Annotated in this window: 214 protein-coding genes, 1 tRNA gene and 1 pseudogene (2 of these 216 running past the window's edge); 93 read left to right on the top strand and 123 right to left on the bottom strand. The window is 63.4% G+C overall.

Annotated elements, in window-relative coordinates:
* The 10 genes from BRA471DRAFT_RS27625 to BRA471DRAFT_RS27580 all read left to right on the top strand — a co-directional run.
* A protein-coding gene (locus tag BRA471DRAFT_RS27625; protein ID WP_007613345.1) for an acetolactate synthase 3 large subunit crosses the window boundary here: on the top strand, window positions 1–743 show its final stretch. The gene continues 1033 nt to the left of window position 1, outside the view; only the last 743 of its 1776 coding nucleotides appear in the window; its start codon lies off the left edge, out of view; it ends in the stop codon at window positions 741–743.
* A gap of 154 nt (window positions 744–897) precedes the next feature.
* Window positions 898–1881, top strand: a complete 984-nt coding sequence (locus BRA471DRAFT_RS27620) for a threonine dehydratase (protein WP_007613343.1) — start codon at window positions 898–900, stop codon at window positions 1879–1881.
* A gap of 23 nt (window positions 1882–1904) precedes the next feature.
* Window positions 1905–2447, top strand: a complete 543-nt coding sequence (gene ilvN, locus BRA471DRAFT_RS27615; RefSeq protein WP_007613340.1) for an acetolactate synthase small subunit — start codon at window positions 1905–1907, stop codon at window positions 2445–2447.
* 3 nt (window positions 2448–2450) lie between these two features.
* Window positions 2451–3140: a class I SAM-dependent methyltransferase gene (locus tag BRA471DRAFT_RS27610; RefSeq protein ID WP_007613338.1), complete on the top strand. Its 690-nt coding sequence runs from the start codon at window positions 2451–2453 to the stop codon at window positions 3138–3140.
* A 189-nt stretch (window positions 3141–3329) separates the two neighbouring features.
* Window positions 3330–4226, top strand: a complete 897-nt coding sequence (locus BRA471DRAFT_RS27605; RefSeq protein WP_007613333.1) for an EamA family transporter — start codon at window positions 3330–3332, stop codon at window positions 4224–4226.
* Between the two features lie 2 nt (window positions 4227–4228).
* Window positions 4229–4831 carry a LysE family translocator gene (locus BRA471DRAFT_RS27600; RefSeq protein WP_007613326.1) on the top strand — a complete coding sequence of 201 codons (603 nt, stop codon included), beginning with the start codon at window positions 4229–4231 and terminating at the stop codon, window positions 4829–4831.
* Window positions 4832–4979: 148 nt separating this feature from the next.
* The gene (gene ilvC / locus BRA471DRAFT_RS27595) at window positions 4980–5999 is read left to right on the top strand and encodes a ketol-acid reductoisomerase (protein ID WP_007600992.1); all 1020 of its coding nucleotides are present in this window, start codon (window positions 4980–4982) and stop codon (window positions 5997–5999) included.
* 475 nt (window positions 6000–6474) lie between these two features.
* The gene (locus BRA471DRAFT_RS27590; protein ID WP_007613323.1) at window positions 6475–7326 is read left to right on the top strand and encodes an SDR family oxidoreductase; all 852 of its coding nucleotides are present in this window, start codon (window positions 6475–6477) and stop codon (window positions 7324–7326) included.
* Between the two features lie 62 nt (window positions 7327–7388).
* Window positions 7389–7679 (top strand): DUF1330 domain-containing protein, encoded by a 291-nt coding sequence (locus BRA471DRAFT_RS27585; RefSeq protein WP_007613322.1) that lies wholly within the window; start codon window positions 7389–7391, stop codon window positions 7677–7679.
* A gap of 233 nt (window positions 7680–7912) precedes the next feature.
* A complete protein-coding gene (locus tag BRA471DRAFT_RS27580) occupies window positions 7913–9625 on the top strand; it encodes a sulfatase-like hydrolase/transferase (RefSeq protein ID WP_007613321.1) in 1713 nt (570 codons plus the stop codon).
* Window positions 9626–9659: 34 nt separating this feature from the next.
* Here BRA471DRAFT_RS27580 and BRA471DRAFT_RS27575 read toward each other — a convergent pair whose 3' ends face one another.
* Window positions 9660–11219: a glycine betaine ABC transporter substrate-binding protein gene (locus tag BRA471DRAFT_RS27575; RefSeq protein ID WP_007613320.1), complete on the bottom strand. Its 1560-nt coding sequence runs from the start codon at window positions 11217–11219 to the stop codon at window positions 9660–9662.
* Window positions 11216–11998: an ABC transporter ATP-binding protein gene (locus BRA471DRAFT_RS27570; RefSeq protein ID WP_007613319.1), complete on the bottom strand. Its 783-nt coding sequence runs from the start codon at window positions 11996–11998 to the stop codon at window positions 11216–11218. The genes BRA471DRAFT_RS27575 and BRA471DRAFT_RS27570 overlap by 4 nt, the downstream gene beginning before the upstream one ends.
* A 145-nt stretch (window positions 11999–12143) precedes the next feature.
* Between BRA471DRAFT_RS27570 and BRA471DRAFT_RS27565 the strand changes: the two genes are divergently transcribed.
* Both BRA471DRAFT_RS27565 and BRA471DRAFT_RS27560 read left to right on the top strand, forming a co-directional pair.
* Window positions 12144–12962 (top strand): ABC transporter ATP-binding protein, encoded by an 819-nt coding sequence (locus BRA471DRAFT_RS27565; RefSeq protein ID WP_007613309.1) that lies wholly within the window; start codon window positions 12144–12146, stop codon window positions 12960–12962.
* The gene (locus tag BRA471DRAFT_RS27560; RefSeq protein WP_007613304.1) at window positions 12962–13747 is read left to right on the top strand and encodes an ABC transporter permease; all 786 of its coding nucleotides are present in this window, start codon (window positions 12962–12964) and stop codon (window positions 13745–13747) included. The genes BRA471DRAFT_RS27565 and BRA471DRAFT_RS27560 overlap by 1 nt, the downstream gene beginning before the upstream one ends.
* Before the next feature lie 45 nt (window positions 13748–13792).
* On the opposite strand, the gene BRA471DRAFT_RS27555 is transcribed toward BRA471DRAFT_RS27560, so the two are convergent.
* Window positions 13793–14242 carry a cupin domain-containing protein gene (locus BRA471DRAFT_RS27555; protein ID WP_007613302.1) on the bottom strand — a complete coding sequence of 150 codons (450 nt, stop codon included), beginning with the start codon at window positions 14240–14242 and terminating at the stop codon, window positions 13793–13795.
* 137 nt (window positions 14243–14379) lie between these two features.
* Between BRA471DRAFT_RS27555 and BRA471DRAFT_RS27550 the strand changes: the two genes are divergently transcribed.
* From BRA471DRAFT_RS27550 to BRA471DRAFT_RS39140, 12 genes are all read left to right on the top strand, one after another.
* Window positions 14380–15405 carry an ABC transporter substrate-binding protein gene (locus BRA471DRAFT_RS27550; RefSeq protein WP_007613301.1) on the top strand — a complete coding sequence of 342 codons (1026 nt, stop codon included), beginning with the start codon at window positions 14380–14382 and terminating at the stop codon, window positions 15403–15405.
* Between the two features lie 29 nt (window positions 15406–15434).
* Window positions 15435–16139 carry an NUDIX hydrolase gene (locus BRA471DRAFT_RS27545; RefSeq protein ID WP_007613300.1) on the top strand — a complete coding sequence of 235 codons (705 nt, stop codon included), beginning with the start codon at window positions 15435–15437 and terminating at the stop codon, window positions 16137–16139.
* A gap of 95 nt (window positions 16140–16234) precedes the next feature.
* Window positions 16235–17557, top strand: a complete 1323-nt coding sequence (locus tag BRA471DRAFT_RS27540) for an ABC transporter substrate-binding protein (RefSeq protein WP_007613299.1) — start codon at window positions 16235–16237, stop codon at window positions 17555–17557.
* Between the two features lie 31 nt (window positions 17558–17588).
* Complete coding sequence (locus BRA471DRAFT_RS27535; protein ID WP_007613298.1) at window positions 17589–18356, top strand: ABC transporter ATP-binding protein; 768 nt, start codon at window positions 17589–17591, stop codon at window positions 18354–18356.
* A gap of 3 nt (window positions 18357–18359) precedes the next feature.
* Window positions 18360–19064 carry an ABC transporter ATP-binding protein gene (locus BRA471DRAFT_RS27530; protein ID WP_007613296.1) on the top strand — a complete coding sequence of 235 codons (705 nt, stop codon included), beginning with the start codon at window positions 18360–18362 and terminating at the stop codon, window positions 19062–19064.
* Between the two features lie 13 nt (window positions 19065–19077).
* Window positions 19078–19959, top strand: a complete 882-nt coding sequence (locus BRA471DRAFT_RS27525) for a branched-chain amino acid ABC transporter permease (RefSeq protein WP_007613294.1) — start codon at window positions 19078–19080, stop codon at window positions 19957–19959.
* On the top strand, window positions 19956–20975 hold the full coding sequence (locus tag BRA471DRAFT_RS27520; RefSeq protein WP_007613293.1) for a branched-chain amino acid ABC transporter permease: 1020 nt from the start codon (window positions 19956–19958) through the stop codon (window positions 20973–20975). The genes BRA471DRAFT_RS27525 and BRA471DRAFT_RS27520 overlap by 4 nt, the downstream gene beginning before the upstream one ends.
* Window positions 20935–21885, top strand: coding sequence for a polyphosphate kinase 2 family protein (locus BRA471DRAFT_RS27515; protein WP_007613291.1), 951 nt, complete (start codon window positions 20935–20937; stop codon window positions 21883–21885). Before BRA471DRAFT_RS27520 ends, BRA471DRAFT_RS27515 begins: the two co-directional genes overlap by 41 nt.
* Window positions 21886–22932: 1047 nt before the next feature.
* Window positions 22933–25263 carry a mechanosensitive ion channel domain-containing protein gene (locus tag BRA471DRAFT_RS27510; RefSeq protein WP_035975177.1) on the top strand — a complete coding sequence of 777 codons (2331 nt, stop codon included), beginning with the start codon at window positions 22933–22935 and terminating at the stop codon, window positions 25261–25263.
* A gap of 1452 nt (window positions 25264–26715) precedes the next feature.
* On the top strand, window positions 26716–28368 hold the full coding sequence (locus BRA471DRAFT_RS27505; RefSeq protein ID WP_083843274.1) for an NAD-dependent malic enzyme: 1653 nt from the start codon (window positions 26716–26718) through the stop codon (window positions 28366–28368).
* Window positions 28369–28607: 239 nt separating this feature from the next.
* A complete protein-coding gene (locus BRA471DRAFT_RS27500) occupies window positions 28608–29123 on the top strand; it encodes a septal ring lytic transglycosylase RlpA family protein (protein WP_007613286.1) in 516 nt (171 codons plus the stop codon).
* Window positions 29124–29236: 113 nt separating this feature from the next.
* A complete protein-coding gene (locus BRA471DRAFT_RS39140) occupies window positions 29237–29392 on the top strand; it encodes a hypothetical protein (RefSeq protein ID WP_198287841.1) in 156 nt (51 codons plus the stop codon).
* 15 nt (window positions 29393–29407) lie between these two features.
* On the opposite strand, the gene BRA471DRAFT_RS39135 is transcribed toward BRA471DRAFT_RS39140, so the two are convergent.
* From BRA471DRAFT_RS39135 to BRA471DRAFT_RS27485, 3 genes are all read right to left on the bottom strand, one after another.
* On the bottom strand, window positions 29408–29713 hold the full coding sequence (locus BRA471DRAFT_RS39135) for a hypothetical protein (RefSeq protein ID WP_007601056.1): 306 nt from the start codon (window positions 29711–29713) through the stop codon (window positions 29408–29410).
* An 88-nt stretch (window positions 29714–29801) separates the two neighbouring features.
* A complete protein-coding gene (locus BRA471DRAFT_RS27490; protein WP_007613284.1) occupies window positions 29802–30074 on the bottom strand; it encodes a hypothetical protein in 273 nt (90 codons plus the stop codon).
* Window positions 30075–30202: 128 nt separating this feature from the next.
* The gene (locus tag BRA471DRAFT_RS27485) at window positions 30203–32893 is read right to left on the bottom strand and encodes an alpha/beta hydrolase fold domain-containing protein (RefSeq protein ID WP_007613282.1); all 2691 of its coding nucleotides are present in this window, start codon (window positions 32891–32893) and stop codon (window positions 30203–30205) included.
* 229 nt (window positions 32894–33122) lie between these two features.
* Here BRA471DRAFT_RS27485 and BRA471DRAFT_RS27480 point away from each other — a divergent pair, with 229 nt between their 5' ends.
* Together BRA471DRAFT_RS27480 and BRA471DRAFT_RS27475 are read left to right on the top strand one after the other, a co-directional pair.
* On the top strand, window positions 33123–33332 hold the full coding sequence (locus BRA471DRAFT_RS27480) for a hypothetical protein (protein WP_050992716.1): 210 nt from the start codon (window positions 33123–33125) through the stop codon (window positions 33330–33332).
* An 80-nt stretch (window positions 33333–33412) separates the two neighbouring features.
* Window positions 33413–34873, top strand: a complete 1461-nt coding sequence (locus BRA471DRAFT_RS27475; protein WP_007613280.1) for a carboxylesterase/lipase family protein — start codon at window positions 33413–33415, stop codon at window positions 34871–34873.
* Between the two features lie 17 nt (window positions 34874–34890).
* Here the strand turns inward: BRA471DRAFT_RS27475 and BRA471DRAFT_RS27470 are convergent, their stop codons facing one another.
* Window positions 34891–35070: a hypothetical protein gene (locus tag BRA471DRAFT_RS27470; RefSeq protein WP_007601069.1), complete on the bottom strand. Its 180-nt coding sequence runs from the start codon at window positions 35068–35070 to the stop codon at window positions 34891–34893.
* Window positions 35071–35224: 154 nt separating this feature from the next.
* Between BRA471DRAFT_RS27470 and BRA471DRAFT_RS27465 the strand changes: the two genes are divergently transcribed.
* Window positions 35225–36022 carry a class III extradiol ring-cleavage dioxygenase gene (locus tag BRA471DRAFT_RS27465; protein ID WP_007613279.1) on the top strand — a complete coding sequence of 266 codons (798 nt, stop codon included), beginning with the start codon at window positions 35225–35227 and terminating at the stop codon, window positions 36020–36022.
* Window positions 36023–36068: 46 nt separating this feature from the next.
* Here the strand turns inward: BRA471DRAFT_RS27465 and BRA471DRAFT_RS27460 are convergent, their stop codons facing one another.
* From BRA471DRAFT_RS27460 to glgC, 3 genes are all read right to left on the bottom strand, one after another.
* Window positions 36069–36329, bottom strand: a complete 261-nt coding sequence (locus tag BRA471DRAFT_RS27460) for a SemiSWEET transporter (RefSeq protein WP_007613278.1) — start codon at window positions 36327–36329, stop codon at window positions 36069–36071.
* 239 nt (window positions 36330–36568) lie between these two features.
* Entirely contained in the window at window positions 36569–38023 is a 1455-nt protein-coding gene (gene glgA, locus BRA471DRAFT_RS27455) for a glycogen synthase GlgA (RefSeq protein WP_007613275.1), read from the bottom strand.
* Window positions 38020–39282 (bottom strand): glucose-1-phosphate adenylyltransferase, encoded by a 1263-nt coding sequence (glgC, locus tag BRA471DRAFT_RS27450; protein ID WP_007613273.1) that lies wholly within the window; start codon window positions 39280–39282, stop codon window positions 38020–38022. The genes glgA and glgC overlap by 4 nt, the downstream gene beginning before the upstream one ends.
* Window positions 39283–39627: 345 nt before the next feature.
* On the opposite strand from glgC, the gene BRA471DRAFT_RS27445 reads away from it, so the two are divergent.
* Window positions 39628–40098, top strand: coding sequence for a hypothetical protein (locus BRA471DRAFT_RS27445; RefSeq protein WP_007613270.1), 471 nt, complete (start codon window positions 39628–39630; stop codon window positions 40096–40098).
* A 204-nt stretch (window positions 40099–40302) separates the two neighbouring features.
* On the opposite strand, the gene BRA471DRAFT_RS27435 is transcribed toward BRA471DRAFT_RS27445, so the two are convergent.
* Entirely contained in the window at window positions 40303–40482 is a 180-nt protein-coding gene (locus tag BRA471DRAFT_RS27435; RefSeq protein WP_007613268.1) for a hypothetical protein, read from the bottom strand.
* A 201-nt stretch (window positions 40483–40683) separates the two neighbouring features.
* On the opposite strand from BRA471DRAFT_RS27435, the gene BRA471DRAFT_RS27430 reads away from it, so the two are divergent.
* Window positions 40684–43755, top strand: a complete 3072-nt coding sequence (locus BRA471DRAFT_RS27430) for an AAA family ATPase (RefSeq protein WP_035975175.1) — start codon at window positions 40684–40686, stop codon at window positions 43753–43755.
* 5 nt (window positions 43756–43760) lie between these two features.
* Here the strand turns inward: BRA471DRAFT_RS27430 and BRA471DRAFT_RS27425 are convergent, their stop codons facing one another.
* The gene (locus tag BRA471DRAFT_RS27425; protein ID WP_007613266.1) at window positions 43761–44855 is read right to left on the bottom strand and encodes a catalase family protein; all 1095 of its coding nucleotides are present in this window, start codon (window positions 44853–44855) and stop codon (window positions 43761–43763) included.
* A 439-nt stretch (window positions 44856–45294) separates the two neighbouring features.
* Between BRA471DRAFT_RS27425 and BRA471DRAFT_RS27420 the strand changes: the two genes are divergently transcribed.
* The 3 genes from BRA471DRAFT_RS27420 to BRA471DRAFT_RS27410 all read left to right on the top strand — a co-directional run bounded on the left by BRA471DRAFT_RS27420 (window position 45295) and on the right by BRA471DRAFT_RS27410 (window position 47786).
* Window positions 45295–46140, top strand: coding sequence for a CmcJ/NvfI family oxidoreductase (locus tag BRA471DRAFT_RS27420; RefSeq protein ID WP_007613265.1), 846 nt, complete (start codon window positions 45295–45297; stop codon window positions 46138–46140).
* 103 nt (window positions 46141–46243) lie between these two features.
* On the top strand, window positions 46244–46567 hold the full coding sequence (locus BRA471DRAFT_RS27415) for a septal ring lytic transglycosylase RlpA family protein (protein WP_007613264.1): 324 nt from the start codon (window positions 46244–46246) through the stop codon (window positions 46565–46567).
* Between the two features lie 49 nt (window positions 46568–46616).
* Entirely contained in the window at window positions 46617–47786 is a 1170-nt protein-coding gene (locus BRA471DRAFT_RS27410) for a Gfo/Idh/MocA family protein (protein ID WP_007613263.1), read from the top strand.
* Between the two features lie 235 nt (window positions 47787–48021).
* Here the strand turns inward: BRA471DRAFT_RS27410 and BRA471DRAFT_RS27405 are convergent, their stop codons facing one another.
* The 10 genes from BRA471DRAFT_RS27405 to BRA471DRAFT_RS27360 form a co-directional block, all read right to left on the bottom strand.
* A complete protein-coding gene (locus tag BRA471DRAFT_RS27405) occupies window positions 48022–49332 on the bottom strand; it encodes an ABC transporter substrate-binding protein (RefSeq protein ID WP_007613262.1) in 1311 nt (436 codons plus the stop codon).
* Between the two features lie 154 nt (window positions 49333–49486).
* The gene (gene uvrA / locus BRA471DRAFT_RS27400; RefSeq protein ID WP_007613261.1) at window positions 49487–52000 is read right to left on the bottom strand and encodes an excinuclease ABC subunit UvrA; all 2514 of its coding nucleotides are present in this window, start codon (window positions 51998–52000) and stop codon (window positions 49487–49489) included.
* 172 nt (window positions 52001–52172) lie between these two features.
* Window positions 52173–53414, bottom strand: coding sequence for an ABC transporter substrate-binding protein (locus tag BRA471DRAFT_RS27395; RefSeq protein ID WP_007613260.1), 1242 nt, complete (start codon window positions 53412–53414; stop codon window positions 52173–52175).
* Window positions 53415–53455: 41 nt separating this feature from the next.
* Window positions 53456–54937, bottom strand: a complete 1482-nt coding sequence (locus tag BRA471DRAFT_RS27390; protein ID WP_007613259.1) for an ATP-binding cassette domain-containing protein — start codon at window positions 54935–54937, stop codon at window positions 53456–53458.
* A complete protein-coding gene (locus tag BRA471DRAFT_RS27385; protein ID WP_007613257.1) occupies window positions 54937–55863 on the bottom strand; it encodes a branched-chain amino acid ABC transporter permease in 927 nt (308 codons plus the stop codon). The genes BRA471DRAFT_RS27390 and BRA471DRAFT_RS27385 overlap by 1 nt, the downstream gene beginning before the upstream one ends.
* 1 nt (window position 55864) lies before the next feature.
* On the bottom strand, window positions 55865–56740 hold the full coding sequence (locus BRA471DRAFT_RS27380) for a branched-chain amino acid ABC transporter permease (protein WP_007601104.1): 876 nt from the start codon (window positions 56738–56740) through the stop codon (window positions 55865–55867).
* 104 nt (window positions 56741–56844) lie between these two features.
* Window positions 56845–58086 carry an ABC transporter substrate-binding protein gene (locus BRA471DRAFT_RS27375; protein ID WP_007613255.1) on the bottom strand — a complete coding sequence of 414 codons (1242 nt, stop codon included), beginning with the start codon at window positions 58084–58086 and terminating at the stop codon, window positions 56845–56847.
* 241 nt (window positions 58087–58327) lie between these two features.
* Window positions 58328–59431, bottom strand: a complete 1104-nt coding sequence (locus tag BRA471DRAFT_RS27370; RefSeq protein ID WP_007613253.1) for an FAD-binding oxidoreductase — start codon at window positions 59429–59431, stop codon at window positions 58328–58330.
* A gap of 10 nt (window positions 59432–59441) precedes the next feature.
* Window positions 59442–60626 (bottom strand): calcium-binding protein, encoded by a 1185-nt coding sequence (locus BRA471DRAFT_RS27365; RefSeq protein WP_007613251.1) that lies wholly within the window; start codon window positions 60624–60626, stop codon window positions 59442–59444.
* A gap of 205 nt (window positions 60627–60831) precedes the next feature.
* Window positions 60832–62052, bottom strand: coding sequence for an SMP-30/gluconolactonase/LRE family protein (locus BRA471DRAFT_RS27360; protein ID WP_007613249.1), 1221 nt, complete (start codon window positions 62050–62052; stop codon window positions 60832–60834).
* A gap of 282 nt (window positions 62053–62334) precedes the next feature.
* On the opposite strand from BRA471DRAFT_RS27360, the gene BRA471DRAFT_RS27355 reads away from it, so the two are divergent.
* From BRA471DRAFT_RS27355 to BRA471DRAFT_RS27335, 5 genes are all read left to right on the top strand, one after another.
* Entirely contained in the window at window positions 62335–62598 is a 264-nt protein-coding gene (locus BRA471DRAFT_RS27355; RefSeq protein WP_007613247.1) for a hypothetical protein, read from the top strand.
* Window positions 62599–63034: 436 nt separating this feature from the next.
* Window positions 63035–64597 carry a 2-isopropylmalate synthase gene (locus tag BRA471DRAFT_RS27350; protein WP_007613245.1) on the top strand — a complete coding sequence of 521 codons (1563 nt, stop codon included), beginning with the start codon at window positions 63035–63037 and terminating at the stop codon, window positions 64595–64597.
* Window positions 64598–64819: 222 nt separating this feature from the next.
* Complete coding sequence (locus BRA471DRAFT_RS27345; protein ID WP_007613244.1) at window positions 64820–65824, top strand: TRAP transporter substrate-binding protein; 1005 nt, start codon at window positions 64820–64822, stop codon at window positions 65822–65824.
* A 196-nt stretch (window positions 65825–66020) separates the two neighbouring features.
* Complete coding sequence (locus BRA471DRAFT_RS27340) at window positions 66021–66635, top strand: Spy/CpxP family protein refolding chaperone (RefSeq protein WP_007613243.1); 615 nt, start codon at window positions 66021–66023, stop codon at window positions 66633–66635.
* Between the two features lie 167 nt (window positions 66636–66802).
* A tRNA-Lys gene (locus tag BRA471DRAFT_RS27335) sits at window positions 66803–66878 on the top strand.
* A gap of 154 nt (window positions 66879–67032) precedes the next feature.
* Here BRA471DRAFT_RS27335 and BRA471DRAFT_RS27330 read toward each other — a convergent pair.
* The 9 genes from BRA471DRAFT_RS27330 to BRA471DRAFT_RS27300 all read right to left on the bottom strand — a co-directional run bounded on the left by BRA471DRAFT_RS27330 (window position 67033) and on the right by BRA471DRAFT_RS27300 (window position 75740).
* Window positions 67033–67272, bottom strand: a complete 240-nt coding sequence (locus BRA471DRAFT_RS27330) for a hypothetical protein (protein WP_035974327.1) — start codon at window positions 67270–67272, stop codon at window positions 67033–67035.
* Between the two features lie 163 nt (window positions 67273–67435).
* Window positions 67436–67600, bottom strand: a complete 165-nt coding sequence (locus BRA471DRAFT_RS38505; protein WP_157234101.1) for a hypothetical protein — start codon at window positions 67598–67600, stop codon at window positions 67436–67438.
* 260 nt (window positions 67601–67860) lie between these two features.
* Entirely contained in the window at window positions 67861–69264 is a 1404-nt protein-coding gene (locus BRA471DRAFT_RS40445; RefSeq protein ID WP_007613241.1) for an invasion associated locus B family protein, read from the bottom strand.
* 343 nt (window positions 69265–69607) lie between these two features.
* Window positions 69608–70660, bottom strand: a complete 1053-nt coding sequence (locus BRA471DRAFT_RS27320; RefSeq protein WP_007613238.1) for a transporter — start codon at window positions 70658–70660, stop codon at window positions 69608–69610.
* Window positions 70661–70945: 285 nt separating this feature from the next.
* The gene (locus BRA471DRAFT_RS27315) at window positions 70946–71710 is read right to left on the bottom strand and encodes an outer membrane protein (protein WP_007613237.1); all 765 of its coding nucleotides are present in this window, start codon (window positions 71708–71710) and stop codon (window positions 70946–70948) included.
* 247 nt (window positions 71711–71957) lie between these two features.
* On the bottom strand, window positions 71958–72152 hold the full coding sequence (locus BRA471DRAFT_RS38500) for a hypothetical protein (RefSeq protein WP_156527041.1): 195 nt from the start codon (window positions 72150–72152) through the stop codon (window positions 71958–71960).
* Between the two features lie 1298 nt (window positions 72153–73450).
* Window positions 73451–74071, bottom strand: coding sequence for a glycosyltransferase family 2 protein (locus BRA471DRAFT_RS27305; RefSeq protein WP_231170977.1), 621 nt, complete (start codon window positions 74069–74071; stop codon window positions 73451–73453).
* An 802-nt stretch (window positions 74072–74873) separates the two neighbouring features.
* Entirely contained in the window at window positions 74874–75332 is a 459-nt protein-coding gene (locus tag BRA471DRAFT_RS39850; protein WP_007613231.1) for a hypothetical protein, read from the bottom strand.
* 24 nt (window positions 75333–75356) lie between these two features.
* Window positions 75357–75740: a hypothetical protein gene (locus BRA471DRAFT_RS27300; RefSeq protein WP_007613223.1), complete on the bottom strand. Its 384-nt coding sequence runs from the start codon at window positions 75738–75740 to the stop codon at window positions 75357–75359.
* 256 nt (window positions 75741–75996) lie between these two features.
* Between BRA471DRAFT_RS27300 and BRA471DRAFT_RS27295 the strand changes: the two genes are divergently transcribed.
* A complete protein-coding gene (locus tag BRA471DRAFT_RS27295; RefSeq protein ID WP_007613222.1) occupies window positions 75997–77097 on the top strand; it encodes an AraC family transcriptional regulator in 1101 nt (366 codons plus the stop codon).
* A 627-nt stretch (window positions 77098–77724) separates the two neighbouring features.
* Window positions 77725–78246, top strand: coding sequence for an HdeA/HdeB family chaperone (locus tag BRA471DRAFT_RS27290; protein ID WP_231170975.1), 522 nt, complete (start codon window positions 77725–77727; stop codon window positions 78244–78246).
* 750 nt (window positions 78247–78996) lie between these two features.
* Here BRA471DRAFT_RS27290 and BRA471DRAFT_RS38495 read toward each other — a convergent pair.
* The 5 genes from BRA471DRAFT_RS38495 to BRA471DRAFT_RS27270 form a co-directional block, all read right to left on the bottom strand.
* Window positions 78997–79239 carry a hypothetical protein gene (locus tag BRA471DRAFT_RS38495; protein ID WP_157234100.1) on the bottom strand — a complete coding sequence of 81 codons (243 nt, stop codon included), beginning with the start codon at window positions 79237–79239 and terminating at the stop codon, window positions 78997–78999.
* A gap of 220 nt (window positions 79240–79459) precedes the next feature.
* The gene (locus BRA471DRAFT_RS27285) at window positions 79460–79921 is read right to left on the bottom strand and encodes a hypothetical protein (protein WP_231170974.1); all 462 of its coding nucleotides are present in this window, start codon (window positions 79919–79921) and stop codon (window positions 79460–79462) included.
* A gap of 236 nt (window positions 79922–80157) precedes the next feature.
* A complete protein-coding gene (locus tag BRA471DRAFT_RS27280; RefSeq protein WP_035974319.1) occupies window positions 80158–80382 on the bottom strand; it encodes a hypothetical protein in 225 nt (74 codons plus the stop codon).
* The gene (locus tag BRA471DRAFT_RS27275) at window positions 80379–80771 is read right to left on the bottom strand and encodes a hypothetical protein (RefSeq protein WP_035974317.1); all 393 of its coding nucleotides are present in this window, start codon (window positions 80769–80771) and stop codon (window positions 80379–80381) included. The genes BRA471DRAFT_RS27280 and BRA471DRAFT_RS27275 overlap by 4 nt, the downstream gene beginning before the upstream one ends.
* 465 nt (window positions 80772–81236) lie before the next feature.
* Window positions 81237–81770, bottom strand: coding sequence for a GNAT family N-acetyltransferase (locus tag BRA471DRAFT_RS27270; protein WP_007613215.1), 534 nt, complete (start codon window positions 81768–81770; stop codon window positions 81237–81239).
* 261 nt (window positions 81771–82031) lie between these two features.
* On the opposite strand from BRA471DRAFT_RS27270, the gene BRA471DRAFT_RS27265 reads away from it, so the two are divergent.
* From BRA471DRAFT_RS27265 to fabI, 4 genes and pseudogenes are all read left to right on the top strand, one after another.
* Window positions 82032–84257, top strand: a complete 2226-nt coding sequence (locus tag BRA471DRAFT_RS27265; protein ID WP_007613213.1) for a DUF3141 domain-containing protein — start codon at window positions 82032–82034, stop codon at window positions 84255–84257.
* Between the two features lie 23 nt (window positions 84258–84280).
* Window positions 84281–85242: pseudogene (locus tag BRA471DRAFT_RS27260) on the top strand (phosphate acetyltransferase).
* A gap of 5 nt (window positions 85243–85247) precedes the next feature.
* Window positions 85248–86462, top strand: a complete 1215-nt coding sequence (locus BRA471DRAFT_RS27255) for an acetate/propionate family kinase (protein ID WP_007613211.1) — start codon at window positions 85248–85250, stop codon at window positions 86460–86462.
* Window positions 86459–87247: an enoyl-ACP reductase FabI gene (gene fabI / locus BRA471DRAFT_RS27250; RefSeq protein WP_007613209.1), complete on the top strand. Its 789-nt coding sequence runs from the start codon at window positions 86459–86461 to the stop codon at window positions 87245–87247. The genes BRA471DRAFT_RS27255 and fabI overlap by 4 nt, the downstream gene beginning before the upstream one ends.
* A 17-nt stretch (window positions 87248–87264) precedes the next feature.
* Here the strand turns inward: fabI and BRA471DRAFT_RS27245 are convergent, their stop codons facing one another.
* The 5 genes from BRA471DRAFT_RS27245 to BRA471DRAFT_RS27225 all read right to left on the bottom strand — a co-directional run bounded on the left by BRA471DRAFT_RS27245 (window position 87265) and on the right by BRA471DRAFT_RS27225 (window position 90644).
* Window positions 87265–87723, bottom strand: a complete 459-nt coding sequence (locus BRA471DRAFT_RS27245; protein WP_007613199.1) for a MaoC family dehydratase — start codon at window positions 87721–87723, stop codon at window positions 87265–87267.
* Window positions 87724–87734: 11 nt separating this feature from the next.
* Window positions 87735–88385, bottom strand: coding sequence for a 3-oxoacid CoA-transferase subunit B (locus BRA471DRAFT_RS27240; protein WP_007613198.1), 651 nt, complete (start codon window positions 88383–88385; stop codon window positions 87735–87737).
* 4 nt (window positions 88386–88389) lie between these two features.
* A complete protein-coding gene (locus tag BRA471DRAFT_RS27235) occupies window positions 88390–89037 on the bottom strand; it encodes a CoA transferase subunit A (protein WP_007613196.1) in 648 nt (215 codons plus the stop codon).
* Window positions 89038–89127: 90 nt separating this feature from the next.
* A complete protein-coding gene (locus tag BRA471DRAFT_RS27230; protein WP_007613194.1) occupies window positions 89128–89721 on the bottom strand; it encodes a hypothetical protein in 594 nt (197 codons plus the stop codon).
* A complete protein-coding gene (locus BRA471DRAFT_RS27225; RefSeq protein ID WP_007613189.1) occupies window positions 89718–90644 on the bottom strand; it encodes an alpha/beta fold hydrolase in 927 nt (308 codons plus the stop codon). Before BRA471DRAFT_RS27225 ends, BRA471DRAFT_RS27230 begins: the two co-directional genes overlap by 4 nt.
* 134 nt (window positions 90645–90778) lie before the next feature.
* On the opposite strand from BRA471DRAFT_RS27225, the gene BRA471DRAFT_RS27220 reads away from it, so the two are divergent.
* From BRA471DRAFT_RS27220 to BRA471DRAFT_RS27210, 3 genes are read left to right on the top strand one after another with little or no spacing between them, the layout of a single operon-like run.
* The gene (locus tag BRA471DRAFT_RS27220; protein ID WP_007613188.1) at window positions 90779–93286 is read left to right on the top strand and encodes an alpha/beta hydrolase; all 2508 of its coding nucleotides are present in this window, start codon (window positions 90779–90781) and stop codon (window positions 93284–93286) included.
* Window positions 93287–93295: 9 nt separating this feature from the next.
* Window positions 93296–94159 carry an alpha/beta fold hydrolase gene (locus BRA471DRAFT_RS27215; RefSeq protein WP_007613187.1) on the top strand — a complete coding sequence of 288 codons (864 nt, stop codon included), beginning with the start codon at window positions 93296–93298 and terminating at the stop codon, window positions 94157–94159.
* 56 nt (window positions 94160–94215) lie between these two features.
* Window positions 94216–94527, top strand: a complete 312-nt coding sequence (locus BRA471DRAFT_RS27210; protein WP_231170973.1) for a phasin family protein — start codon at window positions 94216–94218, stop codon at window positions 94525–94527.
* Here the strand turns inward: BRA471DRAFT_RS27210 and BRA471DRAFT_RS39845 are convergent.
* The 3 genes from BRA471DRAFT_RS39845 to BRA471DRAFT_RS27200 all read right to left on the bottom strand — a co-directional run bounded on the left by BRA471DRAFT_RS39845 (window position 94524) and on the right by BRA471DRAFT_RS27200 (window position 98628).
* Entirely contained in the window at window positions 94524–94751 is a 228-nt protein-coding gene (locus BRA471DRAFT_RS39845) for a hypothetical protein (protein WP_231170972.1), read from the bottom strand. The two genes, BRA471DRAFT_RS27210 and BRA471DRAFT_RS39845, sit on opposite strands and share 4 nt — an antisense overlap.
* Before the next feature lie 283 nt (window positions 94752–95034).
* Window positions 95035–95532, bottom strand: coding sequence for a hypothetical protein (locus BRA471DRAFT_RS39840; RefSeq protein ID WP_007613183.1), 498 nt, complete (start codon window positions 95530–95532; stop codon window positions 95035–95037).
* A 669-nt stretch (window positions 95533–96201) separates the two neighbouring features.
* Window positions 96202–98628: an autotransporter outer membrane beta-barrel domain-containing protein gene (locus tag BRA471DRAFT_RS27200; RefSeq protein WP_007613181.1), complete on the bottom strand. Its 2427-nt coding sequence runs from the start codon at window positions 98626–98628 to the stop codon at window positions 96202–96204.
* A gap of 766 nt (window positions 98629–99394) precedes the next feature.
* On the opposite strand from BRA471DRAFT_RS27200, the gene BRA471DRAFT_RS27195 reads away from it, so the two are divergent.
* Genes BRA471DRAFT_RS27195 through BRA471DRAFT_RS27185 form a run of 3 tightly spaced genes read left to right on the top strand, consistent with a single transcriptional unit; the run spans window position 99395 to window position 101897 of the window.
* The gene (locus BRA471DRAFT_RS27195; protein WP_007613179.1) at window positions 99395–99589 is read left to right on the top strand and encodes a hypothetical protein; all 195 of its coding nucleotides are present in this window, start codon (window positions 99395–99397) and stop codon (window positions 99587–99589) included.
* A 22-nt stretch (window positions 99590–99611) separates the two neighbouring features.
* A complete protein-coding gene (locus tag BRA471DRAFT_RS27190) occupies window positions 99612–100013 on the top strand; it encodes a hypothetical protein (protein WP_035975170.1) in 402 nt (133 codons plus the stop codon).
* A 57-nt stretch (window positions 100014–100070) separates the two neighbouring features.
* The gene (locus tag BRA471DRAFT_RS27185) at window positions 100071–101897 is read left to right on the top strand and encodes an SDR family oxidoreductase (protein WP_007613170.1); all 1827 of its coding nucleotides are present in this window, start codon (window positions 100071–100073) and stop codon (window positions 101895–101897) included.
* Here the strand turns inward: BRA471DRAFT_RS27185 and BRA471DRAFT_RS27180 are convergent.
* The 12 genes from BRA471DRAFT_RS27180 to BRA471DRAFT_RS40055 all read right to left on the bottom strand — a co-directional run bounded on the left by BRA471DRAFT_RS27180 (window position 101857) and on the right by BRA471DRAFT_RS40055 (window position 113930).
* Window positions 101857–104256 carry a glucose/quinate/shikimate family membrane-bound PQQ-dependent dehydrogenase gene (locus BRA471DRAFT_RS27180; RefSeq protein ID WP_007613169.1) on the bottom strand — a complete coding sequence of 800 codons (2400 nt, stop codon included), beginning with the start codon at window positions 104254–104256 and terminating at the stop codon, window positions 101857–101859. The two genes, BRA471DRAFT_RS27185 and BRA471DRAFT_RS27180, sit on opposite strands and share 41 nt — an antisense overlap.
* Window positions 104257–104261: 5 nt before the next feature.
* Complete coding sequence (locus BRA471DRAFT_RS27175) at window positions 104262–104630, bottom strand: cytochrome c family protein (protein WP_007613168.1); 369 nt, start codon at window positions 104628–104630, stop codon at window positions 104262–104264.
* A gap of 19 nt (window positions 104631–104649) precedes the next feature.
* Window positions 104650–105285, bottom strand: a complete 636-nt coding sequence (locus BRA471DRAFT_RS27170; protein ID WP_007613167.1) for a cytochrome c — start codon at window positions 105283–105285, stop codon at window positions 104650–104652.
* Complete coding sequence (locus BRA471DRAFT_RS27165; RefSeq protein WP_007613165.1) at window positions 105285–106124, bottom strand: substrate-binding domain-containing protein; 840 nt, start codon at window positions 106122–106124, stop codon at window positions 105285–105287. The genes BRA471DRAFT_RS27170 and BRA471DRAFT_RS27165 overlap by 1 nt, the downstream gene beginning before the upstream one ends.
* Complete coding sequence (locus BRA471DRAFT_RS27160; protein ID WP_007613164.1) at window positions 106108–107943, bottom strand: methanol/ethanol family PQQ-dependent dehydrogenase; 1836 nt, start codon at window positions 107941–107943, stop codon at window positions 106108–106110. The genes BRA471DRAFT_RS27165 and BRA471DRAFT_RS27160 overlap by 17 nt, the downstream gene beginning before the upstream one ends.
* A 108-nt stretch (window positions 107944–108051) precedes the next feature.
* Window positions 108052–108843, bottom strand: coding sequence for a heme-binding protein (locus BRA471DRAFT_RS27155; protein WP_007613163.1), 792 nt, complete (start codon window positions 108841–108843; stop codon window positions 108052–108054).
* A gap of 72 nt (window positions 108844–108915) precedes the next feature.
* Entirely contained in the window at window positions 108916–109839 is a 924-nt protein-coding gene (locus tag BRA471DRAFT_RS27150; RefSeq protein ID WP_007613162.1) for a cytochrome c oxidase assembly protein, read from the bottom strand.
* Window positions 109827–110180: a hypothetical protein gene (locus BRA471DRAFT_RS27145; protein ID WP_007613156.1), complete on the bottom strand. Its 354-nt coding sequence runs from the start codon at window positions 110178–110180 to the stop codon at window positions 109827–109829. The genes BRA471DRAFT_RS27150 and BRA471DRAFT_RS27145 overlap by 13 nt, the downstream gene beginning before the upstream one ends.
* On the bottom strand, window positions 110177–110776 hold the full coding sequence (locus BRA471DRAFT_RS27140) for a cytochrome c oxidase subunit 3 (protein WP_007613152.1): 600 nt from the start codon (window positions 110774–110776) through the stop codon (window positions 110177–110179). Before BRA471DRAFT_RS27140 ends, BRA471DRAFT_RS27145 begins: the two co-directional genes overlap by 4 nt.
* Window positions 110773–112680, bottom strand: coding sequence for a cytochrome c oxidase subunit I (gene ctaD, locus BRA471DRAFT_RS27135; RefSeq protein ID WP_035974314.1), 1908 nt, complete (start codon window positions 112678–112680; stop codon window positions 110773–110775). The genes BRA471DRAFT_RS27140 and ctaD overlap by 4 nt, the downstream gene beginning before the upstream one ends.
* Before the next feature lie 2 nt (window positions 112681–112682).
* Complete coding sequence (gene coxB, locus BRA471DRAFT_RS27130) at window positions 112683–113657, bottom strand: cytochrome c oxidase subunit II (protein WP_231170970.1); 975 nt, start codon at window positions 113655–113657, stop codon at window positions 112683–112685.
* Window positions 113658–113807: 150 nt separating this feature from the next.
* Window positions 113808–113930: a hypothetical protein gene (locus BRA471DRAFT_RS40055; RefSeq protein WP_007613138.1), complete on the bottom strand. Its 123-nt coding sequence runs from the start codon at window positions 113928–113930 to the stop codon at window positions 113808–113810.
* A 131-nt stretch (window positions 113931–114061) separates the two neighbouring features.
* Here BRA471DRAFT_RS40055 and BRA471DRAFT_RS27125 point away from each other — a divergent pair, with 131 nt between their 5' ends.
* Both BRA471DRAFT_RS27125 and BRA471DRAFT_RS27120 read left to right on the top strand, forming a co-directional pair.
* Window positions 114062–114280, top strand: coding sequence for a hypothetical protein (locus tag BRA471DRAFT_RS27125; RefSeq protein ID WP_007613137.1), 219 nt, complete (start codon window positions 114062–114064; stop codon window positions 114278–114280).
* 14 nt (window positions 114281–114294) lie between these two features.
* The gene (locus BRA471DRAFT_RS27120) at window positions 114295–114777 is read left to right on the top strand and encodes a metallophosphoesterase family protein (RefSeq protein WP_035974312.1); all 483 of its coding nucleotides are present in this window, start codon (window positions 114295–114297) and stop codon (window positions 114775–114777) included.
* Window positions 114778–114797: 20 nt separating this feature from the next.
* Here BRA471DRAFT_RS27120 and BRA471DRAFT_RS39835 read toward each other — a convergent pair whose 3' ends face one another.
* Window positions 114798–114986 carry a hypothetical protein gene (locus tag BRA471DRAFT_RS39835; RefSeq protein WP_007613135.1) on the bottom strand — a complete coding sequence of 63 codons (189 nt, stop codon included), beginning with the start codon at window positions 114984–114986 and terminating at the stop codon, window positions 114798–114800.
* Between the two features lie 41 nt (window positions 114987–115027).
* Entirely contained in the window at window positions 115028–115597 is a 570-nt protein-coding gene (locus BRA471DRAFT_RS27115) for a DUF1236 domain-containing protein (RefSeq protein WP_007613132.1), read from the bottom strand.
* Window positions 115598–115746: 149 nt separating this feature from the next.
* Between BRA471DRAFT_RS27115 and BRA471DRAFT_RS39130 the strand changes: the two genes are divergently transcribed.
* A complete protein-coding gene (locus tag BRA471DRAFT_RS39130; RefSeq protein WP_007613123.1) occupies window positions 115747–115920 on the top strand; it encodes a hypothetical protein in 174 nt (57 codons plus the stop codon).
* 774 nt (window positions 115921–116694) lie between these two features.
* Here BRA471DRAFT_RS39130 and BRA471DRAFT_RS27105 read toward each other — a convergent pair.
* Complete coding sequence (locus BRA471DRAFT_RS27105; protein ID WP_007613119.1) at window positions 116695–116910, bottom strand: hypothetical protein; 216 nt, start codon at window positions 116908–116910, stop codon at window positions 116695–116697.
* 309 nt (window positions 116911–117219) lie between these two features.
* Between BRA471DRAFT_RS27105 and BRA471DRAFT_RS27100 the strand changes: the two genes are divergently transcribed.
* The 5 genes from BRA471DRAFT_RS27100 (at window position 117220) to BRA471DRAFT_RS27085 (ending at window position 120105) form a co-directional block, all read left to right on the top strand.
* Entirely contained in the window at window positions 117220–117729 is a 510-nt protein-coding gene (locus BRA471DRAFT_RS27100) for a DUF2243 domain-containing protein (protein ID WP_007613117.1), read from the top strand.
* Window positions 117701–117865, top strand: a complete 165-nt coding sequence (locus tag BRA471DRAFT_RS38490; RefSeq protein WP_007613115.1) for a hypothetical protein — start codon at window positions 117701–117703, stop codon at window positions 117863–117865. Before BRA471DRAFT_RS27100 ends, BRA471DRAFT_RS38490 begins: the two co-directional genes overlap by 29 nt.
* 39 nt (window positions 117866–117904) lie before the next feature.
* On the top strand, window positions 117905–118690 hold the full coding sequence (locus BRA471DRAFT_RS27095; protein WP_007613113.1) for a succinate dehydrogenase iron-sulfur subunit: 786 nt from the start codon (window positions 117905–117907) through the stop codon (window positions 118688–118690).
* Between the two features lie 74 nt (window positions 118691–118764).
* Window positions 118765–119244, top strand: coding sequence for an NUDIX hydrolase (locus BRA471DRAFT_RS27090; RefSeq protein ID WP_007613112.1), 480 nt, complete (start codon window positions 118765–118767; stop codon window positions 119242–119244).
* Window positions 119245–120105: an SIR2 family protein gene (locus BRA471DRAFT_RS27085; protein WP_007613111.1), complete on the top strand. Its 861-nt coding sequence runs from the start codon at window positions 119245–119247 to the stop codon at window positions 120103–120105. It abuts the gene before it with no gap.
* 58 nt (window positions 120106–120163) lie between these two features.
* On the opposite strand, the gene BRA471DRAFT_RS27080 is transcribed toward BRA471DRAFT_RS27085, so the two are convergent.
* The gene (locus BRA471DRAFT_RS27080; RefSeq protein WP_007613110.1) at window positions 120164–120766 is read right to left on the bottom strand and encodes an NADH-quinone oxidoreductase subunit B family protein; all 603 of its coding nucleotides are present in this window, start codon (window positions 120764–120766) and stop codon (window positions 120164–120166) included.
* 226 nt (window positions 120767–120992) lie between these two features.
* Here BRA471DRAFT_RS27080 and BRA471DRAFT_RS27075 point away from each other — a divergent pair, with 226 nt between their 5' ends.
* Together BRA471DRAFT_RS27075 and BRA471DRAFT_RS27070 are read left to right on the top strand one after the other, a co-directional pair.
* Window positions 120993–121490 carry a ferritin-like domain-containing protein gene (locus tag BRA471DRAFT_RS27075; RefSeq protein ID WP_007613109.1) on the top strand — a complete coding sequence of 166 codons (498 nt, stop codon included), beginning with the start codon at window positions 120993–120995 and terminating at the stop codon, window positions 121488–121490.
* A 133-nt stretch (window positions 121491–121623) separates the two neighbouring features.
* Complete coding sequence (locus BRA471DRAFT_RS27070; protein ID WP_007613108.1) at window positions 121624–121884, top strand: hypothetical protein; 261 nt, start codon at window positions 121624–121626, stop codon at window positions 121882–121884.
* Window positions 121885–121918: 34 nt separating this feature from the next.
* On the opposite strand, the gene BRA471DRAFT_RS27065 is transcribed toward BRA471DRAFT_RS27070, so the two are convergent.
* The 15 genes from BRA471DRAFT_RS27065 to BRA471DRAFT_RS26995 form a co-directional block, all read right to left on the bottom strand.
* Window positions 121919–122986 (bottom strand): UDP-glucuronic acid decarboxylase family protein, encoded by a 1068-nt coding sequence (locus tag BRA471DRAFT_RS27065; protein WP_007613101.1) that lies wholly within the window; start codon window positions 122984–122986, stop codon window positions 121919–121921.
* 11 nt (window positions 122987–122997) lie between these two features.
* The gene (locus BRA471DRAFT_RS27060) at window positions 122998–124122 is read right to left on the bottom strand and encodes a glycosyltransferase (protein ID WP_007613099.1); all 1125 of its coding nucleotides are present in this window, start codon (window positions 124120–124122) and stop codon (window positions 122998–123000) included.
* Window positions 124119–125207, bottom strand: coding sequence for a glycosyltransferase (locus BRA471DRAFT_RS27055; protein WP_007613098.1), 1089 nt, complete (start codon window positions 125205–125207; stop codon window positions 124119–124121). The genes BRA471DRAFT_RS27060 and BRA471DRAFT_RS27055 overlap by 4 nt, the downstream gene beginning before the upstream one ends.
* Window positions 125204–126334 carry a glycosyltransferase gene (locus BRA471DRAFT_RS27050; RefSeq protein WP_007613096.1) on the bottom strand — a complete coding sequence of 377 codons (1131 nt, stop codon included), beginning with the start codon at window positions 126332–126334 and terminating at the stop codon, window positions 125204–125206. The genes BRA471DRAFT_RS27055 and BRA471DRAFT_RS27050 overlap by 4 nt, the downstream gene beginning before the upstream one ends.
* Window positions 126331–127434, bottom strand: a complete 1104-nt coding sequence (locus tag BRA471DRAFT_RS27045) for a glycosyltransferase family 4 protein (protein ID WP_007613094.1) — start codon at window positions 127432–127434, stop codon at window positions 126331–126333. Before BRA471DRAFT_RS27045 ends, BRA471DRAFT_RS27050 begins: the two co-directional genes overlap by 4 nt.
* A complete protein-coding gene (locus tag BRA471DRAFT_RS27040) occupies window positions 127431–128717 on the bottom strand; it encodes a TIGR04295 family B12-binding domain-containing radical SAM protein (RefSeq protein WP_007613092.1) in 1287 nt (428 codons plus the stop codon). The genes BRA471DRAFT_RS27045 and BRA471DRAFT_RS27040 overlap by 4 nt, the downstream gene beginning before the upstream one ends.
* Window positions 128714–129778 (bottom strand): GDP-mannose 4,6-dehydratase, encoded by a 1065-nt coding sequence (locus BRA471DRAFT_RS27035; RefSeq protein WP_035974308.1) that lies wholly within the window; start codon window positions 129776–129778, stop codon window positions 128714–128716. The genes BRA471DRAFT_RS27040 and BRA471DRAFT_RS27035 overlap by 4 nt, the downstream gene beginning before the upstream one ends.
* Window positions 129778–130890, bottom strand: coding sequence for an NAD-dependent epimerase/dehydratase family protein (locus BRA471DRAFT_RS27030; protein WP_007613087.1), 1113 nt, complete (start codon window positions 130888–130890; stop codon window positions 129778–129780). Before BRA471DRAFT_RS27030 ends, BRA471DRAFT_RS27035 begins: the two co-directional genes overlap by 1 nt.
* Before the next feature lie 209 nt (window positions 130891–131099).
* Window positions 131100–132305, bottom strand: a complete 1206-nt coding sequence (locus BRA471DRAFT_RS27025) for a phosphopentomutase (protein WP_007613072.1) — start codon at window positions 132303–132305, stop codon at window positions 131100–131102.
* Window positions 132293–133246 carry a hypothetical protein gene (locus tag BRA471DRAFT_RS27020; protein WP_007613071.1) on the bottom strand — a complete coding sequence of 318 codons (954 nt, stop codon included), beginning with the start codon at window positions 133244–133246 and terminating at the stop codon, window positions 132293–132295. Before BRA471DRAFT_RS27020 ends, BRA471DRAFT_RS27025 begins: the two co-directional genes overlap by 13 nt.
* The gene (locus tag BRA471DRAFT_RS27015) at window positions 133243–134010 is read right to left on the bottom strand and encodes a TIGR04290 family methyltransferase (protein WP_007613070.1); all 768 of its coding nucleotides are present in this window, start codon (window positions 134008–134010) and stop codon (window positions 133243–133245) included. The genes BRA471DRAFT_RS27020 and BRA471DRAFT_RS27015 overlap by 4 nt, the downstream gene beginning before the upstream one ends.
* Window positions 134007–134816 (bottom strand): nucleotidyltransferase family protein, encoded by an 810-nt coding sequence (locus BRA471DRAFT_RS27010; protein ID WP_007613069.1) that lies wholly within the window; start codon window positions 134814–134816, stop codon window positions 134007–134009. Before BRA471DRAFT_RS27010 ends, BRA471DRAFT_RS27015 begins: the two co-directional genes overlap by 4 nt.
* A 2-nt stretch (window positions 134817–134818) precedes the next feature.
* Window positions 134819–135922 carry a glycosyltransferase gene (locus BRA471DRAFT_RS27005; RefSeq protein ID WP_007613067.1) on the bottom strand — a complete coding sequence of 368 codons (1104 nt, stop codon included), beginning with the start codon at window positions 135920–135922 and terminating at the stop codon, window positions 134819–134821.
* Window positions 135919–136518 carry a histidine phosphatase family protein gene (locus BRA471DRAFT_RS27000; protein ID WP_007613065.1) on the bottom strand — a complete coding sequence of 200 codons (600 nt, stop codon included), beginning with the start codon at window positions 136516–136518 and terminating at the stop codon, window positions 135919–135921. Before BRA471DRAFT_RS27000 ends, BRA471DRAFT_RS27005 begins: the two co-directional genes overlap by 4 nt.
* On the bottom strand, window positions 136518–137618 hold the full coding sequence (locus tag BRA471DRAFT_RS26995) for an inositol-3-phosphate synthase (protein WP_007613064.1): 1101 nt from the start codon (window positions 137616–137618) through the stop codon (window positions 136518–136520). The genes BRA471DRAFT_RS27000 and BRA471DRAFT_RS26995 overlap by 1 nt, the downstream gene beginning before the upstream one ends.
* A 354-nt stretch (window positions 137619–137972) precedes the next feature.
* Between BRA471DRAFT_RS26995 and BRA471DRAFT_RS26990 the strand changes: the two genes are divergently transcribed.
* Together BRA471DRAFT_RS26990 and BRA471DRAFT_RS26985 are read left to right on the top strand one after the other, a co-directional pair.
* Window positions 137973–138257 (top strand): hypothetical protein, encoded by a 285-nt coding sequence (locus BRA471DRAFT_RS26990; RefSeq protein ID WP_007613063.1) that lies wholly within the window; start codon window positions 137973–137975, stop codon window positions 138255–138257.
* Window positions 138258–138295: 38 nt separating this feature from the next.
* A complete protein-coding gene (locus BRA471DRAFT_RS26985; protein ID WP_007613062.1) occupies window positions 138296–139213 on the top strand; it encodes a hypothetical protein in 918 nt (305 codons plus the stop codon).
* Here the strand turns inward: BRA471DRAFT_RS26985 and BRA471DRAFT_RS26980 are convergent.
* The 3 genes from BRA471DRAFT_RS26980 to BRA471DRAFT_RS26970 all read right to left on the bottom strand — a co-directional run bounded on the left by BRA471DRAFT_RS26980 (window position 139188) and on the right by BRA471DRAFT_RS26970 (window position 142154).
* Window positions 139188–139970: a Crp/Fnr family transcriptional regulator gene (locus tag BRA471DRAFT_RS26980; RefSeq protein WP_007613061.1), complete on the bottom strand. Its 783-nt coding sequence runs from the start codon at window positions 139968–139970 to the stop codon at window positions 139188–139190. The two genes, BRA471DRAFT_RS26985 and BRA471DRAFT_RS26980, sit on opposite strands and share 26 nt — an antisense overlap.
* Before the next feature lie 231 nt (window positions 139971–140201).
* Complete coding sequence (locus BRA471DRAFT_RS26975; protein ID WP_007613060.1) at window positions 140202–141203, bottom strand: alpha/beta hydrolase; 1002 nt, start codon at window positions 141201–141203, stop codon at window positions 140202–140204.
* 15 nt (window positions 141204–141218) lie between these two features.
* Entirely contained in the window at window positions 141219–142154 is a 936-nt protein-coding gene (locus tag BRA471DRAFT_RS26970) for an MBL fold metallo-hydrolase (RefSeq protein ID WP_007613058.1), read from the bottom strand.
* Between the two features lie 232 nt (window positions 142155–142386).
* On the opposite strand from BRA471DRAFT_RS26970, the gene BRA471DRAFT_RS26965 reads away from it, so the two are divergent.
* Window positions 142387–143331 (top strand): LysR family transcriptional regulator, encoded by a 945-nt coding sequence (locus BRA471DRAFT_RS26965; RefSeq protein ID WP_007613056.1) that lies wholly within the window; start codon window positions 142387–142389, stop codon window positions 143329–143331.
* 25 nt (window positions 143332–143356) lie between these two features.
* On the opposite strand, the gene BRA471DRAFT_RS26960 is transcribed toward BRA471DRAFT_RS26965, so the two are convergent.
* Entirely contained in the window at window positions 143357–143725 is a 369-nt protein-coding gene (locus BRA471DRAFT_RS26960; protein ID WP_007613054.1) for a RidA family protein, read from the bottom strand.
* Window positions 143726–144068: 343 nt separating this feature from the next.
* On the opposite strand from BRA471DRAFT_RS26960, the gene BRA471DRAFT_RS26955 reads away from it, so the two are divergent.
* On the top strand, window positions 144069–146390 hold the full coding sequence (locus BRA471DRAFT_RS26955; RefSeq protein WP_007613052.1) for a molybdopterin guanine dinucleotide-containing S/N-oxide reductase: 2322 nt from the start codon (window positions 144069–144071) through the stop codon (window positions 146388–146390).
* Window positions 146391–146474: 84 nt separating this feature from the next.
* On the opposite strand, the gene BRA471DRAFT_RS26950 is transcribed toward BRA471DRAFT_RS26955, so the two are convergent.
* Window positions 146475–147458 carry a helix-turn-helix domain-containing protein gene (locus BRA471DRAFT_RS26950; protein WP_007613050.1) on the bottom strand — a complete coding sequence of 328 codons (984 nt, stop codon included), beginning with the start codon at window positions 147456–147458 and terminating at the stop codon, window positions 146475–146477.
* Between the two features lie 355 nt (window positions 147459–147813).
* Between BRA471DRAFT_RS26950 and BRA471DRAFT_RS26945 the strand changes: the two genes are divergently transcribed.
* On the top strand, window positions 147814–150696 hold the full coding sequence (locus BRA471DRAFT_RS26945; protein WP_007613048.1) for a winged helix-turn-helix domain-containing protein: 2883 nt from the start codon (window positions 147814–147816) through the stop codon (window positions 150694–150696).
* Window positions 150697–150722: 26 nt separating this feature from the next.
* Here the strand turns inward: BRA471DRAFT_RS26945 and BRA471DRAFT_RS26940 are convergent, their stop codons facing one another.
* Both BRA471DRAFT_RS26940 and BRA471DRAFT_RS26935 read right to left on the bottom strand, forming a co-directional pair.
* Window positions 150723–151430, bottom strand: a complete 708-nt coding sequence (locus BRA471DRAFT_RS26940; RefSeq protein WP_007613047.1) for a hypothetical protein — start codon at window positions 151428–151430, stop codon at window positions 150723–150725.
* Between the two features lie 118 nt (window positions 151431–151548).
* Window positions 151549–154392 carry a winged helix-turn-helix domain-containing protein gene (locus tag BRA471DRAFT_RS26935; RefSeq protein WP_007613046.1) on the bottom strand — a complete coding sequence of 948 codons (2844 nt, stop codon included), beginning with the start codon at window positions 154390–154392 and terminating at the stop codon, window positions 151549–151551.
* Between the two features lie 330 nt (window positions 154393–154722).
* On the opposite strand from BRA471DRAFT_RS26935, the gene BRA471DRAFT_RS26930 reads away from it, so the two are divergent.
* The 6 genes from BRA471DRAFT_RS26930 (at window position 154723) to msrA (ending at window position 159852) form a co-directional block, all read left to right on the top strand.
* Window positions 154723–155394, top strand: coding sequence for a sensor histidine kinase (locus BRA471DRAFT_RS26930; RefSeq protein ID WP_007613045.1), 672 nt, complete (start codon window positions 154723–154725; stop codon window positions 155392–155394).
* Between the two features lie 33 nt (window positions 155395–155427).
* Window positions 155428–156141, top strand: coding sequence for a VOC family protein (locus BRA471DRAFT_RS26925; RefSeq protein WP_007613037.1), 714 nt, complete (start codon window positions 155428–155430; stop codon window positions 156139–156141).
* A gap of 264 nt (window positions 156142–156405) precedes the next feature.
* The gene (locus BRA471DRAFT_RS26920) at window positions 156406–157719 is read left to right on the top strand and encodes an epoxide hydrolase family protein (RefSeq protein ID WP_007613036.1); all 1314 of its coding nucleotides are present in this window, start codon (window positions 156406–156408) and stop codon (window positions 157717–157719) included.
* A gap of 62 nt (window positions 157720–157781) precedes the next feature.
* Window positions 157782–158630, top strand: a complete 849-nt coding sequence (locus BRA471DRAFT_RS26915; RefSeq protein ID WP_007613033.1) for an enoyl-CoA hydratase/isomerase family protein — start codon at window positions 157782–157784, stop codon at window positions 158628–158630.
* A 111-nt stretch (window positions 158631–158741) separates the two neighbouring features.
* Window positions 158742–159164: an OsmC family protein gene (locus BRA471DRAFT_RS26910; RefSeq protein ID WP_007613030.1), complete on the top strand. Its 423-nt coding sequence runs from the start codon at window positions 158742–158744 to the stop codon at window positions 159162–159164.
* Window positions 159165–159336: 172 nt separating this feature from the next.
* The gene (msrA, locus tag BRA471DRAFT_RS26905; RefSeq protein ID WP_007613028.1) at window positions 159337–159852 is read left to right on the top strand and encodes a peptide-methionine (S)-S-oxide reductase MsrA; all 516 of its coding nucleotides are present in this window, start codon (window positions 159337–159339) and stop codon (window positions 159850–159852) included.
* Between the two features lie 16 nt (window positions 159853–159868).
* Here the strand turns inward: msrA and BRA471DRAFT_RS26900 are convergent, their stop codons facing one another.
* The gene (locus tag BRA471DRAFT_RS26900) at window positions 159869–162709 is read right to left on the bottom strand and encodes a winged helix-turn-helix domain-containing protein (RefSeq protein WP_007613026.1); all 2841 of its coding nucleotides are present in this window, start codon (window positions 162707–162709) and stop codon (window positions 159869–159871) included.
* A gap of 296 nt (window positions 162710–163005) precedes the next feature.
* On the opposite strand from BRA471DRAFT_RS26900, the gene BRA471DRAFT_RS26895 reads away from it, so the two are divergent.
* Window positions 163006–163995 carry a tripartite tricarboxylate transporter substrate binding protein gene (locus tag BRA471DRAFT_RS26895; protein ID WP_007613025.1) on the top strand — a complete coding sequence of 330 codons (990 nt, stop codon included), beginning with the start codon at window positions 163006–163008 and terminating at the stop codon, window positions 163993–163995.
* Between the two features lie 6 nt (window positions 163996–164001).
* Here the strand turns inward: BRA471DRAFT_RS26895 and BRA471DRAFT_RS26890 are convergent, their stop codons facing one another.
* The 7 genes from BRA471DRAFT_RS26890 to BRA471DRAFT_RS26860 all read right to left on the bottom strand — a co-directional run bounded on the left by BRA471DRAFT_RS26890 (window position 164002) and on the right by BRA471DRAFT_RS26860 (window position 172234).
* Window positions 164002–165141, bottom strand: coding sequence for an MFS transporter (locus tag BRA471DRAFT_RS26890; protein WP_007613023.1), 1140 nt, complete (start codon window positions 165139–165141; stop codon window positions 164002–164004).
* 1104 nt (window positions 165142–166245) lie between these two features.
* Window positions 166246–167478 carry a Zn-dependent hydrolase gene (locus BRA471DRAFT_RS26885; protein WP_007613021.1) on the bottom strand — a complete coding sequence of 411 codons (1233 nt, stop codon included), beginning with the start codon at window positions 167476–167478 and terminating at the stop codon, window positions 166246–166248.
* On the bottom strand, window positions 167471–168256 hold the full coding sequence (locus BRA471DRAFT_RS26880; RefSeq protein ID WP_007613016.1) for an ABC transporter ATP-binding protein: 786 nt from the start codon (window positions 168254–168256) through the stop codon (window positions 167471–167473). Before BRA471DRAFT_RS26880 ends, BRA471DRAFT_RS26885 begins: the two co-directional genes overlap by 8 nt.
* Window positions 168253–169026: an ABC transporter permease gene (locus BRA471DRAFT_RS26875; RefSeq protein ID WP_007613015.1), complete on the bottom strand. Its 774-nt coding sequence runs from the start codon at window positions 169024–169026 to the stop codon at window positions 168253–168255. The genes BRA471DRAFT_RS26880 and BRA471DRAFT_RS26875 overlap by 4 nt, the downstream gene beginning before the upstream one ends.
* 73 nt (window positions 169027–169099) lie before the next feature.
* Window positions 169100–170044 (bottom strand): ABC transporter substrate-binding protein, encoded by a 945-nt coding sequence (locus tag BRA471DRAFT_RS26870; RefSeq protein WP_007613014.1) that lies wholly within the window; start codon window positions 170042–170044, stop codon window positions 169100–169102.
* Between the two features lie 106 nt (window positions 170045–170150).
* A complete protein-coding gene (hutC, locus tag BRA471DRAFT_RS26865; protein WP_007613013.1) occupies window positions 170151–170879 on the bottom strand; it encodes a histidine utilization repressor in 729 nt (242 codons plus the stop codon).
* Window positions 170876–172234, bottom strand: coding sequence for a formimidoylglutamate deiminase (locus tag BRA471DRAFT_RS26860; protein ID WP_007613011.1), 1359 nt, complete (start codon window positions 172232–172234; stop codon window positions 170876–170878). The genes hutC and BRA471DRAFT_RS26860 overlap by 4 nt, the downstream gene beginning before the upstream one ends.
* Before the next feature lie 99 nt (window positions 172235–172333).
* Between BRA471DRAFT_RS26860 and hutI the strand changes: the two genes are divergently transcribed.
* The 3 genes from hutI to hutU are packed head-to-tail and all read left to right on the top strand — an operon-like array spanning window position 172334 to window position 176785.
* Window positions 172334–173548 carry an imidazolonepropionase gene (hutI, locus tag BRA471DRAFT_RS26855; protein WP_007613008.1) on the top strand — a complete coding sequence of 405 codons (1215 nt, stop codon included), beginning with the start codon at window positions 172334–172336 and terminating at the stop codon, window positions 173546–173548.
* A complete protein-coding gene (gene hutH / locus BRA471DRAFT_RS26850; protein ID WP_007613006.1) occupies window positions 173545–175104 on the top strand; it encodes a histidine ammonia-lyase in 1560 nt (519 codons plus the stop codon). Before hutI ends, hutH begins: the two co-directional genes overlap by 4 nt.
* A gap of 13 nt (window positions 175105–175117) precedes the next feature.
* Complete coding sequence (hutU, locus tag BRA471DRAFT_RS26845) at window positions 175118–176785, top strand: urocanate hydratase (protein WP_007613005.1); 1668 nt, start codon at window positions 175118–175120, stop codon at window positions 176783–176785.
* A 7-nt stretch (window positions 176786–176792) separates the two neighbouring features.
* Here the strand turns inward: hutU and BRA471DRAFT_RS26840 are convergent, their stop codons facing one another.
* Complete coding sequence (locus BRA471DRAFT_RS26840) at window positions 176793–178802, bottom strand: bifunctional diguanylate cyclase/phosphodiesterase (RefSeq protein ID WP_007613003.1); 2010 nt, start codon at window positions 178800–178802, stop codon at window positions 176793–176795.
* 625 nt (window positions 178803–179427) lie between these two features.
* Here BRA471DRAFT_RS26840 and BRA471DRAFT_RS26835 point away from each other — a divergent pair.
* A complete protein-coding gene (locus BRA471DRAFT_RS26835; RefSeq protein WP_007613002.1) occupies window positions 179428–180744 on the top strand; it encodes an esterase family protein in 1317 nt (438 codons plus the stop codon).
* Window positions 180745–180761: 17 nt separating this feature from the next.
* Here the strand turns inward: BRA471DRAFT_RS26835 and BRA471DRAFT_RS26830 are convergent, their stop codons facing one another.
* Complete coding sequence (locus BRA471DRAFT_RS26830; protein ID WP_035974299.1) at window positions 180762–181811, bottom strand: hypothetical protein; 1050 nt, start codon at window positions 181809–181811, stop codon at window positions 180762–180764.
* Window positions 181812–182143: 332 nt separating this feature from the next.
* A complete protein-coding gene (locus BRA471DRAFT_RS26825) occupies window positions 182144–182416 on the bottom strand; it encodes a hypothetical protein (RefSeq protein ID WP_007613000.1) in 273 nt (90 codons plus the stop codon).
* Between the two features lie 173 nt (window positions 182417–182589).
* On the opposite strand from BRA471DRAFT_RS26825, the gene BRA471DRAFT_RS26820 reads away from it, so the two are divergent.
* Window positions 182590–183399: a substrate-binding domain-containing protein gene (locus tag BRA471DRAFT_RS26820; RefSeq protein ID WP_007612997.1), complete on the top strand. Its 810-nt coding sequence runs from the start codon at window positions 182590–182592 to the stop codon at window positions 183397–183399.
* Here BRA471DRAFT_RS26820 and BRA471DRAFT_RS26815 read toward each other — a convergent pair.
* Together BRA471DRAFT_RS26815 and hisC are read right to left on the bottom strand one after the other, a co-directional pair.
* Window positions 183373–184071, bottom strand: coding sequence for an ABC transporter permease (locus BRA471DRAFT_RS26815; RefSeq protein WP_007612996.1), 699 nt, complete (start codon window positions 184069–184071; stop codon window positions 183373–183375). The two genes, BRA471DRAFT_RS26820 and BRA471DRAFT_RS26815, sit on opposite strands and share 27 nt — an antisense overlap.
* A gap of 223 nt (window positions 184072–184294) precedes the next feature.
* Entirely contained in the window at window positions 184295–185347 is a 1053-nt protein-coding gene (hisC, locus tag BRA471DRAFT_RS26810; RefSeq protein ID WP_007612995.1) for a histidinol-phosphate transaminase, read from the bottom strand.
* A gap of 223 nt (window positions 185348–185570) precedes the next feature.
* Here hisC and BRA471DRAFT_RS26805 point away from each other — a divergent pair, with 223 nt between their 5' ends.
* The 3 genes from BRA471DRAFT_RS26805 (at window position 185571) to BRA471DRAFT_RS26795 (ending at window position 188865) form a co-directional block, all read left to right on the top strand.
* Window positions 185571–187049 carry an FAD-binding oxidoreductase gene (locus BRA471DRAFT_RS26805; RefSeq protein WP_007612993.1) on the top strand — a complete coding sequence of 493 codons (1479 nt, stop codon included), beginning with the start codon at window positions 185571–185573 and terminating at the stop codon, window positions 187047–187049.
* A 259-nt stretch (window positions 187050–187308) separates the two neighbouring features.
* A complete protein-coding gene (locus BRA471DRAFT_RS26800) occupies window positions 187309–188160 on the top strand; it encodes a 3-hydroxybutyryl-CoA dehydrogenase (protein ID WP_007612992.1) in 852 nt (283 codons plus the stop codon).
* Window positions 188161–188400: 240 nt separating this feature from the next.
* Entirely contained in the window at window positions 188401–188865 is a 465-nt protein-coding gene (locus BRA471DRAFT_RS26795; protein WP_007612990.1) for a group III truncated hemoglobin, read from the top strand.
* 177 nt (window positions 188866–189042) lie between these two features.
* On the opposite strand, the gene BRA471DRAFT_RS39830 is transcribed toward BRA471DRAFT_RS26795, so the two are convergent.
* A complete protein-coding gene (locus BRA471DRAFT_RS39830; RefSeq protein WP_231170969.1) occupies window positions 189043–189246 on the bottom strand; it encodes a hypothetical protein in 204 nt (67 codons plus the stop codon).
* Between BRA471DRAFT_RS39830 and BRA471DRAFT_RS26790 the strand changes: the two genes are divergently transcribed.
* Together BRA471DRAFT_RS26790 and BRA471DRAFT_RS26785 are read left to right on the top strand one after the other, a co-directional pair.
* Complete coding sequence (locus BRA471DRAFT_RS26790; RefSeq protein WP_371258332.1) at window positions 189239–189784, top strand: ubiquinol-cytochrome c reductase iron-sulfur subunit; 546 nt, start codon at window positions 189239–189241, stop codon at window positions 189782–189784. The two genes, BRA471DRAFT_RS39830 and BRA471DRAFT_RS26790, sit on opposite strands and share 8 nt — an antisense overlap.
* 125 nt (window positions 189785–189909) lie before the next feature.
* On the top strand, window positions 189910–191637 hold the full coding sequence (locus BRA471DRAFT_RS26785) for a methanol/ethanol family PQQ-dependent dehydrogenase (protein WP_088931176.1): 1728 nt from the start codon (window positions 189910–189912) through the stop codon (window positions 191635–191637).
* Between the two features lie 308 nt (window positions 191638–191945).
* On the opposite strand, the gene BRA471DRAFT_RS26780 is transcribed toward BRA471DRAFT_RS26785, so the two are convergent.
* The 8 genes from BRA471DRAFT_RS26780 to xoxF5 all read right to left on the bottom strand — a co-directional run bounded on the left by BRA471DRAFT_RS26780 (window position 191946) and on the right by xoxF5 (window position 199862).
* Window positions 191946–192206 (bottom strand): hypothetical protein, encoded by a 261-nt coding sequence (locus BRA471DRAFT_RS26780; protein ID WP_007612986.1) that lies wholly within the window; start codon window positions 192204–192206, stop codon window positions 191946–191948.
* A 57-nt stretch (window positions 192207–192263) separates the two neighbouring features.
* Window positions 192264–194576: a molybdopterin cofactor-binding domain-containing protein gene (locus tag BRA471DRAFT_RS26775; RefSeq protein ID WP_007612985.1), complete on the bottom strand. Its 2313-nt coding sequence runs from the start codon at window positions 194574–194576 to the stop codon at window positions 192264–192266.
* 1 nt (window position 194577) lies between these two features.
* Entirely contained in the window at window positions 194578–195030 is a 453-nt protein-coding gene (locus BRA471DRAFT_RS26770) for a (2Fe-2S)-binding protein (protein ID WP_007612984.1), read from the bottom strand.
* 16 nt (window positions 195031–195046) lie between these two features.
* On the bottom strand, window positions 195047–195235 hold the full coding sequence (locus BRA471DRAFT_RS38485; protein WP_157234099.1) for a hypothetical protein: 189 nt from the start codon (window positions 195233–195235) through the stop codon (window positions 195047–195049).
* Between the two features lie 455 nt (window positions 195236–195690).
* Window positions 195691–196254 (bottom strand): S-(hydroxymethyl)glutathione synthase, encoded by a 564-nt coding sequence (gene gfa / locus BRA471DRAFT_RS26765; RefSeq protein ID WP_007612983.1) that lies wholly within the window; start codon window positions 196252–196254, stop codon window positions 195691–195693.
* Between the two features lie 33 nt (window positions 196255–196287).
* Entirely contained in the window at window positions 196288–197397 is a 1110-nt protein-coding gene (locus BRA471DRAFT_RS26760) for an S-(hydroxymethyl)glutathione dehydrogenase/class III alcohol dehydrogenase (RefSeq protein ID WP_007612981.1), read from the bottom strand.
* 61 nt (window positions 197398–197458) lie between these two features.
* A complete protein-coding gene (locus BRA471DRAFT_RS26755) occupies window positions 197459–197947 on the bottom strand; it encodes a c-type cytochrome, methanol metabolism-related (RefSeq protein WP_007612980.1) in 489 nt (162 codons plus the stop codon).
* A gap of 109 nt (window positions 197948–198056) precedes the next feature.
* The gene (xoxF5, locus tag BRA471DRAFT_RS26750) at window positions 198057–199862 is read right to left on the bottom strand and encodes a lanthanide-dependent methanol dehydrogenase XoxF5 (RefSeq protein ID WP_007612979.1); all 1806 of its coding nucleotides are present in this window, start codon (window positions 199860–199862) and stop codon (window positions 198057–198059) included.
* A gap of 513 nt (window positions 199863–200375) precedes the next feature.
* Between xoxF5 and BRA471DRAFT_RS26745 the strand changes: the two genes are divergently transcribed.
* A complete protein-coding gene (locus BRA471DRAFT_RS26745; RefSeq protein ID WP_007601369.1) occupies window positions 200376–201344 on the top strand; it encodes a helix-turn-helix domain-containing protein in 969 nt (322 codons plus the stop codon).
* 59 nt (window positions 201345–201403) lie between these two features.
* Here BRA471DRAFT_RS26745 and BRA471DRAFT_RS26740 read toward each other — a convergent pair whose 3' ends face one another.
* The 5 genes from BRA471DRAFT_RS26740 to BRA471DRAFT_RS26720 all read right to left on the bottom strand — a co-directional run bounded on the left by BRA471DRAFT_RS26740 (window position 201404) and on the right by BRA471DRAFT_RS26720 (window position 206023).
* Complete coding sequence (locus tag BRA471DRAFT_RS26740) at window positions 201404–201829, bottom strand: hypothetical protein (RefSeq protein ID WP_007612978.1); 426 nt, start codon at window positions 201827–201829, stop codon at window positions 201404–201406.
* A gap of 129 nt (window positions 201830–201958) precedes the next feature.
* Window positions 201959–202948, bottom strand: coding sequence for a tripartite tricarboxylate transporter substrate binding protein (locus BRA471DRAFT_RS26735; RefSeq protein WP_007612977.1), 990 nt, complete (start codon window positions 202946–202948; stop codon window positions 201959–201961).
* 117 nt (window positions 202949–203065) lie between these two features.
* Window positions 203066–203995 (bottom strand): ABC transporter substrate-binding protein, encoded by a 930-nt coding sequence (locus tag BRA471DRAFT_RS26730; RefSeq protein WP_007612976.1) that lies wholly within the window; start codon window positions 203993–203995, stop codon window positions 203066–203068.
* A complete protein-coding gene (locus BRA471DRAFT_RS26725; RefSeq protein ID WP_007612975.1) occupies window positions 203992–204348 on the bottom strand; it encodes a cytochrome c in 357 nt (118 codons plus the stop codon). Before BRA471DRAFT_RS26725 ends, BRA471DRAFT_RS26730 begins: the two co-directional genes overlap by 4 nt.
* 10 nt (window positions 204349–204358) lie before the next feature.
* Window positions 204359–206023, bottom strand: coding sequence for a methanol/ethanol family PQQ-dependent dehydrogenase (locus tag BRA471DRAFT_RS26720; protein WP_007612973.1), 1665 nt, complete (start codon window positions 206021–206023; stop codon window positions 204359–204361).
* Between the two features lie 340 nt (window positions 206024–206363).
* Here BRA471DRAFT_RS26720 and BRA471DRAFT_RS26715 point away from each other — a divergent pair, with 340 nt between their 5' ends.
* The 4 genes from BRA471DRAFT_RS26715 (at window position 206364) to BRA471DRAFT_RS26700 (ending at window position 208291) form a co-directional block, all read left to right on the top strand.
* Window positions 206364–206756 (top strand): EF-hand domain-containing protein, encoded by a 393-nt coding sequence (locus tag BRA471DRAFT_RS26715; RefSeq protein WP_007612972.1) that lies wholly within the window; start codon window positions 206364–206366, stop codon window positions 206754–206756.
* A gap of 171 nt (window positions 206757–206927) precedes the next feature.
* Window positions 206928–207008: a pyrroloquinoline quinone precursor peptide PqqA gene (pqqA, locus tag BRA471DRAFT_RS26710; RefSeq protein WP_018460299.1), complete on the top strand. Its 81-nt coding sequence runs from the start codon at window positions 206928–206930 to the stop codon at window positions 207006–207008.
* A gap of 36 nt (window positions 207009–207044) precedes the next feature.
* Complete coding sequence (locus tag BRA471DRAFT_RS26705) at window positions 207045–207950, top strand: hypothetical protein (protein ID WP_007612971.1); 906 nt, start codon at window positions 207045–207047, stop codon at window positions 207948–207950.
* 131 nt (window positions 207951–208081) lie between these two features.
* Window positions 208082–208291 (top strand): hypothetical protein, encoded by a 210-nt coding sequence (locus BRA471DRAFT_RS26700; RefSeq protein ID WP_007612970.1) that lies wholly within the window; start codon window positions 208082–208084, stop codon window positions 208289–208291.
* A 177-nt stretch (window positions 208292–208468) separates the two neighbouring features.
* Here BRA471DRAFT_RS26700 and BRA471DRAFT_RS26695 read toward each other — a convergent pair whose 3' ends face one another.
* Genes BRA471DRAFT_RS26695 through BRA471DRAFT_RS26680 form a run of 4 tightly spaced genes read right to left on the bottom strand, consistent with a single transcriptional unit; the run spans window position 208469 to window position 211289 of the window.
* Complete coding sequence (locus BRA471DRAFT_RS26695) at window positions 208469–208822, bottom strand: hypothetical protein (RefSeq protein ID WP_007612969.1); 354 nt, start codon at window positions 208820–208822, stop codon at window positions 208469–208471.
* Between the two features lie 47 nt (window positions 208823–208869).
* The gene (locus BRA471DRAFT_RS26690) at window positions 208870–209580 is read right to left on the bottom strand and encodes an ABC transporter ATP-binding protein (RefSeq protein ID WP_007612968.1); all 711 of its coding nucleotides are present in this window, start codon (window positions 209578–209580) and stop codon (window positions 208870–208872) included.
* Window positions 209570–210307, bottom strand: a complete 738-nt coding sequence (locus BRA471DRAFT_RS26685) for an ABC transporter permease (protein WP_007612967.1) — start codon at window positions 210305–210307, stop codon at window positions 209570–209572. Before BRA471DRAFT_RS26685 ends, BRA471DRAFT_RS26690 begins: the two co-directional genes overlap by 11 nt.
* 1 nt (window position 210308) lies before the next feature.
* Window positions 210309–211289, bottom strand: a complete 981-nt coding sequence (locus BRA471DRAFT_RS26680) for an ABC transporter substrate-binding protein (RefSeq protein ID WP_035974296.1) — start codon at window positions 211287–211289, stop codon at window positions 210309–210311.
* A gap of 87 nt (window positions 211290–211376) precedes the next feature.
* On the opposite strand from BRA471DRAFT_RS26680, the gene BRA471DRAFT_RS26675 reads away from it, so the two are divergent.
* Window positions 211377–211736, top strand: a complete 360-nt coding sequence (locus BRA471DRAFT_RS26675) for a hypothetical protein (RefSeq protein ID WP_007612964.1) — start codon at window positions 211377–211379, stop codon at window positions 211734–211736.
* 89 nt (window positions 211737–211825) lie between these two features.
* Complete coding sequence (locus tag BRA471DRAFT_RS26670) at window positions 211826–212833, top strand: transporter (RefSeq protein WP_007612953.1); 1008 nt, start codon at window positions 211826–211828, stop codon at window positions 212831–212833.
* A gap of 19 nt (window positions 212834–212852) precedes the next feature.
* Here BRA471DRAFT_RS26670 and BRA471DRAFT_RS26665 read toward each other — a convergent pair whose 3' ends face one another.
* Window positions 212853–213671: a quinoprotein dehydrogenase-associated SoxYZ-like carrier gene (locus BRA471DRAFT_RS26665; protein WP_007612951.1), complete on the bottom strand. Its 819-nt coding sequence runs from the start codon at window positions 213669–213671 to the stop codon at window positions 212853–212855.
* Between the two features lie 50 nt (window positions 213672–213721).
* Window positions 213722–214648, bottom strand: coding sequence for a quinoprotein relay system zinc metallohydrolase 2 (locus BRA471DRAFT_RS26660; protein ID WP_007612943.1), 927 nt, complete (start codon window positions 214646–214648; stop codon window positions 213722–213724).
* Window positions 214649–214778: 130 nt separating this feature from the next.
* On the opposite strand from BRA471DRAFT_RS26660, the gene BRA471DRAFT_RS26655 reads away from it, so the two are divergent.
* The gene (locus tag BRA471DRAFT_RS26655; RefSeq protein ID WP_007612942.1) at window positions 214779–215660 is read left to right on the top strand and encodes a substrate-binding domain-containing protein; all 882 of its coding nucleotides are present in this window, start codon (window positions 214779–214781) and stop codon (window positions 215658–215660) included.
* 10 nt (window positions 215661–215670) lie between these two features.
* The gene (locus tag BRA471DRAFT_RS26650; protein ID WP_007612941.1) at window positions 215671–216225 is read left to right on the top strand and encodes a PQQ-dependent catabolism-associated CXXCW motif protein; all 555 of its coding nucleotides are present in this window, start codon (window positions 215671–215673) and stop codon (window positions 216223–216225) included.
* A gap of 179 nt (window positions 216226–216404) precedes the next feature.
* Here BRA471DRAFT_RS26650 and BRA471DRAFT_RS26645 read toward each other — a convergent pair whose 3' ends face one another.
* The 6 genes from BRA471DRAFT_RS26645 to BRA471DRAFT_RS26620 form a co-directional block, all read right to left on the bottom strand.
* Window positions 216405–216704, bottom strand: a complete 300-nt coding sequence (locus BRA471DRAFT_RS26645) for a copper-binding protein (protein ID WP_007612939.1) — start codon at window positions 216702–216704, stop codon at window positions 216405–216407.
* A 137-nt stretch (window positions 216705–216841) separates the two neighbouring features.
* Window positions 216842–217456 carry a hypothetical protein gene (locus tag BRA471DRAFT_RS26640; protein WP_007612937.1) on the bottom strand — a complete coding sequence of 205 codons (615 nt, stop codon included), beginning with the start codon at window positions 217454–217456 and terminating at the stop codon, window positions 216842–216844.
* Window positions 217453–218301, bottom strand: coding sequence for an ABC transporter permease (locus BRA471DRAFT_RS26635; RefSeq protein ID WP_007612935.1), 849 nt, complete (start codon window positions 218299–218301; stop codon window positions 217453–217455). The genes BRA471DRAFT_RS26640 and BRA471DRAFT_RS26635 overlap by 4 nt, the downstream gene beginning before the upstream one ends.
* On the bottom strand, window positions 218298–219104 hold the full coding sequence (locus BRA471DRAFT_RS26630) for an ABC transporter ATP-binding protein (RefSeq protein WP_007612933.1): 807 nt from the start codon (window positions 219102–219104) through the stop codon (window positions 218298–218300). The genes BRA471DRAFT_RS26635 and BRA471DRAFT_RS26630 overlap by 4 nt, the downstream gene beginning before the upstream one ends.
* On the bottom strand, window positions 219101–220081 hold the full coding sequence (locus BRA471DRAFT_RS26625; RefSeq protein ID WP_007612932.1) for a YVTN family beta-propeller repeat protein: 981 nt from the start codon (window positions 220079–220081) through the stop codon (window positions 219101–219103). Before BRA471DRAFT_RS26625 ends, BRA471DRAFT_RS26630 begins: the two co-directional genes overlap by 4 nt.
* 10 nt (window positions 220082–220091) lie before the next feature.
* Window positions 220092–221273 carry an ABC transporter substrate-binding protein gene (locus tag BRA471DRAFT_RS26620; RefSeq protein ID WP_007612930.1) on the bottom strand — a complete coding sequence of 394 codons (1182 nt, stop codon included), beginning with the start codon at window positions 221271–221273 and terminating at the stop codon, window positions 220092–220094.
* 127 nt (window positions 221274–221400) lie between these two features.
* On the opposite strand from BRA471DRAFT_RS26620, the gene BRA471DRAFT_RS26615 reads away from it, so the two are divergent.
* Window positions 221401–221901 carry a DUF3280 domain-containing protein gene (locus BRA471DRAFT_RS26615; protein WP_007612923.1) on the top strand — a complete coding sequence of 167 codons (501 nt, stop codon included), beginning with the start codon at window positions 221401–221403 and terminating at the stop codon, window positions 221899–221901.
* Between the two features lie 7 nt (window positions 221902–221908).
* On the opposite strand, the gene fghA is transcribed toward BRA471DRAFT_RS26615, so the two are convergent.
* Together fghA and BRA471DRAFT_RS26605 are read right to left on the bottom strand one after the other, a co-directional pair.
* Window positions 221909–222754, bottom strand: coding sequence for an S-formylglutathione hydrolase (gene fghA, locus BRA471DRAFT_RS26610; RefSeq protein WP_007612922.1), 846 nt, complete (start codon window positions 222752–222754; stop codon window positions 221909–221911).
* A 69-nt stretch (window positions 222755–222823) separates the two neighbouring features.
* The gene (locus BRA471DRAFT_RS26605) at window positions 222824–223444 is read right to left on the bottom strand and encodes a response regulator transcription factor (RefSeq protein WP_007612921.1); all 621 of its coding nucleotides are present in this window, start codon (window positions 223442–223444) and stop codon (window positions 222824–222826) included.
* 144 nt (window positions 223445–223588) lie between these two features.
* Between BRA471DRAFT_RS26605 and BRA471DRAFT_RS26600 the strand changes: the two genes are divergently transcribed.
* Entirely contained in the window at window positions 223589–224947 is a 1359-nt protein-coding gene (locus BRA471DRAFT_RS26600) for a histidine kinase (RefSeq protein ID WP_007612920.1), read from the top strand.
* A 153-nt stretch (window positions 224948–225100) separates the two neighbouring features.
* Window positions 225101–225545, top strand: the start of a protein-coding gene (locus BRA471DRAFT_RS26595; RefSeq protein WP_007612919.1) for a TonB-dependent receptor. Its footprint extends 2045 nt past the window's final position; only the first 445 of its 2490 coding nucleotides appear in the window; the start codon lies at window positions 225101–225103; its stop codon lies off the right edge, out of view.

Genomic DNA, 225545 nt, shown 5'->3' with positions numbered 1-225545 from the left:
CGGAGGCGAAGAAGCCCGACATCAAGGCCTGGTGGCAGCAGATCGCGCAGTGGCGCGCCCGCAACTCGCTCTATTACAGGAAGAGCAATGACGTCATCCTGCCGCAGCACGCGATCCAGAGCCTGTTCGAGGCGACGCGCGGCAAGGACACCTACATCACCACCGAGGTCGGCCAGCATCAGATGTGGGCCGCGCAGTTCTACGGCTTCGAGGAGCCGCATCGCTGGATGACCTCGGGCGGTCTCGGCACCATGGGCTACGGCCTGCCGGCCGCGGTCGGCGTGCAGGTGGCCCATCCCGACAGCCTCGTCATCGACATCGCGGGCGATGCCTCGGTGCAGATGACGATGCAGGAGATGTCGACGGCGGTGCAGTACGAGCTGCCGATCAAGATCTTCATCCTGAACAACCAGTACATGGGCATGGTGCGGCAGTGGCAGCAGTTGCTCCATGGCAACCGCCTGTCGCATTCCTACTCGGAGGCGATGCCGGACTTTGTCAAGCTTGCGGAAGCCTACGGCGGCGTCGGCTTCCAGGTGCACAAGCCCGGCGATCTCGACGGTGCCATCCAGGAGATGATCTCGGTCAAGCGCCCGGTGCTGTTCGACTGCCGTGTCGCGTCGCTGGAAAATTGTTTCCCGATGATCCCCTCCGGCAAGGCGCACAACGAGATGCTGTTGCCGGAGCAGGCGAACGACGAAGCCACCGCAAAGGCGTTCGCCGGCGGCAAGGCGCTGGTGTGAGCGTGATGGTCACAAACGCCGCTGTCGTCGCCCGGCTTGACCGGGCGATCCAGTACGCCGCGGCCTGTCGATCGCTCTCAGGGGCCTCTGGAATACTGGATCCCCGCCTTCGCGGGGATGACAGTCGCGAGAGATGGATTGATGAGAAGGTGACATGTTCGACCTGAAGGAGCTCGAACGCGCACATGCGATCGTGCGGCAGGCGGTGCCGGCAACGCCGGCGCACGCCTGGCCGCTGCTCTGCCTGCGGCTCGGCGCGCAGGTCGTGGTCAAGCACGAGAACCACACGCCGACGGGCGCCTTCAAGGTGCGCGGCGGGCTGGTCTACCTCGAACGGCTGAAGCGCGAGCGGCCGAACATTCCGGGCATCATCTCGGCGACGCGCGGCAATCACGGTCAGAGCCTTGCCTTTGCGGCGAGTCGCCACGGCGTGCCTGCCGTGATCTATGTGCCGCGCGGCAATTCGGTCGAGAAGAACCGCGCGATGAAGGCGTTCGGCGCCGAGCTCGTTGAGCATGGCGAGGACTTTCAGGCCGCACGCGAGGAAGCCGGCCGCCACGCACAGTTCGCCGGGCTGCACATGGTGCCGTCGTTCCATACGGACCTGGTGCTGGGCGTGGCGTCCTATGCGCTCGAATTGTTCCGGGCCGCGCCCGATCTCGACATCCTCTATGTGCCGATCGGGCAGGGCTCGGGCATCTGCGGCTGCATCATGGCACGCGATCTTCTCGGCCTGAAGACCGAGATCGTCGGCGTGCAATCGACCGAGGCGCCGTCCTACGCGCTGTCTTTCGCCGCGGGTCACGTCGTGACCACCGAGACCAGCAACACGCTCGCGGACGGCATGGCGACGCGGATTCCCGATCCGGAAGCGCTCGCCATCATCCGTAAAGGCGCCTCGCGTATCGTCCAGGTGACGGACGATGAGATCGCGCTCGCGATCCGTGCGCTCTGGACCGACACGCACAATCTCGCCGAAGGCGCCGGCGCCGCCGCGCTCGCTGCGGCGATTCAGGAAAAGAAAAGATTGTCGGGCAAGCGCGTCGGTCTCGTGCTGTCCGGCGGCAATATCGATTTCGATCTGTTCCGCGGTTGGGTCGGAACGGAGGCGCCGGTCGCTCATCGGGCGACGGCGTAACGACGAGAATGAAGGGGACGACAATGAACCAGCCCGCATCCGCCTATTTCATCGAGGAGCGCCACGACCCGAACGAGACGCACACGCTTTCGGTGCTCGTGCAGAACGAGCCCGGCGTGCTTGCGCGCGTCATCGGCCTGTTCTCCGGGCGCGGCTACAACATCGAGAGCCTCACGGTCTCGGAGACCGAGAGCCAGAAGCATCTCTCGCGCATCACCATCGTCACCACGGGTACGCCGATGGTGATCGAGCAGATCAAGCATCAGCTCGACCGCATGATCCCGGTCTATCGCGTCGTCGACATGACGCTGACCAAGCGCTCGATCGAGCGCGAGCTGGCGATGGTCAAGGTACGCGGGCAGGGCGAGCATCGCGTCGAGGCGCTGCGGCTGGCGGACGCGTTCCGCGCCCGCGTGATCGACGCCACCACCGAGAGCTTTGTGTTCGAGATCACAGGCAATACCGACAAGATCAATCAGTTTATCGACCTGATGCGTCCGCTTGGCCTCGTCGAAGTGTCGCGCACCGGTGTTGCCGCGATTGGCCGCGGGCCTGAAGGAATGTGAGCCATGCTGGCGCGCGACTGGTATTACAACGAGCGGAACCGGATGGGGATCGGGCCTGCAGTGGCCTCGATCTACGACAGTCATGACGATGCCGATCTAAGGGCGCGCGCCGCCCTGAAGATGCTCGGCGTCCAGCGCGGCTGGCGCATCGCCGACATCGGTTGCGGCAACGGCGTGCTCGCGACCGAGGCCGCGCTGATGGGCGCCGAGGTCGACGCTATCGACATCTCGCCCGCGATGCTGGCGCTCGCCGAGATCTACGCGCGCGACCGCAAGGCGCCCGTACGCACGCAGTCCGCCGGCCTGCTCAGCTTCGCCTACCGCCCGGAGTCCTATGACCTGATCGTCAGCGAGTTCACGCTGCACCATCTGCCGGATTTCTGGAAGGCGGTGGCGATGTCGCGGATCTATCGCGCGCTCAAGCCTGGTGCCACCTTCTATTTGCGCGACATCGTCTACGCCTCGATGCCCGATGCCGTCGAGCGCGACGTCGATCAATGGGCCGACTTTGAGATCAAGAACCACGATGTCCCGCGTGAAAGCGTCGTCACCCACATGCGCGACGAGTATTCCACTTTTGGCTGGGTCATGGAGCGGATGTTGACCGACGTCGGCTTCACGCTGGTCTCGGCCGATTACCACGCCCCGATGCACGGCACTTATCTGCTGCGGAAACCCAATTCTTCCACGTAACGGCCGGCGAGCAAGGCTAAAGCCGTGAGAGCAAACTGCAACTACGATGTAGCTGCGCTCCCTCCCCCGCTTGCGGGGGAGGGCTGGGGAGAGGGTGTCTCCGCAAGCGCGAAGCCCCAAGAGGGGAGAACCCTCACCCGCGCCTTCGGCGCGACCTCTCCCGCAAGCGGGAGAGGTTAGGAGTTTGGGATGAAGCCGGCCGACATCCTCATCGCCATCCTGGTGGCGATCATCTGGGGGCTTGCCTTCGTGGCGAGCCGGATCGCGCTCGACGAATTTTCGCCGGAGCTGATGACGGCGATGCGCTTCATCATTGCCTCGGTCCCGTGCCTGTTCATTCGCAAGCCGAAAGTTGCATGGTCGCTCCTGATCGCGATCAGCTTCACGCTCTTTCTCGGCCAGTTTCTGAGCCAAGCCTATGGCATCGCCCATGGCGTGCCGGTGGGGTTGACCAGCGTCGTCGTGCAGAGCCAGGCGCTGTTCACGATCGGCTTTGCCGCGATCGCATTCGGCGAGCGGCCGACGCCGGTGCAGACGCTGGGCATCGTCATCGCAGCCGTTGGCCTTTTGATGATCTGCGGCACGGTGGGCTATGATTTCAGCGTCGGTGCCTTCGCCGTGCTGATGATCGCGCCGGTCAGCTTTGCGGCTGGCAATATCTTGCTGCGGGGCGCCCGCGGCGTGCCGATGTTCGATCTGTTCGCCTGGTTGTGCCTCGCCACCGCGGTGCCGCTGTTCGCGCTCACGCTGGTCGTCAACGGACCAACGCCGACCTGGCAGTCGCTGATTCACATGTCGCTCACTGGCCTCATTTGCCTGCTGGTGATCGGCGGCATCTCCACCAGTATCGCCTATTGGCTGTGGGGCCGGCTGCTGCGTGACTATCCCACCGCGCAAGTGGTGCCGTTCGCGCTGCTGGTGCCGTTCGTCGGCTCGGCCGCGTCCAGCATCGTGTTCGGCGAGCAGTTCGGTCCGCTGCGCCTCGCCGGCATGCTGACCGTGATCGGCGGTATCGCGGTGATGGTGCTGGCGAAGCGCCCCGAGGCGGTATCCCAGAGAACCATAGCCGAAGGCCGCGTGAGGTGAGCATGTCCCAGTCGCTGCTGTATGCCTTCCTCGCCTTCATGGCCGTGATGTATTTCACGCCTGGGCCGAACAACATCATGTTGCTGTCCTCCGGGCTGACTTATGGCTTCCGTCGCACGATTCCCCACATCGTCGGCGTCGTCATCGGCTTCGCCTTCATGATTGCAGCGGTCGGCCTCGGGCTCGGCACAGTGTTTCTGGCCTATCCGATCCTGCAGACCATTCTGAAATATGCCGGCGCGGCCTATCTGATTTATCTTGCCGCCGTGATTGCTTTGTCCGGCCCGACCACGCCTGATGGTGAGACCGGCCGCGGCCCGATGACCTTCTGGGGCGCGGCGATGTTCCAGTGGATCAACGCCAAGGGCTGGGTGATCGTGATCGGCACAATCACCGCCTACGCGGCGATTGCCCAATTCCCCATCAATATCGCGATCCAGACCCTGGTCAGCCTACTCGTCGGCGCGGTCTCGACCGTGGTCTGGGTCCTGTTCGGCACTGCACTACGGCCGGTGCTGACCTCCGAGCGGCTGGTCCGCGCCTTCAACATCCTGATGGCCATCCTGCTGCTGGCGTCCCTCTATCCCGTGGTCATGGATGCATGATGCCCCGGCTTTCCATGCAGAAACGGGTTTCCCAGGGGACCGAAAATGCTCTAGACAGCCCCCGAAATCCGCAAATTTCACCGTCCGAGACCTGACTGACAAGACCTGACCAACGGCCGATTCCGGCCCCCTGAACGAGGAAACGACCATGCGTGTTTATTACGATCGCGACGCCGACCTGAACCTGATCAAGGGCAAGAAGGTCGTCATCGTCGGCTATGGCAGCCAGGGCCACGCCCATGCGCTGAACCTGAAGGATTCCGGCGTCAAGGACGTGGCGATTGCGCTCCGCAAGGGTTCGGCCTCGGCCAAGAAGGCGGAAGCTGCCGGCTTCAAGGTGATGGAAGTGGCCGAGGCCGCCAAATGGGCCGACCTCGTCATGATGCTGACCCCGGACGAGCTCCAGGGCGACATCTACCGCGAGCACCTGCACGACAACATGAAGAAGGGCGCCGCCCTCGTCTTCGCGCACGGTCTCAACGTCCACTTCAACCTGCTCGACCCGCGCGCCGATCTCGACGTTCTCATGATCGCGCCGAAGGGCCCCGGCCACACTGTTCGTTCCGAATACCAGCGCGGCGGCGGCGTGCCCTGCCTGATCGCGATCGCAAAGGACGTCTCGGGCAACGCCCACGACCTCGGCCTGTCCTACGCCTCCGCGGTCGGCGGCGGCCGTGCCGGCATCATCGAGACCACCTTCAAGGAAGAATGCGAGACCGACCTGTTCGGTGAGCAGGTCGTGCTCTGCGGCGGCCTGGTCGAACTGATCAAGGGCGGCTACGAGACCCTGGTCGAAGCCGGCTACGCCCCGGAGATGGCCTATTTCGAGTGCCTGCACGAGGTGAAGCTGATCGTCGACCTGATCTATGAAGGCGGCATCGCCAACATGAACTACTCGATCTCCAACACCGCGGAATATGGCGAGTACGTCACTGGTCCGCGCATCGTCACCGACGAGACCAAGAAGGAGATGAAGCGGGTTCTGAACGACATCCAGTCCGGCAAGTTCGCCCGCGACTGGATGCTCGAGAACAAGGTCAACCAGACCTCGTTCAAGGCGACCCGCGCCAAGCTCGCCGAGCACCCGATCGAGGAAGTCGGCGCCAAGCTGCGCGACATGATGCCCTGGATCAAGAAGGGCGCGCTGGTCGACAAGTCGAAGAACTAAGTCGCGGTCGTTCGGATGCGGCATCTCGGTTACGCCGCATCCGGACACGCCAGCTAAAAACACAAGCTTCGCCCGCCAAACCAATTCTTAAATCTTCGCGACTATATTCGGGCGAGATCGCAGCCAGCGGTCTCGCTCTTTTCGTTTCGCGCGAAGCTTTGCTGCTTCATTCAAATTCTTCGCGAGCTGAAGTGCTCCCTGAGCACGAAGAACTGACGCTTAAACCACATTCTTGGTCTTGCGTTGTTTTTCGGAATTTTTCAGAAGCTCCTGACCCTCAAAAGCTGAGCGTCTTCAGGGTCAAGGATTCGGCTCTTCATCCACATCTTCATGATGCAACCGATCTCACGTCGCGACGTTCGCGGCTCGCTTCACCTTAAGAACTGACATCGGCGGCGTCTCCTTGAGCGGTGGACGGCATTGCGCCCCGGCACCTTTCCCCTGCATGATCGCGGGAGCTCTTGGGGGGAAGACCATGCGATCCGTCGTCGTCACCGGCGCGTCCACCGGCATCGGCTGGGCCATTGCGAAATTTCTGGTCGGGCGCGGCTACCGTGTTTTCGGCAGCGTCCGCAAGCAGGCCGATGCGGATCGGCTCATGGGTGAGTTCGGTGCGAACTTCACGCCGCTGCTGTTCGACGTCACCGACGAGGCGGCGGTGCTCGCTGCTGCGCGAAAAGTCCGCGAGGCGCTTGGCGGCGAGACGCTGGCCGGTCTCGTCAACAACGCCGGTGTCGCGGTCGCCGGTCCCGTGCTCGAGCTGTCGGCCGATGATTTTCGGCGCCAGATGGACATCAACGTCATCGGCCCCGTCATCGCGACGCAGGCGTTCGGGCCTCTGCTCGGCGCCGATCCGTCGCTGAAGGGGCCCAAGGGACGGATCGTGATGATCAGCTCGGTCGCGGGCAAGAACGGTAATCCGTTGTTGGCGCCATACTGCTCCTCCAAGCATGCCATCGAAGGCCTGTCGGAGAGCTTGCGCCGCGAATTGATGCTGTTTGGCATCGACGTCATCATCGTCGCCCCCGGCGCTGTCAAGACGCCGATCTGGGGCAAGGCCGAGCAGATCGATCTGTCAGTTTACCAGAACTCGCCTTATCTGCCGGCGCTGAACAAGGTCCTGGCGTTCATGATGAAGCTCGGCGAGACCGGGCTGCCGGCCGAGCGGATCGCCGAGGTCGTTTTCGAGGCGCTCACCGCCGAGAGGCCCAAGGTTCGCTACCAGATCACGCCGGACCGGATGCGGCATTTGATGACGGCCACGCTGCCCAAGCGTGTGGTCGACCGCATCATCGCCAAGCGGCTCGGGCTGCTGCCGCAGGGCTGAGCCTCTGAGGTGAGACCATTGCCAGACAGGTGATCGATTTCCGATCGTGGGAGCGTCTTGAGATGCCGGCTTATGTGATTTTCGACGTCGAGATCAGGGACTTGCAGCAGTACCAAAGCTTTATGTTGGGCGTGAAGCCCGCCCTGGAGGCCGCTGGAGCCAGATATCTGGCGCGAGGGGGCGCCCACAAGGTCTACGAGGGAGACTGGCAGCCCCGCAGGATCGTTCTGCTGGAATTCCCATCCGTCGCAGCCTGGGAGGCGTTCTACACAGGCGCGACCTACCAGGGACTCAAAGCGGTCCGGGATGCTTGCAGTTCTGCCCGCCTGGTCAGCGTCGAGGGCCTCGAGTAGACGGCAAGTCGGTTCTGCACTGCGGGATTGCTCTGGCGGGACGAATTGGGCACGGAGACCGATGGGCTTCCGCTAACATTAAGCGAAGGTCGGATCGCGACACGCGTTGCTTGTCCGTGACCGTTCAATTACAGTTTTATGACACGGTGCAGGCCTTCCGGCTGCGCCGAACGCCGCAGGCCCGGTCAGCCGGCTCGGCATCGCCTTGCCGGACCAGCAGTTGCGTGTCGTCGATGGCGTCCGCGCCCAATCCAGGTCCTTCTGCCACGACCGCCGTGCTGGCGAGCGTCGCCGCACTCGGTATCTGGCGGCTGCTCGCGGTTGCAGCGCCACATCTCGCAGCGCTCGTCCTGATGTACGAGACCGAGACGGATTTCGGCGCACGCCTCTCCTTCGTGCTGGCCTGGGGCATCCTCAACTTCTTCTGGATCGCGCTGCTGCGGCGGCCGGCGCTCTCGAGTGCGCTGTCGCTGACCATGGTCGTGGTGCTGGTGCTGCTGTCGCGGCTGAAGCACGACGTCGTGCAGATGACGGTCAACTTCATCGACCTGATGATGATCGACCGCGACACGGTCGCGTTCCTGTTCACGATCTTTCCGAATTTGCGCTGGTCGGTGATCGGGGCCGGGCTCATCACGCTACCGCTGATGTATGCGCTGTGGTGGCTCGACCCATTCCGCATCCGTAGGCTGCCGGCGCTTGCCTGCAAGCTCGCCTGCCTTGCCGCGCTGGTCGGCTATTCGCTCTATCATCCGGACGAGGCCTGGCGCGGCTATTACGACGACGGCTACCTCTCGAAGTTCTTCCGCTCCGGCGTCAGCGCGGTCTCCGACTTCGCGCAATACGGCTTCATGGAGTCGGCTGCTTCGACCAACGAACGGCTCAACATGCCGCTGGTCGATGCCTGCCATCCCGCCGGCCGGCGGCCGAACATCATCATGGTCCATGATGAATCGAGCTTCGACATCCGCGCCGCGCAGGGCATCAAGGTGCCGGCCGGCTACGGCAGCCATTTCAAATCCTGGGACGGCAGGGAGCGCGCGTTCCTGGCCGAGAGCAATGGCGGACCGAGCTGGTTCACCGAATACAATGTGCTCGCGGGGTTGTCGTCGCGCTCATTCGGCCGCTTCGCCTATTTCGTGACGCGCATCGCAACAGGCCGTGTCGAGCGCGGCCTGCCGCTGGCGCTGCGCCGCTGCGGCTACGACACGATGTCGCTCTACCCCGCCAATGGCGGCTTCATGGCCGCGCGCAGCTTTCAGATGACGACCGGCATCGAACGCTTCCTCGACTCCAAGGATCTCGGCGCCAAGGATGTCGAGCCGGATAGCTTCTTCTACGACAAGGCGCTCCGGCTGATGGGCGAGCGAACGCCGAACAAGCCGCTGTTCACCTTCATCTATCTCGGCGCCAATCATTTCCCCTGGGAAACGCGCTTCCGCCCGGACCTGCTGCCGAACTGGCGCGCACCGGGCAATGTGCCGTCCATCGACGAATATCTGCGCCGGCAGGCGATGAGCGCCGAGCAATACAAGGCTTTCCTCGCGAGCTTGAAGAAGAAATTTCCGGGCGAACCCTTCCTGATCGTGCGCTATGGCGATCATCAGCCCGAGTTTGCGCCTGCTATCCTCGAGCCCGGGCTCGACGAGGGTGCAATCGGCAAAAAACTCGACGCCTACGACCCACGTCTCTACGCGACCTACTACGCGATCGACGCCGTCAATTTCGAGCCGGTGAAGAGCGAGGCCGTGATGGACACGGTCGATGGCCCATATCTGCCGCTGGTCATCCAGGAAGCCGCCGGTATTCCGCTCGATCCGTCCTTCGCCGAGCAGAAGGAAATCATGCTCCGCTGCAAGGGCATATTCTACGGTTGCAAGGACGGGGCCGAGGCGCGCCGGTTGAATCGGCTGCTGATCGATGCGGGGACGATCCGCGGGTTGTAGCGTCCCTCCAACGTCGTCGAATGAATGGCACGGCCTACCGCCCACCCACCTTCTCCCACAACCACCTCGCCACCGCATCCGGCGACGAATTCGCATCATTGCCGGCGGCGCGTAAATTGGCTTCGCGCATGGTCGCGATGTCGATCTTGCCGAGCAGGGGTTTCAGCGCGGCCCGCAGCCGCTCGTCACCGGCGCGTTTCGGAGCCAGCAGCAGGATGGCATCGTAGGGCGGGATCGCATGCCTGGGATCGTCGAGCGCAACCAGATCGTATTTTGCGATCAGCCCGTCGCTGGTGTAGCCCGCGATGACATCGACCTCACCGCTGGCGACCGCCGCATACATGAAGTCCGGCTGCATCTGGCGCTGGGCGCGGAACGAGAGGCCATAGGCCTTTTGCAGCGCCGCCCATTCGGGTCGCGAGAAGAACTCATAGTCGCCGGCGATCGACAGGGTCGAAGCATGCGCGGCGAGATCGGCGATGGTGCGGATGCCAAGCGCCTCCGCCCGCTTCTTCGGGATCACCAGCGCATAGGCGTTCTCGAAGCCGAGCTCGCCGAGCAGGGTGATGTTCTCCTTCGCAAGCGTTGTTTTCAGTTCCGCCAACAGCTCGGCGCGCGGCTTGATGTCGGTGCGGTGGAGCTGATTGGCCCAGAGCGTGCCGGAATAATCGACATAGAGATCGATATCGCCGGCCTTCAACGCCTCGAAGATCACGCTCGAGCCGAGACCGGATCGTGCGACGGCGGAAAGACCGGCCGCCTGCAGCCGATCCCGCATCAGCGCCGACAGCACATACTGCTCGGCAAACGTCTTGGCGCCCACGACATAGCTTTGTGACGAGCGCCCCATCGTCGGCACCAATGTTGCGGCGACTAGTGCCGCGATCCCGGCAGCGCCAAGCGCCGCACGCCCGCGGCTGCGCCAGCGCAGGCCGCTCTCGATCAGGCCGAGCAGTTGATCCACGGCGAGCGCCAGCAGGGCAGAGGCAAAGCAGCCGAACAGCACGAACACCCAATTCTGGGTCTGGAGCCCGGCAAAGATGTAATTGCCGAGGCTGGTCTGCCCGATCGGGGTCGATAGCGTCGCAGTGCCGATCACCCACACTGCGGCGGTACGGATTCCCGCCATCATCACCGGAAGGGCGAGCGGCAGTTCGACCATCACCAGCGACTGCCGTGCGGTCATTCCGACGCCCTTGGCAGCCTCGATCAGCGCGGGATCGATGCCGTTGAGGCCGGTGATGCCGTTGCGCAGCACCGGCAGCATCGAATAGAGCGCCAGTGCCAGCATCGCCGGCAGGAAGCCGAAGGCGGAGAACGAGACGCCGAACCAGGCCAGCGTCACGGAGGCCGCAAGCAGCAGGAGGGGATAGAACAGCGCGAGCAGCGCCAGCCCGGGCACCGTCTGTACGATGCTGGCGAGCGCGAGCAGCACAGCGCGCGGCGTGGGACGGTTGCGCGTCAGGATCGCCAGCGGCAGGCTGACGATCAGGCCGAGCGCAAGTGCGGCGAGACTTACCCGCACGTGGTTGCCGAGATAGTCGGGCAAATGCCCCAGCGCCTCGCCCCAGCGCGGATCGGTGAAAAGGCTCATGCCGCACCGCCCTGTGGCAGCAACGCGTTCAATCGTTCGACCTGGCGTCGCGGCGTCCGCAGCAGCTCCAGCACGTAGGCGTCGCTGCTTTTCGAGAGCTCCACTGGCGTGCCCTGCGCCAGCAGCTTCCCGCTGCCCATCACCGCGATGCGGTCGGCGAGCAGCATCGCTTCCGTCATATCGTGGGTGATCATCACGGTGGTCAGGCCGAGCTTGCGGTGCAGCTCGCGAAAATCCTCGCCGAGTGCATCGCGGGTGAGCGGATCGAGCGCGCCGAAGGGCTCGTCCATCAGCACGATCCGGGGCCTTGCCGCAAGCGCCCGCGCCACGCCGACACGCTGGCGCTGGCCGCCCGAGAGCGCGTCCGGCAACCGCCCGCGATGCGCGGCCCGGTCGAGCTGCACGAGCTCGAGCAACTCATCGACCCGCGTTGCAATATCCGCCGCCGGGATGCCGAGCAGCTTCGGCGTGATCCCGATATTGTCGGCGACGCTCAGATGCGGGAACAGCCCGCCGCTCTGGAAGACGTAGCCGATGCGGCGCCGCAGCGCGACCGGATCGACGGACTGCACGTCGTCACCCTCGACCGTGATCGTGCCCCCATCCGCCTCGATCAGGCGGTTGGCGAGCCGCAGCAGCGTCGTCTTGCCCGATCCCGAGCCGCCGACGACGGCCACGAACTCGCCTTCGGCGATGTCGAGTGACACATCGTCCACGGCCTTGAGCGCGCCGAAGCTCTTGGTGACGTGGGCATAGCCGATCATCGGCCTGGACGACATCGGGCGGGGCTCACTGCGCTGACCCGCCCCAAGGAGGGAGGGGGAAGGGAGGGGATGACAACGCCCATGCATACCACGCTTGGCGGCTTGATTGAACTTGGCCGCGCGAGCGGCTAAGGCATCGGGCCAAGTTCGGAGGGAACACATGATAACGCCTACGGCAGTGGCGCTGGAAGATGCCAAGGTCGCGTTCCAACTGGGGGACGGGCGGGTCTATACGGCGGTGGAGAAGGCGCATCTGACGGTCGCGCAGGGCGAGTTCGTCGCCATCGTCGGCCCGACCGGCTGCGGGAAATCGACGCTGCTCAACGTCGCGGCCGGGCTGCTGAAGCCGGCTGCCGGGAGCGTGAGGATATTCGACCAGCCGCTTGCCGGGCTGAATCGGGATGCCGGTTATCTGTTCCAGGCCGATGCGCTGTTCCCCTGGAAGACCGCGCTCGACAACGTCGCGATCGGGCTCGAAGTCAGCGGCACGCCCCGCAGCGAGGCGCTGCCGCGGGCGCAGAAATGGCTGACCTCGGTCGGCTTGGGCGCCTTCGCCAACCGCTATCCGCACATGCTCTCGGGCGGCCAGCGCAAGCGCGTGGCGCTGGCGCAGGTGCTGATCCGCGATCCAAAGATCCTGCTGATGGACGAGCCGTTCGGGCCGCTGGACGCACAGACCCGGCAGGTGATGGGCAATCTGCTGCTCGACCTCTGGAACGCCGACCGCAAGGCCGTGCTGTTCGTCACCCATGATCTGGAAGAGGCGATCGCGCTCGCCGACCGCGTCGTGATCATGTCGGCGGGCCCGTCGTCCCGCATCATCGGCGACTGGCGCGTGAGCCTGCCGCGCCCGCGCGACATTTTTGAAGTGCGGCTGGACAAGGAGTTCCATGCGCTTCATCGCGAGATCTGGAGCGTGCTCAAGGACGAGGTCATGAAGGGCTATGCGCAGTCCCCGCAAGCGGCGGAGGCGGTCTGATGTCGCGGGTGACGCTGCTTTCGCTGCAAGTGCTGGTCGCGGTGGTCTGCCTCGCGCTGTGGCAATTGCTGTCGACCGTGCCCGTGTTCGGCAAGATCCTGCTGCCGCCGTTCTTCTTCTCCAACCCGGTCGATGTCTTCGCCCAGATCGTCAAATGGTTCTCGTCCGGTGTGATCTGGAAGCACCTCGGCATCACGCTGACGGAATCGATCCTAGCCTTCGTGATCGGATCGGCCGGCGGCGTGCTGATCGGCTTCTGGTTCGCGCGCCAGCCGCTGGTCGCGGCGGTGTTCGATCCCTACGTCAAGATGGTCAACGCGCTGCCGCGGGTGGTGCTGGCGCCGATCTTCGCGCTGTGGCTTGGGCTGGGCATCTGGTCCAAGGTCGCGCTTGGCGTGACGTTGGTGTTCTTCATCGTGTTCTTCAACGTCTATCAGGGCGTCAAGGAGGTCAGCCGCACCGTGCTCGACAACGGCCGCATGCTCGGCATGAGCGAGCGGCAGCTGATGCAGCACGTCTATTGGCCCTCGGCGCTGTCGTGGATGTTTTCCTCGCTGCACACATCCGTGGGCTTTGCCGTGGTCGGTGCGGTCGTCGGCGAATATCTGGGATCGGCGGCGGGGCTCGGCTATCTCATTCAGCAGGCCGAGGGCATCTTCGACGTCGCCGGCGTGTTCGCCGGCATGTTCGTGCTGTCGGCCTTCGTCATCCTGATCGACTTTGGCGTCACATTGGTGGAGCGGAGGCTGCTGGTCTGGCGCCCGACCGTGGACGGGCGCGGCTAGGCCGCAAGGGGGTCGCGCGCCGCGCGAGCCCCGGACCGCGAAAGATCAATCCAGCAACTTGGTGTCGTCGGGCGCCTGCGGCGGCGTCTTGATCGCGATGGCCTTGACCTGTCCGCTGATCGGCTTGGTGCCGCCATGCGGCGTCCCCTTCGGGATGATCACGAGGTCGCCCGGCTTCACCGTGACTTCCTTGTCGCCGAACCAGATCGTCCCGGTCCCGTCCAGGATATACTGGATCTCGTTGGTGTTGGGATGCATGTGCTTGGGCACATTGCCGACCTGGATCGAGATGGTGGCGCCGTCGGCGCTTGCGAACATCTTGGAGCGGTAACCGACAGCGTTGGCGTTCCCGAGCGCGTCGCCCTCCATCTCGCCGGTGTGGATGATCTGCGGCGTGATGTTCTCCGCGGCCAGCGCCGGCCGCAGCAGGTGGGTTGCGCCGCATCCGGCGGCAAAAGCGGTGGCGATCGACAGCCCGATTGCAAGGCGATTCATGGATGATCCTCCCCATCAAGAATTGTTCTTGTGGGCTCATGCTATTGCGCCGAAAGACCGATGGCCAGCGCCTTCGGTCCTGCTTCTCAAGCCAGTCCGGCTGCTCTATGGTGCCGCCAGCCGAACGGAGGAAACCAATGAAGAACACGATAGCCAGGCTCGCGGGCGCGTTGATCGCGCTGACGCTCACCACCGGTCTTGCCGCGGCGCAAAGCAAGGTCACGATCGCGATCGGCGGCGGCTCCTGCCTGTGCTATTTGCCGACGGTGCTGGCCAAGCAGCTCGGCGAATACGACAAGGCGGGTCTCAACGTCGAGCTCGTGGACCTCAAGGGCGGCTCGGATGCGCTCAAGGCCGTGCTCGGCGGCAGCGCCGACGTGGTTTCCGGCTATTTCGACCATTGCGTCAACCTCGCAGCCAAGAAGCAGGAGCTACAGGCGTTCGTCGTCTATGACCGCTATCCCGGCCTCGTGCTGGTGGTCTCGCCGTCGCACACGAACGAGATCAAGTCGATCAAGGATCTCGCCGGCAAGAAGGTCGGCGTCAGCGCGCCCGGCTCTTCCACGGACTTCTTCCTCAAATATATGCTCAAGAAGAATGGCGTCGATCCCGCCAGCACCGCCGTGATCGGCGTCGGCCTCGGCGCCACCGCAGTCGCCGCGATGGAGCAGGGCCAGATCGACGCGGCCGTGATGCTCGATCCGTCGGTGACCGTGCTCCAGGGCAGCCACAAGGATCTGCGCATCCTCTCGGACACCCGCACCCAGAAGGACACGCTCGAGACGTTCGGGGGCGAATATCCGGGCGGCGCGCTGTACTCAACCGCGGCCTGGGTGGCCGGCCACGAGAAGGAGACGCAGGCGCTCACCAACGCGATCCTGGGAACGCTCGCCTGGATCCACTCGCACTCGCCCGAGGAGATCATGGCAAAGATGCCGGAGGAGACGGTCGGCAAGAACAAGGACCTCTATCTCGCGGCACTCAAGAACACGATCCCGATGTACTCCGAGACCGGCAAGATGGATCCGAAGGGCGCCGACGCTGTGCTCGCGGTGTTCAGCGTCGGCTCGCCGGAGGTCGCCAGCGCCAAGATCGACGTCAGCAAGACCTTTACCAACAAGTATGTCGAGCAAGCCAAGAAGACCACGGGAAGCGTCAAATAACTGACGCCAAGGCGTGGTCATCAGGCGTCATGACATCACCCATCATTCATCGGGTCACGACGCTTGAACTTGCCGTGCGGCCGGTCGCCTGGGCGTTCGCGGAGGAGCGGCGCGCCGAGATCACGGCGCATTTCGCCGAGAAGCAGCGTGAGCGACCAAAACTCTGGAACGGTCGCGTCCTGATCGGGCGGGATGCCGTGTTTACAGATGGCCACCTCTCTGCGACCTATTTCGAGACCGATTTCGCGAGCTTCCTCGCCTGGCGCGACTGGGGCTTTCCCGACAAGGCGGTGTTCAACGGTTTTGGCATGGGCGCGCTGCGCACCTCCGACGGCGCCTTCGTCATGGGCGAGATGGCGCAGCACACCGCCAATGCGGGCCGGATCTATTTCCCGTCGGGCACGCCCGACCTCGACGACGTCAGGGGCGACACGCTGGACATTCCCGGCAGCGTGATCCGCGAACTCGAGGAAGAGACCGGCCTGACCGCGGCCGATTATCTGGTCGAACCGGACTGGCACTGCGTCGTCACGGGCCCAACGATTGCGATGTTGCAGATTGTCAACCTGGACATGCCGGGTGACGTGGCGCGTGCGCGGATCGAAGCCAATCTGGCGGGCGAGGCCGAGCCGGAGCTTTCGGCGATCCATCTCGTGCGCGGGATGAGCGATCTCACGCCGTCCATGCCGCGATTTGTCACGGCCTTCGTCGAGCAGCAGTTCGCGTCGCGCTGATGCGCGAGGCTTGACATCGCTGCGCCCAGCCCATGTGATGGGCAGAAATATAAAACCAAAAAGAATGCAATGCACAATCGTCCAGGGAGGTTTTGATGCGCGTGCGCAGGGCTGCCCGTTTGGTACGTGGGCTGTTGGTCGCGATATCGGTCACGGGCTTGATGGCTTCGGCCGAGGCTCAAGAGAAGGCTCAAGAGAAGAAGATCAAGATCGGCGTCGTGTTCGACCTGACCGGACCGCTCGCAGGCGGCGGGTCCGAGCTCAATTATGTCGGCGCAAAGATCATCCTCGACCATTTCGCCAAGACCGGCGTCGAGGGTTACAAGATCGAGGCGGTCTATGCCGATGCCCAGAGCAAGCCCGACATCGCCATCAACGAATCCGTCCGCCTGCTCGAGCAGGAAAAGGTCGACATGGTGCTCGGCTTCTTCTCCTCGGCGCAATGCGTGCCGGTCGCGGCCCGCGTCGAGCAGCTCAAGAAGTTCATGTGGATGACGACCTGCATCTCTTCGGCCGTGTTCAACGAGAAGGGTTACAAATACGTCTTCCGCCCGCAGGCGAGCGGCGACCAGTTCGGCATGATGACGATGGATTTCATCGCGCAGAACGCCAAGGCGAAGTTCGACAAGGAGCCGAAGGATCTGCGCGTCGCCATCATTCACGAGGACGGCGCCTACGGTGTCGACGTGTCCAGGGGCAACGAGGCCGGCGCGAAGAAGGCGGGCTTCAACGTCGTGATGAAGGAGGGCTATTCAGCCACCGCGCCTGACCTCTCCGCGCTGGTGACCAAGTTGAAGCGCGCCAAGCCCGACGTCATTTTCCACACCGGCTACAACCCTGATATCACGCTGTTGCTGCGTCAGGCGCGCGAACAGGGGCTGAAATTCGGCGCGCTGATGGGGCACGGCGCGGGTTACGGCGTCTATGAGAAGCTGAAGGAAGGCATGGGGGCGGATGCAACCTACATCTTCAACACCGACCCGATTTCGATCTGGCTTGCCAACCAGAAGACTATGGATCCAAAGCTCCCGCCCGTGATCAAGATGGTCGGCGAGGAGTTCGACAAGATCCGCCCCGGCGTCGCCATCCGCTCGGCGCATGTCGGCATCGGTGCGTCCAACACGTATGTGTTCATGAATGACGTCCTGCCGCGCGCCATCAAGAAATATGGCGGGGTCGATCCGGATGCGCTGCGCAAGGCTGCGCTCGACACGGATATCCCCGAGGGCGGCACCATGCTTGGCTTCGGCGTCAAATTTTACGGCGAGGGCACGCCGATGGCCGGGCAGAACGAGCGCTCGTTCCCGGTCGTGATCCAATACATCGACGACAAGTCCTCCGTGGTGTGGCCCAAGAGCCAGGCGCAGCGCGAGGCCGTGCTGCCGCTGCCGAAGGGCACCACCTACAGCAACCAGTAGCGCAAATGCGCGCAGCAAGGAGAGCGGGCCGGTGCTGGAAGTCAGCGGGCTGGTGAAGCGGTTTGGTGGCTTTACCGCCGTCAACAATGTGTCGTTCAAAGTCGAGCAGGGCGAGATCCTCGGCCTGATCGGCCCCAACGGCTCGGGCAAGAGCACGATCTTCAATATGCTCTCGGGTACGCTGGCGCCGACGTCCGGTTCGATCCTGTTCGACGGCTCCGAAATCGCAGGCCTTCCGCCGCACCGGATCATCAACAGTGGCATCGGCCGCACCTTCCAGATCCCGCGGCCATTCCGCCGCCTGACGATCTTCGATAACGTCGCGCTCGCCGGATTCTACGGCCAGGGCCGCCACAGCCGTGCCAGGGCCGAGGAGGCGGCCGAGCGATCGCTGGCGATGGTCGGCTTGCCGACCGATCGCCATGCCAGTGTCGATGGCCTCGGCGCAGCCGGCCTGAAAAAGCTCGAACTGGCGAAAGCACTCGCCACCGCGCCAAAACTTCTGCTGGCCGATGAGAGCCTCGGCGGCCTCGACGAGGCGGAGATGGGTCAGGCGGCCGACATGCTGCGCAACATCCGCGACGAGCTCGGCATCACCATCATCTGGGTCGAGCACATCATGGGCGTTTTGATGCGGGTCGTCGATCGCGTGATGGTGCTCGATCACGGCGAAAAGATCTCGGAAGGGTTGCCGAGTGCCGTTGCCGGCGATCCCCGTGTCATTGAGGTCTATCTCGGCACCGATGCCGAGACGACGCAGGCCGCGGCCGCCGCAGCGCGCCGCCGCGCGGGAGGGTAGCCGATGCTGGAGCTCCGCGGCGTCAATGCCGGTTATGGCACGTTCCAGGCGCTGTTCGACGTCGATCTCGACGTGAAGGCGGGTGAGGCTGTCGGCGTCATCGGGCCCAACGGGGCCGGCAAGACCACCTTGATGCGGGTCATCTCCGGGCTGATCCGCCCCTCGCGTGGGTCGATCAGAATGGAAGCCGTCGACGTGGTGGCCACGCCGCCGCACAAGATCGTCAGCCTCGGGATCGCGCATGTGCCGGAGAACCGGCGGCTGTTTCCACAGCTCTCGGTCGACGACAATCTCAAGATGGGGGCCTTCATGCAGGAGGCGCGCGGCCACTACGCCGAACGGCTGGAGGTGGTGTTCGATCTGTTTCCGCGCCTGAAGGAGCGCCGCCACCAGATGGCCGGCACCATGTCCGGCGGCGAGCAGCAGATGTGCGCGATCGGCCGCGCGCTGATGTCCAGTCCAAAGCTGCTGCTGCTCGACGAGCCGTCGGCGGGGCTGGCGCCCGTGGTGGTGCAGCAGGTGTTCGAGCTGGTGAAGCGGATCCGCGCCAGCGGACTGACCGTGCTGATCGTCGAGCAGAATGTGCAGCAGGTGCTGCGGGTGGTCGATCGTGCCTACCTGATAGAGGCGGGCTCGATCAGGTCCTCGGGCACCTCGGCCGAGATGCTGGCGAGCGACACGGTCAAGGAAGCGTATCTCGGGGTGTGAGGTTCATCGGGGCATGCAAGCATTTCTGGATATTTTCGACATCTACCTGCTGGAGGCCGTGATCAACGGCATCCTGCTCGGCGGCGTGCTGGCGCTGCTCGCGCTCGGGCTCAATTTGATCTTCGGCGTCATCGACGTGACCTGGATCTGCTACGCAGAGCTGGTGATGATCGGCATGTACGCGATGTATTTCCTGGTGCAGTATTACGGCATCAGCTATTTCCTCGCCGCGCCGCTCACCATCCTGCTGGTCGCGGTGCTCGGCGCGGCGCTGCATTACCTGGTGATCGCGCCGCTCCTCACTGCGCCGCCGATCAACCAGTTGCTTGCGACCGGCGGCGTGCTGTTCGTGCTGCAGAGCTTTGCGACTGTTGCCTTCGGCATCGACTTCCGTAACCTCGGCATCCGCCTGCCGGTGCTCGCCTTCGGCGACATGAACTTCAGCTACGCACGACTTCTGTCCTTCCTGGCCGCGTTGGTCGGCATGGTCGCGGTCTATCTCTTCATGACGCGCACCTTCACCGGCACCGCGATCCGGGCGATCTCGCAGGACCGGCAGATCATGGCGTTGATGGGCGTCGATACCAAGCGCATCTATCTCATTACCTCCGCGATCGGCGGTGGGCTGGCCGGGCTGGCCGCCTGCCTCCTTGTGCTCCAATATGACGTGCATCCCTTCGTCGGCCTGTCGTTCGGGCCGATCACCTTCCTGATCTGCGTGCTCGGCGGTTTGGGCAATTTCATCGGCGGCTTCATCGCCGCCTTCGTGTTCGCCGAGATCATCTCACTCGGCGGCCTGTTCTCCGATCTCGAATGGGGCTATGTGCTCGCCTTCGCCTTCTTCATCGTCATGATGTTCATCCGGCCCGCGGGCCTGCTCGCGAGGCGCCGATGATGGGGCGGGGACGGCTTGCAGCTTGGGCGGTGGGGTTGGCGGCGCTGGTCGCGCTGCCTTTCGTCTATCGCGACCCCTATCATCTGCACATCCTGGTGCTGATCCTGATCTGGTCGTTCGCCTATACGTCCTGGTCGATGATGGGGCGGTTTGGCCTCGTCTCGCTCGGCCATGGCGGGTTCATGGGCATCGGCGCCTATGTCACCGCGCTACTCTGGAATCACCTGGGATGGTCGCCCTGGATCGGCATCCCCATCGGCATGGTCGCGGCCGGCGCACTGGCGCTGATCGTCGGCTATCCCTGTTTCCGCTTCCGCATCACCGGGCATTATTTCGTGCTGGTGACGCTCGCGCTCTCCGGCATCGTGCTCCAGGTCATCACGGCGACGCGCGACTACACCGGCGGCTCGCTCGGCTACACGCCGAACCGGGCAGCGGGCAACAAGCTCTGGTCGCTGCAATTCGACGACAAGATCACCTGGTACCTGATCGCGCTCGGGGTCTGGTTGTTCGGCATCGTGGTCTGGCACTGGGTCGACCGCAGCATGGCCCGCTATGCGCTGGAGGCGATCTCGGAGGACGAGGACGCCGCGGCCGCGGCCGGCGTCGACGTCACCGCGGAGAAGCTGAAGATCACGCTGCTCAGCGCGCTGATGACCGCCTTGGCCGGCGCGATCTACTGCCAGTACCAGATGTTCATCACGCCCGACACGGTCAGCGGCATCGCGGTGTCGCTCCAGATGGTGTTCGCAGCAATCGTCGGCGGGCTGTTCGTCTCGCTGGGCCCGACCTTCGGCGCTGTCATCACGATTATGCTGGCCGAGACCCTGCGCATCGGTTTTGGCACCAAGGCGGTCGGCTGGGACAATCTCGTCTACGGCGTGCTGCTGGTGCTTTTCATCATATTCCTTCCGAAGGGCATCCTTGGTAGCTTGCTCGACCGATTGAAGCCGCAACGCAAGGTGCCCCGCGCTCATGAGCAAGAAGCCGTCCAAATCGCTCGCCCAGGAACTTGACCGCTACATCACGCCGTTCCGGTACGATGGTTCGGGCAAGTTTCATCTCAAGGACCACAAGACCGACGAGAAGGGCGACCTCGACAAGGAGAAGGCCCAGGAGATTCTCGATGCCAACATGAAGCGGCTGATCGCGTTTCAGGAGAAGCTCTACGCCCAGGATCGCTGGTCCGTGCTGATCGTGTTTCAGGCGATGGACGCCGGCGGCAAGGATTCTGCGATCAAGGCGATCTTCGAGGGCATCAATCCGCAGGGCTGCGCAGTCAGTGCCTTCAAGGCGCCGAGCAGCAAGGAGCTCGACCACGATTTCCTCTGGCGCCACGCCGTCGCGCTGCCGGAGCGCGGCCATATCGGCATCTTCAACCGCTCCCATTACGAGGAGTGCCTGGTGACGCGCGTGCATCCGGAGATCCTCGTCAAGGAGAAGCTGCCGCCAAAGCTCGTCACCAAGAGCATCTGGAAGGAGCGGTTCGAGGACATCTCTGCGTGGGAGCGCTATCTCTCACGCAACGGCACCGTGGTGCTGAAGTTCTTCCTCAATCTGTCCAAGGACGAGCAGCGCGAGCGCTTCCTCGATCGGCTGGAGGATCCGTCCAAGCAGTGGAAGTTCTCCATGGACGATATCAAGGAGCGCGCGCTGTGGCCGCGCTACCAGGCGGTCTATCAGGACATCGTACGGCACACGGCCACGCCTCATGCGCCGTGGTATGTCGTGCCGGCCGACCACAAATGGTTCGCCCGCGTCGTGATCGGGTCGGCCATCGTCGCGGCGCTGGAAAAGCTCGATCTGCGCTTCCCCCGCGCCGACAAGGCCTCGCTGGGCGAATTCGACGAGGTGCGCAAGGCGCTGGAGAAGGAGGAGAAGGCGGACAAGAAACAAAAAACGCGAAAACAACCCCATGCACAGTAGCCGGGGATAGCGAAATCAATGACTTGGAGGTCAGCGTTAGCGCTTGCGGATTTAGCGAAATCGTTTGACTCGTCGGGCAAAACAGGGGCATGATGTCATCGTCCCCAAATTTTCTCAGGACCCGCGGGCCACCGTAGCAGACGCGTTCTACATCTGCGGGAAGGGCAGTCTTGTAACTCGTCCACTTCTCGTGTTTCGACAGCGGCGAATCCGTCGCGCTGGAATGGAACGCGCCCTCAAATGTGATTTGCGCGCCATTGATCTTGCTTGACAGTCTTGCGTCACGGGAGGACCATCCCATGGTCGCAAACAAGCGACGCGCAACGTCCACATCAAGAGCAAGGGGAGGTCTATGACACCACCTCCGCAGAACCAGCCGCGTTAAGTGCGATGGAGCTCGTTCGGACTATCGCATAGCGGCAGAAACGCGAACGGCACGCCGGGCCAAGGTCTAGTGGGCTGCATCAGTGTGGCATAGCCCCTACCTGCCCGGCGCTGTACTCTGCATCACATCGATTGCATCACAGCGATCACGTCGGATGGCCGTGACAAGGCCGCCGCGCTTTTGACATCCTGCTTCTCTCCTCCTCCTCATCGCGTCATTCCGGGCCGACTCCCGGAATGACGCAGGGCGATCGCATATCAGGGCGATCGCACATGACGTCTCAGCGGCGCCTGAGCGAGCGCCTCGTCCTTCAAGACGACCGCTTCGCGGCCTCCTCAGGATGAGGCTCAGCTGCATCCAGCTGCATTGAAATGCAGCCGCGTACTCATCCCTCATCCTGAGGGTCCGCCGCAAGCGGGCGTCTCGAAGGATGGCCGCAGTCGAGCTAGCAGCCGCGTGCGCGCATTCCGATCGCTGCACGTCCCGTCTTGCGACGTGGTTCCCGCTTCCTGCACCGCGGCAAATGCCAAGAGAATGTCGTCTCACTGGCCAACTTCCGACACAGCGCGCGGGCGAATAGCGTCGATCCGACATGATGCATGTGCTTCGGCGGTGACGGTCCCGACGTCGCCGTCGCATTCATTTTTCTCAGGGAATCCCTCGTGTCGCATAAGCTTGCCTCCGCGTTTCTCGCCGCGCTCCTGATCGCGATCTCATCTCTCTCCAGCGTCCGCGCTGCGCCGCCTGCGCCGGCGGCCAATAGCGCTGCCGCGTTGTCGCCCGATGAGGCCAAGCGCGCGCTGGAGACGCTGCAGGACGACAAGAAGCGCGCGCAGATGATCGATACGCTGCGCGCGATCGCCACTGCGTCCGGTCCACAGCAGCCCGCGGCCGAGCCAAAATCGCCGATCCCGCTCGCGGCCGACGGCCTCGGTGCGCAGCTCATGCTCACTGTGTCCGAGGAGATCGGCGAAATGTCGCGAGACGTCGCCGATATGGCCAGGACGCTCACGCACTTCCCGGCGTTCTACTACTGGATCGTGCGGACCGCGAACGATCCCGCGGCCTACAATCTCCTGATCGAGATTGGTTGGAAGCTCGCGCTGGTGTTCGGCTCTGCTTTCTGCGCCGAATGGGTGATGTTCCGTCTGATCCGGCGCCCCGTCGTGTTCCTGGAAGGGCGCATGCCGCAAACGGCGCGCCTGCCGGTGCAGGTGTTGCCGATTGCCGATCCGCCATCATCGGTCGCCGATGTCACCCCCGCGCCCGAACTGCACAGGCGCCGCCACAGCCTGGCGCGGGCCTGGCAAATCATGCTGCGGCTGCCCCTTGTGGTGGGAAGATTCCTGCTCGAGCTGCTTCCCGTGTTGGTCTTTGTCGGCGCCGCCACGGCGCTGCTCGGCACCGAGATCGGCGAGTCCACCACCGTCCGGCTCGTGATCCTCGCGGTCGTCAACGCCTATGCGTTCTCGCGCGGGCTCATCTGTGTGGTCCGTGTGCTGGCGGGACCGTTCGGCTTGTTTCCGGTCAAGGCCGAAACCGCCGCCTATATCGAGATCTGGGCGCGCCGCATTGTCGGTGTCGCCGTCTCCGGCATCGCCGTTGCCAACGTTGCGCTGCTGCTCGGCCTGCATCGCGCCGGCTATGCCGCGCTCTTGCGCATGGTGATGCTGGTCGTTCATCTCTTCGTCGTCGTCATCATCCTGCAATGCCGCCGCCAGGTCGCCGAAGCCATCCGCGCGCCCGCCGACCGGCAGGGGATCGCGGCGGCACTGCGCAACCGCATCGCGGGTGGCTGGCACTATCTCGCCATCGCGCTCGACCTCGCTCTGTGGGCCGTGTGGGCGCTGAACATCCGCAACGGATATTCATTGCTGCTGCAATATTTCGTCGGCACCATCGCGGTGGCGCTGATCACGCGTGTCGCCATCATGCTGACGCTGGGCCTAATCGACCGCGGCTTCCGCATCAGGCCGGAAATCCTCCAGCGCTTTCCGGGCCTCGAGATCCGCGCCAACCGCTATCTGCCGCTGCTGCGCAAGATCGTATCTGGCGTGATCGCGTTCATCGGCTTGGTGGCCGTGCTCGAAGTCTGGGGTGTCGACGCCATCGTCTGGTTCTATGGCGGCCAGATCGGCAGCCGGCTGATCTCCGCGGTGGTAACGATCGGCATTGCCGTTTTCAGCGCGGCGGCGATCTGGGAAGCCAGCAACGCGCTGCTGGACCGTCAGATCAATACGCTGTCGCGCGACGGCCACTACGCCCGCGCCGCGCGGCTGCGGACCTTTCAGCCGATGCTGCGGACGGCCTTGCTGTGCGTGATCGCCACCGTCGTCGGCCTCACGGCGCTCAGCGAGATCGGCGTCAACGTCGCGCCGCTGCTGGCGGGCGCCGGCATCGTCGGCATCGCCATCGGTTTCGGTTCGCAAAAACTGGTGCAAGACCTCATCACCGGCCTGTTCCTGCTGCTGGAGAACACCGTCCAGGTCGGCGACAGCGTCAGCGTGTCCGGGCTATCAGGCGTAGTCGAGAACGTCTCGATCCGCACGATCAGGCTCCGGGCCGGCGACGGTGCCGTGCACATCGTGCCGTTCAGCGCGGTCACGACCATCACCAATGCCAGCCGCGGCGCCGGCAATGCGTCCGTCAGCGTCAACGTCGCCTACAAGGAAGACACCGACCGCGCCGGCCAGATCCTCAAGGACATTGTCGACGAGATGCGCCGCGAGGTGGAATTCCGCAGTCTGATCCGCGGCGATCTCGAGCTCTGGGGCATCGACAAGGTCGACGGCGCCATGGTGTCGATCGTCGGCCAGATCCGCTGCACCGAGGCCGGCCGCTGGCCGGTGCAGCGCGAGTTCAACCGCCGCATGAAGCAGCGTTTCCAGCACAACGGCATCGAGGTCGCATCCGCCACCCAGACCATCCTGATGCACATCGCGCCGCCGGCGGACAGCGCGGCTCATCTGACGCCGCGTCGAGCGGCAGGTTAGGGCGTGTACCCATAAACGTCGGCTTACCAATCCAAAGCGGAAGTGTCCCACCTAACGTGTGATCGGCGGCTTGTGACCCGAAGCGGGCATTCCGCATGGCTCGAAGCATTCGCGCCATGCGGTCGATCTTTGGGACATCGCCGCCAGGAGGGACTCGATTAACGGTGGCCCGATTGCCTGGCGTCGGCGACCAGCCTTTCGCCGGGCAACTTGCCACCAGCCAGCAGGCTGGTACAAAGCCACCGAGACTCTCTGGACGTCGCGCCAAGGAAACCCTTGGTCTCTACGCACTGCGCGTAGGTGTTGTAGTTGAGTGTGTCTCGGCAGGTCGGCGAGAACATGCTACCGTCAACCCCTTCCTGGCCGGAAAGGCTACATCCGACCCATGGAGCGTTGCCGACCCTGTAACTTGTTTCGCAACCACCGTTGCAACTGCTAGCGGATCTCTCCAGCTTGGCAAGCCTGCCCAAGGCCGTATTCGGCCCGAACGCAGGATTTTGAGCAGCTGACAAGCCGGTCGCACGATGGCGGGTTGCCCGATGCGATGTCACGGTCGTTGGCCCTTCCCTCGGCACAAGAGTTGGTCTTGCCTTCGGCGCTTCGACCGTGACGGCGGGAAGTGACGAGTTTGGTGTGGGTTGCGACATTGCCGTGCTGCTGCACAGTAAGACGGTTGACAAGGTCACGACGACTGACGGCACGGCGAAGCCTGACGAGAATCTCATAAGGTACCTCCCCAAATCGAGGACGGAATAGCCGCCCCGACACCTAGGGGTTGTATCACAACATACCGATACCGGCAATGAGCCCATCCAAGGATGAGGCGCCATCGACATGATCGCTCACCGGGCCGCTCGCGCCGTTGCGATGTCGTCTATTGGCTCAACTCGGACCTGGAGTGAGGTGCGCCAACACGGCCGGTATTGGAGGCAGAGCGGACCTCACACGAAGTGCAGCGCGAGTTTATGAGTACATGTCCCAAGCGGTCCAGCATCATTTCCAGCTTGCCTGTGCCGGCCCGGCAGCGTTCACTCCGGCTCCAATTCGCTGCGATGGGCCCGCAGCTCATCGTCGGGATAACACGCCGAGGGGGATCGTCACGAAGCTGAACGCAGCCATCGTCGCGGCGTGGCCGACCCCAATCTCGAGCAGCGCTTTGCCGAACTGGGGCAGGAGATTTCCACCCGCGGCACTCACCGTTTGCGGATTTCCGCTTCCCGACAATCCCATTGCGGAGACAGCCCTCTCCCCAACCCCTCCCCCGCACGCGGGGGAGGGAGCTCACTGCCGATGCCGCGCGTTGCCTTTTGACGCGCGCAGGGCCACGTCTCTCGCGACAACCTCGCTGCGGTGCGAGATCACAATCGATGCGCAGATGGTTACGTCCTTGATATAAGGTGAGCACTGGCCGACAATGGCTGTCCTCGAATAAGAAACTCCCTGGGGGAATTTGTGAACAGACCTGCTCGGGTCAGCGCCCATTCGACATCGTCCTTACCCGTGCACGGCATGGCGCTGCTGCGCGATCCCCTGCTCAACAAGGGCACCGCCTTCACCGGGCAGGAGCGCGATGCGCTTGGCCTTCGCGGCCTGCTGCCGCCTTGCGTGCTGACGATGGAGACCCAGGTCGAGCGGGTGCTCGTCAACCTGCGCACGCTGCCGACCGATCTCGAAAAATATGTCGCGCTGAATGCCTTGCACGACCGCAACGAGGCGCTGTTCTTCCGCGTCGTGGTCGACAATATCGATGAGATCCAGCCGATCATCTACACGCCGACGGTCGGACTCGCCTGCCAGAAATACGGCCTGATCTTCCAGCGCCCGCGCGGCATGTTCATCTCCTCGCGCGATCGCGGCCAAATCGCCGAGGTCCTGAAGAACTGGCCCCATCCGGCCAAGCTGATCGTCGTCACCGATGGCGAGCGCATCCTGGGCCTCGGCGATCTCGGCGCCAACGGCATGGGCATTCCGGTCGGTAAACTCTCGCTCTATTCGGCCTGCGCCGGCGTGCATCCCGAAACGTGCCTGCCGATCGTGCTCGACGTCGGCACCAATAACGAAGAGCTCCTGAAAGATCCGTATTATCTCGGCTTGCGCGAGCGGCGGCTCACGGGCGAGGCCTATGACAGCTTCGTCGACGAGTTCATGGTCGCCGCGCGAAAGACCTTTCCGGGTGTGCTGATCCAGTTCGAGGATTTCGCCAACCACTCGGCGTTCAAGCTGCTGCACAAATATCGCGACGAGGCCTGCGTCTTCAACGACGACATCCAGGGCACGGCTGCGGTGGCGCTCGCCGGCCTGTTCTCGGCGCTGCGCGTCAACGGCGGCAAGCTGAGGGATCAGCGCATCCTGTTCCTCGGCGCGGGCGAGGCCGCGACCGGCATCGCCGATCTCGTGACGTCCGCGATGATGGCGGAAGGTGCCTCTGAAGCCGAGGCGCTCCGCCGCAACTGGCTGGTGGATTCCCGCGGCCTCGTTGTCGGCGGCCGTGAAGGCCTGTCCGGCCACAAGCTGCGTTATGCCCATGCCGACCAGGCGCCGATCGCCGACTTCCTTACCGCGATCAGGACGCTGAAGCCCACGGCGATCATCGGTGTTGCCGCGGTCGGCGGTGCGTTCACGCCTGAGGTGCTCAAGACGATGGCCGAGCTCAACGAACAGCCGATCGTGTTCGCGCTCTCCAACCCGACTTCGAAGGCCGAATGTTCTGCGGAAGACGCTTATCGCTACACCGAGGGCCGCGCGCTGTTTGCCTGCGGCAGTCCGTATGATCCGGTCAAGCTCAACGGCCGCACCTTCGTGCCGCGCCAGGGCAACAACTCCTACATCTTCCCGGGCGTCGGTCTCGGCGTCATCGCCAGCCGCTCGCGGTTGGTGACGGACGAGATGTTCATGGCCGCCGCCCATACGCTCGCCAATTGCGTCGGCAAGGACGATCTCGCGCAAGGCAGCCTCTACCCGGCGCTGCCGCGCATCCGCGAGGTTTCGGTGCGTATCGCTGCCGCCGTCGCCGATGTCGCTTTTCAGCGCGGGCTTGCGGACGGACCCGCGCCCAACGACGTGAAGGCACTGGTTCAGTCGCAGATGTACGAGCCGCAGTACTAGCGCTTACATTCAAGCCGGACTCGCGGAGGCGGCTCCTCACCACTCCCTCTCCCCGCAAAAACGGGGGAGAGGGAGTGAGAGAGGTGCTCGCGAAAGAATCTGTCTCGATTCAGGACAAGCCAGTGTGGTGGAATCGCCACAGCTAAAGCGAAACGGCTGCGGCCGCAGGCGCGCTTTCGTTCCGACAAGGTTCTGCCCTCATTGCCCGCCGAAACTCGGGGCCATTCGGAGGGCGCATCATGTCTTGCTTTGCACGTGCCGAAACTGCCCGGATCTCGCCGGCAAGCCTGTGCCGGATCCTGCTCGCCATCATCGGTGCGGCGTCGCTTGCGGCGTGTGCGCAGTCGCCGGTCGGCCGCCAGAAGGCCGATCTAGGCACCCACCGCCAAGCCGCTGTCGAACGACCGCACAGGGTGGCGGCGCTGCATCCGCGTCCGATCAGCCGGGCGCGCGTGCCTGACGGTGATGCAAAACAGAGCGTCTCGCACGGCGTCGCCAGCTTCTATTCGGACACGGAGACGGCGAGCGGCGAGAGGTTCGACAAGAACGAATTGACCGCGGCCCATCCCAGCCTGCCGTTCGGCACCAAGCTGCGCGTCACCGACGTCTCATCCGGCCGCTTCGTGACCGTCAGGATCAACGATCGCGGTCCGTATGTTCGCGGACGCGTGGTCGACATCTCTCCCTCCGCGGCCGAGGCGCTCGGCATGGTCGACAAGGGTGTCACCAATGTCCGGCTCGACGTGGTGCGATAATTTCCAGCTGCATCGATCCGAAACGCTGTGCTTAACCGGCTGTTAGCCGCCTCCAGCGCACGATGGATACCCGAGCAATTCGGGACTCCAAATCGCACTCTGGGGGGCGACGTTTGAACACGATCCAGTATCTCGAAGATCAGGCCGCACGCGCCGAGCGGCTGGCCAAGCGGATCACGGATGCGTTGACGATCGAAAAGCTCCTGACCTTCGCAGGCGAACGCCGCCGCGAGATCGAGGTCATCGCCGGCAAGTACCGGCGCGCCTGATTCCTCCATGCACGCTCAGCTATGGCTCTCGACGAAGTCGCTGAGATAGTCGGGCAGCGTCACGCCATCGATGTCGCAGCGCGCCCGAATCTCTCCGGCGACGTCGGTCGAGATGTCCTTCATCCAGTGCTCGAGCGTGTTGAACGAGATGACCTTGACGGGGTCATTGAAGCAGCCGGCGACGAGCTCGCCAATCGTGGCATCGAGATCGCTTCGCTCGACACGGATTTCGGTCGCCTTGTCGAGGCGATCGATCACCACGAACAGGGTCTGGTCTGCGCCATAGGGCACGACCGGGGCTGGCACGCCGGCTTCAAGCATCTGAGGCACTCACGCCTTCGCTTCCGATCACCATCAACGGGAAAAGCCGGAAGAAGGTTCCTGCGCTCAGACGGTGCTTCTGCGGGGATCAGAGGAATTCTCTCAGCCGCGCCAGCTCCGTGATATGCTCGGGCGAGAGATTGTCGGTGACCAGCGGCGGTTGTGCGATCGTGCGGATCTCATAGAGATGCCTGGTCGCCGCCGGCTTCGCCATGAACGCCGAGATGCATTCGTCGAGCGTGCCCTCGATCACCTGGTAGGACGCTCGGTCCGACCGTCGCTGGTTCGCAAGCGATGGCCATTTATGCAGCACCGCAAGGACACCAAAATCGACCTTTGAATCCCCAACAACGTCCCCCATCGTCCTGCCTCACGCAAAGAGAACCCCGGCACACGATCGCGCGTACCGGGGCCCACACCCATTACTGCATCTCAATGCCACAGCACCAAACGCGATGACCGGGAAATAGTTCCCGCCAATTATTCCTGTCAGCTCGCTGCCGCCGCGATCCTATGTCCGGGATTGGTGCGGCCGTGGCTGGTCTCGTCGCCGTGACCAACTTCGGGCGGAAGCCCGGCAAAGCGTCGCAAGGCCTCGGCCATCTGCACCCGGCCCGGCGCGCCCGTGATGATCACGTCCACCATCGTGAAGGACGAATGGAAATGGCCGCGCGCCTTGAGTTGCTCGACCGGGACGCCGGCGGCTGCCATGGCCTCGGCATAGGCGATGCCTTCGTCGCGCAGCGGATCGAATTCGCAGGTGACGACGAAGGCCGGCGGCAGGCCTGCGACCTTGCCGCGGAGCGGCGAGACGCGCGGATCGGTGCGGTCGGCCGGCGAGCAATAGAGGTCCCAGAACCAGTACATCAGCGACCGGGTCAGGAAATAGCCGGTCGCATTGTCGTTGTAGGAGGGGCGCTCGAAGGTGCAGTCCGTGACCGGGCAGATCAGGAGCTGGCCCGCGATCTCAGGGCCGCCGCGATCGCGCGCAAGCTGACAGGTGACGGCGGCGATGTTGCCGCCGGCGCTCCAGCCCGCGACCAGCACCGGGCCCGGCTTGCCGCCGAGCTCGGCGGCGTGCTCGGCGATCCAGCGCGTCGCCGCATAGCCGTCTTCGGCCGCGGCCGGGAAACGATGCTCGGGCGCATGACGATAGCCGACGCTGACGAGCATCATGCCGGTCCGCCGCACCATGTCGCGGCAGAACGGCTCGTCCGATTGCTCGTCGCCGAGCACCCAGCCGCCGCCGTGGAAATAAACTACGACCGGATGCGGACCTGATGTTGCCGGCTTGTAGACCCGATAAGGCAGGGGACCGTCGGCGCCGGGCAGGGTGCCGTCGACGATCTCGCCGATCGGCCGTCCGGCGGGACGGCCCTTGTTGAACTCATTGACGAAGGCGCAGGCGCCTTGCGCGCCCATCGACTCGATCGGCGGCAGGTTGAGGGACGCCAGCAGGTTCAGCACCAGCCGCACATCCGGCTGCAGCCGCACCACCTCGCCGTCATTGCATTGCGCGGCGACATCGGGGCCGGTCAGCTTGAAGCCGAGCATGCCGCGGCTGACCACCTCGTCGCAGATGCTGCGATAGGGACCGACGCCGCCGGTATAAGGCATCAGGCCCTGCACCTTGCCGGGCACGTTGGCGCCCGTGTACCAGGTGTTGGCGAGCCGGTGCAGCGTCACCATCGAGCAGTCGGCCATGTGCCTGTTCCAGCCGGCCTGCGCCATCTCGGTCGGCTCGATCGTGGTGAAGCCGGCGTCGCGCAATGCTTTGAGCCGGTCGACGACCCAGTCGACATGCTGCTCGATCGACACCGCCATGTTCGACAGCACCGAGGGGCTGCCGGGCCCGGTGATCATGAAGAAGTTCGGAAAACCCTCGACCGTGAGCCCGAGATAGGTCTGCGGCCCCTGCGCCCAGACGTCGGTGAGCGACTTGCCGCCACGTCCGGTGATCGGATGCACGGCGCGGATTGCGCCGGTCATAGCGTCGAAGCCGGTCGCGAACACGATGACGTCGACGTCGACGCTGCGCTTGGCCGTCGTGATCCCACTTGCGGTGATCGCCTTGATCGGCTCCTGGCGCAGATTGACCAGCGTGACGTTCGGCCGGTTGTAGGTCGCGTAATAGTTGGTATCGAGGCAGGGGCGTTTGGCGCCGAACGGATGATCGTCCGGCATCAGCGCCGCGGCGGTCTCGGGGTCTTTGACGGCGGCGCGGATCTTCTCGCGGATCAGGTCCTGGACGATCTTGTTGCCGTCGATGTCGACCGCCTGGTCCGCCCAGAGCTGGGTCAGGATGTGGACGAGGTCGCCGGCCGCCCAGGCGCGTTCGAACCGCTCACGACGCTCGGCATCGCTCAATTGCCAGCTCACGACCGTCTGCTGCGGATAGGGCACGCCGGCCATCGACTGGCGCGCCTGCTCGCGATAGGCCGCACGATCGCCTTGCAGCAGGCTCATGCGATCGGAAGGCGCAGGACCGTTGTGCGCCGGCAGCGCGAAATTCGGCGTGCGCTGGAACACGGTCAGGTGTGCGGCCTGCTCGGCGATCAGCGGGATCGACTGAATGGCCGACGATCCCGTGCCGATCACCGCGACGCGTTTTCCGGCGAGATTCACGCCGTCATGCGGCCAGCGTCCGGTGAAATAGACCTCGCCCTTGAAATCCTTGACGCCGTCGATTTCCGGCGGCTTCGGCGCCGAGAGGCAGCCGGTGGCCATGATGTAATGGCGGCAGGAGACCAGCGCGCCGTTGTCGGTGGTGAGCTGCCAGCGTTCGGTCGCTTCGTCCCATTTCGCTTCCGTGACCTTGGTCTTGAAGCGGATGTCACGCCTGAGATCGTAGCGGTCGGCGACGAAGCCGAGATAGCGCAGGATCTCCGGCTGGGTCGCGTATTTCTCCGACCAGGTCCAGGCGGTCTCGAGGTCCGGATCGAAGGTGTAGCTGTAATCGATGGTCTGGATATCGCAGCGCGCGCCGGGATATCGGTTCCAGTACCAGGTGCCGCCGACGTCACCGGCTTCTTCGAGGCCGACCGCCGTGAGGCCAGCCTTGCGCAGCCGATGGAGAAGATAGAGGCCGGCAAATCCGGCACCGACCACGGCAACATCGACCTGCTGGCTGGTTCCGCGCCCCGCGTCAGAGGCACGTGCAGCAACCATTGCGTCAGGCATGGCATTTCCTCCCGTGTGTTTTGTTTTGCCGGCAGGCTATCGCTGCAGGTTCGGCTTGTCATCACGGCACGTGCAATCTTCGGTCACCATTTGCGGCGTCATCATGGCCGCGTGAATGTTGCGGCAGCACACGCATCGCGATGCACAATGGCCGTGATTTCCCGGGCTAATCTTGTACGGTCCGTCTGTGTATGCTTGCGGCTACAAGCCACGCGTGCCGACGGGCGTCATGACAGAGTTGAGTGAGCGGACCAAAGCGAACATGGACGTCGTCCTGGAGGAGACGTGCCGCCAACTGCCGCACGGCGGCGATCACGACAGCCGCAGGTTCATCGCCCAGCGGCTGATCGAGGCGGCGCAGTCCGGTCACACCACGCTCGGTGAACTCGGCATCATCGCACGGCACGCACTGGCGGAGCTTGTCGCCAAGGGGAGCTAGGCGCGACCGCGGCGCTTGCCTCGCAGCGGGCCACGGACATAACCTGCCCAAATCCTTCCGCGCATCGAGATGCTCCGAAGATGCGGTCCGTGTTCGCGCTTTTTGCGACGTCTCTCATCCTCTGTTGCGCCGGCTCGGCCATGGCCCAGCCGGTCGGCCAATTTCCATTTGCGCTGACGCGTGAAGGGCAGATGCTTGGCGCCGTCGAAGGCGAGGTGGCCTCGTTCAAGGGGCTGGCCTATGCGGCCGCGCCGATCGGTCCGCTGCGCTGGCGTCCGCCGCAGGCTGCGCCCGAGAGTGCGGAGATGCGCACCGCCTATGCCTATGGCGCGCCGTGTCTTCAGCCCTCGCTGCCGGGATCGAGTGAGGATTGCCTTACGCTGAACGTGTTCCGTCCGTTCGGGGTCGACGGGCCGTTGCCGGTGATGCTGTTCATCCACGACGGCGCTTTCGTCAGCGGCACCGCGAACGATCCGCTGTTCGACGGTGCCAGGCTCGCGCAAGCCGGCGTCATCGTGGTGACCGTGAATTTTCGCCTCGGCGCGTTCGGCTGGCTCAGCGATCCCGCGCTGTCGGAAGGCGGCTCCGGCAATTACGGCCTGATGGACCAGATCGCGGCGCTGCATTGGGTGCGCGACAACATCGCAGCCTTCGGCGGTGATCCGAACAATGTCACCTTGTTTGGCAGTGGCGCAGGCGCGACCTCGATCGCGCTGCTGATGCTGTCTGCGCAAGCGCGCGACCTGTTTCAGAAAGCCATTCTGCAATCGCTCCCCGGCCGTGCGCGCCTGCGTTCGGCACAAGAGGCCGAGAGTGTGGGCCGGCAATTCGTGGCGGCGCTGGGGCGACAGGTCGATTTACGCGCCGCCGAGTCGCGACGCCTGCTTGCCGTCGAAAAACATCTCCTGGAAAAATCGCCGCGGAGCTTCGCGCCGACGATCGATGGGAGTCTGGTGAGCGAGGAGGTCGCCGCGGGCTTCGCGGCCGGACATGAGAGCCGCATTCCCCTGATCATCGGCTCGAACGACGACGAGACGGGCTTCGATAGCGAGCTGGATATGCGGGAAGAGCTGGCATCGTGGGGCATCACGAGCGATGAACTGCGCACGCTCTATCCCGACCTCGCCAGACCTTCCGGCCGCGCGGCAAGGTTCTACACCGACAAGGTCTTCTCGGAGCCGGTGAGGCTGCTGGCCCGCCTGCATGCCGCCCGCGGTGCGCCGACCTTCCGCTATCGCTTCGCCTATGTGCCGGAGGCACGGCGCGCAAACCCCGAGGGCGGTCACGGGCGGGAATTGCAGTTCATCTTCGGCGTGGAAGGCATGCCCGGTGCGGGCATCTTGTCACGAGCCGATCGCGATGTCGCAAATCGCATGCGCGCCTACTGGATCAATTTCGCCAAGAGTGGCGATCCCAACGGTGCGGACCTGCCGCATTGGGATTCGGCCGCAGGCAACGATCGCCTGCTGCTGATCACGAACGAGCGCATCGCGAGCGGAGACGACCCCTGGTCGGAGCGCCTGGACCGGTTCGGGCGTTAGGGCAGGATGAGTTGGACTTAAGCCGCAAGCTCGACGCGCGGCGCCGGGCTCAGCCGGTCTTCCTCCAGATAATCCATCGCGCCGTCTTTCTCGACGGCGTAGAACTGCTGGCCTTCCTTCGACTTGTAGGCGGCGCGAACGACGCCGCGGCGGCCCTTGTCACTGTTGACGACGTCCCCCAACGCAAACTTCTTCATTTCACGTCCCTGGCTGCTGGCCGACTCCTTCGGCTACGCCCGGGATTCTGGGCGGAAAATCGTTAACGTCTTGCTAACCATACCGGTTTGCCTATGCTCGCGACCGATCGCGCGGGCAGCACGCGCATGTTGCCAATGAAACGAGCCTTCACCCATGGTGCGATTTCCGACCTTCTTCCTGTCGCATGGCGGCGGTCCCTGGCCGTTCATGGAGGACAGGCGAGTGCAATATGCGAAGACCGCCGAGGCGTTCGGCCGGCTGCCGCAGCTCTTGCCGGAGAAGCCCAAGGCCGTGCTCGTCATATCAGGACATTGGGAAGCTGACGCCTTCACCGTGTCCACCTCGGCGCATCCGCCGATGGTGTACGACTATCACGGTTTCCCCGAGCACACCTATCACCTCAAATATCCTGCGCCGGGGCGGCCCGAGCTCGCCGCGGAGGTGAAGGCGCTGCTCACGCGCGCGGGCGTCGATTGCCGGGAGGATCCCAACCAGGGTTTCGATCACGGCACTTTCGTGCCGCTCGGGCTGATGTATCCGAACGCCGACATGCCGATCGTGCTGCTATCGCTGAGATCGAGCTATGACGCGGCCGAACACATCAAGGTGGGGCAGGCGATTGCCTCGCTGCGGGACGAAGGCATTCTGATCGTCGGCAGCGGGCTCACCTATCACAACATGCGCGGGTTCGGCCGCGCTGAATCGAAGCCGGTCTCGTATGATTTCGAGGCTTATCTGAACGAGGCGATCAGCCACAAGGACGCGGCGCGCCGCAACGCGATGCTGGTGGACTGGGAGAACGCCCCGAGTGCGCGCCTGGCCCATCCGCGCGAAGATCATCTGCTGCCGCTGATGGTGGCCGCCGGCGCCGCCGGCAGCGACGCGGGCAAGCGCGTCTTCGTCGACGAGGTCGCAAATGTCGCGATGGCGTCGTATGTGTTCGGGGGGTAATCTTCACCCTCTCTCCCGCACGCGAGGAGAGGTGAAGAAGAGTGGCTCACCCGAATTTCAGCTTCATGAACAGGATGCCGCCGGCGAGCACCATGGTGATGACGTTGGCGGCGATGAGGGGCGCATCGCCCGACAGCAGGCCATAGACGAGCCAGAGCGCCAGCCCAAGCACCATGACCAGGAACATGCCGAGCGAAATATCGCCGGTGGAGCGGGTTTTCCACACTTTGATGGCTTGCGGCGCGTAGGCCACGGTGGTGCAGGTCGCGGCGGCAAAGCCGATCAGTTTGATCACGAAGGGGTCCATGGCGGCTCTATAGCATTGATTCGACGATGGCGACGGGTCTGGGGCGGCGATCCAGGCGACAGTCTGTGCGCGCGCCTCGTCCTTCGAGACGGCGCTTACGCGCCTCCTCAGGATGAGGCTAAGCAGCACCGCGGCTGTCGAAATCGCTTCCGTGTACTCCGCCCTCATCCTGAGGAGCCCGCGGAGCGGGCGTCTCGAAGGATGGACCGCAGGAACGCTATTCCACGCGACAGCTCCCCTCAGGCGCGCGCGGTGATGAGGCCGCGATAGAGTGCGGCATAGTCACCGGCGCGGTTGCGCCAGGACACGTCGGTCGCAAGGCCGCTCAGTTGCAGCCGGCGCCAGGTCAGCTTGTCGTGAAAGGCGATGTTGGCCTTGCGCAGCGTGCCGGCGAGAGCATCCGCTGTCACCGGTCCGAACTTGAATCCGGTGGCATCGTGGCCGGACACATCGGCCTCGCCGATATCGACGATGGTATCCTCGAGGCCGCCGACCCGCGAGACGATAGGCACGGCGCCGTAGCGCAGCGCGCAGAGCTGGGTCAGGCCGCACGGCTCGAACCGCGAGGGCACGATGAGCGCGTCCGAGCCGGCCTGGATCAGATGCGCCATGATCTCGTCATAGCCGATCACGACCCCGATCCGGCCAGGGTTCGCGCGCGCAATGGCCTGATAGCGATCCTGCAGATCGCGGTCGCCGCTGCCGAGCAGCGCGAGCTGCATGCCTTCGCGCAAAATGGTCGGGATGGCCTCGAGCAGGAGATCGAGCCCCTTCTGCCAGGACAGGCGACTAATAACGCCGAGCAATGGCGCTTCATCCGACGAATCAAGATTGAACTGTTGCTGAAGCACCGCCTTGTTGGCGGCCCGGAATGTGAGGTCCTCCGCGCCGAAGCGGTAGGCGATGTGCGGATCGGTTTGCGGATTCCAAACGGATACATCGATGCCGTTGAGGATTCCGCTCAGCACGTTGGCGCGGGCGCGAAGCAAGCCGCCGAACCCCATGCCGCCCTCGTCGCTCTGGATCTCCTGCGCGTAGGTCGGCGAGACCGTCGTGATGCGATCGGCGAATTGCAGGCCGGCCTTCAAAAAACTGATGCCGCCGAAATATTCGAGGTCGTTGACGCCATAGGCGCGCCAGGGCAGGCCAATCGAACCGATCAGCTCGGGCGCGAACTTGCCCTGATAGGCCATGTTGTGGATGGTCATCACGGTGGCCGGCCGCGGGCGGTTGTCGTAATGCAGATAGGCCGGCGCCAGCCCGGCCTGCCAATCGTGGGCATGCACCACGTCGGGCACGAAGGCGGGAACGAGGCCGTGGCCGATATCGGCCGCGATGCGCGACAGCGCGGCAAACCGCACGCCATTGTCCGCCCAGTCGACGCCTTCGGGCGTCACGTAGGGGTTGCCGGGACGTGCGTAGAGATGCGGCACGTCGAGCACGAACAGATCGAGGCCGTCATGCGAGCCGGCGAGCAGACGTCCGGGTCCGCCGAAATAATCCGGCCAGCGCCGGATTTCGTCGGCTCCCCCCAGCACCCGGATCACGTCGGGATAGCCCGGCATCAAGGTGCGCATCTCGACGCCATGCGCCTTCAGCGCGATCGGCAGCGCGCCCGCGACATCGGCGAGACCGCCGGTCTTGACGATGGGATAGACTTCAGAGGCGACCGCGAGGACGCGAACAGGCGTCATGTATTGAGCCTGTCGAGCATCGGCTGGGTGATGAGCGAAATGCCCTGCTCGGTGGTGCGGAAGCGTCTTGCGTCCAACTCGGGATCCTCGCCGACGACGAGCCCTTCCGGGATCTCGACGCCGCGATCGATCACGACGTTCTTCAGGCGCGCGCCGCGGCCGACATTGACGTAGGGCATGATCACGGCGTTCTCGACATTGGCGTAGGAATTGACGCGCACGCCGGTGAACAGCAGTGAGCGCCGCAGCGAGGCGCCGGAAATGATGCAGCCGCCCGAGACCAGCGAGCTCACGGCCTGACCGCGCCGGCTCTCCTCGTCGTGGACGAATTTTGCCGGTGGCGTGATTTCCGAATAGGACCAGATCGGCCAGGCGCTGTCGAACAAATCGAGCTCGGGCACGACGTCGGTGAGGTCGATATTGGCGGCCCAATAGGCGTCGACAGTGCCGACATCGCGCCAATAGGCGCGGGGGTCGCTGCCGGAGCGGACGCAGGAGGTCGAGTACTGGTGCGCCATGGCGCGGCCGTTCTTGACGAGGTAGGGGATGATGTCCTTGCCGAAATCGTGGTTGGAATTCGGATCCTCGGCGTCGCGCTTGAGCTCCTCGAACAGGAATTTCGCGTCGAACACGTAGATGCCCATGCTGGCCAGCGAGACGTCCGGCTTGCCCGGCATCGGCGGCGGATCTTTCGGCTTTTCCAGGAACTCCTTGATCCAGCCGTTCTCGTCGATATGCATAATGCCGAAGCCGGAAGATTCCTGGCGCGGCATCTCCAGGCAGCCGACGGTGACGTCGGCGCCGCTGTCGACATGCTGGCGCAGCATCACCTCGTAATCCATTTTATAGATATGGTCGCCGGCGAGAACCACGATGAAGCGGCAGGCGTGGGATTCGATGATGTCGATGTTCTGGTAGACCGCATCGGCCGTGCCGACGTACCACATGTTTTCGGAGACGCGCTGGCTCGCCGGGAGGATGTCGAAGCTCTCGTTGCGCTCGGGACGGAAGAAGTTCCAGCCCATCTGAAGGTGCCGGATCAGGCTGTGCGCCTTGTACTGGGTGGCGACGGCGATGCGGCGGATGCCCGAGTTCACCGCGTTCGACAGCGCGAAATCGATGATGCGGGATTTTCCGCCGAAATACACCGCGGGCTTGGCGCGCCGGTCGGTCAACTCCAGCAGCCGGCTGCCGCGTCCGCCGGCCAGGACGAACGCCAGCGCCTGACGGGCAAGCGGCTCGGGTCTCGCGGCACTCATGTCATTCTCCCACAACTCTGGCGCTCGCGAGAAGCCTCCCGGCCGCGCTCATTTGGAACCGATAGTAATGGCACGAATAGTAAATCGGGAAGGTGGTTGTTGGTTGCGAATGCGCCGGAAGCTTAATGCTTTGCCGCGGTGATCGGGCCCCAGGCACCGTCTTGCCGGTGTCACACGCGGCGAGGTTGTCGAGCCCGTCCGGTACCGGTTGATCAGAATGGAGGCATGCGTCTTGTGCGGTGCACGCAAAATCGAGGCCGAATTTCCGGCTTTGACCTTGCGCCAGGATGCCCGATCATGGGCTGCGTCCATGTCCAAGCAAAATGTCAGACAGGGAGTAAGACGATGACGATCTGGAAAACGGCAATCGCCTGTTCGCTGGCCGGCGCGGTCATGGCCGGCCAAATCGAGCGGGCCGCCGCGGGCCCGATGCCGACAAATGTCGCGACCATGAAGGCCGCGGTCGGCGATGATGTCACGCAGGTGTATTGGCGCGGCCGAGGTTTTGGATGGGGTATTGGCGGCCTCGCAGCCGGCGCGATCATCGGCAGCGCCATCGCCAGCAGCGCCTATGGCTACGGCTACTATGGCGGTGGTCCATATTACGGCGGCTATGGATATCCGGGGCCGGCTTACGGCTATGCGCCTGCCTATTATGGCGGCTATGGACCGGGTTACGCCTATGGACCGGGCTACGGTTATGGCGGGTATTACGCGCGTCCGCGCTATTACGGCTATCGCGCCTATCGTCCATATTACGGTCCCCGTTACGGCTACTACCGGCCGTACCGGCACTATCACCGCGCGTATTGGTGATTGATCAAACGGGCGGACCCGCTCGCCGCAGGTCGCCGATGCTGAAAGGGTTTGAGGGCCGCTGGACGCATGCGGCCCGATCGGCTTGCGCGCGTTGAACCCGGTGATGCGGCACGACGAGCCGGCCATGCCCGCCCGCGACAATCCCGATGCAGATCGCGACGATGATCGCGATCTCGATGCACCATTCGAGCGGTCCCGAGCTCATGGCAGCGCGATGGTGTTGGCGAGATCGAACTCGGACAGGCCTGGGCCGCCGCACGCGAGGTAGATCGCCAGGAGGAAGATGCGGCTGAGAACGGTGGCGCCCAATATGACCCTGATGTCGTATTGGCGAATGACAAAAGCGAGAGGCGGGATCGCCAGATGTTTTAAAATGCTCATGGCCAACTCCTTGCCAAAATTCAGGCATCGACTGCCTGTCGACTGAATGACAGCGTGATGAAAAGGCCGTCCGACGCCTTGCCGGCGTCTCTGAAATGGACAGGCCAATGCTAGTGCCGGCGCAGGGCGCAGGTCTTTATCGCGTCCTTACATTTGGCTGAGCTTTCCCTTAAGATGGTGCAGCATCCGGGGGTCGGAGCCGTGCGTAGAGACGCGCTTGCCTTTGGTGAATTCCGCCTCGACCGTGCCAACGCGCTATTGTGGCGAGGCGGGGAGCGGATCGCGCTGGCGCCGAAGCCGTTCGAGGTTCTTTGCTATCTCGTCGGTCGGCCCGGTGAGCTCGTCACCAAGGAAGAGTTGCTCGACGCGGTCTGGTCCGATCTGCACGTCAGCGAGTCGAGCCTCGCCGTTGCCGTGAATGCGCTACGCTCGGTGCTCGGCGACGACAGGCAGTCCCCCAATTACATCGAGACGGTCACGCGGCGCGGCTATCGCTTCATTGCGCCGGTCGCGACCGCCGACTTGCCTGCGATCGAGCGGGCGCCCGAAGAGGAGGCGGCGTCCGTCACGGAGCAGGCTGTCGATCGACGCCGGCACTGGAGAGTCGGCCGCACGGGGGCACTCGACACGCTGGACAAGGCGTTGCAACTCGCGCGTACCGGACAGCGTCAGGTCGTCTTCATCACCGGCGAGGCCGGGATCGGCAAGACCACCCTCTTGCAAATGACGCTCGACAGGATGAACCAGCAGGGACTGGGCGTGCTGCACTGTAGCTGCAACGAGCTGTTCGGCACCCATGAGGCCTTTCTTCCGCTGATCGGAGCGCTGAACGAGTGCTGCCGTCGAACCGATGGAGCATCGCTGCTGGCGTCCATCCGCGAGCACGCGCCGACGTGGCTCGCGCAAATGCCCGGATTCCTCGGCGAAGCAGACCGGGCCGCATTCCAGCATGAGGTCTTTGGCGCAACCCGGGAGCGCATGCTGCGCGAATTTGCCGATCTCATGGAACATCTCGCCGTCACGCGACCATGGGTGATCATCCTGGAAGATCTGCATTGGAGCGACTTTGCCACCGTGGATGTGCTCTCCCGGCTGGCGCGGCGGGATCGGAAGGCTTCTATCCTCGTGCTGGCCACCTACCGGCCGATGGAAGTCGCTGTCGGCGGACATCCCATCCGCGCGGTTCACCAGGACTTGCGGATTCACGGACACGCCACCGAGCTCGCGCTCGATCGACTGACCGGCATCGACGTCGAACGCTATCTGTCCCTGCGCTTCAACTCGGCCGATTTTGCCAGAGAGCTGGTCGAGCGCATCTTCGCGCGGACCGGCGGCCATCCTCTGTTCGTGTCGTCTCTGCTCGACCATCTCGTGGCGCAGGGCGCGCTGGTCGAGCACGAACTGGGCTGGCGGCTGGTCAGCGAAGACGCGGCCTCGCATGATAGCATGCCGCGCGATCTGGAAGGCATGATCAAGCAGCAGATCGATCACCTCACCGTGGACGAGCGCTGCCTGCTCGAGGTCGCCAGTGCGGCGGGAGCGGAGTTTTCCGCGCTTCACATCGCCGGTGCGCTGGACCGTCCCGTGCTGGATGTCGAGCAGATGTGCGAGGACCTGGCACGGACCGATCGCATTATCGTCGCTGCCGGCATGACCGAGTGGCCGAACGGAGGTGTCTCCGGTCGCTATGCGTTCCAGCACGCGCTTTACCAGGAGATCCTCTACCAGCGGCTCGCGCCGGCACGCCGCACGAAAACCCATGCGCTGCTTGGGGCGGGGCTCGAGCAGGGGTATGGGCCGCAGGCTGCGGAGATCGCCGCCGTCGTCGCGCGCCACTTCGAACTGGGCCGCGATTTCCCGAAAGCGATGCATTATCTGGGCGCGGCGGCCGAGGGCTCGGCGCGAAGGTTCAGCACGCGCGAGGCCGCCAATTACCTGTCCCGCGCTTTGGAACTGGTGCCGCATCTGCCGCCGGAGTTTCAGGTGGCAACACGTCTGAAGTTGCTGCTTCAGCGCGCCTGGGCCTGGCGGGCCAGTGGAGATTTCCTGAATTCCCTGCAGGATCTCAGCGCTGTCGTCGCGCACGCGGCGGAGAACGGGCACGTGCGCGAAGAGGTGAACGCGCTGGTCGATCTCAGCCGATTCTGTCTTTACGTCGATCGACGCCAGAGCCTGCCTGTTGCGGAACAGGCCCTTGTCAAGAGCAGGGCGATCGACGACGCCGCGTTCAGCGCTCTGGTCCAGGGCAACCTTGCCAATTTGAAGCTGATGCTCCGCGGCTGGGATCGCGAGAATGCGGAGCTTGCCGAGCGTGCGTCAGCACTGATCACCGGAGAGCAGGATCTGAGCATGCGGCTGCGGCGCTGCTCGATGGAGATGGTGCTGGAGTTCCTGCGCGCGAATTATCCCGCCTGCTGCGATGCGACGACCAGGGGAAAGGAGCTCGCCCGCCTGGTCGGTGATGTCTATCTGTTCGTCCTCTATGAGTCGGTCGAGGCGTTTGCCCAGATTTATCTCGGTGAATGGGGCCAGGCGCAACGAAACCTCGTCTCCGCGTTGGCTATCTCGGAACGGAATGCAAATCCGCAGGCCGTCGCGCTGTGTCATCTCGCGATCGGATGGCTGTATTCCGAGGCGGAGGAATATGGCAGCGCGTCACGGCGTGCGGAGGATGCGCTCGGCCCGATGATCGAGGCCAATCCGTTCACCTTCTTCGTCGGCAGGAACCTGCTGGCGCGGGCTTATGTCCGGATGGGCGACCTGCCTCGGGCGCGGCAGCATCTCGATGCGATGGAGCGGCGGATGGAGGTCGACCGGGTGCCGATGGAGTCGCTGGTCATCCCCCATTATTGGCTCACTTGCTGCGACTATTGGATCGCGATCGGCGATCTGGACCTTGCCCGGAGTTCGGCCAGCCAGTTTCACGAGGTGACGAGCGCGGCACCCGACCGGCCGTTTCTCGCGCTGTGCTACGAGACCATGGCGAGAATTGCGATCCTGCAGCAGGATGCGCAACTCGCCGGCGGGCATTTGTCGGCGGCAATTTCGATCGTCCGTCGTGCCAGGTTGCCGCATGCCGCCTGGCGGGTTTATCGCACGACCGCGATGCTCTATGAAAGCCTCGGACAAGCGCAAAGGGCTGCCAAGTGGCGGGACCGCTCCTGCCAAGTGATTGCGTCGCTGGCAGAGACGCTTGATCCCGGCGATCCGCTGCGGTCGGCGTCCTTTTTCGACGCAGGCCGGGACAGCGGGCCCCATCATGAGGGACGGTGATCGGCTCAATCCGGCAGGTCTGCGATCTCTCGCGGTTCGCCGGGCGCTTGCTTGATCTTGAAGTGATTTTGCTGCTGCCGCAGCGTGCGGGAGGCCCGGTAGGCATCCCTGCGCAACCGCATGATCGAGCCGAGCGGCTGATGCGCGGCGAGACATCGCCATGGATCGAACGAAAGCACCTCGTCGGAATAGACGCGACGCGCGGGGCTGTCGGCGGTCTGGCGCGGAAGCGCGATCTTGCCGAGTGCTTGCGGCGGCGCGACGTCTTCGGGCCAGTCGATCGAGGCATCTTCGATCGGTGTTCGCTCCAGGTCGGTGCAGAGCTGGGCAAATAATTCGTACTCGGCCGCATTGTCCTTGAAGAAGGCAACGACGCTGTTCAGCACGGCATCATCGGCATCGTGGCAGGGCTGGCCGGTGAGTTGGCGAACCGACGCCGACTTCGGCACCAGGCGAAGCCTTGCGATATAATCGCCAAACCGCAATGCTCCCTCCGTGTGAAAGGTCTCTCCGAGAATGTTGCTGCCGGCATCACCGAGCGCCTTCAAGACGATCGGGATCGGAATGCCTGTTCTGTCCGATGCGGCGACCAGGACGCGCGCGAAAAAGCCTATGGGTCCGTACGCCAGATCAGGCAGGAACAGGGTGTGCTCGACCTTATGCTGTGCGCGCATATAGGCCATCGCATCCGCGAAATAGCTGGGGTGATTGACGAGTAGGAGATCCTGGTTCGTCGAATCGTCGTCGCCGAGCGCCTTGGGCCCGGTCACGCCCAGGACCTTGATGGCAAACCCCCGTGGCGAGCGGACGCGATCGCTCCTGTTGAATGCGGTGGAGAGGCGGACGATGATCGGGAAGTGGCCAGCCTGCTTGAACAGGCCCTGGCGCAGATGATCCGGCAAATCCTCGTAGACGATCAGCTCGCCCCGGAGATAGCCGGCGCCCTTGGCGTGCTGCTGCCGGGTCCCGTGCTTGTCTTTGCGAAAAGTGCGATCGCTCGTTCGCGAAATCGAAGCAACGATTTCCTCGACGGCCGCCGCTTCCTCCGGCCGGATGTGTTCGACGGATGGATCGTAACGAAGATACTGATCGGCTGACATGGCGCTGATCTCCAGCCCGAAGGTCGCCTTCCCATTGCAAGCGTCGACGGCCGCAGGGCAAATCACTGTAAGCCCGTCCGGTCGGGATCGGCAACCCGAGAGCGAGTTGTGATTGCCTGGACCAACCGCGGGATGAGGCATCCTGTTACCGACGCGATCACACGGTCGATGCTAGGCCAGCGGCGTCTCGGAAGTCCTTATGGGCTCCTTATGTTGTCCTGATCTTTTCCTTAAGGCCGGCCCGAGGCACGAGATCTCACAAGGCTCTCAAGCATCCGTGAAGCGGACAGAGCGCATTCCAATCCGAGAGGATTCCGCGAAACGTTCGTTCTGCGCTTCATGCTAACGACAACACTCGCATTGCTATTTGCACCAACTCCCTTGCAGCACGCACCCGCCCGGCAAAAATCATCCGGACGACCACATCGGGAGACTGGCCATGGGCCTGCAAGAAATAAAAATCGAATCGCTTCCCTTCGTCACCGCTGAACTCAACTATCTCGCGCCAGTTTCCGGCAAGCCGCGCACCTATGCCTTCGATCCGCCGCCTGGCGAGCCCAAAAGCACGTCGCTGCCGGAACCGCATCAGGTCCCGATCTTCGATGCACGACTGATCGCGCAGAATTTCTCGCTCGACCGCGAAGGCTTTGCGCTGGTGCGGCATCCAACCCGGGTCAAGGACTTCAGCAACGACGAAGAGGTGAGGGCGGTCTACTATCCCGCCGTCGAGGCCTTCCTGCGCGCAACGCTGAAAGCCGACCGCGTTGTCATCTTCGACCATACCGTGCGCAGGCGGATCGAGGGCGCCACGGACATTCGCGACGCTGGCCCGCGTCAGCCGGCAACGCGCGTCCACGTCGACCAGACCGCCATCTCCGGCGCCAACCGCGTGCGCGAGCATCTGCCCGATGAGGCCGATGAGTTGCTGAAGGGCCGCGTCCAGGTGATCAATCTGTGGCGGCCGATCCGCGGCCCGTTGCGCGACTCGCCGCTGGCGATGGCTGACGGAACGACGGTCGCGCCCGACGATCTCGTCGCCTCCGATCTGATCTATCCGAACCGTCGCGGCGAGACGTATTCGGTGAAATACAATCCGAACCATCGCTGGTTCTATTTCCCCGAGATGACGACGGACGAAGCGCTGCTGCTCAAGTGCTACGATTCCGCAACCGATGGCCGCACGCGCTTCGGGCCGCACACCGCGTTCGTCGATCCGACGACGCCGGCCGATGCGGCGCCGCGCGAAAGCATCGAGGTCCGGACGCTGGTCTTTCACAAACAGTAACAATGTGTGATGGCACCGCCGGGCGCGGCCCGGCGGCTGCTCAGGAACTCACCGGAACTAACAAACGTTGCTGCGCGGGGCAGGGCCAACCGGGAGCGGTGCCGTGCGAGCGCAGACCACGCTATTTTCTTGCCTTGTTTCTTGCCTTGCCACTTTTTCGCTTTCTGCTGTTTCCTTTGCACACGCCGAAAGCGGGCTTGCCTCCTATTACGGATACGGAAAAGCCGGGAAAGGCGAGCTGACCTGCGCGCACCGGACGCGCCCCTTCGGAAGCGTGCTGAGGGTGTCCTACGGCAGCCGCTCGATTCAATGCCGCGTCAATGATCGCGGCCCCTTCATCCGCGGTCGGATCGTCGATCTCTCGGTGCCGGCCGCCAAGGCGCTGGGCATGATGAGTGCCGGCGTGGTGCGGGTCTCGGTGGAATAGACCTCCCAGCGCGCTATAGTGCCGCCCACAGCATGGGTCAGGGGGCGCTATGGCCAGGATCAGGGTGGGACTCGTCGGCTGCGGCTTCGTGTCGGAGCTGCATATGTATGCGTTCCGGCGTGTCTACGGCGTGGATGTCGAAGTCGCGGCAGTGGCTGCGCGCGGCGACCACGTCGTCGAATTCGCTGCCCGCCACCAGGTCCCGCGGGTCTATCGCAGCTTCGCCGAGCTGATCGCGGACCGCGAGCTCGATGTCATCGACATCTGCACGCCGCCCAATCTTCATGCGGGAATGATCGTCGCCGCCATGCAGGCCGGCAAGCATGTGATCTGCGAAAAGCCCTTCGCCGGCTATTTCGGCCGCCACGGCGACCGGCAGCCGATCGGCAAGCATGTGCCGAAGGCGCTGATGTATGAGCGCGTGCTGGAGGAGATGGACGCCACGCGTGCCGCGATCGAGCGCACTGGAAAGCTCTTCATGTATGCCGAGGACTGGATCTACGCACCGGCCGTGACCAAGACCGCGGAGATTCTCAGAGCGACCAAGGACAAAATCCTGTTCATGAAGGGCGAGGAGAGCCATTCCGGCTCGCACGCGGCCCATGCCGCGCAATGGGCGATGACCGGCGGCGGCTCGCTGATCCGGATGGGCTGCCATCCGCTCTCCGCCGTGCTGTATCTCAAGCAGGTCGAGGCCAAGGCGCGCGGCGAGACCATCCGCGTCGCCAGCGTCAGCGGCGATGTCGGCAACGTCACGGCCGTCCTCAAGCCGGAGGAGCGCACCTATATCAAGGCCAATCCGGTTGACGTCGAGGATTGGGGCACGCTGACCGCGACGTTTTCGGACGGCACCAAGGCCACCGTGTTCTCCGGCGACATGATTATGGGCGGCGTGCGCAATCTGATCGAGACCTACACGTCAGGCGGCTCGCTGTTCGCCAACATCACGCCGAACAATCATCTGATGAGCTACCAGACCTCCGAGGAGAAGCTCGCCTCCGTCTACATCACCGAGAAGGTCGACCGCAAAACCGGCTGGCAATATGTCTGCCTCGAGGAGGAGTGGACGCGCGGCTATCTCCAGGAGATCCAGGACTTCATGGAATGCGCCGCGACCGGACGGCAGCCGCTGTCGGATCTGACGCTGGCGTATGAGACGATCAAGGTGAACTACGCCGGCTATTGGGCGGCGGAGGAGGGGCGGCGAGTGGTGTTGTAGGGGGTGATGAACTCGCTGAGCTAGCCGCAGCCGCGGTGCCAATCCTTCTCCCCTTGCGGGAGAAGGTGGCGCGAAGCGCCGGATGAGGGGTTATCTCCGCGAACGCAAATGTGAGAGGATCGCTCGCGGAGACAACCCCTCACCCGTCTCGCCGCTTCGCGGCGAGCCACCCTCTCCCGCAAGGGGAGAGGGGAAGATGGCGCCGACGCGGACAATCCATTTCGGCACGCCGCCATCACGTCCCGTAGGTCGATCCCTTCGGTAGCGGAAACACCGGGTCCCGCGTCCGGATGTTCGTCGGCCACACCACCGAGATGTGCTCGCCGGCGTTCTGCATCACCACTGGGGTCGAGCGCTCGTTCTGGCCGGACATCGGCGTGCCCGGCGGGAAGAATTTCACGCCATAGCCCTGGATGGTGCCGCCGGCGGGAATGTCGACGTCGAGCGCGGCCTTGCGAATGGCCTCGGGCTCGAAGCTGCCGTACTTCTCCTTGGCGACCGGCAGCACGTTGTTGAGCAGGATCCAGGTCTGGTTGAAACCCATCGAGCAATGCGGCGGCACGTCGGTGGCGCTGGTCTTGGCTTGATAGCGCGAGACCATGGTCTTCGTGAGATCGCCGATGCCCGGCGCGAGCTTCGCCGGATCGAGCAGTTGCGCCGGCACCGGATCGATGTTGCAGAAATTATCGATGTCGGGGCCGAAGGTCGCGCGCAGCTTGTCGAGCTGGCTGTAGCCGGCGCCCGCGCCGAACAGCATCTTGAAGCGCAGGCCGCTCTCGCGGGCCTGACGCAGGAACAGGGTGATGTCGGGGTTGTAGCCGGCATGCGAGATCACATCGACCTTGGCGCGCTTGAGCTTGGTCACAAGCACCGAGAGATCGGGCGCGGAAGCCGAATAGCCTTCGCGCATCACCACCTGGATGCCCGCCTGCTTGGCATAGGCCTCGTCCGCCGCCGCGACGCCGACCCCATAAGGGCCGTCCTCGTGGATCAGCGCAACCTTGACGTCCTTCGGGTCCATGCCGAGCTTGCCCTGCGCGTGCTCGGCGACGAAGCCCGCGAACGCCTGGCCGTACTGATCGGAATGGATCTGCGCGCGAAACACATATTGCAGGTTCTTGTCCTTGAACACGGCGGTCGAGACCGCGGTCGTGATCCAGAGGATCTTCTTCTGCTGCTCGACCTTCGCCGCCATCGGCACCGCATGCGCGCTGGAATAGACGCCGTTGATGATGTCGATCTTCTCTTGGCTGATCAGCCGCTCGGCCTCGTTGATCGCCACGTCCGCCTTGCTCTGCGAGTCCGCCGCGACCGGCACGATCTTGGTCTTGCCGCCGATGCCGCCCTTTTCGTTGACGAGGTCGATGGCGATCTGCGCGCCGACCGAGGAGGCGACCGAGCCGCCGGCGGCGAACGGACCGGTGAGGTCGTAGATCAGGCCGATGCGCAAATTCTCGGCTTGCGCCTGGGCCCGTGTCCAATCGAGGCTGAGTGCGGCGGCGGCAACCGCCGAGCTCTTCAGCAGCTGCCTGCGTGAAGTCGGCATCCTATCCTCCCTCAAAATCGTTTTATGACTTGGTCTTGTTATCTTTTTTCGAAGTATGGGGAGCGGGGCGGCGGAAAGTCAACATGGCGAAAGTCGGGGTCTGGCTCCGCGGCGCAGAACGCAATTGCGAAATGGGTGACGACGAGATCGCCCGCTACTGTTTCAAGCGTCGGGCGAGATAGCCGGCGGTCTTCCCGCCGGCCTCCGCGACCTCTTGCGGTGTTCCCGACGCAACGATACGGCCGCCTTCATCACCGGCACCGGGACCGAGGTCGATGATCCAGTCGCTATGAGAGACGACATCCATGTCATGCTCGACCACGACCACGCTGTTGCCGGCGTCCACGATGCGCTCGAGCTGGGCGATCAGGCGCTCGACATCGCTGGGATGAAGGCCGGTGGTCGGCTCGTCCAGGACATAGAGCGTGTGGCCGCGTTGCGGACGCATGAGCTCGGTCGCGAGCTTGATGCGCTGGGCTTCGCCACCCGACAGTTCGGTCGCGGACTGACCGAGGCGGATATAGCCGAGGCCGACCTCGCGGACGACCCCCAGCGAACGGTTCAGTGTTGGATCTTCGCGGAAGAATTCGAAGGCCTCGTCGACGCGCATCGCCAGCACATCCGCGATGGATTTTCCGCGGATCTTCACCTCCAACGTCTTGTCGTTGTAGCGCGCGCCCTTGCAGGTCGGGCAGGGTGCGTAGACACTGGGCAGGAACAGAAGCTCCACGCAGACAAATCCTTCGCCTTCGCAGGTGCTGCATCGGCCCTTCGCGACATTGAACGAGAAGCGCCCGGCATCGTAGCGGCGGGATTTTGCCTGCGGCGTCGCGGCGAACAGCTTCCGGACGTGGTCGAACAGGCCCGTATAGGTCGCAAGGTTGGACCGCGGCGTGCGGCCGATCGGCTTCTGATCGACCACCACGAGGCGATCGACCTGATCGAGGCCGGCGACGATCTTGCCACCCAATGTCTCGATCGCGGGTGCTGCCAGGCTGTCGTCATCCGCTTCCGCGGTCCGTGTATGGCCGAGATGCTCCGCCACGGCATCGACGAGGAATTGGCTGATCAGGCTCGATTTGCCCGAGCCCGACACGCCGGTCACGCTGGCGAGAACCCCGAGCGGGACATCGACGTCGAGGCCGCGAAGATTGTTGCGGGTCACACCCCGGACTTTCAGATGCGCCTTCGGTTCGCGGCGCACCGTCGGCAGCGGCTTTCGTGGATGGGCGAGATAATGGGCGGTTCGGGATTGCGCGACCTGACTGAGCCCTGCGGGCGGTCCACTATAGAGGATGTTCCCGCCGCCTTCGCCGGCATCCGGCCCGACGTCCACCAGCCAGTCGGCATGCCTGATTACCTCGATCTCGTGCTCGACCACGAAGATCGAATTGCCTGCGTGTTTCAGCCGGTCCAGCGCCCGCAGCAGCGCCTCGGTGTCGGCGGGATGCAAGCCTGCGGACGGTTCGTCGAGCACATAGACGACGCCGAACAGGTTCGAGCGGACCTGCGTCGCCAGACGCAAGCGCTGCAACTCGCCCGGCGACAGCGTCGGCGTGCTGCGCTCGCAGGCGAGATAGCCAAGCCCGAGGTCGAGCAGGACGGCCAGCCGCGCCGACAAATCCTCGCAGATGCGCCTTGCCACGACCGCCTTTTCCGACCTGTCGCTCGAGGCTTTCGCGAACGGCCTGACCACCACTTGCAGTTGCTTGAGCGGCAGATGCGACATCTCGGCGATGTTGAGGCCGGCAAACTTGACCTTGAGCGCCTCAGGCTTCAAACGCGTGCCGTGGCAGGTCGGGCAGTCCTGGGTGATCATGAATTGCGCGACGCGGCGCTTCATCATCGCACTCTCGGACTTGGCATAGGTCTGCATCACGTAGCGCTTGGCGCCGGTGAACGTACCCTGATAGCTCGGCTCCTCCTTGCGGCGCAGGGCCCGTTTGACCTCGGCCGCAGTGTAACCGGCATAGACGGGAACGGTCGGCTGCTCCTCCGTGAACAGGATCCAGTCGCGGTCCTTCCTGGGTAGCTCACGCCAGGGCTTGTCCACATCGTAGCCCAGCGTTGTCAGGATGTCCCGGAGGTTCTGTCCCTGCCAGGCACTGGGCCAGGCCGCGACGGCGCGCTCGCGGATGGTCCTGGTGTCGTCGGGCACCATCGATTTTTCGGTGACGTCAAGCATCCTGCCGATGCCGTGGCAGGTCGGGCAGGCGCCTTCCGGCGTGTTCGGCGAGAATGATTCCGCATAGAGCATCTTTTGTCCGCGCGGGTAATCGCCGGCACGGGAATAGAGCATCCTGAGCAGGTTCGAGATGGTCGTCACGCTGCCGACGGACGACCTCGTCGTTGGCGCGCCGCGCTGCTGCTGGAGCGCGACGGCGGGCGGCAGGCCTTCGATGTCGTCGACTTCGGGGATCTGCATCTGGTGGAAGAGACGCCGCGCGTAAGGCGACACCGATTCCAGATATCGTCGTTGTGCCTCGGCGTAGATCGTCCCAAAGGCGAGCGATGATTTTCCGGAGCCCGATACGCCCGTGAACACGACGAGGGCGTTGCGCGGAATACTGACGTCGACGTTCCTGAGGTTGTGCTCACGCGCGCCTCGCACGCGAACGAAGCCGTCATCCTGCATCAGGCCATCGGGTTGTCTTGGTCGGTCGTCCATCTGGCTGCTCCGGCCCACGCATAGGAGGTTAACGGCAGGATCGCAGGATGGGTCCACCGATGCCAGCGTACCCGTTGCGTTCTGCACAAAACGAAGGCCCGCCGCGATGGAAGCGACGGGCCTTTCAGGGTGATGGGTGCCCAGTACCGAGCCCGGTGGCGGGCTCGGCCGGTTACTGCGACAGCTTCACGAAACTCGGAAACTTGAGCTTGCCCTCCGCGATCTTCTCGGGCCAGACCACGACCTGCTTGGAGTCCTGCCACTGGAAGACCAGACCTGACACGGTCGTCGGACCCGACTTGATGCCGTGGGTGAACTCGTCGTCCTTGCCGTAGAACTGGATGCGGCCGATCGTGCCCTCGTAGTCGGTCTTTTCGAGTTCAGTGACCATCTTGTCGGGATCGGTCGAGCCCGCGCGCTTGATCGCCTCCGTGATGAAGTAGACCTCGTCATAGGCAGTGTAGCCGGTGTAGGCCGGCGGCGAGCCGAACTTGGCCTTGAACGCCGCCGCGAACGGTTTCGTCTTGGAGGTCACGGCGACGTCGGGCGTTGCGACCGCCAGCGACGGGACGCCGTCGGCGGCACCATTGGTGTCCTTCCAGAAGGTCGGGCTCAGCGCCTGCGCGCTGATGCCGAACATCGGGACCGGCACCTGCTGGTTCTTCCACTGCACGGTCGGCTGCACGCCGACATGCGAGATGCCGGTAACGATGACGTCCGGCTTCTTGGCCTCGATATTGTTGAAGATCGGCGTGAAGTCGGTGGTGTCAGGCGAGAACCGCACGTGCTCGACGACCTTGAGGCCTGCTTTCGGAAGACAGGCCTCGTAGCCGACGTCGAGCGGCTTGGTCCAGGCGGCGTCCTCGCTCATGATCGCGACCGTCTTGAACTTGAGCTTGTCGACCAGCAGATCCTTGGCGGCGTCGCAGACGAGCTGCGCTTGCGCGGCCGAGGTCAGATAGCCGTGGAAGGTGTACTTGTTCTTCTCATAGTCGTTATGGATCGCCTTGGTGATCTCGTTCGAGGCCGCGCCGGGGGTGATCAGCGGCATCTTCAGCCGCGCCGCCCAGGGTTCGAGCGCGAGAACGACCTCGCTGATGTAGCTCGCGATCACGGCGGAGACCTTGTCCTCGCTCACCGCGCGCTGGAATGCACGCACCGAGTCGGCCGAGGAGCTCTTGTTGTCGTAGGTCACGATCTCGATCTTGCGGCCAAGAATGCCACCCTTCGCGTTGATCTCGTCGGCGGCGATCTGCGCGCCGCCAGGCGTCGCGGCACCCGCAATCGACTGCACTTCGGCGATGACGCCGATCTTGATCGGGTCGTTCGACTGCGCGTAGGCGGGAGCAGCGAGGCACAGCGCCAGCGCGGAGGCGAGGAGGAAGCTGCTGCTCAAATTCGGCGATGGTCGCATGGTCGTTTCCCTTTGCTTCTTTTGTTGTTGGTATGCGCGAACTAGAGAAAATCGGCGCCAGCCTCCGCGGCGAAGCGGCCCGGATCGCCTTCCCAGACGATCCTTGCATGTTCGAGCACATAGACGCGGTCGGCATGCGGAAGCGCGAAGGTCACGTTCTGCTCGCCGAGCAGCACCGTGATCGACGTCGTCTGCCGCAGCTTCTCCAGGGCCTTGGACAGGAGCTCGAGGATGACGGGGGCGAGGCCCAGCGTGGGCTCGTCCAGGATCAGGATCTGCGGCTGCATCATCAGCGCACGGCCGATCGCAAGCATCTGCTGCTCGCCGCCGGAGAGTGTTTGCGCCATCTGGCCCTGACGCTCTTTCAGGATGGGGAACAGCTCGAACAGCCATGCGAGCTGTACCGCACGCTTGTCGTCGGCCAGATGTTGCCCGCCGAGATCGAGGTTTTCACGCACGCTCATCTCGCCGAACAGCTCGCGCGATTCCGGGCACTGCACGAGGCCGCTGCGGGCGATCTTCGCCGGCGTCGTGCCGCGCAGCTTCTCACCGCTGCGCACGATCTCGCCGCTATAAGGCAGGAAGCCAGAGATGGTGTTGAACAACGTGGTCTTGCCGGCCCCGTTGAGGCCGACGATCGAGACGAACTCGCCCTCATGGACGTGGATCGAGACGTTCTCCAGCGCCTGCGCCTTGCCGTAGAACACGCTGACATTCTCGACCTGGAGCAGCGGCACCTTGTCCTTGAAGCTCGTCTCGGGTCGCGCATGGGTCTCGATGGCGCCACCGAGATAGACCCGCCGCACCGTCTCGTTCTTCATGACGTCATCGGCCTTGCCCGTGACGATCTCCTCGCCGAGATACATCGCGAGCACGCGGTCGACCAGCGCCGCGACACTTTTGACGTTGTGGTCGACCAGCATCACCGCGCGGCCCTCGTCGCGAAAGCTGCGGATCAGGTCGGAGAAAACGTCGACTTCTGCGCGCGTCAGCCCGGCAAAGGGCTCGTCCACCAGCACGACCTTCGGATCGCGCGCGATCGCCTTGGCGAGCTCGAGCCGGCGCAGGTCGGCAAAGGGCAGCGTCGGCGGGCGGCGGTTCATCACGCTGCCGAGCCCGACGCGGTCGGCGATCCATTTGGCGCGCTCGACCAGCGCCTTGTCCGGAAACAGCATGAACAGGCTGTCCGGCAGCAGCGCGACCATGATGTTCTCCAGCACGGTCTGCCGGTTCAGCGGCCGCGAATGCTGGAACACCATGCCAAAACCCTTGCGCGCGATCTTGTGCGCGGGAAGGCCGGCCAGGTCCTCGCCCTCGAAGATCACCTCGCCTGATGTCGGGCGCTCGATGCCCATCACGCTCTTCATTGCGGTCGACTTGCCCGAGCCGTTCGGCCCGATCAGGCCAAAAATCTCGCCGCTATTGACCTCGAAGCCGAGGTTCTTCACCGCCGTCAGTCCGCCGAAGCGCTTGGTCAGGCCGCGGACTTCGAGCACGGCCCTGTTTGAAGATCGCATATCCATCACGAGCGCGCCTCACGCGAGAGGGCCGCTCCGAGGAAGCCGCCGGGGAAGAACAGCACGACGAGCAGCGCGACGGCCGAAACGATAAAGGTCGCGAGCTCGCCGGTGGGCCTTAAGAACTCGCCAGCGACGATCAGGAAGATCGCGCCCAGCGCCGCGCCAAGCACGGTGCGCCGGCCGCCGAGCACGGCCGACACGATCACGTTGACGCCGACCGCCACGTCGACGACGGTGCCGACCGAGGCGGTGCCGAAGTAGAACACCAGCAGCGCCCCCGATAGCCCCGAAAAGAACGCGCTGACGATGAAGGCGGCGAGTTTGTGCTTGACGATGTTGAAGCCGAGCGCGCCGGCCTGCACCGGGTCCTGGCCGCTGGCTTGCAGCACCAGGCCAACAGGCGATTGCGACAGGCCATAAAGAATGGCCGCCGAGATCGTCATGAAGCCGAGGGCGATCCAGTAATTGGCGCCGGCATTGATGGTGATGACGTCGGGGATGGTCAGGCCGATCTCGCCGCCGGTGAGGTCGGCGAACACCACGATGAAATTCTGCAGCATCAGCACCGCGACCAGCGTGGTCAGGCCGAAATACGGTCCGCGCACCCGGAGCGCCGGCAGCGCCAGCACGAGGCCGGCGATGACGGAGGCGAGCGCGCCGAGCACGATGCAGGCGTAAACCGACCAGCCGAACTGGGCATTGAGGATGCCCGCGGTGTAGGCGCCGACGCCGATCAGGAAGGTCGGCCCGAAATTGACCTCGCCGGCGAACCCGAACAGCAGGTCCCACGCCATCGCGAACACGCCGAAATAGAAGGCGACGGTGAGAAGCCCGAGCACGTAGCCGGAGACGTAGAGCGGAAGCGTTGCCGCGATGACGACCAGCGCGAGCGAGATGAAGAACAGGCGTGTCGTAAAGAAGCCGGCCATCTCAGCGCCTCCCCAGAAGGCCCTGGGGCCGGATGTACATCACGAACACGAGCAGCAGCAGCGCCGGAATGGTGCGATAGGCCGGCGAGACCAGATAGGCCGTGAGCGTTTCGAGATAGCCGACCACGAACGCCGCGATCAGCGAGCCGGAGACACTGCCGAGGCCGCCTAGCACGACGATCGAGAACGCGCTCGCGGTCAGCGGTCCGACGCTGTAGGAGCTGACGCCGAGGAACATTCCGAGCAGCACGCCGGCGATGCCGGCGAGAATGCCGTAGATCGCCCATACCACGACATAGATGTTGGTGAGCTCGAGGCCGAGCAGGGTGACGCCGCGCGGGTTCATCGAGGCGGCCAGCACCGCCTTGCCGGTGCGGGTGCGGTTCACCAGGAGCCACAACAGCGCGATGACGAAGCAGCACACGATCGCGGTGAAGATCTCATTGCTGGGCGTGCGTACGCCGAGGATTTCGACGACACCCTCGACGATCGGCAGCACGGTCTTGGCGTTGTTGGTGAAGAAATAAGCGATCACCTCCTGGATCATGATCCCCCATAGCAGCGTGCCGGTGAGGACGAAGATTTCCTTCTCTTCATTCGGGATGCGCCGGGAGTCCTGGATCGGCTTCACCACCGCGAAATAGGTGGCAAAAGACGTGAGAAGGGCGACACCTACGCCGATCAGTGCGCCGGCATAGGTGCCGACATTCAGGATGCTCGCGGCGGCCCAGGCCGCCACCGCTGCCGCCACCATGATGGCCCCGTGGGAGAGGTTGAGGACGCCGGAGACGCCGAAGATCAGCGTGAAACCGGTGGCACCGAGAGCATAGAGAGCGCTGATGGCGAAGCCATCGATCAGAATCTGGAAAGCACGCATCTAGGGTTGGCAATCTGAATGATGAGAGACGATGTTGCTGGAGCGACGTGCGGCGGGACCCGCATGTGGAAGCTCCCGGGAGCTGGTCCCGGGAGCGTGTCCCGCTAGTTCGAGAGCTTGATGAAGCTCGGGAACTTGATGTCGACCTTGGCGACTTCCTTGGGCCAGACCGCGCTCTGCTTGCCGCCCTGCCATTGCAGCATCAGCCCGGTGATCAGGCCCTTGCCGTATTTGATCGAGTGCGTGAACGGATCGTCCTTGCCGTAGAACTGGACGCGGCCGATCGTGCCTTCCCAGTCGGTCTTCTCCAAAGCATCGACGAGCTTGTCGGCGTCGGTCGAACCGGCGCGCTTCACGGCGTCGGCGATGTAGTAGACCTCGTCATAGGCGGTGTAGCCGGCATAGGAGGGATAGTTGCCGAACTTCTTCTTGAAGGCTTCGGCGAACGGCACCGATTTCGGCGTCACCGCGACGCCTGGGCCGGAGACGCCCTGGTAGAGCACGCCTTCCGCCGCCTGATTGGTGTCCTTGCCAAAAGTCTCGTTGGTGGCCTGCGAGGCGATGCCGAACATCGGGATCGGCACCTGCTGGTTCTTCCACTGCACCGTCGGCTGCACGCCGACATGGGAGATGCCGGTGATGATCACGTCGGGCTTGGAGCCCTCGATCTTGTTGAAGATCGGCGTGAAGTCGGTGGTATCAGGCGAGAAGCGGATGTGGTCGAGCACCTTCAGCCCGATCTTGGGCAGACATTCCTCGTAACCGATGTCGAGCGGCTTGGTCCAGGCGGCGTCCTCGCTCATGATGACGGCGGTCTTCATGTGCATCTTGTCGACCAGCAGGTCCTTGGCGCCGTCGCAGACCGAGAGCGCCAGCGCGGCGGAGGTCAGATAGCCGTGGAAGGTGTATTTGTTCTTCTCGTAGTCGGAATGCACGCTCTTGCTGATCTCGTTGGAAGCGGCACCGGGCGTGACGAACGGCGTCTTCAGCCGCGAGGCCCAGGGCTCCAGTGCCAGCACGACTTCGCTGATGTAGCTGGCGATGACCGCGTTGACCTTGTCCTCGTTTACCGCGCGCTGGAACGCGCGCACCGAATCTGCCGAGGACGAGTGATTGTCGTAAGAGACGATCTCGATCTTGCGGCCGTCGACGCCGCCATTGGCGTTGATCTCGTCGGCCGCGAGCTGTGCCGCCTGAGGGATGGAGGCGCCGGCAATCGCCTGCGCTTCCGCGATCACACCGATCTTGATCGGATCGGCCGCAAGTGCCGCGCCTGAGGTCATCAACACAGCGGCTGCGGCAGTACCGAGTGCTATTCGCAACGCAACAGAGAGCGGTTTCTTCATCTTGTTCTCTCCCTTCAACAGGCCTCTTATGAGCCATTATGCGCACGACTATACCGGCGGAGACATTCTCGGCAAGTGAAACCGCGTCCAGGATTGTGAGAGACGAACTAAAGTCTAGCGCTGCGCAAATAGCGGGCAGGAAAGCTATCGGATCCCTTTTCACGCGCAGGCATGCAGATTTCGTCGGTAGGCATGCGCAGCGATCGCGGGCGCACAACGATGATCGACAAAGCAACCTTGTTCAGCGCGCTCGCAGCAGCGATGGATCGAGCGGCTCGAGCCGGGCCGGATCGAATGCCGAGATGTCGATGTTACGCGTCGCACCCTCCGCGATCAGTTGCGCCATGACCTCGCCCGTGGCGGGCGCATTCAGGATGCCCCACACATTGTGCCCGGTCGCAACATAAAGACCTTCAGTTCGCGCCACCTTGCCGATCAGCGGCAGGCCGTCCTGCGTCACCGGCCGGAAGCACGCTTGCCGCGCAATGATCCTCTCGGAGCGGAACAGCGGCGACAGCCGCTCGGACATGGTTTGCAGGCGCGCGATCGCGTCGTGGTCCGGCGTCACGGCAGCCGGATCGAGCGGAAGCGGCGCGATGTCGGAGAGAGCGGTGATATGCGTGCTGCCGTCAGCGCGAGGGAAGACCTCGATTGACACGGCACTGCCATTCTCGTCAGACTCCAGGAACAGCGCATCGGCCGGCACATCCGGGCCGGTGTCGTACACGATGCTCGGGCTGCGCTGGCCGTAGACGGCGGGCAGGCTCATCCATTGCGCGGCGAGCAGCGACCATGGTCCCATCGCGATCACGACGGCGTCCGCCTCGACGATGCGGCCGTCGACCTCGACGCCCGTCGCGGTCGTGCCGTCGGCATCGCGCATGATGCCGGTCACCTGGCCGGTGCGAAGCTCGGCGCCTAGCGCGAGCGCCGCGTTCATCACGGCTGCGGTGAATTTTTTGGGGTGAACGATCGCAGTGGTCTCTATCGTGCCGATGCGCTGCGCGATGATGACGCCGTTGCTGAGCCAGCCGAGGGCGGACGGTGCATCCCGGCGTGGATGGCCATCAGCAGTAACGAAGCCGCTATAAGCGGTCATCGGGCGATAGCCCCAATCGCCTGCGATCTCTTCCGGCAGTTGCGCATGGATCGCAAAGCTCCGTCGCGCCAGCGCATCGAGCGGCGAGCCCTCGCACCAGTCACGCGCGAGGAAGCCGCCCGCCTTGCCTGACGCTGCGGCCGCCACCTCCGTCCGCTCCACGACGATGGTTTCGATGCCGCGGCGGCGGAGAAACCAGGCGGTGCAGGCGCCGATCACGCCGCCGCCGCAGATCACAACGCGCATGAATGCTCCCTTACACAATGAAATCCTTCGCATGGAGATCCGCGGTATGGACCCCTTCTAGCGTAATCGCATCGGTCGCCGTCAGGTGGATCACCGCGTTTCCTGTGCTGTCATCACTGATCAGGCTTTTCAGCGCCGCCCAGTCTGCGAAGCCGTAATCGTGCAAATTGATCAAATCATGCTCTCGCGCCGTGCTGCCGACAGCCTTGTTGCCCTGGTCGAAATCGTTGATCACGTCCAGGCCCGAGCCCTTGTTGAAGACGAAACCGTCGTCGTTCGGTCCGCCCCAGAGCTGGTCATTTCCGCCACCGCCATTCAGCATGTCCTTGCCGCCCGCGATCGAGCCGGCTGTGAACGGGGCGTAGGTCTGTGCATCGCCATACAGCCAATCGTCGAGGCTGCTGCCGTGGAGGATATCATCTCCGCCATGCGCATTGCCTGATATGTTCGCGGCATCTCCCACGAGCACGATGGACGTGGAGTCCGGGTTGCCGTCCGCGACCGCGATCAGGATGTCGTTGCCGCCACGGCTATCGTCGCTCATGTAGCCGGCGTCTCCGACCAGAGACGCGCCGCCAGATTGGGCTGCGGCACCGACGGTGTAGATGAGGATGTCGTTGCCGCCGTGCGCATCGCCGCTCATGGAGACGAGGGCATCGCCGGACATTGAGGCGCCGCCGTAACTGCCGACCTGGGTCACGCTGAGGATATCGTTGCCGCCATGCGCATGGTCGCTCATGGAACTGCCGGAGTCTCCGCTGAACGCGCCGGACGATCTGTTTCCCATCGATGCCATGACGACGTCATTGCCGCCCCTCGCGTCGGCCGACATGGCGCTTTCGGCATCGCCAAAAACACCGAGGGCCGCGTAGATCGATGTCGATGCATCGACATGAAGTACATCGTTGCCGCCATGGGCGTCGCCGGACATCGCCTGCGCATCGCCGTCCAGGAACACGTAGTCCCCGAAGCCTGTGACGGTCGCAGCGAGATGGTCGTTTCCGCCGTGAGAATGTGCTTGCAGGGTCTGGTCGTCGCCAACGAATATCAGGACCGCGTTGCTCCCGTCGACGGTCGCAATCATCTTGTCGCTGCCGCCGCGACCGTCGTTCGGCAGGCCCGGGTCCCCGAACTCAGTGACGAATTGCTGGGTCCCAACGCTGACGATGATGGTGTCGTTTGGCATACGGCACATCGCGCAACTCCTCGTTCAAGTCGTGCGCGGGAACGAAGAGCATGAGAGCACATGCCTTGGCGCCGCGCTGCGGCCTTGCCGCGCGATTCAATCTTCGTTGGATTGATGGCGGAGATTTGCCCGAGGCGTAGCTTGATTGCGATCAGGGAACCGCGGGCGCCGGCGATCCACGCCGACGCCCGTGCTTGCGATGTCTCGCGCGGGCTCAGCCCGGTCCTGCGCCTTGCGTGGCCGTATACACCGCATAGAGCGACTGGCTCGCGGCCATGAACAGGCGGTTGCGCTTGGGGCCGCCGAAGCAGACGTTGCCGCACACTTCGGGCAACCGGATGCGGCCGAGCAGCTTGCCCTCCGGTGACCACGTCGTCACGCCGCTGTAGCCGACGGCGCGGCCGGCATTGCTGGAGGCCCAGACATTGCCGTTGACGTCGCAGCGCACGCCGTCCGGCCCGCACTTCACGCCGTCGATCACGCACTCGCTGAATCGCTTCTGGTTGGCGAGCTTGTTGTCGCTGCCAACATCGAACACGATAATCTCGCCCTTGCCGCCGGCACCGGTGTCGCCGGGTCCCTTGCCGGTTGAGACGACGTAGAGCTTCTTGAAGTCCGGCGAGAAGCACAGCCCGTTCGGGTCGGGCACCTGCTCCTCCGTGACGACGAGGTCGACACGGCCGCTAGGATCGATGCGATAGCAATTGGTCGGCAGCTCGCGCTTGCCCGGTGCAAAGCCCGCCGGCTGTCCAATCCGCGGATTGAGCTTGCCGCCGGAATTGCTCGGACCGCCCGCGGCGTCGGGTTCACCTTCGTAGAGCTGGCCGCCATAGGGCGGATCGGTAAACCAGTAGCTGCCGTCAGGATGCGCGACGACGTCGTTCGGCGAGTTCAGCTTCTTGCCGTTGTAGTTGTCGCAAAGCACGGTCGCGGTGCCGTCATGTTCATAACGCGTCACCCGCCGGGTCAAATGTTCGCAGGAAAGTTGACGGCCCTGGAAATCGAACGAGTTGCCGTTGGAATTGTTGGACGGCGAGCGGAACACGCTGACGCGACCGTCGTCTTCGCTCCAGCGCATCTGCCTGTTGTTGGGAATGTCGCTCCACAGCAGATAGCGGCCCTGTGCACTCCACGCCGGCCCTTCAGCCCACAGCAGGCCCGTATGGAGACGCTTGATCGCCGTGTTGGGCTGCGCGAGATCGTTGAAGGACGGATCGACCGCGATGACGTCGGGGTCCCAGAAATAGGTGGTCGGCGCGCCGTGGGGGCCGAAATCGCGTGGCGGAGTGGTGATCGTCGTCGGCGGCGCGGCTGGTCCGGTCTGGGCCAGCGCGGAGCCGGCGCCGGCAAAAGTGGCGGCGCCGAGCGCAAGCCCCTGAACGAGCGTTCGTCGTGAAAGCGCAGCATCCTGGTCACGCTGCTTTTGGCGTGTCATCGCGTCCTCCCGGTCATGTTGGGCTGGCCGGTTGATCCGGCCGAGCGGGGTGAAGGTTAGTCCGGTCCGATGACGGTTGCGAGGGGGAGGTACGCATCCTCAGCGAGATATCGGGGCGGCAAAAGCGCTGCAACATCGAACACGGAAACGACAAATTCGTCCGGCGTGACGGGGTTTACCGGAGCTGCGCTTGGGGCATTGCCAAGCTGTGGAGCATGTCAAGCCTTGACCTCCTGCGCGATGCTGGCAGAACATCATTCGGGGCGTAGGTCGGAGTTTACTGTGGTCGCTGTCGTCGTACTGGTTTTGCTGCTCGGGATTGCATTTGCGGGAGGCTATTTCACCCGCGACTACGTCTCCCGCAAAAGGCGAGCCGAGGCGCGCCGCTGGCGTGAGTACAGCGAGCCGGATTGGCTCAATGCCAACGCACCAGCCAACACCAACGAGATCGCCATCGCCGGCAAGGCTACGCCGGTCGGCACCGGCGAACTCGGCCAGATGCTGAACCGCTGGGAGAGCAGGGCTCGCGCTCGCCGCACCGCGTAGCTCGACGGTCTCGCCGGCGTTCGGTCGGCCAAACACCCGGCATCGGTCCCTTCACGCATCCGGCGCTGCGATCATGTCAGCCCTTCTGTCCATCTTTTGGCGTTGCGGTTGCTGCCATTTCTCGTCTAGAAACGACGCATCGAGCCTCCCGGCAACCAACCGTCAACGGTTTTGACCGAGGATTTGAGGGCTCAAAAGGGTCTGGCAATGCTGATTCGCGGCCAAATCGATGGGATTTCGAGGGAGGTGGCTCTGGCCGCCGCCACGATCCCGGCCGCGCTGCTGCCCACCCTCCTGATTGGCGGGCTTCTTCTTACTTGCCCCTGAGGGCCGGCTGGGCGCGATGCGCCTGGGCGCTCAGGGGTTGGTCGAGATCACCGGACACCTCAAGCGCCCAGAAGACTGACGGCGCAAAAGCTCAAAAGGAATTTTCGAAATGGCCTCCGTGAACAAGTCCGAGAAGGACCGCGTCATCATTTTCGACACCACCCTGCGCGACGGCGAACAGTGCCCCGGCGCCACCATGACTTTCGAGGAGAAGCTCGAGGTCGCCGAGATGCTGGATGATATGGGCGTCGACGTCATCGAGGCCGGCTTCCCCATTACCTCGGAAGGCGACTTCCAGGCGGTCAGCGAGATCGCCCGCCGCTCCAAGAATGCCGTCATCGCCGGTCTGTCGCGCGCCCATCCGGCCGACATCGACCGTTGCGCAGAGGCGGTGAAATTCGCCAAGCGCGGCCGCGTCCACACCGTGATCGCGACGTCGCCGCTGCATATGCGGGTGAAGCTGAACAAGACCCCGGAGCAGGTGCTCGAGACTTCGGTTGCCATGGTCGCGCGCGCCCGCAACCAGATCGACGACGTCGAATGGTCGGCCGAAGACGGCACCCGCAGCGAGATGGACTATCTGTGCCGCATCGTCGAAGCGGTCATCAAGGCTGGCGCAACCACGGTGAACATTCCGGACACCGTCGGCTACACCACGCCCGACGAATACACCCACTTCATGAAGACACTGATCGAGCGCGTGCCGAACTCGGACAAGGCGGTGTTCTCCGTGCATTGCCATAACGACCTCGGAATGGCGGTGGCGAACTCGCTGGCCGGCGTCATTGGCGGCGCGCGTCAGGTCGAGTGCACCATCAACGGCATCGGCGAGCGTGCCGGCAACGCCGCGCTGGAAGAGATCGTGATGGCGATCAACGTCCGCAACGACAAATTCCCGTTCTGGAACAAGATCGACACCACGCAGCTGACCCGCGCCTCCAAGGTGGTGTCGGCGGCGACCTCGTTCCCGGTGCAGTACAACAAGGCCATCGTCGGCCGCAACGCGTTCGCGCATGAGAGCGGCATCCATCAGGATGGCGTGCTGAAGGACGCTTCCACCTACGAGATCATGCGGCCCGAGATGGTCGGCCTCAAGCAGTCCTCGCTGGTGCTCGGCAAGCATTCCGGCCGCCACGCCTTCGTGCACAAGCTGGAGGAGATGGGCTACAAGCTCGGTCCGAACCAGCTGGAAGATGCGTTCACGCGGATGAAGGCACTGGCCGACCGCAAGAAGGACATCTACGACGAGGACATCGAGGCGCTGGTCGACGAGGAAATGGCGGCTTCGCACGACCGCATCAAGCTGACCTCGCTGACCGTGATCGCCGGCACTCATGGCCCGCAGCGCGCGACCATGAAGCTCGACGTCGACGGCCAGATCAAGATCGAGGAGGCTGAGGGCAACGGTCCGGTCGACGCGGTGTTCAACTGCATCAAGCGCCTGGTGCCGCACGAAGCCAAGCTCGAGCTGTACCAGGTCCACGCAGTGACCCAAGGCACCGACGCGCAGGCCGAAGTCTCGGTGCGGCTGTCGCATGAGGGACGTGCGATGACGGCGCGCGCGGCGGATCCGGATACGCTGGTGGCCTCGGCAAAGGCCTATCTCGGTGCGCTCAACAAGATCGTCATGAAGCGCCAGCGCGACACGGTGACGACTGCGGCGGCGAGCTGACGAACGAAGTTCGTCATTCCGGGGCTCGCGAAGCGAGAACCCGGAATCTCGGGATTCCGGGTCAGGTCCTAACAAACCTCCCCGGAATGACTCTGCATGTGGCGCCGAATAGCTGCCCTGCTAAGGGCCAATAGCGGCTCCGCCTCCCAGCCGCTATTGATGCAACCGGCACTGATAGGCCACCCGTGCGCCGGGCGGCCCAAATAACAACAGGGAGAGATTATGCGCACCTTCGCGATCGCTGCGTCCATCGCGGTCCTGGCTCTTGGCTTGACCGGGCCGGCATCGGCCCAGTCGCCCATCATCATCAAGTTCAGCCACGTGGTGGCCACCGACACGCCGAAGGGCAAGGCGTCGGAGAAATTCAAGGAGCTCGCCGAGAAGTACACCGGCGGCAAGGTCAAGGTCGAGATCTACCCGAACTCGACGCTCTACAAGGACAAGGAAGAGCTCGAGGCGCTCCAGCTCGGCAGCGTGCAGATGCTGGCGCCGTCCAACTCCAAGTTCGGCCCGCTCGGCATCCGCGAGTTCGAGGTGTTCGATCTCCCCTACATCCTCCCTGATCTGAAGACGCTGCGGAAGGTGACGGAAGGTCCGCTCGGCGCCAGGCTGCTCAAGCTGCTCGAACCGAAGGGCATCACCGGCCTTGCCTATTGGGACAACGGCTTCAAGGAGATGAGTGCCAACAAGAAGCTGGTGACGCCGGCCGACTATCAGGGCGTCAAGTTCCGCATCCAGTCCTCGCGCGTGCTCCAGGCCCAGTTCAAGGCGCTCGGCTCGCTGCCCCAGGTGATGGCGTTCGGCGAAGTCTACCAGGCGCTGCAGACCGGCGTCGTCGACGGGCAGGAGAACACCTGGTCGAACATCTATACCCAGAAGATGCACGAGGTGCAGAAGTACATCACCGAGAGCAATCACGGCTATATCGGCTACGTCGTGATCGTGAACAAGAAGTTCTGGGACGGCTTGCCGGCCGACATCCGCGACCAGCTGACGAAGGCGATGAAGGAAGCGACCGACTTCAACAATACGCAGTCGCAGAAGGAGAACGAGGACGCGCTCGCCGAGATCAGGAAGAGCGGCAAGAGCGAGATCATCAAGCTCACGCCGGAGCAGGACGAGGCGATGCGCAAGGCCATGGAGCCGGTCTACAAGGACGCCGCAAGCCGTATCGGGCAACCGTTGATCGACGAATTCCAGAAGGAAGCGAAGAGCACGACGAACTGATTTGAACGGATGATGAATGGGGGCTTCCGTGCCGGGCGCGGAAGCCCCTTTTTGTTGCGAATGATTACCGATTGCGACTGAATAAAGGTTCAGGAGCGTTACATCTTCGACAGAACGCGCTTCCTGTCCAAGTTGTAAGTTGCACGTCAGCCGCGCTGCGCCCATCCTCGTGGCATCCTTCCAGAGGAGAGTTCGCATGAGGAAGTTCACCATCGCCGCCATTGCCGTGCTCAGCATCGCCGGCTCGGGCGCGGTCTATGCCCATTATCATCGCCCGTGGATGCACGAGCACATCCGCATGAACCCGGAAGACCGCGCCGCCATGGTCGACGCGCGGATAGCCGCCGTCCATGCCGGGCTGAAGCTCAACGCCGACCAGGAAAAGCTGTGGCCGCCGGTCGAGGCCGCCGTGCGCGACTTCGCCAAGCTGCGCATCGATCGCGCCAATGCGCGGATGAATGCCGGTTCCGGCGATGCCGGCAAGGACGCGAATAAGGATGCCGACAGGCCGGAGGATCCGGTCGCCCGCCTGCGCCAGCGCGCCGAGGACATGGGGGCGACGTCGGCGGCCCTGAAGAAGATCGCCGATGCCGCCGATCCGCTCTACAAGACCCTGGATGAGGGCCAGAAGCGGCGCCTCGCCGTGCTGACCCGCCACCGCGGCCCGTTCGGCGGCGGCGAAGACGGACCCCGCCGCCACTTCATGGAGCGTGGCATGGACCGCATGATGGAGCGCGGCATGGACCACTTCCACCGTGACCGGTTCGACCGCGACGGCGGCCCGGACCGGGACCGCGAGGGCCGGCTCTGAACCTGCAATTGTTGCAGCGATCAACCCTGGCGAAGCCGCTGGAATCCAGCGGCTTTTCGCTTTTTTGGGGGATGTGGGCCTACCCTTGGAAAACTTGCGTGCCATCGCTTGCCAGACCCGGATCGCTTTGCTAAACGACCGGCCTCGCAAGGCTTTAACCGCCTTTCGGGCGCATAGCTCAGTTGGTAGAGCAGCTGACTCTTAATCAGCGGGTCCCAGGTTCGAGCCCTGGTGCGCCCACCACCCTAAGATATCGGCCCGCAAGGGCTTTTTTAGATTCCTAGGCAGAACAAACCGGGTCTCGTGCGACGTTTTTAATGGTCGCACGCCGTGCGACGAGTGGATAATTAGGACCGAGCCCATCCGACGCTGCAGCACGAGACCCACCGGTCTGCGTTCAGCTCGTCATGACTTCCTTCCGCATCTGCAATTCAAGCCTGTCGATGTCGGAAGCAGCGCGAGCCGCGTTGCGGGCGCGGTAGTGCTTCACGATCGTCTGCGCGCTTCGGTATGAATGCCCAGTGATGTCGCAGATCGTCAGCAAGTCGCAGCCAGCCCGATCGAGAAGCATGCCGCAGGTATCACGCAGGTCTTGGTCTTGCTTTTGGTCGAGTTCGCCGGTGCCGTTGACGAACATCAGCGCGGCGCAGGGCTTTAGACGCCATGCTGGGTCACGGCCATTGCTGTCGCGTGCGGTCTGCGCATCCAGCCGTTCCGCTAATGCGGGCTTGCGCTGATCGACCGCTCGGGCGCGCTGCGCCTTATTCTCCTCATCGAGAGGGAAGGGGGCGAACAGCTTGTCAACGTTTTTTTATCAGTTCGGCGTTCAGACGCTCTGCACGGATAATTGCCTGGCGCGCGTTGTCGTGCGCGAGAAAGCCGAAGATAGCGACGGCTCGTACCGTCGACACCCAATGGCGATAGGTACTCTCGTCATAAGGCTCACCATTGTCCTCGTTGACCACGAGCTCGGTGGCACCTTATCTAGCTGAAGCCGAAGCTTGAGTTCCTTTATTCGTGCACGCGAGGCATTCAGTCGTGCGCTGAGTTGCGGCGCCTCCTTGATGATATGGTCTAGGAAGACCATTCACTGGCCGACACCTCGCAACACATCGAGCCGCAGGTCACGTTTGCCGGGGCTACCAGGACAGCGGTGCGAGCGTCTCCGAACGTCTCGCGCATGATCTGGACCTCTCACAGCAGTACATTGTCTCAACAACGTTATTCATTCCTCATCTGACGTGAAATCGAACGTGCGGGTGGGCGGCCCCTTGTGAACGTTGGCGAACTGCTCGAGCGGCAGACTTAACACAATTGAAGAGGCGTTGAGGTCGGTGAGTTCAAGTTTGAGCTGTCGGCCGGCTTCCATCTGGCCAGCGAAGGTTGGTTCGCTTCCGCGTGCCGCGATGCAGATGTTGGTGAGACACCAGTTGAAGGGCACTTGGGTAGGGCTACCCTGATCTATCGTCACTTTTACACCCTGCTGCAGATTTGCTCCTTGCGGAACGAAGAGCTGCAAGCGAGCCGGACCGTCAGCTCGTTGGATCAGGTCGACACGCACCACCACCTGATCGAGGTCGTCCGTGCCGGCTGATGTCGTCCGGCATATCGTGGTCCCATCGGACGAGTCGAAACAAAGTTTTTCCCAGTTTGAGTAATGAATGTTTTCAGGCACGCGCAGCCGCGGCGGCTTCGCGTGAGGCTCCTGCTGGGGTGAAGAGCTGCTGACTTGTCCGGAGGGCGTGGCGGTTGCCGAATGCTTCTCTAGGAATTGGGCTACCAAAGGCGACCAGATCGGCACTGCGTCCGCGGAATCGATCATGAAGTGCCCGTCACTTCCAAAGGGGGGCAGCATACGATAGTCGACATTGCCGCCCGCTTCGACGAAGCTTTGATACATCCGCTTCGTCAACTCCGGCCCGAAATAGGTGTCGTTTTCCGCGTAGACCCAAAGCATCGGTATACGTGCGGTGCGTCCAAACTCGCCGGTAGCGGCAACAAGCTGATCGGGAGCACAATTGTTATTGGGTTTGCCATCGACGCGGCCTCCACGCCCCGCCGCGAAGGTAATGATAGCTTGAACGGATGACGGGTTCAGGCTTCCAAGAGCAATCGAGCCCCATCCACCGCCCGACTGGCCAAAGACGATGACCTTACCAGGCTGGATCATCTTCTTCTTACTCATGTAGTCGATGACCCACTCATTCAGAGTGGCAATAGCGAGCCCGGGACCACGAAAATTCGGGTTGTCGCAGCTACCAACGTGGCCGAAGACAGCTCCGTACAGCCCCTGATCCTTGTCATCGAGACTGCTGGCTCCGTACCTGATCGGCGAGATGACCACATAGCCGCGACGCGCAAACCAGCGTGCCGCATCCCGATATTCTATCATCGGAAACATGGACCGCTGATTGGCGTCCAGAGAAATTCCGTGGTTCATGATCACGAGGGGAAACGGGCCATCTCCGACCGGTCGTACCAAGAAAGCAAGCACAGGTAGCGGAAACGGCAGCGCCCAGATTTCCTCCTGGATTTGTGGTCCCGCAGTTCGGTCATCTGCTGCAGTAACGGAATGGAGTGAGGAGGGGAAAACCAGCAAAAGAAGAACCACAAGCAAGTGCTTCAGCATCTTCTTTCTCCGACAGATATAGTCTGGCCTGACGCTAGGTCTCGGGGGTAGGCATCCATTGATTTGGATCAAGTGGTGGCCCGCAAGTTCCCCAGGCCATGCGGCTTGGTATCCAGCGAAAACTTGAATGAGCGCCCACGGCCTCTTCATGCTGCTCTTGGCGTCTTCGGGCTGCCGCAGCAGCTGTCGTCGCGGTCCGCTTGTGGCCCTTTGAGACCTGCCGCTTGCCTGAGGTTCGCTCAGTGACGCATGTCGGACAAGATTTGCGAAGGTTGGAGTGCTACGCAGTTTCTCTCATTGATACTTCGGCCGACCGCAGCCGACCTTCCAGTTCGGAAGAGGTCTATCTCACAACCAAATGCTTCCTGGGCGCCACGGCGGCAGGCGCAGACGGGGAAATAGTGAACGTCAGCCAGGTGTTCCATCCCGACGGACGGTTGGCTGCTCCAAATTCGCCGTATCCCCTTAGACTAAGAGAGCCCTGCATATCTCCGATCGGGAAGCTGTACCCGATTTGCGGACCGAGGCCGAAAACGCGTGATCTGAAGCCACCGAGGATCGGGTTCTGCCCTGAGTCGTCGGCGATTTGCTGATAGGCGTATCCAGCAAGCCCGACGAAAAGCTGCTTGGTGAGGTAGTGCGATGCGCCCCAGTCGAAGTGGAAATTGATGCCGCTCTGGTACTGGGTGTCCGGATTTTTGAAATTGTAGGTGAGGCCGACGACGCCCGAGATTTCGTTTCCTGCCGCCGGGTTGAAATAGGTATAAGCGCCTCCAATGTCGATCGCACCATGACCGAGGCCGATATTGGGGATCCGCGTCGGATCATAGTCACCGACGGGAACATTGCCTGTGACGTAAGCCATGTAATTGTGGACGCCATCGTTCCAAAACACCTCCGCGAATGGCGCGAGGTCGCCGTATGAGACAAGTGAGCCTTCGACCGTCCCAGTGCGCGTCACCACAATCGGTCCAGCCATCGCTGTCAGTGTTCCAGCGAGACTGGCGGCGGCTCTGCCGTATTGGCCGGACATGCCCACGACCAACTGACCGCCAAGCACCGTCGCCTCGAAAGTATACGATGGCGCGAGGGCGACTAGATCAGTCCGTCCGCTCAGACCCAGATTCAAACTGACGTTGACGTTGGCGGGGATTCTGCTGGCTTGGATCTGCTTAGCCACGGCAGCGCTCCCCGCGGCCGCTACGCCTGAATGGTAATCGATGACACTGAGCGCCCAGCCCGGTGTCTGCTGCACGGCGGCAAGACTCGCGAACTGGCCTGGAAACCAGAATGAGCTACCGCCCTGGTCGGCATACGAAACATCACTGCAAAGCACGAGTGCAGCAATCGCGGCCGCATAGTTGATGACGCAGTGTTGCGGTTTGTTTGATCCCATTTACAAACCTCTGGGCAGTATTTGCAGCCAAGCGCTGTTACAGCAAAGCGCTCCGCGAACCGCAGGACCCCAGGTTACGACGGCATTCACTACTAGGCACAAGCAACGTCCAAATGCGTCACAGAATGGTAACAGCTCGAGACAATTGTCTTGGGACGATGACGCAGTCGCAGCTCTCTCAAGGTGCTTGCGCTGGAGATGCTCGGCGCTTCTTGAGCGCCAAGGATTCATAAGCACAAAAAAGCCCCGGCATGCCGGGGCTTTGGTTTGCCAAGTTGGGTGCGATCAATATCTCGCCGTGACCGGTGCGCCGTATCCACCGAAACGGTAATTCAACCGAAGCGTGAGCATGTCCACATCCTGGCTGACCCCGCTGCCGGTGAGGACGAACCCTCCGGGAGTGACGACGCCTGCGAAGCCGGCATTGTCACGCCCCATCCAGAGATGGTCGTATTCGATGCCGAACGACCAATTGGGCGTGAAGCCGTACTCCCAGCCCACGCCAAGGGCGCCGCCCCAGCGTGTGTGGCCCGCCGATGCCAGGCCGACCCCGGTGACGTTGTTGAATATATCGAATCGGTTGCGCGTCACGGCGGCGCCGCCCTTCACGTAAAACAGCGAGGCATTCCACGCCCAGCCGAGCTGCGCCGTGAAGAGCCCGATGGCGTCAATCTTACCGGTTGTCGAAATCAGCGGGTCGATCAGACTGACCCGCGTATTCTTGATTTCTGCCCAATCTCCCTGCGCTTCCAGGCCGAGCACAAACTGATTGGTTTGCCAGCGGTACCCGATCTGTCCGCCAGCGAGGCCGCCGGAGCGATCGGCGCAACCACCTGCGACCGTCCCTGCTGGCGTCACGAAATCCACACAGCCGTGGCTTTGTCCCCAACCGCCGTTGGCGCCGATGTAGAACCCGGTCCAATCATAGATCGGCGCGATCACCGGAGGCGGGGCCTTGACGTAAGGTTTAGCAGCCAGATCAGCCGCTGACGCGGGTGCCGCCATGCTCACCGCCAGCAAGGCCATGCAACTCAACCAAATCTTCTTCATTTTTTTTGCTCCATCCACGTTTCACCCTAACGATGCCGGCTCTTTTCTTGGCAGCCGGCATTCCAGTTCGAAGCTAGCTGAGCCGACTGGAATTCGGCGTGCTTACGCGGCAACAGTTGGGAAAATTGAGCAATTTGCGCGCTTGAGTTGTGTCAGGAATATTGACCGGTCAACTGGCCGCCTGAAATTGTTCCGCGATGGTGGGCAAGGGCGCTTGGTCTCATCCCCGCACCCTTATGCTGAGATCCTAGGCCCCGCGCCAGACGTGCAACACGCCTTCGCGGAAGCCGCCGACGAACTGATCAGATGCGTCCGCTGGCAGAATTTCGCTGAGATCATCAAACGACCCGCTCACCATGGTGGCAAGCTCGTGCGCCGAAGCATGCTCTGCCCAGCGGCGACCCAACTCCGAACCTCGTTGCCGATCTGCTTCTGTGTCCATAGTCCTGGACCATCCCCGCGTGGCCCCGGCGAAGCTGATGCCGCGCCGGGGCCTGTACGATCTCGCCAATCCTGGAAGCTTGGGGGCTCGAAAGAATCGGCAAGGCCCACTCTAGACAATCAGATGCGCAGTGCTTGGCCAGTGCACTTTGTGCCAATGGGTGAATGCCCCGGCCGAAAATAGCTTTCGGGCTGTCGGGATAACGGGCTGATCAAGGCTCGTTATCCGAAACAGCCGGGGCGATTCAATGTGCCTGAGAGCTACTGAGGTGTTCGCGGCGGCGGGCTCGTTGAGCCATCTGCAGACTTCGATCGAGGTTGCCTGGTCGCGTCTGGTCTTTAAAGCACCGACTCGGGCTCGTTGTCGGGATGGCTCTCCCAGTCATCAATGGCCGCACGTCCAACTTGGCATTGGGGCGGACAAGCCGCGCAAATCCGACCGGAGGCTTCGCGCGTGATCGACCAGCTACTAGGGCAGAACGGGCTGCCCGCTTGCCCTAGCGCTAGTGTCCGCTTGAGAGCCTTAGTAGCCGTTCGGGCAAATCCAGTTTCCGTAGCCATCGTATCCGCAGCCGCCTCCGTAGTACGCGCCTGCTGCGGCGGCGCCGACTGCCGCAGCGCCTACAGCGGCTGCGCCGTAGCGGTAGCCTCGGTAGGCGCCGTAGCCACGGTACGCGCCGGTTCGATAGCCATAGCGTCCGCCGCGCACAGCAACTGCACCGCCTCGATAGCCTCGAACGGCCACGGCTCCGCCGCGGTAGCCGCCCGCCCGCATCGCGCCGCCGCCGTGATAGCCTCCGGCTCGCACGCCTCCACCACCACGACGGGCGAAGGCTTCGTCAGAATGCAAACTAGCTACAAGCAGCGCGGTCGCGGCTGAAGCTGCAATAAGGAATTGGCGGAGCATGGCACTCTCCTTCTGGAGGAAGAGCCGCAGCGCGCTGATACGGCCGCGACCTTCCTGAAGTGCAATGCAGGTGGCACCATCGCCGATTGACGCAGATCAAACATCTCCGTTCATCTATGTTAACTCGATCGTTCCGGCAGGATGCAAGAGCGCTCAGGGAACAAATCCACTTACGAGCGCCATCGGCGGAACTAGTCATTCGTCAACGAGCGTCAAACAAGATCATCGCTAATCGTTACAAGCCAGCCGGAGCATACGCAGGCGAAACCACCATCTCAACCCGACATCGGGTGCAGCGCGCGCTAGTCCCCACGATCTCGCAAGCTGGGTCAGCCGGCACAATGCCGCGGCAGCACTTCGGGCAAGTGTATCCCGCGATCTCTGGCGTGAAGTCATACTCCGGACCAACATAGCACGTCGAGGATCGACCGCCCCGCGGTGATCGACATCAGGTATTCGACGCTTTGAAGCCCTGTCCATATCGAGTCGCGCTCGTTGCTGATCGCGACGCTGCAACTTGCGCCGGCGACGAGCGGATTGCCGAACGCAGCCGCGAGGCGCTCAACCGCGTTCGGTTCGAAGACAGTGTCGGCATCTACGGTCAAGAGAAGATCGCCGCGGGCAAACCGTGCTGCAGCGTTGATGGCGGCGCTGCGGCCGCAGCGGGTCCCATGGCAGATGACCATGTCAACCAGGCCCTGCGCTCTCGCCCGCTCCGCGACGGCGCGTGTTGCGTCGGTGGAGCCGTCGTCGACGACGATGATTTCGACAGGTCGCAGGGTTTGCCGGCGCAGCGAGCTGATCGAAGGAGCAAGCCCGGAGCCGCCGTTGAATGTCGGGATAATCACGCTTACCGTCGCCTGGCAAACCGTCTTGCCAGCGCTTCGCCGCTTCGAGCTGAACAGAGCAAGAGATACCAGCGATAAGGTGTAGCGGGGGATGTCGAATATCAGCAGCGAGAAGGCGAGTAGAAATAAACTCGTTCCGGCGAGCACTTCCACCATTTCGGACATGCCGCCCACCTCCGCTACGACAGGACCATTCCGAGCATCCGACCAAACAAGGCGCACAAGGCGATTATCAGACGGGAAAATGAAGAAAATCGCGTTGATGGTCGAGTGGCAAATTGCGTAAACATTTGCTTCTTGTGTCTGCGCTATTCACCTGAATCGTCGGCTTCGTCAGTTGACGATGACCGGCTCTCGAAGGCTGATTGTTGGCGTGCCGGCACCAGCGTTGCGGTTGGAGTTGTTCCCGGTTCGATAAATCCCACAAGGTGACCGGTCCGTCCAACCTTTCAGGCGCAAGACGGCCTCAGTCTGGGAAGACTGAGGCCGGTGGGGGGGGGCGTCGATGTACCGTTGGGGTCGGTACTCTAGAATTCTAATCGCGACACACCAATTTGCGTATTGTCCTTGAGGACAACCAATCAGCACGTCGTCCCTCTCACACATCTGCGGACCGCCCGACGGGTATGCCGGACGGTCGTCCGTGCCACGCACACGCCGTTGATACGTGTCCTACCGACGCCGCAGGCAGCAGCGACTTCCGTAATCAGGCTTTCGGGCTGTGCAATCGGGCCAGGCGTCATCGCCTGAGCCGATACTGCGAAGAAGAAGGCGAACGTGGCAATTCCGAGCGACTTGATCATATCGAGCTCCCTGGAAGCGCCCAACCGCCCGGCCGGCGCGGCAGGGCGATGGACGCGACTCCTCCAAACTGATACCCGCTGCTGTCGGAGAATTGAGATAGATCAAAGCGACTTCAGGGACTTGCCATGCGGCCATTGCTTGAGGCCCAGACGCGAGCTTAGGACTATGACCGCAAGAAGACTGCGGAGTCCAAATAGCAGCGCGCAAATATCGTCTGTAACTGCGCGCCGCGAAGGAAGATGGTGTGAGGCGACAAACCACCCCGGCCTGAGATCCAACTCCGAACTGGAGCAGGGTACATCGAATAGATCATCCGTGTAGCTTCTCGATTTGTAACATGGCGTCCGCCGGCGCCGAGATCCCAAGCTGCGTGGAAAGCAAGGTTTGCCCTTTCTGTCACGCAAACTCTATCTGATGGGATCTTTGCTAATAAGATCGTGCAGGCCGACGCGCAGAGGCCATCGATTACCACGGTTTGCCCCGTGCCCTTTAACTCATCATAACGATCCAGGTAACGTTGGATCAAACCACCTCGATCGTTCGCAATTCTCACTACGGCTTGGCTCTGGCCGGCGCATGCAATCGACAATGTGGAAGCGAGCAACAGGGCAATAATTTTCATAATTTGCCTCTTCGACTGAGACCGTCATTGCAGCTCTTCGCCCGCACGAAATGGAATGGCGGCTTCGCGATGCGCGAGCGAACGCTCTGCAGCAAATCGTCTTGGGCGGCCGACCGCTCCGCGATCGGGTGCACCGGGGCGCGAGCGTCCGGCAGCGCCCACCGCGAATGCGTCCAGCGTGAACAGCTCCTCCTCGGCAACTGTCGCCTGAAAACCTCCGGCTCTCATTCGGCCTTCGTGATCCTCCGCCACCCGGAAGCCGCCGCCACCATCGCGACGGGCCAGAGCATCGTCGAGGATCAGGCTCGCGCTGATCAACACGACGACCTCCAAAGCGGAAAGGACGTTATAAGCATCGCGCTTGTCTTCTATATCGTTCGGCCGTCCTGGAATGCCGACGCTGAGCATTCGTGCCCCACGCAATCAATCTTGGATCCCTGGTCGCCCAGTGTTGACCTAGGTCAAACATTGCGAACGCAATGACCTCAGGTATTTGCAGGAAATCGAAGCCCCGCGACCTTTTGAGTTCCCGCCGGAAAAGAAAAGCGGCTTTGGAAGAGCACCGCTTAGACGTTCCGGGGATACGCAGTCGGGCAAATGTGAAAGGGCGCTGCAGCAGGATGTTTCCATTATAGTGACGGGGATCGCCCAATGCTGGATCGCCATGAATGTAGGCTTTGAGGTCTTGAGCAAGGCAGGAGCGAGTTATAGGTCGGCGGGAAGCCTGAGTGCGATACCTAGCGCGACGGGCGGTATTGCACGGTTGGCTTGCGCGCGCGTCGCTGCCTCTGGCCAAGACACAGCTGCGCTACTGTCCAAGGCGGGATTGACGCTGAATGACTTCCGCGACCCTGCAGTCCGGCTCGAGGTGGCGACTCAGATCAAAATTCTGGAATTGGCCTCCCAAGTATTGGAGGACGACATCCTGGGTTTCCGGCTGGCCCGGAGCTTTGATCTGCGTGAGATCGGCCTTGTCTACTACGTTATGGCGTCGTCGGAGAATGTCGCCGATGCGCTTCGTGCCGCGGAACGGTACAGCCGGATCATGAATGAGGGAGTCCGGCTGTGTTTCGACATGGAGGGGCATACTGCGACCGTTGCCCTCGAATATGTCGGTGTCGATCGAAGGGGCGAGCGGCAACAGATCGAATTTTGGATAGTGACGCTGGTGCGGATCTGCAGGCAGGTGACGGATGGCCGTCTGGTGCCGTCCAGGCTCCAAGTGAGGCACCTGCGAGCCGCGCTGCCGCCCGAATTTAGAACGTTCTTTGGCAGGGACGTCGAGTTCGGCGCTGACGGCGATGTGATCTCCTTTCCGGTGCCGGTGGCACTGCTTCCGCTGGTCGGCCGCGACGGCTATCTGCACGATTTGTTGCGACGCTATGCGGATGAAGCGTTGGTACGGAAAGTGCCGCATGGCCCGACGGTCCGTTCAAAAGTCGAAAAGACGCTTACCACACTGCTGCCTCACGGTAGAGGCGTCGCGAAGGAAGTCGCACGGCAGATGGGACTGAGTACCCGCACGTTGTCACGCAAGCTTGGCGAACAGAAGACGTCCTTCGCTGAAATCCTTGATGAGTTGCGGGCCGCGCTTGCAAAGCGGTATCTCAAAGAAGAGCAGCTACCCGTGTCTGAAGTTGCTTGGCTGCTTGGCTATCGCGAACTGAGTTCCCTCACACACGCGTTCAAGCGATGGACCGGAATGACACCACGACAGTTCCGGTCAAGGTCTCAACAGAAGCTGAGTTGCAGCGAAAAGCCCTAATTGCCGTTGATTACTCCGACGAGCGGAGTACTTGCCGACTGTGGAGCGGAGAAAGGGTGACGTCATGGCGCTCGGGTTCGCAGGCCGGCTCAAGTGCTATTCATAGTGTTCCCAAGGACGATGCCCTTTGGTGCAATTGCGAGTCCGTCTACCCTGCTGCAGCTTGCTCCGGAGTAGTTCACTTCGAAGAGGGGGAAATCATGTCTTGTCATGCCTCGATCCGACGGCACTTCCCGGACCCGTCAATCACGGCCGAAGGTACCCGCGAGACGTCTCTGGCGCAAGAATCGCCGCGAGGTTCTATTTTGATCCTTGCAGGATTCCGAACCGAAGTTGAGGCCCAATTAGTGATCGATCGACTCTTGAGTGAGTACATTACGCCTGAATCGCGGCCGGCGTAAGCGCCACCTCGCGGTCTCTTGACGAGCACTTCGTTGCCTTCGCGAGGACATACTTTGCTTGAGCCGGGATGGTTGGCAGGGACATTGCTTCGCCGGCGTTGATCTAGATCAACTAGGCCGTCGCCACAACGCCCGAATGCAGTTGTGGTCACGGGATGTGTGATCACGCTGTTGCTTGGTCTGGTAGCCAATCGTTGCTCGGGAGGTCATCACAATGAGGTGCAGATTGCTTCTGCTTGCGCTGATCTTAGTGTCCTCAGCTTTCGCCAGTGAGGCGCGCGCCACGACGGCCGATATTCGCAGCATCACCTGCGGCGAATATCTTGCCATGCCGGCTGCACCGTCGAGCAAGTTTTCGGCTTGGATGACCGGCTGGTTTGCTTATGAAAGTCGGAGGACTTTTGTGGATTTTGACCTGCATCGGACAAATGTCGCAAGCGTAAGAGGGTGGTGCCAATCCAACCCGAGCGCCAGTGTGATGGCAGGGCTGGAAAAATCGATAGGCGTAACTGCGGTGCCCAACGCTACGCTGGATTTTAACAAGATCACTTGCGGAACCTGGTTGGCGTACGGTCCAGCGGATCAAGAGTTTGTAAGATATTTTATGAGTGGCTACTACAACGCCGCAGCAAGCAACAGTTTATTGGACTTCGACCGTCTGCAGAGGAATTCCAGTGCGGTCGTTACGTATTGCAAGAAGAACAAATCTCGCACCCTACCAACGGCCATTCAGAACAGAGCTACCTAAGTCGGCCAGTTTTCCACCCGGCCCCCCGATCTTCGGTGCTTATGAGCCTTTCCGTAGCTGGAGAGCCTTGGCTCACCAACTTGACCGCTTCGCCCGTCGGTCAATAAGAGGGCAAGGGCTGCGGGGCGGAAACAAAAAGGACCGGAGCGTTCGATCCGCTGCGGCCAAGTAGCAGCAGGCACGTGCTGGGCGCTTGTCTTGGTTTACTCCTCCCTCGGCGGATCATCTTCAGCATGCTTATCTTTCGCAACCCCCGACCCGACAACCTCTTTCGGCGGCTGGGTTGATCTAGGTCAACGTCAGCGATGCTTTCGTGCACAGGCTGCGCGCAGCCGCACCAGAAATGGCACGACGGTGGTGCCGAAGAGAAACGTAGTCATGCGCCACTAGGCAATTCGCAACGAACCAAACAGGAGAAAACATGAAAATATCAGCGGTTTTGGGCGCAGGCCTCGGTGCAGCGATGTTGTGCTTGACGCCAGTGTCGTTTCACCTGTCACCGGCCGGGACAGTCGTTATCTCCGTCGACCAAGCTGATGCTCGTGTCGGTCGTCCGCTCACACCAGGCAGCGTTGCGGGGGTTCATAGGCGAGTGCATCGGCGCGCTTATCGGCGTGGATACTATGGAGCTGCGGTAGGCGCGGCTGCCGTTGGAGCAGCGGCCACGGGAGCGTACTATCACCGTCGACACTGCGGTTATTACCCATATCCGCCGTGCTACTGAGAGCTTCGGTGTCGTTAGAAAGGCACCTAGAAGTTTGCAATCCGGACTCCTGATGACCAAAAACGATTTGAGGGAAAGATGCGCAGCAGCGGAGCAGTGTGAGAGGCATTTGAGCAGCATCCGCCCCCAGGCTTGGATGCCTGCGCGAACTGTTTGACCGGCATCGCCACGATCATGCGCGCCAGCCCGGGATTCTCCAGCCCAGCGGAAATGCGCACGAACGCGGAAAGGTCGTGGGTCTGTGAATCACACTTTGCGGGCGTGATCATTCCAGACCCGAGAAAGTAGGCCACCCACGGCGTGACCGGCCCCGATCAAGATGGTGACTGCACCGGGGCCTTCGACGTTCTCGCCAGTCGTTGGAAGCTTGTACGATTGGCAGGCGCGCCTTAGACAAACAGGATGTCAGTGTTTGGCTACTGCATTGTGTCCCAATGCAGATTGGGCCGTGGCGTGAAGCCCGGCGTGGTGTTGAAGCAGGCGAGGCGGCTATTGGTTACTTCCAAGCGCGCGCCCTAATCGCTCTAATTCAAGCGTTACGCAGAATAGCGCGAACAGCGACGCCCGGAGTTGCAGCCCGCGACGAAACATGAGCCATAGATCGGCGCCCTGATGGATCTCAGGCAAATGTCTGAAGAACACGACGCCGAACAGCGACCCACCAAAAATGAAGGCAAGACGCCCCAGAAACAAAAACAGGTGGCTCAGGATTGGATTCGAGCGCTGAGGGGGAAGCGGAACGCGCTGCAGGCGATACCAATAGGCGACCTGCATTGCCATGATCATGATCGGTGCAGCAAGATTGTCAGATCGTTCGAACGGCAGCTGCTCACCGGGATAGTTCATCAAGTGCCTAAATTCGGGCAAGCCCTCCAAGATTATGAAAAGGGCTCCACTGAGCTGAACCAAAAGAAGAACCAGATAGACGGCTCGCGATTTCAAATTTGTCATTCCGAACACCCGTCGAGACTATGCTAAAGGTTGCAACCGGGTGCATGGAAGCGTTCGAATGCGTGAGCATCGTCCGGAGGTGTTGATGGTCGCCCCAGCTGGCTGCCGTATTCCGCGACGATTCGGCGCGCCATTCCGTGTAGGACAGCTTGAGCTTTTTAGCCGCGCCGCGTTTTCTGACGAGCGGTTTCATGTGCCGACCGTCGGCGCATAACCAAAGGCCGCGTTGAGCTAGATCAAATCTTTGCCCCAGCAGTCCCCAACCTATGTGGTCCGGTACCTGCCTCTGACATGAAGCCGGCCTTCAATGCCAGCTCCACAGCAGCCGCGAGCGTGTTGAGATGTTCCGCAATCTTGGCGAAAAGTTCTCGCTTTTCTGGCGAGGTCGTAAGCGCGCTTATCAACTCAACCTCTGCTGCCTGCTTTCGCAGTGCTTCGAGATGATGCCGGTGATCGTTCATAGCGGCTCGCCCCCGGGCTGGCTCATGGCTGCGGCCTGGGCAACGAAGCCCTCAAGCACCGGTACCGCATCCTCGATGCTGTGGCAGCAGCAGCTGTCGAGTGAAAGCCCGGCACTGAGATCAAACAGCTCTAGCCAAAATAGTGGCACGCCATTCAGATCGAGTGTGGGACCTCGCAACATGCGTATTACACAGCTTGCCACCGTGGCGACCGAAACGGATAAATTTTGATCGTTGTCGGGGATGCACGAAAGCCGAACGTAAGCCTGCGCGATCTTCAGTTGCGTAAGCGCTCTTTCGGGCATGCTGCCGTCGACCAAAATTCGATCCTGGGTGTCTTGTGGGAGCATTGACCAAGCGCTTTGGTCGACCGCGACCAGCCTGCGCATTGGGGTGAGGTCGATCGGAGATAGCAGTACTCGGCAGACACTCGCTTGCGGGAAGTCGCCAAGTTTTTGTTATTTGAGGCCACAAAATGTGTGGGCGCAAAGTCTCTGCCACGGATCGATACGCAGGTAAAAAGAAAGCGCCGCGACGGCGTGAGGTGACCTGTCGCCGATGGGCAGCAGTCAGTAAGGTGCTGACCGGGACGTAATTGCCATAGTTGTCGTATTAGCAGCTGTCGTAGCTCCCTAGGCTGCAGCTCCGAGGGCGGCCCCTCCTACGGCGCCCGCCGCTCCGTATATGCGGTAGCCATAGTATCAGCCCGGATAACCAGCCACGGGACGACAACCGGGCCGACCGGGACGGCCGGCAACAGGATAACCAGGGCGCCCGGGGGCGACCGGCGATGGGGTGCGACGATGCATCGCTCCGCAAGATCTTGAGCGCGGGCGCCATGCACCGCTCATTGATCACCGCCCCTCTTTGCCCAGGTGTAGCGCCAAATTCATCGTGTGTGGGTCGCGGTTGCCGTCCGCCCTGAAGCCAAACTTGCCGAGCACCGCCTGCATGGACTTGTTCTCGGGCAGGACCTCAGCGGTGAGTTCACGCAATCCGGCATTGGAGGCGATCTCGCCAAGGTGGCGCATCAAGATGGAGCCGATGCCTCGGCCCTGCCAAGCGTCGATGACGACGAAGGCCAACTCGGCTCGTCCGGGCTCAAACACGACGTATCGAGCGCCTCCGACAATCATTGTCCGCTCGGGCTGCCCGACCTCGCACACCAGCGCGACGTGATTCATGAAGTCGACATCCATGAAGAACGCGCGCTCCTCGTCCGAGAAATGACGCTTGATCCCAAAAAAACGGCGCTGCAACGACTGCTTGCTGGTCTGATCCAGCGCGTCGAGGACAGCCGTCTCGTCGGCCGGCCGCAACGCTCGGATTTCGGCCGTGCTGCCGTCCCGCAAGCGTTCCGTCACGCTGTATTTGGCGATGTCCGACATGCGAGGTCTCGGCTCGGGCGGCCGGAAAACACGACGGCCTGAGGCTCGTCTATGAACGGGCGGTCGGTTACCCGTTTGATTTGTATCAAGGGCCCCGCAAAAGCCGGCGGCCTGACTCTCGGCAGTCAGCTCGACACATTCGGGCGGGATGACGACGTGACACGACTGGGTCGGCGTACTCGCCGTCCAGCATTGACCTATATCAAAGGCCTGCAGTTGCGGCGGGCTTTGGATGCATTCATACCACATCGAGGTCGGAGCATGCAGATGGAAGTGCCTGGATCACCCGGTGGTCCGATGTCCGGTCTCGTCGCCTCGGCGGTTGAATACATGGTCGATGCTGGGCAACGGAGCATACTCTTCCTCGATGTGATGCGCCGGCGCGGCGACCAATATCGGGAGCACGTCGCCCAAACCGCGCCACACGTTCTGCAATATGCGGCCGAACTGATCATCGACGGCCGCAAGCTGGACGAACCCGTCAATTACGCGCTTGTCCGCATCGTCCCGCCAGCCGGCGTCGAGATCGATTCCACGCGGCGGCCGTTCATCGTGATTGATCCACGCGCCGGGCACGGTCCAGGCATCGGCGGGTTCAAGGCCGACAGCGAGATCGGCGTCGCGATGAAGGCGGGGCATCCCTGCTACTTCATCGGCTTCCTGCCGGAGCCGGTGCCGGGCCAGACTATCGAGCGTATCGCGCGTGCCGAGGCACTGTTCATCGAAAAAGTGATCAGTCGTCACCCGGAAGCTGACGGGAAACCCTGCGTGATAGGCAATTGCCAAGCCGGCTGGGCGGTCATGATCCTGGCTTCGGTTCGGCCCGAACTGTTCGGCCCACTGATCATCGCCGGAGCCCCGCTCGCGTACTGGGCGGGCGTGCATGGCAAAAACCCGATGCGATATTCGGGCGGCCTTCTGGGCGGAAGCTGGCTAACTGCGCTCGTTAGCGATCTCGGCGGCGGGAAGTTCGACGGTGCCTGGCTGGTCCAGAATTTCGAAGGCCAGAACCCCTCGAACACGCTCTGGACCAAGCAGTACAACGTCTATTCAAAGGTCGATACCGAAGCCGATCGCTACCTCGAGTTCGAGCGCTGGTGGGGTGGGCACGTCAATCTCAACGCCGAGGAGATCCAGTTCATTGTCGACGAGCTCTTCGTCGGCAACAACTTGGCAGCCGGCAATATCACCATGTCCGACGGGCAGAAGGTAGATCTGCGCAACATCAGTTCGCCGATCGTGGTGTTCTGCTCCAAGGGCGACAACATCACTCCGCCACAACAGGCGCTGGGTTGGATCCTCGAATGCTACGCCGACGTTGATGACATCAGGGCCTATGGGCAGACGATCGTCTATACCGTTCACGAGAACGTCGGCCATCTCGGCATCTTCGTTTCAGGTGGTGTCGCCAAGAAGGAGCACGCCGAATTTTCCAGCAACATCGATCTGATCGATGTACTACCACCCGGCCTTTACGAAGCAACGTTCGAAGCCAAGGACGAAGAAACCACTAGTTCCGATCTCGTTGTGGGCCAGTGGGTGATGCGCTGCGAGGCCCGGACACTAGACGATATTCGGGCCATGGGTGGCAATTCGCCTGAGGACGAGCGGCGCTTTGCCGCGGCAAAACGCGTCTCGCAGCTCAATCTTGCCGCCTACCGCAAGTTCGTGCAGCCCTGGATCAAAAGCATGGTGGCGCCGCAGACGGCGGAGATGATGCGCAACCTGCACCCGCTGCGGACGCAGTACGAGGCGTTCAGCAGTCAGAATCCGTGGATGAGCGCGGTGAAGTCGGCAGCGGAAGGGCTAGAAGCGAACCGCAAGCCGGTTTCGAACGACAATCCGTTCCTGGCATTTCAGGAGCAGGTCTCGAAGCAGATCGTTCATGCGCTGGACAGCTGGCGCGATTCGCAGGAAGCGATGAGCGAGGCGATGTTCCTCAACGTCTACGGCTCGCCGGCGCTACAGGCGGCGGTCGGCATAGATCCGAAAGCTGACCCGTCGCGCCGGCGCGAGATGCCGGCCGAACACCGTGCCATGCTCGACAAACGGATCGCCGAGCTCCGATCCAGGATTGGCGAAGGGGGGCTTCGCGAGGCGGCCATCCGTGCCCTGCTTTATATCGGCTCGGCGAGAGGAATGGTGGATGAACGCAGCATCGAGGCGTTGCGTCAGGCTCGTCGCGACGACAGCGGAGCGCGATTAACGCTTGCCGAATTCAAGATGCTGGTTCGCGAGCAGTTCTTCATGCTGCTGCTCGATCGCGAGGCGGCGCTGGCCGTTATCCCGAAGTTGCTTCCCGACGACGTCAATCAACGCCGCGCGGCTTTCACGACGATGAGCGAGGTGCTGTCGGCCAGCGAGGACATCACAGGCGAGCGCGCCAGCCGCCTGCAGCGTGTCGCACAGCTGTTCGGTCTCGACGCCGAAACGTCGGGGAGGGCGTCGAACGTTGCCCCTTTCGACCCCAAGGCGAGGGCATCGTAATACTGTCTGGAAGGAACCGGCTCATGTCAGCCGACACGTCGCAGGCACAGTCCCCGAGCAAATACGACCGCTTGATCGCGGCCGCGCAGGCCGTGCCGCCGGCCCCAACCATCGTTGTGCATCCGTGCGATGAGAGCTCATTGCGGGGCGCTGTCGATAGTGCACAGGCCGGCATTATCCGGCCGCTCCTGGTCGGACCTGAAAGGAAGATCCGGGATACGGCCGCCAGGCATGGTCTCGACATCGCGGCCTTCGAGCTTGTTGACGCAGCACATAGCGATGAAGCCGCTGCAAAGGGGTAGAGCTGATCCACGCCGGCCGAGGTGAGCTATTGATGAAAGGCAGCTTGCATACGGATGAGTTGATGCGCGCGGTCACCGCGAAGGCCGGAGGCCTGCGTACCGATCGGCGTATCAGCCATGTCTTCGTGATGGACGTGCCGGCCTATGCGGAGACCATCTTCGTGACGGACGCGGCCATCAACATCTTCCCTGATCTGGACGCCAAACGCGACATCATCCAGAACGCCATTGATCTGTATGTGGAAGCTGGGTTCGGCAAATCGCCGCGCGTGGCAATCCTGTCAGCGGTTGAAACCGTGACCTCGAAAATTCCGTCTACGATAGAGGCGGCGGCACTCTGCAAGATGGCGGACCGCGGGCAGATCACCGGAGGGATCCTCGACGGTCCGCTGGCCTTCGACAACGCCATCGACGTGGAGGCGGCGCGCATCAAGGGGATCAAGTCCGAGGTCGCCGGTCGCGCTCAGATCCTGGTCGTTCCCGACCTGGAGGCCGGCAACATGCTGGCAAAGAATCTCGCCTATTTCGCCAAGGCGGACGGCGCCGGCATCGTGCTCGGAGCCCGCGTCCCGGTCGTCCTGACGTCACGCGCGGATTCGGCGCGTGCGCGGATGGCCTCGTGCGCGGTCGCTGCGCTGTATGCCCATGCCCGGCGCCGGCGTGCTCCAACGATTGCCGCGTGAACGCCATGGATACCATCCTTGTGGTCAATGCCGGCTCCTCCAGCGTCAAGTTCCAGGTCTACTCGATCGAGGGTGACGGAATATTGCGGCGACAGCTGAAAGGGCAGATGGATGGGATCGGCAGCCGCCCGCGTTTGCGCGCGAGTGGCTCCACCGGCGATCCGCTTGCGGATCGCGCCTATCCGATCGAGGCGGTGCCGGATGTTCCGGCCGCGATGGACATTGCCGGTGCCTGGTTGCGGGACGAGCAACGCATTCACCCGATCGCTGTCGGTCATCGCGTCGTTCATGGTGGCCCGGACTACGACCGGCCGATCCAGATCGATCATGGTGTCGTCACCCGGCTGGAGCGGTTCATCGCGCTCGCGCCGCTGCATCAACCCCATAATCTGGCGCCGATCCGCTCGATTCTCGGCAATTTCCCGGAGCTTCCGCAGGTCGCCTGTTTCGATACTGCATTTCATCGCACGCATAGCGCGGTCGCCGATCATTATGCGATCCCGCATCATCTTTATGCCGAAGGCGTGCGTCGCTACGGCTTTCACGGTCTCTCCTACGAATACATTGCGAAGACCTTGCCAAAGGTCGCGCCGAAAATCGCGAATGGTCGGGTGATCGTCGCTCACCTCGGAAGCGGCGCCTCGATGTGCGCTCTCAGCGCGGGCCGAAGCGTTGAAAGCACCATGGGATTCACGGCTCTCGACGGGCTTCCGATGGGAACCCGCCCGGGTCAGATCGACCCCGGGGTGGTGCTGTATCTGATTTCCGAGAAGGGGATGTCAGCCTCCAACATCCAGAACTTCCTTTATCGCGATTGCGGCTTGAAGGGGTTGTCCGGCGTCAGCAACGATATGCGGGAGCTGGAGAGCAGTGAGGATCCGCGAGCCAGACTCGCGATTGAATATTTCAGCTACCGCATAGGGCTCAATGCCGGGATGCTTGCCGCGGCGCTGCAGGGGCTGGACGCGTTTGTCTTTACAGCCGGTATCGGTGAAAATTCCGCAACAATTCGCGCGCATGTCGCTGGCCAGCTCGCGTGGCTGGGCGTCACCCTCAATCAAGCCGAGAATACGCGCCACTCACAGCTGATCTCGGGCCCCGACAGTCGCATTCCAGTCTATGTGGTGCCGACCGACGAGGAGCTGATGATCGCGCAGCACACTCTGTCAGTGCTGATGAAGAGAACATCGAACAATCAGAGGCAGGAGAGGGCATCATGATTCCAGTGTTTCCAGATTCCAAGATTGCCCTGAAGGGGAAAAAAGGCCTCGTCGTAGGAATCGCCAACGACCAGTCGATCGCATGGGGGTGCGCCAAGGCCTTTCGCGCTCTCGGCGCTGATGTCGCCGTCACCTACCTGAACGAGCGCGCGAAGAAGCACGTCGAGCCTCTTGCGCAGGCACTCGAGGCGTCTATTTTCATGCCCCTCGATGTCATGACGGAGGGGCAGACTGAAGACGTGTTTGCCCGGATCGAGAGGGACTGGGGCCAACTCGATTTCCTGCTGCATTCGATCGCCTTCTCACCGAAGGAAGCCTTGCACGGACGTGTGGTGGACGTCGGCCGCGACGGGTTTCTGAAGACGATGGAGGTCTCCTGCTGGTCCTTCATGCGCATGGCTCATCTGGCCGAGCCGCTGATGAAGAACGGCGGCACCATGTTTACCATGACCTATTATGGCAGTCAGATGGTGGTCGAGAATTACAACGTGATGGGCGTAGCTAAGGCCGCGCTCGAAGCGTCGGTGCGCTACATTGCGGCCGAGCTGGGCCCGAAGGGTATCCGCGTGCACGCCATTTCGCCCGGACCGCTGGCCACGCGCGCGGCATCAGGCATTCCCGACTTCGACGAACTGATGGACAAGGCGCAATCGAAGGCGCCGTCGCGCAGTCTCGTCAGCATTGACGACGTCGGCAATGCCACGGCATTTCTCGCGCTCGACGGGGCCAAGCTCATTACGGGAAGCGTTCTCTATATTGATGGCGGCTATCACATCATCGATTGAAGAGGACGGGACGCGGCTCAGCGATAGTGCAGGGCGATCAACTCGGCGACGCAGGCCGGTCGTTTGCCGCCTTCGATCTCGATGACCAGATGATAGTTCACGCGCAGCCCGTCTGGAGGCACATCCTCCGTCTCAGCAACGCTGACGCGGCCACGCAGCTTCGAGCCCGCCGGGACCGGGGAAAGGTACCTGATCCGGTCGGCACCGTAGTTCAGGGTGTTTCGGAGGCCTTTTAACCCCATCACTGAGCGGATGAACATCGGTGCCAACGCCAGGGACAGCATGCCATGGGCGATGGTGGTGCCCCCGGGCATTTCTTTCCTCGCGCGCTCCTGATCGACATGGATCCACTGTTCATCGCAGGTCGCTTCCGCAAACTTGTTGATGCGGTCCTGCGTCACCTCGATCCACTCACTAGCGCCGATTTCGGTGCCGACCGCAGATCTTATCTCATCAAAATCGCCGAATATCCGCATGTCCCTTACCTTCAGATCATCATCTCCCGGACATGGTCGCCGACGAGGAGGTCGGCTTCTGTCGCGGCCATCACTTCGCCGATCGTGACGCCCGGCGCGGTCTCTAGAAGCGTCGCCCTGCCGTCGGCAAAGCCGATCACAGCCAAGTCGGTGACGACCAGATTCACCGGTCGCGCCGAGGTCAGTGGCAAGCTGCATTCGGCAACGATCTTTGACTTGCCCTTTGCAGCATGCTGCATGGCGACGATGACCCGCTTCGCGCCGCTGACGAGATCCATGGCGCCGCCCATGCCAGGAACCATCTTGCCCGGGATCATCCAGTTGGCGAGATGGCCATGGGCATCGACCTGAAGGCCGCCAAGCACCGTGACGTCGACATGGCCGCCGCGGATCAGCCCGAACGACATCGCGCTGTCAAAGGTCGAGGCCCCGGGCAGTGCGCTAATCGGGCGCCCCCCTGCGTCCGTTAGCGTCGGATGAGCCAGGCCTTGCTCGGGGATAGGCCCCGTTCCGATCAGGCCGTTTTCCGACTGGAAGAACACTTTCAGGTCCGTTGGAACGTAGTTCGCGACCAGCGTCGGAATACCAATGCCGAGATTGACGAGATCGCCGCTCCGAAGCTCCTTGGCGACGCGCCGGGCGATGATGATCTGCGGATCCATGTCGTCACCCGTTTGTAATGAGGTAGTCGACGAGCGGCGCCGGGGTCACGACGTGGTCGGGCGCGATCACGCCGACCGGCACAATGTTCTCCGCCGTGACGATCACGGTGTCGGCGGCCATCGCCATGACTGGATTGAAGTTGCGCGAGGTCAGTGCGTACGCCAAGTTGCCGAGGTAGTCGGCAAGGAAGGCGTGCACTAGCGCAAACTGCGCACGCAAGGCCGTCTCAAGCAGAAAAGGCTTTCCGTCGACTTCGATCTCGCGCTTGCCCTGCGCAACCAGCGTGCCGACGCCGGTTGGCGTCAAAACTCCACCCAGCCCGCATCCACCCGCACGAATGCGCTCGACGAAGGTTCCCTGGGGTACCAGATCAACGGCGATCTGGTTTGCCAGCATCTGCTGCTGTGCCTTCGCATTCAGACCGATATGCGTTGCAGTCAATCGCGCGACCAGCGCAGCATCGAACAGCTTGCCGACGCCCTTGCCGGGGATCGCCGCGTCGTTGCAGATCAGCGACAGGCCGCCCTTCTTCTGCCGCACCACCTCGTCGAGCAGGCGCTCCGGTGTCCCGACACCCATGAACCCGCCGACCATGACACTCGCCCCGGCCGGGATCATTGCGACGGCTTCTTCAAGCGAAATGGCCTTCATGAGGGAGAACTCCGGTCGGCGCGTGCAGGGCGGTCGATAAATGCTGGAGGGCGGAAGTCGCGCTGCTTTGATCTGCGTCAAGGCTCCGCATCATTCGCAGACGATTCCCAGGCTCGCGAGCGTGTCGTGCCAGAGCTTGCGCAGTTCGGTGTGTCGGCTTTCCAGGACTGTACTGACGGTGTCGCGGAAGGGTAGCAGGTCGGGACCTTTCAGGAACAGGATTTGCGCCTGCAACAAGCGCCCGCTCTCGAACTCGATGCGGCGCAAAGCCATCACGAAGGGGTCATTCGGGTTTGCCTCAAGCGGTAGTAACGCCGCTGGCCGGATCCCGGCGTGGATGGCATGCGCGAGCGTGGCGAGGTGGACTGCTTGCCAAAGAGAGCGATCGGCAATGCCTTCGTTCGGCGCCGGAAGCCAGGCGGCCTCCCAGGATACGGCCATATAACCCAGGGCGAGATCCGGCACCCATGTGGTTGCGCGCATCAGAAGCGAGACGATCTCGCTTTCGCGGTAGAGCTGAGCGTTCAGTTCTGTCTGCCAACCGGCCTCGAACTTAGCCGGCAGGGCGAGGGCGAACTGCCTTGCGAGAGCGCCATGGGCCGAGATCAGGAAAGCGGCGACGCGGGTCTGCTGGCTGGGCGGCACGCGGCCTTCGGAGTCGAGTGGTCCGAGAAGTCCGCTCATGCCCGGGTCCTCTGGACGGGGATGGCACGCAGATGGTCGTAGCCGGCGGGAAATGGAGTGAGCTCACCGCCAGGATCCTCAGGCGCAATCCAGACCGCCTTGTTCCCCTGCCAGCGTCCGGCCAGCACGTCGTCGGCGAAGCGCGCGAGCAGGTCGGCTGTGAGCGCACCCTTTTCCAACGTGAAAGCGTGATAGGCGCCCGGGATGATCACGAGCGCGCTGTTGGGGATTCCGACTCGCAGGGTCTCGTGTAGGGCGCGCGGCGTCAGGAAGTCGAACTCTCCGTTAAGGATCATGGTTGGGACGGCGATCGAGGCGAGTTGCGGCGTCAGCGGCTGGAAGTCGAGGAACGACTCCATCAGGTTCTGCAACGCGTAGAGGTCATTGACCAGCCAGCCCTGCCGCTTGACCACGTCGAGCTTGTCCAACAGCGGCTTCAACCATTCATCGGACAGATTCATCGGCAGCAGCAGATCCTGGAGATAGCCGGTTCCACCCAGAATTAGGCCGGTGCGTAGTGCGTTGCCGATCAGGAGAAGTTGAGGCGAAAGCTCGGCAAAGCAACTCATTGGCACCAGACCCGAGAGGCGCGCCCCATGCTCGATGGCGTAGCGGAGCGCGATCAGGCCACCGAAACTGATTCCACTGAGGAAGACCGGACCTTCACCGAGCATCTCGATCAAGCGATGCAGCGCAAGGACATGGTCGTTCTGATTGATGAAAAGCGTGGGCTTGTCGGAGGCGCCCTGGCCGAGCAGGTCGAATGTCGCGACGCGAAACCCCCGTGCGATGAGCGCGTCGCGATAAGCGGTCCACAGTTCGGAATATTGAGTCAGTCCATTGACCAGCACGTAGGCCGGCGCCGTCGCAGGACCGTCGAGCTCATACCGGATCCGGTAGGAGCCGTGGGTGAGGAAAGGCATCGCGGCGACCCGGCATGTAATTTGTTCTCAAAATTCTCGCGCGGGCAGCTCGAATTCCCTTGCGCTAGATCAAAGGTCGCGCAGCGTCCGCTCCTAGCTTTCGGCAAAAATCAAGCCTGCCGGAGGAATTCGTCATGATCGGGAGACATGTCATGCGGCGATATCTCATCAGCCTGCTGCTGCTGTTGATCGGGACATCGCTCGCGGTCGCGCAGCCCTTCACACGCCGCTCGTCGCAGATACAGCATGACGGGCTGAAGAAGACGTACGAGATTGCGAATTTCCGGCTTGGCGGCAAGTACGATCTCGCCGATCCCTCGAAGTGGGAGAATGGCGGGGAGGGCGGTGTCACCCTTGAATCGCTTGGCGCCGGGAAACTGCACACCGCCTATATCGCCGTCGGTACGCCGCGGCGCAACGCAGCTGGTGAGATCACCAATGCCGTTGTCATCAACTCATATTATTCCGGTGACTCCACTGACATGTACGAGCAGTGGGTCAAAGGAGCAGCGTTATCAGGCACCGTGCCAATTATCGGCCCGGGCCGGCCGATCGATACGGATCGCTACTATGTCATCATGGTCGATCCGCTTGGAACCTGGGGCGCCAGCAAACCTTCGGACGGTCTCGGCGTAAAGTTTCCGCAGTACAGCTACTATGACATGGTCCAGGCCAATTACCGAATGCTGCGCGACGGGCTGAAGGTCGCGCGCGTTGCGCTGGTGTCCGGCGTTTCCATGGGCGGCACGCAGACCTATGTCTGGGGCGTGATGCATCCCGAATATATCGGCGCACTGATGCCGATCGGCGGCACCACGCAGTCGGATGGCGAAGATCCGGTCGGCAACTGGACATTCCAGATGATGACGGCAGCGATCGAATCCGATCCGGTGTGGCAGAACACGAAGGGTGATTATTACAAGCTGCCCAAGGAGAAGCACCCGATGCCGGGCGTGGCATTCGGCTGGTCGATCCTCGGCATGACGGGCTATGACTTTGCGTTCCGTACGACCCAGAATTGGGGGGCAGTCCAGCCCGAAATCTTCTATTGGGACCCACCGAACGAAAAAGCAGCGTTGAACGTCGTCAACCGTGCCAAGCTTTACGATGCGGTCGACCTGGTCTGGCGCAACCGTGTCGGCGAAACCCACAACATCAACCCTTATCTCGGCCGCATCCAGGCGCGGACGCTGGTGATGCACATCACGAATGACCTGTGGCTAAACTTCAAGCTGGCTCAGAAGGCAGTCGATCGCGTGCCTGGTGCAGACCTTATTGCTCAGGAAAGCCCGGTCGCCCATTATGGTGTGTTTCCGATCATCAACCAGCGCAAGAATGACCCGAAGTTCGTTGCCTTCATGGATGATGTGGCGAGCCTCGACCGGGCGCAGAAGTTCGTTGACAAGAATTATCGCGTGCCCGGCGTCGCCGAGAACATCGACCCCAAAAAGTCGTTCTGGAAAGAGTTCGTGACCTATCCCTATCCGGTCAAATACGCCAATGCCAAAGACAAGGGCGGAAATTCCTGGCAGATCGGCTACATGGATGAATATGCCGGCACGGAGAAGGATCCGAAGATCCTTGTGATCATCCATGGCAAGGGCGCGTTCGGCGGGCACTACGGAAACATCATGCAGTATGCACTACGCAGCGGCTTGCGCGTGATCGTGCCCGACCTGCCGCATTACGGCATGTCAGGCCCCGGCAATCTCGACAAGAGCCCGGCGCGCACCATGCAGGACATGCGCGAGGTCATCTACGATCTCGTCGTCAACCAGCTCGGCGTCAAGAAGGCGTATTATCTCGGCCATTCGCTCGGCGGTCAGTTCGTGATGGGTTATGCCCTGACCTGGCCGGATGCAGTGCAGGGCCTCGCGCTGGAGGCGCCGTCCGGTCTCGAGGAATATCCGCGCGAGATCACCATCGCCAAGGGCAAAAAGGCGCCGCTGTTCGACCGGGCCTTCGATCATGACTTCGACAAATGGAGGGCGACCTGGGACCAGACCGGGATCCTTGCCGCGGAGAAGGCGCGCGACGAGCAGAACATCCGGGACTTCTTCTACTTCAAGAAGCGTGACCCGGAGACCGGCGCGGTGTCGGCCGCCAAAAGTGGCTATTTCTTCAGCGACAGCGAATATGCCCGCCTCCACACCGAGCAGCGCGTCGGACTGACCAAGGGCAATCCGAAGGAGCTGGAGCAGTGGTGTAATATCTTTATCTACGACATCTACACGATCGGCGCGGAACTGCAGCAGGATGATCCGAAGAACCTCTACAAGCGGCTCACGCAGATCAAGGCGCCGATCTTCCTTGCATTCGGCGACAAGGAGCCGTTCATCCCGACGCCGGCATTCAACGGGCTGACGGACCTCGGACGCGACGCCATCACGCCGTTCATGACGCGCATGAGCAATGCAGGCAATCGGCCGATCCTCAAGATCTATCCGGAGACCGGGCATTTCATTCACACAGACAATCCGGTCGAATACCCGTCCGATGTCGTGGATTTCGTGACGCGGGGAAGCGTCGACACCTCATCGCCGGTCGGAACCGATCGCATGATCAAGGGGGCGGTGGTCTCGGCCTTGCCGGTAGCTCCGACACCGCCGGGGGCCGCGCCTACCGCTGGCCTCAACAAGTAGGGCCGGTCGATGCCGAGGGTGCAGGCAGGCGAAGTCCAGCTGGGCTGGCGAGAGTGGGGACAAGGCGCCGTCACGGTCGTCTTCATCCATGGCAATCTCGCCAGCAAGGACTGGATCGAGCTCGCTGCGCCGCTGTTTCCCTCCGGCCTCCGCGTGATCGGGATCGACTGGCGCGGCTGCGGTGATAGCGACCGGCCGAAGCCTACGGTCGACTACACCAACTATACGATGCAGCAGCATGCGGAAGACATGCTGGCCGCGCTCGATACGCTGGACATTGGATACTGCCATCTTGCAACGCATTCGACCGGCGGCATCATCGCGGCCCGCATGCTGCTGATGCAGCCACGGCGGTTCGGGCGTGTATTTGCGCTTGATCCGGTCACGCCGTTGGGCATGGCCTTCAATGCTGATCAGATCGGACTGTTTCGGGCGATGATGGCGAGCAAGGAGTTGACCCGTTCGGTGATGGCGACCGCGGCATCATCGCTGTTCGTGCCGGAAAGCATGGCGCCGAACAAGATCCCGCAATTCCGTCCAGGGGGCGCGGACATCCAGGCGCTGTTCGAGCGGATCATCGAACAAACCTTCGGCGTCTCCGAGGGCATCTGGATCGGGACGCCCGTCAATCTCACACGCGAGCGGGAGAGTCGGGAATTGGAGAGCCGCATGCCGGAGATCGGGCATTCGCATTTGGTATTGTGGGGTGAACGGGACGGCTGGATCCCCCCCGCCGACCTTCGCACGATGGCCGCGGCAATGCCGGACTGCCGCCTCGTCGTGGTGCCCGGTATCGGACATTCGATGAATCTCGAAATGCCCGCGCTCTACGCCGGCTATTTTGGCGCGTGGTTCGGGGGACTTACGGCATAACAAGGAGGAATGACACCATGGCCGATAGCAATCCATCCGCAGCGGGTATCCGCACCATGCTCGCCGAGACGCTTGTTCGCCTGCGCAAGGCAAACGCCGAGTATTTCGAGCAGCTGGAAATGGGCTTAAGTGCCTCAAAGCTGCCGATTGCAAGCGGCGCCAAGGAGTTCTGCGGCTACATGCAACGCAACGTCACCGCGACGTTCGACCTCGGCGACAGGCTCATGCAGGCCAAGGACATGAAGGACGCCCTCGAGATCCAGTCTGATTTCTTCCAGGCCCAAATGCGATTGCTCACCGAGCAAACCAGAAGCATGGGCGAGTCTGCCATGAAGGCGGCGACCGAAGCGTTTGCACCGAAGAATTAAATCACGCTCCTTGCTGCCATGGCGGCCATCAGGCGCGATCCTCGATCGCCGGCGCCTAGCCCAGGCGTCTTGGTCTTGTCCTCGTTCTTCTCGTGTTTTGTGCCGCGCAACGCATCGGCCATCGCTTTGCGGTGGATCGGCTGGCCCTTGTACATGGGGCTTTCGAACACAAATTGCTGATCCTCCCGCGCGAGCGCTTCCTTGATGATCGCCAGATCAGACAAGGGCTGCTGGATCCCGCGCCGCTTTTTGACCCGCTTGAGGGGCATGTCAAACCGCGGATGCTCGCGGTCGAGTCGAACAACTCGCTCCGGTGCGCGCCGAGCAACTCACGCGAGCGCAGCATGGTTACGAGCTCGAACTTGAGCGCCAGCCGGGTCCGGCGGTCCCAGGGCAGGTCCTTGCGATCCAGTCCATGCCAGAAGATCCTGATCTCATTCTCCGACAGGACTCGCGTGCGCGGATGCCCGGGATCGAGCTTCGGCAGGTTGATGCAAGGACTGGCGGTCACATAGTCGCGGCCCGCTTCAGCCGCCCAGTTGAACAGCCCCGAGGCTGCCTTGCGCATATGGCGGGCGTTGCTGACGGAGGGCTTGCCGAACTTCCCCGCGACAATGTCATTCGAGAGTGTTGCGATGTCAGCTTCGTGACGTCTCTCGCGAGTGTCTTGCCAAGCCTCGCACCGAGAAACCGGCGCAGGTGGCTCGCCGTATTTTCCGAAGCCTCAAGCCGGGGCCGCATCTCGCCATCCGGCTTCTTGACTGGCGTCTTCATCCAGTCGATCCGCTCCTCAATGATCTCGGCGACGGTCTTGCCGCGCTTTGCCTTGTTGGCCTTCTGGTCCCGGAAACTCTCGGCGAGAGCTTTGGCACCCAGTCCCTTGAGGCCGTAGGCCTTGCTGTGGGCGTCCTCGACGGTGAAGGTCTCGGGATTGTAGACGCCGAGCCAGCCGGTACGCTGCTTCCCGGTCTGCCGGTCGGTGAACTTGTACGAGAAGGTCGCCACGCCCGCCGCGGTGATGCTGACGTAGACACCAGGGCATTTGCGGTCGTAGAGCTTGGCTTTGCTTGGCGACCCGCTTCTCGCACAGGCGGTCGGTCAGGATGACGCTGCTGTTGCGGCCGCGCTTGCCGGCGGCGGAGGCGGCGATGCTGTTATCCATGTGGTTTCGGCTCCTGAGGCTTGGACCAAAGGGCTCGGCTTTGAGTCTTTCAGCTTGTCGTGCGGACAGCTGGAAGGCTTAGGGCCGGGCCCTCAATTTGGTGAAGCCCGCTGAAACAGCCTGCATCAGGGTAGTCGAAAAATCCGTGCTTCAAGTATTTTGTTAGTTTCGGCGTGTTTCACCGGATGCCAAAATATAGACGTGTGGTCCTGGCCGTCGTTGCTACGGTCAAGCCTTGGCGGATGCGGCATTTGCGCCAACCGGCGATGTTGGCGACTTTCTGTAAAGGCGAGGGAGGGCAGATCGCCGGGCCGCGACAAACAGGCAAGCCGCCCAACCGCTTCAGACAACTGGCACCAATTCAGCATGCGGTCCCATCCGTTATCTTTAGCCAGAAGATTTCCGCCGTCGAAGTGGTGGCCGGAGAAGGGTGAACGGGACGGAGGCGGGAATGGGATTTGCAAGATCACTTTATTGCTCTTAGCTACTCTTTTCTCCGTATGACCTCGAGTTCACCACGCATATCGCATACCGGCCGCTCCGCGGACGCCGTCGCGCCTGCCTCCGTCGGTATCGCTGACAGCGAACTGGTAGTCGGCATTGGCGTAGAAGCTGACGTTGGCGTTCATCCTCACACTCACCCCGCCTCCCAGTTGCAGGCGCGTGGTCTGCTCAAGCAAGGGCACCAGATCGACACCGGAAAATGTCGTCGTCGCCTGCGCCGCCCAATCGCGCCACAGATTGGCGCGAACATAAGGCTGCCACACCTGGCCGCTGTCGCTGACGACGGTCCATCGGCCGCGCAGGCCAATCCGCCCGCTGGTGCCCGACGTAGTACCCAGTGCGACCGCACCTAGGCCATCATGGGCGTCGTCGAACGACACATGTTGCCAGACGATCTGCGCCTGCGGCTCCAGCACGAAGCCCGGCCCGAACATCGGCAGCCGAATGGGATAGCCCGTCTCCAGCGATGAGAGGAAGCCGAAACCGGTGGTTGAAAGGCTGGCGAATTGCGTCGAGGCCGCGCCTTCATAGCGCGTCGCCTGCGCCACCGCGTCGAGGTACCAGTCATTCGGGCCGTAATGCGTCCAGTAAGCGCCGCCCGACCATGCATTGAGATTGAGACCGCCGGTGTGACGGAGCACGTAGCCGGTCGCTGCTTCGTTCGTGACCAGGCCGCTCACATCGACATTGGCGTTGGCATATCCGACATAAATGCCTCCGGCATCGCGATGGCCCGGTATCCATTCGCCTCGCCAGAGATCCATTCCGCTCTGAAAACCCAGCACCTGTCCGGAGGTGCGCGGATCAGCGAACGCCTTGTAGTGGTTGTCGATCTGCTGGCCCAGGAACCGGCCCCAGACCGAAGTTCCCCAGACGGCATTCAGGCAATCTGTCGACGCCTTCACCGGTGTCCTGCGCGGCATCCTGTCCCATGTGTTACCATCGGTTGGGCACGGCGTGTCCGTGTTTGCGGTCGGCGAAGTATCGCCGGTTCGTTCATGCAAGGTGCCAAGCGTCGTCATCCCCAATTGCCGGGCGATCGGCTGGACCACGCCATAGGTCGCGATCTCCGGCCCAATAATTGGATAGACGCCCGGCGGCAGCGGCCCTGTCACCGGCGGCTCGGGCGGCAGGATCGGCAAGGTCGGCGGCTCGATCGGCGGCCCCACGGTGAAGGTCGATCGTAGGAACCAGTCGTTGGGACTGTTGCTGGGGTCGAGGCCACCACGGAAAAGAAAATAGTCAAAGGCGCCACCGCGCACCTCGCCGGCAAGCGCGAAAGCACCTTGAGCCGTCGTGCCGCCGTTAATTGCCTGCACCACTGTAATGCCGTTTGCCACCGTCTCGGCGCCGGGGCCGCCGACATTGGTGATGCGCAAAAAGGAATTCCCGGTCGCATTCCCGCCATTGATGACGAGCCTGTCCGACGGCGAACCGTCGGCGCCAAGAAATGTGTTCATCGCGATCGTTCCGCCAATCCCGATGTAGCCGTTCGTCGTCAGGACCGTGCCGGGGGCAGTGCTCGTACCCATGCTCACCAGACCGCGGTTCGTGAGGCTGAGTACGGTCTGGTTGAAGCCGTTGAGATCGAGCGTTCCAGCTGGGGCCACCGCTACTGCCGAATTTGGACTGAACGTATTCACCGCGCCGGCTCCCAACGTGCCCGCGTTGACGTTCGTCGCGCCGAAATAGCTGTTGGCAGCGGTGAGCCTGGTGGTACCGGCAAGCACATTGACGGTGCCGGTACCGCTGATCGTCGGTGCAAACACATAGTCGGCGGACGTATGATTGAAGTTGATTGCGCCGGCGCCGGCGCCAAATGCCACGCTCGGGGTGTTGAGCGTGCCGGGCGCAGCCGCCGGGGCGCTCGCGCCCGCGCCGATGTTGAGCGTTCCAGTCGCACCTACATTTGCCGCGATCACAACACTAGGCGCCGTAACGACGCCGCCTTCCGCAAGCGTAAGCGTGCCGGTGCCCGAGTTGCCGACGTTCACGCCCGAACTGTTGCTCCAGATAGAGCCCGCGCCCGCCACCCTTACCGTACCGAGCGAGCCTGCATTGCTACCAATGTTGGCAGTGAACGCAGTGTTATTGATGACCGTTCCACCGTTCGTGATCGTGAGCGTGCCCGTGCCAAAACTGCCGATATTGAACCCGCCGCCTGCAGTGATGTTCAAACTGGAGCCCGCGCCGGTAACCGTCACTGTCCCCGACGAGTTGGTAGACAATCCGACGGAGACGCCGCCGAAACTGTTCACGGTACCGCCGCTTTCGACGGTGAGCGCGCCCGCGCCCAAACCGCCGACCACGAGGTTGCCAATGTTCGTCCATGTGGAGCCGGCGTCGGAAACGATCACGGTACCCTGCGAACCCGGCAAATTACCAATAAAGCCGCCTATGTCGGTCAATGTTCCGCCGTTTCGGATGACGAGCATTCCTGTCCCGTTTTGACCGACTGCAAGGTTTAGTGCTGTTGCTCCCGGTCCCCTGACCTCCGTCGAATTTGGGATCACCGTGTCAATGTTTGCGCTGGTCGCCGTGTTCGGAACACCGGCGCTCCAGTTTAGAGGGTTAAACCAGCCATTGGAGAATGCCCCGGTCCAGTTTGTCTGAGCGTGCGTCGAAACCGGTGCTGCAGTGATAAGCGCAATCGTTGCGAACAATCCTGATGAGAGATGTCTGCACGCGGCGCGTGCTGGCGAGGTATCGCGGCGCGGTCGGATGAAGAGAAGTCGATCCGGGTCCAAAGCAACCTCCAATCCGCAACGATAAACGCAGCCGTCATGATGGAGTACAAAGGATCACAATCGTGATGGGATGGCCGTAATTGTGACGACAGGAGATGCAACTTGAGTTTGTTGCCCGTTGATGCTCTTCCGCCACGCAATAGGGAGCAATACTGACCGATCGCTGGCATTACAAATGCCCGCCGCCAACTTTTCGCGGCGCCCCTGTAGTGTGCGTGTATTGTCGCGGGTCCCTGCGACTTGCCGCTCGGCTTCGACTACGATTGGCGAGCGACGGAGGTTCCCACGACCTCACGCGCAATGCGGGCAGTAACCAGGACGGTCGCGCGCTCGGCAACCCCGAAACATCGCCAAGCCGGCAGTAGCCAGGCAGCGAAATTTTCAGCTCATTAACAATGTTGAATCCCTGGCCGGAGCGATTGCCCTACCGTGAACCTTTCCGCTGGGGCTTTCCATGATCGATACCGCGACCAAGGCGTTGTTGCGCACCGTTCTCGACGAGGTGTGTGACGGTGTTCCACGCTGTGAGATCGGCGCCAGGACCCGTGTAGCCTCGAAGCTTCTGGAGACTGCAAGCAGGGGTGACATCTCTGCGGATCGGCTCAAGCAAGCGGCCCGCAATGCTCTCTCAGAAATCCCGACGATGTGACGATGGTCATGTGGGGGCGGGGGTGAATTTCCACGTGACGGTCCTCAAGATCCTGGTGAGCTACCCGGATGGGTTCGCCGCCTTGGAGGATCTCAAGCGGGATATGGCCATTCTGGCGACCAGCGGTCGCGACTGGACGGAGCGTACCCGGCGGCTGGGCGCGCGGGTGCCCGGCCTGGACATCTTTTCGCAAGGGCTGATCGACCGCACGAATGGCGGGTGGCGCATCACGGACAAGGGCCGCGCCGTGCTCGATCTGATGGAAGCTCGTCCGGACCAAGCGCCGATTGCCGCCCAACAACCTCCCCCAGAGCCGGAACTCCTACCGGCGATCACGCGGCACTTTCCGGCGGAGAGGGTCGGAGGACGACTCGCGGCGCGCCGTCGCCGACGCAATGCCCGCAAGCAGGTTCGGGCGTCCTAGCGAGGAACGAGCGTCGCTCCCGAGGCTTGAGCAAACGCCTTGTGATGGAAGACGCTCATGCAAAGTTCCGACGCCACCTTGTCGACCGCCCGTTTGTCGCGAGCGACGGACGATATCCGGGTCGTGGACGACGCCCCGATCAGCGCCGCCGGTCTGAAACTCCCGGTGCGTATGACCGTCATTCGGCTCTCGAACGGTGATCTCGTGCTGCATTCGCCGGTGAGATATTCGCCGGCTCTCCGCGGTGAGCTGGAGCGGCTTGGGACGATAAGGTACTTGCTCGCGCCGAATATCGCGCACTGGATGTTCCTGTCCGAGTGGCAGAGCGAGCTGCCGCAGGTGACGACATTCGCGGCGCGCGGTCTTGCGGCACGCAGGCAAGTGCGGGCGGCACGCATCCGCATCGACCGCGAGTTGGGAGACACAACGCCTGAGGAATGGAGGGCCGACCTCGAGGCCGTCTCGGTGAATGCTCCGATGTTCTCCGAGATCGAGCTGTTCGACAAGCGCAGCCGGACACTGATCCTGACGGATCTCGTGCAAAATCTCGATCCTCATGATCTCAGCGCGCCAAACGAGACCGCGGCGAACTTCCTCGGCATTTCCAAGCCAAACGGAATGGCGCCGGTCTATCTGCGGCTGCTGCTGCGCCTCGGCGGCCGTTCGGTGCGATCCGCAGCCGAGCGGCTCATACGGCTGTCTCCGGAGCGGGTGATCTTCGCGCATGGCGACTGGTTCGAAGCGAACGGAACCGAGCGTCTCCGGCGATCCCTGCACTGGCTGCTTCCGGCGGGCGGCTCCGGATCTGAGCCGCGGCAAATGACTGGCACGCGCGTCGTCATCACCGGAGCCTCGAGCGGAATCGGGCGTGCTGCGGCGCTGGCCTTCGCCGGCAAGGGCGCAAGCGTGGTCCTGGCGGCACGCCGTGCTGAAGCCCTGACGAGCCTCGCCGCAGAATGCGAGGCGCTCGGAGGCCGCGCATTGGCGATCCCGACCGATGTCACCGATGCCGAGGCGGTGCAGCGACTGGCCCGAGAGGCCGAAGACGCCTTCGGCGGCATCGACGTCTGGATCAATAACGCCGGCACTGGCGTTTTCGGGGCCTATCAAGACGCGGATATCGCGCTTCATCGCCGAACGATCGAGGTCAATCTCCTCGGCACGATGCATGGCGCTTTCGCGGTGCTTCCGATCTTCCTCCGCCAGAACCGCGGCATCCTGATCAACAACATCTCGCTCGGCGGCTGGGCGCCGACGCCTTTCGCTGCGGCTTATACGGCGAGCAAGTTCGGCCTGCGCGGGTTCACGGCGAGCCTGCGCCAGGAGCTCAGTGCTTACCGCAACATCCATGTCTGCGGCGTCTTCCCGGCCATGGTCGACACGCCGGGCTTCGTCCACGGCGCCAATATGTCCGGCCGAACGCTTGATCCAGGTCCGCTGCTGTATCAGGCGCAGGACGTTGCCGAGACTTTCGTGAGCCTCGTTCGCGCACCGCGGGACGAGGTCGCCGTGGGCTGGCCGGCCCGTGCCGGCCAAATTGCCTACGCGATGGCTCCGCAGATCACCGAGAACATCGTGGGAGCTGCCTTCCGCTATCTGCTGTCGCGCGCGCGCGCGGCGAAGAGCAGCGAGGGCACCATGATTGAAGCTGGTCCGCAGGGCACGTCGATCGATGGCGGTTGGCTGTCACGCAAGCAGCTCCCACCTGCCGGGGTCATCAGTCAGGGGCTCGCGGCGCTGGGACTGGCTGCGGGCGTGGCTCTCCTGGCTTCAGCAGTTGCGCGTCGCGCCGGCAGACCGGGACAAGGCGTCAGCAAATACAAACAAGCCGTGCCGAGGCAGATCACGGCAGCGCGTAGGCCCGCACGTAATCGCCGAGTTTAGTTCCGAACGAGCCGTGGCCGCCGTCGACCGTGACGACATATTGCTTGCCGCCGGCCTCATAGGTCATCGGCGTCGACTGGCCGCCGGCAGGAAGGCGGTCCTGCCAAAGCTGTTTGCCATCGCGAACGTCGAACGCGCGGATGTAGTCATCCATCGTTCCCGTGATGAAGATGACGCCGCCCGCGGTGACGATCGGGCCGCCGAGCATGGGAACGCCGAGCTTGAATGGCAGCGGCAGCGGGGCCTGATCGCGGATCGTGCCGATGCGATGCTGCCAGACCACCTTGTGCGTCCTAAGATCGATCGCTGCGATGTTGCCCCAAGGCGGGGCAAGGCAGGGGATGCCGAGCGGTGAGAGGAAAATGCCGAGGTCGACTCCATAGGGGGCGCCATACATCGGTTGCACGCCGAGCTCGGTTCCCGGCGGATGCGCCGCGTTCGGCGCGGCCGGATTGTCTTTCCCGCGCGGCACGAGGCGCGAGACGAAGGGAATCGATTGAGGGTTCGCGATCGCGATCTGGCGCTGCGGATCGACGGCGATGCCGCCCCATTCGAACATGCCGAAGTCTCCGGGAAACACCAGCGTGCCTTGTTCCGACGGCGGCGTGAACGGCCCCTCATAGCGCAGGCGCTTGAACTTGATCCGGCAGGCGAGCTGGTCGAACATCGTGCTGCCCCACATCTGCGCGTCCGTCAGTTTGCCCGAGGGGCGGAAGCTCAATTCCGAAAAAGGTTGGGTTGGCGACAGCCGGTCTCCCTTCGCGGCGCCCTGAGGCACCGGCTTCTCCGGTGCGGGCACCAGCTGACGCCCGTCGCGGCGGTCGAGCACGAAGATGTCGCCGGTCTTTGCCGGGATGTAGATCGCCGGCGTCACGCCGCCGTTGGAGCGCAAATCGACCAGACTGGGCTGCGACGGCATATCCATGTCCCAGAGATCGTGGTGCACGTTCTGGAACGACCAACGCAGTTTTCCGGTCGAGACATCGAGCGCAATCAATGCCGAATCGTAGCGCTCCTTTTCGGGCGAACGGCCGCCGCCCCAGATATCCGGAGAACTCGAGCCGAGCGGCACGTAGACGAGTCCGAGCTTCTCGTCGACCGCCGAAATGCTCCACGAATTGGGTGAGCCGGCCGTAAAATGGTGCGAGGCCGAGGGCATCTCGTTCGGATCGGAATTGCCGGCATCGAAGGCCCAGATCAACCGTCCTGAATAGATGTCGAAGCCACGAATTACACCCGACGGCACGCGGTCGGAATAATTGTCAATGACCGCTCCACCGACGATCAGCACCTTGTCCGTGACGACGGGCGGTGAGGTACCCTCGTAGAAGCCGAGTGTCTGGATCTCGCTGCCTTGCTTGAGATCGATCTGCCCCTGGTTGCCAAAACCTTGGCAAGGCACGCCGCTCTGCGCATCGAGCGCGAACATCCGCCCGTCGTTGGTCGGTACGAAAATGCGTCCCGCACAATCGCTCGGCGCCGGCGTGCCGTCGGCAGTCACCGCGCCGGGCTTGGTCGCGTGATAGGCCACGCCGCGGCAGGTCATGTGCTGGAACGCCTTGTTGTGCTGGACCTGCGGGTCAAACTTCCAGCGCAGTTTTCCGGTCGCAGCTTCGAGCGCGAACACGATCTGGTGCGGCGAGCAGGTGTAGAGGAGATCACCCACCTTGAGCGGCGTTGCCTGGTTGGTGATCTCGTCGGGGTCATCAGGGCCCTTGTGGTCGCCGGTGCGGAATTCCCAGGCGAGCTTGAGGTCCTTGACGTTGTCCTTGGTGATCTGGCTCAGCGACGAAAAGCGCGTACCGAAGCCGCTGCCGCCGTAGGCCGTCCAGTTCTGGCCGGCAGCGGGCTGGTCCGGTTCGGGAGACGCAATGGCTCCCTTTGTTTCGCCCTCAGGTATCGTGCCGGCAAGATCGCGGCGATCGCTCGTCAGGGAAATGCCGACGGCGATGGCTGCGGCGACCAGCACAAGGCCAAGCGCCCATCGCGCTGCGCGCAAGCGGGGCGCCAGGCGGGAGGCAATGAAGGGCAGCATCAGCCACAAGCCAAGCGGCACGAGCACGTCGCCGCGCGGCGCCAGCGACCAGAAATCGAGGCCGGCCTCCCAGATCGCCCAGGCCATCGTTCCGGCCAGCAGCGCGGCATAGGTCCAGAGCGCCTCGGCACGGCGGCGCGCGAGCAGCCAGCTCGTGAGTAGAAGCATGATGCCCGCGACCAGATAGTAGACGGAGCCACCGAGGGCCGCGAGCCAGGCACCGCCAGCCAGGAGGGCCAATCCCATGATAGCGACGACCACCATGGTGATGGCCAGCAATGGCGCGTCACGGAACCAATTCGTTGAACGATGCGTCGGAGGCATGATGGTCACTTCAGCGTATAGAGAAATGCCGCGATATCCCGCGCGTCCTTCTGCGGGATGCCCATTCGCGGCATGGCATTGCCCGGCAACGCCCTCTGCGGATCCTCGATCCAGTCGGCCATGTTGTCCGGCGAATTGCGGATGTAGCCGGCGATGTAGGTTCGCGTGCCGATCCGATGCAAGGGTGGGCCGACATTGCCTTCGGCGCCGGCGATACCGGGAATATCGTGACAGCCGCCGCACTGGTACTGCTTGACGAGGTCGGTGCCACGACGCGCGTCGCCTATGAAATTGTCCGGACCCGCAGCCTCGCAGGCGGCGGTAGCGGTAGCCAGGAGTGCAGTGACTAGCAATCTTGTGATCGGATTCACCATCGCTGCTCCGCTCGGCCGGTCAGGGCTTCTGGCCGAAATTGAAAGACTTGGTGGCAGACCAGGGATCGGTCGTCGAGACCTGCTCGCTCGGGACTTGCTCGACCTCGGGCGACGGCAGGTTCGCCGAGAAGGTGCGGCCCCATTGGTGGCGCGGCTCGTTGCTGATCTTGCCGATATAGGTGACGAGGTCCCAGATCACGCTGTCGGGCAGCACGCCGCCCCAGGCCGGCATTCCGTTGGGCCGCCCCTGGTAAATCGAGAGAAAGATGTTCTCGGGCTGCGAGCCGTAAGTAAAGGTGTTGTTGCTCAGCGCCGGCCCCATGCCGCCGCCGCCATTGGGTGCGTGACAGCCGACGCAGTTGAAGTTGACATAGTAAGTCATCCCGCGCTGCTGCGCGTTGGGATCGCCTTGCACTGGGTTCTTGATTTGCGGCGGGTCCGGCTGGGCGCCGGGATGGAGGTGACTGACCGGAACCTGCATGAAGACGCCGGGCCTGCCATTGCCGACGCTGCCACCGAAATTCGGGCGGGGAGACAGCGTCGGCATCTGCGCCTCCTGCGACTGCGGCAAAGTCTGCTGCGCCAGCCCCGCGCCATTCGGCACGACCGCCAGCAGCAACGAAAGGGCGCTCGCGCGCAGTACTGGAGCAGACATCACTCATGTCCTCCCGATACCGCAACCGGTTGGTCCACCAGCGGAACGCCGTAACTGCGCAGCAGAGAAGTGATCTCGGACCGGTGTTCGTCGATGAATGCATTCAGTCGGTCGCGCAAGGCGTCGTCGCCTTTGCGCACGCCCATCGCGATGGCGAACTGGAATTGCTGAGGTGCAAAGCGTTCGTAATCCCGGATTGGCGTGACCGTCAGGGGGACGGGAGAGCGCTGGGCGAAATATCCGCCGAGCGGACCCCAGGCTGCGGCGACATCGAGGCTGCCGCTTTCGACGGCTTCGATCAGGCGCGCCGGCGGATCGGGTTGGCGATAGTCACCGTAGATGGAGTAGCCGCGGACGTTATCAACGATGCCCTGGTCGCCGAGCACCTGCGCCGGCGGCGGATTGTTGCCGTCATCGCCGATCAGGTGCACGCCGATCACAAGGTGATGCAAGCGCGGATCGAGCAGGGACGAAAGCTCAAGGTGCTGGTCCTGCCGCGTGACGAACACGTAGCTCGAGCGATAATAGGGCTTCGTCGTCTCGACCAGATCATAGCCGGACGGCACGCCCATGACGACGTCGCATCTGCCGGCTTTCAGCGTGTTACGGATGAAGCCGCGGCGCTGCGCCCACCAGGTGTAGGAGACCTGCTGGCCGAAATGCTCGGCCATCATGGCCGCGAGCCTGTTCTCGAATCCTGCTTCGGCGCTGTTCGAGAACGGCAGATTGTTGGGATCGGCACAGACGCGAAGCTCGCCCTCTGTGGCCGGCGCAGCCGTGGTCGCGAACGCGAGAAGAAGCCCAAGGACGAAGCCGAGGTGATTACTTGGAAGGCGCATGGCTGGTGTCCTCACCATTCGCGCCGCCGAGCTTGAACACCAGCAGCTCGCTGCCGCCAGCGGTGTAGAACGGCAGATCCTGCGTGGCGCCGGTGAAGCCCAGCGCGGCGTTGCGCACGCGCTGATCGACCTCCGCATTGGCGACCACGCCCGGCCAGCCGCCGACGCCCGACAGGATCGCGACGTATTGCTGCCCGTCGGAGCCGCGATAGGAGATCGGTTGGCCGATGAAGCCGGAGCCGGCACGGAATTGCCACAGCACGTGCCCATCCTTGGCATCCACAGCTTTGAAAAGGCGGTCCATGGTGCCGTAGAACGCGACGTCGCCAGCCGTCACCAGCGCGCCGCTCCAGACCGGCAGCTTCTCGTGAATCTCCCAGACCTTCTTGCGCGCGACAGGGTCCCACGCCATGAACTCGCCGCGATAGCCGCCGGGGCCGGCATACATGTCGACGTCGGCGCCGACATAGGGCGTACCGGCGATGTAGCCGACTTGAGAAGCCTTGAAGTTCATGCAGAGATGCTGATGCGGAACGTAGAGCAGCTTTGTACGCGGTGACCACGCGCTCGGCTGCCAGTCCTTGGCGCCTGGAGCGGTCGGGCAGATGTTCTCAACCGTCTTGCCGACCAGCGGCGTCTTCTCCTCGTTTGGGATGATCTTGCCGGTCTTGAGGTCGACGCCATTGTAAGCGTTCACGAACTCATATGCGTCCGCCGAGATGACTTCACCGGTGGCGCGATCCATCACGTACATATAGCCGTTGCGGCCGGGGTGGATCAGCACCTTGCGCGGTTGTCCATTCAGCTCGAGGTCGACGAGCACGTTCTCGTTGATCTCGTCGTGGTCGAACAGATCGTGCGGGTTGACCTGGTAGGCCCATTTCGCCTGGCCCGTGTCTGGGTTTCGCGCGAAGATCGATGCGCTCCAGAGATTGTCACCGCTGCGCTGGTTGGCGTTCCACGGACTAGGATTGGCGGTGCCGTAGTAGATCAGATTCAGATCGGCATCATACGAGATCCAGCCCCACATCGTGCCGCCGCCGACCTGCCAGCGGTCGGCCGGCCACGTCTTCACGCCGAGATCCTTGCCCTTGAGATTGTCATAGAACGGCTTGAAGTCATCGCCGATCAGCACGTCCTTGTCTGGGCCGGTGGCGTAGGCGCGCCACATGATCGCGCCGGTGTTCTCGTCGAGTGCGGTGACCCAGCCGCGCACGCCCATCTCGCCGCCGCTGTTGCCGACAAGGATCTTGCCCTTCACCACCACGGGAGCCATCGTGATGGTCTCGCCCTTGTTGATCTCGCCGAGCTTCGTGTGCCAAAGCTCCTTGCCGGACTTGGCGTCTATCGCGACGGTGTGGTTATCGAGCGTGTTGAGGAAAATCTTGCCATTGTCGAAAGCGAGTCCGCGATTGACGACGTCGCAGCAGGCAACGCCCGCGGCAGCGGGCTCCGGCTTCGGTGCGTAGGACCATTTCAATTCACCGGTCGTGGCATCGAGTGCGAACACACGGTTAGGGTAGGGGCCCGCATAGGGGCCGACAACATACATGGTGCCGTCCACGACGAGCGGCGCCGCCTCCTGGCCGCGATCGACGCCGACCGAGAACGTCCACGCAAGCTGCAGGCGCGATGCATTGGACGCGTTGATCTGGTCGAGTTCGCTGTAGCGGGTGTTGGCATAGTCGCGCGCCGCCATCGGCCACTGGGCCGGGTCTTTCATCCGGCTAGCCAGATCGGTTTGTGCCGAGGCGGACGACACCACCGCCCAGCAGGCGCACGCCACGCTCAGCAAACGCGTGAGACCACGCACTAACATATGTAAAGATCTCCACGGCGGTGACGAGGCCGTACGCCATTGCAGGCCGGTTTACGAACCTACAAACGTTCCGCCTTCGCTTGGTTCCAAAATGGTGAGGCCGACGAGTTATCTCACGACGTTGCCTGACACGCCGGCGCCGAGGTCGACTGCGATCTGATCCTCTTTGCCGTTGCACTTGGGATGACCAAATCCCGACGGGCTTTTGCCGTCGGGGCCGATGTCATAGATGATCGCGTCCTTCATGTTGGGACTGACGCCAGCGGGCACGCGGTCGAGCCCGAGCTGGTGACGCACGCGCCAGGCCACGTTGTGATCTGCGCAGGAACTGTCGCCGCTGACACCGAGCGCGCCCGTGATGCCGTTGCCGTCATAGAGCGCCAGCCCGCCTCCGAACACGATGGTGCCGCCGATCGGCTTGCCCACCATCGGATCGTTGGCCGTGCCGAAATTGTCCGGAGATCCGGCGTATAAGGCTTCCGGGGACGGTGGGTTGCCGAGTGCCGCGCCGAACAGGAATCCGCCGGGCTGGGCACCGGCATACAGATTGGCCGTCGCCATCGCCTTGTCCTTCAGGCTGAACGCATTCGCCGTGTTGGCCTTTTCGGCTGCGATGGCCCGGCTGCCAAGCCACTGATCATCGGCCTTATTACCGCTGTAGGCGACGGCGCAGACGACGCCCTGTCGATCGACGACGGCAGCCCATTCGTTGTTGTCGAGACCTCCGTTGCTCGGGCCGCCGCCCGGCTTGACACTCTTCTTGAGGATGTCCGCGAGCTTGTCATGGTCGACCGGGCACGAGATCCCTGGCCGGGGTTGATCCTGCGCGTTCAAGACTGCAGGCATCGCGAATGTCGCGGTGAAGACAGCCGTTGCGGCCATGACGGATCGTTTTTTCATGTGAACTCCGTGGAGTGTCGCAGTCGGCAGGCGAACGTCCGAAGAGAAGTTGCGGTTCCTATGCAGCGTCGCTCAGCCCGGATGTTGAAGGAGCGGCAGGTGGGAATGCTCGCCGTTCGCAGTCAACCACCGATGAGCGAAGAACAACGCAGCCCCCGTGTAGAGTATGCCCATGGGCACCCACATCAGGATGCCGGCGAGTTGCTGGTCCTCCAGTGCCGAGAGGCCGAATTCGCTGGCGAGAGCGCCCTGGCCTGGGATCCACAGCCTCGGCGACACTGTCAGCAGAGCCCCCAGCACACCCGAATGCAAAATCGTAATGAACAGGCACGCGACAGCGATGCCGTCGCGAATTCGTGTGTTACGACCCTGACCGCGGCCATGCAGCAGCACCCACCAGAACAACAGCGCGCTTGCGAAGAAGCTGATGTGCTGGAGACGATGGATGGCCGTATTCTCAAGCGCCGACGCATATAGCGGCGGTGCATGCCAGATCCAGAGCGCTGTGCCATGGAGGGCAGTCGCGCTCATGGGGTGCCTGACAAAACGCCACGGCCACGCCAGTATCGGCAGATTGAGCATGCGACCCGCGGCCGGGCGCAGCCGGGCTGGCAGACTCCACAGCATTGGCCCATTGATCCGGGCGTACGCCATCAGCGGTGCCGCGACCACCATGAGCAGTTCGTGCTCGACCATGTGCGCGGTGAACAGACGCTCGCCGAGCCAGTGCAGTGGCGAGGTCACGGCCAGCGCGGCCACCAGCCATCCGGTCCAGAATGCGGCCACCTGGCGGAAGCTGACGCCGCGGCCGCCGCCCGCATGATGCCAGAGCCGCTGGGTTCCGACATAGAAGCCGATACCGACGGCATAGAGCGGGGCCATGAGCCACGGATCGTAGCTCCACAGCGAGCCGGGATCGACCTCCGATAGTCCGTGCGCTGCCGCCGGTCTCGCGAGCAGTGCAAGCAGCAGTGCTGCAAGGCTCAGCGCAGGCATGGGTTGATCATGAGCGAGGCGGCGAACTGGTTCGCAATCACCAGCGCAAACAGCACGCCGAAGCCGACGCCGACCCAGGCCATGAACGTCCGTGGCCCGCCGCCTTGCGCATCCGTCCATTCAGCCCCCGCGCGGCGTCGAACCGCGCGGGCGGAAATGACAGTGCCCGCGAGCGAGACGACAGCCAGAACCGCACTCATGATCGCGCCGCTGATCCTGGTGTTCTCACAGGAGAAATGCGTCAGCACGTAGACCCCTTGCAGATTGATGCCCCATGCGAGAGGCCCCAGTGCAACACCGGCCCAATAGAGCAGTCTGGAACGTCCCTCGGCTTCGGTCATAGGCGCGGCACCCAATCGAGCAGGACATAGAGCGGCAGCCAGGCGAGCACGACGAAGTTCCAATAAAACACGTTATCGGTCACGTCGCTGAAACGGCGCGGTTTCGCATGGCGCGTGAACATCAATACCGCCAGCACGACCGTGTCGCCGAGATCCGTGGCAAGGTGAGTCGTGTGTAGACCCAGAATGAGCCATACAACGGAGCCATAGGCTGAATTGTCCCAGCGGGTGTTGAGATGCGCGAACTCGAAGCCGCGCAGCACCAGCAGCGCGATGCCGATCATGGCCATAACGATGAGACCGATCCGCACCTTCGCGAGATCCTGCCGGTGTGCGGCGCGGTTGGTGAACTCGTTCGGGATGATGCTTAGTACATAAATCACCGTCTCGGCCGTCCCCGGCCAGAGATCCGGCGGGGATGCTCCGATCGGCCAGGTCGGGTTGACTGCGTAGAGATAGAGGTAGGCGCCGATGGCAATGGCAAAGCCCATGCCTTCGAGGGCCATGAAACCCATGGCGCCCCACCACGGACCGCTGCGCGGACCGTAGCCGTAAGTCGGCAGGTCCGAGACGTCGCGGACGATCGTCTGTCTCACTCCTCGTCCTCCTTGCTGCCGGTCGGCCAGAACCAGCCGATCAAGGTCACGGCCATCGGCGGCGTTCCCCACAGCACGGCCCAAGGCGTGAAGATCGACCCGATGAAGAAGATTGTGGTCGCGATCGCCGTGAGCAGCGGCCAGATGTTCGGCTCGGGCGAAGCTTCGCGGGTCTGCGGCTCGGCTTCCGCCAGCGAGGTCAGGAGAACCTCGCGGCGTTCGGCGCTCAGACCCGCGACCACGGGCAGGCTCTCGCTATCAGCCCACAGCGGATCGCGGTGTTTGACGACCGGAATGCGGTCGAAGTTCTGCGGCGGAGGCGGTGACGAGGTCGCCCATTCCAGCGTCGAGGCATCCCAGGGATTGTCACCCGCAAGCGCTCCCTTGCGCAGGCTGTAGATTACATTGACCACAAGCAGCGCGAAGCTGAGCGCGAACACGAATGCGCCGATGCTGGACAGCAGATTCAAATGAGCCCAGTCCATGTCGGCGGTGTAGGTGTAGACGCGGCGCGGCATTCCGATCAGCCCGAGGATGTGCATCGGGAAGAACGCGACGTTGAAGCCGATGAAGGCCAGCCAGAAATTCCAGCGCCCGAGCCGTTCGCTGAGCATGCGGCCGGTGATCTTGGGAAACCAGTAGTAGACCGCGCCCACCAGCGGGAAGACGGCGCCGCCGATCAGCACATAGTGGAAGTGGGCGACGACAAAATAGGTGTCGTGCACCTGGGTGTCGATCGGGACCGAGGCGACCATCACGCCTGACAGGCCGCCGAGCACGAAGATTACGATGAAGCCGAGCACGAACAGCAGCGGTGTCCGGTAAACCGGACGCCCGTCCCACAGCGTGGCCAGCCAGCAGAAGATCTGGAGTCCGCTCGGCACAGCGATCAGCATGCTGGACGCCGTGAACAGCCCGGCGCCGAGCTGGGGCAGGCCCGTGACGAACATGTGGTGAACCCAGAGGCCGAACGACAGGAAGCCGGTGGCGATCAGGGACAGGATAATGACGGGATAGCCGATCACCGGGCGGCGCGCGAAAGTGGCGAGAATCATCGACACCATTCCCGTGCCCGGGATGAAGATGATGTAGACCTCGGGATGGCCGAAGAACCAGAACAGATGCTGCCAGAGCAGGGGATGTCCGCCCGAAGACGAATCATAGAAGCGGGTGTTGACGAGGCGGTCCAGGATCAGCGACGTCGATGCGACCATGATCGACGGCATCGCGAACATCACCAGGAAGGCGGTGACCAGCATGGCCCAGACGAACAGGGGGATGCGGTCGAGGGTCATCCCTGGCGCGCGGAGCTTGAACACGGTCACGACGATCTCGACGGCGACCGCGAGCGCCGCGACCTCGGTGAAGGTGATCATCTGCGCCCAGACATCGGCCCGCTTGGTGGGCGTGAACTGCAGACTGGAGAGCGGAACGTACGAAAACCAGCCGACGTCGGGGCCGACGTTGAACAGAAAGGAGATCCACAGAAAGCAGCCGCCGAACAGAAACATCCAATAGCTGAAGGCATTCAGGCGCGGAAAGGCGATGTTCCGCGTGCCAACCATCAACGGCACCAGATAGACGGCGAACGCCTCCATGACAGGCACGGCGAACAGGAACATCATCGTCGAGCCGTGCATCGTGAAGACCTGATTGTACTTGTCGGCCGAGAGAAACGTCTTCTCGGGCCCGGCAAGCTGAATGCGCATCAGGATCGCAAGAACGCCGCCGAGAAGCAGGAAGGCGAATGCGGTCAGGATGTAGCGACGTCCCACAACCTTGTGGTCAACCGACATGAGCGCACCGACAAGTCCAGACGGCGTGCGCCACACCCGCTCGAGCTGCGTCGAAAGCTGCAGGCCGTTCAGGACGTCGTCGCGCAACTCATTTGGTTCAGCGGCCATGCTCACTTGAGCTGCTCCACATAATGAATGATGGCGATCAGCTCGTCCGATCGCAGCGGCATCTTCGGCATCAGATTGCCGGGCTTGATGTGCTGGGGATCGGCGATCCAGGCGCCGAGCGTCGCCGGGCTATTCGGCAGCGTCCCCGCCGCGATGCTCGTGCGGCTGCCGATATGCGTGAGATCCGGGCCGAGCTGCCCGCCCGCCAGCGTACCGCTGATGTTGTGGCACAAGGCGCATCCGCGCGCCCGGAACAGAGCCTCGCCCTGTTTGCCGAGCTGATCGGTAGGGCTGTTCGCGCTCTGGTTTTCATGGTCGCGCCAGCGGCCGAACTCGTCGGGCGACATCGCGATCACGGCGAACGCCATGTGGGCGTGCTGGATCCCGCAGAACTCGGCGCATTGCCCGCGATAGATGCCCGCGTTCTTCGCCGTGAATTGCAGCTCGTTCTTCTGCCCGGGGATCAAGTCCATCTTGCCGGTCAGGCTCGGCACCCAGAAGCTGTGGATCACGTCGGCGGATTCCAGCTCGACCTTCACCGGCTGGCCGGTCGGGATCCGGATCTCGTTGGCGGTCACGAAACTGTGGTGCGGACTGTCAGCCTCATAGCGGACCTCCCACCACCATTGGTGGCCGATGATCTTCAGGATGTGGGCTTTCTCGTCCTTGGCAAAGACGGTGCGCTGACCGGCATAGCTGACGAGCGAGAGCCCGAGCACGATGATGGTGGTCGCAACGCCAAGTGCGAGGATCACGCGCCCGGAGCGTTCCTCGAAGGCCTGGTGAAGATCGAGCGGCCGATCGGCCGCACGCTTCCGCCGCAACATTCCGACGCCCAAGACGATCACGACAGAGATCCAGACGATCGCTGCTACAGCGAGGAAGATGAACAGCGTGTGCAAGATCCGGCCCGATTGCGGCCCCTGAGGGTCAAGCGCCGACTGCCGGCCCGCGCACGCAGCAAGCGGCCACGTCATGCACAACACCAAAACCCTTCGCACCCAGACCGGCATTGACGTTTTGTCGCACTCCGCTTCACATGCGGAACCGGTCAGGCCTACAAAGGTTCCTATGCGCTGATCGGAGCGATTGGCCGAAGAGGGATATGTCCGACATCGATCACCGGACTAAAATGGCCACCCCTTCGCAGCGATCACGATGGCTGCGTCGCCTGCGGCCATCAGCAACAGGACGGCGAGACAGGCGATGATCGCGCCCGGCTGGGCAAGTACGCGCAACTCTCCGAGCATGTGTCGGCTCCAAAAGCACAGCAATGCCGCGATGACCCTGAGGGTTCCTGCGGATGTGCCGGGAGTTGACGGGCGAGCGCCGGAACGAAGGCTCGACATCGCGCGTTCCTGCGACGGATTCGAGGGTTCACGTGCCGCGCTATCATTTCGATCTGGTCGATTCGAAGACCGTTGCAGACGAGGGAGGTGCTGAATTGCCTGACGACATCATGGCGCTGGATGTCGCCGAGGAGATCGCGAAGAGGCTCCTTGCAGTGCGTCCCGAACTCAGAAATCGTCATTTTTCCATCCTGGTCACGAACCAGGAGGGTGAGGAGATCGGCAAGGTGCCACTGGATGTCCTGCACTGAAGCCTTGGCCTGACATGGCATTGAGGATCACGGCGTTGAGGATCGGAGTGATCTCGGATACGCACGGCCTTCTCAGACCTGAGGCCGAACACCGTCTTGCGGGGGTGTCGCATATCCTCCATGCCGGTGATATCGGCGCGCCGGAGGTTCTGGAGAGGCTTTGCCGAATAGCGCCCGTCACCGCCATCAGAGGAAACGTCGACGTCGGCAGTTGGGCGAGGCGCTATCCCGAAACCGAAACAGTGCACCTTGGCGCTCGTTGTTTCTACCTCCTGCACGATCTCAAGGCGCTCGCCATCGACCCTGCGGCAACCGGTGTGAACGTGGTGATATCAGGACATTCGCATCGGGTGCAGGTCAACACGATCAACGGAGTGCTTTTCCTGAATCCCGGGAGCGCCGGTCCAAGGCGCTTCAAGCTGCCGATCACGCTGGCAACGCTCGATCTGGATGAGAACGGCGACCTGCGGCCCACCATCCATGAGCTCGACGCGTGAACGAGGTACGTGCGTGGCAGCTAGTGGGTATTCGATTTTTGCCACCGTTCCAGATCAATGGGGGGACGCTTTGGGTCGATCTGCTCCTTCTCGGGATTTCCCTGCCAAGGCTGATCCGTCTGCCGGTGGGTTGGCAAATCGGTCTGCTGTCGCGGATCGTCGGCCGGGGTTTCTCTCGGGTCGTTCTCAGGTGCTTTCGCTCTCGGCATAAGCTGTCCTCTCTACAATTTGTCGAAGCGGCGGCACGCGATCAGCGTACCCCAGCGATGATTGCGGCCACGCGGCGCGAATGCTGATCGACGATGACGAGATCATTCCCGGCGATCAGGTACTGGTCGCCCCAGAACCCGTTCAGAACTTGCGTGACCTCGGGCGGCAAGTCGGCCACCTCGGTCTGGCGCGGCACCGAAGTACCGATCATCATTTCGAAATTCGGGCGATCCATCGTCGGGCCATGCGCCGATGAGATGATGGCGCGGAGCTGCTCGCGCTGCTGAGCGTTGAGGCCAGCCGGCTGGGAGGTCTGCTTCACATCCCGCGCACGCGCGCCGGTCGCGTCCTCATTGCGGGCCGGGTTTTCCTTGGCAGCTTTGCTGACGGCTTCGTGCTGCGTCGGAACTCCCGTGCCGACCGTCGTCGCCGCCGCACCCTTGTCTGCTCCTGTGGAGGGGCGGCCCAGATAGTCGGTTGCCCCGAACATCTGCGGGACGGCGAACCAGACAATGAAACCTACAAACAGAACCGCGGCCACGACCGATCCCGCCATCATCAGCTTCCGGGTTCCGTCCTTCTCCGTTTTCCGCGATAGATCCTTGACCATGAACTGAAAGCCTTCGGTATGAACTGCGGGGTCAACACGGGCAGGAATCCTTCGTTCCTAGGGGCATGCATCAGCATCGATCAGGAACGACCGCCGCCGCATCTCATTGCCAGCGCATGAGGTCGCGAGACCTAAACACGGAGCATGCAATGACCAAAATGCCCCCCGTACCGCCAGAGCAGCGCAGCGACAAGGGACCCGGATCTGATCCTGGAATCGAGACGGACGAAAAAGTCCCCGGCCGTGAGAACTTCGACACGCAAGGACGTCATGGCAACATCAAGCAGAACACGACGAACCAAGGCTACCAGCAGGATCGATGAATGCCACACAAGAACTCAGACACTGAGCGCTTCGGTGGTCCGGGCTCCTCGCGGCAGGACCGCAAGCACCCCTGAAAAGGGAGGTCGCGAGCACGAGCGCCCTGCGCCCGGAACGCCCACCAACGACCGCAAATCACACGTCTCCGGAGGCGGTGGTGAGCGCGATCAACATCACACGCACGATGATCGTGAGAGGAACTGAGCAATGGCTAGGACAACTTCGAGCTTGATGCTGATCGCGTTCATGGCGACGGCGTCGATAGGGGCCGCCTCGGCGCAGAGTGGCGGTGGCGGTGGCGGCGGCGGCGGTTCGGGAGGATCGGGCGGATCAAGCGCGAGCAGCACGAGCGGCGGCACCGGCGGTGCCACAAGCCCTGGGTCGGCCGGCGGTGCCTCAAGTCTCGGGTCCGCAGGTCCCGGGTCTGCAGGTTCTGGGTCTGCAGGCCTTGGGTCTGCGGGAGCTACAAACCAGACTGGCGGTGCATCGCCCAGCCTGGGCAATCCAGCCGACGCGGCCGCGGCTTCGCGCGGCACGACGGTTACCGGCACGAACACCGCTGGAACGGCCCAATCGACCGGTGGGGGTCCGCGAGGATCGACTACGGTCGGGCGGGCGGGCAATCCTGCGGGAGGAACCAACAGCGGACGCATCGACGGAACTGCGACACCCGGTCCGTCGATGCCGGGCGACGCCGAAATACGCTCGGAGAACTCTCAGGATTCCCACGTCGATCGGAAGATCAAGAGCATCTGCAAAGGTTGCTAGATCGGCTATCAGGACGCCGGGTTTTCCGACGTCCAATCGAGGTCGTCCTCGCATCGAGGTTCGGGGTCGGGCGAGCAGGGCTTGATCTTCAGGTCGTCCTCGAGCCTAGGCTTGCCCTCGCCGCTTTCGACCAGACCAGCGTCTTCGGCTTTCTTCAGCGTTTCCTCTTTCGTTGAAAACGTTCGGCTCAGTCTCTCGCCATCCTTGAACAACGCATACGCCATCTCGGCTCCTCGCAGTTTGAATCATCGGCAACTCTGACGGGGCGGTCACACACGGCCACCTCCGAGCAGTTTGCGGTGCCCGCGGAATTCTCCAATGTTGAATTCACAAGACGCTGCGACTGTTTCGAACGTTCCTATCATCGCCGTAAACCGCCGAGCGATGCTCCGCCTGATGTTATCGGCATCGTGGCATGAGCCGGCAGGTTAACGCAGGTTATTGGCACAGGAAGCGCGTCATGATCATAGGAACGGCAGCACTGAGGACGGTTTGTCCATCATCCAGATGCCGACCGGCGCACGAGTCAATTCATGAAAGACAGCAATTCATCCAGCTTCCCGATTTCCGCGGGTGTCCTTCTCGGGCTTGGTCTGGGCGGGTTTTTCGACGGCATCGTGTTTCATCAGTTGCTGCAATGGCATCATATGTTAAGCGGCTGGTACCCGCTCGACTCGATCGAAAACGTCAAGCTCAACACGACCTGGGACGGCATCTTCCACAGCGCGGCCTATGTTGTTGTGCTCCTCGGCCTGTATGTGCTGTGGCAACGGGCGCGCAGGTCCGACATTCACTTGTCGGGCAGCCGGTGTCTCGGCGCGATCTTGCTCGGTTGGGGCATCTTCAATCTGGTTGAAGGCGTGATGGACCATGAGATCTTGAAGCTGCATCGGGTGAATGAGACGGTCCCTGACGAGCAGCGCATCTTCTGGGACATCGGCTTCCTGCTATGGGGTGCGGCCATGCTGGTTGTCGGCGTCGCCGTGGCGCGTGCTTGCAAGCAAGGGAGGGTCCATGCGGAAAGCAGTCTACAGGCTCGCTAGAGCGACCCCGCCGGCTCTGGTCTATGCCATTTTCATATTGCTGCTGGTGCTGGCGATGGCACCGGTGTTTCGCATCGTGCTGTTTGGTGTGTCGCTGGACGATCTCCTGCAACTCCGTTGCTTCAATCCCAACTGATGCGCGGTTATCAACGCCTCATGTCCGTCCGGAGGTAATATGGTCGAGTTCAGGCTTCCGAAACACTCCCGCGTCGAAAAGGGAAGGATCTGGCCCAAGCCGGACAGCAAATCGTTGCGCGAATTCCAGGTCTATCGCTGGAATCCCGACGACGGTCGCAATCCGCGGCTCGACACCTACTTCGTCGATATGAGCGATTGCGGGCCCATGGTGCTGGACGGTCTGATCTGGATCAAGAACAACATCGACTCTACGCTGACATTCAGACGGTCCTGCCGCGAAGGCGTGTGCGGCTCCTGCTCGATGAATATCGCCGGCCAGAACGCGCTCGCCTGCACCAAGTCCATGAGCGAGGACGTCCCGCAAGGCGAGCCGCTGCGCGTCCTGCCTTTGCCGCACCAGCCCGTGGTGAAGGACCTCGTTCCGGACCTGACGAATTTCTACGCCCAGCTCGCATTGATCGAGCCTTGGCTGCAAACCGTGTCGCCCACGCCGCAGAAGGAATGGCGGCAGAGCCATGAGGATCGGGCCAAGCTCGATGGGCTGTACGAATGCATCCTCTGCGCCTGCTGCTCGACGTCGTGCCCAAGCTATTGGTGGAATTCCGAGCGTTTCCTCGGCCCGGCGGCCCTGATCCAGGCGGCGCGGTGGGTCAATGACAGCCGCGACGAGGCGACGGGCGAGCGTCTCGACAAGCTCGAAGACCCCTTCAGGATCTATCGCTGTCACACCATCCTCAACTGCGCGAAGGCGTGTCCCAAGGGCTTGAATCCGGGCGAAGCCATTTCCGGATTGCGCCTCAAGATGGTCGAACGGAAGTTCTGATCGGAGATGGACGCTCCCCGCAGAAAGGAACAATGGCTGCGGCGTAGGCTTATCGACCAAACTGGAGGCGCCCGATGGGCAAGAAACAATTCGCCGCGTTGCCGTTCACGCTGAACAATTCCGAATTGCGCGTGATGCTGATCACGACCAGGCGCAAGGGCAGGTGGAGCGTCCCGAAGGGATCTCCGATGCGCAAGACGGAGCCGCATCGTACGGCTGCGCTGGAGGCGTACGAGGAGGCCGGTCTTGTCGGCGTCACCGCAAAGCGCGCGCTCGGGTTCTTCAAGCATCGCAAGCGGAAGGGTGATCGCAAGCGGACCATGGACGTCGCCGTCTTTCCCATGAGGGTCCACGGGCAGGAGCGCTGGTGGCCGGAAAAGGGAGAGCGCGAAGCAATCTGGGTCTCGCCGAAGAAGGCGAGCCGTCTGGTGCACAAGGCGCAGCTTCGGCGTCTAATCGCACGCTTCGCGGCGCAGACGGAGAAGACCCCCTCCTCACCGTTGGTCGATGCTGTGACTCGAGGAACCCGGGTGCCCTCCAATAATTCAAGGTAGATGAACCAGCAGGCGACCGGACACGCATTCGAGGAGCGACCGCCTCATGAGGTCCTGGCCGCTGCGGTCAAGCGGCGCTGCGCGATCCTGTTCGTCGGCGCCGGCGTCTCGATGGCTGTCGGCCTGCCGTCCTGGCAATCTCTGATCGACCATCTGCTGGATGACCTTGGACTTGAACGCAACGTGATCGATGGAATGCACGGCGGCTACCAGATGCTGGCGGAGTACTACCGGCTGAAGCGCGGCGGAATTGGCCCGCTCCGCAGCTGGCTCGACCGCAACTGGCGCGTCGACCCGGACAGGATCGCGGCCTCACGGCTCCACCAGCTGATTGTGGAGCTCGATTTTCCGACCATTTACACCACGAACTACGACCGCAACCTCGAGACGGCATTCGAGGTTCTGGAAAAGCCCTATGCCAAGATCAGCAACGCAAAGGACATTGCAAGCGCCCGTTCCGGCGTCACGCACATCATCAAGTTTCATGGCGACTTCGACGACGATGCCTCGCTCGTCCTGACCGAGACCGACTTCCTCAACCGGCTCGCGTTCGACTCGCCACTCGATATCCGGTTTCGCGCCGATGCCTTGGGCAGCACGCTGCTTTTCATCGGATACAGCATGTCCGATCCCAACATTCGGCTCCTGCTGCACCGGATTTGGCAGAGTTGGGACGAATCCGGGCACCGCCAGGATCGACCGAGGTCCTTCGTTTTCGTCACGCAACGCAATCCTGTGCAGGAAGCGGTGTTGGCGAATTGGGGCATCACCACCATAGCGCCGCCTGACGGCGTCAGCCTGGATGATGGTGTTAGCCGATTTTTGCTGGACATCCGCCAGCGTATCGACCGAAAGACCTAACGCGGACCCTGGCGCGCTGAAACGCTGATGTCCATTCAAGTCCGAGTTGGTCAGCTCACTAGCGCTCGATCGTGCCGATCCGCCGGATCTTCTTCTGAAGCAGCATCACGCCGTACAGCAGCGCCTCTGCAGTCGGCGGGCAGCCGGGCACGTAGATGTCGACAGGCACGACGCGATCGCAGCCGCGCACGACCGAGTACGAATAGTGGTAGTAACCACCGCCGTTGGCGCACGACCCCATCGAGATCACGTAGCGCGGCTCAGGCATCTGATCGTAGATTTTGCGAAACGCCGGCGCCATCTTGTTGGTGAGCGTGCCCGCGACGATGATCACATCTGACTGGCGTGGCGACGCGCGCGGCGCGAATCCGAAGCGTTCGGCGTCATAGCGCGGCATCGACATCTGCATCATCTCGACCGCGCAGCAGGCGAGCCCGAACGTCATCCACATCAGCGACCCGGTTCGCGCCCAGGTGATCAGCTCCTCCGCGCTTGCCGTGAAGAAGCCCTTGTCCGCAAGATCGTCGCGAATCGTCATGAAGAACGGATCGGAAGCGTTGTCCGGCTGTCCCTCACCGGGCCGGCCAAATCCGGGGCTGCCCGGTCCAGGCCGGCCAAGCGAAGGGCCTGAGTTGCTGACGTGCGGAGAGCTGCCTGCCATTCTTGTCCCTGAGCGCTGCGGTCGTTCGGCGATGCGACCACCCGCTCCGGGAAACAGTCATTTGCATGCGGCGTTCCAGCGGCGGCAAGGGGATTTGTGTTCTGTTATCGCAGGTTAGCTTCGGGTCCGGTGGCCGGACCCAACGTTGGCATCACGGATCACCCTAGGAACGATCCACCGAAACTACGGTTGGCGGCAACAAGGCCCATGAAATGGAGAACATGAAATGACGAACGCAGCCCGCGATACATTCGTAGTCGGATTACGTAATGCGCATGCGATGGAAGTGCAGGCGCGAGAGCTGATGGAACGTCAGTCGGAACGACTGGACGAATATCCCGAGGTCAAGGCCAAGGTCGCCGCCCACCTTCAAGAGACCAACGAGCAGCTGAAGCGCTTGGAGAGATGCCTGGAAGCCTGCGGCGAGAGTACCTCCAGCCTCAAGGATACGACGCAATCCATGATGGCGAACATGCAAGCCATGGCACATTCAGTTGCCGGCGACGAGATTCTCAAGAACACATTCGCCAACAATGCCTTCGAGAATTTCGAGATCGCTGCCTACAAATCTTTGCTCGCCCTCTGCGGCGCCGCTGGGCTCGCGGAGGCCAAGGAGCCGCTCGAGACATCGCTGAAGGAGGAGCAGCGCATGGCCGCCTGGATCGACTCAAACATCGAGAAGGTGACAATGGAATATCTGGCGCATCAGCGCCAGGCAGCCTGATCGTACTCCATCGCCATCACGGCGAGACCGCCGGTCCCGTCTGGTGCGAGACCGGCGGGTTCGGCCGCTAAGGTTGCCTGCGCTCTCATATGGGCTCGCAGGACCGAAACCCTCTCATCCGCGTTTTGCTGTCATGGCGCACATCATCTTCAGCGACTACCGCAATCCTGCTGCCGAACAGGCCTATGAGATCGCATGGGACTTTCTCGCCCGCAGCGGGGCGATCCACGATGAGTTCGAGGCGTGCGTATTTCTCGCCCAGCGCATCACCATGATGGTCGAGGAAGGCCAGGAAAACCGGATCCGGATGGCCAATCGCGCGATCTCCGAATACCAGTACCATCTCGAGAACTTCTGCAAGCGGGCCCGCGGCGCGGCTGCTTCACGGGCTTGAGAGCTTGCGAGGGCCCGTGGGTGTTTTCCGCTGATCACTGCCGATCGGCGATCGTCAGCTGGCCGCGTGCCCCGGTACGTCCGCCCCTGCGCGGTGCAATGGCAGGAACGAGTGCCGGCGCTTCCCCGGCCATGCGCATGGCGAAATAGGCGATCGTCGCCCTGAGACCGTCTTTGAGCGCCACGCGCGGGCGCCATCCCAGCGCTCGAACGGCTGTGTCGATCACCGGTTTGCGGCGCTTTGGATCGTCCTTGGGCAACTCCTCGAACCGGAGCGGGGAAATTGAGTCCGTGTACGCCAGCACGTCGCGCGCAATAGCCTCGATGGTGACCTCGTGGGGGTTGCCCAGATTGCACGGACCGGTAATCGAGGATGGACTCTCCATGAGCAGCTGGAGGCCGCGCACGAGATCGTCGACGAAACAGAAGCTCCTGGTCTGCGTACCACCTCCATAGATCGTGATCGGCTCTCCGCGAAGTGCCTGCACGATGAAGTTGGAGACCACGCGTCCGTCATTCTCCAGCATCCGGGGTCCGTAGGTGTTGAAGATGCGCGCGACCTTGATTTCGACCCCGTACATGCGATGGTAATCGAACATCAGCGTCTCCGCGGCCCGCTTGCCCTCATCGTAGCAGGCCCGGGGTCCGATCGGATTGACGTTGCCGAGATAGGTTTCGGGCTGGGGATGGACCTCGGGATCGCCGTAGACTTCGCTGGTCGATGCCTGCAGCACCCGGGCGCCTTTCCGCTGCGCGAGCTCAAGCATGTTGATGGTGCCGAGCACGCACGTCTTCATCGTGCCGACCGGATCTTTCTGATAGTGACGGGGCGACGCCGGGCAGGCGAGGCTGTAGATCCGGTCGATGTCGCCCTCGATCTCGGCGGGATCGCGCACGTCATGTTCGATGAAGCGAAAATTCGGATGATTGAGCAGCGGCCGGATGTTGTCGATCGTTCCCGTAAACAGGTTGTCGAGGCAGATCACGGTGTGGCCGTGCTGCAGAAGCGCGTCGCAGAGGTGGGATCCGATGAAGCCGGCGCCGCCGGCCACCAGAACGGTGGGAGAGCGGCGGGACGCGTTGATGCGGGTCTGAAGTGTCATGGTGCTGCCTTTCAGATTTGGGCGACCTGCATGGGACGCGAGGCGGGAAGTTGCGGGGCTTTCCGGCGGCGACGCACCGATGCCTCGGCGTAGTAGGTCTCCACTTGCCGGGCGCGATGGTCGGAGGTGTGGTCGGCCAGAACGCGGCGCCGTGCGTTTTGCGCGATCGTGCGCCTTTGCTCCTCGGGCATGTCGCGCAGGATCTCCATGACGTCGCGGGGGCTCGATGCGAGCAGGATTTCCCGGGAAGGCTCGAAGACGGTCTCGATTCCGGGCCACCGGTCCGAGATGACGGGCGTGCCGCACGCGGCCGCTTCGAACAGCCGAACGCTGGGCGAGAAGCCGAGCGCGCGCATGTCGGCACGGGTGGCGTTTAGCGTAAAGCGTTGCTCTGCGTAAAATCCCGGATGATGTCTGGGCGTGAGGTGCTCGATCCGGGCGACATTGGCGGGCCAGACCACCTCGTCGGGATATTGCGCGCCGGCGACGACGAATTGCTCGCGTGACAGAGTGCGAGCAGGGGCGAGCAGCAACTGCTCCAGAACCGGCTGCCGGTCCTCGCTGTAGGTTCCGAGATAGCCCAGGGCCCATTTCTTCTCCGCGCGTTGCGGCGCGTAGATGTCGGTGTCGGCACTGCAATACAGCACCCGAGCTAGCGGACTGCCATAGTTCTCCTCGATCATGCCCGGCACCGGGCCGCCGGCAAAGGACAAATAAAGGTCGAAGCGCGGGATCATCGCCGCGGTCAGGTAGTCCAGGCCCTGCTCGAGCTTTGCAAGCGTGACCGGCGTGTCGATGTCGTAGAAGGCGGTAATCCCCCGGGCGTGAGTCGTGATCCATTCGGAGATCGCGATGCCGTCGGGTACGTACGAACCGATGACCACCAGATCGGCATCGCGGATCATCTTGCCGAAGCGCTGCGGGATGTCCTTCAAGGATTGATAAAGCTCGACGGTCCAAGCGGAAGGCTTGGCAAGATCACGATGCTCGCGATACCAGGGGACGTCGCGTTCGAGAAATGTGACCTGGTGACCTCGTCGTGCCAGGGCTTCGATCAGGGCGCGGTAGGTGGTGGCATGGCCATTGCCCCAGGACGAAGTAACCGAAAGACCGACGACGACGATATTGAGGTTCATTCTGCTGCCTCGATTCGCGAATTGCTTGCGGCAAAGAGATCGTTGAACTGGCGCGCGCGCTGCCGGTAGGTGTGATGGCTCAGAATGCGCGCACGAGCGCGCGCTGCGATCGCCTGGGCCCGGTCGGAGCGCAGTGCGGCAAGATGCTCTGCGACCTCCGCCCCGCTCGCGGCCACCAGCACCTCGCGATCTGGCTCGAGAAAATGATCAATGCCGTCCCACTGGTCGGTGATCAGGCAGGCTCCGGCACCAATGGCTTCGAACACGCGTGTTGGCGGCGAGAAGCCGTAGCGCGCCATGCTGTCGCGATTGACGTTCAGCGTGGCCAGACCGGAGCCGAAGAAGGCGTTGTGGTCGCCGGTGCCGACATGCCCGACCTTGCGCAGACTGGCTGGCGTGTCTTTGGAGTCCCACCCCGATCCACCGAGCAGGAACGTCTTTTCCGGCAATTGGCGTGCGACATCGATAAAGAACCGCTCCACGCGTTGCTCGCGATCAGGGAGGCGATTTGCCAGCAAGCTCAGATCGCACGCGAAGTGTGGATTTGGCGGCGCTGGAAAGTGTGTGGCGGGGTCGAGCGCATTGTAGATCGGCACGCAGTCGCGCGCGCCGATGCCGCGATAGGCGGATACGACGGTATCGCCGCCGCCATAGGTCAAAACCATGTCGTAGGACCGGATCGCATAGCGCAGATGATGGTCTGGATTGTCCGCCACCGACTCCAGCGTCGCGGGGGCATCGACGTCCCAGTAGATGCGCATTGCATTCGACGGAATTTCGGCGACCGCGTTCTCCAGTTCCCGATCGAAGACACCGACGCCGCTGGCCTTGACCAGCATGTCGGACGACCGTGCGGCTCCGTCGAGCGAGCTTCGCCAGCCGTCGGGCGTTGCGGCGTAGACCACCACCTTCGCCCAGTCGGGATCGTCGATGTCGCGATGGGCCTGGCGCTCGAAAGCATCGGGCTCGAAGAATGTGACGTCGTGGCCGAGGGCGGCAATCTCCTTCAGTATGCCGCGGTAATAGGTGGCGGCACCGTTCCAGTAGGACGAGACGAGGCTGGATCCGAAGAAGCAGATCTTCATGCGGAGGCTCCGAGATATCGCAAGGGCTGTGTGGCGTGGCCTGAGGCCCTGAGGTCCTGCACGATGCCGACTAGCTGCTCCGCCCGGTGACGGCAGGTGTGACGCTCCTTGATTGTCCGGAGTCCGGTCTCCACGGTAGCGGACCATAACTCCCGGTCATCGAACAGCGTACGAAGCGCCCGCTTCATTTCGGTGCCGTCAGCGGCGCTCAGATAGGCACCTTCCGGGAACAGGCCTTCCGCGTCTGACCAAGGGGCCGAGACCAGTGGAATGCCGCACGCCATCGCTTCGAAGACGCGAATGGTTGGAATGCCCGGAAGCAAGCGGACATAGGGGCCGCGGGGAACGTGGACAGTCGCGCGCGCGCCGGCGAAAGCAATGGGAGCCCAGTGTGCGGGCAGCCAGCCGCCATACCGAATGCCTGCCGCCTGAATGGTCGCGAGCGCCGCGTCCGAATAGCGGACGCCATAGACCCCCGCGCGCAGCTTCAACTCGGCCACGGGTTCGACCAGAAATTCGTTGAGCTCGGCGCTACGTTCGCCGTCGCCCCAATTGCCAATCCAGACGACATCGTCGGTGCGCTCGATATCTGGCAGCGGATGGTACAGGGCGATGTCGGCCGCCTCGTGCCAGGTGAAGGCCCGGTCGGCCCAGCCGAGCTTCAGATAGATTTGACGAAGGATCTCTCCGAAGGCGAGCACACCGTCGAAGCCGTCGAGGTCGAATTGCGCAAGTTCGTCCGGTGAGCTGACGGCGCGATGATGGGTGTCGTGGAACAGCAGCGTGAACGGAGCGCCGTGAGCCCGTCTCGATCCGATGTCCGCGATCAGATCAGGCGAATTCCATTCGTGGACGACGACGAGATCGGCGCCGTGCAACGCTTCATCGAGATCGAGGGAGGCGTCGTAGCGACGGATACCGATGCCGGGAAACAGCATTGGAATGTCCTCCATCGTCTGACTGCCACCCTCGCGGATCGCATTCAAGCGGCTCCAGCCGTCGATCGGCTCGAACACGACGACCTCATGACCCAGCGCGTGAAGTTCGCGGGCATAGCCGCGCAGGAAATGGGCATTGCCGTTGTTCCAGCAGGAGGTGAACGCGTGGTAGAACAGAACACATTTCATGCGCGTACCTCCATGGGGGCGGGCGCGTGATTGACGGCAAGCAGCTCCTCGTAGAGGCTGAGATAGGCGCTCGTGGTTCGGGTCAGCGAGTAGGTCAGGGAATGCTCAAAGGCGGCACGTTGCAGCCGCACCCGCTCGCGATCGTCGGTGCACAGACCTGCGAGTGCTCGATGCAGCGCCCTGCTGTCGGTGGGATCGACGAACAGCGCGGCCCCGCTCCACAATTCCCTGAAAGTGGGAATGTCGGATAGGACGAGGGCACATCCCGCCGCCGCGGCTTCCAGAACGGAGAGGCCGAACGGCTCATAGAGCGCGGGGCTGGCGAAAATGGCGGCGTGCTGCAAGTGCGCGCGCATGGCTTCGTGGGGCAAATGCCCGAGCCAGGTGACGGAAGCGGAAGGGCGTTCATCCGCCGGCCCGGCGACCTGAACGGGCCAGTCCAGCCCAGGCGCTGCAGCCGCCAGGACCTCGATGTTCTTGGCGCGGTCCCAGAGCCGGCCCGCCGCAAAGATCATGTCTTGCTTCCGTCCCGCGTGGCCCTGAGGGCTAATTCCATTCCAGATGACGAGCCCGCGCGAGCGAGGCCGATAGATCTCCACAATGTCATCGTGGAAGGATTGGCTGGGAGTGACCCAGGCCTGTGCCGTGTCGAATGCGTTCGTCACCCGTTCGGTGTAGCCGCGCCATTTCGGTTCGCCGAGCCAGCTCGTATCGCGGCAGGCGAGCCCCCAGGAGTTGGCGCAGGAATGCGCGACGACCACCACCGGAGCGCGCCAGGCGAAGGTCGCCTCGCGAAAACTATTGAGGTGAACGACGTCAGGCCGGATTCCCGCTTCGAGCTTCGCAAGGACGCGCCTGGCCTGGGACAGATCTCGTCCTTCCGGGTCCTGCCATTCGAGTGCAAGGTCCGTTTCGATCAGGCGGACCCGCGAGCCACGGAGCATCTCAAGCTGGCCGGCTCGCGCGCGCGGACCCGTCGTCACCAGGGTGACGTCGGCGTCCTCCGCAGCAAGGGACGAAGCAAGCGATGACGAGTAGGTCCAGACGCCTCCGACGGTATCGGTCGTCATCAGGATCCTGAGCTGCGAGCTGCGGCTCATGATGCCACCTGCAGTTCGAGAGCCTCGAGCGGGACCGGGCGATCGTTCTGCACGTCGCTGAACTGATCGAACATCGCGAGATAGTGCCGGTGCGCGCGCTCCCAGGCGAAATCGTCGGGCTCGCCCCACAGCTTTCGATAATCCGGCGAGCCGGGATAGGGATACAGCGGGACCGGATCGTTGGCCCAGATGCCGGCATCCTGCATGGTGCGGCGCCAGCGCTGCACGATGGGGTCATCGTCCTCGGGGACTTCGATCAAATTGGCCTGCACGAAAGGAACGTGACGGCGCGCTTCAACCAGCCGTTCGGCAAGCTGGTCGGTCGTCATCTTGCAGTTCTTGGCGAGCGCGGCGCGGCCCTCGACGGTCAGGCTCTCGATTCCGGCTTCAATCGAGACGCAGCCGGCGCGGCCGAGCAGAGCCAGCATGTCCGGCTTCCAGAGGTCGATACGGGTCTGCACCCCGAACTTCAGCCCGCGTGTGGTCAGCCCTTCCAGCAGTTCCGCGTTCGGTAGGAAAATCTCGTCGATGAAATAGACATATTCGATGCCCTGATGACGCAGGCCATCGATCTCTTCGAGAACGATGGAGGCAGGCCGCTTGCGGTAGGCGTTGCGGAAGTTCTCCTTGGCGCAGAAGGTGCAATTGTACGGACATCCCCTGGACGACTCGACCTCGGCACCAGGCGCCTGCGGCTCCGCTTCGAAACGATGATGGTGATGGTGGTGCCGCCGGATCATCTCCTCCGGCCAGTCGAGCGGCGGCTGATCCTTGAACGCGACCGCCTGCGGGCCGCCATTGACGCGGAGCGATGCGCCATCGGCGAAGCACAGGCCCGGAAAATCCCGCTCGCCATTGGCCAGACGCAGCAAGGAGGCCTCGCACTCGCCCATCACGATGAAGTCGGTGCCGAGCTTTCGAAGCGCCGCTTTTGGCACAGTCGAGCCGTGGGGACCCACCGCGATGAGGATCGGAGCCAATTCGCGCACCGCCATCGCAAGCTCTTGGGGAACGCGGAGCTCGGGAGGGGCGCAGCGCCAGAACAGATAGGTCGGTGCCGTCGTGATGACGATCTGATCGGGGCCAAACGCGCGCAGCTCGGCTTCGATCTCGGCGAGAGAAAGGTCGAACATGTGGGCGTCGAGCAGCAGCGTCTTGTGCCCGGCCGCCTTTAGGTAGTGCTCGGAGATCCCGAGCTCGAGCGGAAGATGAGGGGATCGGCAGCCAAAATAGATGCTGCCGCCAAAGTCCCAGTTTGGATTGATGAGGGCAACACGCGTCATGCGAGCGCCTCGCGGTTGCCTTGCGACGATCCGAACCGGCCGTGCAGCCAGCTGTGAAGGGATCGGAGGCCGTCTGCGAACGAAATCTGAGGCGCCCAGCCGAGCGCGCTGGAGAGCGCGCGCGTGTCGGTGACGTACCAGGGCTGATCGCCGGGCCTCCAATCGGCAAAGCGATACGCCACCTTGCGGCCGGTCAGACCGGTGATGCGGTCGATCAATTCCAACAGACTGATCGCGTTGGCCGGACCGCCGCCGAGATTGAACACGCGTCCACGGGCGAGCGCGATGCCATCGAGCACGGCCAGCCAGGCCGAGGCCGCGTCGGAGACGTGAAGGGCGTCGCGGACCTGATGGCCGTCGCCATAGATCGTCAGCTCCTTGTTGCGGATGGCGCTCAGCAGGAAATGCGCGATCCAGCCCTGATCCTCGGTGCCGAATTGACGGGGCCCATAGATGCAGCTCATGCGCATCACCACGGTCTGGAGGCCGTAGACCCGCGCATAGTCGTGGACGTATTGATCCGCCGTTCCCTTGGAGCATCCATAGGGGCTGTAGAAGTCGAGCGGCGCATTTTCCGAGATGCCGGCGGCGAGCAGGCCGCTTGTCGGCGTGTAGCGGCGGCCGGTGAGCGCGATGTCGCCATCGTCGATCAGGCGTCCATAGACCTTGTTGGTCGAGGCGAACACGATCGGCGCGGCGTTGTTGTGGAGCCGCACGGCTTCGAGCACGTTCAATGTGCCACGCGCATTGATCTCGAAATCGCCCGCCGGATCGCTCACGCTGTCGGTGACGGCGACCTGGGCGGCCAAATGCAGCACGGCGCGGGCTTCGCGTACGGCGTCGATCACCGGGATCGGCTCGCGAATATCGGCCACGGTGATTGTGACCCGGTCGCCATGCCGGGACTTCAGCCACTGCGCATTCTCCCGCACGCCGGCGCGGGCGAGATTATCCAGGATCAGCACCGGCTCGCCGCGCTCCGCGAGACGGTCCGCGAGGTTGCAGCCGATAAACCCGCAGCCGCCGGTGATCAGGACGGGTCTGTTGTCTCGTTCACTCATCACGCGACCAATCCTCGTTGCTGCAGCTCCCTGGTGGCTCGCTCCGCCTGATCGTCGGCGATCTGGTCGGCGAGATATTCCGCCAGCTCTTCGAGCCCGTCCCTGAATGCGACGCGAGGTTCGAAGCCGAGCACGTCGCGGGATTTTCCCATGTCGGCGAAACAGTGTCGGATATCCCCGGCGCGATATTTCCGCGTCAGCTCGGGCGCAATGTCGCGGCGCCCCATGACTTCGGCCAGATCCTCCGCGACCGACAGAATGGTGCGACTCTGGCCCGAGCCGACGTTGAAGACGTCCTGCGCGTGCTCCGCCTCCAGCGCCATCCGACAGGCGCGGGCGACGTCATGCACATGGACGAAGTCGCGGCGCTGCCGGCCGTCCTCGAAGACGAGGGGAGGGCGGCCGTTGAGCAGCCGGGCGGCAAAGATGGCCAGCACGCCGGTATACGGATTGGACAGGGCCTGACGCGGCCCGAACGCATTGAAGAAGCGTAGCGCCACGGTCGGGATGCCATAAGCCTTTCCCGTGATCAGGCACATGCGCTCCTGCGCATATTTGTTGAGCGCATAGATCGAGCTCAGCGAAGGCTGCTTTGTCTCCGGCGTAGGGACGGGATCGAGCGGGTTGCCGGCTGCATCGCGTAGCTCCCAATCGCCGCGGCGAAGCTGCTCGACCGCCCGCTCCTCGCAGGCGACCACGCTCTGATCGGCGCTCCGGTAAAGGCCTTCGCCGTAAATGCTCATGGACGAGGCCACCACGAGCCGCGCGACCGGGCGTTTGGATAGTGTTTGCAACAGCACGGCGGTACCGAGCTCGTTGGTTCTGACATAGGGTTCGATGTCGTACATGCTCTGGCCGACGCCGACTGCTGATGCGAGATGCAGGACCATGTCGGTGCCGCGCAACGCATGCTCGACCGCGCGAGCGTCGGTGACATCACCGACGACGAGCTCCGCGTCTTTGGCAAGATAGGCGGGACGCTGGCGGTTGCCTCCGTGGACCTGCGGCGAGAGATTGTCGAGTAGGCGGACTTCATAGCCGGCCGCCAGCAGCGCGTCGGCTGCATGCGATCCGATGAATCCCGCACCTCCAGTGATCAATACTCGCGTCATTCACCGCTCCGTGCCGCCGTGAGATCGATCCTGCGGGATCAATCCTTGATGAGAATGAAAGCGCGCTGCTGTTCTGGTCGGGCGACCGGCGCGCCAGTCACATTTGGAATTAGAAGCGATGCAAGGAATGTTCGTTCCTGCGAAACCTACAAACGAATATTTCTCTAACCTGGATCAATAACCCAGGTGAATCTGCCGGATGCAGCCAACTAGAATTGCGCGCCGTGAACCGGCGCCTGCAGGTCGAGATGGCTCGCGACCGTCGCGCCGATGTCCGCAAATCCGTCGCGCTTGCCGATCGGAGAAGTCGACCGCGCGCTCCACGCCAGGATCGGCACCTGTTCCCGCGTATGATCGGTACCGCTCCATGTCGGGTCGCAACCATGATCGGCCGTGACGATCAGGAGATCATCGTCGCGCAGGCGGTTCAGCAGATCCGGAACGCGGGTATCGAAGGTTTCCAGCGCCGCTGCATAGCCCGCGACATCTCGGCGATGGCCGTACAGCGTGTCGAAATCGATGAAATTTGCAAAGAGCATGCCGCCCTCTGCGAGGGAGGCCAGCCCATCGAGCGTGGCATCGAACAGCGCCTGGTTGCCATCGCCGCGCAGGTTCCTCCCGGTCGCGCGATGGGCGAAGATGTCGTCGATCTTGCCGATCGTGACGATGTCGCGGCCCGCGCTTTCGGCGAGATCGAGGATCGTCCGCTCCGGCGGCGGGACGGAAAAGTCCTTCCTGTGCGCTGTCCGCTTGAAGTCACCTGCCGACGTGCCGATGAACGGACGTGCGATGACGCGCCCGATGTTGAGGGGATCGACCAGTCGGCGCGCAACGCGGCAGACCTCATAGAGGCGTTCGAGTCCGAACGTCTGCTCGTGCGCTGCGATCTGAAACACGCTGTCGGCCGACGTATAGCAGATCGGTTCGCCCGTCCTGATGTGAAGCTCGCCGAATTCTGCGATGATCTCGGTGCCGGAGGCGTGACAGTTCCCGAGGATGCCGGGCAATCGAGCCTGTTCGCACAGGCTCTCCGTCAGGTCGCGCGGGAAGCAGGGCTTGGCTCTTGGAAAATAGCCCCAGTCGAATGGGACTGGCACGCCGGCGATCTCCCAATGGCCGGATGGCGTGTCCTTGCCTTTGGAGATCTCGCTCGCGCAGCCAAATCGCGCATGCTCAGGACGGCCATCGAGCCCCGGCGGCACGCGCCCGGTGGCGAGACGGCAAGCTTGGCCAAGGCCGAGCGCAACCAGATTGGGAAGCCGAAGCGGCCCTTCCCGGCGTGGTCCGTCGGCATTTCCGGCCATGCACATGTCAGCAATGTGGCCGACGGTATCGGCACCCTCGTCGCCGTAACTGATGGCATCGGGCGCGGCGCCGATCCCGACGGAGTCCATCACCAGGATCAGGGCACGCATGTCGGCTCCGAAATGGCCGGACGCGAAGACGCTGCGGACGGCGCCAGCCCGGTTTTCACGCAATAGCGTTCGACCATCTGTGCGCAGAAATCCGCGAACTCGTTCACGTCGAGCGGCGGGCTGGTGTGATGAGGCTCGATACCCCGATGTTCCGGGGTGAAGCAGAAGGTCACTGTGACCTGAAACTCGGCCAGCGCGTCCATCTGCCGATCGAACCAGTCGAGTGCATTGGGACGGAAGCTGTCGGCCCAGGACAGGCCGGTCCTGAGATGCTGCACGCCGAGCCGGCGCATCCAGCGCACGGCGTCATCGAGGCGGTGGTCCTCGAAGTGAAACCACTGGCACAGGCCCATCGCAGGTGCATATTGGGCGAACAGGTCCGCCGAGGCTTTCGGCGTTCCGTCCTCGCGTAGCAGGCCCATGTGAAAATGCCTGTAGTAGGACGAACCTTCAGCCTCCTTGTGCCGGGTTGTGGCCTCCCAACTCGAAGGCAGATCGTAGAGGCTGTACCAGTGAATGCGCGGAGCGCGGCCGATCAACAACTCCGCCGTTCGGGTCAGTCCCCAAGCCTGCACCTCCTCGGCGCCGAAAGACGAGACTCCCACCTCCGTTACCCAAACCGGCAGCGGGGTGACCGCCTTGATCTCGTCGAGCTTGGCCGGCCATTCCGCGATCTGCCACAAGTTCCAGTCCAGCGGAAAGCCGTGCACGGCCACGGCATCGACTTGATCGAGCACGCCGCGCGCCTGCATGTTGCGTATGAAGGACGGATCAATCGGCGATATGCCGCCAAGCACTCGCGGGAGCGTGGGATGCGCGCTGCGGATCGCCTTTCCCGCAGCGAGCGCCAGGCTCGCGAACATGGTCCAATCCGGATCGATCAGGATATCCCAGTGCGACTTGTTGTTGGGCTCGTTCCAGATCTTGGCGGCTTCGATCATCGGCCGGTCTCCCGCGACGGATCGACCGGACCTTCCACCGGCGGCCTTGTCACCCGCTTGCAGAGATAGACTTCCTCTTCCGGATGCGCTGCGATCGCAAAGCCGGCGCTGCGCAGCATGGCTTCGGCGCAAGCGCGGTTCGGCACCCACCAATTGGTGGGGTCGTCGGCATATTTGTTCTCGATGAAGTGCAGCTTTGGATAGCCCGGGGAATCGAACTGATCGGTGGTCCAGAAGTCGTAGTTCTTGTCAAGGGGATCCACGCGGCTGTCGCCGCGCTGCATCGACTGGAACAGCAGGAGATCGCCGGCGACGTGCTCGTGGATCAGGTCGAGTGCCAGCAGAGGGTGCCGCAGGTGATAGAGCACGCCCATGAAGATCACGAGATCGAACTTTTCGCGGAGCTGTCCGACATCGTAGGCTGACATCTTGCGGAATTCGATCCTGAGCCCGTTCACCTCGGCCGCGAAGCGGGCTTGCGCGAGATATTCGTCGTCAGTGTCCAGGCCGAGGACGCGCTCGGCGCCGCGCCGCTTCATCTCCATGGCGTAGAAGCCGGCATTGCAGCCGATATCGAGCACGGTCTTGCCTTCGAGGCGGTCCGGAATGATCCCGGAGAAGCGTCGCCATTTCACGTTGGGGTAGTCGCCGAGAAAGTGTGAAGGCGCTGTCGGCACGCCGTTCAGGTCCAGGTTGTGAAACCATGGCCCGAGCGCATCGACGCGCTGGCGGATTTCCTCGCGGGAGAGGGCGCCTCTGCTCATGCGGTCACTCCATTGTTCATTGCGTGGGCCGGGCGGGCTGCCTCCGGCGAACCGCCGGCCAGCAGTCGAGAGCGTCCGTTCCCGGCGGAGCTTTCCGCGAGCAACGCCATTGCCGTCCGGTAGCCGTCGATGGTGCCGACGTCGACATAGGATTCGCCGGCCTTGACGCCGAGACCCTGGCCGCCGGCCGCGATGTAGGCATTGACCAGCGTCCCGAAATATTCATCCCGGCGCTCGCGCTTCGTCCACAGTGACTGGAGCTCGCGAAATCCGTTGCCGGACATCTTGAAGGCGCCCCATATCCATTTTGATGCTGCATCCGGCTGCTTGACCTGGATCTCCGTGACGCGATCGCCGTCGAGCACGACGGCATCGAAGAACTCGGGGTGCTCGACTGGAAACAGCAGAAACGACAGGTCAGCGGCCGGCAATGCCTGCAGGGCCGCCTTTGGGAACCAGACGGTATCCGGAAGTCCGACCAGGATGTCTTCGTCGCGGCCAACCACCGTGCCCGCCCTGAACACGGCATCGCACAGCCCCGACGCATCGGGCTGCACGACATAGGCGAGCTGGGCACTGCCATAATGATCGCCGAAATATTCGAGGATGTCCGATTTGCCGGGCGAGATCACGAAGCAGATCTTGTCCGCACCTCCAAGGATCAGCCGCTCCAGCAGATATTCGGAGACGGCGCACGGACGGTCGATGCCGTCGTCCCGTTGGCTTCCGACCGGAAGCAACTCCTTGGAGAAGGCGAGCGGCTGGATGCGGCTGCCGCGGCCCGCGGCCGGAACGATACCCCACATGATCAGGCCTCCTCGGGTTGCTGTCGGCGCGCACCGAGGGATGCCGTCTGCTCGAGCAGCGAAATCAGTTCGGCTGCGCGCTTGTCGGATGTGTGCTGATCCATGGTCCGTTCATATGCGCGCCCGGCCATGTGCTGAAGCTCGGCGTTGGCCATCGTCAACGCGGCAAGCGTGTCTTTCGCATCGCGTGCGATCAGGATCTCCTGCTCGGGTACAAAGAATTCATCGAGTCCCGGCCAGTCGTCGCTGAGCAGCGGGGCCTTGCAGGCCGCGGCTTCGAACAGGCGGCCGGAGGGACACCAGCCCATCTCCGCCATGGCGCGGCGCGTGACGTTGAGTGTCAGCCGGGACGACGCAAAGAACGACGCGTGCTCCGACGGCGGCAAGTGCTGCACGAAGTAGATGTTCGGCGACCAGGGAAAATCTTCCGGGTATTGTGCACCCCCGATCAGGAAGCGCCGATCCTGCCTGTTACGTGCGGGTTCGACGAACAGAGCCTCGAGCGCGCGCTGGCGATCCTGCGAATACGTGCCGAGATAGGACAGATCCGCACGGTAATGCGGCTGCGACGGCACGGGCCGATGGATGTCCGTATCGACATGGCCGTAGAGCGGACGGACATTGCCGGCGCCGAGCCTGTCGCGAAATTCGTCGCAGATGCGGGAACCGCCGGTGAAGCTCAGGACCAGGGCGAAATCCCGCAGGCCGCGCGGCCCGATATAGGGAACGGCCTCGCCGTCTATGAGCTTCGCCAGCGTGACCGGCGTGTCGAGGTCGTAGAACACGGGCACCGCACGGCCCTCAGACAGGACGAGCTCCGTCGCGGCGATCGCGTCGGGACAATAGGAGGTCACGATCGCGACATCGGCCTCACGAATGTCGCTGCGCGCCAAAGGAAGCACATCGTCCCAGTTCGAAAACAGTCGCAATTGCCCGCCGGGCAGTTCGTGCAAATCCCGCGCCCCGGCGTAATAGGGCACGTCGCGCTCGAAAAAAACGACGCTGTGGCCGGCTCGCGCGAGATGCTTGCAAAGCCCTCGCCACAAGGTGGCGTGACCGTTGCCCCAGGACGAGGAAATTGTCAGGCCGAAAATGACGATCTTCACGCTGGCACCCGCTGATTGATCCCGGTGATCTTGATTCCGCGATTGTCCACGCTGAGGGTGCTGACGCTGCCGGGGTCGATCTCGATCGAGAGAAAGTCGTCGAGCTCTTTCCGGGAATAATGCAGCAGCGCCGCGCGGATCGGTTCGGCATGGCTGACGGCGACGACGACGGTGCCGCTACCATGATCATTGCGCAGCTGGTCCAGATGGGCGACGACGCGCCTCTGGAGCGACCGCATGCTTTCGCCGCCCGGCGGGCGGTTCGTTCCGCGTTGTTCGTTCCAGCGCGACCATCCGGGGTCCCGGGCGAGCGCCTCGAACGACAGACCGGTCCATTCGCCGTAGTCGAGCTCGTCGAGTGCCGGCACGATCTCGACCGGCAAGCCGAAACGCGCCGCCAGGATGCAGGCCGACTGCATGCAGCGCCGCTGCGGGCTCGACTGCACCATGCTCGGCGGCGGCGTGAAGGTATCGGCGCATCGCGCGATTTCATTGCAGCCGAGATCATCGAGTTCTACGCCCTTCATCCGGCCACAGAGCGTGCGGCCGAGCAGGGCATGATGCCCATGGCGGATCAGATGAATGATCTTCGCCATCAGGTATACGCCTTGTCGTCGATGAAGGCGCGCGTCCGTCGCCCGGCCTCTTCGTCCGTGAACTGCTGAGGCGGCGACTTCATGAAATAGCTCGAGGGGCCCGTCAGCGCGCCGGCCTGCCCGCGGTCCATGGCAAGCTTTGCGCAGCGGACCGCGTCGATTACGACACCCGCCGAGTTCGGGGAGTCCCAGACCTCAAGCTTGACTTCCGCGCTCAAGGGCACACCGCCGAACGTCGTGCCCTCCAGGCGGATAAAGGCCAGCTTGCGGTCGGTCAGCCACGGCACATGGTCGCTCGGGCCGACATGGATGTTGTCGGCATCCATGGGCACGTCGAACTGGCTGGTCACGGCCTGGGTCTTGGAGATCTTCTTCGACGTCAACCGCTCGCGCTCGAGCATGTTCTTGAAATCGGTGTTGCCGCCGACATTGAGCTGGTAGGTTCTGTCCAGCCGCACGCCGCGTTCGCGGAAGAGATTGGCGAGCACACGGTGCAGAATGGTGGCGCCGACCTGGCTCTTGATGTCGTCGCCGACGATCGGCAGGCCTGCATCCTCGAAACGCCGCCGCCAGTCCGGATTCGAGGCAATGAAGACCGGGATGCAATTGACGTAGCCGCAGCCGGCCTCGATCGCGCGCGCGGCGTAAAATTCGCTCGCACGCTGCGAGCCGACGGGAAGATAGGACACAAGCACGTCCGTGCGCGAGGTCGCGAGCACTTCGGAGACGTCGGCTTCCGGCACATCCGCAATCGGGACGTCGTCCTTGAGATAATGGCCGACGCCGTCCATGACCGGGCCGCGTTGGACCATGATCCCAGTGGGCGCGACGTCGGAGAAGCGGTGCGTGTTATTCGGTGCTGCGAAGATCGCCTCGGCCACGTCGCGTCCGACCTTGCCGGCATGGACGTCAAAGGCCGACGCGACCTGAATGTCGCTGATGTGGTAGCCGCCGAGATCGGCGTTCATCAGCCCAGGCACCGGCTCATTCGATTTGGCGTCCCGGTAGTAGGAGAGCCCCTGAACGAAGGAGCTCGCACAATTGCCGACACCGACGATGCCGACGCGCACGCGCCGCCTGTCCTGAAGACGAGAATGCATGGATCGAGGCCCTCCGGAAGACGTGCAGCGTTAAGGCATGCAGTGTTGAAGACGTACTGTGTTGACGTAAGTACGTCGGCGAACGTGAGGAACGTATGTTCGTTCCTGAACTCACCCCACTAAGTCCGCCTCACGTCAGATTCCGGCCAAAAAAATTTAGCGCGCTTAACCTGGGATAGAATTCGAGGCCGTTTGGCGGGAACGAAAAGCTTCCATGATGAAGATGAAGAAGATGATGCTCCGAGAGAGCCCCACACCACGAAAGAACAAATCCTCCCGTCCGGCGTTCACGGCGAACAGTCTGACGCGACGACCTATGCGTCGCTCGCTCTTTGTCAGCCATCGAGGTGTCACATGTCATCATCACAAACCAGCGAAGCCCAGCAGACCACCAGCCACGACGTCATCCGGAAATGGGCGGAGGAGCGCGGGGGAAAGCCCGCGACGGTCAAGGCTACCGAGGAGGACGGACACGCCGGAATCCTGCGCATCGATTTCGATCCGCCCGACACAGGGCTCGACCGGATCAGTTGGGACGAATTCTTCGCCAAGTTTGACGAGACCGGCATCGCGTTCCTTCATCAGGACCGCACCAAGGACGGCAAGGTCAGTCGTTTTCACAAATTCGTGCGTCGTTGATCGGATCACCGGGCGTGTCGGGCGGTTGGACGGAGGCGATGCGGGCAGGCGACTTCGAACGCGCCTGGGCGATCAGCGACCGCGATCTGGCGATGCTTGCGTATCCACCCAAGCACACCGGGCCGCGTCATCTCCAGCGGATCTGGCGTGGTGAGGACCTGAGGGGGAAGCATGTGCTGGTCCGCTGCTACCACGGGCTCGGCGACACCATCCAGTTCCTGCGCTTCATGCGGCCGCTTCGTGACGTCGCGCGCCGCGTCACCGTCTGGTGCCAGGGCGAGCTTTTGCCGCTGGTCGAGCGAGCGGCTGGCGTCGATCGGGTCTTCGCGCTCCATGACGGTGCACCTGACATCGACTTCGAGGTCGATATCGAAATCATGGAGGTGCCGCATGCCATACGGGTGGGGCGGGAGCACGTCGAGATGCGTGGACCTTACGTATCGCTGCCGCCGAGGGTTGCGCCACCACTGCCACGAGGCCTTGCCGTCGGTCTGGTTTGGGAAGTCGGCAACTGGGACAAGCGAAGGACCATCCCGCCGTCCCTGTTAGGGCATCTTGCCGTTCCCGGCGTGACGCTCTGCTCACTGCAACGCGGGGCCCGAACGCGCGACCTGGCAGAGATCGGCGCGAGAGACGTCAGTACGCCTGACATTACTGTTCTCGGTCATCTCCTCCGGCGGCTCGATCTGCTCATTTGCGTCGACACCATGGTGGCCCATCTCGCGGGAGCACTCGGCCGTGACGCGTGGGTCTTGTTGCATGCGGATTGCGACTGGCGCTGGCCGTCATCCGAGTCCCACTCCCTTTGGTATCCGAGCCTGCGGCTGTTTCATCAGAGGACACTAGGCAATTGGGATGACGTCCTCGGAGAGGTGCGGGAGGCTCTGATTGCACACTCTGCAAGTCTCCAGGGTGTCGTCCGAAAGGAGCTCAAGCGAGCGCAAGGTCCGCCGTAAGTGGTTTGAGACGCGAGGACGACGCATCGTCGCGGCTGGACTGAATGCCCAGGTAAGTCGGATCGAATCTTGCGAGCCGCACGAGCCCCGGCCAGTCCGTGATCGTTACCGTCTTACCCTGCCATTGCAGGAGATTGCATCGTCGCAGTTCCTGAATCGTGCGGTTGGCGTGGACCGGGGAGATGCTGCATGCTGCCGCAAGGTCCGATTGGGTAAAGGGTGACGGCAGCCTGAGATCTCTCGCCAAGCCGACGCTTTGCAGCCGGGTGGTGATCTCGCACAGCAGATGCGCCACGCGCGTCAATGCATCACGGCTACCCAGGTTCACCGTCCAGTTGCGCTGAATGGCGTGGCTGGTGAGCAGCATCAGCAGCAGTGCGCGAGACATCGCGGGCGAACGCGCGGACAAATCGTGAAAGAAGCAGTGTGGCACGAGAGCGACGATGGCAGGGCCGAGCGCGATCAGGTTGCCGTCAATACGAGGACGATAAAGCGTGTGTAGATCGGCGATGTCACCGGGAACATGGATTGACGTGATCTGCCCGTCCGCACTCTCTGCATCCTGCCACGACAGATATCCCTGAAGGAGCAGACAGCACTGGGTGGCATCGTCGCCATGCCGCAAAACGGCCTGACGCGAACTGAGATGCGCGATTGTGCTTGCCATGTCCGCGAGCAGGTGGAGATCGTCGGCCGTTACGGGAGTGAGGCTCGCCAACCGGTCGGCGAGCTTGGAGAACGCAAATCCTGCCTGCATTGGTCGCCTGACAACTCAGAACCCGTCCCCAATCTGATCGATGAAAACGACAGAGCGCATTAAACTTTGATAGTTTCACTCCATACAGGTCATTGTTTGTCTGCCCAGCATGCGCCCGGAAGTTCGGAGGGACCAACGGTCAAACGGTTCCGGAACAGTAGACGGCGCATGCGATCGTCCTCAGGGATCGGACGATTAGGGAACCGGAAGCGCGAGGAGCGCTCGATCGCGCTACTCATGCTCATACTGTTCCGAGAGAAACTGGTTGATCGCGTCGAACGCCTGCAACCGGTTCTTCTCCAGCAGAACCATGTGCGTGCCTTCGCCGATCTCGACCCATCGCCGATATCGCGCGTGCTTCAGCGAGAGGAAGAAGTCCTGCGCCGAGCTGATGGGCACGTCCCGGTCCCATTCGGCGTGAACCAGGAGCACCGGCACGCGAATGTCGCTGGCGTCGTAAAGGGCCTTGCCGGCGGCCCAGTACTCGCGGATGTCCAGGATCGGGCCGTTCACGGCACGCATGAGCGGACGAGCTCCTGCGCCGGCCTGCGGGTCCGTCGCGAGCGAGATGTTCGCCCAGAGTTCGAAGCCGCCTGCCGGAATTAGACTTGATCGCGCTGCTTCCGGCGCTGCCGAAAGCCAGCGCTCCCTGAAGTCCAGAACAGGGACGTTGCGATAGGCCCCAAGGCGGCCGCCCGCATCGATCGGAGCCGGGCCGTTCAGCAGCCACAGCGGCGCGACCAGCGCGAGCTTTACGATCTTGTCGTGATTGCCCGCCGTGTAAGCGCCGGCCACAGAGCCGCCCCAGGACATGGCGACCAGATTGAGCTGCATGATTTTGCGCTGCTTCAGAATGTAATGAACTGCGCTGGCGAGATCGCGCACGCCCACCTCGGTGCGCACGAGCGGCTCTGAGTCCTCGGGCGGCGCGTCCATTTGGGGCGGACGCGTCGATCCGCCATAGCCGCGCACGTCGAGTGCAAAGACGTCGTAGCCGTGCCCGGCGAGATAATCCATGAAGGAGATGCCACCGAGCGGCGCATCGAACAGGCTTTCCGACGAATAGGTCGCGCCATGCATCATCAGGATGGTTCGCTCGGAGGAAAACGTCGTGTGCATCGCTTGTCGCTTGTTGCGCAAGTGAAGCGAAATGCCGGCCGTGTCGCTCGGGATCATGAGATCCTCGACCACGATGTCGGATACGTCTGCCTGCGCGTAAGTTTTCTGGTCCATGGTCGGTCTCCTTGATCAGATGAATTGCCAGGCGAAGCGATCGCCGCGACGGTCGATGCGTCCGACGGACGATTGTGCGAAATGGGTGGTGAAGACGGTTGCGCCACGCTCGGCTGCGTCCTCCAGGACGCTGGCGCGCGAGCGCAAGGCGGCCTCGGGGAATTCGCAGAAGCAGGAATTGAGCGAAGGCTCATACACCTGCAACGGATGGTGCATCACGTCGCCGGCAAAAAGCGCCTGCTGGCCGCGGGATACGAGACGGATCGACGCGTGATCGATACTGTGGCCGGGCGTCGGAATGAAGGAGACGCCGTCGAGGACCTCCTCACCATTCACGGAGATGAGCTGGGCAAGCCCGGCCTCGATCACGGGCCGCACACTGTCGTCATAGACGCGATCGGCCGGCTTGCGCGCCGCCGGGCCGAGCGCCGGGTCTGGGCGGGCTGCCCCTGTGGGCTCCGCGCCCGCCGCGAGGCGCTCGCCATATGCCTGCTCGATCCCGGAGAAGACGTAGGTCGCATTCGGGAATGTCGGAATCCAGCGACGGTCGACCAGGCGCGTGTTCCAGCCGACGTGGTCAGCATGGACATGCGTGAGCAGGACGTAGTCCACCTGTTCCGGGGTGACGCCCGCCGCGGCCAGCCGCGCCAGGAAGGGCTCGTTCAGACGATGGAGCGGCGGGATGTCGGGCCGGTTCTTGTCGTTGCCGGTTGCCGTGTCGATCAGAATCGTGTGGTGCGGGGTTTTGACCAGCCAGCTGTGGATGCTCTGAATGAAGGTGCCGGTCGCAGGATCGAACGAGCCCGCCTCGAGCCGGTCGCGATGGCGCTCAAGAGCATCCGGCTCGGCGTCAGGATAGAGGGCGCCGAACTTGAATGCGGCAAGCCGCAATTCATCGATCCGCGTGACGGCTGCATCGCCAACGCGATAGGTTTTCGTCGCTTGCGTCATCAAGGTCCTCCACTCCAGGTCGTGGCTGAGCCGGCCTGATTGCCGGCGCCGCCGTGACCGTGAAGTACGAAGCGCACCATGCCGCGAGGAGGGCCGTGGGCTCGATAGGTCCCATCGACCGCGTCGATATCGAAAGGCTGTCAGCCGAGCTTTTCAGACCGCCATTTTGGCTTTACCTCTCTCATCGCGGCTCGTCCGGCCGCGATCATGTGCCTTGAACGGAGGAGGACCGATGCCGGATGCGGAACACGGTCCAGGTCGGCTGCCCGACGACACCGATCTCGCCGAGATCGACCTTGGCCTGTTGCTCGCGTTGGAGGCTCTGCTACGCGAGCGGAACGTCACGCGTGCGGCGTCGCGCCTGAACATCGGCCAGCCGGCGCTCTCGGCTCGGTTGAACCGGCTGCGACAGGTCTTTGCCGACCCGTTGTTCGTGCCGGCGGCGGCGGGCCGCGGCGTGGTGCCGACGACGAGAGCGGTGGAGCTGCAGGCGGAGCTGGCAGACGTGCTCGGCAAGCTCCGTCGCATGGTCGAGGGACCGGCCGTATTCGACCCTGCCCGCAGCCAGCGCACCTTTGTCGTTGCCATCCATGAGAATCCAGCCGTGACGCTGGCGCCCGGATTCGTCGCGCGGTTGACCGCCACGGCTGCACGGGCGCGGCTGGCCTTTGTCCATCCTACGCGCGACGTCGTCGATCGTCTTGAGCGGGGCGAGATCGACATTCTGGTGACGGGGGCTGATGGGGCACACGGCGATCTGATGCAGCGCCCGCTTTTCGAGGACAGCTTCCTCTCCGCCCAGCGCAAGGGTCATCCCCGCGGCAACGGCGCGCTCGATCTTGATCGCTTTTGTGCGCTCGATCATCTGCTGATCTCTGCCGACGGCGGCGGCTTCTCAGGCCTCGTCGACGATGCGCTGGCTGCGCTCGGACGTTCCCGACGAGTCGCCGTCTCGATTCAAACCTATGCGCTGGCGCCGGTCATCCTTGCCCACAGCGACTGCATATGTACTCTTCCGCGGCGTTTTCTGATGCGATTTTCCCACGAGCTCGATCTCACGCCGCCGCCGCTCGATTTGCCGCCGGCACGCATCGTTGCGCTGTGGCATCCGCGCAATCAGGAGGACGGCGCTCATGCTTGGTTACGTGAGTGCCTGTACCAAGCGGCCGCCTCCTGATTCGACTTGCCTCAACCGCACCAGGTTACGCATCCAGACTTGATGATCCTCGAGCGGCGATGGCCGTGATCTCGAGTTTGACACCGGGACCGAGATCGGCCACGCCGATCGCGGCGCGCGCCGGCAGATGAGCGTCTGCAAAATGCGCTTTCCAGGCCGCGTTGAACTCTGCCTTTTCCTTGAGGCTCGTCATGTAGATGGTCACTTGCAAGACGTTGCTCAGATCGGATCCGAGGGTCTTGAGCAACTGCCCTAACTGCGCGAGGACGTCGTTTGCCTGGCCGGACATGTCGAGGCTCGTGTCCTCGGGGACGATTCCACCGATGTAAAGCACGCCATGATGCTCGACCACTTCGTGGAGCAGACCTTCGTAGGGCAAGACGCGCTTGATCATGATGGGACCGATGTTGCTGAGTGACGGGCCGGGATATCGCACATTTCAATGTCAGTGTCGTCGCAAGAGATCTCGCGCCAAGTCTTGCCGGAAAAGTCTTGCCGGAAGGCGGCCCGCGCGGCTCTGAATGCAGACCGCTAAGACGTTGACAATAAAAGCACAAATTGGTCGAAAAATCGCCACCGGTCGTCCCCGCGAATCTTCGTCAAGCTGCCCTTGCACGAGCGCCCGGCATTTTCGCCGGCCCTGACCCGACGACATCGAAGAGCGGATCGCTATACTGCTACCTGGATGACATCGGTGCGGCCGGGACAGTGCCGCAACCGGAACAAGGAATGCGACGATGGACGATACGATTGGCTTCCCCGACCCGGGCCTCGACCTGTCCGACGGCTTCAAGCCGCACACCTCGCATTGGGGTGTGTTCTCGGCACGTCAAGGCGAGGCCGGGCTCGAGGTCAGGGCGTATGCGGGCGATCCCGATCCGAACCGCATCATCGACAATTTTCCCGGCGCGCTGCGCCATCAGGCGCGCATCACCCAACCCGCGATCCGCCGCGGCTGGCTCGAACGCGGTCCTGGTCCCGATCATCGCCGCGGCCGCGACGAATTCGTCTCCGTGAGCTGGGAGAAGGCGCTCGATCTGCTCGGCGACGAGCTGGCACGCATCCGTGACACGCGCGGCCCCGGCGCGGTGTTCGGCGGCTCCTATGGCTGGTCAAGCGCGGGCCGCTTCCACCACGCCCAGAGCCAGGTGCATCGCTTCCTCAACATCGCCTTGGGCGGCTACGTGCGCTCGGTGAACTCCTATTCCTCCGGCGCGTCCTCGGTGCTGCTGCCGCAGATCCTCTGCGGTTACGAGGACATCACCAAGCGCAACGTCACCTGGGAGCAGATCGCGGCCGACACCGACATTGTGCTGGCGTTCGGCGGCATGGCGCTGAAGAACTCGATGGTCGCCGGCGGCTCGATCAGCAAGCATGTCGAGCGCGGCGCGATGGAAGCTGCGCGCCGCCGCGGCTGCGAGTTCATCCTGATGAGCCCTCTGCGCGAAGACCTGCCCGTCGAGGCCGGCGCGAAGTGGATGACGTGCGTGCCCGGCACGGACACCGCGCTGATGCTCGGCATTGTTCATACGCTGGTCGCGGAGAACCTGCACGATCAGGCGTTTCTCGATCGCTACACCGAGGGATGGCCCGTCTTCCTGCGCTATCTCACCGGTGACAGCGACGGCCAACCCAAGCACGCCGAATGGGCCGCCGCGATCTGCGGCATCGACGCGGATACGATCCGCAAGCTGGCGCGCCGGCTCGCCGGCAAGCGTGCGCTCATCACCGTCTCTCATTCGCTCCAGCGCGCCGAGCATGGCGAGCAGCCGGTGTGGATGGGCATGGTGCTGGCGGCAGCGCTCGGCCAGATCGGCCTCTCCGGCGGCGGCTACGCCTATTCGTTGGGGGCGATCGGCTATTATGGCCGCCGAGTCAACGACGTGCCGGGGCCGACACTGGGGCAGGGCCGCAACGCTGTCCGCGATTTCATTCCCGTGGCGCGCATCGCCGACATGCTGCTCAATCCCGGTAGCACCTATCGCTACAACGGCGAGACGCGCATCTATCCGGATATCCGCCTCGTCTACTGGGCCGGCGGCAATCCCTTCCATCACCACCAGGACATCAATCGCCTGCGCAAGGCGTTTGCGAAAGTCGACACGCTGGTCGTGCACGAGCTGGCATGGACTGCCACGGCCCGGCATGCCGACATCGTGCTGCCCTCGACGATGACGCTCGAGCGCGAAGACATCGGCTATTCCAGCAACGATCCCCTGATGGTCGCCATGCACCGGATCGCCGAGCCGTTCGGCCTCGCGCGCGACGACTACGAGATCTTCGCCGATCTCGCCGACCGTCTCGGCGCGCGCGAACCCTTTACCGAGGGGCGCACGTCACGTCAGTGGCTGGAACATCTTTATGAGCCGACCCGGGCTTCGCTCGAAGCGCGCGGCCTGGAGGCACCGAGCTTCGAAGAGTTCTGGCGGCGGGGCAGCCTGGTGGTGCCGCAGCAGCCCGACGACGGTGGCCGGCTGCGCCGCTTCCGCGACGATCCCGTCAATCACGCCTTGCCGACGCCGAGCGGTCGCATCGAAATATTCTCCGCCAAGATTGCGGGTCATGGCGATGCGGATTGTCCGGGCCATCCGGTCTGGCTGGAGAAGTCCGACATGCCCAGGCCGGGGGCGCCGTGCTTCCTGGTCGCGAACCAGCCGGTCACGCGTCTGCATAGCCAGCTCGATTTCGGCGGCCATTCGCTTCAAAGCAAACATCGCGGCCGCGAGGTCGCGCGCATCAACCCACGGGATGCTGACGCGCGCGGGATCAAGGACGGCGACATCATCCGTCTCTTCAACGCGCGTGGCGCCTGTCTCGCCGGGGTCCACGTCACCGACGATATCGCGCCCGGCGTGGTCCAGCTTCCGACCGGCGCATGGTACGATCCGATGGATCCCGAAGACAACGCGCCGCTCTGCGTGCACGGCAATCCGAACGTGCTCACCCGCGACGTCGGCACCTCGTCCTTTGCGCAAGGCTGCACCGGCCAGCTCACGACGGTCGAGGTCGAGAAGTTCACCGGCAATCTGCCGCCGATCCGAGCTTTCGATCCGGTGTAGAAAAAAAGGGGCCGCACTGTGTGGGGTGCAGGGGCGGCCCCGAGTGGCTCGCAGGCCCGGGAGGATGAGGGCGCGAGCGGATGCTTATGCGGCTGCGCTGATCCAGCCCCTCTCCGTAGAAGGACGACGCGGCGGCACTGCTTGCACCTCTCGCCGCTCGCCCTTGCTGGCGAGGCGCCAGCGTGCCGGGGATTGGTCGCTGATGCGCTTGAAGACGGTCGAAAAATGCGCCTGCGTGCTGAAGCCGACCGCAAGCGCAATCTCCGCCAGCGGCCGTTCCGTGGTCGCCAGCAGCGTCTTGGCCTGCTCGATCCGGTGATTGAGCAGATATTCGCGGGGCCGGTAACCGGTCGCGACGCGGAACTGCGCCGCAAAGTGCATTCTGGACAGGCCGGCGACCTTGGCGAGTTCGGACAGGCTGATGCAGCGGTGGAAATGATCGGCGACATATTGCTCGACCCGCCGCAGCCGCCATTTCGGCAAGGCATTGACCCTGGCGCGTGGCAATTCCAGGCGCGCCAGATGCATCGCAAGGGTTTGGCCAATGCAGCGCGTGAACTCGCGGTCCGCGGCGTCGCCAAGTTCGATCAGCGCCTTGCCAAGCTCGGCCGCGAGCGGGTCGCGCAACAGGACGAGATCATTCAATCCTTCGGTCGCCGAAGATTGCTCCGGAAAATGATCCGCGGATATGTGGAAGTGCAGGAAGGCGCATGGCGACTGGAATTGCACAGCGACAGGATTCGACGGCGCGGTGAGATACAGTGTGCCCGCGGGCATGGTGCCGTCGAAAATGACCTGACGATCCCGGGTGAGTTTCGCGCGCGTGGCCTTCAGTGCGATGCCGACGAAATACCGATCCTCAGGCGTCGTCGCCTGGTGCGACGAGGTGCTCCGTGGGTCTTCCCATCGCGAGATCGCGATGTCCTCGGCCGCCGCCCCCGTGCGCGGACCGATCTGACGCCATTGACGCTCCCGAATGATCGCCTGTGTTGCCTGGGGGATCTCGCAACCCCCCGAGCCGCCCGGAAATTCAATCCAGGCATCAGCCGCCTGCAAATTGGTCAACATCGTTCGTCCTCTCCGGGCTTTCTCCGCTGTTTGCGACCAGCAAACGCGCAAAGCCCCGCGTTTTCCATGGTGAGAGGATAGGGGTGAGCTGCGCTGCAAGCTCGTTAGTGGTGATTAGGATGTGTTAGTTTTTGTGGGACCCCATCAGGTGCGACATCCCGTCTCAGGAAGCCTCTTTTTTTCAAATTTTATCAGATATTTGCGCATCTCCGACCCGACTCGGGAGAGCGCAGAACATCCCGTGGAGATCGATGCGGCGGTGTGAGTTCTGTGCGGTGCCCTCGCTGGACCTCGCACCAGTGCCGGGTATAGTCACGCCGCATTTCCATGGAGCAGCTGTCAGGATGAGTCAGAAGTGACCGAGCTCTCGGCGGGACACGGCCCCCGCGGCAGCGAGGCCGCGACGATGCTCGATTTCGATACCGTCGCGTTCGGGCCATTTTCGCTTCGGTCGCGGCTGCTGGAGAAGGATGGCTTGCCGGTCAGGCTCGGCAGCCGCGCGATGGATATTTTGCGCCTGCTGGTCAGTCGCGCCGGCGAAGTGGTCCCGAAGGACGAGATTCTCGGCTATGCGTGGTCCGGGCTCTCCGTCGAGGAGATCAGCCTGCGCGTCCATGTTGCGGAGCTGCGCAAGGTGCTCGGCGACGGAAAGGATGGTGCCCGCTACATCACCACCATTCCGGGCCGGGGTTATTGCTTCGTCGCGCCCGTGCGGCGTGGCGGGCGCGCGGAGGTGGCTGCGCCGGCGTCGCCTGCGCCTGGAAGGGCCGAGCCGCCACCGTCGCTGCCGCGCCGATTGGACCGGATGGTCGGGCGGGAGGACGCTGTGGCCGAGTTGGCGGCGCGCTTGCTCCGCGATCGCTTCGTCACGCTGCGAGGACCGGGCGGCATCGGCAAGACCACTGTTGCGACCGCGCTCGCGCACGAGATGTGCGATAGGTTCGACGGCAACGTCCATTTCCTCGAATTTGGTCCGCTTAAGGACGCGGCCCTGGTCGCGAGCACGGTTGCTGCCGCGTTGGGGCTCGTCGTGCACCACGATGATCCCTCGGCCAGCATCGTCAATTTCCTGCGGGACCGCCGATTGCTTCTCGTGCTCGACAGCTGTGAGCACGTCATCGAAGAGGTCGCGCGTCTTGCTGAAAACATCTACCGGGAGGCGCCGGGCATCGTCATCCTCGCAACCAGCCGCGAGTCGCTGCTGGTGGAAGGCGAGCAGATTTTCGAGCTCGTTTCGCTCCTGGGGCCGCCCCAGGGCACCCGCCTCAGTGCCGGCGAGGTGCTGGCCTATCCCGCTGTGCGCCTGTTCGTCGATCGGGCCGTCGCGGCGGGGCATCGCGACGACATCACCGACGAGGATGCCGAAGTTCTGGCCCGGATTTGCGGCAAGCTCGATGGCATCGCGCTGGCGATCGAGCTGGCTGCTGCACGTGTCGGTCTCTATGGACTGCGCGAGATGGCGGCGCTGCTCGACAACCGGCTGCAGCTCGAATGGCGCGGGTGGCGGACGGCGCCGCCGCGGCAGCAGACACTCGGCGCCACGCTCGACTGGAGTTTCGGTCTGATCGGCGAGAGCGAGCGGATCGTGTTTCAGCGCCTCGCCGTCTTCGCAGGTCACTTCACGTTGAAGGGCGCGATAGCAGTCGCGGCCGGGGCGGAGATGCCGGAGGATCGGATCGTCGAGGCGCTGGAGCAACTCGTGGTGAAGTCGCTGGTTTCCACCCAGCCGGACGGCGCATCGCGGCGCTATCGCCTGCTCGACGCAACGCGTGCCTATGCCCTGCAGAAACTGGCCGACGGCGGACAGCTGGCGCAGATCGCGCACCGTCACGCTCTCTATGTTCAATGCACGCTCGAAGCGGGCATGAAGGACAAGGAGGGCAGCGATCATGCGTCGCGATTGCAGGAACGCACGAGCCTGCTCGCCGATGCCCGCGCTGCGCTGCAATGGGCTTATGCCAACGACGAGGGCTCCAGCTTGCGCGTGCCGCTCGCCGGCAGCTGCACAAGGCTGTTCGTCGAACTCAATTTGCTGAACGAGGCGCGCATCTGGTCCGATCGCGCACTCGCAATGCTCGACGAGGCCGACCGGGGCGGCGCATGGGAGCTCGAACTTCAGTCGACGCTCGGTCACGCCTTCATGTTTACCGAACGTAACAGCGAGCAGGCCGAAGCGGCGCTCAGGCGTGGGCTGGAAATAGCGGAAGCGCTTTCCGATCACGCCAACACGTTCAGGCTGTTGTCCCGGCTCAACATGTTCTACCGCCGGACCGGTCGCTATCGGCATCTGGTGCCGACTGCGCTTCATGCCGAGCGGATTGCCCGCGTCATCGGCGATACCGCGGGCATCGCCGGGAGCAAAGCGCTGCTCGGCGTGTCATATCACCTCGCCGGAGATCAGGCCGAGGCGCAAGCCCATCTCGACCAGGGCCTGCGCGACGACGCTGCGCTCCGCGGGACCCGACCCGGGCATTTCGCCTATTCACGCACACCACAGATTCCGCTCGCGCGTGTGCTATGGCTGCGCGGCTTTCCCGATCGCGCGCTTGAATGCGTCCGGCCGCTTGTCGGTGCTTCAGCGCCGCATGACGTGGTCATGCATTGTATCGCATTATGCTGGTCCGCTTCGGTGTTCGGCTGGCTCGGCGACTGGCCGTCAGTCGAGGCCATGACCGATCGCCTGGCCGCGCATGCGAGCATGCACGGACTCGTGCCCTACGAAGCCGTCGCTGCGGGTTTTCGGGCGCAGAGCATGATCGCTCGGGGCGAGGTCGCCGGCGGCGTCGACCTGATGCGGAGTGCGCTTCCACGCCTGCACGCCGATCGCTACGAGCTCTATGCCTCGGCGTTCGCCGCGGATCTGTCCCAAGGTTTGGTCACCTTAGGACGATTGGCGGAAGGCATTCAGGTTCTTCACGAAACCATTCTGCGGGTCGAGCAGGAAGGCGGCGCCTTCGACATGCCCGAGCTGCTCCGTCTGCGGGGAGAGCTGGAGGCCCATGGCGGCAATCTTGACGCGGCCGAGGCAGATCTTGTCGCCTCGATCTCGCTCGCCGAACAGCAGGGCGCATTGTCCTGGCGGCTGCGAACCGAGATGTCGCTGGCGCGGCTTCGAGTCCGGCAGCGCGGGCAAAGTCCGCTCGAACAGCTCGCTCAAACCTATGCCCGGTTCTCGGAAGGGTTCGAGACCGCCGATCTCATTGCTGCACGGGGCATTCTGAACGAGCCGGCGACCTGACCAGTCGAAGCGAATCGCGCGTGCCGCTACTCGAAGACGGCGTCAAAGATCTCGACGTCCATCAGCACGGGCTTGGCGACCACGGTTCCGTCGGGCCGCAGCGTCTGCGCGCGTCGGAGCGTCGGCACCACGATCCCGCCGAAGCTGTCATGGGCCCACGAGTAATGCGCGACCTTCATCCCGAACAGATCGTGATCGGTCCGCCGTTGCAACGCGTTGTCGTCGAAATAGAAGATCTGCTCGGGCGCGAGCGTGATCAGGCCCGGCGGGAACTGCGCCCGCAACCTCCGCCATGACTCGTTGTTCTCCTGCCACGTTGGCAGTTCTTCCACCACGACATCGGGCTGAGCGAGCAGGAATGGATTGGTCAGATAATTCCAGATCGCGACGCCGCAGAAGAAGACGAGATGCAGTTCGTCCACCAGCGTGGGCGAACCGGCCTCGGTGAACGCAAGGCTTGGATTGCGCCAGGTCCGCAGGATCTCACCCTCGAGGCTTTCGATCGTGATCGCGTCCGGCTGAAAAGAGCCGGAGTGTTCGCCTCCGGTGATGCCGGTGAAGCGGACCGACTGCGTGCGGGTCGAGCCCTCCGCCGTCACGTCCTTGAATTCGCTGGCATGTCCGGTGCTGGAGAACAGCGTTCCGGCGACGGAGAGGTGAAGCGTGAACCGGCTCAAGCTATTCCAGCGGGCCATTCCGCCGCTGGCATCAATTACATCGTCAAGAAGCGCCATGTCCCGCCATATCCACCATGAAGTGCCACCACCATGGCGGGGCGGATGCGGCTTGGCGTGTTAGAATTTGTTAGGAGTTGCGAGCGGAAATTCTTGTGGTATCCCGTTGAAGATATTGTCAATTCAGCGCCGCAAGGAGCTCCCTGGCCGCGACGAGATCACGGGTCTGGAGGCCCTCCCGGTAGCGCGCGACCAGCGGGGCGAGCAGGGCGCGTGCGTCTCCGGCTTTTCCGGCCTGGCGCCAGACCCGGCCGAGACTGATGGCCCCCCGCAGCTCCCAGCCGAGCGCGCATTGGCGGCGTGACAGATCGAGCGAGTTCCGGAAAGAGCTTTCGGCCTCCGCGGCATTGCCCGACCGGGCGAGGATGTCGCCCTTGACCCTGAGCATCTCGGGCATGTCGAAGGATTCGCCGTGAGCGGGGATTTCCGCGATGGCACCATTGATGGTCTGCAAGGCTTCGTCGGCCAGGCTCTGCGCCACGAGTCCCTCCGCGAGCGCGGTCGCAAACACCGTGGTCATGATCCGGTGTCGCGTCGCGTACAGCGTAGCCTGGCTGCGGCGGAGATGCTCGATGCCGGCGGCGGCGTCGCCGCGGCGAAGCAGCAGCTCACCCTTCTGGCCGATGCCGACCGCATGATAGGGCCCGAGGAAGTGCCGCGCGGAATGATCGATCAGTCGCTCGATCAGGATTTCCGCATTGGCCAAGTCGCCGACCCAGAGGAACACGTAGATGGTCCAGATCAAGGAAATACCGAGAGTGAGCGGCTGTTCGAGCAGCTCGGCTTCGCGAATGGTGTATCGGGACGCCTCGATCGCACGATCGGGCCGGCCGGTGAGCCAAAGCCCGCGCGCCAGCGCCACCAGTGCGACGATGCGGTCGTCATAGCCGAGATGCCCGATATTCAGCCGCTGCGAGCCGGGATTATGCAACATCGCGCTCTCGCAGAGCTGCACCGCCTTGTCCTGGTTGCCGATCAAATGATGCGCCACGCCCAGCATCCATTCGACGTTCAGCGTGCTGGCAGGATCGTTCAGCTTCCGCGCGACGCTCTCGCCCTGTTCGCCGGTTCCGAGCGCTCCGTGAAAATCCCCGACCCTGGTGAGGTAGATGTGTAGTCCGCGCAGCAGCCAGAGCTGCCAGTGCAGATCCTGGAGCTCCTGGGCGAGCTGGAGACTGCGCGTGAATGCCGAGCGGACCGCTTCGGTATTGCCCTGCGTGAACATCGCGGAGACGCCGAGCGCCGCCTGCAAGATCATTTCATTGCGGCCATCCACCGCGCTCGCGTCGAGGGACGCCAGCGCCTGTTGGGTCCAGCGGTAGCATTCCGTCAGCAATGTCAGCTCGAGAAAGAATTGCGCCGCTGATGCCGCCAGATCCACGCCGATCGTTCGGTCCCCGCCATCTGAAAAGCTCCAGGTCAGCGCGGCCCGGACATTGGGCAGGTGGTCGGCATAGGGAAGGAAGCCGCCCGCCGTCTGCATGCCCGTGGATTTGACGGCGATGTCGCGCAGGAAGTCGCGGAAATATTCGGCGTGGGCGCGTGCGACGCGGTCAGCGTCGCCGTTCTCGACGAGCTTGTCCGCGACGAAGGCACGTGTGGTGTCGAGCAGGCGATAGCGCAGCCGCCGCTCCGCAGGCGAGGTCGCGATCAGCGATTTGGAAAGTAGATTGGAGATCGCCTCGGCGGCTTCTGCCTCGCCGATGCCCTGACAGGATGCAACCGCAAGCGCGGCTTCCAGCGTGAACGGCCCGACGAACGCCGACAATCCGCGCAGCGTTGCGCTTTCGGTTGGCGGCAGCAAATCATAGCTCCAGGCGAGCGCCGCACTCAGGGTGTGGTGCCGCGGGACAGCGGTGCGCCGCCCGCGCCAGAGCAGGGAGAAACGGCTGTCGAGCAGAGACGCGGTCCCGGCAATGCCATAGGCGTTCACACGCCCCGCCGCGAGTTCGATCGCGAGCGCGATGCCGTCGAGCCGACGGCAGATGTCGGCCACGAGCGGCGCATCCTCTTCGCTGAGCTCGAACTCGCTGAGGCTCTCTGCAATGCGTTCCACGAAGAGCTGAGTTGCGGGATAGGCAAGGATGTCGGCGATGCCGAGTCCGTCGCGCTGTGGCGGGCAATCCAGTGGAAACAGCCGATGGACACGCTCACCTTCGGCGCGGAAGGATTCGCGGCTGGTGGCGAGAATATGCAGCCCGCCCGCTTCCCGGACGATACGCTCGGCGAGAGGGGCGAGATCGTCGAGGATGTGCTCGCAGCTGTCGAAGACCAGCAGCATCCGCCGGTTGCGCAGGAACGTCAGCAACCCCGGCATCGGATCGTCGGAATTGACGGTCAGGCCCAACGCGGCCGCAATCGTTCCCGCAACGAGCCGGGTCTCCCTCAGTGCGCCGAAATCGACAAAACACACATGGCCGTCGAAGGCCTGGAACTCGCGATGCGCGACGGCCAGTGCGACCGAAGTCTTGCCGATCCCGCCGGGGCCGACGATCGTGACGAAGCGATGTTGCGCAAGCTCGGCGGAGATTTTCGCGACCGCATCGTCCCGCCCGATCATCTTCGAAAGCGGCGAGGGCAGCGAGCGCGGCCCAGCAACGGGCAGGCTGGTCCGGTTCTCCGATGGGGCTGCCCGGAGCAGCGCGGCCGTGAAGCAATAACCCCGTCCGGGGACGTTGACGACGTAGCGGGAGCCCTCGCCCGCATCGCCCAAGGCCTTGCGCAGCGTCGTGATGTGAAAGCGCAGGCTGCCTTCGTCCACATTCACGTCGGACCAGACCCGCCGGATCAACTCACGCTTGTCCACGACCTCGCCGGCGCGCTCGGCGAGAAAAACGAGAATGTCGAGCGCACGGCCGCCGAGGTAAACCGGGGCGCCGTCCTTCTCGAGCAGCCGCGTCTTTGCGAACAGCCGGAATGGCCCGAAAGCAATGGCCGAATCCTGGTCGTTAGTGTCCGGCACGGGCCAATCATTCCAGTGAAAGAGCTGAACTCTGCACTTTGATCTACCAGAAGGGAACCCAGAGTAAACTGGCCGAAAGTGGCGAAATCGCGTGGGGCGCCGGCAATTGGCCGGCTCTCGCGGCGATCCCTATCAAATTGGCTTAAACGCCAACATCTTGCGAAGCGATCGGGCAACCCGGCGGCGTGCTTGACGGCCAAGCTTACGGCTCGGAGTCCGGTCGTCGTACCCTCATCATAACAGAATCTTGCAACGTCTAACGAGCAATGCGCGCGAACTGCATCCAGTATCCGTTCCGAGTTTGGCGTTAGTTCCAACGGGGAGGCTACGATGTCCGGTTTCAATGCTCGGCCGAATGACGACGTCGTTCGATCTCAATTTGTGGCCAGTTTAGACGATCAGTCGCGTGACTGGGAGCTCGTGCTGCGGGAATCCCACCATCGGATGAAGAACACGCTGACGATACTCGGTGCGTCAGTCCGCCGCGATTTCACCCGAACGGGTACCAGGGATGTGTCGCTTGCAGCGGACCGGCTCGAGCGGCGGATCGTCGCCTTCGGAAGGCTCTATCAACTCCTGTCCGACAATGACGACCATACGGCGATCCCGGTGGCGGCCTTCTTCGAAAATCTGTGCGGAGCGATTTCCGAGGCGGTCCTGGAGCCAGCGGGCATCCGCTGCGAGGCGGCGATCGAGAACGGCACGCTGCCGGCGTCGCAATGCCACCGGCTTGCGCTGATGCTGACGGAGCTGGTGACGAATGCGGCCAAGCACGCCTTCCCGAACAGGAATGACGCAATGATCCGCATCGACATGGCCAATCGCGATGGCGCCTGGTTCTGCACGGTAACAGACAACGGGATCGGCGCGACCGGGCCGCTTCAGGGCACCGGCAGCCGGATTCTCGAAGGACTCGCACGCAGCATTCACGCCCGGCTGCAGGGCGAAGCGGGAGAAGACGGCACACGCGTAACGATCGTGATGCCGATCGCTGCTGCTTGAAGTTCGTCTTAGATCCAACCCAGGGAGTTCGACATGGCCACTACCGAAATCGACCGCGACGCCGCGGCCAATCCTTCCAACAAGTCTGCGAACGAGCGTTCGACATTGCGTGGCGTTGATCAGAGGCTCGAGGTGATCGTGATCCCCGTGTCCGATGTCGATCGCGCCAAGGCCTTCTACGCGCGTCTCGGCTGGCGACTGGACGCCGATTTTGCCTCCGGCGATGATTGGCGCGTGATCCAGTTCACGCCGCCAGGCTCGGCCTGCTCGGTGATCTTCGGCAGGAACGTGACCGCGGCAGCGCCGGGCTCGGTGCGAGGCCTTTACCTGATCGTCTCCGATCTGGAGGCGGCGCGAAAGGATCTGCTCGACCGCGGCATCGAGGTCAGCGCGCCATTCCATGGCGCCGGCGATGTTCACGCGGGAACCGACGAGCCTTATCTCTCCGGCAGCGTTCGGGTCAGCGGTGCTGATCCGAAGCGCGGCAGCTACGGCTCATATGCCTCGTTCAGCGATCCCGACGGCAATGGCTGGCTGTTCCAGGAGGTCACGACGCGATTGCCGGGACGGATCGCGGGCGACGGTACGACATTCGCTTCGCAGGCTGCGCTGGCCGCGGCAGTGCGCCGCGCGGCGGCGGCCCATGGCGAGCACGAAAAGCGGACCGGCGGGCACGATGAGAACTGGGCCGATTGGTACGCCGATTATATCGTCCGCGAGCAGGCGGGCCAGCCGCTGCCGTCCTGAGTGGGACAGCACGGATTCTCCGACTGATGCAAGTCGACGCGGCGCGCGATGAATGAGTTCATCGCGTGCCGTGTTGCTTTGGCCGCGAGCTTCGTGGATCGCCGATCGCTCGCCTCCGTGTTGCGCGGCTCGCAACGGCTAACGCGGTCTAACAACCCATAACGAGCAAATTGCCAAGGCCTGCGCCAATCTCTCTGCATGACGAACCGAGGCGTTGATGTCGAATTCGGTCAGCGTCACCGACCAAAATCAGGGAGATCGAACATGACCACGCAAGCACGTACCGACATTCTCAATCCAGACCGCCGTCAACTGTTGGGCCAGGCCGCGATGACCGCGGTTGCCGCAGGCGTATCGAGCTTGCTGCCGCTGCATTCCGCCAAGGCTGGCGTGAGTGGCGCGGTTCGCCCGTTCCACGTCAGCGTGCCCGAGCAGGATCTGCTCGAACTTCGCCGCCGTCTCGCGGCGACGCGCTGGCCGGATCGTGAGATCGTTGCCGATCAATCGCAGGGCGTGCAGCTGAAGACGGTGCAGCAGCTCGTGAACTACTGGCAGAACGACTACGACTGGCGCAAGATCGAGGCGCGGCTGAATGCCTTGCCGCAATTTGTCACCGAGATCGACGGCGTCGACATCCACTTTATTCACGTTCGCTCGCGTCACGAAAACGCGCTGCCGATGATCGTCACGCATGGCTGGCCCGGTTCGATCATCGAGCAGATGAAGATCGTCGGCCCGCTCACCGACCCCACCGCACATGGCGCGACGGCGGCGGACGCCTTCGATCTCGTGATCCCCTCGCTGCCCGGTCACGGCTTCTCCGGCAAGCCGACGGAGCTGGGCTGGGACCCTCAGCGCGTCGCGCGCGCCTGGACCGTGCTGATGAAGCGGCTCGGCTACAACCGCTATGTCGCGCAAGGCGGCGATTGGGGCAATGCCGTGACGGAACAGATGGCCGTGATCGCGCCGCCCGAGCTGCTCGGCATCCACACCAACATGCCCGCGACCGTTCCGGACGACATCGCCAGGGCGCTTCAGCCCGGCGGATCGCGGCCGTCGAACCTCTCGGCCGACGAGCGTTACGCCTACGATCAGCTCGATGACTTCTACAAGCACGGTCTCGGTTACGCGATCGAGATGTCGAACCGGCCGCAGACGCTCTATGGCCTGGTGGATTCGCCGGCGGGCCTCGCGTCCTGGATGCTCGACCATGATGCGCGCAGCACCGCGATGATTGCTCGGGTGTTCGACGGCAAGACGGAAGGGCTGTCGCGCGACGACGTAATCGACAACATCACGCTCTATTGGCTCACCAACACCGCGGTGTCCTCGGCGCGGCTGTACTGGGAGAACAAGCTGGTGTTCTTCGAGCCCAAGCACATCAAGATCCCGGTCGCCGTCAGCGTCTTCCCGGACGAGATCTACGCCGCCCCGCGCAGCTGGACCGAGAAGGCCTATCCGAAGCTGATGCATTACAACCGCCTCGACAAGGGCGGCCATTTCGCGGCGTGGGAGCAGCCAGCGTTGTTCTGCGCGGAAATGCGCGCCGCCTTCCGACCGCTGCGTCAGTCGATCTGAGACCTGCGGGGACGCGCACTTCCGCGCGTTCCCCTCTTTCCCCACAGACCAGGAATCCAATCATGAACCGCCCCGAACGCACCTTCACGACCAACGAAATCCGCCTGGAACGTCGGCTGCCGTCCTATTGGCGTGTCACCTTCGACATGCCCCCGGTCAATATCTTCGGCCCCAAGCAGCTCCCGCTCCTCGACGACGTCGTCACGGCGATCGAGACCGATCCTGAGGTGAAGGTCGTGGTGTTCGACAGCGCCGTCGAGGGCTTCTTCATTACCCACTACGACTTCCTCGCGCCGCTGGAGGATTCGCTTCGTATCCCGCCCGGGCCGACCGGCCTGCAGGCGCTGCCCGACATGCTGGTGCGTCTCAGCCGCGCGCCGGTCGTTTCGATTGCCTCGATCAGGGGCCGTGCGACCGGCGTCGGCAGCGAGCTGGCGCTCGCGAGCGACATGCGCTTTGCCAGCCGCGAAAAGGCGATCCTGTCGCAATGGGAGGTCGGTGCGGGCCTGGTGCCCGGCGGCGGGCCGATGGCGCGATTGCCGCGCCTGATGGGCCGCGGCCGTGCGCTCGAAGTTCTGCTCGGCGCCGACGACATCCACGGCGATCTCGCCGAACGTTACGGCTATGTGAACCGGTCGTTGCCGGATGCCGAGCTCGACGGCTTCGTCGAGGCGCTGGCCATGCGCATCGCGTCCTTCGACAAGGAGGCGATTGCCGAGACCAAGCGCCTCGTCGACGTCGCGAGCCTGCCGCCGGATGTCGAGATCAAACCGGAATGGGACGCGTTCCTGGCTTCGCTTGGCCGCCCCGCGAGCCAGACCCGCATCAAGGCGCTGATGTCGCGCGGCTTCCATCGCGCCGGGGATGTCGAGAACCGGCTCGGCTTCCACGTCGGACAGATTGGCGCCTAACGGAACCGCTGCGGCGCTCGGCCGGTTGGAACGGCAAGAGGCGGCCGTGCCAATGTCGCTTTCGTCCGGTATCGAGCGCCGGTGCTAAAAAAATCAGCAAGGAGAATTGAGATGATCCGCAAGGCAACAGCAGTCTGGAAGGGCACCGGTCGCGATGGTACCGGTCAGTTATCGAGCGAATCCGGCGTGCTCGCCGCAACACCTTATTCCTTCAAGACCCGCTTCGAGAACGAGAAGGGCACCAATCCCGAGGAATTGATCGCTGCGGCCCATGCCGGCTGTTTCACCATGGCGCTGGCCTTCGGCCTGCAACTCGCCGGTTTCACGCCGGACGAACTCTCGACGGAAGCCGCGGTCACGCTCGAGCCGGAAGGCAAGGGTTTCAAGATCAGCAAATCGGCGCTGACGTTGCGTGCCAAGGTGCCGAACCTCGACGACGCAGGTTTCGCCAGGATTGCCGGCGAGGCCGAGAAGAACTGCCCGGTGTCGAAAGTGCTCAACGCCGAGATCACGCTCGACGCCAAGCTGATGTAGGGCGCGCTCAATTTAAGTCCATCTGGTGCTGGTTGGGGAAGCTGAGGTCGTCTAAGCTTTGGCCTCCATGAGAGGAACTGGATGGACAAATGCCCGGCTTTCGGCTCGGCCGCCAAAAGCATAGGATGCGACGGATGCAGAACGGACAGACGGATCAATCGGGAGTGGAGATATGACAACGGAACGCGCAATTCTGGCCGGAGGCTGCTTCTGGGGCATGCAGGATCTGATCCGCAAGCAGCCGGGCGTGGTCGCCACCCGCGTCGGCTACACCGGCGGCGCGGTGAAGAATGCCACCTACCGCAATCACGAAGGCCACGCCGAAGCGATCGAGATCACCTTCGATCCCGCCAAGACCAGCTTTCGGACCATGCTGGAATTCTTCTTCCAGATCCACGATCCGACCACGCTCAACCGTCAGGGCAATGATTTGGGCACGAGTTACCGCTCGGCGATCTTTTATACCAGCGACGAACAGAAGCGGATCGCCAGGGATACGATTGCAGACGTCGAGGCCTCCGGTTTCTGGCCTGGCAAGGTCGTGACCGAGGTCGCGCCCGCGGGCGAGTTCTGGGAAGCCGAGCCGGAGCATCAGGATTATCTCGAACGTTATCCTGACGGGTACACCTGCCACTTCATCCGCCCCGACTGGAAGCTGCCGCGGCGCGGGGCTGCAGCGGCAGGCTAGGCTAGTGAGCGCGCGTTCAGGTTCGCAATTGCGCGACCAGATCGCGGGCAACGCGCATATCGACGAAGTCTGAGCCCTCGGCAAACGCTCCGCAGACATGATCGAGAACCGCCAGAGCGTTCGCGCTCTGGCCAGCCCCGATCATCAACCGCGCCAGGCTGACCGCGCTTCGCAGCTCCCAGAAGCGCGCGCCTTGCTGGACGGCAATGTCCATGGCCTCGCGAAAGCCCGTCTCGGCATCCTCTGAATGCCGGGCGCTCCTGAGCATCAACTCTCCCTTGATGCGGATCAGCTCCGGCAGATACCAGAGCTCCTGCCGGTCGTTGCAGCGGGTCAGGACATCCTCGATCACGTCGAGCCCGCGATCGACCTGGTCGGCCTCTCCGGAACACGCGGCGAGCTCGCCGAGCAGGGGTAGAAAGCGCGGCAGGAAGCGCGCATCGCCGGCGCGATTGAGCTCCTCGCGCAGCAGCGGCAGGCCGGTCGTGACGTCGCCGCGCCTGACCATGACTGCGGCGTTGAAGGCCCGTGCCCACAGGCCCCACAGCCGGATGGCGTGGCGCTCGGTGTGTTCGAGCAGCTCGATGCCGTGACGCTCCGCGGCGTCGAAATCGCCGGACCAGAAGGCGATCGGACAGGCGGCTTGTCCGAGTACGCTGCAGAAGGTCAGCGCGTGGCCATTGGCGCGGCCTTCCTCGATGTTTCTGGCCGTGAGGGCCTGTGCCTGATCGGCCAGGCCCTGAAGCCACAGGATGCGAGCCCGAAAATATTGCGTCGAGATTCTCAGATCGAGCGGGAAGATCTTCGGCTTCTCCGCCAGTACATGCAGCGAGGCATTGACCCGGTCGATGCGCAGCCGAGCCTCGTTCTGATCCCCGAGATAGTGCAGCGCCACGGCCATCAGCCGGTCGCCCAGCATGACATCGGTCCTGTCGGACGAGTTCGCAGCTGCGTTCGCAAAGCGATCGGCGAGCGCACGGGCCTTGCCGAACTGTCCGTTGTTGAACTGGTCGATGCACAAGCCCCAGAGCGCGCGCAGCCTGAAATCCTTGTCGTCGAGCCTGTCAGCCAGCTCGAGGGTCGTATCGAGGATCGGTCGCGCCTCCCGCGCGCGACCCTCGCCATACATGAGCGACCAGCCGAGCGCCGACAGGAGCTGCATGCGGATGCGGTCGTCGTCGGCGGTGTCTCCGAGCGCCGCGAGGGCCGTTCTGCTGCGCTCACGGCATTCCGCGAACAGCGAGAGACGCACCCACAGGGTGACCGCGGCCGCCGTCAGCGCGACACCGAGCCTCGCCTCGCCGTCGGGCCCGAACGCCCAGTCCAACGCCGCACGCACATTGTCCAGCTCCGCGCCATAGATGCTCAGCCATTCGGGCAGCGGCGTCGAAATATCGGCCTCCGCGCGCTCGAATAAATCGCGAAAATGCTCGGCATGACGCCGCGCGAACTGCCTGGCTTCGTCGAGCTCGTTGAGTTTTCCGTATGCATAGGTGCGCGTGGTGTCGAGCAGCCGATAGCGCAGCGTCCGCGAGCCGGACGGCGAAATTAGCGACTTGGTTACCAGGCTGTCGATTGCTTCGAGAGTCTCGGATGCGTTGAGGCCGTCACCGGACGCGACCGCCGCAGCCGCCTCCGGCGCGAAAGGCCCGGCAAAGACCGACAGGCGTCGCAGCGTGGCGCTCTCCGCGGCAGGCAGAAGGTCGTAGCTCCAGTCGAGAGCCGCTGCGAGCGTCTGGTGCCGTGGCACGGCGGTGCGCCGTCCCCGCCATTGCAGCGAAAAGCGGCTGTCGAGCAGAGTTGCCGTCCCGGCGATGCCGTAAGCATTGACGCGGCCCGCCGCGAGCTCGATCGCCAGCGCGATGCCGTCGAGGCGCCGGCAGATGCTCGCGACGAGGGGGGCCTCTTCCGCGCTGAGCTGGAACGGGCCCGAGCTCTGCGCAATGCGCTCCACGAAGAGTTGAGCCGCAGGGTAGGCAAGGATCTCGTCGACGGCAAGCCCTTCGCGCTCGGGCGGACAATCCAGCGGGAACAGCCGGAAAATCCGCTCGCCTTCGCTCCGGAACGACTCGCGGCTGGTTGCGAGAACACGAAGCTGCGGTGCTTCGCGAACGATGCGCTCGACGAGCGGCGCCAGATTGTCCAGCACATGTTCGCAACTGTCGAAGATCAGAAGGGCCCGGCCGGTCTTGAGAAACGTCAGCAGGGCCGGCGTCGGATCCTCCGCGCTGATGGTCAGTCCGAGCGCCGAAGCAATGGTGGTCGCGATGTGACTGGCATCCCTCAGCGGACCGAAATCGACAAAGAAGACTCGCCCGGCGAAATCCTGGGAACGGCGATGCCCGACGGTGACCGCGACCGAGGTCTTGCCGATACCGCCCGGGCCGACGACGGTCATGAAGCGATAGAGCGAAAGTCCGTTCGAGATCTTCTCGATGACATCTTCCCGGCCGACCATCCTCGTGAGCTGAGCGGGCAGCGAGCGGGGAGGAGCGGCTTCGGCCGGGAGCGGTGCGGCCGGCGCAGCTGCTTGAGCGAACGAGGCGACAAAACAATAGCCTCGGCCGGGCACGTTGACGACGTAACGGGCCGACTTGCCGGTGTCGCCGAGTGCCTTGCGTAGCGCCGCGACGTGAAAGCGCAGGCTGCCCTCGTCGACATTAACGCCGGCCCAGATGCGCTTGACGAGCTCTCTCTTGTCGACGACTTCTCCGGGGCGTCCTGCAAGGAAGATGAGAATGTCGAGCGCGCGGCCGCCGACATGAAGCGGCGAGCCCTCCTTCTCCAAGAGTCGGGACTTCGGAAACAGTCGAAATGGCCCAAAGGAAATGGCCGAGTCTTCGCTATGATCTGGCACGCGCCATCGCCCCCTCGAAGGGAGTCAAAAGGTATTACTTTCTCGTCTACCAGAACGAGGCGTACAGTAAACTGGCCGAAAGCAGTGGGCAGGGCTGGCAGCCCTGCGTGGACGGCTTGGGTCGGCGCGCTCGCCGAATAACGCTTGGAAAGTAAAGAGTTAGGCCGATGTGACAATGCGGTGACGCCGGGGCTCGCCCAGATGGAGCATTGACTGTCATGCCGGATTGCTGCGATGGCATCGTCCGGGAGCCGGTCCCGCCACCACATTGACTGCCGACTTCCGGAATTTCCAGCATGGCCTCTTTCACGCGGCGACAGTTCGTGCACGCGTTGACAAGCGCAGCGGCGCTCGCCGCGCTTCCCCGCAGCGGACAAGCCGCCAACTATCCGTCTCGTCCCATTCGCCTGGTGATTCCCTACGGAGCCGGCGGATCGGGTGACCAGATCGCGCGCCCCTGGGTGGACAAGATGTCGTCGCTGCTCGGGCCGACCTTCGTCGAATATATCGGCGGCGCGGGCGGCTCCATCGGGACCGCGGCGGTCGCGCGTGAGGAGCCCGACGGCTATTCGCTGCTGCTCGGCAACGGCAGCACTCAGGTCATCATTCCCATGACGTCGGCGAATCCCGGATATTCCGTTGGCGATTTCCGCGCCATCTACCGCCTGATCAACAGCGCATTGGTTTTCGCCGTCAATCCTTCGGTGCCTGCCGCAAACCTGCGCGAGTTGATCACCTATGCGAAAGCCAATCCAGGAAAGCTGTCCTATGGCACGCCGGGGATCGCCACCGGAAACCATCTGGTCGGCGAATCCTTCAAGCAGCAGGCCGGCGCGCTGGACATCGTCCACGTGCCCTATCGGGGCATTGCGCAGGCGACCAACGACCTCGTCAGCGGCCAGATATCGCTCGTCATTGCCGTCATGTCCGTTCAATTGCAGCAGCTGGCCCAAGCGGGGAAAGTCAGGCTGCTCGCGGTCACCACCGAAACGCGGCTGAGCGGCGCGCCGGAGATCCCGACCGCCGTCGAATCCGGCATGCCCGGCATCCGGTATGAGGGATGGTTCGGTCTGTTCGCACCCAAGCACACCGACGATGCGATCATCGACCGGATCGCGCAGGCGACGCGGCTCGCCATGGCCGATACGGCGCTTCTGGCGAGCTATCGCGCCCAGGGCATGGAGCCGGACGACGATTCAAGCCCGGACAAATTCCAGCGCATCGTGGAGGCCACATCCGCAAGCCTCGCGCCCCTGATCAAATCGATCGGGCTGAGCAATTTGTGAGGCCGCTCAGCTGTCGGCGCGCGTAACAATACGCGCCGTCAGCGTGACGAGGCCCATCAGCGCGGTCAGGAGCCAGAACGCCACCGGCAATCCGCCAAGACGTGCCACGAAGCCGACACCGGCGGGGCCGACGAGAACGCCGGCGTAGCCGGCGGTCGTGATCGCCGCGACGGCGAGCCCGGTGGGCATCACCGTCTGCCTCGCCGCCCGGCGGAACAGCACCGGCACGAGGTTCGATGCGCCGAGGCCGATGAGCAGGAAGCCGCCTACGGCGACCGCCACGAGGGGAGCGGTGAGCAGGACCACGAAACCCGCGATCGCAATCAGGCTGCCCCAGAACAATGTCGTGCGGTCTCCGATGCGTGCGACGACGGCGTCGCCGGCGAGCCGCCCGATCGTCATCGCGACCGAGAACACGATGTAGCCGATCCCGCCTTGCGCTTCGGAAACGAGACCCGCCCCGATGACGAGCAACGCGCCCCAATCAAGCATCGCGCCTTCGACCAGGAAGGTGATGGCGCAAAGCAGCGCGAGCAGGAGCACGGCGCCATGCGGCAGCACGAACAGCGGTCCTTCCTGCACCTGCACGGAGCGAAGCAGCCGCGGCCAGGCTGCCAGCATCGCGATCAGCATCAGGACGGAGCAGATCAGCGTGCAAGCGAGCGCACCGAGTTGCAGCGAGAGCAGTGCGGTCATGAGCGCGGCCCCGGCGAAGCCGCCGATGCTGAACAGCGCGTGGAAGCCGGACATCAGCGGACGTCCCGCGGCGCGCTCCACCTCAACCGCGTGGATGTTCATGGCGACGTCGATGGAGCCAAGCGCGGCGCCAAATGCGAGCAGTGCCAGCGCCAGCGTCATGGGCGAGCTCGCGATTGTCAGCAGAGGCAGGACCAGGGCAAGAGCGAGCCCGCCCGCAATGATGATCGGCTTGCTGCCATAGCGCGCGCTCAGCACGCCGGTCAGAACCATCGCGATGACCGAGCCGATGCCGAGGCTGAGCAGGAGCAGTCCGAGGATGCCGTCGTCGACGGCGAGCCTCGCCTTCGCGAACGGCACCAGCGGTGCCCAGCACGAGATGCCGAAGCCCGCGACGAGGAAGGCAAGCCTGGTCGCAAGGCGTGTCGCTGGCCTGTCGGCAGAAGACATGGGAACTCCGGGGAGGGGGAATCAGGGCAGGGGCAATCGACAAGCCTCGCAATTGTCGCGTCTTTATGTCCGCGGCGGACTCGAAGTGTCGCAGGCGGCCCCTGGGCGGCCGGAACGCCAGTGCGAACCAAGGAGTGAGGCTTCGTAGCCCGGATGGAGCGCAGCGCAATCCGGGGCCGCTCGCGCCGTGTTTCGCACCTTCCCGGATTACGCTTGCGCTCCATCCGGGCTACGGGACCTCGCCTGTGTCGCGCCTCTGTCAATCCGCCCGCGTAAAAATATTCCACTTTACCGAAATTCGGAAATGACGTATATGTCGCCCATCCCGGCTCATCCTTGAGGGGCGATCTTGTGGTCGTCACGTTCGCGAGCCGGGCTTGCGGTGGACGCGGCAGCGTTCGGGTGCGAGAGGCCAAGGGCAGGGCGGATTGCTCTCCGTGAGCCCATGGCTTCGTTCCGACGAGCGGCGCTGTTAGGTTCGTCTCGTCTGTAAGTTTCCGGCTCCGTCGACAGGGCTGGAAAAACTGCGGCGAAATGGCGGGCCGTGCGTACGGCAAAACCGTGTGGTCCTGGCCGTCGTTGCTACGGTCAAGCCCTGGCGGATGCGGCATCTGCGTCAACCGGCGCGATGCCGGTGACTTTCGCGAAGGCGAGGGAGGCCAAAGAGAACTCGGCTCCCGGGAGAGCACGGCATAAGCCGTCCAACCATCGCGCAGGGAAGGCCGAGTGATTGGCACCACCTGTATGCTGCTGTGCGGTTTTCCTGCGTGTGCTTTTCGCGCAGCGGACCGCGGGTGCGAGGTCAGCACCCGGCCTTCCCTGCGCCCTCTTGGAATAGAGGGTGGAATGACGAAGCAAAGCTCGGGCGAAACGCGCCGCGAGGCTGCGAGCTGTGTCTGCAATTGGAAAATGAACGCGATGAATATCCGCTCTCGCGCCCCGGACGCAGCGCAGCGCTCTTGCGGTGCGCTGCAGAGCCGGGGCCCATGTCTCCGCATTGTACCGTGTCGCCCCTGGGTCCCGGCTCTGCGCAGCAACGCCATAAGCGCGTTTACGCGCGTCTTCGACACGCTATGCGCGTTGCAGCGCGTCCGGGACACGAGCCTAGCCTCCAAGTATCCGCCGGCAAGCGTCGACGAACACCTGGGCGCCGGTGACGATGTCGGCGTCGGCGGTGTTCTCGGTCCAGTGATGGCTGATGCCGCCGATCGACGGCACGAACAGCATGCCCGCGGGCATGATTGTCGCCAGCATCTGCGCGTCGTGGCCGGCGCCGCTGGGCATGCGGATGGACCGTCCGCCGGCCAGCGCCTTGCTCGCGGCTTCGATCGCGTCCTGGATGCCCGCGTTCATCATGGCCGGCGCGCCGGTACGCAGTTTTTCCACGGTGACGGTGCAGGGGCCGTTCGCGCCGACCTCGTTCGCCATCGTGCGCAGCAACTCCTCCAGCCGCGCGATGACCGATGGATCGTCGTCGCGGATCTGGAACAGCATTTCGGCACCACCCGGAATGATGCTCGGCGCGCCCGGATCGAGCGTGATGCGGCCGGTGGTCCAGACCGTGCGCGGGCCGCAGCTATCGGGGAAACGCTGGTCGATTGCGACGCAGAACTTTGCCAGCGCCAGCCCGGCATCCTTCCGTGCAGCCATGCGGGTGGTGCCGGCGTGATTCTGCTCACCGACGAAATTGATCTGGTACTGCCAGATGCCGACGATGGAGGTGACGACGCCGATCGCGAGGCGGCCGCTTTCGAGCGTGTCGCCCTGCTCGATATGCGCTTCCAGATATCCGACATGCCGGCCCGGCTCCGCGGTGATGCGCGGTCGTCCTGCGAGCCCCATGTCGGCGAGCGCGTCCCGCATGGTGCGGCCGCTGGTACGGTCGCATGCGGCATCGATGTCGGCCTCGGTCACTTGCCCGACATAGGAGCGCGACCCGAGGAAGTGCCCAAAGTGTCCTTCCTCGTCGCACCAGGCGGCAATTTCGATCGCGCCTTTGAGCGAGGGATCGCCGTTGAGCACGCGGGCCGCTTCGAGCGCGTAGACGACACCGAGCGGACCGTCGAGCCAGCCGGCGTAGTTCTGGCTTTCGAGATGCGATCCCGCGAGCAGCTTGGGTCCCGGCTTTACGCTGGTGCCGAAGACGTTGCCGATGCCGTCGATCGCGGCGGTGAGGCCCGCGTCGGGCAGATTCTGCACCAGCCAATCCAGCGAAAGCTTGTGCGGCTCGGAGAAGGTCGGCTTGTGTACGCCGGTCTTGTAGGCGCCGATGGCACGGAGCGCATTGAGATCGGCGAGAACGCGCATCCCGTTTGCGCGCGAAAAAGAGTCAGGCATGTTCGGCAACCTTCAACGCCTCGGTGCGGATCTCCTCGACCAGCCGTTCCTTCAACTGGACGAATTCGGGCGTGGTCTTGATCTTGTAGGACCGCGGATGCGGCAGGTTCACGTTGATCTCGGCCTTGATGCGGCCGGGACGCGCGCTCATGACGATGACGCGGCTGCCGAGGAAGATCGCTTCCTCGATGTCGTGGGTCACGAACAGCACGGTCTTCTGGTCGCGCTCCCAGATCCCGAGCAGCATCTCCTGCATCAGGGCGCGGGTCTGGTTGTCGAGCGCGCCGAAGGGCTCGTCGAGCAGCAGGATCTTGGGGTCATTGGCGAGCGCGCGTGCGATCGCGGTGCGCTGCTGCATGCCGCCGGAGAGCTGTTTTGGCCAATGCTTCTCGAAGCCGGACAGACCGACCTGGCGGATGAAGGCATCGGCGACCTTGTTTCGCTCCGCCTCGGGCATGCCACGCTCGCGCAGGCCGAAGGCGATGTTCTCGCGCACGGTCAGCCAGGGAAACAGCGTGTAGGACTGGAACACCATGCCGCGGTCGGCGCCGGGGCCGGTCACCTCGCGTCCATCGAGCACCACGCGTCCGCCGGTCGGGCGATCGAGGCCGGCGACGATGCGAAGCAGCGTGGACTTGCCGCAGCCGGAAGGGCCGAGGATGGTGACGAAGTCGTTGTTGCCGATCACAAGGTCGGTCGGCTCCAGCGCCTTGGTCGGGGCGTTGCCGTGGCGCGCGGGAAAGGTTCGCGAGACCTGTTCGATCTTGAGGATCGTCATGCGAGCCTCCAGGGAAACAGCCACGCGTTGAACGCCTTGAACAGGAAGTCCGAGACGAGGCCGATCAGCCCGATCACGATGATGCCGAAGATGATCTGGCCGGTGTTGAGCAGCGCCTGGCTGTCGGTGATCATGTGGCCGATGCCGGAGGAGGAGCCGATCAGTTCGGCGACGATGACGTAGGTCCAGGCCCAGCCCAGCACCAGCCGCAGGATCTCGGCAATCTCCGGCGCGGAGGAGGGCAACAGCACGCGGCGGATGATGCCGCGGTCGCTGGCCCCCAGCGTATAGGCCGCCTCGACCAGATCGCGCCGCGTCGTGCCGACGGTGACCGCGATCATCAGGATGATCTGGAACACCGAGCCGATGAAGATGACGAGCAGCTTCTGCAGTTCGCCGATGCCGGCCCACAGGATCAGGAGGGGAATGAAGGCGGAGGCCGGCAGATAGCGCGCAAAGGAGACGAACGGTTCGAGGAACGCCTCGACCGGCTTGTAGGCGCCCATCAGCACGCCGAACGGCACGGCGATGAGTGCGGCCAGCACGAAGCCGCCGACGACGCGCCAGATCGTCATGCCGATGTCGACCAGGAAGCCCTGTTTGATGATCAGATCGACGCCTTCCTGCACCATGGTCAGCGGGTTGGCGAGGAACACTTTCGACACGTGGCCGCCGAAGGTCGCCCAGGACCAGAGGGCAACGAACACCACGAAGAACGCAAGGCCGTAAGCCACGCGCTGCCTTGACGTCACGGGATCGAGGGGACGCATCAAACTGTCTATCCGGGCGGTGAACAAGTTTGCCGGCCCCGCCGCGAGACGGGGCCGGCGGCTCCTGGGAGATTTACTTGATGTAGCTGGCGTCGAAGAGATCCTCGACCTTCGGCGCGGCCTTGATGATGCCGATCTCCAGCAGGAGGTCGGCGGCCTCCTTGTTGAAGGTCAGGAAATCGCCGGCGAAGAATTTCTGGTTCGCGGCCTTGTCCTGCCAGCGCAGATACTTCGCCGAGTTGCCGAACGCCTCGCCGGTCTGCTTCACGTCGGCGCCCATGATCTCGTAGGCCTTGGCCTGGTCCTTGGCGATCATGTCGAGGGCCTCGAAATAGCTGTCGGCGAGCGCCTTGGCGGCCTTCGGGTTCTCGGTGAGGAATTTCGGTGTGCAGCCGAACGTGTCCATGACCATCGGATAGTCGAGCGTGGTGGCGATGATCTTGCCCTTGTCGGGGGCGGCACGAACCGTCGACAGATACGGCTCATAGGTCATCGCGGCATCGTTCTGGCCGGAGACGAAGGCCTGCGCGGCGGCGGCCGGCTCGAGGTTCACGACGGTGACGTCCTTCACCGACAGGCCGTTCTTCTTGAGCATCCAGGCCAGCGCGAAATAGGGCGAGGTGCCGGGCGCGGAAGCAGCAACCGTCTTGCCCTTCAGATCCTTGATCGCGGCGAGATCGTTGCGCACGGCCATGCCGTCGGCGCCGTAGCTCTTGTCGAGCTGGAAGATCTGCTTGGTCGCGACGCCGTTGGCGTTCCAGGAGATCCAGGTCTCCACGGTCGTTGCCGCGCACTGGACGTCGCCGGACGCGATTGCCAGATGGCGATCCTTCTGCGGAATCTTCTTGATGGTGACGTCGAGGCCGTTCTTTTTGAAGATGCCGGCCTCCTTCGCCAGGGTCAGCGGCGCGAAGCCGGTCCATCCGGAGATACCGACGCCGACCTTGACGTCGTCGGCGAGCACGGGGGTGGAGACCGTAAGCGCAATGACTGCCGCAAATACTTTCGAACTACGCATGATTGTCGTCCTCTTGCCGATCGATGGATTGACGTCCTGTTGATCTTGGTCGGTCCGCGTGGACCGCTGCCCGAAACGTTGCACGATTTGTGCCGACATCGTCCTCTCAGCCTCCCTTGAATCGGGCGACAAGGCGGTGAGAGTCACCGGGATAGAGCAGCCGCACCGCGGTGATCGTGCGCGCGCTGCGCCAGGTATAGCGGTCGATCACGAGGCAGGGCGCGCCGACGGCGATGTCGAGCGCTTCGGCCGTGCGATCGTCCGCAACGATAGCGCTGATCGTATGCTCGGCCTCTGTCCATGGCACATGGTGAAGCAGCCACGAGCCGGGCGGTTCACGCGAAAAATCCGCGGTCGCCGCATCCGGCACCGACGCGAGATCGATCAGCCGGTCTTCGACGGCGAAAGGCACGTCGTCGGCGCTGTGGCGGCAGGTGATCGCGACCACCTTGCCGGCCTTCTTGACACCGAGGCGGTCACGGTCGGCCGCGGTCGCGGCGCGGAGCTTGCGGCCGATCAGCTCGTAGCCGTAAGCACGCCCGAGCGCGGTGATCTCGGCGCGCATGTCGGCGATCTTGAGCACGGCAGACTGATGTTGCGGCCGGCGGACGAAGGAGCCGGCACGTCGCCGCCGCTCGATCAGGTCGGCTTGCGCGAGCTCCGACAGCGCCTTGTTCACGGTCATGCGCGAGCAGCCGTAACGCGCGACCAGTTCGTGCTCGAACGGGATGCGATGCCCGGGGGGCCACTCGCCGGTCAGAATGCGCTTCTCGATATCGGCGCGGATCCGTTTGTAGAGCGTCGGCTGGTCGTGTGTATCAGTGGCGAGGCTCATGCAACGAGCCTCCGTACCGATGCGTTGAAGCGTTCGCGCGCGGCCTGGCGCAGTCTGTGCCGGCCGCCTTCGACGACCTTGTCGCCGCCGGCCCAGACGCAGTCAATCGCGCCGCTGCCCGCGGCAAAGATCCAGCCGTCGATGACGGCGTCGTGCGCGCGCCCCGCCAGCGAGGGATGCGTGATGTCGAGCGTGACGATGTCGGCGCGCGCCCCTGGCGTGAGACCGACTGACATCTGTGCCAGTGCCCGCGAACCGCCCGCAAGCGCATGATCGAACAGGGCGCGCCCCGTCGAGCGGCCTGCGCCGGCCGAGAGCACGTTGCGCTCGCGGTGCTTGAGCCGTTGGCCATATTCGAGCTGGCGCAGCTCATCGGCGACGCCGACCAGCACATTGGAATCCGTGCCGACGCCATAGGCGCCGCCGGCACCGACGAATTCGCGGGCCGGGAAAATGCCATCGCCCAGGCTTGCCTCGGTGACGGGGCAGAGGCCGGCGACCGCACCGGTCTTGGCGAAGCCGCGGACTTCCTCGTCCGTGGTGTGGGTGGCGTGAATGAGGCACCAGCGTCGGTCGACCGGCGCGTGCTCCAGCAACCATTGCACCGGACGTCGCCCGGACCACGCCAGGCAATCCTCGATTTCCTTCACCTGCTCGGCGGCATGAATGTGGATCGGGCCGCCCTCAGCAAGCGGAATGATCGCTCCAAGTTCGTCCGGCGCCACCGCGCGCAAGCTGTGCGGCGCGATGCCAATGTTGGCATCCGGCAATGTTGCGATCGCCCTGCGCGACGCATCCATCAGCGCGGAAAATTGGTCAACGCTACAGATGAAGCGGCGCTGGCCGGCGTGCGGTGCTGCGCCCCCAAACGAGCCATGCGCATAAAAACTCGGCAGCAACGTCAGCGCAATTCCCGAGGCTTCGGCGGCCTGCGCAATCCGTGCGGCCATTTCGGCGATGTCGGCGTAGGGCGAGCCGTCGCGATCATGATGCAGATAATGGAATTCGCCGACGCGGGTAAAACCCTGCTCCAGCATCTCGACATAAAGCAGTGTCGCGACCGCTGCGACGTCGTCAGGCGTCATCGCCAGCGCGAAGCGGTACATCGTCTCGCGCCAGGTCCAGAAGGTGTCGGTGCTGTCGCCGCGCAGCTCCGCGAGACCCGCCATGCCGCGCTGGAAGGCGTGGCTGTGCAGGCTCGCAAGTCCCGGAAGCGCAAGGCCGCGGCGTTCGTCGCCGGAGGTCGGCGCCACGCCCGGCGTCACCTCGGCGATCGCGCCGCCGGTGATCACCACCTGCACGTCATTGGCCCAGCCCGAGGGCAGGAGCGCGGAGGCGAAATGCAGTCGTGTCATGTTTCCATGCCGGCTGGACAGAACCGCGACACGATTATATGTCTAGACATATAAGTCAAGCATCCCAGGGCGCAGGGGCATCCGCGAAGGGGCAGTTGCATGGCAGAGCGCTTCGACCGGATCTGGCATAACGCCCGGCTCGCCACGATGCGGGCCGACGGTCCCGATCCCGGCGAGATCGAGCACGGCGTGATCGCCGCGCGCGGCGGCCGTATCGTCTATGCGGGTGCGCAGACCGATTTTCCGGCGAGTGCCGATGCAGCCGACCGGATCGATTGCGAGGGGCGCTGGATCACGCCCGGTCTCGTCGATTGTCACACTCATCTGGTCTATGGCGGCAACCGCGCCCAGGAATTCGAGCTGCGCCTGAAGGGCGCGAGCTACGAGGAGATCGCGCGCGCCGGCGGCGGCATCGTCTCGACGGTGGCAGCGACGCGCAAGGCAAGCGAGGCCGAACTCATAGTACACGCGCTGCCGCGGCTCGATGCGCTGATTGCCGAGGGTGCCACAACGGTCGAGATCAAGTCAGGCTACGGCTTGGACACCGAGACCGAGATGCGGCAGCTGGCCGCCGCCCGAAGCCTCGGCCGGCAGCGGCCGGTCGCGATCCGCACATCCTTCCTCGGCGCGCATGCGCTGCCGATCGAAGCCGATGGCGACAAGGATCGCTACATCGATCTCGTCTGCAGGGAGATGTTGCCGGCGGTCGCGAAGGCGGGCCTCGCCGATGCCGTCGATGCCTTCATGGAGGGTATCGCATTTTCCGGAGAACAGACCGCACGGGTGTTCGAGACCGCGAGCCGGCTTGGACTGCCGGTCAAGCTGCATGCCGACCAGCTCTCGAACCTCGGCGGCGCTGCGCTCGCCGCGAAATTCTCGGCGCTCTCGGCCGATCACCTCGAGCACACCGACGAAGCCGGTGCAGCGGCGATGGCAAAAGCTAAAACGGTGGCCGTGCTGCTGCCCGGCGCCTTCTACTTCATCCGTGAGACGCAAAAACCGCCGGTCGAAGCGTTCCGCAAGCACGGGGTTGCCATGGCGCTCGCGACCGACTGCAATCCGGGCAGCTCGCCGCTGACGTCGCTCCTCCTCGCCATGAACATGGGCGCGACGCTGTTCCGGATGAATGTGGCCGAGTGCCTTGCCGGGGTCACTCGCGAAGGCGCGCGAGCGCTCGGCGTGCTCGACGATACCGGCACGTTAGAGGCCGGCAAATGGTGCGACCTTGCGATCTGGGACATCGAGCGCCCCGCCGAGCTGGTCTACCGCATCGGCTTCAATCCGCTGCACCGCCGGGTGTGGAGGGGACATTGACGGAGTCGGGCGCGGCGATCGTCGTCAAGCCGGGGGCGGTCAGCCTCGACGATCTCGCACGCGTACTCGAAGGCGCATCAGTCGTTCTCGATCCCTCGTTCTGGCCGCGCGTCGACGCGGCCGCAGAGATCGTTGCAGGGGCCGCGCGAGCCGATGCTCCCGTGTACGGGATCAACACCGGCTTCGGAAAACTTGCCTCGAAGCGCATTCCGCCCGACCAGACCGCGCTGCTCCAGCGCAATCTCATCGTCTCGCATTGCTGCGGCGTCGGCCCGGCGACCCCCGAACCGATCGTCCGCCTGATGATGGCGCTGAAGATCATCTCGCTCGGGCGCGGCGCCTCTGGCGTGCGCCGCGAGGTGATCGAGCAGTTGCAGGCCATGCTAGCCCGGCACGTCTCACCGCTGGTGCCGCAGCAAGGTTCGGTTGGCGCTTCCGGCGATCTCGCGCCGCTCGCGCATATGACCGCCGTGATGATCGGCGAAGGGCAGGCCTTCGTCGGCGGCAAGATCGTGTCGGGTAGCGACGCGCTCGCTGCAGCCGGCCTGCCGCCACTGACGCTCGGGCCAAAGGAAGGGCTCGCGCTGATCAACGGCACGCAATTTTCCACCGCCTACGCCGTCTCCGGCGTGCTGCGCGCATTTCGCCTGGCGCGCGCCGCGCTCGTCACCGGCGCGCTGTCGGTCGATGCGGCGATGGCCTCGACGGCGCCGTTCCGCCCCGAAATCCAGGCGTTGCGCGGCCATTCCGGCCAGATCGCGGCGGCGGCAACCCTGATGGCGCTGCTCGAGGGCAACGACATCCGCCTGTCGCATCTCGAAGGCGACGAGCGCGTGCAGGATCCCTATTGCCTGCGCTGCCAACCGCAGGTCGCTGGCGCGGCGCTCGACCTGATCGTGCAGGCGGCACGGACGCTGATCGTCGAGGCCAATGCCGTCACCGACAATCCGCTCGTCCTGGTCGAGACCGGCGAGATCGTCTCCGGCGGCAATTTCCACGCCGAACCGGTGGCCTTTGCCGCGGATGCCATCGCGCTGGCGCTGTCGGAGATCGGCGCGATCAGCGAGCGGCGCATTGCGACGCTGGTCGATCCCGCGCTCAATTTCGGCCTGCCGCCGTTCCTCACTCCCGATCCCGGTATCAATTCTGGCTTCATGATTGCCGAGGTGACGGCGGCCGCGCTCTATGCCGAGAACAAGCAGCGCGCGGCCGCCTGTTCGATCGATTCAACGCCGACCAGTGCCAACCAGGAAGATCATGTCTCGATGGCCGCGCATGCTGCACGGCGCCTGTCTGACATGGCGGACAATCTCGCCACCATCCTGGGCATCGAGCTGCTAGTCGCCGCCCAGGGCATCACGCTGCGCGCGCCGCATGCAACCAGCGCGCCGCTCGCCGCCGTCATCGCCGCGCTGCGCGAGCAGGTGTCGCCGCTTGGCGCCGATCGCTACATGGCCGGCGATCTCGCCAAGGCTGCCGCGCTGGTCGAAGCCGATGCGCTGCCGGCTGCGGCGCTCGCCGTACTTTCAACTGACCCGTTTCCGACACTTGCCTGACGAGGTGCTCCGCATGAACCGCCGACTGGACAATGACCGCACCATCCGCGCGCCACGCGGCAGCGAAATCAGCGCCAAGAGCTGGTTGACGGAAGCGCCCTTGCGCATGCTCATGAATAATCTCGATCCCGATGTTGCAGAACGTCCGAGCGAGCTCGTCGTCTATGGCGGCATCGGCCGCGCCGCACGTGACTGGGAGAGCTTCGACCGGATCGTTGCTTCGCTGCGCGAGCTCGAGGACGACCAGACGCTGCTGGTCCAGTCCGGCAAGCCGGTCGGCGTGTTCCGCACCCATGCCGACGCGCCGCGCGTCCTGATTGCCAACTCCAACATCGTGCCGCACTGGGCGACGCTCGATCATTTCAACGAGCTCGATCGCAAGGGCCTGATGATGTACGGCCAGATGACGGCGGGTTCCTGGATCTATATCGGCAGCCAGGGCATCGTGCAGGGCACCTACGAGACGTTTGTCGAGATCGGGCGTCGCCACTATGGCGGCAGCCTCGCCGGCAAATGGATTCTGACCGCCGGTCTCGGCGGCATGGGCGGCGCGCAGCCGCTGGCTGCGACCATGGCGGGGGCCTCGATGCTGGCGGTCGAATGCCAGCCGAGCCGTATCGAGATGCGTCTGCGCACCGGTTATCTCGATCGCCAGGCCACAACGCTCGACGAGGCGCTTGCGATCATGGCGGAGGCGGCGAAGACGAAGAAGGCGGTCTCGGTCGGCCTGCTCGGCAATGCCGCGGAGATTTTTCCCGAGCTGGTCCGCCGCGGTGTCAGGCCCGACATCGTCACCGATCAGACCAGCGCGCACGATCCGATCAACGGCTATTTGCCGAAGGGCTGGACGCTCGCCGAGTGGGAAGCCAAGCGCGCCGCCGACCCCAAGGCCGTGGAGCGCGCCTCGAAGATCTCGATGGTCGAGCACGTCCAGGCCATGCTGGATTTCCATGCGCAAGGCATCCCGACGCTCGACTACGGCAACAACATCCGCCAGATGGCGCAGGACATGGGCCTGAAGAATGCCTTCGATTTCCCCGGCTTCGTCCCTGCTTATATCCGTCCCTTGTTCTGCCGCGGCGTCGGGCCGTTCCGCTGGGCCGCGCTGTCGGGCGATCCCGAGGACATCTTCAAGACCGACGCCAAGGTCAAGGAGCTGATGCCTGACGACAAGCACCTGCACAATTGGCTCGACATGGCCAGGGAGCGCATCAAATTCCAGGGCCTGCCGGCGCGGATCTGCTGGGTTGGGCTCGGCGATCGCGATCGCCTGGGCCTTGCCTTCAACGAGATGGTGGCGCGCGGCGAATTGAAGGCACCCATCGTGATCGGCCGCGATCATCTCGACAGCGGCTCGGTGGCGAGCCCCAACCGCGAAACCGAAGCGATGAAGGACGGGTCGGACGCTGTGTCCGACTGGCCCTTGCTCAACGCGCTGCTCAATTGTGCCAGCGGCGCGACCTGGGTGTCGCTGCATCACGGCGGCGGCGTCGGCATCGGCTATTCCCAGCATGCCGGCATGGTGATCGTCGCCGACGGTACGCCGGAAGCGGCGAAGCGCATCGCGCGCGTGCTCTGGAACGATCCTGCCAGCGGCGTCATGCGCCACGCCGACGCGGGCTACGACACCGCGATCGGCTGCGCCCGCGACAAGGGGCTCGACCTGCCGAGCCTGCGCTAGGCGCGACTCAGGCCACGACCCTGGCTCCGGCGCCGCTGAGGCGCTGGCGTTCCTTTGCGAGATACTCGTCGATCGCGTCGCCGTGCATGGGCTTTGCGAAGTAGTAGCCCTGGATGAAGTCGCATCCCAGCCGGCGCAGGGTGTCGAGCTGAGCGCGGGTCTCGACGCCCTCGGCGACGCAGGCGATCTCCATGTCGTCACAGAGGCCGGTGAGGGACTTGATGATCTTGTGACTTACTGCATTGTTGTTGACGTCGGCGATGAAGCTGCGGTCGATCTTGATCTTGTCGAGCGGCAGCCAGTGCACGTGGCTCAGCGAGGAATAGCCGGTGCCGAAATCGTCCAGCGAAATGCCACAGCCCATCGCCTTCAATGCCGCGATCGACTGCTGCGCGCGTACGAAATCGAATGTAACGGCGGTCTCGGTGATCTCGAAATCGATCCGGTGCGGCGGCAGCCCGCTCTTCTCGACGATGGCGATCAGCGGCAGGACGCCCTCGGGCGAGCAGACGTCGTGGGCGGACAGGTTGAACGAGAGGCGGATGTGGTCGGGCCAGGTCTTGGCCGTCGCGAGCGCGCGCGCCAGCAGCGCTTGCGTCAGCGGCCGGATCAGGCCGATGCGCTCGGCGGCGGGAATGAAGTCGGCCGGCGAAACCAGGCCGAGGCGGGAGCTGCGCCAGCGCGCCAGGACCTCGAAGCCGGCGGTGTGCTCGCTCATGGCGTCCACGATCGGCTGGAACACCAGGTCCATCTCGGTGCTGAAATCGGCGGTGCGCAGCAAATTCTCGATGACGCCGCGGCTGCGGATCTCGGCCTCGAGCTCGATCGAGAAGATCACGGTGCGGCCGCGCAGGTGGCGCTTGGCGTGATAGAGGGAATAGTCGGCGCATTCATAGAGCGCTTCCGCCGTCGTTGCCGATTGCGGGAATAGCGCGAAGCCGATCGAGCAGGACAGTCCGGTATGGGCGGTGTCGAGCTGGTAGGGCAGCTTGACCTGGTCAGCGATGCGTTCGCCAAGCCGCATCAGATCCGCCTCATCGGGGTCGCCGCACACGACGAGGCCGAACTCGTCGCCGCCGAGCCTGGCGAATTCCACCCGCTGCGGGCCGAAGCCCTCGCAGACCTCGCGGATGCGCCGGCCCGCCTCGATCAGAACGCGGTCGCCAACGGAATGGCCGTAATTGTCGTTGACCGGCTTGAAGCCGTCGAGGTCGATGATCCCGACAGCGACGCGAACTTTCCTGCGCTCGGCGTCAGCGAAAGCGCTCGACAGCTCGGCGAAGAAGCGGCGGCGATTCGGCAGCTCTGTCAGAGAATCGAGGTTTGCGAGGCGGAAGTTCTCGTCCGAAAGGGCTTGGGTGGCTGCCTGCTGCGCCAGCAGCGATTTGCGGCTGGCGACGAGGTCGGCGAAGTCGCGATAGTAGATGAACAGCACCGTCACCATCGCACCCGACACGAGCAGATTGTTGACGGCGATCGCCTTCAGTGTGGGCTCGCCGGTGGTCCAGAAAAACAGAACATAGGGCACGTCGACGACCAGCGTCACAATCAGTGCCGCCGAGCGCAGATGCATCAGCGAGAAGATGCAGCCGATCACAGTCACCGCCATGTAGAAGGCAACCTGGCTCTTGGCGAAAGCATCGCCGTAGGGATACAGGGCAAACGACCAGACAGTAAAACCCGCCGCGATCGGCGCTGCAATCCAGTTGGTGAGACGCAGGTTGCGCAGGATGTCGGCATCGTTGCGGACGACACGGCGCTGGCGCAGCCACCAGAATGTGCGAAAGCCCGTCATCGCGATCAACAGGGCAGGCACGATCATACTGAGCGAGGGCGGTGCCAGCGGCACAAAGGTATAAGCCACCGCGATCGTGTTTGTGATCAGGATGAAATAGAGCAGCGGGATCTGTTTGGAGAAGGCGTCGAATTGCGCCCGCATCAGTTCCGGATTGTCGGCCGGCACCCGAAACAGCTCTGCAACGGCAGCTAGATGAGACTTAAAATTGGTGACAGGCATTGCAATACGAGCCCCGGATCCCCTTCGAAACGCCTGCGATCTTGCACGGCGGGGGTAAAGGTGGCGTTAGGTGGATTTCGCCGGAAAAGCGGGGAAGGTTGTACGCTACCGCGAAGTCTTCCGGCCGCGTGCATTGGTGAGGCCGCGTTAACGATATGTGGCGGCAAAAACGGATGTATCGACTGCAAAGGACTGCAAAAACCTTGGTGAGGTTCTGCTAACCATCGGTGTCGGCGCAGCATTCTGTCGCATCGCCAATGATGGGGCCGACTTGTTCGCATACCTCTCCCCGGCGAGGAGTCGCCTTCCTTCGCGGTGCGATCGACCTTCGCCGGGAAGGCAAGATTGTCGTGCGGTGGATTTCAGAAGCGTCATATCTATCGCGTTTTGATTGGGCGGTCCTTCACGGCGCGGCCGGCCGGCAAGCGACGCCGCGCGAGGTGCGGCAGCAACGGCCAGATGTCTGGATAATTTCGTGGCAGTGCGCGGAATAACCGTCCCTGTCCGGTTTGAGCATGGCGGCCATAGCTGCAATGCGGCCGGCTGGGGTTTGACCGCGCGTAGGTGGCTCGTCATACTTTGCGCCAAGGCGAGCCAGAAAGACTCGTCAGCACCGGGAGCTGAAATGACCAATTCGTTGTCCGTCCTTGCGGGGACGCTGATTTCCCTCGTCTCCTTCACTTCAATCGCGCTTTCGCAGCCGGCCTGCGTCACCCAGAACATGGTGGTGCCGCCCGGGGCCAACACCGCCGACAAGGCGGGCCCGTTCTTCATCGATACGGCGGGTCTCGATTTCAAGACGGCGCCTCCGACGCGCGATCCGTCCAATCCCAACTATCCGCGCGCCACTGAGCTTCCTGACGGAACGCTGCCGCCACCGGGTGCCGAGGGCAATTTCATCATCGGTCCCACCCACAATCCTGCGCCGGAGACGATCGCGAAGGAGGGCGTGCCGCGTGGGACGACAAAGTCCTTCACGCTGTCGTCGAAGGAGAGCACCATCTACAATCCCGGCCTGATCCGCGATGACGCCGCCGGTTGCACCAATTCCTCGATCATGACGACCGTTACGGCGCCGGATGACAAGTCGCACATGATTGTCACCACCAGCCACCCAGGGATCTGGTCGCGCACCATCGACGTCTATGTGCCGGCGCAATATGTGCGCGGCAGCGAGGCGCCGTTCATCGTGGTCGGCGACGGCGGCTCCAACGCCTACAAGGATCTCGCCGTAACGCTCGACAATCTGATCGCGCAGCACCGCGTGCCGCCGATGATCGCGATCCAGATCGGGAATGGCGGGCAGGACGCGCAAGGCAGTCAGCGTGGCCGCGAATATGACGCGGTGTCAGGTGTCTACGCGCAGTTCGTCGAGCGTGAAGTGCTGCCGCTGGTCGAAAAGAACGCCGACGTCAGGCTGACCAAAAATCCCGATGGACGTGCGACCATGGGGCTGAGTTCGAGCGGCGTGGCAGCCTTCACCATGGCGTGGTTCTATCCCGATCTCTATCACCGCGTCCTGGCGTTCTCGCCGACCATGGTCAACCAGCAATGGCCGCATGACCCGTCGCTGCGCGGCGGCGCCTGGGAATATCACAGCGCATGGACGGGGCCGGCCACACCCAACCTCATCTCCAAGGCCGGCGTGCTCACGCCGGCCGAGCCGCCCGGCGTGCCGCTGATCGTCGCTGCGCCGACCAAGCCGATCCGTTTCTGGTTCTTCGGCGGCGACCAGGACCTGTTCTATCCGAACCCCACCATCCCCGACGGCATGCACGACTGGACCCTGTCCAACGCGCTGATGGCCAAGGTGCTGGCGGAGAAGGGCTACCACTATCAGTTCCTGTTCGTGCGCAACGCCAAGCACGTCGACCGTCCGACGATCGCCCAGACGCTGCCGTCGGCGCTGGAGTGGGTCTGGAAGGGTTATCCGATCCCCTGAGCGCAGGGAACAAAGGGTCAGGCGAGAGCGGCCTGGCGTTCCCGCATCGGTTCGCGGACCCGGTCGTGTTTCCCCGGCTCGGCGAGCCGCGTAAAACTGCGCTGGCTTGCGTGTGCGGGTGCCTCGACAATCACGCCTTCGCAGACGATCTGTCCGCCGAGCATCAGGAATTCCAGCTTGTCGTAGCGCGGCATCGTCTCGCCGGGCGCGGGCGGCAGCAGCCCGACGCTTCCCTGGATGTTCAGCGTGGCATCACCGGCGCCGTGGAGGCGGGGATTCCACATCCTGATTCCGGTCTCCGCCCAACGCTGCCGGATCAGCGCGGCACGGTCGGCGGGTTCTACGATCTTTGCACGGGTCTTCGGCGCGCTGGTGATCTCCGGAGCGGGAGCCTCGAGGGCCGGCTCCGGCGCAACATCCGTGACGACGCTGGGCGTGTCGGCGACGACGACTTCCGCGGCACCGGGGCAGGGATTGCTGTCGATGCTATCCTCGGGGACATGCTCTGGCGAGATGTCGCGGTCGGCGAACGCGATACACGTGTCCTCAAGAATCGAGCGAGTATCCACGCTGACGACGAGAGCGATGGCGTCAACCGGAGCGACCTCGACATCGACCGGAGACGCCTTCTCCGCGATAACGGGCTCAACGTCGTCCACGAGTTCGGAAGATGGACCGCTGTTGACGATGATTTCGGGGAGGTCGGCCGACTCGCGCTCGACGTCGATGGTCGTGACCGAAGCTTCCTCCACGACGACCGGCTCGACTTCCGTCAACGTCTCCCGGGATGAATCGTCGCTGCCGCTGATATCGGCTGGCGCTTCCGACGGGCTCTCCGCGATGACAGGGCTGGCACTGTCGTCTTCGGCTGAAGCCGCGACTGCTGCGTCGCAGTTCAACGTATCCGCGCTGATGCTGGTGTCGAGAACCTCCGCGGCTTCTGCAATGTCGGCAACGAGGGCGGGTGAGGCGTCTGCGGTATCAGGCGCGACGTCGATGCCGCCGCCGTGCGGCGCGGGCCGAAGCCGCGTGAACGCCCATTTCACCGCGGGGATGCGGCGCAGCAACGATATCAGTCTCGAAAGCACTGGGAGTTGTCCAAGAGGTACTCGGCTTGAGGCCATCGCTGATTCGCCAGCAATGTAAAAATCCCCGGCTGTCACACTGATGTCAATGTAGGTGGGACCAATTGCAGAACATTCACGCTTTCAGAGCGCACGGCTGCAATTTAGTCGGCGTGACTGTAGTGCCGACGTGACCGCAATCAAAGTGCAGCACCGCCAATATGCTTCGTTCGACACCAAGACCTTCGCGTATGACGTCGACAAGCTCTGACGGCACGAAGACTTCTGGAGAGGGGACGATCGCCCCCTCTCCAGAATTTCCGATCGATGCCAGCCTACTTTCCGGAGCCAGCGCCGCCGCCGGCCTGGCTGCCCATGTTATTGGTGTTGCTGCCGCCGGCCGACGGAGTCTGCTTGCCCTTGCTGTCAGCGGCCTCGTTCTGCATGTTCGAGGAGGCGCCGGTCGTCATGCCCTTGGTCGCGGGGCCCCGCGAAGAGGGGCCAACGTCGCCGTGGCCGGATGCGCCTGGGGCGGGTTGTGTCTGCGCAAAGGCGCCGCCGGTCGCCAGCGCCACGATGCACGCGGATGCCAAAATGAACTTCTTCATCTGGTTTCCTCCTGGGTTGATTTGAGGACAACTTGCGCGCGGAGCGGACGTTCCTCACTTAGGAGCGTCGCGAGGATCATGACCAAGCGCGTTGTGGCGCTTGTCGAGGTTCCCTCTACAGCTCTATCGACGGTAGAGTTTGGAACATCCGCCATCTGGTGTAAGGACGAGGCATGAAAAGGATACTGACTCTCGGAGCGGTTCTGCTCTGGTCCACGATCGCATTCGCGCAGGATCGCACCATCACCGTGGCCTCGACGACGTCAACGGAACAGTCGGGGTTGTTCGGTTACTTGCTGCCGCTGTTCTCAAAGGCCGCAGGCATCGACGTGAAAGTCGTGGCCGTCGGCACGGGCCAGGCGCTCGACATCGGGCGGCGCGGTGATGCAGATGTCGTGTTCGTCCATGACAGGCTTGCCGAGGACAAGTTCATGTCCGAAGGCGAGGGCGTGAAGCGCTTCGACGTCATGTACAACGACTTCGTCATTGTCGGGCCGAAGAGCGATCCCGCCAAGATCGCCGGCGGCAAGGATGTGGCCCAGGCGCTGCGCAAGATCGCGGCCGTGAAGGCGCCCTTCATCTCGCGCGGCGACAAATCCGGCACGCACGCGGCCGAGCTGCGGCTGTGGAAGGAGGCCGGCATCGACCTCGGTGCCGCCAAGGACGGCTGGTATCGCGAGATCGGCCAGGGCATGGGCCCGGCATTAAACATGGCCTCGTCGTCGAACGCCTATCTGCTGTCGGACCGCGGCACCTGGTTGTCATTCAAGAACCGCGGCGAGCTCGCCGTCCTGACCGAAGGCGACAAGCGGCTGTTCAACCAGTACGGCGTCATGCTGGTGAATCCAGCCAAGCATGCGAACGTGAAGGCGCGGGACGGGCAGGCCTTCATCGACTGGCTGATCTCTTCAAAGGGGCAGGAGGCCATCGCCGGCTACAAGGTCGGCGGCGAGCAGCTATTTTTCCCCAACGCGTCCCACTAGCAGGAAGGCGACGGTCGACACTGCGACGCTGAGTGCGAGCAGAATCAGCCCGAGCCCGAGCGCCAGCGGCAGGTCGCCCTTGCTGGTTTCCAGTGCGATCGCCGTGGTCATCGTGCGGGTGAAGCCGCGGATGTTGCCGCCGACGATGAGGATGGCGCCGACCTCGGCGATCGCGCGCCCGAAGGCTGCGAGAAAGGCCGTCAGCAGCGAGGTCCGGCCCAGCGCGAACAGCAAGCCGATGCTGCGTAGCGTTGACAGCCCGTCGATCCGCGCCAGGTCGCCATACTCCGCCCACAGCAGGCTTGCCGGCCGGTGCACCAGTGCCACCACGATCGGTGTTGCGAGCAGCGCCTGCGCGATCACCATGGCCGTCGGCGTGAACAACAGGCCGGCCGCCCCGAACGGGCCGGAGCGCGACAGCAGAAGATAAAGCGCGAGCCCGACCACGACCGGCGGAAGACCAAGCAAGGCATTGGTCAGGACGATGATGACCTGCCGCCCGCGGAACCGGGTGATCGCAAGCAGGGCTCCGAACGGCGCCCCGATCAGAAGCGCGACGATGCTGGCCGTCAGGCTGACGCGGACCGACAGTCCGACGATGCCCAGAAGCTCTGCGTCGGCCTCGCCGATCAGCGTGAACGTGGCGCCGACGGATCGCGCGAAGTCGTTCATCCGCGCCTGAGCTTCGGCGCCCGCCACAATGTTTCGGGTGCGTCGATTTCTGGACTGCGGAGGTGATTCACGTTTATTTCCCTGAGGGGATCGTCGTGCAATGCAGGCGGCGGAGCGGTTTGGTAGCCCGAATTTGACCGGAAATCAAAGCCTCGCGCGGTATGGCCAGAGGTGGCGTTCGGCCTCACCGTTTGACGCTGCCCGATGCCGGGACCGTCGGGGCTCAGATCAAGCCGCGCAGCACTTCAACAAGCCGGGCGCACTCGGCCTCCGTTCCGACCGTGATGCGCAGAAAGTCCTCGATGCGCGGCTTTCCGAAATGCCGGACCAGAACGCCGCGCGCGCGTAGCGCGGTCGCGAGATCTGCTCCGCTCCGGCTTCGATGGCGCGCGAAGACGAAGTTGGCGAGCGAGGGCAACACCTCGAAGCCGAGTGGTCCAAGATCGCGGGCCAAGTTTTCCCGGCTTGCGATGATGCGGGCACGGCTTTCTCTGAACCAGCCGTCGTCCTCGATCGCGGCGACGGCGCCGGCGATCGCGAGGCAATCGACGGGATAGGAGTTGAAGCTGTCCTTCACCCGTTCCAGCGCTTCGATCAGCGGTCGTTGGCCGATGGCAAAACCAACCCGCAGGCCAGCGAGCGAGCGCGACTTCGAGAAGGTCTGGATGACCAGCAGATTGTCATGGCGCGCAACCAGCGGCACGGCGCTTTCGGCGCCGAAATCGACATAGGCCTCGTCCACCACCACCAGCCGGTCCGGCTGTTCGGCCAGCAGCGACGCGATTGCGTCGCGCTGAAGCGCGATGCCGGTAGGAGCGTTCGGATTGCAGAGCAGGATGGCGCTCGATGGTCGCCTGTAGTCGGAGATATCGATCCTCATCGCAGCATCGAGCGGCACCTCGTCATGCGTTATTCCATAGAGGCCGCAATAGACGGGGTAGAAGCTGTAGGTGACGTCGGGGAATAGAAGCGGTGGTTCGTGCTTCAGAAGCGCCTGGAAGGTGTGGGCCAGAACCTCGTCGGAGCCGTTGCCGACGAACACTTGCTCGGGCGCCACATCGCAATGGGCCGCGATCGCCTCGCGCAGGCGCGTTGCGCGCGGATCGGGATAAAGGCGCAGCCGCTCCGCGGCCGATGCGATCGCCGCCAGCACGCGCGGCGAGGGCGGGTAGGGGTTCTCATTGGTATTGAGCTTGACGATGCCGTCCTGCTTGGGCTGCTCGCCGGGGACGTAGGGCGAAAGCGTGTGGACGACGGGACTCCAGAAACGGCTCATGAGCTCCAATCCGAATTTGATCCGGGCACAGTAGGGTATGCGGGACCTCGGCGGAAGTGCGCCTGCATTCAGCATTCCAGGCAAATCCACACGAGGCTTACTGCCGGGACGTTCCCGCAAGCGCGACCCCTATGCTAGGATCGTCGCACCACCGCCCAGAATGAAAACAAGAACGAAGGCTGGCGCGCCCCAAGGCGCTGAACGGCCGAAAAGAGAGGAACACATGCCGGGTGCAGCTCTTCCCACCGCTCCCTCGATTCCGACCGCACCCGTGACGTCGGCCGTTCTCGACCGCTTGCGGGCCATCGTCGGCGGCAAAGGCCTGATCCTGGACGAGCAGGACAAGCTGCCTTTCGTGACCGACTGGCGCGGCACGCTGGCGGGGCAGGCCGCGGCGGTCGTGCGTCCGGCCAGCACCGCGGAAGTCTCCGCTGTCGTCAAGCTCTGCTACGACAACGGCATTGCCATCGTTCCGCAAGGTGGCAACACCGGCCTGATGGGCGGCGCTACGCCGTGGCCCATGCACCGCGGCATAGTGCTGTCGCTCGGGCGCATGAACCAGGTGTTGAATGTCGATCCCGTCGGCTACGCCATGACCGTGGAGGCAGGCTGCATCCTTGAGACGCTTCAGGACACGGCCGCGCGCCACGATCGCCTTTTTCCGCTCAGCCTCGGTGCTCAGGGCTCGTGCATGATCGGAGGCAATCTGTCCACCAATGCCGGCGGCGTGCAGGTGCTGCGTTATGGCAATGCGCGAAATCTGGTGTTGGGTCTGGAGGTCGTGCTGGCTAACGGCGATGTCTGGGACGGCCTGCGCGCACTCAAGAAGGACAACACCGGCTATGACCTCAAGCATCTGTTCATGGGCGCCGAAGGGACGCTCGGCATCATCACCAAGGCGGTGCTGAAACTCTGGCCGGCGCCGAAAGACGTATGCACGGCATGGCTTGCAATCCGCGATCCCAAGGCAGCCATCGACCTTCTGTCGGAGGCGCATGCCGCTTCCGATGACAATGTCGGCTCCTGTGAGCTCGTCAGCCGTGCGTGCACCGACATGGTGCTGCGCCACATTCCCGGCACCCAGGATCCTCTCAAGGCTGAGACCGAATGGTACCTCCTTCTCGAATGGTCATCGGCCCGGCCGCGGCAGGACGGCGGCACGGGCATGTCGGACAGGATGGAGCAGTTCCTGGCTGACCAACTCGAGGCGGGCCGGGTGCTGGATGCTGTGATCGCGCAAACCGAAGCGCAGTCGCGCAACATGTGGCGGATTCGCGAGAGCGTGGCCGAGGCATCGCGCACCGAAGGTCCGGGCTTGAGCTACGACGTGTCGGTCGCGGTCTCCAGGATTCCCGAGTTTATCGACAGCGGTCTCGAGGCCGTGCTCGCCATCCTGCCGACGATCCGCCCCTATCCGCTCGGCCACATCGGAGACGGCAACGTCCACTTTTCTTTCATGGGCCCGAAGGGCATGGACCTCGATACGCTGTCCCAGTATTCTGCGGCGATCACACGGGCCGTCAACGACCTCATCACCTCCATGGGCGGCTCGATCTCGGCGGAACACGGCATCGGTATCGAAAAGCTCGACGAGCTCCAGCACTACCGTTCCCGGGCCGAGCTCGACATCATGCGCACGATCAAGCGGGCGCTCGATCCGAAGAACATCATGAATCCGGGCAAGGTGCTTCGTCTCGGTTGAGGCGCGCCCACCTCGAGCCCGGTGCTCCCGAACGCTCGGCGCTCCCGGAGACGGGATGCCGTGGATAGGCGGGCCAAACAGGCCGGGGGCGTCAAATCATGCCGTTTAGCGGCCGAAAGGCGGCTTTATTCCCGCCTTGGATGCTTTAAGGAAGGGAGAGGATCAGGTCGCACCCGCCCTGGGGCAGTGCTAGACCCTGATGCAGGAACAATGGGGCGGGGCCAGTATGGCACGTCCGTAAGGATAAAGGATTGAGGCAATGATCCAGACCGTTGGCATCATCGGGGCAGGGACCATGGGGAACGGCATCGCGCAGATTTGTGCCGCGGCCGGGCTTTCGGTCGTGATGGTCGATATTTCCGATGCGGCGGTGAACCGCGGGATTTCGACGGTCGGCGGCAGCCTCGAGCGCCTGGTCAAGAAGGAGAAGATGTCGGCGGGCGATCGCGACGCCACGCTCAAGCGCATCACCGGCACCACCGACCGCGCCAAGCTCGTCGATTGCGATCTCGTCATCGAGGCCGCCACCGAGAACGAGGAACTCAAGGTCAAGATCCTGAAGGATCTCTGTGCGACGCTGTCGCCGCGCACGCTGCTCGCCACGAACACCTCTTCGATCTCGATCACGAAGCTCGCCGCGGCGACCGACCGCCCCGACCGCTTCATCGGCATGCACTTCTTCAATCCGGTTCCGGTCATGGCGCTGCTGGAGCTCATCCGCGGCTTGCAGACCTCCGACGACACCCACGCCAAGGCGCTCGATTTCGCCAAGCGCGTCGGCAAGGTGGCGATCACGGCCAAGAATAGCCCCGGCTTTGCCGTCAACCGCATTCTTTGCCCGATGATCAACGAGGCGATCTTCGCGCTGCAGGAGGGGATTGCGACGGCGGAAGAGATCGATGCCGGCATGAAGCTCGGCTGCAATCATCCGATCGGGCCGCTGGCGCTCGCCGATCTTGTCGGGCTCGACACCATGTTGTCGGTGATGGAGGTCTTTTACAAAGGCTTCAACGACCCCAAATACCGTCCGGCCCCCCTGCTCAAGGAAATGGTCGATGCCGGCCATCTCGGCCGCAAGACCGGGCAGGGCTTTTACACTTACGGCGCCTGACCCGTTATTTGCGTTGCGACAAAGACGGGTGCACCGACTTGCACCAAGATGGGCGCGGATGCGTCCTTCCTTCTCCCCTTGTGGGAGAAGGTGGCGCGAAGCGCCGGATGAGGGGTTGGTTCCGCGAGCCCAAATGCGTGAGGAATACGCGGAGAGAACCCCTCACCCGTCTCGCCGCTTCGCGGCGAGCCACCCTCTCCCACAAGGGGAGAGGGTGAAGACAAAACGGACGAAACAAAGATGTCGGATCGACTGAAGGCCGAGCGCGAGGCTGCGACCGCGCGGCGGAATTTGCTGACTCAGGATGCAATCGAGCGCACGGGGATCACCGAAGAGATGATCGGGGAACTCGTGACTCGTTTCTATGGCCGCGTCCGTGAGGATGCGCTGCTGGGGCCGGTGTTCGCGATCGTGCAGAATTGGGACGAACATCTCACCAAGCTCCGGGATTTCTGGTCGTCGGTCGTGCTGATGAGCGGCCGCTACCATGGCTCGCCGATGCGGGCGCACATGCCACTGAGCCTGGCCGGCCATCATTTCGACCGCTGGCTCGATCTGTTCGAACAAACCGCGCGCGAGGTCTGCCCGCCGCAAGCAGCCGCGCTGTTCATCGACAGGGCGCGCCGCATCGCCGACAGCTTCGAGATGGCGTCGGCGACCTTGGCCGGTCGCATCGCTTCGCCGCGTCACGTGCTCCGCTCCTAGAATACAAAATGCCTGCCTGAGAAATGCGCAAGCCGCACTGATCTCGCTATGATCGCGCCGAGCGTCGGCGCATTGCACCAATACCGACAGCATTGACCTGATCTGCAAAATCATCATGCCGGTCGCGTAGCGTGACGTTGCAATTCAGAATAAGCGCGTAAATGCGCATGTTCGCATTCAATCAATGCGAGCAAAGGCATATTGATGCACTGCGGGAAAAATCGCTGCCTTTTTTTCGGCAGAGTTCCAGCGCCTGCTTGCAAACATGTCGCGTGCATCGTTCAACACATCCTCATCATCCTCCGACAACACAGCGGAATCCGAAGCTGACGCCTGCACGGAGCAAACCCGGCGGGCGCTGTTGATGAGTGCGCTGGCCACCACGGCGTGCCTCGCCTGCTCCCCGCAAGTCCACGCGGGCGAGGATGCACCCGGCTCCGACGAGCGGCCTCAGAAGGGCGATCTGCTCGTGTTCTCAGAAGGCGATCAGGAGGGACAGCCCGTCACCGCGGCCGCTCTGTCGGCCGGCGGACCGCCGGTGCATGCCTGGCCGAAAGATCCGAAGACGTCGGTCGTGCGCAGCGCCTCGCGCCTCAACGAGATTCTGATCATCCGGCTCGACCCCGCCGAGCTCGACGAGCAGACAAAAGCGCGCGCTGTCGACGGCATCCTCGCCTATTCGGCAATCTGCTCGCATGCCGGCTGTCCTGTCACAGCGTGGGTGAAGAGCGATGTCGGCGACAAGGAAGTGCTCAAATGCATGTGCCACAACTCCGAATACGATCCTCGCGCGGGCGCGCAGGTGGTGTTCGGGCCGGCGCCGCGGCGGCTCGCTGCGCTGCCGCTGGCGCTGGCTGACGGCTCGCTCAGCGTCGCCGGAAACTTCGTCGGAAAGGTAGGTGGCGCGCAGCCGGGATGATGGGCGTGCGGGTTCTGCCCGCGTCACGAGAGGCCGCATCCGCCGATGGGCGGACGACGGGACGAACGACAAGAATTCAAAACAAGAATTCAAACGGAAAAAAGGGGAACGCCATGAAAACTTCCATGACCAGGAAGCAGTGGTTACTGTCCGGCTTCGTCGCCTTCACATGTCTTGCCTCGACCGCCGCCATGTCAGGCCCGGTCGAGAACTACGCGCCGGTCACCGCGCAGCGGTTGGAAAACCCGGAGCCCGCCAACTGGATGCTCTACCGGCGGACCTATGACGGGCAGGGCTACAGCCCGCTCGACCAGATCAACACCTCGAATGTGAAGAACTTGACGCCGGTCTGGACCTTCGCGACCGGCGTGGTCGAAGGTCACGAGGCGCCGCCGATCGTCAACAACGGCGTGATGTTCGTGGCGACCCCGATGGGGCAGGTGATCGCGCTGAACGCCAAGACCGGCGACGAATATTGGCGCTACAAGCGGCAGCTTCCCGACGACCTGTTCCAGTTGCATCCGACCAGCCGCGGCGTCGGCCTCTGGGAGGACAAGCTCTATCTCGCCACCACCGACGACCATGTCGTCGCGCTCGACGCCAAGACCGGCAAGGTGGTGTGGGACACCAAGGTGCAGGACTACAAGAAGGGCCAGTACATGACCCTGATGCCGTTGATCGTCGACGGCAAGGTCATCGTTGGCGGCTCCGGCGGTGAGTTCGGCGTGCGCGGCTATGTCGCCGCCTATGATGCCAAGGACGGCAAGGAGCTGTGGCGGACTTATACGATTCCGGGCGAAGGCGAACCCGGCCACGACACCTGGCAGGGCGAGGACTGGAAGAACGGCGGCGGCTCGGCCTGGATGACCGGCAATTACGACAAGGACACCAAGACGATCTATTGGGGCGTCGGCAACGCCGCGCCGTGGCCCGGCGAGATGCATCCGGGCGACAATCTCTATACCTCGTCGGTGCTCGCGCTCGATCCGAACACCGGCAAGATCAAGACCTATCACCAGTATCACCAGAACGATTCCTGGGATTGGGACGAGGTCGAAGCCCCGATGTTGATCGACCTGCAACGCGACGGTCGCAACATCAAGAGCCTGGTCCATCCGGGACGCGATGCGATCTTCTGGATACTCGAGCGCACGCCGACCAAGATCAACTACGTCGCCGGCTGGCCGTTCGTCTCCACCGACGTCTGGAAGGGCATCGACGCCGAGAGTGGCAGGCCGATCGTCGATCCCGCGCACAAGCCGATGGTCGGCAAGCGCGTGGAGTTCTGTCCGTCGCTGTGGGGCGGCAAGGATTGGCCGTCGGCGGCCTACAGCCAGAAAACCGGCCTCGTCTACGTGCCCGCCAACGAGAATTTTTGCGGCGGGTTCACCGGCGAGAAGGTCCCGCTCAAGCCCGGCGAGCTCTGGCTCGGTACCAAGCCGGAGGACATCGGCCTGAAGACGAAGCCGGGTGCCGATCATTTCGGCGAGCTCCAGGCCTGGGATCCCGTGACGGGCAAGAAGATGTGGCAACACAACTTCCCCAAGTCGCAGCTGTTCGGATCAGTGACGGCGACCGCAGGCGATCTCGTCTTCGTGGGCGGCACCAACGACCGCAACTTCCGCGCCTTCAACGCGAAGTCCGGCGAGCTGTTGTGGGAGCAGAAGACCAACTCCGGCATCATGGGCATGCCGGTGTCCTATGAGATCGACGGCACGCAATACATCGCGATCCAGTCGGGATGGGGCGTGGATGCGCAGCGCATCCAGGATGCACTCGTGACCAACGATATCGGCATCGAAGCCAACGTGCCGCAGGGCGGCGTGATCTGGGTGTTTGCGCTGAAGAAATAAGCTCCGCTGGCGGATCGAAAGAAGCGGAGTGTCAGGGGGCAAATGCGGCGGACGGCAACGTCCGCCGCATTTTGCGTCGGCGGCTTCCCTTCCCCCCTTGCGGGAGAAGGTGGCGCGAAGCGCCGGATGAGGGGTTCTATCCGCACATCACAATGTGCGAGACTCGCGCAGGCATACCCCTCACCCAAGCGTGATCGTGGCAACCGGCGTCGCTGCCCTCTCCCGCAAGGCGAGAGGGCACATCGATGCGCTTCGGCGAAGAACTAGAGCCGATAATCACGGCGTCAAAACGCCGATGCGCCAGATCGTTACTTCCCCTCGCGCTCGACCTTATCCTTTTCCTTCTGGTTCATCTCGCGAACCTTGGGATCTGGATTGTGCTGTCCGGTGGTCTGGGTGGTCGAGGGCGGCGTGGCATTGGCGTTGGGCAGAGAGTTCTGGTCCGGCGTGCTGGGGCGCGTCGCCGTGGTCGGCGGCGTGGTGTTGCTCTGGGCGTATGCGCCAGTGGCCGTCAAAAGAAAGGCGCTCGACAGCAACGGGACTGCGAGCGCCTTTGAGATATGGGTCATCGATCTGCTCCTGTCAGATCGATGCAAACGGCGCGAGGCCGCCTTGTGTTCCCGCCTTTACGCTTCCAATTGCTTGCCGAGCGGAAGGCTGCGGATGCGTTTTCCGGTCGCGGCGAAGATGGCGTTCATCAGCGCCGGCGCGAATGGCGGGACGCCGGGCTCGCCCACGCCGCTCGGTGGCGTGTCGGGTCCGGGCAGCACGATGTAGACGTTGGTCACCGCAGGGGATTCGTCGATCCTGAGAACCTGGAAGTCGTCGAAGTTCTTCTGCTGCACCTTGCCGTCCTTGAAGGTGATCTCGCCGTATTTGGCGAGACTGAGCCCCATGATCGCCGCGCCCTCGATCTGCGAGGCGATGCGCTCGGGGTTGACATAGGTGCCGCAGTCGATGGCGGTGTCCACACGCGGCACCGTCAGCTTGCCCTTGTCGTCGACGGCCACCTCGACGATGGTCGCGATATAGCTGACGAAGCTGCGGTGCACGGCGATGCCGAGGCCATGGCCCTTCGGCACCTGACGGCCCCATTCGCCCTTCTCGGCGACCAGTTCGACCACCTTGCGCAGGCGCGCGGTGTCGATCGGATAGCTGTCCAGGGGCTCGCCGTAGTTCCACATGTCCTTCACAGCAGGCTTGACGATGCGCGGGCTGCCGATCAGCGCCAGCAGCGTCTCCTTCTGGTCGCGGCCGGTCGCATGGGCGATCTCGCCCACCATCGACTGGACCGCGAAGGCGCGCGGGATGTTCGAGACCGAGCGGAACCAGCCGATGCGGGTGAACGCCGCAGCCTCGGGGTTCTCGCAGGAGATGTTGGCGATCTCGAACGGCATGTCCACGAGGCCCATGCCGAGCTCGAAAGGCGCCTGGTGCTTTGCACCCGCCGCAAACGTTGAGCCGATGCTCGGGGCCACGCTGCGATGGCGCCAGGCGATCACCTTTCCGTTCTTGTCGAGGCCCGCCTCGATCCGCTCCACGGAGACCGTGTGCAGGAAATCGTGGCGAACGTCGTCCTCGCGCGTCCACTGCACCTTGACGGGCACGCCGAGCTCCTTCGACAGCAGCGCGGCCTCGAGCGCAAAGTCGCATTTCGACTTGCGCCCGAAACCGCCGCCGAGCAGCGTGACGTTGACCGTGACATTGCCCTCGGGAATGCCGAGCGTCTTTGCGACGTCCTCGCGCGTACCACCCGGGCTCTGCACCGGCGCCCAGATCTCCGCCTTGTCACCCTTGACGTCAGCGACCGCCACCGGCGGCTCCATGCTGACATGGGCAAGGTGCGGCAGATAATATTCGCCGACGACGACCTTGTCGGCGCCCTTCAGAGCAGCCTCGGCATCGCCTTCCTGGCGCACCACAAGGCCCGGCTTGCGCGAGGCCTCCTCAAGCTCCTTGCGGTAGGCGACGGAGTCATATTTGCCGTTGGCGCCGTCGTCCCAGGTCAGCTTCAGCGCGTCGCGGCCCTTGATCGCCGCGCCGGTGTTGCGGGCGATCACGGCAACGCCGCCGAGCGGCTGGAATTTCGACGGCCACGGCCAGCCGCGCACCTGCATCACCTTCTCGACGCCGGGGACCTTCAACGCGGCGTCCGGATCAAACTTGACCAGCTTGCCGCCGGTCACTGGCGGGCGCGCGATCACGGCATACTTCATGCCAGGCAGCCGCACGTCGGCGCCGTAACGCGCCTTGCCGGTGGTGATGTCATGGAGATCGACGATGCCGATCTGGCCCTTGCCGAGATAGCGGAAGTCCTGGGGATCCTTCAGCTTGAGCCCTTCGATGCTCGGCACCGATTCCTTGGCGGCGTCGGCTGCGAGCTCGCCGAAGCCGAGCTTGCGGCTCGTCGCGCTGTGGACGACCTCGTGATTGACGGCCTTGACCTCGGTGGCCGGCACGCCCCAGCGTTTCGCGGCGGCTTGCTCCAGCATGGTGCGGGCGGAGGCACCGATCTGTCGCATCGGCATCAAATAGTGCCGCGTGCTGCGCGAGCCATCGGTGTCCTGGTTGCCGAACTTGACCTCGTCGCCGTGGGCCTGCTCCACCTTGACCCTGGACCAGTCGGCTTCCATCTCCTCGGCCACGATCAGCGGCAGGCTGGTGCGCACGCCCGTGCCCATCTCGGCGCGGTGGGCGAGGATGGTGACGGTGCCGTCGGGCGCGACCGCGACGAACACGCGCGGATCGACCACGACGCCGTGCGGCATCTTGCCGGCGCCGGTCTCGTAGGCGAACGCCTGGCGCGACATCACGGGCGCCGCGAGCACGAATCCGCCTGTGATGCCGAGCCCCTTCAGGATGCTGCGGCGCGAAACCTTCTCGACTCTGATGTTCTTCTCGAAGCCACGAAGCTTCTTCGGGTTGTCGATGAAATTCATGTCACACTCCCGTCGATGCGAGATGGACCGCATTCTCGATGCGCTGGTAGCAGCCGCAGCGGCAGATGTTGCCGGACATCGCCTCGCGGATCTGGTCGTGCGACGGCTTTGGGTTGTCCATCAGCAGCGCAGCCGCCTGCATGATCTGGCCCGCCTGGCAGAAGCCGCATTGGGGAACGTTGACTTGGCGCCAGGCCTTCTGCACCGGGTGATCACCGTTCGGATGCAGTCCCTCGATCGTCGTAACCTCGCGGCCGGCGACGTCGTTGATCGACGTGATGCAGGCGCGCACGGCTTCCTTGTCGACGATGACGGTGCAGGCGCCGCACAGAGCCTGGCCGCAGCCGAACTTGGTGCCGGTCAGCCCGGCCTCGTCGCGCAGGAACCAGAGTAGCGGGAGATCCGGGTCGCCGTCCCAGCTCTGTTCCTGGCCGTTGATCTTCACTTTGATCATGATCGTCCCTCGCTCTTCATAAGCTTGTTGATTTCAGATTTTCCAAATGCCGGTCGGTGCAATGTCCGCTGCGCGGCGTCGCATTCCAGCGGTTATCCCGCGCGGGCAGATCCCGGCAGAACTCAGGAATGCCAATGTTCATGTCCGGATGTGTTCGATACCTCCCGTTGTGTTCTTGATTATTGAATTCGCGCGGCATCGTCACGTTGCGATCTTAGCAAGGATCGCTTCGGTCTGGCGTTCACAGCCAAGTGTTCTTGAGTCAGCTGTTCTCGATGGGAGAAGATTGCAACGAAGGTTTGTCAAAAGCAGGGCGCCGCATCACGCCGCGCGCCTCTCGAGATGGGCGCACTAAAAAAGCTTCGTCCGCCAGAAGACCTGTGCGGACGAAGCAGGATGCCTCAGTCGAGGGAGGGAGAAACGCAGGCGCCGCGAACTTCAAGCAGGAAGCCGACAGCCCTGCGCAGTCATTCAGAGACCAGGACTGAGGGAGCTGACGGCCCCCACACAAGCGCAGCCGAGAAGCGGCGGCATCGCCGCGATTGTCCCGGGCCGGCTCCGTCCGCTCGCTGGGTGTGGTGGAACCAGCGAGCGGGCGGGGCGCGGCAAACGTCAGGCGGCCTTTTTGCCTAGGCGGCCCTTTACTCAGGCGGCCTCTGCTCAGGCAGCTTTGGCCTTCGCCACGTGGGTCGCGATCGCGTCCATCAGCGCCGGCGACAGGCAGTCATAGGGTTCAAGCCCAAGCTCCTTGAACCGAGCCCGTATTCCGCCCATCTGCTCCGGCTTCACGCCCGATTCGATCACCGACGAGACGAAGGCGGCGAATTGCGGCGCCTGCGAACCCTGCTCCTGGAACAGTTCGGGGTGGATGAAGTCGAGGCCGTAGAACGGGTGACCCTTGTTCTCGATGCGGCCGTACATGTGCGTGCCGCAGGCCTTGCAGGCGTGGCGCTGGATCACCGCCGATGGATCGACGATCTGGAGCTTGTCGCCGTTCTCGAGCACGGTGACGTTCTGGCGGGGTACCACGGCGACGACGGAGAAATTCGCGCCCTGCGGCTTCCAGCACTTGGTGCAGCCACAGGCGTGGTTATGCGCGACGTCGCCCTTGACGGCGACCTTGACCTGATGGTCGCTGCATTTGCATGCGAGCGTGCCGCCGGCGAAGCTGCCGCTGCCCTGTTTGATGCCGTTATCGATCGAGGGATGGAGTGCAACAGTCATGGGTCGATCCTCCTTGGGGTGACGCTTTTCGAGCTAGAACACGACGACTGAACGGATCGATTTGCCCTCATGCATCAGGTCGAAGCCTTTGTTGATGTCTTCGAGCTTGAGCGTGTGGGTAATCATCGGGTCGATCTGGATCTTTCCGTTCATGTACCAGTCGACAATCTTCGGCACGTCGGTGCGGCCCCGCGCGCCGCCGAAGGCGGTGCCGCGCCAGTTTCGCCCGGTGACGAGCTGGAACGGGCGGGTCGCGATCTCCTTGCCCGATTCGGCAACGCCGATGATGATCGAGGTGCCCCAGCCGCGATGGCAGGCTTCCAGCGCCTGGCGCATCACTGTGGTGTTGCCGGTGCAGTCGAAGGTGTAGTCGGCGCCTCCGTCCGTCAGGGTCACGAGATGCGGGACGATGTCGCCGGTGATCTTCTTGGGATTGACGAAATCGGTCATGCCGAACCGGCGTCCCCATTCCTCCTTGGAGTCGTTGATGTCGACGCCGATGATCTTGTCCGCGCCAGCCATCTTGGCGCCCTGGATCACGTTCAGGCCGATGCCGCCGAGGCCGAACACGACCACGTTCGAGCCCGGCTCGACCTTGGCGGTGTTGACGACGGCGCCGACGCCGGTGGTGACGCCGCAGCCGATGTAGCAGCTCTTGTCGAACGGCGCGTCCTCGCGGATCTTGGCGACCGCGATCTCCGGCAGCACGGTGAAGTTCGAGAAGGTCGAGCAGCCCATGTAGTGGTAGATCGGCTTGCCCTTGTAGGAGAAACGGCTGGTACCGTCGGGCATTACGCCTTTGCCCTGGGTCGCGCGGATCGCGGTGCAGAGATTGGTCTTCCGGCTAAGGCAGCTTTTGCATTGCCGGCATTCCGGCGTGTAGAGCGGGATGACATGGTCGCCCGGCTTCACCGAGGTCACGCCAGGGCCGATCTCGCGGATGATGCCCGCGCCCTCATGGCCCAGGATCGACGGGAAAATTCCTTCGCTGTCGAAGCCGTCGAGCGTGTAGGCGTCGGTATGGCAGATGCCCGTCGCCTTGATCTCGACCAGGACTTCGCCGACCTTTGGTCCTTCCAGATCGACTTCGACGATCTCGAGCGGCTTCTTGGCTTCGAAAGCGACTGCGGCACGTGTTTTCATCTTAAACTCCTCAAATTCCAGCAGGGCGCCAGGAACCAGGTCCTGGTCGGGCTCCGCACGTTCACTTCTTGCCCATGCACGAATCTTCGTTCTTGGTATAGGCGTCGTTCTTGTCCTCGTGCTTGCTAGGTCTTGTGCGGCCCCAGGCCTCGTTGGAGCGGGCGCGCAGATAGACGTAGAGATCGTCCATGTAGCAGGCGACGTTCGGGTTATCGCCGAAGGCCGGCATCACGTTCTCTGCGGCAGTCGAGATGTTCTTGCGGCCGGAGGCGACGACGCCGAGAAAATCGGCATAGCTCATCGTCTTCAGCGAATCCTTCAGCGCCGGGGCGTAGGTCGAGCCCATGCCATCCGGGCCATGACACACATGGCAGTCCGAGTGATAGCGGCGGTATCCGGAATAGGTGTACCAGTCGACGGATCCGTCAGTGATCTTGTAGGTCGGGTTGCCTTCCTTGTCGGACCATTCGCCGGTTTCGTTCTGCTTGACGGCGGTCGGATCACCTGAGCCGTCCGCTACGGCAATTCCCCCGGACGCGACCAAGAACATCGCAGCAATGGCAGAGCAGATTTTACGCAAGAGATTTTCCTCGGAAGGCATTCGGTGAGACGAGCCGGCGCGTGGAGTTGATCCACGCGCCGGAGTGATGCTGAGAGGCCTAGTTGGGCAGCGAGAACACGGTCAGCGTACCGCCGAGTGCCGTGTAGTTGCTGAGCGCCGCGTAGCCACCGACTGCGCCGAGGCCGGCGGTCGGATCGGTCAGGCCTGCCGCCAGACCGATGCCGGCCCAGCCGCCCACGCCGGAGAGCACTGCGACATACTGCTTGCCGCCGTTCTCATAGGTGGTGACGTTGCCGATGATGCCGGAGGGAGTCTTGAACTTGTAGAGCTCCTTGCCGGTCTTGGCGTCGACTGCCTTCAGGTAGCCTTCGAGCGTTCCGTAGAACACCACGTTGCCCGCGGTTGCGAGCGCGCCCGACCAGACCGAGAACTGCTCCTTGTTCGACCAGACGATCTTGCCGGTCTTGCCGTCCCAGGCGATGAAGTTACCCATGTGGGTTTCACCCTGCGGCGGATACATCGAGAGCGTCGCACCCACATAGGGCTGGCCCGCGGTGTAGCTCACCTTGAACGGCTCGTAGTCCATGCAGACGTGGTTGGTCGGAACGTAGAACAGCTGCGTGTCCGGCGAGTAGGCTGCCGGCTGCTCGTCCTTGGTGCCGAGCGCGGCCGGGCAGATGCCCTTCACGTTGTGGTCCTCGCCCGCCTTGTCGGTCGAAGCTGAGTCGAGCACCTTCGGGCGGCCGTAGGTCGGCGAGTTCTTGTCCATGTCGACGCCGGAGGTCCAGTTCACCTTCGGATCGTACTTTTCGGCGACCAGAAGCTCGCCGGTGGCGCGATCGAGCGTATAGCCGAGGCCGTTACGATCGAAATGCGTCAGCAGCTTGCGCGGCTGGCCGTTGATCGACTGGTCCGAGAGGATCATCTCGTTGACGCCGTCATAGTCCCACTCGTCGTGGGGCGTCATCTGATAGACCCACTTGGCCTTGCCGGTGTCAGGGTTGCGAGCCCAGATCGTCATCGACCATTTGTTGTCGCCGGGACGCTGCTTCGGATTCCAGGTCGAGGGATTGCCCGACCCGTAGTAGACGAGGTTCAGCTCGGGATCGTACGAGATCCAGCCCCAGGTGGCGCCGCCGCCGATCTTCCACTGATCGCCTTGCCAGGTCTTGAGGCTGGAGTCCTTGCCGATAGGCTTGCCGAGCGCGGTGGTCTTCTCTGCGTCGACCAGGATTTGGTCATCCGGCCCTTCGGAGTAGCCGCGCCAAGCCAGCTTGCCCGTCTTGATGTCGTAGGCGGTCATATGGGCTTGAACACCGAACTCGCCGCCGGAGATGCCGATCAGCACCTTGTCCTTGACGACCATGGGGGCCGAAGTACCGGTCTCGCCCTTGCTGGCGTCGCCGTTCTTCGCGGTCCATGCCACCTGACCGCTCTTGGCATCGAGCGCAACGAGCGTGGTGTCGGCCTGATGCAGGAAGATCTTGCCGTCGCCATAGGCCAAGCCGCGGTTGACCGTGTCGCAGCACATCACGGGGATGACGTTCGGATCCTGCTTCGGCTCGTACTTCCAGACGATCTTGTTCTCGTTGGAAAGGTCAATAGCGTAGACCTTGTTCGGGAACGGCGTGTGGACGTACATCATGTTGCCGATGATCAGCGGGCCGCCTTCGTGGCCGCGCAGCACGCCGGTCGAGAAGGTCCAGGCGACCTGGAGCTTGCCTACGTTTTGTGCGTTGATCTGGTTCAGCTTGGAATAGCGGGTGTTGGCGTAGTCGCCCGTCGGCATCACCCAGTCTTTCGGGTTCTGCGACATCTTGAGCACTTCATCGTTGGCCGACGCGCTGCCGACGGCGAGAGCCGCCGCGGAGCCAAGATAGGCCGCGAGTAGTACCTTGCGCATAGTCATTCCTCCATTGGTCTCGTTTATTGTTTCCGAAGCATTGCTTAATCGCCGGGCTTTTCGTCCGGCGTCTGCTCGTGCAGGGCGGTCACGATTGGGACCAGAAACGATGCTGTGGTGTTTCCTCCTCCTGATGAGAGCCACGGGTCCACGTGCGGAGCGGCCCGTTCTTGTTGTTCCTGATACAATCCCTAACGACTTCGCTATCGGGAAACTTGCCCAAGAGAGAAGCTGGTTTGCTTGACAGCGCACGGGTAGGAAGTTTTTGATTTTGCAGTAGCGAATTCAGCTGCTTCCGCAGCGCTTTGGGAGCGCCATCAACGCTCAGGTTCCCCTTGACGGCGCTGCAACTAAGGCGGAGGATTAACTTACAAGGGTGGCAATGGAACGATGGCGCTCGTTCTAGAAGATCGCTCAAAATCGAGGTAAACGTCACGCAATCACGGTTCAGGGCTCCGGCAGCGCGGCTCGCGATTCGCGTCAAATCTCCGGATCAAACCAGTGGCTGGATTAATGTCCGACACAATTCACACGCTCTCGACGACGGGCATGACGCCGAAACGTCAGATCCAAAGCTGGATCGACGGGCTGACCAGCCTGTGTGGACATTTCGACGTCGATCCGCTGGAAGCGTCTTCGCTCGAAGGCCGCATCGACTACACCAGCGTCTCGCGCCTGAAGCTTTGCCAGATCGAGGTCAGCCAGCATCGCATCGCGCACACGCTGGCGCGCGCCAAGGCCAATGAACACCCGTATATCAAGATCCACTTCCAGACTTACGGTGTGTCCTATTTCGAGCAGGAAGGTCGCCACATCGAGCTGAATCCGGGCGACATCATCGCCTATGACGTCTCCTGTCCGCATTCGATCATCAGCCCCGCTTTCACGCGCCACGACGTGGTGATCGTGCCGAAGGCGCTGCTGCGCGACCGCGGATTCCCGTCGCAGCGGATGCCCGCCTGCAAATTGACCTCACGGACGGGGACGGGGCGGATCGCCCATGATTTCGTGCATGCGACGTTCGACGAGGCGGCCAAGCTGTCGGCAAACAGTGCGGTCGGCGTCGCCGATTCGCTGATCGACCTCTTGCTGCTGCCGCTGCGCGAGGCCGACACGATGCTCGATCGCGTCGGGCCCGAAGCGACCTATGTGCGCGCGCAGTTCTTCATCCGCGAGCATTTGCGCGATCCGGATCTGTGCATCGACCAGATTTCCGGCGAGCTCGGCTGCTCGAAGCGTTATCTGCACATGCTGTTCTCGGAGCGCGGCACCACGGTGAGCGACTACATCTGGCAGGCGCGTCTTCAGAATTGCCGCCAGGAGCTCGAGGCCCACGCCGGCAAGACCATCACCGACGTCGCGTTCTCCTGGGGTTTCTCCAGCTCATCGCATTTCAGCCGGGTGTTCCGGAAATATTTCGGCGTGGTGCCGTCCTCGATCCACAAGGCGCAACAGGGCGCCGTTGCCGCGGACGAGCATTAGGCAAACGCCAGGTTCGGCGTCGACGACGACGATTGACCGTCACGCGCCCGCGATGGTTCTCATGCCGATATGGCGATGTAGGGAATGCTGGTCAGGAGAGCGACGAGCAACACCGCGTTGGCCAGCATTCCACTCCAATGCAGTCGGCGTAGCCGGCGCGGGGCCTCGGCATCGCCGGCGTCCCTGGCGCTGAGCTGTTCGTCCATGCGTTGCATGAACCAGCGGCGTCCATAGATCGCCAAGGCTGCGAGGAGGCCAACGCCCATTGCCGCGACCAGACGACCGTCGAGCAGGAAAGCTACCGCTCCGATTATTCCCGCAGCGCGCATCACCAGAAAATGCGCATTGAACATTCCGCGCAAAAGCTGGGCGACGGGTTGGATATCCAGCTTCACCAGCAGGAAGGCCGGAGACGCCAGCGTGAAATAGCCCATCGGAAAGAGCAGGATGATCATGACGGCTACGGCAACGCCATCCGGTGTCATGGGATCGGCCTTTCTTTTCCGCGCCGGTGAGACCTTCCCTCCGGCGTCGCACAATCATAGCGGGAAAATGCGTCTCCGGCACCAGGCTTTGCTCGGATGCCGCGCCGCGAAGGCCGTCTGCCTCGCGGTTCAGGAGGGTTCGAGGCCGAGCGACCGCGCGCTCTCGATCCAGATCGGCAGCTCGCGCTGATACAGGGCGTTGGTTTCCTTGAAGCCGATCGCGGATTCGAGCACGAACGTGTTGAGCACCTCCTTCACCTTCGGATCGCTGTTGGCAGCGACGCAAAGCTCCGCCAGGCAGTCGACGACCGGCTGCGGTGTCGCTTTCGGCACGGCCCAACCTGAGAAGCCGCTGACGGTGAAGAATTTCGACGTCGCGCCCTGCTCGGGGAGCGTCTTGATATGGGGGATGGCGTCGACCTTCTTCGAATGCACCGCGAACACGGTGCCACGGTCGCTCTGCAAAACCGATTGCGCTGCCGTGTAGCTGCCCATGGCCACATCGAGCGTACCTTCCAGCATGCCCGTCCACATCGGGGCTTCGCCGCGATAGTGGATCGGCTCGATAGCAAGGCCATACTGCTTGTTGAGCTCGTGGACCGTCATATGCGGGGCCGAGCCCGCGCTATAGGTGCCGAAATTGACCTTGCCGCTCTTGCGCGCAAAGGCGACGAAATCCTCCAGCGTCTTGACGCCGGTCTTCGGGTTCGCGACCAGCAACAGGCCGGCGCCCGGAATGACGCTGACCAGCGTCAAATCCTTGTCCATGTCGTAGCCCGGAGTCTTCATCACCACCCGGTTCATGATGTAGGTGGTCGAGATCGAGCACAGGATGGTGTGGCCGTCGGGCTCCGCGCGGGCGACCTCCGCCGTCCCGATCGCGCCCGCGGCACCGGGCTTGTTCTCGACGACGACGGTCTTTCCGACTTGCTTGGCAATGAATTCGCCATAGGCGCGCGCGAGCAGGTCGGTCTGTCCGCCGGCGGGATAGCTGCAAATCATGCGGATCTGCCGCGATGGCCACGCAGCTTGCGCCGAGGCGCCGCGCGAGACGAAAGGCATCGCGAGTGTGGTGGTGCCGGCGGCGATGAAGCGGCGTCGATCGAGTTTTGCGGACATGATTCTCTCCCGGGTTGTCGCCGACGGTACTGCATCGGGTCGCCTCTGCCATGGGTGGCTGGCGAGACAGATTGGCGCATTCCAGGGCTGCGCTAGGCGCGCCAGGTATCCATTCGACTAGCGCTGAATGATCTTCATCCAGACGTCACCGAGGATCGCAGGCTCACGTGGCGGCAGATAGGTCAGCCCCGCCTGCGTGCCGAATTCCGCGATCTTGTCCTCGGCAGCAAGCCCGCTCAGCGCCTTGTTGACGGCGTCGATCAGCGCGGGATCGCTGGCCAGCCCGACGTAGCCGCGATTGGCCCCGATCGGATAGTAGTAGCCGGACGCGGTGATCGCCGTATCGGGGTGCGCGGCGCGATGGGCGTCTAGGCGGCCGAGATCGATCAGCGTCGCGTCATAGTCACCACGGGCAAGTGCACCGGGGAGATCATCGCGGCCGGGGACGAGATGCGTGATGTCATCGATCAGGCGCCCCTTGTCGAAGGTCATGAGGATCGCATCGCCAAGCGAGCCGCTCTCGATGACGAGGCGCAGGCCGGCGAGGTCGCCGATGTCGCCGATCTTGCGACCCTGCGCCTTCGGCCCGAGCACGACTGTCATCGGCGAGTAGACATAGGGCTGGCTCGGCGCGAGCACGCCGAGCGCGACGCGGCGGCGCCGGTCGTCGCGCGTGGCGCCGGCAAAATCCGGCAGGCGCGCCGTTTTCATGCCGGGCTTGACGAGGGAGTCCGTCGTCAGCGCGTAGCCGCCGACGAGCGAGCAGCGCCCGTCGGACAGCAGCGCATTGGCCTCGAGCTGTGGGCTCGAATCCTCATCCAGCTTGCTCTCGAACCACTGGATCGTCAGCGGTCGTCCGAGCCGATCGGCGATCGCCTGCGCCAGCAACACGTCGAAACCCGAGCCCGGCATGCCCTTGTGGTGCACCGACAGCGGTGGCCGGTCCTCGTCGAGACAAATCTTGAGCGGTTCGTCGGCCGCGCGTGCAGTGACGGCCGCCGCCGCGAGGATCGCGGCAATGCTCCAAGCGGCCAGCCAACGCCTCATGGCTTTCTCCGGCTCGAGATGAAGGCCCAGAGATTCCCGATCTCCTCGTCGCTGAGAATGTCGGCCCAGGGCGGCATCCTGTTGTTCTTGCCGTTCTTCACGGTGGTGACGAAGCGCGTCTTGTCGTCGGGGAAGGCGCGCAGGTCCGGCGTGATGGTGCCGGGGTTCATCATGTTGGGGCCGTGGCAGTGCGAGCATTTCTCGGCATAGGTCGACTTGCCGTGGTCGACCTGTGCCTGCACGGGATTGCCGGTTGAATCATCCGCGGCACGTACGGTCGCCGCAAGCGCGACCGTCAGAACCGCGACGGTGGCGAGGATCGCCACCGTCTTGTGAGATAGCTTTCTCAGCATCGCGCCGTGGTTATTGCTTGACCGCAAAAACCCAAAGCGAGCCGCCGGGCGGCACTTTTGCCAGCCGTTCGTCGCCCGAGAACAGCGAGTAGACGCCGCCATAGCCGCTCGTCACCGCGACGTACTGCACGCCGTCCTGCTGCCAGGTCACCGGTTGTCCCTCGATGCCCGAGCCGGTCTGGAACTGCCAGAGCTTCTTGCCGGTGTCGGCATCGAAGGCCTCGAACTCGCCGGTCAACGCGCCCGAGAACACCACGCCGCCCGCGGTCGACAGCACGCCGGAGAAACGCGGGATGTCGCTGGGCGCTTCCCACTTCGCCTTGCCGGTCATGGGATCGATCGCCTTCAAATGACCGCGCGGGCCGTCACCCCATTCCCAGAGATCGGTGAGGTCCATGCCGAGATACCATTCACCCTGCTTGAAGGTGGCGGGTTCGGTCTTGTACCTGCCGCCGAAGGCGAGCGTGTTGGCGTAGGCGAGGCCGGTCTGCGGATTGAACGACATCGGCTCCCAGTTCTTGCCGCCGAGGATCGACGGATAGACGGTCACCTTCTTGCCCTCACGCGCATCCTTCGCGACGTCGGTCTCGATGGGACGTCCGGTCTTCATGTCGATTCCGGTCGCCCAGTTGACCTTCACGTAAGGATTGGCCGCGAGCAGCTTTCCGTTGGTGCGGTCCAGCACGTAGAAGAAGCCGTTGCGGTTGGCGTCCATCAACACCTTGGTCGGCTTGCCCTCGACGTTCATGTCGGCGAGGACCATCTCGGCCACGCTGTCATAGTCGAACGGATTGTTGGGCGAGAACTGGTAGTGCCACTTGATCTTGCCGGTCTTGGGATCCATCGCCAGCACGGAGCAGGTGTAGAGGTTGTCGCCCGGGCGCACTGCGGAATTGAACGGGCCGGGATTGCCGATACCCCAATAGACCGTGTTCAGCTCGGGATCATAGGAGCCCGTAATCCAGGTCGAGCCGCCGCCGAGCTTCCAGGTATCGCCCTTCCAGGTGTCGCCGCCGGGCTCGTCGGGCGAGGGGATCGAATGGGTCCGCCACAGGTGCTTGCCCGTTGCCGGATCCCAGCCGTCGATGAAGCCACGGGTGCCGAACTCGGCGCCGGAGATGCCGGTGATCAGGACGCCGTCGGCGACGAGCGGCGCCACCGTCATCGAATAGCCTTCCTTGATGTCGGCCGCCTTCTGCCGCCACAGCTCCTTGCCGTCCTTGGCGTCGAGCGCGATCACGTTGGCGTCGAGCGTGGTGCGGAACACCTTGCCCTCATAGAGTGCTGCGCCGCGATTGATGATGCCGCAGCAGACGATGCGCGGCGTTTCGGCAGGATATTCGACCTTGGATTTCCAGATCTGCTTGCCGGTCTTGGCGTCGACCGCCATGGTCGCGTTGTGCGATGTCACGTAGATCACGCCCTGGTAGACCAGTGGTTGCGATTCCTCGCTGCGATCGTCGTTGAAAGAGTAGTTCCAAACCGGGACAAGGTTCTTGACGCTGTCCTTGTTGATCTGGTTCAGCGTCGAGAAACGCTGGAGATTGTAGCCCATCCCGTAGTTGAGAATGTTCGATGTATCGGTCGCACCCTTGACCAGCTGCTCGCTAGTTTGTGCATTTGCACAAGTCGATGCAAGCATGACGAGGCTCGCGGCCATCGCAAAGCGTTTCATCCGTCCCTCCCAATATGCGCGCCTATTGACGCTGCGACAGCAACACTCCGCCCGAATGCAAAACGCGTCAATACGAAAGTCGCAATCGCGACGCCGATATGGTGGGCGCCGGATGTCGTCACCTGACGGAGACCTGACAAGCAAGGCTCACTTGTGCGCAGGCGCTGAAGAAATTCCGCGGCACGGATCAGAGCGCGTGCGCGACGGCAGCGGTCGGGCCGACAGGTTCAGCAAGTTGTGCGGTGCGCAGGCTGCAATTCGGGGCTTGAACCGAGGCTCGCTTGTGGACTTATGTCGCTTCGATCCGGTTCGAATCGGCGTCTTGGTCAAGGAGGTCTTCATGATATCGCGTCGCTCTGTTGCACTTGCGTTCACGATTGCACTGCTGTCTGGTCCGGCCTGGTCGGCCTCCGGCAACGCGGTCAAGACGTTCGATACCGACAATGACGGCACACTCGATCTTGCCGAGGTGAAGAAGGGGGCGGCTGCGTTGTTCACCAAGCTCGATCCCGATCACGACGGCACGCTCGACGCCCGCGAGTTGCGCGGACGGTTAACGGCGAAAGAACTCGCCGCCGCCGATCCCGATCGCGACGGGACTCTCACGCTCGACGAATATCTCTCGGTGGTGGAACAGCGCTTCAACGCGGCGAATCCCGATAAGGATGGAACGCTGGATGCGAAGGAGCTGAACTCGCGCGCCGGCCGCGCGCTGCTGCGCTTGTTGCGGTGAGAACCGCGCCCCTTGACTGGGAGCGAAGGCGAGTTGCCCGAGAGAGAAATTTGCAAGCGCGATGCGACAGTTCGCTGTGTCAACGGCGCGATTCCCGACTTGCGTTGTCCCTGACGCAGCCCTAGGTTTTGGCCGGCGCGATGTCGCGCTCAATCCCTTGGGAGTCCCCGAATGGCCTGGAAAGCTCCGAAGATCGTGGAAGTGCCGGTCGGCATGGAAATCAACATGTACGCCTGCGCTTTGCGCAAGTAAGACCACAAGTAAGACTGACGACCTGCCGCGGCTTCGATGGCAACCACCGTCGAAGCCGTGGTAGTGTCGGGGATGCGCGCGAGAGCCCTTACATTCTGGACCATAGCCGCCTGCACCGTCGCGCTCGCGCCGGCATGCGTCAGCGCCGAAGAGGGCTTTGATACCGAGCACATCTTCGGCTTCATGATCGGCACCGATGTCGGCAATCCCGGCGAGCGCGAATTCCAGACCCAGACGACAGGACGATTCGGCAAAGGCGGCGGGACCTATCGCGCCCTCTCGCAGGAGGTCGAGATCGAGATCGTGCCGCTGCCGAACTTCCGCATCGAGGTCGGCGGCACGGCCACGCTGCACGACATCACCGGCGTCCCCGATATCGGCGATCGCCGCCAGTTCAATTTTCAGGGCGCTTCGCTCGATCTGCGTTATCGCCTGCTCGATCGCGAGCGCGCGCCATTCGGGTTGACTGTCGCCGCCGAACTCCATGGCGACCGCATCGACGAGACCTCTGGCGCAAAAGGCCGGATGTACGGTACCGATTTCACGCTCGCCTTCGATCGCGAGCTGATCCCGAACTTCGCCATCGGGGCGCTCAACCTGATCTATCAGCCCGAATGGGCGCGCTTCGAGATAGCGGGACTGTCCGAAAAGAGTTCGACCATCGGCGCGGCCTTCGCCGGCCTGGTGCGCGTGCGGCCCGATGTGCTGCTCGGCGGCGAGGTGCGCTACTTCCGAGAGTACGAAGGCATCGGCCTCGGCGAGTTCGCAGGACAGGCCCTCTTTGTCGGCCCGACCGCTTATTTCCAGCTTTCCGAGCGCTCGCGCCTGACCATGAGCTGGAGCATGCAGGCTTGGGGCCGTCCGGCCGGATCGGGCGGCAATCTTGACCTCGTCAATTTCGAGCGCCACCAGGCAAGGGTCATATTCGGCGTCAATTTCTAGGCGCGCTCTTCGCCTCTCCGCGCGTGCAGGGAGAGGAAAAAGCCCCCGTTTGTTCCACCGGATTGAAACTTCCGGCTCCTCGGAGCGTAATTTTTTGTGCTAATCTTCATCGCCTCTGCGAGGATCCCGGCATGAACCCGATCGACCTGGTAGTGACTGTGTGTGCGTTGCTCTCGCCTGCGACCTGCGAGGAGCAGCATCTGGTGTTCAACTATGCGGGGTCGCCGAAGCAATGCGCGATGGCTGCGCCGCCCTATATCGCGCAATGGGTCGGCGACCATCCGAAGTGGCAGGCGGTGCGGTGGCGCTGCGAATATCCGCATCCGAACGACAAGGCGTGAAGCCGTGAAGCCCTGAGCTGCGTTGCCGGTCGCAACTGGCTTAGGTCCTCATCCTGAGGAGCTTGCGAAGCAAGCGTCTCGAAGGACGGCCGCAGGCGACAGACGGGCCTGCATGGTTCGAGACGCGCGTTCCGCGCTCCTCACCATGAGGGGAAAACGCTCGTAACGCAGCCCGCGCTAGTTGCTGCAGTCCTTCAGATCCTTGTCGGCGATCGAGAACACCGCATCCGCCTTGATCTCGATGTCGCGCACGATGCACTGCCGTGCATTGGGATAGCTGACCTTGGCGTCGTAGCGGCCAGGCTCGACGCCGGTGATGCGCAGCCGCTCGTCGTGGTCGACCTCCTTGTCCTTGTCGTTCAAGCACTGGTTCGGCCCCCACTCGGTCTTCCCGGCCGGTGAGAGCTGGAAGCCGGAGATCGTCTCCGTCGTCAGATTCCAGAGCCGGATACCCTTGCCTTTGGTCTGCGCGAGCGCCGCGCCCGGCATCGCAACCAACAGGATGCCGATCGCAATCAGCGTGCGCCGCATGAGAAACCTCCCGCGAAGATGTCGTTGGTCCAGTTGACCATGAGTTCTCATTTCGTTTCAAGCTGCAACGCCGCGAGCTCGGCCCTGATCCTGCCGAGTTCGGCCTCGCTGCGCTCCGCGCGCGGGATGGCAATCGGCACCTCCCGAACGATTCGCGCCGGTCGCGGCGACAGCAAGAACAGGCGGTCGCCGAGCCGGATCGCGTCATCCAGGCTGTGGGTGACGAGCAGCGTCATCACCGGACGGCGCGCTACCAGCGTCGCGATCTCGTCGCGCAAACGGCCGGCGAGCGCGTCGTCGAGCGAGGCGAGGGGCTCGTCGAGCACGAGCAGATCGGGCTCCACCGCAAAGGCGCGGGCCAGCGCAACGCGCCGGGCCAACCCCAGTGACAATTCGCCGGGAAAATGGCTGCGATGCGCCTCCAGCTCCAGGATCCTGAACAGCTCGGCGAGCTTGGCGTCAGTGACATCGGGTGCCGCAAGCCGCACATTCTGCTCGACCGAGCGCCATGGCAGCAGCCGTGGCTCCTGGAAAACCATGCCGATCCGCGCTTCCGGCGGGCGCGAGACGCGCCCCGCGAAATCGCGGTCGAGCCCAAGGATGATGCGCAGCATCGTGCTCTTGCCGCAGCCGGACGGACCGATCAGCACGCCGACCTCGCCGGATTGCAGCGCGAAGCTAACCGGCGCGAGCACCTGCTGCGTCCCGCCCGCGGCACTCTTGAACCTCTTGCCTGTGATATCGACCTCAAGCCGCACGGGGTCGCCACCGTGTTGCGCGGGCTTCGAACGGTTGCACCAGCGCGGTCTCGATCACGAGCACGACGGCGGCGAAAGTAAGTGAATAGGCCAGCAGCCGCGGCGTGTCGAACAGCTGGAAAGCGACGCCGATCTCGAAGCCGACGCCGTTCGGCCGGCCCAGGAGTTCGGCGACCAGCACGATCTTCCACACCAGCGACAATCCGGAGCGGGCTGAGGCTGCGATATAGGGCGCCAGTTGCGGCAGCACGACGTGGCGGAAGGCGCGCCAGCGCGGCATCGCGAACACGCTCGCCATCTCGTCGAGCGAGCGGTCGAGCGCGCGCGCCCCCTCGCGCAGGGTGACGATGGCGGTCGGCAGCTTGTTGATGGCGATCGCCGCGATCGCTGCGGCTTCAGTGAGCCCGGCCCAGATATAGGCGAGCACGATCACGACCAGCGCGGGCAGGTTCAGCAGCAGGATCAGCCAGGGATCGCCGAGCCGGTCGGCGAGCTTCACCCGTCCCATCAGATAGCCGATGGCGCTGCCGAGTGACATCGCCAGCACGAAGGCGAGGCTTACGCGGGCGAGCGTGGCGCCAAGATGCAGGAACAGCGCGCCGCTCGATGCTTCCGCGATGACGACGTCGAGCACGGCGGGCGGGGAGGGGAGCTTTGCGGCGCCGACGAAAAGCGCGGCTGTCCACCAGATCGCGAGCAACAGGGCAAACGACAGAAGGCGCAGCACCTCAGTCTCCGGGAACTGCGTGATAGAACGTGCCGGGATCGAGCTCGGCAGCCGGGCCCACGAGGTCGCGGCCGCCGGTCTCGGCCAGCACGCGGTAGAGCACGCGCGCGTCCTTTTCTTCGTCATCGATGCCCCGGCGCGGAATGCCGTCGCGATATCGCTCGCGATAGGTCTTGAGCAGGGTGGCATCGCTCGTGCCGGTGAGCGGTGCGATCTTGTCCCAGGCGGCATCCGAGGTCACCAGCAGCTGCTTGGCCTTGCGCGTCATCGCGATGAAGCGCGCCACCGCCTCGCGGTGACTTGCTGCCCAGCTTTCGTCGAAGACATAGCCGACTGCGGAGACCGCGCCCTTGGCGCCGAGCTTCGGCAGGATGTCCTCGATGCCGGCGAGGCGTCTAAAACCTTTGGCCTCCAGCTGCGCGCAGAAATTCCAGAAGTTGAGGCTCGCATCCATCTCGCCGTCGAGCGCCTTGGCGGCGATCAGGGGCGGAGCACCATAGACGATGGTCGCCTCCGATTTCAGGTCGATGCCGTCCTGCTTCATGCGCGCCTGGAGCAGCAGCCAGCTCTTGTCGATGGGACCGCCGCCGACGGCGAGCTTGCGGCCCTTCAAATCGGCGAGCGACTTGATCGGCGAGGAGGCCGGCACCATCACCGCGCCGAGCGCGCTGGAATAGGGATAGAAGGTGAGCTTGGCGCCGAGCGTGCGCTCGCGCGACACCCACAGCCAGTCGGACAGGATGATGTCGGCATTGCCGGCGCGTAGCGCGATCTTGCCGGCCTCGGGGCTCGCAAGCTCGGTGACGTCGAGCGACAGGTCGGCCTCCTTGTCGAGGCCGCCGGCGCGCATCGCGGCCAGCTCCCAGGAGAATGTTCCGGTCTTCTGCACCGCAAGGCGGATGGTATCCGCGGCGCGGCCGGACCCGGCGAGTGTCAGCGCCAGCGTCACCGCGAGCGCCAATGATCGACCAAATGCTCTCATCACCTTGTGAGCCGTTTCCTCTGATAGAGTGCTTTTCAGGACAATACGCATAGCATAGCTTCCGTCGCAACCAGCGGGAGGACGCTCATGAATCTGGCCGGACAGCTACGACCGATTGTCGCCGCATTGGCGGTGTGGGCTGCGCCCGCGCTCGCCGCGCAGGCTGAAGAGGCCAATGATTATCCCACGTCGGCGCGTGCCGAGTATGTCTATGGCTGCATGAAGGCCAATGGCGAGAGCCGTCAGGCGATCGAGCAATGTTCCTGCTCGATCGACGTTGTGGCCTCGATCGTGTCCTATGAGCGCTACGTCACCGCCGAAACCGCGCTCAGCATGTCCCAGGTCCGCGGCAATCTCGGCGTCCAGTTCCGCACGTCGGAGCAGGCGAATTCCGCGGTGAATGACCTCAGGCGCGCGCAGGCGGAAGCCGAGGTGAGGTGTTTTTGACTGTGCCGCGCTGCTTCGCTTCCCTCGTCAAGGTCGCCAGCGGAGCTTCGATGGTATGATCCGACGGGCTTGCTTGGTAGGATATCTCGATGGACCGGCACGGCGTTGGAGTGCACCGGGCGATTGGTGATGCGCCCATCATCGATGATGCAAACGCCGATGCGCCTCGATCGCGTCGCGCAAGACGGTTCCCGCTCGGCCCGGCATTGGGAATGATCGCCGCATTGTCGGCGGTCTCGAATGCGAGCGCGCAGGAGGCCGAGCCGCGATCGTATTCGAATACGCCTGTCGGGTTGAATTTCCTGATCTCGGGCTACGTTTACGCCCAAGGCAAGCTCGCGTTCGATCCCAGCACCGCGATCGCCGATGCCACATTTCGCTCCGATACCGGCGTAGTGGCCTATGTTCGGTCCTTCGACGTCGCTGGCCAGTCGGCCAAGTTCGATGCGATCGTGCCGACATCGTCGTTTGCCGCGCATGGGCTCGTCAACGGCGAGCCGCGCGAACGAGAGATGTCCGGTCTGGGCGATCCGCGATTTCGTGTCTCGGTCAACCTGTTTGGGGCTCCCGCGCTCTCGGCGAAGGACTTCGCCAGCTACCACCAGGATCTGATCGTGGGCGTAAGCCTTCAGGTCTCCGCGCCCCTCGGGCAATATGACAGCACCAAGCTGCTTAACCTCGGCGGCAACCGTTGGTCGTTCCGGCCCGAGCTGGGAGTTTCAAAGGCATGGGGACCATGGACCGTCGAGCTCGCCCCCAGCGTGACCTTCTTCAGCGACAACACCGACTTCTTCGGCGGCAAGACGTTCTCGCAGGCTCCGATCTATGCGGTGCAGGGACATGTCATCTACACGTTCCAGTCCGGCATATGGATGGCGCTGGACGGACTGTATTTCGCCGGCGGCAGCACGACCCTCAACGGCATCAAAAACGACAACGAGCAGGCTATCTCGCGCGCGGGCGTGACGGTTGCGTTTCCGATCGATCGACAAAACTCAGTCAAGCTCTCAGCCAGCACCGGCATCACCAGCCGCACGGGAAGCGAACTGACAGCTGTCGGTATCGCATGGCAGTATCGTTGGGGCGAGGGATATTGAGGGAGGATAATGGACGCCCTCACGTCCCCGGCTTCTCCACATCCCACTCGTTGCGGAACACGTGTCCGTCCGTATCCTTGGCTTCCGCGCGAAAACGCCTGGCGCCGTTGGACACATAGGTGAAGCGCAGATTGGGATCTTCCGAGATCGAGATGCCGCCTTCCATCGAGAGCACGGGGCTGTCGTCCTGCGTCAGCTTGAGCTGGTTGACGAAGAAGGCGGGAATGTAAAGCTGCGTGACCTGATCCATCTGCAGGCCGGAATTGTTGGGGTGGCCGATCATGATCTGCGCCTCCCGCATGCGGCTCGCCGGGGCCTCCTCGCGCGCGAATTGGCGGTAGCGCATCTGACCGAGCCGGTTCTGGGCTTCCTCGGCATTCTTGCCCGCCGGTGCCGAGCAGCCGCCGGAAGCCTTTACATAGACTTTCGAGACATAGAGCTGGCCATCGCTGAGCTCGGCCACCGCATGGACGTCGGTGTAGTTGTTGACGCGCACGCGCGTCGAGATTTCGGTGACGTTGGCATCCGGCCCGAGCTCGAACTTCGCTGCCATCGGCGCGGGGTTACGATCGATCACCAGCGTGATCGAACGGATGCGGCGGGCGTCGCCAGGCGAGAGCTTGCTGCGCAGGGTCACTGGCACGATGGCCGCGTCCTCGGCGCGATACGGCATCTCGATGCCAATGACATTGCCGCCGTCATTCATCGGACGGTTGCTGAAGATGTCCTGCACCAGGCCTGGCCAGGGATCGTAAGCTTCTTCCGCCTGCGCCGGCACGGCGAATGCAATGCCGAGGAGCAGGGCGATCAGAGGCAGTCGGCGCGTGCATCCCGTCATGGTCTTGGTCCCGCGGACGAAGCAACGTTTCGCGCATCGTAGCGCGTCCGCTACTCCCATTCAATTTCCGAAAATGCTGCGGTTGCGTTGCGGGCGTTGTAGTCGTCGAACAGCTCCCAATGCGGCCGTTCCGAGGCGGCGGCCTTGTCAGCGGCGGTTCGGATCGGCTCGCCCTTCTTGTTCGATGCCCGGACGTCCGCCAGCAGTGCCGTCAGATAGCGCCGTTCATCGGTCAGCGCCGCAGGCCATTCGCTCACGGGCCCGTGACCGGGAACGACGCGCTGCGCCGGAATACTCTCGAGTTCCGCGAGAGTGCCGAGCCAGCCGCGAATGCTGCCGTCCATCACCGGAATATGGCGGAGGAATACGAGGTCGCCAGTGAACAGCGTCTTCGTCGTCTCGTCGAACACGGTCAGGTCATTGTCGCTGTGCCCGGCCGGCCAGGCCCGCAAGGTCAGGCGGCGCGCGCCGAGATCGAGCGTCATTGTGTCCGTGACGAGCATTGTGGGCGGCACGATCTTCACGGGAGATATCAATTCGTCGCCCATGATGCGCCTAAAATTGTCGAGATAGTACGGCCCGCGCGCAGCGAGCGCCCGCGGCAGCCTGCTGTGACCGACGAAGATGGTGTCCCCGATGGCGAAGGCCGCATTGCCGAAAACATGGTCGGGATGGCCGTGGGTATTGATGACGTAGCGGATCGGCTTGCTGGTGCGGGCCCGCACCGCCGCCAGCAGCGCCTCGCCCTCGCGAACGCTACCGCCGGTATCAATCACCGCCACAGCATCCTCGCCCACGATGAATCCGACATTGGCGATGTCGCCCTCGTTCTCGCGGGTCATCAGGGCGATGGTCCCGGAGTGTACGAAGATTCCCGGCGCGACTTCGCTCACAGGCAATTCGGCCGCTGCGGCGCATGCTAGCGTCGCTGTCACCAGCAGGGACAAGGCTGCGATCACGAGAGCGATGCGAGACACTTTTCCGCCTCAGTTCAAAGGGTTTGCGCGCATTGCACTGCAACAAAGAAAAGCCAGCACACAGCCTGGCAAAACATGGCGCGTCATGCGTTGCATGGCTAGCATTCAAACAAGCCTAGGAGGAAGCGCGATGACGGAGGCCGGACGACATCGTCGCTGGTTGCTTTCACTAAGTATCCTGGTTGCGTCTTGTGCGTTCGGCGACGTCGCCATCGCGCAGACCAACGAGACGGGTGACCTCTCCTTCGAGCTGGTCGATCCCAAGGTGCTGCGCGTCTGTTCCGACCCGCGCAATCTGCCGTTCTCGAATGAGAAGGGCGAGGGGTTCGAGAACAAGCTTGCCGAGCTGTTTGCGGACAAGCTCCAGAAGAAGCTCGACTATGTCTTTTTTCCGCAAGCCACCGGCTTCGTGCGCATGACGCTCGGCTCGCATCGCTGCGACGTCATCATGGGCTTCCCCCAAGGCGATGACCTCGTGCAAGGCACCAATCCCTATTACCGCACGAGCTATGCGCTGGTCGCGAAAGCGGGCAGCGGGCTGGAGGAAGTCGACACGCTCGAGGATGCTAGGCTGAAGGGCAAGCATGTCGGCATCGTCGCCGGCACGCCACCTGCGACCAACATGGCCATCGCGGGACTGATGGGTGATGCAAAGCCCTATCCGCTAATGATCGACACGCGCTACGACAATTCGGCGCAGGCCATGATCGATGACCTTACGGCCGGCAAGATCGATGCCGGCGTGCTGTGGGGACCGATGGCAGGGTTCTACGCGAAGAAGGCGGGATCGCTTCATGTCACGCCGCTGGTGAAGGAAACCACCGGGCCCAAACTGGTCTATCGCATCGGCATGGGCGTGCGTGGCGCCGACCAGAACTGGAAGCGGCAGCTCAACAAGCTGATCCAGGAGAACCAGGGCGAGATCAACAAGATCCTGCTCGACTTTGGCGTGCCGCTGCTGGACGAGAGCGATCGGCCGCTCGGCGCGGAGACGGCCAAGAAGACGCCATGAGGAAGACGCCATGAAGCGGCCTCTTGCCGTTGCGCTGGTCGCCGCCATGCTGGTGGCGCCGGTCGTTGCGCAGCAGCAGGAGCCGTTCGAGCCCGAGGGCTATCGCACCGACAACTACCGCGCGCCCGTGCCGGCGACGCTCGGCGGCGCGCGCGTGCTGTCGACGTCAGAAGCCGAGGCGATCTGGCACGCCAAGAGCGGCGCCTTCATCGACGTGCTGCCGCGCGCGCCGAAGCCGAAGAACCTTCCCGCGGGTACCGTCTGGCGCGAGGCGCCGCGCAAAAACATCCCGGGCAGCATCTGGCTGCCGGATACCGGCTACGGCACGCTGCCGCCCGCCATGGACGACTATTTCCAGCGCGGCCTCGCGCGTGCATCACACGGCGACAAGACCGCGCTGCTCGTGATCTATTGCCTGGCCGATTGCTGGATGTCCTGGAACGCCGCCAAGCGCGCGCTCGCGTATGGCTACAACGTCGCCTGGTATCCCGATGGCACCGATGGCTGGGAGCGCGCAAAGCTTCCTACTGAGGAGGCGCAGCCCGAGCCGCGGCCGGAGCAGTAGGCAAGCTGCATCACCTAGCGCGGGTGCGCTCCCTCGCCCCGTTCTTACGGGGTGAGGGGCCTTTCTCCTCAGATTGAACCCATCGAGGGACCTGTACCCCATCACCCGGAATCCGCGCTGCGCGCGAATTCCGACCTCTCCCCGCAAGCGGGCGCAAGCGGGGAGAGGTGAAGGCAACACTACTGCTTCTGCAACTTCGTCAGCGTGCCCGTGCCGTTATTGTCGGTCGCAGAGTAGCTCACCCGGTCGCCAGCGTGGACGGCGTCGAGCATCGCGGCATCCTTGGCCTTGTACTGCTGGAGCGCGCCGGCGCCGCCTGCGCTGCCACCGACTGTGCCCTTCTGCGTCTGCTGGATCGAGATCGTACTGTTGAGCCGATCGATCCGGGTGACCATTCCGGTCAGATCGTCAGCGATTGCGCTGCTTGCGAGCATGCTGATGGCCGCAGCGCCTGCGAGGATGAATTTCGTGGTTCCCATCGAGGCCTCCCGATGCCTTGGATTACCCATCGACAAGACATCCTAGACCGATTTGGTTCCGGCATACAGCGCGGCGACAGGTTAGTGACCGCAATGGAGGCGCGGGAACCGGCTGCAAGCGGTCAATGAGGCTGACTCTATTCCATTTCCTGCTGGATCACGCGTCCGAGCGCAAACAGCCGCTGGTCGATGGTCGTGGGAACCTCGCAAACGAACCGCACCACCTTGTGGCGGTCCTCGAAAATGCGGGTCTTCCAGATCAGCTCGTTGCTGAGCGCCTCGACCTTAGCCTCGTCGCGCGGCGTGGCGCCCTGGAGCGCCTGGATCTGGACACTCTCCTCGCGGATCTTGTCGGCGGCTTCGCGCTGCTTGCGGCTGACGCGCTCCAGCCCGCTCATGACCTGCGAGCGCTGAGCGTTGAGCGTGTCGAACAGGCCTGCGAACAGCAGTTTCGCATTCGCGGTCTTGTCGGCCGCGGAGCCCGCCAAAAACTCCTTCACCAGCTTCTCGGCCTCGTCCAGCGGCGTCTTGCGTGCAGACAGTTTGGCGACCAGCGCGCTGACTTTGGCGTCGTCCTTCCACTTGTTCTGCACGTCGTCGAGCGAAGGACCAGCCCAGACGGCGGCGAGCGAAATTTCCGGCACTTTTGCCTGCGTGCAGGGCCAATCCGGATAACGCGGATCGGCCGCGCGTGCCGCCGTGCTCGCGGCTGCAAGCATCAGAGCGGCCATGGCCAGAACCCGAAACGTCATCCTTCGCCTCCCGCAGGGCCACGTCGCGCCAGCCCGCGCGAGGGATCATAGGCATAGATCGCGCCGATCATGAAGACGATTGTGCAGGTCGCGACCACCGCCAGCGAGATCCAGTTGATCTGCCCATACAGCGCGAAGCGTATCAGCTCGACCGCATGGGTGAACGGATTGGCCTCGCAGACATAGTAGAGATAGGGGCTGCCCTCCTGCACCCGCCAGAGCGGGTAGAGTGCCGATGAAGCGAAGAACATCGGGAAAATGACAAAATTCATCACGCCGGCAAAGTTCTCCAGCTGCTTGATGCCGGAGGAGATCAGCATGCCCAGCGAGCCCAGCATCAGTCCGGACAGGATCAGTGCCGGCAGCACGGTGAGATAGCCTGATAGAGGAGGGGTGATGTCCCAGAACCAGGCGATCAGCAGGAACGCATAGACCTGGAGCAGCGACACCGCGGTGCCCGCGAGCAGCTTGCAGAACAACAGGTAGCCGCGCGGTAATGGGCTTACCAGCAGCGTGCGCATGTTCCCCATCTCGCGGTCGTAGACCATCGAGAGCGAGGACTGCATGCCGTTGAAGAGCTGGATCATGGCCATCAGCCCGGGCGCGATGAAGACCTCGTAGAGGATGTAGGTCTCGTAGGGCGGGATGATGGAGATGCCGAGCACCTGGCGGAAGCCGGCGGCGAAGATGAACAGCCACACCAGCGGCCGCACCAGCGCCGAGACGAAACGCTCGCGCTGGTGCAGGAAGCGCAGTCCCTCGCGCCAGACGATGCCCGTGAGGCAGGTCATGTATTCGGCGGCGGAGAAGCCGCGTGGCGCCTCGCGCGTGGTGATGCTGCTCATGCGCCGCCGCCCGGCAGGGTCTGCGCGCCGGTCAGGCGCATGAAGGCGGTGTTGACGTCCTGCGCGCCGGCTTCCGCGACGACGCGGCTCATCGGTCCCTGCGCCAGCACCTTGCCCTGGTGCAGCACCACGAGATCGTCACCGGTCATGATCTCGTCGAACAGATGCGTGGCCCAGAGCACGCCGATGCCTTGCTCGCTCACGAGCTGGCGCACATGGCCGATGATGTCGGCGCGCGCCTTGACGTCGAGGCCGACGGTCGGCTCGTCCAGCAACAGCAGGCGCGGCCGGTGCAGCAGGGCGCGTGCGATCTCCAGCCGTCGCATCTGCCCGCCCGAGAGATCGCGCACTTTGCTGCCGGCGCGCTCGGTAAGCCCGATGCGATCGAGCAGCTCGGCGGCCCGCGCTCGCGCCTCGCGGCGGCTGATGCCGTGGAGTGCGGCGTGATAGAGCAGGTTCTGCGTCAGCGACAGATCGAGATCGAGCGTGCGCGGCTGGAACACGACGCCGAGCAACCGCAGCGCTTCGCCGGGGCTTTTGCTGATGTCATGGCCGAAAATGCTGACGCGGCCGGACTGGATCCCGAACAGCCGCGTGATCAGCGAGAACAGCGTGCTCTTGCCTGCGCCGTTGAGGCCGAGCAGGGCCGTGAAGCTCGCGGGCTGGACGTTGAAGGACACGTCCACCAGCGCGCGGCGCGGGCCATAAGCGTGGCTGACGCCGTCGATCGACAGCGCGGGCACAGCCGCCGGATCGGGCCTTGGTGTTTCGCGTTGTTCGGCGATGGGAGCAGGGCTGGTCATGGCGCGATCGTGATACCCCAGGGCAGTTCGCCCACCTGAATGGTCTTGATCACTTTTTGCGCGGCGACGTCGATGACCGAGACGTCGTTCGAGACGCCGTTGGTGGTGAGCAGAAATTTTTCGTCCGGCGTGAATGCCATGTGCCAGACCCGCTGTCCCACCAGCAGATACTTCGTCACCTTGCGCGAGCCGGTATCGACCACGGCGATGCGGTTGGCGGGACCGAGCGCGATGAAGGCGGTCTTGTCGTCCTTGGTCATGCCGATACCAACGGGCTGGATCGCCTCTTTCCTCAACCCCGGAATCTCGAAATTGATCTTGCCTGTCACCTCGTGCTTGCGGGGGTCGATGATCGACACGGTGCCGCCGATCTCCGAGGACACCCACAATTCGGAAGCGTCGTGCTTGAATTCGGCAAAGCGCGGCCGCGCGTCGACCAGCACGTTGGCGACGATCTGGCGCGACGACGTGTCGATGAAATGCGCCATGTTGGTGGTCTCGGACGTGTTGATCAGCGTCTTGCCGTCCGGGCTGATGGTCATGCCCTCGGGCTCGACGCCGACCTGGATGTCGCCAAGGCGGGCGCGCTTCTCGAGGTCGATCACGGTCACCGTGTTGTCGTTCTCGTTGGCGACATAGAGGACCTTGCCGGCGGCATCCTGGGCGAACAATTCCGGGTCCGGCCCGGAGGGCAGGCTGTCCACCACGGTTTGCGTCTTGGCGTCGATCATCTGGATGGTGTCGTCGTCGCCGACCGCGACCATCACGAACTTGCCGTCGCGCGTGAAATCGATGCCGCGCGGGCGTTGGCCGACCTTGATGGTCCTGGTCACCGTCCAGCTCTCGGTATCGATCACCGACACCGTGTTGCTCTTCTCGTTCGAGACATAGGCGACGAACGCATGCGCCGGCGCTGCCGCCAGTGCCAATCCGGACAGCAACCCAATGCGCCACGCGCGCAACGTCCAAGTCCTCACTTTAATGTCCTCACTTTAGCTTGCATTTGCTCTCCGGGCGGTCATAGCCGAGCGTGTCGAGCTCGGAGACCTGATGCAGGAAACCTTCCTGCGGAGACACCGACACCACCATTCGGCCGTCGACCAGCAGGATCGGCTGGCGCAGCTGCAGGTTCCAGTCGCGCAAGGTCAGCTTCGTGCCCTTGAAGGCGGCGACCGAGAAATCCGGGCCCTTGATGAAATCGGTGACCTTCTTGATGTCGCCGGAATTGGTGCGCGAGGTGGCCTCTCCGATCATGCGCACGGCCGTCCACGCCTGCATGTCGAGCGCGGTCATCCGCCGCGCGTTCAGCTTGACGAAGCGGTTCTGCATCTGGATCGCGCCCCACTGGTCCTGCGCGGCGTCCCAGCTCCGCGGCACCAGGCCGGCAGAGCCCGCGACAGGCCGCGGATCCCAGGTGCGATAGGGCAGGTAGGCGCCGAACACCTCGCTCTCGTCGGCGGCGACCAGCACGTCGTAGGCCGGTGCCTGTTGCGTGAATACCGGCATCTGGCGCTGGATCAGCGTCACGCCCGAGTCCGTGCGGCGCGCGCCGCCTTTGTCTTCGAAGCTGCGCTCCTGCACGATCTTGGCGCCGAACCGCGTCGCGGTGCGCCGGAGCGCATCGGCGAACAGTTTGTCCTCGTCATGCGAGCCGACCACGAGCAGCCAGCGCTTCCACTGCTTCCACACCAGATATTGGCCGAGCGCATCGGCCAGCATTGCGCGCGTCGGCGCGGTGTGAATGACGTTGGCACGGCAATCGGCCTCGCGCAGCCGCTCGTCGATCGCGCCGGCGTTGAACAGCAACGTGCCGCGCTCGCGCAGGGCGTCGGCGACCTTCAGCAGCGCGTCGGCCGGCAGGTCGGCGATGATGAAGCCGTTGCGTGCGGCGAGGTCGGTCGCGGCCTGCACGGCATCCTCGCCCTCCTTGATACGCCGCTCCTGCAGCGCAAATCGCTGGCCCAGGAATTTGCCGGTGGTATTGTTGTCCTCGATGGCGAGGCGCGCGCCGGCGACGCCGTCATTCTCCGCGGGCTGCTCGACCAGCGACAGCGTCGATCTGGTGCCGGCGATTCCGAGATAGCCGACGCCGATCACGACGGGGTCGGCCGCGAGCGCGCTCGTCGCAGCAACACCCAGGCCGATCAGGCCGACCAACCATCGGATCATGTTTCCTCCAGATGTTCTCCCCGGCTTGACCGCCGATGGAGAATTGTCTCTGCTAAAGCATGACCGATTTGTCAGGGCATGCAACCCCGCATTTCGTCCTCACGCTGCCACGCCGGGAATCACGATCATGCGAGCGCTGATATGTTTCGCAGCTTTGTTGTTGACGGGCTCGGCCGCGCTCGCCGATCCGCCGAAACTCGCGGTATTCGACTTTGAACTGATCGACACCAGCCTGCCCGGCGAGTTCTATGGATCCAAGCCCGAGGAGGCGCGGCTCGAACTCATCAGCGAGCAGTTGCGCAAGGCACTGGTTGAGTCAGGCAGGTTCCAGCTGCTCGATATCGCGCCGATCCGGGATGCGGCCCGTCACAGCAATCTGCAGGCTTGCGGCGGCTGCGACCTCAAGCTTGCCGGGCAGCTGGGTGCCGATCTGGAAATCACCGGCATGGTGCAGAAGGTCTCGAACCTGATCATCAACCTCAACATCTACCTGCGCGACGTGAAGACCGGCAACATGATCACGGCCGCCAGTGCCGACATGCGCGGCAATACGGATGAATCCTGGACGCGCACGATGAACTATCTGATCCGCAACCGGTTGCTGGCACCGAACTACGGCAAGCCGTGAGGGGGATTTACCCCTTCAATCTCTCCGCATGCCAGTGCAGGTGATCGCCCATGAAGGTCGAGATGAAATAATAGCTGTGGTCGTAGCCCGCCTGTCGTCGCAGCGTCAGCGGGATGTTGGCCTTGGCACAGGCCGCCTGCAGCAATTCAGGACGAAGCTGCTCCTTCAGGAAATTATCGGCCTCGCCGACGTCGACGAGGAAGCCTGAAAACTTCGCGCCGTCCTCGATCAGCGCCACCGTGTCGTGGCTGCGCCAAACGTCCTTGTTCGGTCCGAGATAGCCGGTCAGCGCCTTGATGCCCCAGGGCACGAGCGACGGCGCCACGATCGGCGCAAAGGCGCTGGCCGCGCGAAAACGGTGCGGGTTGCGCAGCGCCACCGTCAGCGCGCCATGGCCGCCCATCGAATGGCCCATCACCGATTGGCGCTTTGCATCGACTGGAAAATTCTCTGCCACGAGTTTCGGCAGTTCGTCGGTGACGTAGCTCCACATGCGATAATTGCGTGAAAACGGCGCTTCCGTCGCGTCGACATAGAAGCCGGCCCCAAGACCGAAATCATAGGCATTGTTGGCATCGCCCGGCACGTCGGGGCCGCGCGGTGAGGTGTCGGGCGCGACGAAGATCAGGCCGAGCTCGGCGCAGGCTTTGCGGAATTCGCCCTTCTCGGTGACGTTGGCGTGCGTGCAGGTGAGGCCGGAGAGATACCAGACCACGGGCAGTTTGGCGCTCTGCGCATGCGGAGGAACATAGACCGAGAACGTCATGTCGGTTCCGGTCGCCTGGCTGGCATGGCGATACACGCCCTGCACGCCGCCATAGGATGTGTTGGTCGAGACAGTCTGGATCGTCATGCCGTTATGCTCCGTGGCATCACACCACATCAGGATTGCAACGCTTGTGTGACCGAATTCGTGGCGCCGTCAGGCCACGCCACTGTCGATCGCCAGCCGCACCAGCTCGACAGAGGTTTTCACCCCGAGCTTCTGGCGCATGATGGACGAGGTGTTGGCGACAGTCTTGTAAGACGACTGCACCAGCCAGGCGATCTCGGATAGGCTCTTTCCGGCGCTGAGCAGCCGCAAAATCTCCATCTCGCGCGCGTTCAGCTTCGACAGCGGGCTTTGCGCCAGAGCGGGTCCGGCAAAGGCGATGCTGCGCGCGATTGCGCTCGGCAGATAGGTGCCGCCGCTGCCGACGGTGCGGATTGCCTCGACGAGATCATCGGGGTCGCCGGTCTTGGAGACGTAGCCCTTGGCGCCGCACTCGATCGCACGCGCGGCGAAAGCAGGGTCGTCGTTCATGCTGAACATGATGATTCGAGCCTCGGGCGCGCGCTCGAGGATGCGGCGCGCGAGCTCGAAGCCGGACACGGTCGGCAGGTTGATGTCGATGATCGAGAGGTCGGGGCGCTCGACGATGAAGACGCACTCGCCGTCTTCGGCGTCGGCGGCCTCCAAAATCTCGATCTCGCCCTCGTCGGCCAGCACGGCACGGCAGCCGGAGGCGACGATGGGATGATCGTCGACGATCAAAATGCGCATGGGCGTTCCTCGCGACAGCGTCTTGGCCTGTTTCGCGCCCGGCCGGGATTGCTGTACGCTTTCGATTAGATATCGGGCGCTTCGCCTCTGTCAACGTTATCGGACAGGCGCAGGCCAATCCTTCGCGAGGCACGGGCGAGACCAATGTGGCAAAATCTATCCTTGCGCGGGCGCATCAACCTGCTGCTGGCGCTGCTGCTGGCGCTGGGACTCGCCGTCAATATCGGCCGCCAGGTCGCGGAAGCCGGACCGCGCGTGCGGGCCGAGGACCAGAGCGTGATCCGGCTCGCGCGCGAATTCATCGAAATGATCGTTGCTGATCTCAACGAGGCGCCCGATCCGGATGCGAGGCTGAACCAGATCGCGCGCGACCTCAGCCGCCTGCGCCATGTCAGCATCGCGCTTCGGGACGAAGCCGGCAGTCCGCTGACGCAGCCCCGGACCGACGCCGATGACGACACCCGCGCGCCGCCGGCCTGGTTCGTCAGCCTGGTTCATCCCGAGCAGACCGCGGTGAGCGTACCCGTCTCGATCCATGGCAAGCCGGGTTCGCTGCTGATCACCTCCCATCCCGATGACGAGATCGCCGAGATCTGGGACGCCATCGTGACCCAGCTCGAGGTCGGCTCGGCGATCGCGCTGGCGCTGTTCCTGGTGATGATGAATGTGGTCGGCCGGGCACTGGCGCCGCTCCAGTCCCTGGCGGATGTGATGGCCGAGCTCGAAGACGGTCGCTATCAGGCGCGCGTCGCGCCGGGCGGCGCGCCGGAACTCGCCGCGATCTGCACCAAGCTCAACCATCTTGCGGCAACGCTCAGTGACGCCATCGAGGACAAGCGGCGCCTTGCGGAGCGAACGGTGTCGCTCCAGGACGTCGAGCGCAAGGAGATCGCGCGCGAGCTCCATGACGAGTTCGGGCCATATCTGTTCTCGCTGCGCGCGCATGCCAGCGCGCTGGCGAAGCAGGCGGACGGACGCGCCCCGAGTGCGGAGGCCGTGCGAAAACACGGCAGTGCCATGCTGGAGCAGATCAATGCGCTTCAGCAGTTCAATCGCCGCGTGCTGGAGCGCCTCCGTCCCGTCGGCCTGGCCGAGCTCGGCCTGCGCCAGGCACTGGAATCGCTGTCGCGGCTGTGGCGGGAGTCGCATCCCGATGTCACTATCGAGACCGTGATCTCGCCGGCGCTTGGCGTCACCGGGGAGACCGCTGACCTCACCATCTACCGCATCGTGCAAGAGGCGCTCACCAACGTGTTCCGCCACGCCGGGGCGACCTCGGTCAATGTCGTCATCGAGCCGGTGACGCAGGCGGCAAGCGACGGCCGCAGCTGTGCCAGGGTGCGGGTCAGCGACAATGGCCGTGGCATGGAGCCGGGCCAGAAGCTCGGCTTCGGGCTCGTCGGCATGCGCGAGCGGATTCTCGCGCTGGGCGGCACGCTCAACGTCGTCTCCGGTGAAGGCGGTCTGACCGTCGAGGCGCTGGTTCCGACGGCGGCGGCCTGATCGCGTCGGGAAAAATTCCCGATTTGGTCGGGAAGATTGGTGCGGATACGGCCCGACCTTTTGTGGCTGGCGCAGTCATCGCTGCCGATTACACTCGTTTCGACCAACCGGCGAAAATCAAAACAGCCGGTGGTGACGGATGGGAAGGCTGGGATGGGCGATCGCGTTCGGTTCAAGGCTCTTGGGTTCAAGCGTCGTTTGTTGATGGCCTCGGTTTCGACCGGGCTGCTCTCCGTCTTTGCGATCCCCGCGTGGGCCGCGCCGGACGAGGAAACCAACGTCCAGAACCTGCCGCCGGTCGAGGTGACGGCGCCGCCGCCGTCAACGGCGCGGCGCACTGCGTCATCGCGTCCGGTCGCGCACATCGGAGCGCCGTCATCCGCGAGCCCCAGGACGCGCCTCTACGTCTACCCGACCGCGCCGGGTACCGGCAGAGGCCTTGACGTCGACAAGGTCTCGTCGGCGATCAACGCCGTCGACGCCAGCCAGATCAAGCGCACCGGCTCGCTGAACATCACCGACGCGCTTCGCGACAACATCGCCGGCGTCAACATCAGCGAGGTCACCGGCAATCCGTTTCAGCCGGATGTCGAATTCC

Source organism: Bradyrhizobium sp. WSM471 (assembly GCF_000244915.1).
GTDB lineage: Bacteria > Pseudomonadota > Alphaproteobacteria > Rhizobiales > Xanthobacteraceae > Bradyrhizobium.
This window is presented reverse-complemented; position numbering and strand designations above follow the sequence as displayed.

Coding starts and splice junctions, on each gene's coding strand:
- BRA471DRAFT_RS26890 (WP_007613023.1), bottom strand. CDS start 165,141: ATGTCTTCTGCCGACAGGCCAGCGACACGCCTTGCGACCAGGCTTGCC.
- BRA471DRAFT_RS26740 (WP_007612978.1), bottom strand. CDS start 201,829: ATGACACCGGATGGCGTTGCCGTAGCCGTCATGATCATCCTGCTCTTT.
- BRA471DRAFT_RS27300 (WP_007613223.1), bottom strand. CDS start 75,740: ATGCTCAGCGTCGGCATTCCAGGACGGCCGAACGATATAGAAGACAAG.
- BRA471DRAFT_RS26805 (WP_007612993.1), top strand. CDS start 185,571: ATGCCGGGTGCAGCTCTTCCCACCGCTCCCTCGATTCCGACCGCACCC.
- BRA471DRAFT_RS27210 (WP_231170973.1), top strand. CDS start 94,216: ATGCTCGCCGAGACGCTTGTTCGCCTGCGCAAGGCAAACGCCGAGTAT.
- BRA471DRAFT_RS27490 (WP_007613284.1), bottom strand. CDS start 30,074: ATGGGGGACGTTGTTGGGGATTCAAAGGTCGATTTTGGTGTCCTTGCG.
- BRA471DRAFT_RS26920 (WP_007613036.1), top strand. CDS start 156,406: ATGACCACGCAAGCACGTACCGACATTCTCAATCCAGACCGCCGTCAA.
- hutU (WP_007613005.1), top strand. CDS start 175,118: ATGAACCGCCGACTGGACAATGACCGCACCATCCGCGCGCCACGCGGC.
- BRA471DRAFT_RS26785 (WP_088931176.1), top strand. CDS start 189,910: ATGACCAGGAAGCAGTGGTTACTGTCCGGCTTCGTCGCCTTCACATGT.
- BRA471DRAFT_RS27475 (WP_007613280.1), top strand. CDS start 33,413: ATGCGGTCCGTGTTCGCGCTTTTTGCGACGTCTCTCATCCTCTGTTGC.
- BRA471DRAFT_RS26705 (WP_007612971.1), top strand. CDS start 207,045: ATGGCAACCACCGTCGAAGCCGTGGTAGTGTCGGGGATGCGCGCGAGA.
- BRA471DRAFT_RS26670 (WP_007612953.1), top strand. CDS start 211,826: ATGGACCGGCACGGCGTTGGAGTGCACCGGGCGATTGGTGATGCGCCC.
- BRA471DRAFT_RS27465 (WP_007613279.1), top strand. CDS start 35,225: ATGGTGCGATTTCCGACCTTCTTCCTGTCGCATGGCGGCGGTCCCTGG.
- uvrA (WP_007613261.1), bottom strand. CDS start 52,000: ATGGACGACCGACCAAGACAACCCGATGGCCTGATGCAGGATGACGGC.
- BRA471DRAFT_RS26875 (WP_007613015.1), bottom strand. CDS start 169,026: ATGCGTCCCCTCGATCCCGTGACGTCAAGGCAGCGCGTGGCTTACGGC.
- BRA471DRAFT_RS26860 (WP_007613011.1), bottom strand. CDS start 172,234: ATGACACGACTGCATTTCGCCTCCGCGCTCCTGCCCTCGGGCTGGGCC.
- BRA471DRAFT_RS27045 (WP_007613094.1), bottom strand. CDS start 127,434: ATGAGCCGCAGCTCGCAGCTCAGGATCCTGATGACGACCGATACCGTC.
- gfa (WP_007612983.1), bottom strand. CDS start 196,254: ATGACTGTTGCACTCCATCCCTCGATCGATAACGGCATCAAACAGGGC.
- BRA471DRAFT_RS26925 (WP_007613037.1), top strand. CDS start 155,428: ATGGCCACTACCGAAATCGACCGCGACGCCGCGGCCAATCCTTCCAAC.
- BRA471DRAFT_RS27195 (WP_007613179.1), top strand. CDS start 99,395: ATGATCGATACCGCGACCAAGGCGTTGTTGCGCACCGTTCTCGACGAG.
- BRA471DRAFT_RS27560 (WP_007613304.1), top strand. CDS start 12,962: ATGTCGCGGGTGACGCTGCTTTCGCTGCAAGTGCTGGTCGCGGTGGTC.
- BRA471DRAFT_RS26895 (WP_007613025.1), top strand. CDS start 163,006: ATGGCCTCTTTCACGCGGCGACAGTTCGTGCACGCGTTGACAAGCGCA.
- BRA471DRAFT_RS26985 (WP_007613062.1), top strand. CDS start 138,296: ATGCGGGCAGGCGACTTCGAACGCGCCTGGGCGATCAGCGACCGCGAT.
- BRA471DRAFT_RS26645 (WP_007612939.1), bottom strand. CDS start 216,704: ATGGGAACCACGAAATTCATCCTCGCAGGCGCTGCGGCCATCAGCATG.
- hutC (WP_007613013.1), bottom strand. CDS start 170,879: ATGAGCCTCGCCACTGATACACACGACCAGCCGACGCTCTACAAACGG.
- BRA471DRAFT_RS27530 (WP_007613296.1), top strand. CDS start 18,360: ATGCTGGAGCTCCGCGGCGTCAATGCCGGTTATGGCACGTTCCAGGCG.
- BRA471DRAFT_RS27070 (WP_007613108.1), top strand. CDS start 121,624: ATGGCGCACATCATCTTCAGCGACTACCGCAATCCTGCTGCCGAACAG.
- BRA471DRAFT_RS27015 (WP_007613070.1), bottom strand. CDS start 134,010: ATGAGCAGAGGCGCCCTCTCCCGCGAGGAAATCCGCCAGCGCGTCGAT.
- BRA471DRAFT_RS26930 (WP_007613045.1), top strand. CDS start 154,723: ATGTCCGGTTTCAATGCTCGGCCGAATGACGACGTCGTTCGATCTCAA.
- BRA471DRAFT_RS26950 (WP_007613050.1), bottom strand. CDS start 147,458: ATGTTGACCAATTTGCAGGCGGCTGATGCCTGGATTGAATTTCCGGGC.
- BRA471DRAFT_RS27345 (WP_007613244.1), top strand. CDS start 64,820: ATGCGCACCTTCGCGATCGCTGCGTCCATCGCGGTCCTGGCTCTTGGC.
- BRA471DRAFT_RS27365 (WP_007613251.1), bottom strand. CDS start 60,626: ATGTGCCGTATGCCAAACGACACCATCATCGTCAGCGTTGGGACCCAG.
- ilvN (WP_007613340.1), top strand. CDS start 1,905: ATGAACCAGCCCGCATCCGCCTATTTCATCGAGGAGCGCCACGACCCG.
- BRA471DRAFT_RS27470 (WP_007601069.1), bottom strand. CDS start 35,070: ATGAAGAAGTTTGCGTTGGGGGACGTCGTCAACAGTGACAAGGGCCGC.
- BRA471DRAFT_RS27105 (WP_007613119.1), bottom strand. CDS start 116,910: ATGGCGTATGCGTTGTTCAAGGATGGCGAGAGACTGAGCCGAACGTTT.
- BRA471DRAFT_RS27520 (WP_007613293.1), top strand. CDS start 19,956: ATGATGGGGCGGGGACGGCTTGCAGCTTGGGCGGTGGGGTTGGCGGCG.
- BRA471DRAFT_RS27020 (WP_007613071.1), bottom strand. CDS start 133,246: ATGATCGAAGCCGCCAAGATCTGGAACGAGCCCAACAACAAGTCGCAC.
- BRA471DRAFT_RS27605 (WP_007613333.1), top strand. CDS start 3,330: ATGAAGCCGGCCGACATCCTCATCGCCATCCTGGTGGCGATCATCTGG.
- BRA471DRAFT_RS39835 (WP_007613135.1), bottom strand. CDS start 114,986: ATGCCGAGAGCGAAAGCACCTGAGAACGACCCGAGAGAAACCCCGGCC.
- BRA471DRAFT_RS27360 (WP_007613249.1), bottom strand. CDS start 62,052: ATGACACGCCAAAAGCAGCGTGACCAGGATGCTGCGCTTTCACGACGA.
- BRA471DRAFT_RS27375 (WP_007613255.1), bottom strand. CDS start 58,086: ATGAAGAAACCGCTCTCTGTTGCGTTGCGAATAGCACTCGGTACTGCC.
- BRA471DRAFT_RS27240 (WP_007613198.1), bottom strand. CDS start 88,385: ATGGATCCGCAGATCATCATCGCCCGGCGCGTCGCCAAGGAGCTTCGG.
- BRA471DRAFT_RS27425 (WP_007613266.1), bottom strand. CDS start 44,855: ATGTCAGCCGATCAGTATCTTCGTTACGATCCATCCGTCGAACACATC.
- pqqA (WP_018460299.1), top strand. CDS start 206,928: ATGGCCTGGAAAGCTCCGAAGATCGTGGAAGTGCCGGTCGGCATGGAA.
- BRA471DRAFT_RS27580 (WP_007613321.1), top strand. CDS start 7,913: ATGGCGTCCGCGCCCAATCCAGGTCCTTCTGCCACGACCGCCGTGCTG.
- BRA471DRAFT_RS27245 (WP_007613199.1), bottom strand. CDS start 87,723: ATGCGGATATTCGGCGATTTTGATGAGATAAGATCTGCGGTCGGCACC.
- BRA471DRAFT_RS27480 (WP_050992716.1), top strand. CDS start 33,123: ATGACAGAGTTGAGTGAGCGGACCAAAGCGAACATGGACGTCGTCCTG.
- BRA471DRAFT_RS27275 (WP_035974317.1), bottom strand. CDS start 80,771: ATGCGCAGGCTGGTCGCGGTCGACCAAAGCGCTTGGTCAATGCTCCCA.
- BRA471DRAFT_RS27165 (WP_007613165.1), bottom strand. CDS start 106,124: ATGCGCCTTCCAAGTAATCACCTCGGCTTCGTCCTTGGGCTTCTTCTC.
- BRA471DRAFT_RS27000 (WP_007613065.1), bottom strand. CDS start 136,518: ATGGCGAAGATCATTCATCTGATCCGCCATGGGCATCATGCCCTGCTC.
- BRA471DRAFT_RS27220 (WP_007613188.1), top strand. CDS start 90,779: ATGATCGGGAGACATGTCATGCGGCGATATCTCATCAGCCTGCTGCTG.
- BRA471DRAFT_RS27395 (WP_007613260.1), bottom strand. CDS start 53,414: ATGCGACCATCGCCGAATTTGAGCAGCAGCTTCCTCCTCGCCTCCGCG.
- BRA471DRAFT_RS27145 (WP_007613156.1), bottom strand. CDS start 110,180: ATGACCGAAGCCGAGGGACGTTCCAGACTGCTCTATTGGGCCGGTGTT.
- BRA471DRAFT_RS26640 (WP_007612937.1), bottom strand. CDS start 217,456: ATGACGTTTCGGGTTCTGGCCATGGCCGCTCTGATGCTTGCAGCCGCG.
- hisC (WP_007612995.1), bottom strand. CDS start 185,347: ATGAGCCGTTTCTGGAGTCCCGTCGTCCACACGCTTTCGCCCTACGTC.
- BRA471DRAFT_RS26650 (WP_007612941.1), top strand. CDS start 215,671: ATGAAGCGGCCTCTTGCCGTTGCGCTGGTCGCCGCCATGCTGGTGGCG.
- BRA471DRAFT_RS27215 (WP_007613187.1), top strand. CDS start 93,296: ATGCCGAGGGTGCAGGCAGGCGAAGTCCAGCTGGGCTGGCGAGAGTGG.
- BRA471DRAFT_RS27280 (WP_035974319.1), bottom strand. CDS start 80,382: ATGAACGATCACCGGCATCATCTCGAAGCACTGCGAAAGCAGGCAGCA.
- BRA471DRAFT_RS27390 (WP_007613259.1), bottom strand. CDS start 54,937: ATGGATATGCGATCTTCAAACAGGGCCGTGCTCGAAGTCCGCGGCCTG.
- BRA471DRAFT_RS26820 (WP_007612997.1), top strand. CDS start 182,590: ATGAAAAGGATACTGACTCTCGGAGCGGTTCTGCTCTGGTCCACGATC.
- BRA471DRAFT_RS27525 (WP_007613294.1), top strand. CDS start 19,078: ATGCAAGCATTTCTGGATATTTTCGACATCTACCTGCTGGAGGCCGTG.
- glgA (WP_007613275.1), bottom strand. CDS start 38,023: ATGACGCCTGTTCGCGTCCTCGCGGTCGCCTCTGAAGTCTATCCCATC.
- BRA471DRAFT_RS27285 (WP_231170974.1), bottom strand. CDS start 79,921: ATGACAAATTTGAAATCGCGAGCCGTCTATCTGGTTCTTCTTTTGGTT.
- BRA471DRAFT_RS27370 (WP_007613253.1), bottom strand. CDS start 59,431: ATGCGCGTTGTGATCTGCGGCGGCGGCGTGATCGGCGCCTGCACCGCC.
- BRA471DRAFT_RS27610 (WP_007613338.1), top strand. CDS start 2,451: ATGCTGGCGCGCGACTGGTATTACAACGAGCGGAACCGGATGGGGATC.
- BRA471DRAFT_RS39135 (WP_007601056.1), bottom strand. CDS start 29,713: ATGCTTGAAGCCGGCGTGCCAGCCCCGGTCGTGCCCTATGGCGCAGAC.
- xoxF5 (WP_007612979.1), bottom strand. CDS start 199,862: ATGCGCAAGGTACTACTCGCGGCCTATCTTGGCTCCGCGGCGGCTCTC.
- BRA471DRAFT_RS27500 (WP_007613286.1), top strand. CDS start 28,608: ATGTCTTGCTTTGCACGTGCCGAAACTGCCCGGATCTCGCCGGCAAGC.
- BRA471DRAFT_RS27555 (WP_007613302.1), bottom strand. CDS start 14,242: ATGAATCGCCTTGCAATCGGGCTGTCGATCGCCACCGCTTTTGCCGCC.
- BRA471DRAFT_RS26780 (WP_007612986.1), bottom strand. CDS start 192,206: ATGACCCATATCTCAAAGGCGCTCGCAGTCCCGTTGCTGTCGAGCGCC.
- BRA471DRAFT_RS27600 (WP_007613326.1), top strand. CDS start 4,229: ATGTCCCAGTCGCTGCTGTATGCCTTCCTCGCCTTCATGGCCGTGATG.
- BRA471DRAFT_RS26995 (WP_007613064.1), bottom strand. CDS start 137,618: ATGCATTCTCGTCTTCAGGACAGGCGGCGCGTGCGCGTCGGCATCGTC.
- fabI (WP_007613209.1), top strand. CDS start 86,459: ATGATTCCAGTGTTTCCAGATTCCAAGATTGCCCTGAAGGGGAAAAAA.
- BRA471DRAFT_RS26635 (WP_007612935.1), bottom strand. CDS start 218,301: ATGAGCAGCATCACCACGCGCGAGGCGCCACGCGGCTTCTCCGCCGCC.
- BRA471DRAFT_RS27170 (WP_007613167.1), bottom strand. CDS start 105,285: ATGTCTGCTCCAGTACTGCGCGCGAGCGCCCTTTCGTTGCTGCTGGCG.
- BRA471DRAFT_RS26885 (WP_007613021.1), bottom strand. CDS start 167,478: ATGCCTGACTCTTTTTCGCGCGCAAACGGGATGCGCGTTCTCGCCGAT.
- BRA471DRAFT_RS27515 (WP_007613291.1), top strand. CDS start 20,935: ATGAGCAAGAAGCCGTCCAAATCGCTCGCCCAGGAACTTGACCGCTAC.
- BRA471DRAFT_RS27030 (WP_007613087.1), bottom strand. CDS start 130,890: ATGACGCGAGTATTGATCACTGGAGGTGCGGGATTCATCGGATCGCAT.
- BRA471DRAFT_RS26970 (WP_007613058.1), bottom strand. CDS start 142,154: ATGACGCAAGCGACGAAAACCTATCGCGTTGGCGATGCAGCCGTCACG.
- BRA471DRAFT_RS27050 (WP_007613096.1), bottom strand. CDS start 126,334: ATGAAATGTGTTCTGTTCTACCACGCGTTCACCTCCTGCTGGAACAAC.
- BRA471DRAFT_RS27565 (WP_007613309.1), top strand. CDS start 12,144: ATGATAACGCCTACGGCAGTGGCGCTGGAAGATGCCAAGGTCGCGTTC.
- BRA471DRAFT_RS26775 (WP_007612985.1), bottom strand. CDS start 194,576: ATGAATTTCATCGACAACCCGAAGAAGCTTCGTGGCTTCGAGAAGAAC.
- BRA471DRAFT_RS27620 (WP_007613343.1), top strand. CDS start 898: ATGTTCGACCTGAAGGAGCTCGAACGCGCACATGCGATCGTGCGGCAG.
- BRA471DRAFT_RS26965 (WP_007613056.1), top strand. CDS start 142,387: ATGCCGGATGCGGAACACGGTCCAGGTCGGCTGCCCGACGACACCGAT.
- BRA471DRAFT_RS27270 (WP_007613215.1), bottom strand. CDS start 81,770: ATGTCGGACATCGCCAAATACAGCGTGACGGAACGCTTGCGGGACGGC.
- BRA471DRAFT_RS27100 (WP_007613117.1), top strand. CDS start 117,220: ATGAAAGACAGCAATTCATCCAGCTTCCCGATTTCCGCGGGTGTCCTT.
- BRA471DRAFT_RS26840 (WP_007613003.1), bottom strand. CDS start 178,802: ATGCCTGTCACCAATTTTAAGTCTCATCTAGCTGCCGTTGCAGAGCTG.
- BRA471DRAFT_RS26665 (WP_007612951.1), bottom strand. CDS start 213,671: ATGACGGGATGCACGCGCCGACTGCCTCTGATCGCCCTGCTCCTCGGC.
- BRA471DRAFT_RS26655 (WP_007612942.1), top strand. CDS start 214,779: ATGACGGAGGCCGGACGACATCGTCGCTGGTTGCTTTCACTAAGTATC.
- BRA471DRAFT_RS27435 (WP_007613268.1), bottom strand. CDS start 40,482: ATGAGCATTTTAAAACATCTGGCGATCCCGCCTCTCGCTTTTGTCATT.
- BRA471DRAFT_RS27065 (WP_007613101.1), bottom strand. CDS start 122,986: ATGACACTTCAGACCCGCATCAACGCGTCCCGCCGCTCTCCCACCGTT.
- BRA471DRAFT_RS26760 (WP_007612981.1), bottom strand. CDS start 197,397: ATGAAAACACGTGCCGCAGTCGCTTTCGAAGCCAAGAAGCCGCTCGAG.
- BRA471DRAFT_RS38500 (WP_156527041.1), bottom strand. CDS start 72,152: ATGGACACAGAAGCAGATCGGCAACGAGGTTCGGAGTTGGGTCGCCGC.
- BRA471DRAFT_RS27150 (WP_007613162.1), bottom strand. CDS start 109,839: ATGCCTGCGCTGAGCCTTGCAGCACTGCTGCTTGCACTGCTCGCGAGA.
- BRA471DRAFT_RS26835 (WP_007613002.1), top strand. CDS start 179,428: ATGACCAATTCGTTGTCCGTCCTTGCGGGGACGCTGATTTCCCTCGTC.
- BRA471DRAFT_RS27340 (WP_007613243.1), top strand. CDS start 66,021: ATGAGGAAGTTCACCATCGCCGCCATTGCCGTGCTCAGCATCGCCGGC.
- BRA471DRAFT_RS38490 (WP_007613115.1), top strand. CDS start 117,701: ATGCGGAAAGCAGTCTACAGGCTCGCTAGAGCGACCCCGCCGGCTCTG.
- BRA471DRAFT_RS26605 (WP_007612921.1), bottom strand. CDS start 223,444: ATGCGCATTTTGATCGTCGACGATCATCCCATCGTCGCCTCCGGCTGC.
- BRA471DRAFT_RS27075 (WP_007613109.1), top strand. CDS start 120,993: ATGACGAACGCAGCCCGCGATACATTCGTAGTCGGATTACGTAATGCG.
- BRA471DRAFT_RS26975 (WP_007613060.1), bottom strand. CDS start 141,203: ATGGACCAGAAAACTTACGCGCAGGCAGACGTATCCGACATCGTGGTC.
- BRA471DRAFT_RS27230 (WP_007613194.1), bottom strand. CDS start 89,721: ATGAGCGGACTTCTCGGACCACTCGACTCCGAAGGCCGCGTGCCGCCC.
- BRA471DRAFT_RS26615 (WP_007612923.1), top strand. CDS start 221,401: ATGCGAGCGCTGATATGTTTCGCAGCTTTGTTGTTGACGGGCTCGGCC.
- BRA471DRAFT_RS26715 (WP_007612972.1), top strand. CDS start 206,364: ATGATATCGCGTCGCTCTGTTGCACTTGCGTTCACGATTGCACTGCTG.
- BRA471DRAFT_RS27200 (WP_007613181.1), bottom strand. CDS start 98,628: ATGCTCGTCATCCGAAACGGCGGAACATTGACCGACATAGGCGGCTTT.
- BRA471DRAFT_RS27175 (WP_007613168.1), bottom strand. CDS start 104,630: ATGGTGAATCCGATCACAAGATTGCTAGTCACTGCACTCCTGGCTACC.
- BRA471DRAFT_RS27255 (WP_007613211.1), top strand. CDS start 85,248: ATGGATACCATCCTTGTGGTCAATGCCGGCTCCTCCAGCGTCAAGTTC.
- BRA471DRAFT_RS26695 (WP_007612969.1), bottom strand. CDS start 208,822: ATGCGGCGCACGCTGATTGCGATCGGCATCCTGTTGGTTGCGATGCCG.
- BRA471DRAFT_RS27385 (WP_007613257.1), bottom strand. CDS start 55,863: ATGGCCGGCTTCTTTACGACACGCCTGTTCTTCATCTCGCTCGCGCTG.
- BRA471DRAFT_RS26800 (WP_007612992.1), top strand. CDS start 187,309: ATGATCCAGACCGTTGGCATCATCGGGGCAGGGACCATGGGGAACGGC.
- hutI (WP_007613008.1), top strand. CDS start 172,334: ATGGCAGAGCGCTTCGACCGGATCTGGCATAACGCCCGGCTCGCCACG.
- BRA471DRAFT_RS27235 (WP_007613196.1), bottom strand. CDS start 89,037: ATGAAGGCCATTTCGCTTGAAGAAGCCGTCGCAATGATCCCGGCCGGG.
- BRA471DRAFT_RS26745 (WP_007601369.1), top strand. CDS start 200,376: ATGTCCGACACAATTCACACGCTCTCGACGACGGGCATGACGCCGAAA.
- BRA471DRAFT_RS27305 (WP_231170977.1), bottom strand. CDS start 74,071: ATGTCCGAAATGGTGGAAGTGCTCGCCGGAACGAGTTTATTTCTACTC.
- BRA471DRAFT_RS26735 (WP_007612977.1), bottom strand. CDS start 202,948: ATGTCCGCAAAACTCGATCGACGCCGCTTCATCGCCGCCGGCACCACC.
- BRA471DRAFT_RS26960 (WP_007613054.1), bottom strand. CDS start 143,725: ATGATCAAGCGCGTCTTGCCCTACGAAGGTCTGCTCCACGAAGTGGTC.
- BRA471DRAFT_RS27055 (WP_007613098.1), bottom strand. CDS start 125,207: ATGAAGATCTGCTTCTTCGGATCCAGCCTCGTCTCGTCCTACTGGAAC.
- BRA471DRAFT_RS26600 (WP_007612920.1), top strand. CDS start 223,589: ATGTGGCAAAATCTATCCTTGCGCGGGCGCATCAACCTGCTGCTGGCG.
- BRA471DRAFT_RS27460 (WP_007613278.1), bottom strand. CDS start 36,329: ATGGACCCCTTCGTGATCAAACTGATCGGCTTTGCCGCCGCGACCTGC.
- BRA471DRAFT_RS26770 (WP_007612984.1), bottom strand. CDS start 195,030: ATGATCAAAGTGAAGATCAACGGCCAGGAACAGAGCTGGGACGGCGAC.
- BRA471DRAFT_RS26880 (WP_007613016.1), bottom strand. CDS start 168,256: ATGACGATCCTCAAGATCGAACAGGTCTCGCGAACCTTTCCCGCGCGC.
- BRA471DRAFT_RS27085 (WP_007613111.1), top strand. CDS start 119,245: ATGAACCAGCAGGCGACCGGACACGCATTCGAGGAGCGACCGCCTCAT.
- BRA471DRAFT_RS26700 (WP_007612970.1), top strand. CDS start 208,082: ATGAACCCGATCGACCTGGTAGTGACTGTGTGTGCGTTGCTCTCGCCT.
- BRA471DRAFT_RS27585 (WP_007613322.1), top strand. CDS start 7,389: ATGCCGGCTTATGTGATTTTCGACGTCGAGATCAGGGACTTGCAGCAG.
- BRA471DRAFT_RS26990 (WP_007613063.1), top strand. CDS start 137,973: ATGTCATCATCACAAACCAGCGAAGCCCAGCAGACCACCAGCCACGAC.
- BRA471DRAFT_RS40445 (WP_007613241.1), bottom strand. CDS start 69,264: ATGCTGAAGCACTTGCTTGTGGTTCTTCTTTTGCTGGTTTTCCCCTCC.
- BRA471DRAFT_RS26755 (WP_007612980.1), bottom strand. CDS start 197,947: ATGTTCTTGGTCGCGTCCGGGGGAATTGCCGTAGCGGACGGCTCAGGT.
- BRA471DRAFT_RS27445 (WP_007613270.1), top strand. CDS start 39,628: ATGACGATCTGGAAAACGGCAATCGCCTGTTCGCTGGCCGGCGCGGTC.
- BRA471DRAFT_RS26725 (WP_007612975.1), bottom strand. CDS start 204,348: ATGCTGAGAAAGCTATCTCACAAGACGGTGGCGATCCTCGCCACCGTC.
- BRA471DRAFT_RS26675 (WP_007612964.1), top strand. CDS start 211,377: ATGAATCTGGCCGGACAGCTACGACCGATTGTCGCCGCATTGGCGGTG.
- BRA471DRAFT_RS27010 (WP_007613069.1), bottom strand. CDS start 134,816: ATGTGGGGTATCGTTCCGGCCGCGGGCCGCGGCAGCCGCATCCAGCCG.
- coxB (WP_231170970.1), bottom strand. CDS start 113,657: ATGACGTGGCCGCTTGCTGCGTGCGCGGGCCGGCAGTCGGCGCTTGAC.
- BRA471DRAFT_RS26620 (WP_007612930.1), bottom strand. CDS start 221,273: ATGATCCGATGGTTGGTCGGCCTGATCGGCCTGGGTGTTGCTGCGACG.
- BRA471DRAFT_RS27115 (WP_007613132.1), bottom strand. CDS start 115,597: ATGGTCAAGGATCTATCGCGGAAAACGGAGAAGGACGGAACCCGGAAG.
- BRA471DRAFT_RS39130 (WP_007613123.1), top strand. CDS start 115,747: ATGACCAAAATGCCCCCCGTACCGCCAGAGCAGCGCAGCGACAAGGGA.
- BRA471DRAFT_RS27160 (WP_007613164.1), bottom strand. CDS start 107,943: ATGTTAGTGCGTGGTCTCACGCGTTTGCTGAGCGTGGCGTGCGCCTGC.
- BRA471DRAFT_RS26980 (WP_007613061.1), bottom strand. CDS start 139,970: ATGCAGGCAGGATTTGCGTTCTCCAAGCTCGCCGACCGGTTGGCGAGC.
- BRA471DRAFT_RS27080 (WP_007613110.1), bottom strand. CDS start 120,766: ATGGCAGGCAGCTCTCCGCACGTCAGCAACTCAGGCCCTTCGCTTGGC.
- ctaD (WP_035974314.1), bottom strand. CDS start 112,680: ATGGCCGCTGAACCAAATGAGTTGCGCGACGACGTCCTGAACGGCCTG.
- BRA471DRAFT_RS27330 (WP_035974327.1), bottom strand. CDS start 67,272: ATGTTCGTCAACGGCACCGGCGAACTCGACCAAAAGCAAGACCAAGAC.
- BRA471DRAFT_RS27155 (WP_007613163.1), bottom strand. CDS start 108,843: ATGAAAAAACGATCCGTCATGGCCGCAACGGCTGTCTTCACCGCGACA.
- BRA471DRAFT_RS27570 (WP_007613319.1), bottom strand. CDS start 11,998: ATGTCGTCCAGGCCGATGATCGGCTATGCCCACGTCACCAAGAGCTTC.
- BRA471DRAFT_RS27590 (WP_007613323.1), top strand. CDS start 6,475: ATGCGATCCGTCGTCGTCACCGGCGCGTCCACCGGCATCGGCTGGGCC.
- BRA471DRAFT_RS27295 (WP_007613222.1), top strand. CDS start 75,997: ATGAATGTAGGCTTTGAGGTCTTGAGCAAGGCAGGAGCGAGTTATAGG.
- BRA471DRAFT_RS26730 (WP_007612976.1), bottom strand. CDS start 203,995: ATGAGGCGTTGGCTGGCCGCTTGGAGCATTGCCGCGATCCTCGCGGCG.
- BRA471DRAFT_RS27350 (WP_007613245.1), top strand. CDS start 63,035: ATGGCCTCCGTGAACAAGTCCGAGAAGGACCGCGTCATCATTTTCGAC.
- BRA471DRAFT_RS26825 (WP_007613000.1), bottom strand. CDS start 182,416: ATGAAGAAGTTCATTTTGGCATCCGCGTGCATCGTGGCGCTGGCGACC.
- ilvC (WP_007600992.1), top strand. CDS start 4,980: ATGCGTGTTTATTACGATCGCGACGCCGACCTGAACCTGATCAAGGGC.
- BRA471DRAFT_RS27320 (WP_007613238.1), bottom strand. CDS start 70,660: ATGGGATCAAACAAACCGCAACACTGCGTCATCAACTATGCGGCCGCG.
- fghA (WP_007612922.1), bottom strand. CDS start 222,754: ATGACGATCCAGACTGTCTCGACCAACACATCCTATGGCGGCGTGCAG.
- BRA471DRAFT_RS27060 (WP_007613099.1), bottom strand. CDS start 124,122: ATGAACCTCAATATCGTCGTCGTCGGTCTTTCGGTTACTTCGTCCTGG.
- BRA471DRAFT_RS27040 (WP_007613092.1), bottom strand. CDS start 128,717: ATGACGCGTGTTGCCCTCATCAATCCAAACTGGGACTTTGGCGGCAGC.
- BRA471DRAFT_RS26940 (WP_007613047.1), bottom strand. CDS start 151,430: ATGGCGCTTCTTGACGATGTAATTGATGCCAGCGGCGGAATGGCCCGC.
- BRA471DRAFT_RS27025 (WP_007613072.1), bottom strand. CDS start 132,305: ATGCGTGCCCTGATCCTGGTGATGGACTCCGTCGGGATCGGCGCCGCG.
- BRA471DRAFT_RS27550 (WP_007613301.1), top strand. CDS start 14,380: ATGAAGAACACGATAGCCAGGCTCGCGGGCGCGTTGATCGCGCTGACG.
- BRA471DRAFT_RS27265 (WP_007613213.1), top strand. CDS start 82,032: ATGCAGATGGAAGTGCCTGGATCACCCGGTGGTCCGATGTCCGGTCTC.
- BRA471DRAFT_RS26915 (WP_007613033.1), top strand. CDS start 157,782: ATGAACCGCCCCGAACGCACCTTCACGACCAACGAAATCCGCCTGGAA.
- BRA471DRAFT_RS27410 (WP_007613263.1), top strand. CDS start 46,617: ATGGCCAGGATCAGGGTGGGACTCGTCGGCTGCGGCTTCGTGTCGGAG.
- BRA471DRAFT_RS39850 (WP_007613231.1), bottom strand. CDS start 75,332: ATGAAAATTATTGCCCTGTTGCTCGCTTCCACATTGTCGATTGCATGC.
- BRA471DRAFT_RS27575 (WP_007613320.1), bottom strand. CDS start 11,219: ATGAGCCTTTTCACCGATCCGCGCTGGGGCGAGGCGCTGGGGCATTTG.
- BRA471DRAFT_RS26815 (WP_007612996.1), bottom strand. CDS start 184,071: ATGAACGACTTCGCGCGATCCGTCGGCGCCACGTTCACGCTGATCGGC.
- BRA471DRAFT_RS26630 (WP_007612933.1), bottom strand. CDS start 219,104: ATGACCAGCCCTGCTCCCATCGCCGAACAACGCGAAACACCAAGGCCC.
- BRA471DRAFT_RS27485 (WP_007613282.1), bottom strand. CDS start 32,893: ATGCCTGACGCAATGGTTGCTGCACGTGCCTCTGACGCGGGGCGCGGA.
- BRA471DRAFT_RS27185 (WP_007613170.1), top strand. CDS start 100,071: ATGCAAAGTTCCGACGCCACCTTGTCGACCGCCCGTTTGTCGCGAGCG.
- BRA471DRAFT_RS27035 (WP_035974308.1), bottom strand. CDS start 129,778: ATGAGTGAACGAGACAACAGACCCGTCCTGATCACCGGCGGCTGCGGG.
- BRA471DRAFT_RS27095 (WP_007613113.1), top strand. CDS start 117,905: ATGGTCGAGTTCAGGCTTCCGAAACACTCCCGCGTCGAAAAGGGAAGG.
- BRA471DRAFT_RS26680 (WP_035974296.1), bottom strand. CDS start 211,289: ATGAGAGCATTTGGTCGATCATTGGCGCTCGCGGTGACGCTGGCGCTG.
- BRA471DRAFT_RS38495 (WP_157234100.1), bottom strand. CDS start 79,239: ATGATCACGCCCGCAAAGTGTGATTCACAGACCCACGACCTTTCCGCG.
- BRA471DRAFT_RS27180 (WP_007613169.1), bottom strand. CDS start 104,256: ATGCCTCCGACGCATCGTTCAACGAATTGGTTCCGTGACGCGCCATTG.
- BRA471DRAFT_RS27090 (WP_007613112.1), top strand. CDS start 118,765: ATGGGCAAGAAACAATTCGCCGCGTTGCCGTTCACGCTGAACAATTCC.
- BRA471DRAFT_RS27545 (WP_007613300.1), top strand. CDS start 15,435: ATGACATCACCCATCATTCATCGGGTCACGACGCTTGAACTTGCCGTG.
- BRA471DRAFT_RS27420 (WP_007613265.1), top strand. CDS start 45,295: ATGGGCCTGCAAGAAATAAAAATCGAATCGCTTCCCTTCGTCACCGCT.
- BRA471DRAFT_RS40055 (WP_007613138.1), bottom strand. CDS start 113,930: ATGCTCGGAGAGTTGCGCGTACTTGCCCAGCCGGGCGCGATCATCGCC.
- BRA471DRAFT_RS26720 (WP_007612973.1), bottom strand. CDS start 206,023: ATGAAACGCTTTGCGATGGCCGCGAGCCTCGTCATGCTTGCATCGACT.
- BRA471DRAFT_RS27380 (WP_007601104.1), bottom strand. CDS start 56,740: ATGCGTGCTTTCCAGATTCTGATCGATGGCTTCGCCATCAGCGCTCTC.
- BRA471DRAFT_RS27315 (WP_007613237.1), bottom strand. CDS start 71,710: ATGAAGAAGATTTGGTTGAGTTGCATGGCCTTGCTGGCGGTGAGCATG.
- msrA (WP_007613028.1), top strand. CDS start 159,337: ATGACAACGGAACGCGCAATTCTGGCCGGAGGCTGCTTCTGGGGCATG.
- BRA471DRAFT_RS26870 (WP_007613014.1), bottom strand. CDS start 170,044: ATGCGTAGTTCGAAAGTATTTGCGGCAGTCATTGCGCTTACGGTCTCC.
- BRA471DRAFT_RS27405 (WP_007613262.1), bottom strand. CDS start 49,332: ATGCCGACTTCACGCAGGCAGCTGCTGAAGAGCTCGGCGGTTGCCGCC.
- BRA471DRAFT_RS27540 (WP_007613299.1), top strand. CDS start 16,235: ATGCGCGTGCGCAGGGCTGCCCGTTTGGTACGTGGGCTGTTGGTCGCG.
- BRA471DRAFT_RS26955 (WP_007613052.1), top strand. CDS start 144,069: ATGGACGATACGATTGGCTTCCCCGACCCGGGCCTCGACCTGTCCGAC.
- BRA471DRAFT_RS26795 (WP_007612990.1), top strand. CDS start 188,401: ATGTCGGATCGACTGAAGGCCGAGCGCGAGGCTGCGACCGCGCGGCGG.
- BRA471DRAFT_RS27225 (WP_007613189.1), bottom strand. CDS start 90,644: ATGCCTTTCCTCACCCACGGCTCCTACCGGATCCGGTATGAGCTCGAC.
- BRA471DRAFT_RS27120 (WP_035974312.1), top strand. CDS start 114,295: ATGGCATTGAGGATCACGGCGTTGAGGATCGGAGTGATCTCGGATACG.
- BRA471DRAFT_RS26910 (WP_007613030.1), top strand. CDS start 158,742: ATGATCCGCAAGGCAACAGCAGTCTGGAAGGGCACCGGTCGCGATGGT.
- glgC (WP_007613273.1), bottom strand. CDS start 39,282: ATGAGTGCCGCGAGACCCGAGCCGCTTGCCCGTCAGGCGCTGGCGTTC.